Consider the following 226,131-nt stretch of genomic DNA (forward strand, 5'->3'; position numbering starts at 1 on the left):
GCCGAAGCCGTGACGAACCTCGACGGTCGCACGACGCAGAACACGGGCGACATTGCGCAGAACGCGGGCGATATCGCGCTGAATGCAACTGACATCGCAAAGAACACGAGCAACATCGCGCAGAACGCGTCCAGCATCACGAACGTGCAGAACCAGTTGTCCGAAGGCACGGTGGGTCTGGTCCAGCAGGACGCAACCAGTCGTGACATCACGGTGGCAAAAGACGCTGACGGTTCGGTGATCAACGTGGCGGGCACCGCGGGCAACCGTACGGTGACGGGTGTGGCTGCGGGCGCAGTGCGGGCATCGAGCGTGGACGCGGTCAACGGTGGCCAGTTGTACGGCACGGCGTCGAGCACGGCCCGGGCGCTGGGCGGTGGTTCGATCGTGCTTGCGGATGGCTCGATCAGCGCGCCGAAGTTCAGCGTGGGCGGCACGACGGTGTACAGCGTGGCCGAAGCCGTGACGAACCTCGACGGTCGCACGACGCAGAACACGGGCGACATTGCGCAGAACGCGACCAACATCGCGAGCGTGCAGAACCAGTTGTCCGAAGGCACGGTGGGTCTGGTCCAGCAGGACGCGAACACGCGCGACATCACGGTGGCAAAAGACACCGATGGCACGGTGGTGAACGTGGCGGGCGCGGCGGGTAACCGCACGGTGACGGGCGTGGCGAATGGCGCAGTGAACGCATCGAGCGTGGATGCGATCAATGGCAGCCAGCTGTACGGCGCGGCATCGAGCACGGCCGAGGCACTGGGCGGCGGTTCGACCGTGAACGCAGACGGTACGCTCAGCGCACCGAGCTACAGCGTAGGCGGCACGACGGTGCACAGCGTGGGCGATGCCGTCACGAACATCGACGGTCGCACGACGCAGAACACGGAGGACATCACGAAGCTGCAGACCCAGGTGGGCGATGTCGGCACGCAACTGTCGGCCGCGGTGCAGTACGACCGTCACGCTGACGGCTCAGTGAACTTCGGTGCCGTGACGCTGGGTGGAGGCCAGAGCACGGGTCCGGTGATTCTGACCAACGTGGCCAACGGCTCGAGCCAGTATGACGCGGTGAACTACGGCCAGTTGTCCGCGTTGCAGAACCAGGTAACGGACCTGAACGGCCAGGTGTGGAATCTCGGCAGCCAGATGTCGAACCTCCAGCCGGGCAACTCGGTCTCCGAGGCAGAAGACGCTTCGTCTTCGGGTGTCGGTAACGACGTGGGGGTCAATGTCGCTACGCCGGGTACCGGTGCGGGCAGCACGACGGCCGGAGCAGGCGCGGCAGCGTCGGGCAACTACGCCACGGTGATTGGCGCGAGCGCCAACGCAGCAGCGGACAACGCGGTGGCAGTCGGTGCCAACGCGGCTGCAACCGGCGCCAACTCGACGGCGATCGGCACGGGCTCGCAGGCTGCCAATGCGAACTCGGTGGCGTTGGGTCAGGGTTCGGTGACGGATCGCGACAACTCGGTGTCGGTGGGTTCGGCCACGCAGCAGCGTCAGATCACCAACGTTGCAGCGGGTACGGCGGACACGGACGCGGTCAATGTCGGTCAGATGAACAGCTCGGTTGCGCAGGGCGTGCAGCAGGCGAACAACTACACCGACATGCGGTTCAACGACTTGAACAGCACGATCGACAGTATCGCGAAGAAGTCATATTCCGGCTCGGCAGCGGCGATCGCCACGGCCAATCTGCCCCAGGCTCCTGCCGCGGGCAAGAGCATCGTAGCCGTCGCAGGCGGAACGTATGCAGGCCAATCCGCAGTTGCCGTCGGTTTGTCGACGTTCACGCGTAACGGCAAATGGATCATCAAGGCTTCGGGCTCGACCACCACCGCGGGTTCGTTCGCCGTCGGCGCCGGCGCCGGTTTCGTCTTCTAAACTGGAGAACGGCACACGGATAGACTAACGAAAGAAACGGAACCGGGCGGGATGTGCGAACATCCCGCCCGTTTTTTTTGGGGGGCTTCTCAACGGAATTTCAATGATTACGTGGTGCGTCGCTATGCAATCGATACGAGTCCGCTCGAGCAATTCGAGGCCGAGGCATTTGCCAGCATGCGGATTCCGCCCGGCGAAATTGGCCGGCCAACATCAGAAATAGTTTCTCCCGCCGAATTTCCAATAAGAGACCGAAAGAAATTGCTGGCGCGCTATTCAACTTGATTCATTAACTTTCAATTGAATTATGTAAGAAAAGGCCTTATGCCCCATTACGCATAAAATTGCCGGCATTAGTAAAACTACCGATGCTGTAGTCAGACTACATTCTTACATTACTCACCACGGAGAGTCGCTACAGCCCATCCAGTTGCCCCCGATTCTTCTTCCAACAGGCAAACGTTTGCAGTCATCGCTGCATGCCTGTTTTCGCGTCCGCTTTCCACCCACTCGACGCGCTCCGTTGTCCCAAGAAGAGCACAATTTCGGAGAGACACCTATGCAGAAGAAACTATGGCCGGCCGTCGCGATAGCGGCGGCCGTGAGCGCTGCTGCGCACGCGGAAATGCCCACTCCTGGTCTCGACTTCGCACCCATGTCGACGGTGCTGAACGCGTTCGCGTCGGCGGCCGCGCATCGGCGCGCGGAAACGCTCATCAACAAGATGACGATCGACGAAAAACTGCAGTTCATTCATTCGGAGTACGCGATGTCCGCCGTGCCGGGCGGCGGCGCGGGCTACATTCAGGGCGTGCCGCGTCTCGGCATTCCCGACCTGAACATGGTCGACTCAGCCACCGGTTCGGGCAGCACCAACCAGCCATCGACGACCTTCCCGGCGACGCTCGCGGTGGCGGCGAGCTGGGACCGCGCGCTGTCGTGGAACTTCGGCAAGCAGATCGCGATCCAGTTGCGTCAGCAGGGCTTCGGCATGGGCCTCGGCGGTGGCACCAACCTCGCGCGTGAGCCGCGCGGTGGCCGGCTCTTCGAGTATCTCGGCGAAGATCCGGTGCTCGCCGGTGAGATGCTCGCCGAACGCACCGACGGCACGCAAAGCCAGAAGGTCATCGCGACGATCAAGCACTACATGGGCAACGAGCAGGAACACAACCGCGGCGGCGGCAACAGCCAGATCGACGAGCGCACGATGCGCGAGCTCTATCTGCTGCCGTTCGAAATCGCCGCGCGCCGCGCGCAGCCGGGCAGCGTGATGTGCAGCTACAACGAGGTCAACGGCACCTATGCCTGCGAGAACTCGCACATTCTCAACGACGTACTGAAGAACGACTGGCACTTCGAAGGTCAGGTGCAGTCGGACTGGGGCGCGACGCATAGCACTGCCTCCGCGATCAATGCCGGTCTCGACGAAGAAGAAGACGTCGGTTCGACCGTCTATCTGACGCCCACGCTGGTCAAGCAGGCAATCGCGAACGGCTCGGTGTCGACTGCGCGCCTCGACGACATGGTCGAGCGCAAGCTGTACGTGATGATCCGCACGGGCGTGATGGACGATCCGCCGAAGGGTGGCGCGACCATCGACTTCTCGGCCGCGAGAGCCTTCACGCAGTCGGTCGAAGAGCAGTCGATGGTACTGCTGAAGAACGCTGGCAATCAGTTGCCGCTGTCCGCCGGTTCGCTGTCGCGTATCGCGGTTATCGGCGGCCACGCCGACGCGGCGGTGTTGACGGGCGGCGGTTCGGGCAACACCCGCGATCCGGTGACGGGCGCATTCGCCGGTTGCGGCGGCTTGACGTTCGGCACGGAGACGGGCTGCAGCTGGTGGACCAACCCGTGGCTGAAGCTGAACACCCCGATCGTGTCGGCGATCAAGGCGCTCGCGCCGCAGGCCACGGTGACCTTCGCCGGCAACAGCGATCAGCAGTCGCCGTTTGCCGCCTATACGCAGCAGCAGATCACCCAGGCAGCAACGCTGGCCGCGAACTCCGACGTCGCGATCGTCGTGGTCGCGCAGCCGGCCGGCGAGGATATCGGCGATCTGCCGAGCCTGGGCCTCGCGAATCCGACCAACCAGGATGCACTCGTCGAAGCGGTTGCGGCCGCCAATCCGCATACGATCGTCGTCGTCGAAAGCGGCAACCCGGTGCTGATGCCGTGGAAGGACAGCGTGTCGGCGATCGTCGAAGCATGGTATCCGGGCGAAGGCGGCGGCAACGCGATTGCGAACGTGCTGTTCGGCAAGGTCAATCCTTCTGGCAAGCTGCCCGTCACGTTCCCGGTGCGCGACCAGGACACGCCGACGTGGGGCACGAATGGCGCGTTTGCGGCGAACCCGGTGTACTCCGAGAAGCTCGATATGGGCTATCGCTGGTACGACTCGCAGAACATCACGCCGATGTTCGAGTTCGGCTACGGCCTGTCGTACACGCACTTCGCGTACTCGGGTCTATCGGTTCAGCATCTCCCCGGCGGTCTGGTCGATGTGTCGTTCAACGTGCGTAACGATGGGCGCGTCGCCGGTGCCGAAGTGCCGCAGGTGTACCTCGGCGTACCGTATCAGGGTGAGCCGCCGCGGCGTCTCGTCGGCTGGGACAAGGTTGGTCTGAACCCGGGCGAATCGCGTCGCGTGCACGTGGTCGTAACGCAGCGCATGCAGAGCGTGTGGGATACCACGAACAACCGTTGGCTCTATGTGCCGGGCAGCACGGTGTACGTCGGCGCATCGTCGCGCGACATCCGTCTGCAAGGGCACGGCTAAATGGTGTGACGTCGTAGCGATCGCGGGCGCGCGAAGTTGCGCGCCCGCTTGTATTGCCGATTACGCTTTCAGCGTGTTCTTGTAGAACTTTCCATCCTTCATCACGATCCGCAGGTTCTGCTCCGGGTTAGCCATCAGGTCGAGATTCTCGAGCGGATTGCCATCGACGAGAAGCAGATCGGCGTATGCACCTTCTTCGAGTACGCCGAGCTTGCGCGGATACGGATTGCGGTGCCCGGCCAGCGCGAGTAGTTGTCCATTGGTGCCCGTTGCGATGGTCAATGCCTCAGCTCCGTTGTACCACCGCTTCATATGCGTGAGCATCCTGCCTTGCCCCGCGGCCACGGTCTGCGAAAAGATAAGGTCCGTGCCGAATGCGACCTTGATGCCATGCTTGCGCGCGAGTTTGAAAGCGCGATCGGTGCCCGCAATCACTTCGAGAAATTTCTCGCGGCTCTGTGGGGCGAGCGGGCCCACGTCGTCTTCGTTGACGAACGGCTGCGTGCTCAACCACGTGCCGTTCTTCGCCATCAACGCCGCAGTCTTGTCGTCCATCAGATGACCGTGCTCGACGCACTGCACGCCCGCCGCAACGGAGCGCTGAACCGCTTCTGGCACGTACGCATGCGTGAGGACATAGGTGCCCCAGTCGGCCGCTGTTTCGACGGCCGCGCGCAACTGCTTTTCGGTAAAGGTGAGCATGTCGAGCGGACTGCGCGGCGTCGATACGCCACCGGAGCCGACCAGTTTGATCTGCGTCGCGCCCTGGATGAACTGCTCGCGCACGCGCAAGCGGACTTCGTCCTCGGTGTCGGCGATTGCGAAGCCACCGTCCCGCTCCAATTGAGTGACCTGGCTGCTGGTGCGCGGCAGTTCGGTCAGTGCGCGGAAATCGCCGTGACCGCCGGTGGTCGTGATCATCGCGCCGGACGGATAGATGCGCGGTCCGGAAATCATGCCGCTATCGATTGCCTGCTTCAGCGCGAATGACGGGCCGCCCGCGTCGCGGATCGTCGTGAAGCCGCGCAGTAGCGTGCGTTCCGCTTCAGCGCTTGCCGCGATATGAACGAGTGAAATGTCCGATTGAAGGATGACCTGAACCGGCACCGCCGCGAGCAGCGCATGCCAGTGCATGTCGATCATGCCGGGCATCATCACCTTGCCAACGCAATCGACCAGCGTTTTGCCGTCGCTCGAAGCCGGTTGCCCTCGACCCAACTGGCTGATGCTGTCACCCTCGACAACCATATAGAGGCCGTCACGCAACGTCGACGACTTGCCATCGAACAAACGGAAGTTCGTGAACAGCACCGGCTTCGCGGGCGGTCCTGGCGGCACGGTGGTTTGGGCATTGCTGAGCCCGGGCATTACGAGACTCAGCATCGAGGCGGCGAGACCAGTGACAAAACCGCGGCGCGACAGGTCGGCGCTAATACGGCGGTTTGCATATTGCACTTGTGACTTGTCACAAAGACATGAGGAAGATGGACTGACTATTTTATTGCCAAGATACTTTCCTGAAGGCATAGCTCACCCCATTACGTGGACCACGGTGCATCGAAAGCCGCCGTCTGACTACAGTTCACAATTGGCGACGTGAGAGTCAAGCCAGCACAGAGTATCTGCTGCGAACGATGATGGCAAATGCGGGAGCGGAGTGCGGAAATGATCGGTCGAACTAAGGCCGCGATGCGACGAGCTGGCGTAGCGCGGCAGGCTCGCCTAACGGGTCGATGCGCAATCTTCGAGTATTCAGTGCCGGCGCTGAAATTCCCAATTGTCCGAACCGGACCGACAGAATCGCGGAGTGAGATGCATCGTTTGTCCTCTTGCACTGAGGTCGATTGCCGCGACCCGGCATGTTCGCGCCTCTTCCTTGACCGTGTGTGAGGGTGTGATGGTCGCGTGGACACGAGGCCTGTTGCGCGTAGCGTCGTTCGTCCAGTCGAGTGATTCGCCATCCTGCTTGGTATCGAGCGCCTGATTCACTGCGGACTGGATCGACGCGATGTCCGCTTGCCGCATCAGACTGATCGGCGTATCGCTCAGGAATCCAAGGTTGATGGCCGCATGAGCGCCCATTGTTCCCAGCACGAGCAAGCTACCAATAACCACTTTGTACAGCCGCGACGGTACTGACATGGGTTGGTTCTCCCGAGAACAGGTCATGCGCAGATCGATGGCCAGAAGGACAATAATGGCAATGACAGCCGATAGTACCATTGGAAAAGTCTCGACGAATACGCTCGTGCAGGGTTTCGTGGACGAAGAGAAGCCCGCCTGACCCGCACGGTTCGGGTCAGGCGGGCTTGTGCGATCACAGCTCGATCTAGTCTGATCGTCGGGGATCAGCGTCATCGCGACGGATCGCTTCGTCAGGTCTTCTGCGCGAGCAGCGCCTGAATCCTGGCTTCGGTCTGCGCATAGTCGCCTTCTCCAAAGTGCGAGTAGACGATATGACCTTGCTTGTCGATCAAATAGAAGGCGGGCCAGTACTGGTTGTTATACGCATTCCAGGTCGCGTACTGGTTGTCCTGCGCAACCGGATAGGTAATGCCGAGCCGCTTGAGCGCGGTCTTCACATTGCCGGTGTCGCGTTCGAACGGATATTCGGGCGTATGCACGCCGATCACCGTGAGCCCCTGATCCTTGTACTTCTGGTTCCAGCTTTTCACGTAAGGCAGCGTGTTGGCGCAATTGATGCAGCTATAGGTCCAGAAGTCGACGAGTACTACTTTGCCGCGCAACTGCTGCAATTTGAGCGGCTCGCTATTGAGCCATTGCGTGATGCCTGTGAGCTCGGGTGCGGGCGGCCCGCTTTCCTGCGGCGCGGCGATCGCGGCCGTACTCGCCGCGATCAACGCGCAGGCGGCAAACGCGGCGGACAGTGCGAAGCTTTTCAATCGGGTAGTCATGTCAGAGTCCTTTGAGTGAGGGGAAAAGGCCGGCGAGCCGCGCGTACAGCAGCACGTCGTACTGCAAATAGATGGCGAGTGCGGTCAGCATCACCAGTACGCCGAATACCTGTTGCAGACGCTCTGCGTGACGCGAGACGACACGTACATGACGCGTCACGTAATGTCCGCCATAGATGATCGCGAGCATTGGAATCGCTGCGCCGATCGCATACAGCGTGAGCAGCAGGGCCGACCAACCGAGGTCCTGAGCCTTGACGACGAGCACGAGAATCGACGCGAGCACGGGGCCGGCGCAGGGCGTCCATACCGCGCCGAGCGACATGCCGAGCACGAATCCACCCGCGTTGCCGCTGCCCGGCTGAGTGCCCGGCGCAATGGCCGCGCCGATCCGGTCGAGCGGTCCTTGCAGTTGCGCGACGAGCCAGTCGTAGGGGCGCGGCCAGATACGCAGAAGTCCGGACAGTGCGAGCAACGCGATGCCGGTATTGCGCAGTACCTGTTGCGCGACGTGCACGGTGCTCGACACAGCGCCCAATAGCAGCGCGAAAGACGCGAAGGTCAGAATGAAGCCGGCAACGATGAAGAGTGGCCGCGTACGGCTCGGTTGTTCGACGGAAGTGCCGAGCAGGATCGGCATCACCGGCAGCACGCAGGGAGAGGCAATCGTCAGCAACCCGGCGAGTAGGGCGAGCGGAGTTTCGAGGGTACTGTGCATGATGGGCGTTCCGTTGGCTGGGATGACCGTATTGGAACGCCCACGCGTATCTGATTTATGTCGGCGATAAGGCGCGGTTGCAATGTTGTGTGTCCGCGCACGGCGCAGATACATTGCGACACAAACCGGCTGACGAGTCGATGCGCGCTGCGGTGGCTGCAGCGCTGGTGGGATGCGTGATCAGCGCGTCCTGCATGTGATTAGTCGACTACGATTGATGCGTTGCCCGTAAAGCAACGATGCGTGAACTTAGTTGCTCTTGGTGACGGCGGCCTGCGCTGTCACCATTCATCTCAAGCGGGAGGCTGCGCGACATCGCGCGCGAGCGGACCCGATCAATTCCGTATCCAAGCCTTGCTTGAAGGAGAACAACCATGTCGGATCAGATCAATAGCCGTCGCCGCCGCTTTCTCGGAACGGCGGTTGCGGGTATCAGCCTGCTCGAATTGGGGCTGAGCGGGCTCGCGCATGCGCAATCGGCCGACACGGCCGGCAATGCGAAAGCAGGTGCGCGCGTGGCGACGTTCGAGAACATTCGCTCGATCAATGCGGGCACGCTGAGCATCAGCTATGCGGAAGCGGGCCCGCAGAACGGACCGGTGGTCATGCTGCTGCACGGCTGGCCTTATGACATCTACAGCTTCGCCGAAGTAACGCCGTTGCTGACGGCGGCCGGTTATCGAGTGATCGTGCCTTACCTGCGCGGCTACGGCGGCACGCGTTTTCTGTCGGCCGATACGCCGCGCAACGGTCAACAGGCGGTGGTCGCGGTCGACATCATCAACCTGATGGACGCGCTGAAAATCGACAAGGCCGTGCTCGGCGGCTTCGACTGGGGCGCGCGCACGGTGAACATCGTCGCCGCGCTGTGGCCGCAACGCGTGAAGGCGATGGTGTCGGTGAGTGGATATCTGATCGGCAGCCAGGAGGCTAACCGCGCGCCGTTGCCGCCGAAGGCCGAGCTCGCGTGGTGGTATCAGTTCTATTTCGCCACCGAGCGTGGCCGCGCGGGTTATGAAGCGAACCGTCATGACTTTAACAAGCTGATCTGGCATACCGCCTCACCGAAATGGAATTTCGACGATGCCACGTTCGAGCGCTCCGCCGAATCGTTCAATAACCCGGACCATGTTGCCGTGGTGATTCACAACTACCGCTGGCGTCTTGGACTCGCGCAGGGCGAGCCGCAATACGACGAACTCGAAAAGCGCCTCGCCACCGGACCGACGATCGCGGTGCCGACCATCACGCTCGAAGGGGATGCGAACGGCGCCGCGCATCCCGAGCCCGCTGCGTACGCGAAGAAGTTTACCGGCAAGTATCAGCACCGCAACGTCAGCGGCGGCATCGGCCACAACCTGCCGCAGGAAGCGCCGAAAGCTTTTGCGCATGCGATTCTCGACGTCACGCGCATTTGATCGAGCCGGCGCTCGCCGGCTTCTCTCTTCTGAACGGAACCCCAGCAGTCGAACGCACGGCTGCTGGGGTTTCTTCATGGGTGGGCCCATTTGCACCACACCTGCAACCCGCACGACACACATGCCACGCCGGCGCTGAACCGCATGTTCGGAAGCGGGCTTTGTATCGCAATGTATCAACGGCGTACGCAGACAAACACGCTTGCAGAAATGGGGGGTGACGAAAACATTGCAGATACGTTGGGGCGTTCTAATGTCTTTACGCAAGGTTGATTCACGACGTTGCGTGTGAATCAGGCGGGGCGTCACAGTGTATCTGCGCTGATGGCTTTGTGTCCCGCTCAATCCTTATCCCTGATGTTTTGATACCCGGAGAAGACTCATGAAACTCGTCCAATCGCTGATCGTCGCTGCACTCGTCGCTGCTCCCGTTGTCTCGTTCGCGCAATCGCAATCGCAACCGCAACAGGCGCTCACTCGTGCTGAAGTTCGCGCGGAGCTGATTCAATTGGAAAAGGCCGGCTACAACCCAGCTAGTGACAATGCGCAATACCCGCAGAACATCGAGGCAGCAGAAGCGCGTGTCAGCGCGGGCCAGGACGCTACCGCCTACGGCGGCGTCGCGAACGGCAGTTCGGCTTCGGGCTTGCACGTGCCGATGAAGCATGCGGCGGATCGCGTATATGACGGCTCCAACGTCGTCGGCCTCGGTTCCATCTACGCGCATTCGTGATCGACACAAATGAGCAAGCCGTCCGCGCGCATCGATTCATGTCGACGCGCGGACGCCTTGTTTAACCCACCTGACGAGATAAAAACGATGACCACGCTGCTGAAAAGAATTCTCGGTTCCGTTCTGTTGCTGGGCGGACTGTTCGCATTGCAGGCCACGCAGTTCGCGCAGGCTGCGCCGCCCGACGACCTGAAGGGCAAGAACGTCGTGCTCGTTCATGGCGCCTTCGCTGACGGGTCGAGCTGGGACAAAGTGATCCCGTTGCTCGAAGCGCGCGGCCTGCATGTCGTGGCCGTGCAGAATCCACTGAGTTCGCTCGCCGACGACGTGGCGGCAACCCGGCGCGTGATCGCGCAACAGAACGGACCTGTGATTCTGGTCGGCCATTCATGGGGCGGCGTGGTGGTTAGCGAAGCCGGCAACGACGACAAGGTGAAGAGCCTCGTATACGTCGCGGCATTTGCGCCGGACAACCGCCAGTCCATCGCCGACATCACGAAAGACAAACCCGCTCCGGTCTGGGCTAGCGAGTTGCGCAAGGACTCGGCCGGCTATCTGACGCTATCGACCCACGCGGTGCTCGACGACTTCGCGCAGGATCTGCCGCTGCCGCAGAAACGCCTGATCGCGGCGACGCAGCAGCCGTGGGCCGCTGGCTGTATCGACGACAAAGTGACGAACGCCGCCTGGCATGACAAGCCGTCGTATTTCGTGGTGTCGGGCCGCGACCGCATGATCGATCCGGCCTTGCAACTGGAGATGGCGAAGCACATCGACGCGAAGATCACGCGCGTCGACACGAGCCATGTCGCGATGCTGAGTCAGCCGCAAGCGGTGGCCGACGCGATCATCTCCGCCTCGGGGGCCGCGCATTAAAGCGCGCGCAGGCTGATCGCCAATCAGATTGCGATCGATGGAATGCTCTTCATGCAGCGCAACGCGAACATCGAGCGGCTATGGCGAATGCCTGCGATCTTGTAGAGCTTTTCGCGCAGGAAGCGTTCGTAGCCGGCGGTGCCGTCTACCGCGACCTTGACCAGGTAGTCGTAATCGCCGGACACCAGGTACGCTTCGAGTACTTCGCTGAGCGTGGCGAGCTCGGCGCCGAAGCGCGCGAGTGCATCTTCGTCGTGGCGGTCCAGCGTGACCTCGAGCAGCACGACGTCCGCGAAACCGAGCTTCTGCTGATCGAGCAAGGCAACATAGCCGCGGATATACCCTTCGTTTTCGAGCTGCCGCGTGCGATTCCAGCACGCGGTGGTCGACATGCCGACCAGTTCGGCAAGATCCGCATTGCTGAGCCGGGCGTTCTTTTGAAGCTCGCGCATGATCTTGCGATCGAGGGCGTCGAGCGGGCGGTTTCGGGCGTTCATCAACGATGTGGGGAGAATATTTTGTGAAACCACATTGTAGGTGAAGATCGTCCCAAATGGGCGGCATCAGTGGATGCGTTTAAGAAGCCTATCCAGCCGGGCTGCCGGTATATTTTCAACGTGCATTCATGCCCGGGACATCTGTCCGGACCGCAGGCCTCGCGCCGGCGATCCTCCGTGGCCAAAAGCCGTTTTTTCGGTGTCTCGCCGCCTTCACGGTAAGGCGGCACGCGGGCGAATTCCGGCGTTACCCACGCAGGAAGGCGCGCTCGCCGGGCATGGACGCATGTCGCCGCAGATGTCTTTCGCAACTCTCTTTTGCCTGCTGATTCGCCAATGCCGATCCAGTTGTATGTTTCGTTTCTTCTCGCGTCCGCCGTACTCGTTTATTCGCCCGGTCCGGTCAATGTTCTTACGATGAGTCAGGCGCTAAGCGCTGGATGGCGCGCGGCATTGCCCTGCGTATGGGGTGGCACCTGCGCGGTATTGCTGCAACTCGCATTTACCGCGTTGTGTCTGAACTCCCTATTGCTGATCGATGAGCGCGCGCTAATCGTGTTGCGCTGGGCCGGCGCGATTTATCTGGTTTATCTTGGTTTCAAACAATGGCGAAGCGGCGCATGCGCGGCTTCGCCGCTTCTGGCCAAGGAAGCAGGACAACGCGGTTTGTTTTGGCGCGGCTTTGCGACGTCGGGCCTGAATCCGAAAACGCTATTGTTCTTTCCGTCTTTCTTTCCACAGTTCATCAGTACTTCGTCGAATGAAACGCATTGGTCGGCCAATCATCAGTACTTTTTGCTGGCCAGTACTTTTGCACTGATGTTCGCGTTGGGCGTCGCATCGACGGCAATCTTCTCGCACCGTCTGCGCACGGTTCTGCAGCGGCCGGCGCGGCTGCGCGTCGTGAACCGCCTGATGGGTAGCTTGCTGGTTGGAATGGGCGCGCTGATGGCGGCGGTACGCTGACTACGAAACGAGCCGCATACCGCCGCCGCGGGGACAACGTCACCCTTATCGTCTGTACCGCGCGATATCAATGGAAAATGAGGTACAGGATGATCAGTACGATCAACGGAACGCCGAGTAGCCAGCCAATCAGGTAAGGCATGATGTCATCTCCTTTCGTATATAAGTTCGAATACGCAGGAGTGTCAGCAGGCCGCGTGCCTGAGTCGAAACGGCACTACGCTGCGACGCATAGGGGTGTCGTATCTCGTGCCCGTATCGTTCTTTAGCCGTTGTTCGAAAAGCCCGGATACAACGTCATCCCGCCATCGACGAACAGCGTCGTGCCGACGACGTAATCGCTTTCATCGGAAGCAAGCCACACCGCCGCCTTCCCGATATCTTCCACGGCGCCGACGCGTCCATAGGGAATCAACTGCAATAGTTTGTCGAGTGCCGCTTGCGAATCCCACGCGTCCTGATTGATCCGCGTACGGATCGCGCCCGGCGCAATCGAATTGACGCGAATGCGCTCGGGTGCCACTTCCTGCGCCAACGATTTCATGAACATCTGAACGCCGCCTTTCGACGCGGCGTAATTGACGCGCCCTGCCCACGGAATGACCTCGTGAACGGAACTCATGCAAATGATCTTGCCGAGCGCTTTCGATACGGCAGTCGGGCCGCGGCGGCGGAATTCTTTTACTGCGGCCTGGCAGGTCAGAAACTGGCCGGTCAGATTCGTCGACAGCACGAGTTGCCAATCGTCGAGCGTCATGTCGGCGAATGGGCTGTCCTTCTGCAGTCCGGCATTCGCGACCACGATATCGACGCCGCCAAAGCGCGCGCGACTCGCCTCGAAGAGGTCCGCTACCTGAGGGGGATTGGATACGTCTGCCTGGATCGCGATTGCCGATCCACCGGATTTTTCTATTTCTTCGGCGAGTTTTTCATCAGGTTGCGCGTGCGAATGATAATTGAGCACGACCGCCGCGCCAGCATCCGCGAGTGCTTTGGCGACGCCATAGCCGATTCCCGAACTCGCGCCGGTAATCAGCGCGACCTGATTGGCCAGTAACTTTTCCATTTGAGTGCTCCGGCAACGACGAAAGGCGAAGCCGCCACCTACCGGCACGCGACATCGCGCGGATAGACGGCGGCCCGCCTGGTGTTGCAGTCCACGACGCGTGGCCTATATCACGCCGGCAACCAGCAGAACGATTACCACGATCAATACGACGCCGAGTCCGCCGGTCGGACCATAGCCCCACGCCCGGCTGTGCGGCCACGCCGGAAAAGCGCCGATCAGCAGCAGAATCAGCACGATGAGAAGAATGGTTCCTAGCATGTTATGACCTCCGCCTGGTTGAAGGGGACCTGCTGTACCCAGGTTGCCCACAGGGCCGCAGGGTCATCCCTAGAGAGCAAACCGCGTACCCAGGGCCGATCCTTTAAGAGGATCACAGTGGCAGCGCACGCCGCGTGCGGAGATTCGCGAGTCAATTAAAACGGCACCCATTGCGCTCAGAACATGAGCCGGGTGCCGTTTTTCCAATTGCGGACACGTCGCGCGTCCTATAGAAGGTAGGGTCCGTTGATGCGGCCTTCGAAGATCGCGGTGTTGATGTCCCAATCGTCGACGGTGCCCGTGCCGCCACCGTCCACCTTGACGACTACCGATCGGCCGCCGCGCAGCGTCTTCATCTGTTCGGCGCTCAGCGTTTTATCGTCGGATGGCTCGCCAGCGCCGGGCGGCAGGTCTTTGATGATCACAGTGGCTTTCATGGCATTTCTCCTTGACGTGAAAAGGCGAGCACAGTGCGGCGCCCGCCTCGATTTCTGCAAGGGCTATGCCAACGTAGGGGAAGTGAGCCGCAAAATGGAGCGGGGGCCGCGATGCGAAACCTGGCAAGGATCCGCGCGATAGCCGCATTGAATCACACCGGATACGACCGCGATCTCGAGTCGAAGTGTTTGCGCGCGTCGCACGGGTCGCGTGCGAATGGTTGGGGCGCAGCGCAGCGCCGAGCGTGGCGAACCGAGGCGTGCAACACTCTATCGCAAGCCCAAACGGAAACGGCACGCGCCCTGTGCGCGTGCCGTGATGCTGAAACGCCCCCGCGAGCAATGCTAGCGGCGTCGCCCTTTGCGCGGCGCAGCGGCTTCCGCGATACGCAGATGCGCGGCCGGAAAGCCCGGCGGGTATTCGACGACGCGCGTCGCGGCCGGCACCAGCGGCGCGGCGAGACTCGACCGCGCGCCGACACGAGCGCCGCCGACGATCGCGGCCATCGCCTCGCGGTCGAGTTCGACGCTTTCGGTCAGATCCTTGATGCTCAGCTTGGCCATGACGGCTCCAGAAAAACGCGCCGGCGGCCAGACCCGTTCGGGTTCCGGCCGCCGGGCTCGGAATGTGTTCAGTGTGCTATTCGTTTTACTGCGGTCTCAACGCACTATCAGTATAGGAAATCCGTTCGCGGCGTGCGCGGTCGTGGTGCTGTCGCGGCAGTGAAGGAACCCCCGGTCCCCCGCGGCTTACACGGCGGAGAGGTTCGCGCCCGCCAGGATCGGATCGACTTTCAGCTTCGGCAGCACGACGTCCGAGCCGATAAAGCCGATGTCATTGAGCGCTGCGACATTGACGATTTGCTGTTGAGCCAGATTCTGAGTGACGTTGACATTGACGTTGACGTTGGCGATGCCGGCAAGGCTGCCGAGACCACCAGGGCCCGAGGGCATGGGCACGTTGCTGCCGGTGCCGCCGGCGATCCCGGACATGGTCCGGCGATCGAGTTCGCGCGCGCCGGGCAGATCGCGAATCATGAGGGATGACATGGCGTTTCTCCTAAAACGTATGGAAGGCGGACATGCATGGCTTGCGGCGAAGCGGCCCGCGACAGCGGGCGCCTCGCCGCGCCATGCATTAGTGGCCGTTAGAGTTGCTCGACACGACATACGGGCTGAGCGTCGAGTCGATGCCTTCGGAGAACGCAACGTTGTTGCCGTTGGCGTTCTGGAAGTTCAGGTCGTTGTTGATGAATTGCGAGGTGGTGCTGTTCTTGATGCTCGTCGGCGCATAGACCGGGGCGAAGCTGTAGTACTGGCTGGGGCCATAGCCACCGCGTACGGCTTTCATGGCCTTGCTGTCGAGTTGTTCGGTAACGGACAGGTCTTTGATCATCAGCGTTTTCATGGTGAGTCTCCTGAAGGAAGTTTTCGCAGTGTCGCGAGTGGTTTCGAGCAATTCGTTTGCTCGGGCATCACTAATGCACAGGCTGTGCCAGTGCTGGCCACGTATCCCGAGAAAATCGACGAAGCCTTGTCGTATAAGGGTTTTGCGCGAGGTTCGGCCGCCGCGCCGGTCCGCTCGAAACGCGTTGACGCGCTCCAGGCGGTGGCGGCAGTCCGACATCGCGGCGGACCCTGTTGGCTCGCACGCGACATTGCACGCGACCCCATGCGGCGCGGCGCGCGGCTCATGCCTGGTTTGCCTGGTTTGCGAAAGCGCGGACCGGGAGCTAGTATCGAAACGGCACATGTAACTGGATACGACAGCTTCTCTATCGACCCGCGTGGCGTCGGTCGCATGCGACACGGTCCAGCGGCAACGGCGGTGCTTCGCAAAAATGGCTAGCCTTGCGCGTGTGATTCTCGACTTCCAGAGCGGCGAGCTGTCGCGCGACGAGTTCGTCGCGCAGCTCGACAGCGCCTTGGCGACCGAGCAACTCGGTCCGACGCGGCTGCTGGAGACGCTGTACGCCGCGCATCACAAGTCACCGTTGCCCGACGATCTCTATCTGGAAGTGCGGCGGCGCATCGAGCTGCTGCGCGTGTCGAACGTCGCGGCGGGTGGCGAGGAAACCGGCATACAGACCACGGTCGATCTACCGCCGCTGCGTTCGTCGAGCGCGGGCGGCGCTGGCAGCGCGAGTACCACTGGAAGCACCGCGCACGAAACCATCAAAGGCATCGGCGATACCCTGAACAACCGCTTCGTGCTCGAAGAGTGCCTCGGCGTGGGCGGCATGGGCACCGTGTACAAGGCGCTCGATCTGCGCAAGCTCGAAGCGTCGGACCGCAAGCCCTATCTCGCGATCAAGGTTCTGAACGTCCAGTTTCGCGGCAATCCGAATTCGCTGGTCGCGTTGCAGCGCGAAGCACGCAAGGCGCAGGTGCTCGCGCATCGCAACATCATCACCGTGTACGACTTCGACCGCGACGGGCCGATCGTCTATCTGACGATGGAGTATCTGAGCGGTAAGCCGCTCAGCCAGCTGCTGCGCACGCCTGGATATCAGGGGATGCCGGTGCGGGCCGCGCTGCCGATCGTGCGCGGCATGTGCGCGGCGCTCGCGTACGCGCACGAGCGCGGCTTCGTCCATTGCGATTTCAAACCCGCGAACGTGTTTCTGACCACCAATGCCGAAGTGAAAGTGATCGACTTCGGCATCGCGCGCGTATTCCAACGGCCGGAAGAGGAGAGCGACGCGACCGTGTTCGATCCCGGCAGTCTCGGCGCGTTGACGCCGGCCTATGCGAGCCCGGAGATGATCGAGCATCGCGAGCCTGACCCGCGCGACGACATCTACGCGCTTGGCTGCATCACCTACGAGCTGCTGACCGGACATCATCCGTTCGATCGCCTGTCGGCCACGCAGGCCCGCAATGCCGAGTTCAAGCCGCAGCGTCCGCCGAATCTCGATGCGCGCCAATGGCGCGCGTTGCGTGCCGCGTTGTCGTTCGACCGCAATACGCGGATGCCGAGCGTCGTGCGCTTTATCGCCGAGTTCGACAATGAAGCGCGCGCGGAGAAGTCCGGGTCGCTCGCATGGGCCGGGCTCGCTACGCTGGCCGTCGTGTGCGCGGTTACGGTGGGCGTGTTCGCTATTCGCTCGGGGTCCAACCGGCAGCAGGCCGCGCGTTCCGAGGCGGCGGGACCGCTGGGCGATCAGGTCGATCGGGCGGCTGCGGCGTCCGCTGTCGCGCCTGCAACGAATGCCGCACAGACAGCGCCTTCGGCAGGCGCGAATGAAGGCAGTACTACAACGGGTGGTGCGGCCGCAACCGCGACGCCGGCGCCCGCGCCCAGGCCCGCGTTGACGCTTGCCGCGATCACGCCCGCGCTTGCCCGGGTACCGTGTTCGGCTTTATCGGGCGCGGTGCAGGACCACGCCCTGACGGTGCGCGGTTTCCTGTCGCAGCGGTACGGCGCCGCGCGTCTGAAGCAGACCTTGGCGGCGCTGCCTGGCGTCGATACGGTGTCGCTCGACGTGCGGCCGCTCGCCGACGACAAATGCGACTTCGTCAAAACGCTTGCGCCGTTTCTGGTGCGCAACTGGCAGGCGGGACGGGCAGCGTCGCTGCATATGCGACCGCCAAGCGGTTTGCTGACCGAGAACGACTCGCTGGTGGTCGACCTGAAAGCGCCTCCGTTCGATTCCTTCGCGACCGTCGACTACTACCAGTTAGACGGCCACGTCGTGCACATGGTGCCGAGCCGTCTATGGCCGGACAACCAGATGCAGGCCAACGGCGGTCCGTACACGATCGGCAGCACTGCGGGCGATTGGACCGTTTCAAAGCCGTTCGGCTCGGAGATGGTGGTGCTGGTGGTGACCCCGGTGCCGCTGTTCGACAAGCTGCGCCCGGAAAGCGAAGCGCGCGCCGATTATCTGCGCGCGCTCGAGACGCGGTTGAAGCAGATCGGCGGCCAATACGGGCAGGATCGTCTATTGGCGGACTTCGCGCCGATTACGACCAAACCCGCCAAGCCATGATCCGTCAGAGAGCCAATCGAAACGGCCCTCAGCGCAAATCCTTGACGACGCGAAAACCGTTCTGCGATTGACGCACGCCCGCGCTGTATTTGAAGCGCGTCGCGCTGAGCATGTAGTCGCCGCCTTCGCGCCATGAGCCGCCGCGTATCGCGCGCATCTCGCAGCCGGGCGTGTCCCACGCGTGGCCGTCGGCGGGTGCGCCCTGATAGGAGTTGTGCCAGCAGTCGGCGGTCCACTCCCAGACGCCGCCGTTCATGTCGTACAGACCCAGCGGATTCGCGGCGAACGTGCCGACGTTTTCCGGTCCTTCCTTGTGCCACGGGTCGCCGCAGTCCTTGCAATTGGCGTTGCCCTTGCGCATCTGATCGCCCCACCAGTACGCGGTCGTGGTGCCGGCGCGATCCGCGTATTCCCATTCGGCTTCGGTCGGCAGACGGTACGGTTTGCCGGTGGTTTTGGCGAGCCATTTGACGTACTGCTGCGCGTCGTCCCAACTCAGATCGCGCGCGGGTGCGGTCTTGATGCTATTGCTCTCCGGGGTCAGCTTCTGGCATGCGCCGGCGGCGACGCACGCATTCCATTGCTCGACCGTCACCGGAAATTTGCCGATCGCGAAGGGTGCGCCGATGCTCACGCGATGCACGGGCTTTTCCGACGGGTCGTCGGTATTGCTGCCCATTGCGAACGAGCCGGCGGGTACGGCGACCATGATCGGACAGGCGGCGCAGTCGCGGATTTCACCGGCGGTCGGCGGATGGGCGACGGTCTTTTCGGCGAAGGGCGCAGCGGCGGCCGTGGCGGGCGGCGTCGGCGCTGGCGCGGCAGCGGGGCGCGGTGGTGGCGCGGCCGCGCTCGCTTGCGCCGCGGGATGCGCGACCTGGGCAGGTGGTGCGGGTGGCGCGACATGCCCGCTCTGCGCCGCGGGCGGGGCTGGTTGCGCACCACTCACCGCCGGAGTCGATGCCGCCGCGCGCAATCGATCGATACGCGCATGCGCGAGTGTGGCGAAGCGCCCATTTGGATAGGCCTTCAGATAAGCCTCGTAATCGGCTGGGTAGTTGCTGTCCTTGATCGACTCCCAGAACGTGATTTCGTATTGTTCGCCGCTTTCCTTCGGCATGATGCCGCGACTGCGCGGTATTACGGCGTGATCGTCCGACGTAATCCACGACGCGATAGTGCGTTCGCCACTGGTGGGAATGGAAGTACGCGCTACGGAGAGCCACGGCTGCTGCACTCCGCGAGTGGCGGCGCGCACCTCGGTGGCGACTTGTCGGAACAGCGCGGCGAGCGATCGGGACGATGCGTCGGCATCATCGAGCGCTTGCAGCAACGCACCGGTGTAGACGCCATGCCGCGGACCGTCCGCCGCGAAACCACCGGGCGCGGTTGCGTAGGCAATCACGGTGTTGGCAGCGAGCGTCGGTTGGTCGATCGCAATCTCGGCGGGCCTAAATGGATTGTCGAGGCAGGTATCGAGAATCAGCAGATTGAGCCGGCCGGCGCGAGCGGATTGCATCGCATGCAAGACGGTATTCAGTTCGACGCCGTTATTCAGCAGCGACACCGGTGCGCGGTTATCGGCTCGAGCATCGAGTCCCGCCGGCAACAGCAGCGTTTGTCCGGCTACCTGCATGCCGTGTCCGGCGAAATAGAACAGCCCGATATCGCCTGTCTTCAAACGTCGTTGAAATTCGTCGATCGCCGCGCGCATTTGCGGCGGCGTCGCATTCGTGCGCGTGATGACTTCGAAGCCACGCGCCCGGAGTGCAGCGCCGATCGATTCGGCGTCGCGCGGCGCGTTGGCGCGGATCGGGTTAGTGGCGTCGCCGTATTCGCCATTTCCTATCACGAGCGCGATACGCCGCGAATGGGTGTCCTCGCGTGACGAAGCAAAGGGTGAAAGGAGCAGAGCGGTATCCGCCGGCCGCCCCGGTTCACTCGTCATCGAAGCCGCACTCGGCTCGATGAATTCGCGTTGCGTCGCGGCACCGGCGCCGTCCCACTGCGCCTGGATTGCCCCAACCACGCACACCAGCAGGAATCGTCGCCACATCGTTTTATCCTGTTTGTACCGGACAGAATTCAGGCATTCGCGCACCACGATCGCGCTGTCCGCGCTCATTATTAACGATAGCACGCGCTTCGCGTCATAACTGTCCGGGAGTCCTGAACGCGTCATACGGTTAACGAGCATTGCGTATCTTTTTAGCAAGTTAAGTTCTAAGCTGATTCACAAAGTCACCTCACACGGCCGTTTTAACTAGGTGGCTGTCTACCGGTTTCAATCCGCGACAAGCCGCTCGAACACCCGGATGGCCATCGATAGCCGGGCCCAGCCATGACTCCTGTTCGGGAGAGTGCGCTATGCGAAGAACCCGTGTTTCCTCTCTCTTCGGCAGACGTGATCCGGCACAAGCGCATTGCGGCGGATTGCGCGCGGCGGTGTGCGCGACGCTCGTCGCGGTGTGCATCGGCATAGGAACGGGCGGCGTCGCGCGCGCCGAGCAGACGGCGTCACCGCCGGGGGCTGAGGAGTACATCATCTGGCCGTCGGATGGCGCGGTGATTCACGGCGGCAAGCTGTGGGTGCGCATGGGGCTGCGCAATATGGGCGTGTGTCCGAAGGGCATCGCGTTTCCGAATACCGGCCACCATCATCTGCTGATCGACACGGATTTGCCCGCGCTCGACCAGGAGATTCCATCGGACCGCCAGCACCTGCATTTCGGCGCGGGCGAAACCGACGCGCGCATCGAGTTGCCGCCCGGCAAGCACACGCTTCAGCTGATTCTCGGCGACCATCATCACGTGCCGCACAACCCGCCGGTGTATTCGAAGAAGATCACCATCACTGTGCTAAAAGACTAACGCGATCCGTGGTTCGAACTGGTCCAGCCGGAACGGAGAGTCCTGATGAACAAGATCATTGCGGCCGTGGCATTCGTCGCGGTGGCGCTGACGGCATCGACAGCGCCGCAGGGTGGGTGGGCAGCGACGCCGTCGCCGCCCAGCGCATACGCGTATATCGGCTATCCGAACGATGGCCAGGTGGTGCCCGCCAATAAGCCGTTTCGCGTGTGGTTCGGCCTGCGCTTCATGGGCGTCGCGCCGAAAGGCGTGAAGTACCCGAACACCGGCCACCACCATCTTCTGATCGATAGCGAGCTGCCGCCGCTGGATCAGGAGATACCCTCGGATCGCCACCATCTGCATTTCGGCGCGGGCGAAACGGAAACGATGATTTCATTGCCGCCGGGCAGGCATACGTTGCAGCTGTTGATGGGCGACGACATGCATATGCCGCATAACCCGCCGGTGTATTCGAAGAAGATCACGGTGATCGCGCGCTGACTGTCATCATGCAGCCAACAATGCCGCGTGCGCTGTTGGCTGCGATCCACCATTCGCGAGCCCCGCTCCGCCGGTCGGTAGCGACGCCACGGCGGGTGCGTTCTTCCAGGCCTTTACGGCAAGGCCATCATGACCCGGATAACGAAAGCGAAGCACTCCTGGCATGGCCCATGCATCAGTAGCGCCCGAGCAGACAAGTTGCTCGAACCCGACGCACCACGATGCGCTTTCCCTTTCCCAGGAGTTTTGCCATGAACACGCTGATGATCAAGGACCTGTCCAACACCGAACAACTCGACAGCAAGGCGATGAGCGCCGTGCGCGGCGGCAACAGCTACTACTGCCCGATGCCGTCATACCTCAGCTATGCGCCCGTCTATGCGCCGACCAGCATCAAGAACATCTGCACGACGCAGTCGATCAACACGGAAATGAACATCCAGAGCGCGAACGGCAACAACTCGGCGCTGGTCAGCGGTACGTCGACCTACATCGAACCGACCGTGTACTCGAGCAACGTCAACAACGTGAAGTGAGCGGCGCTCGCACGCGCGGCCCGAGCGGCCGCGTGAGCGCGCGCCCGTAGCCGCGTCGCTCAAAAAGACCATTCATTCAATCGTCCTTTCCACGCATCCTTCGCGTATCCGCCGCTCCCCGCATCGAGATTTCCGCCGCTTCATCGCTGAAGCCGCGCGGACGCGGCTCGGCCTCAAAAAACCGGCCATCTCGCGCGAAACAGGCGGGTGCAACTGGAGACAACCGTGTCAGCATCGCCCGATTCATCGTTCGGTTCGTCGTGTGATTCGCCGGACCTTCAGCGGGTTTGCGCCGCAGCCACGGCGCCGCGCCGCATCGGCCGCGTGCTGTGCGGCCTCGGCGCCGCAACGATGTGCGCATTGGCGTTGAGTGCCTGCGTCGACGTCAGGATGCCGGCTTATCAACGCCCGGACACGCCGGCCAAGACATCATGGTCGGATCGCCAGGGCGCGCCGGTATCGGCCGCGGAGACGATCGAGCGCGACTGGTGGAAGGGCTTCCAGGACCCGTATCTGGATACGCTGATCGACAAGGCTATCGACGGCAACTTCGATATCCGGGTGCTAGCCGCGCGTATCGAAGTCGCGCACACGCAGATCAGCGAGACGGGCGCGGCCGCATTACCGACGGCGGACCTCGGTGCGGGCGCCGACTATTCGAAGACGACCGGCCAGCCTTTGACGAGGACCTACAACCTCGCGCTGCAGGTGAACTGGGACATCGACATCTGGGGCAAGGTCGAAAAAGGCGTGCAGGCGCAAAAGGCCGAATTCCACGCGACCGAAGCGGATTGGCGCGCGGGGTATCTCGAACTCGTCGCGAACGTGGCCAGTACCTATTTCCAGATCCTGCAATTCGACGACCAGATCGCCCAGCAGCAAAAGACCATCGCCACCAACAAGCAAATCCTGACGATCTACGAAGGCCAGGCGCGCAACGGGATCGTGCCGCAAACGCAGGTGTTGCGCCAGCAGGCGGAGATCAACCGCCTGACCAACGATCTTTACGATCTGCGCCGCTCGCGGGCAGTCTCGGACAACGCACTGTGCACGTTGCTCGGCGTGCCGGCCGGCGAGTTCCACGTGCCGCAGGGCCATTTGCAGGAGCGCGTGAAATTGCCGGGCGTGCCCGATGGTTTGCCCGCGCAATTGCTGTCGCGCCGCCCCGACGTGGTGGCAGCCGAATTCAGGGTGCTCGAAGCCTATGACCTCGTCGGTCAGTCGAAGCTCGCGCAATTGCCGAGCATCGGCCTGACCGCTCAGGGCGGCACGGCAAGTTATGCGCTCAACCAGCTGCTGAAGTCGTTCACGTTCGGCCTGATGCCGAGCATCAATTTTCCGCTGTTCGATCCGGGCGTGCGCGCTCATGTGAAGGTGACCGAGGCGCAATCGAAAGTCGCCGAACAGCAATATCGGGTGGCCGTGATGGGAGCGTTCGAGGAAGTGGAGAACGCGCTCGTCAATCTGAGTGCGCATAAGGCGCAGCATGAGGAATTGCAGCAGCAGGTGGCGCGCTTGCAGATCGTGGCGGATCAGATCCAGTCGCAACTGCACCTTGGCGTCGTGTCACAACTCGAGGTGTTCGAAGACGAGCGGACCCTGCTGCAGGCGCAACAGGCGTTGCTGGAAAACCACCAATTGATTCTGTCCGATACGGTAACGCTTTATAAGGCGCTCGGCGGTGGATGGCCAGGTGTCGACGTGCAGGCGCAGGCCAAAGAAAAGTAACGAAGCATTGAGCGAATCCACGAGTTGGCGTACCACGCGGGTATTTCGTCGGTTGACGACTTATCCGCTGTCTTCTCATCCGGCCATATCCAAATTGACACTCTCGATGCGTGACTTAAAATCCTTTAGGGGTCAGCGTTTGCGTGGCTCTTCGCGACAATATCGTTGGGCCGTCGTTCTTTGTCCAGTTCGCCCCGCGTTCCTGCCGCGGCAGGTAAACGCTTAAGCGATCCAGAGAAAATGGCCACCGGCGAAGCTCCGATTGCTGAAATGCGCACGACAGCGGACGCTGCTTTCGACGTGGTGTTGTCGCCGGTTGCGTGCGCGCAGCGCCCCGCGCTCGATGCCATTCGCATCGTCGACAACCTGTTCGCGGTCGGCCGCAGTGAAGCGCCGTTCAACGACTATCCCGCGCAATGGACCGCCGGTCTGTCGCGCCGGCATGCGCGCCTTTTCATCGAGCATGGCGCGATTTACGTCGCCGATCTCGGCAGCAAGAACGGCACGACGGTCAACGGCATCGCGGTGCGGCAAACTCCCGCGCGCGTGCGCGGCGGCGATGAACTCTGCTTTGGCGGTGAACTGTGCTATCGCGTCGGCATCGAGCCGCGCGCGCGCGTCGTCACGGGCGCCAGCGCTTCTCCCCTCACTCATCTATTGCTGGTGCCGCAGCGCGACGATCTGGGTCTGCAACCGGTCGACGTGCTGGCGTTTCCGTTCCTGGTCAGCAAAACGGACGAGATCTTCTCGCGCTACAAAGACCGTTATCCGCACCAGGTCAATTACATTTCGCGGCGCCATGCGCACCTGTTTCTGAAGGGCGGCCAGCTCTATGTCGAGGACCTCGGCAGCACTAACGGCACGTTCGTGAACGGCCAGCGGATCGGCGAATCGGCGCTTGCGCTGGTGGACGGAGATGTCGTTGCATTTGGCGGCGACCACTTCGTCTACAGGGTGTCGCTACAGAACTCCGCCGACACCGAACCCACCGTGACCCAGTTCTCTCTTCGCCCCGCTGCCGACAGTGCCGCCGATGCCGACAAGACGACCTTCGTCGGCGCGGCGCATTCGTTTCTCGACATCTTTTGCGTCGATCCGGCACTGCAACGCGAAGACGAAGTGAACGAGGCGGCGCAATCGGGCTCCGCGCGCGCGAAGCGCGATGGAGCGGGGGCGGCAAGCGGCGCGCAAGCCGCAAAGGGCGCGCAGGCGGTACACCCTGCCGACACGAAAGACGGCGCGAATGAAAGAAGCGGCAAAGGCAAACCCGCGGGACGAAGTAAGCCGCGTCGCTGGAAGATGGTCGCCGGCGAACTCCACAAGGCGTTAGCGGACGGCGAGCGCACCAATGTGCGGCGCGCGGCGGCATGGGGCGGCGCGGGTGTTGCGCTCGTGGTTGCGCTTGGAGTGGGCCTCTATCTGCACGGTTCATCGGAACGCGAGTTGAAGAGCCTGCTCGCGAACGGTGACTACTCGAACGCCCTGACGATGGCACGCGGCTATCTGGCCACGCACCCGGCGGACACCAGGATCAGCGCGCTCGCCAGCGAGGCGTTGCTGAAAGCGAACTTGCCGGGGTGGATCGAAGCCGTGCAAAAAGCGCAGTTCGACCAGGCCGACGCGCTGCTGAAGAACATGCGGGCGTTGAGCGCGACGGACTCCGATGCCACGTCGCTGGTCGGCGAATTGCAGTGGGTCGGCGATCTCGAACGCTTCGTCGCGGCGCGCGGCGGCGTGGACGCGCCGATCCGCATGTATACGGACGAAGCGACGATCAACGGTCTGCTGCACCGCTGGGACGACGACGCGACGAGTCATCAGCGCGCGCTCGACCGGATTGCGAGCTACGTGCCGGCCTTCGCGGAGCCCTACGCGCACACGCTGAGCCATCTGCGCAAGCTCGAAAGCGACGATTCCGTGTACGTCGCCGCGATAGATCGGCTCAATGGCGTGATCCAAACCGAACTCTCGCGCGACAAACCCGACGCGCTGCCGCCGGTATTCGACGACTACGCACAGCGCTACCCACGGCTCGCGGGGCTCGACAGAGTGCGCGACGATTTGCGCCAATACACCGCGTTGCTGAATGCCGCATTGAGCCGCCAATTGACGTCGTTGCTCGCGATGATGAAAACGGCGCGCTTCAGCACGCCGCCTTTCCAGGCGCAATACCAGCAGCTTGCGGCGACGCGTTTGCCGTCGGCGGACATCGTTCAACGTCAGGACGCGGTTGATGCCGCGTGGCAGCGCGGCGACGCGCAGCAGGCGCTCAGCGAATTGCAGTCGATGCCGGCGAGCCCATGGTCCGACGTGCTCGCTGCCGAAGCGGCGCACAAGAAGGCGCTAGCCGATCAATACAACGATCTGCAGAAAACGCGTGGCGGCAAAGACTACGACCAGCGTCTGCTGTCGTTCTACGCGAGCCTCGATCCGCGAACCGACGCGTGGTTCGTGCAGGCGATCCAGAAAGACGTCGCCGCGTTGCATGACAATGCCCTCTCGCGTGCGCAGGATCTGTTGCTGCGCGCGCAAAGCCTGTGGAAAGAGTACCGCGCGAACGGCCCGATCGGCGGCACGCAGCGGCTCGAAGCCGGCATATCGCCGGGCTTTCGCAGCGAGGCGCGCCTGCTTAGCGACGCGCAGACGGCGGCACGGCAGGGCATGCGCATCTATACGCAGCTGATGGCCGATCATCCCGCCGACTTCGATCGCCTGCTCGCGGATATCGACGCCGAAGCGAGTTTGCAGCGCCGCTCGTTGACCGAGTTGCGCATGGTGCTGGACCCTGGGCTCCTGAAAGCGAAGCTCGCGTTGATTGGAGGCGATCAGAGTGAAACGCGATCCTCACCCTAGACCGTTGTCGGAGGCGCTCGAAGATCATAGCGTCGAAGGCATCGCGATCCTCACGTCCGAGCCGGTGCGGATTGCGCGCGCGCTGATCTGGGCGATGGTGGCGCTCGTCGTGTCGGGCCTGCTGTGGTCGTTCGTCGGCCGCGCGGATGTGATCGTCAGTGCGCCCGGCACGTTGTCGCCGGAATCGGAGGTGCGACGCATCTATACGCCGATCGACGGCGAGCTCGCGGATCTGTATATCGCCGAGGGGCAGCCGGTGTCGAAAGGCGACGTGCTCGCGCGGCTCAATGCGCGCGGCGCGATCGAAGCTGCGAGCAACGCGTTACAGGCGCAACTGAAACTCGAAGACGCCGAACGCGAATGGAAGCAGTTTCCGGAGAAAAAGGCGTTGATGGAACGCAAGGCTGCGTCGTTGAAGGCGCAACTCGAAGTCGAGGAGCGTCTGCACGAGAATCGCCTTTCGGAAGGCACGACCAAACTTGCCGAAGGGCAGAAGGCCGAGCTCGACGAAGCGCGCAGCTCGCTCGATAATGCGCGCCGCGCGCGCGAAGCGGCGAACCAGGAACTCGATCGCTATTCGCGGCTGTTCGCGCAGCCGGGCGGCGGAGGCATCGCCGAATTGCAGGTCGAGCAGAAACGCACGGCCGCGCTCGAAGCGGATAACGCCTTCCGTGTCGCGCAGTCGAAGCTGGCCGAGCTGGACTTTCGCCTGAGCCATGAATACGCGCAGGCGAATGCGCAACTCGCGACGAGCGGGCAGCAAAGCACCGATCTGCAGCTGCAATACGATCAGGCGGTGCGCGACGTCACCGATGCGGAAGACAAACTGCGCGTGCAATTGCAAAGCGCGCGTCTGGAAGCCGATGCCGCCGCGCGCGTGCGCTTCGAGAACATCGATAAAGACAATTTTCTGCTGATTCTGGCGCCGGTTTCCGGCGTGATTACCGACGTCACGTCGACGCAGCGCGGCGACAAGATTCAGGCGAATGCGCCGCTCGGCGGCATTGCGCCAAAAGACGCGCGGCCCGTGCTGAAGATCGAAATCTCCGAACACGACCGCGCCTTTCTGCACGTGGGCCTGCCGGTCAAATTGAAGTTCAACGCGTTTCCTTACCAGCGCTACGGATTGATCAGCGGCACTCTCGCGTATATCTCGCCGGCCACGAAGCCGTCCGCGCAGGACAAGCAACCGGTCTACGAGGGCCGCGTCACGCTCGACAAGGATTACTACCAGGTGGCCGGCACGCGTTACCCACTGCGTTACGGCATGACCGCCAATGCGGAAATCGTCGTGCGCGAGCGGCGCCTGATCGACCTCGGTCTCGATCCGTTCAGAGAGGTGGCGGGTTGAGCGCGCGAATCAAACATCCCAGGAAGGAGCAGAACAAATGACCGCGATAGTGCGTATCGATGATGAAGTCGTGAACGTGGACGAGTTCATTCGTCTTCTGAAACTGACCGGCCAGTTCGAGAGCCTGATCGAGCAGATCGTGCGCGACAAGCTTACCGTCCATGCGGCGAAAAAGCAGGGCCTAACCGTCAGTGCCGATGAGATCCAGCAGCGCGCGGACCAGTTTCGCCGCGTGCGCGGGCTGCATCGCGCGGCTGACATGAATCATTATCTCGACGCGCTGCACGTGAGCCTCGACGAATTCGAGGCGTTCATTACCGACGGGCTCTATCAGGAGAAGATGCTCGACGACATCGGTAACGACGCGGCGATCCGTGATTACTTCGCGTTGAATTCACCGAAGTTCGACGCGATCGAAGTCAGCCATATCGTGCTCGATAGCGAAGGCAAGGCGAAGGAAATGATCTCGTACCTGCACGACGACCCCGACGCCTTCGCCGAGATGGCGCGCGAGCATTCGATTGCCGATACGCGCGAGTCCGGCGGCGTGATCGGCAAGGTACTGCGCGGTTCGCTGAAGCCCGATATCGAGGCGAAGATCTTCAATGCGGCGGTCGGCGATCTGCTTGGACCGTTTCCGTCAGCGGACCGTTCGTGTTTCGAGATCTTCGCGGTGACGGCCAAATATCCGGCCACGCTCGATGCCGACGTGGCGACCGAAATCCGCCGTTTGCTGCGCGAAAGCTGGCTGATCGCCCGCGCCCAGGAACACGTGATCGAAGCGCGCTAGTACCCGACTAGCGCCCGATAAAGCGAGGCTCACCGATACATGGACGCCCCCCAGACCGCGCCATCCGCGCCCTCCACCGCCGAATTTCTCGCTTCGGTGGAGATCCTGTCGCCATTCTCGCGCGACGAGTTGGAGCGGCTTGCCGAATACGCGCAGGCAAAGTTCTATTCGTTCGGCGAAACGGTGTGCTCGGCTGGCGAAGTGGCCGATGGTCTCTTTGTGATCCGCTCGGGCACGGTGCGTATCTTTACCGAGGAGCACGGCAAGGAAACCAGCATGGGCGTGCGCAAGTCGGGGGAGATCTTTGCCGACATTGCGATGTTGCGCTCGTACGTTCACGAAGCGTCGGTACGGTCGTCCGGCAAGACCGAAGTGCTGTTCATTCCGCGCAGCGCGATCGAACCGGTGATGGCGGCCAACGCCGCCGCGCTGGCGTTCGTCGCCAGCTATGTTGCGATCAATTCGGCCGGCGGCTTCGTCGCGCAACTGTTCGACCTGCGCGGCAAGCTGAACAAGGCGGAACTCGAAGAGTACGTGCGCAGCGTCGGCGCAAAAAGAGTGGCTGCCGGCAAGGAGATTCTGAAACAGGACGGCCGCGAGGACAGGCGGCTTTATGTGGTGCGGCAAGGCCAGGTGCGCATCGTGCGGCACGAGGAGGGTCACGACTACACGCTCGCGACGCTCGGCGAAGGCGAAATTTTCGGCGAGAAGGCGTGCCTGATGCGCCAGGAACAGACGGCATCGGTGGTTGCGACCACCGACACGCGGCTGCTGGTGATCCCCGAGCGCACCGTCCATTTCATTCTCGAACGCAATCCGAAACTGCGCGAAGTACTCGACGAGCGCATCCGCTACGGCGACCGCGAATTGCAGCGCCAAAAGCGGCTCGAACAGCGGCGCAAGCTGCCGTTGATGCTCGACCTGCAGAGCAGGCCGGAACTCGGCGAGAAGATCATCCGGCGTTTCGCGCTCGTCGAGCAGGCCGAGGAAATGGATTGCGGCGCCGCGTGTCTCGCGATGATCTGCCGCCATTACGGCATTCCGATGACGCTCGGCAAACTGCGCGAACTCGCGAACGTGACGACGCAGGGTGCGACGCTCGACAGCCTCGCGCGCGCGGGCGAGTCGCTCGGCTTCACGACGCGCGGCGTGCAATGCACGTTCGATTCGCTGCGCGGCTTCGATCTGCCGTTCATCGTGCATTGGGAGGGCTACCACTATGTGATCGTGTACGGGCTTTCGAAAGAGTATGTCTGGGTGGCGGACCCGGCACTCGGTTTCAGAAAGCTGAGCGTCGAAGATTTCGAACGCGGCTGGAGCGGCACCTGCCTATTGTTTACCGGCGGATCGCAACTGTTGCAGATGTCGGCCGAACGCTCGCCGTGGATTCGTTTTGTCGGATACCTGAAGCCATACCGCAAGATACTCGGCTATCTGTTCCTGGCGACCTTCGTGATCCAGGTGCTCGGCGTGATTCCACCGTTGATCATTCAGAACATTCTCGACGGCGTGATCGTGCATCAGAACGTCAGTCTGCTGCATATGCTGATCGGCGGGCTCATCATCTCCAGCGTCTTTACACAGCTGATGTCGACGATACGCGCGTATCTTGCGAACTTCATGGTCCGCAACATGGATTTCGCGATGATGTCGCAGTTCTTCAAGCATACGTTGTCGCTGCCGTTCTCATTCTTCGCAAAGCGCAAGACCGGCGATATCTTCGCGCGCTTTCAGGAGAACCAGACGATCCGCGCGTTTCTGACCGAATCCACCGTGACGACCGCGCTGAATCTGCTGATGATCTTCATCTACTTCACGATCATGTTCGTGTACAACGTGAAGATGACGCTGGTGTTGATCGCTTTCGTGATTCCGATCATGGGACTCACGGTGATCGCGACACCGAAGATCAAGGGCTACGCGCGCGAGGTGTTTACGGCATCGACCGAGGCGAAGTCGTTCCTGATGGAGGCGCTCTCCGGCGTCGAGACGGTCAAGGGCATGGGCATCGAGCGGCCGGTGCGCTTGCGCTGGGAAAAGAAATACGCGAAGGCGCTCGAATTGCAGTATCGCGCGCACGCATTCAATATTCTGGTCAGCTTTGGCAGTCAATTGCTGAATGCGGCCACGACGATCGCGATTCTTTGGGTCGGCGCGAATCTGGTACTCGCGCGCGAATTGACGATCGGGCAGCTGATCGCGTTCAATGCATTCATGGGCAGCGTATTGAGTCCGCTGATGGGTCTCGTCGGCTTGTGGAGCATGCTCAACGATGCGGGTGTCGCAATGGAACGGCTCGGCGATGTGCTCGATATCGAGCCCGAACAGAAGCCGCAGGATCTGCCTTCCCGCGTCATGCTGCCGGAACTACAGGGCGAAATCAGTCTGCAAGGCGTCTATTTCCGCTATGGCGAAGAGGATTCCGCTTATGTGCTCGAGAACATCAGCTTCGATATCAAGCCCGGTGAACTGGTTGCGATCGTCGGGCGCAGCGGCTCGGGCAAAACCACGCTCGCGAAGCTGCTGGTGGGGTTCTATCAGCCGAGCGAAGGGAAAATCACCATCGACGGTTACGACTCCGGCGTGATCGACAAGGCTTATTTCCGCGCGCAAATCGGCTACGTGATGCAGAGCAACCTGCTGTTCTCGGGCACGATAGCCGAGAACATCGCGAGCGGCGACGACGCGCCGGACCGCCGGCGCATCGAGGAGGTCGCGAAAATGGCCGACGCGCATGGCTTCATCAGCAAGATGCCGCTCGGCTATGAGCAGGTCGTCGGCGAGCGCGGCATCGGCTTGTCGGGCGGTCAGATCCAGCGGCTGTGCATTGCGCGCGCGTTGTATCACGATCCGCGTCTGCTCGTATTCGACGAGGCGACATCGGCGCTCGACTCGCAATCGGAAAGCAATATTCTCGGCAATATGCACGACATCCTGAAGGGCCGCACGGCGGTGATCATCGCGCATCGGCTCAGCACGATCATGCGCGCGGACAAGATTCTCGTGCTGTATGAAGGCGCGATCGTCGAACAGGGCCGTCACGAGGAGCTGATCCAGCGCGGCGGCATGTACTATCAGCTCGTGCAGAAACAGTTGAGTGCATCATGATGAAGATACTCGACCAGATTGAAGAGGCGAGTCCCGCGATATCGTACGCGGGACTGATCGAGCGGATCGAGATCCTGCGCTCCACGTTGCGCTGGTCGTCGCGGCTCGAACGCGCCGATATCGACAAGCTGCTCAGGCAGGCCACGTCGTTGCGCGACGAAGTGATGCAGCTTTCGCATAAGGAGCGCTTCGTGCAGGCGGCCACCGCGGGCGAGCCGCAGACGAGCGCGGAGCAATCGCGTGGAGCGCGCCGCAAGGCGCTGCTCGAACGGAGCTTTATTTTCGAGGGCACGTTCGGCGACAATCCGCGGCTGCTCGAATCGCTCGAAATCGCGGAAAAAGCCGCGCCGACCGATTTGCCGGTGTTGATAGACGGAGAGAGCGGCACCGGCAAGGAGCTGATGGCGAAAGTGATTCACGCGAATGGCGCGCGTGCGGACAAGCCGTTCATTTCGGTGAACTGCGGCGCGATTCCGGACAATCTGCTGGAATCGGAGCTTTTCGGGCATCGCAAGGGCGCATTTACCGGCGCGTCGAACGACCGCAAGGGCAAATTCGAAAGCGCGCACACGGGCACGATCTTTCTCGACGAAATCGGCGAGTTGCCGCTCGCGGGCCAGGTCAAGCTGCTGCGCGTGCTCGAAGCGCACGAGATTCAACGCGTCGGTTCCGACGAAACGATCGCGGTCGATACGCGCATCGTCGCGGCGACCAATCGCAATCTGCGCAAGCTCAGCGAGGAAGGACGTTTTCGCGAGGATCTGTTCTACCGGCTCAGCGTGATTCACGTGACGCTGCCGCCGCTGCGCGAACGGCGCGACGAAATTCCGTTGCTGATTGCGTGGTTCGGCGACGAGGCGGCGGGCACGCTGAAACGCCGGCCGGTCAGATTGACGCCGCGATTGCGCGACTTTCTGTTGAGCTACGCATATCCGGGCAATATCCGCGAATTGCGCAACGTGATGTATCGCATCTCATGTCTGGCTGCTGATATGGCCGACGTCGAGCACTTGCCGCTCGATATGCGACCAGCCGCACCCGGTTCAGCGGCGGCGCAGGCGGAGGGCGCGCAGGCGAGCGGCGAGCAGCCGATCAGTGTCGCGAATCTGATGTCGTTGAGCGACGCGAAGCGGGCGGCCAGCGACGACGCCGAGAAAGCGTTTCTCGAACGCGGACTGCGTGAAGTCAGCGGAACGGTCGCCGAGTTGGCGCGGCGCATCGATATGAATCGCTCGCACTTGCAGATGCTGCTGAAAAAGCATGGCCTGCACTCGAAGGATTTCCGCAATCGCAATGCGCCGCCCACGAAAAACGGTACGAACGAGCGCGATGACGAAGACGACGAAGGCTGAGTGGAGGACCACTGAAGAACCACTGAAGGCTCGCTGAAACGCGTGCCTGAAGACTATCAAGGCGCCGGATTCAGCAAGGTCTTGTCCGCCGCATTCGGGTCTTGCGCTTCGACGACCACTGCCGTGATGTTGTCGCGTCCGCCGCGCGCGAGCGCGAGGTCGACCAGTTCGCAACAAGCGTTTTCGCGCTCCGCCGAGGTCAGCACGCCGGCGATTTCGTCGTCGCTCAGTTCGTTGCTCAGACCGTCGCTGCACAACAGGAACACGTCGCCGTCGGCGACCTCGATCGCGTCGTCGTCGAGTTCGAGCAGATCCGTTGCGCCGACCGCGCGCGTGATCATATGTTGCGCCGGATGATTGCGTGCCTCTTCGTCGGTGATGACGCCGAGCGAGCGCAGCTCCTCGACCTGGCTGTGATCGCGCGTCAGTTGCCGCAACTGTCCGTCGCGGTATAGGTAGATGCGGCTGTCGCCGGCCCACACGTAGCCGCAGAAGCGATCGCAGGCAAGCAGCACGACCACGGTGCTGCCGATGCGCTGCACCTGGCGGCGCGCGGCTTCATCGCGCAATTGACGGTTCGCGAATTGCAGACGCGCGCGTACATCGGCGATCAGCATTCTGAGGCCGTGCGGCGCTGCCAGTTGAGTCAACGCGTCGATCACGGTGCGGCTCGCAACGTCGCCGACCGCGTGACCGCCCATCCCATCGGCGACAGCCCAGCGTCCCGCCTCGGGCTCGTTGAGGCAGGCATCTTCGTTGATTTCGCGGACCCGTCCCGTGTCGGAACGCGCGGACGACGTCCAGCGAAATTGGCTCTCGCAGGTCACAACGGCTACACCATCTGGTTTCGGTTGCGTGCGTCTGGAGACACGGTGAGGGTCGCGTTCGCGCCGGTGTTGCGTACGTCGACCGACTGGAACTGGTTGATCATCTGGTTAGCATAGAAGTTGTTGGAGACCTCGTACAGATTGACCACCGGCCCAATGCTAGGCGTTTGCGGCACGTATGGCTGAATCCAGCCATAGATCCATGGCGCGCCGCCGCCACCGCGAATCGCCGCCATCGCTTTGCGATCGAGCGCGAGGTTCAGCGAGAGGTCGTTCAATTTGATGCAGGACATATCGTTCTCCGGTTGGCCGCGTGTGCAATGTGCGCGGCTGAATGGACCCTGCACCCGATGGTGCAAAGGCCATGCCAATCGGGGGCGGATTCGGCGCGAAACCCGCAGCGCTTTGACTGGCGTGCGTTTCGCGGCTTTTACCACGAATCCGGTCGGCGCAAGCGGTCGGTTCCCGGCCAACAAGCCCGCCTTCGAACAGGTGTCGGACCCAACACATTCAGGCGGGTCCTCTTACGTTTTCCATTCACTGAAGCAGCGCGCGACACGGCTCGCAAATGAGCGTCGCGCGCCAACAGATCAGCGCGATTTCTGTTGGTCTCGTACTGACATCTGCCTCTTCAGAAAGCCGCTCGATCGGCGGTCAAGCCCGTAAACACGGGCTTTCCGGCAACTGGCCCGGATGATGCACAAGCTGTCGCAACAGTGTTGGAAATGCGAACGAGGCCAGCCATGAACACCCAAACGCTCGATACCCGCGACGACGAACCGCAATCCGCAGCCGCTCGTGACACCACATCATCGACGATCGATCTGCCGATCGGCGCGCATCTGGTTACGCAACGCAATGGCTACGAACATCACGGCATCTATGTCGGCAACGGCCGCGTCGTGCACTACTCGGGCTTTGCGGGTTCCGCGCATCGCGGCCCGGTCGAGGAAGTCGAACTGGCGCGCTTCGCCGCTGGCCATTCGATGTCGGTTCGGGCGACGCCGAGCGCGATCTACGTCGGTGCCGAAGCAGTGAGCCGCGCGCGCTCCCGCCTCGGCGAAAACCGCTATCGCCTGCTGACCAACAACTGCGAACACTTCTGCGCGTGGTGCCTGCTCGGCGAAAGCCGCAGCGATCAGGTGGATTGCTGCCTGCGCCATCCGAGCACGGGCGTGCGCGCACTGCTGTGCCTCGTGAAGGCGTTTGTCGAGAGCGGGGCGAGGAACGATCACCGCGCGGCGCAACTCGCGCAATTCGCGTGAACGCAGCGCGCTGGGAACGGGGCGATTCGAGGAGAACATCATGGTTGCCGCGGAAAAGAGCTTGCACTGGGCCGTCGACAAATGGCTCGCGCCCACGCCGTCGATGCCCGCGCGCGTCGTGCGGTTCTGCCATCGCGCGTCGCAACAGCAACGCTATGTATGCGTGCAGGCGTTGAAGCCGGAAGGATTGCTGTCGATCTTCTTCTTCCGCCACGGCGACGGTTCGTGGAACGTGTTCCCGCCGCAAGCCGAGCGGCCCGCGATGAACGGGTACGGCCGTACGGCCGCGTAGCAACTCAGGCGTGACCCGCGGTGGCCGCTTCCTTGGCGAGCCACTGACTGAACAGCAACATCGCCGGCGTCATGGGCTTGCCCTTCAGGCAGGTCAGCCAGTAGCTGCCCGCCTTCACCTCGACGTCGAACGGGCGCACCAGACGCCCGGTATTGATCTCCCGCTCGAACATCAACGCAGGCGCGAGCGCGATGCCCGCGCCTTGTATCGCCGCCTCCACCATCAGCCGCGACGAATCGAACACCGGCCCGCGCACCGGCCGCGGCGCGATGCCCGCAGCCGCGAACCAGTTCATCCAGTCGTCCATGCGGTACGAGCGCAGGAGCGTTTCGTTGGCGAGATCGTCGGGCCGCGTGAGGCGCGCGGCGATCTCGGGCGTGCAGAGCAGCGCGAGCGGCGCGTCGAGCAGTTTGGTGGCGAGCGAGCCGGGCCAGGTGCCGTCGCCGAAACGGATCGCGAAATCGAGGCCTTCGGTCGCGAGATCGACGAGGTTGTTATTGGTCAGGAGCCGCAGTTCGACGAACGGATGCGCGTCGCGAAACGACTTCAGGCGCGGCATCAGCCAGCCGACCGCGAACGTGCCGACCACCCCGACCGTCAGCACCTCGTGGAAATGCCCGCCGTCGAACTGCTTGAGCACCGCCTCGATACGATCGAACGCGTCGGACAGCACCGGCCGCAGCGCGAGCCCTTCGTCGGTCATCGCGAGGCCGCGCGGCAAACGCTTGAATAGCGCGGTGCCGAGCCGCTCCTCCAGCGAGCGGACCTGCTGGCTGACCGCGGCCTGGGTCACGTTCAGCTCTTGCGCGGCGCGCGTGAAGCTCAGATGGCGCGCGGACGATTCGAACGCGCGCAGTGCGTTCAGCGGGAGATACGGTCTCATGGTGCAGATACAAGATTTTCTTGTGAGTGGGCTAACTTATCACCATCGGCCCGCTTCGCCGACTCCCTGGCTGTTATTCGCCAGTCGAATTGTGCGACACTAGGGCCACATCGACGGGGGCAATCGCAGGCCCGGCGCCGCGCGAGGCGCGCGGCGGCGAGTCGGCAATCAAGGGCCGGCAATGGTGAGCAACGGTGAATGGCCGCCGCGAATTGCCTCGATGTAGGTAGTGAGAAGTTGACTGTCCAGATGGAATGCTCGACATGTTCTGCCGACGTTCGTCCAGGTAAGCCGTCGGCTCGTGCAACCTCGCATCAGTGCCCTCGATCGGAGTCCGCTATGTCCGTGTATGTTCTGGCCTTGCTCATCGGCGTCGTCGCCGGCCTTCGCGCGATGATCGCCCCCACCGCCGTCAGCTGGGCAACGCGCCTTGGCTGGCTGCCGCTGCAAGGCACGTCGCTCGCGTTCCTCGGCGCCGCGGCCACGCCGTATATCTTCACCGTGCTGGCGGTCATCGAACTGATCACGGATCAATTGCCCGAAACGCCGAGCCGCAAGGTGCCGCTGCAGTTCGGCGCGCGCGTCGTGCTCGGTGCGCTGAGCGGCGCTGCGATCAGCGGCGCGCATGGGGGCCTCGCGGGCGGCGCGATCGTCGGGGTGCTGGGCGCGGTGGTCGGTGCGGTAGGCGCGGTGATCGGCACGCTCGGCGGCGCGAAAGTGCGCAGTTCGCTCGCGAGCATGTTCGGACGCGATGCGCCTGCGGCGCTGATCGAGGACGTGGTGGCGATCGTCGCGGCCGCGTTGATCGTCGTGTCGATGCACGGCTTCTGATACGAACGCAAACACAAACGCGAACGCGGCGGCACGCTTTGCGCGTCGCCGCCGCGTTCGGTCGCTGCCTGCCGCTTATTGAACCCGGGCGATTCGCGCGGCCGTCGCGACTTGCTTGACCGGCGCGGTCGCCGCCGTCGAACCCGCCGCCACCGGCGGGATCAGCTTGCCTTGCACGAGCAGCTGAAGCGTCTTCACCACCAGAATCGCGATGATCGCGTTCGCCACCACGAATAGAACCGGCGCCGCGAATTCGATCGGACCCGTTGCGCCGCGTTCGACGAGACGCAGCGCCATCGTCGGCAATGCCGCTACGCCGAAGCTGAACGCCCAGTAGCCGGGCACGAACGCCTGTTGGCGAATCCACGGCAGCAAACGCAGCAGCATCAGCGCTTGAAACAGGCCGTAGCCGAGCAGCGCGAAGGCGAACAGATCGGGCGTGCCGCTCGTGAGGCTCAGATACGCGACACCCCCGACGACCGGCGGCGCGAGCTGCACGCCGAGGGTCGGGCGCAGCGCTTCGGGCAGCGGTTCATGCACGGCGGCGCGATGCAGGATCATCGATTCGAGCGCGAGCCACGCCAGCACGCCGCCGCCGAAAAACAGCTCGCCCAGTTGATGGAAGCCGAATGCGGCCGAGCTCGTCGCGGCGACGAAACCCGCTCCGACCGTCGGCAGATAGATCGCCGGCGTGGTCAGTTCGGGCTTGCGGCCGCCTTGCCACAGCCGGCCATGTAGATAGACCCCGAGCCCAAGTTGCGCGACCGCCGCGATGCCGTATAGCGTCAGCGCGATGGTGTGCGCGTACGGCTGCAGCAGTTGCGCGGCGAGCAGCGTCGAGATCGGCGCGAGCGCGACGAACGACGACTGCACCGGGTGGTCCAGTTCGGCGCGCGCGTCGGCGGTCTGCGCGAACCACTTGTGCGCGTACGCGAACAGAATCACGACCCAGACAGCGAGCGCCGCGACCGTCACTACGCTGCCCGCGACGCTCGGCAAATGCCACAGGCGGATTGCCACGCGCCACAGGTTGGCAAGCGCCAACGAGCCCACCGCGATACTGAAGAAGCCAGCGGGAACCGCACCACGATTGCTGTTCATGACGACCTCCGAAAGTTGCGTCGCGCTGCGGATTGCTGTCGATGCGCGATCGATGGCGTACTGTAAAAGGCCGGGGAGAATCGCAGAACGCTGCAAACGCTCGACAAATGGCGCAAGCGTCTCAAGCTGTGTTTTTTGCGGGAAAAAGAGGCAGAGAAGGCAGGGAGGGACGCCGGCCGTCAACCGCCCATGCGCACCAGCATCGCCAGCAGCTGATCGAACGACAGCGGCTTGCGCGCGTACGCGATGTGTGGATTGGGCTGCACCGGAATGTCCGATGCGGCACTGCACAGGATGATCGGAATATCGCGCAGCTCCGGGTCCTCGTACAGCGCCGCGCACAGCTGGAGGCCCGACATGACCGGCATCATGCAATCGGACACGATGATGCCGGGCCGGCTCGAGCGGACCAGTTCGAGCGCGACGGCGCCGTTCGACGCGGTCCGCACCGCATAGCCGTGTCGTTCCAGCAGCAGCCGCCACACCGTGAGGATGTCGAACTCGTCCTCCACCACCAGAATGGTTTTCATGGCGGCTAGGTCTTTCGCCGCGATTGCAGCGTGGCCGACAGGCCCGGCGTCGATTGGATGCCGGCGGCGCCGGGCGAGCCCTCGATCACGTCGAGTCCTTGCGACGAAATCGACAGTTCGCGCAGTGACGTGTCGTGCGCGCTTTCGCGTTGCTTGACCACCGAAATCATGCGCCGCAGTCCTCCTTCGGTCTCGGCGTAGCGCAGCAGCACGAGGTTCTCGGTCAGCGCCGACACGCGCACGGCCTTCGCGTGGCCCGGCTCGCTGTACAGCGGCAGCTCTTCGGTGACGAGCGTCGTGACGGCCGCTTCGCGCAACTGATGCAGCAGTGCATTGAGGAACAGGCCGAAGCGCTCGGTGCGTAACGCCGAATCGCGAAAGCCCTCGACGCCGTCGATCACGATGCGCGTCGCGCCGGTCTGCTTGACGGTGGCGAGCGCGTTCGCCGCGATTTCGTCGATGGCGAGTTCGATCGCCGGCTGCCAAAGCACGATCAGACGGCCGTCCTGCCACGCATCGGCAAGCGGAATCGACACCGCTTCGGCTTTGCCGATCAGGCGCTGCGGCCCCTCGTAGAAGCCGAGATACACGCAGCGTTCGCTGCGTGCCAGGCCGGCCGCGAGGAACTGCAGGCACAGCAGCGTCTTGCCGACGCCCGACGGGCCGATCAGCGTGGTCGTCGAGCCTTGCGCGAAGCCGCCGCCGAGCAGATTGTCCAGATGCGGCAAGCCGAAGCCGAGCCGTACTTTCAGATCGACGGGGCCCGGTTGCTGCGCGCACTGCGCTTCGAGGCGCGGGAACATCAGCAGCCCGCTGCCGGCGATGCGGAAGAAGTGCTTGCCCATCCGATGATCGCGCGCACGCATCTTGTGCACTTCGATCTCGCGCGCGCGCCGCATGCCGTCGTGATAGCGGTTCAGCTCGATCAGACCATCCACCAGCGTGTGCTCGGGATGCGGCTCGTTGCCCGACAGCGGCGCGAGCAGGAGCGTCGTGCAGTCCATCGCGGCGACCAGCGCGTTCAGCTCGTGGATGAACTTCGACAGCGACAGCTCGGTTTCGCTGAATTCGCGCGCGCTGCGAAAGCCGTCGACGATCATCAGGCTCGGCCGGTAGTCGTAGATGCTCGACGCGATCAGCTTGAGGAAACCGTCGAGGCCGTCCTGCATCAGCTCGTGATAGCCGGACACGAACAGCATCTGCTGCGCGACCGCGGTTTCGTCGAAGAAGCTCAGGCCTTTCAGGTGACCGAGCAGCTTGTCGTGCGATTCGGCGATCAACGTCATGTACAGGACTTTCTCACCTTGCCGTACCCGATGAAAGCCGATCTGGCTGGACAGGATCGTCTTGCCGGCGCCGGCCATGCCCTCCAGCAGATAGACACCGCCGCTCACCAGACCGCCGCCGAGGATTTCGTCGAAACCAGGCACGCCGGTTTCGATATTGCGTCGCGCCGCGTCAGGCCGAGCCGCGTCAGGCCGGGCCGCGTCAGACAGGCGAGAGGTGTTCGATGCTTCGGTAGTCATTGTCGATGTGTCTTTCAAAGTGCAAGCGACGGCCTGGTCGTGACCGTCCTCTGCTTAACCCCGTCGTGGCAGCAATCCCCGTTCCCGCTCGCGACTAGCGATGTCGCACGGCGCGGGAGCCCGTTGCACGCGACATGACGGAGAGCGCGTATACAATTCGGCAGCGCCTGATCCCCGCGGGCTTTCACCCGCCTATTTGCCAACCAGTCCAACTCATGCCGAATCCGACCCGGGCCTTTCTTCTCGGTCCGCTCCTGAAAGGCGTTTCACGCTCCTTCTATCTGACGCTGCGCGTGCTGCCCATCGGCATGCGCGATCCGATCGGCCTTGCATATTTGCTCGCGCGCGCCGCCGATACCATCGCCGACACCTCGCTGATCGCGCCGGGCCAACGCCTCGAATTGCTGCTTGCGTTGCGCGATCAGGTCAATGGCGTGGCCGTCGATAGTGCGCCGTTCCAGCGCATCGCCGCCGAAGTCGCGGGTCAGCAGATGCAGTCGGATGAAAAGCTGCTGCTCGAATCGTTGAACCCCGCGCTCGACGTGCTCGCGCAACTGAGCGAGTCCGACCGCCACGCGGTGCGTGCGATCGTCACGACGCTGACCGAAGGCATGGAATTCGATTTGCGCACGTTCCCCGACGAACGCTCCGGCCAGATCGCGGCGCTGCGCGAATACGGCGAACTCGATCGCTATACGTATCTGGTCGCGGGCTGCGTCGGCGAGTTCTGGACCACGATGACTTACGCGCACATGCCGGGCACGCTGAAGCAGCACCTCGACACGATGAAGCAGCGCGGCGTGCGTTTCGGCAAGGCATTGCAGATGACCAACGTGCTGCGCGATTGCGGAAAGGACTTGCGCATCGGCCGCTGCTATCTGCCGCAGAGCATGCTCGAGCGCCACGCTCTAAGCGCGCGCGATCTGCTGCAACCGGCCAATTCGATGCACGCGCGGCCGCTGCTCGTCGAACTACTGCGCAAGACGCTCGATCATTTCCGCGCGGCGCTCGACTATACGCTCGCGATTCCGGCGAGCGCGGTGCGCTTGCGGCTCGCCTGCCTGTGGCCGATCCTGATCGGCCTCGACACTTTGCTGCTGCTCGCGGATAACGACGCGTGGCTCGATCCGGCGAAAGTGTCGAAGGTGACGCGCGGTGGCGTCTATCGGATCATCGCGTCGTCGCTGCTGCTGGTGCCGTCGAATGCTTTGGTGCGCAATGCGATCGATAGCCGCATCGCGCGGATCGAGGCTCGGCTGTAGGCGCAAACGATTTATTCTGGATCATTGAAACGTCAACAATCGGGAAAGCCCTAGGCCACTGCATTCGCGCTTCGCGTTAGTCTTTTCGAAAAGGAGACGAACCCATGCGACAAGCGTTCAATATTGCGTTGGTGCTTTTGCTTGGCTATTTGATGGCGGATCGTGCGTTGATGCGTGCGCAGGCGGGCGAGATCGGCACGATTACGTGTCACCAGGGCGCGGCGCTCGTTAAATCGGACGCGTTGAAAAAGGGCTTTGGTGACGCTGGCGCGAGCGCGCAGAGCGAGAGCTTCCTGTCGAGTTGCCTCGTGACCGGGCGTGGCCAGGTCGGCGATCTGATCGCGCGCGAGTGAGCGCCGGCAGCTGAGGATTCGTCACGGCGCACGCATAGCGCCGCGAAAAAGCGCCCAGACCGTGAAGGCCCGGGCGAAGTCATCGGGAGCCCGATGACGGAGGTAACACATATGAACTGGCCCGCGCTCGGAGATACCCGAGCAGCGGGCCAGTTCATTTGAATCGGGGTGCGCGTCGCAAGGACGCGCCATCGCTTACTGACCGAAGTAGACCGACTTCGGGCCACTCATCGGAGCCGCACGGCTCGTTTGTGCCGTACCGCTCACCACACCACCGAAGCCGGTAGCGGCTTGGCCGCCGCCGTTTTGCGCGTCGACGCGGGCTTGCGCAGCCTGGATGTCAGCCGGGTAGTGCGGGTCGGCGTGACCAGGTTGATAGCCGGCCTTTTCCAGTTGGACCAGATCGGCGCGCACTTGAGCGCGGGTCACGGGCTGGTTGGCTTGTGCGAAAGCAGCGACCGGAGCGGCGACAGCGACGGCGATGACAACAGCTTGAATCAGCGATTTCATGATACTTACCTCCAGTTCAGGATTTTTGTCTTGCTGCGAACGTGCTTGTTCGTGGTCAGTGATTGCATTGTAATTTGGTGAACTTGGCAGAGTAAGTCGTGAGGCGGCTAATGTTTGTTGCGAAATTTGATATAAAAGCGCGGAACTTTCAGGGTTAACGCGTAGATGTTCTTTGCGCGGCCGGCAATGCGGAGTGCTACTTCTCCGACACCGGACTGACGGCCGAGGGTGTTGCCATTGCCGTTGCCGGTGCCGGCGCGTCGTTTCGCGCGATGCCCGGCGTCGCGGCACGCACCGATTGCCGCAAGCGTGTGAACGCCTGGCTCGTGCGCGCATCACGCTGGTCGCGTGCGTCGTAGAAGTCCTTGCTGAGCCACTGGCCGAGACTCGTCATCAGCGAGCCCAATGCGCTCTTGAAGTGCACCCACGCATTGCCGGTGTGCGCCAGTTGTGCGGCCCCCTCGACCGCCTCGGCGGCGAGCCGGTCCAGTTCCGCGTGCAGGAAGTCGGCGAAGTGATGCAGGCCTTGCTGATTGCCATTCGACGATTTGCGCTCCAGCTCGACGTGCTCGGCAATCAGCGATTGATTGGGCACGCGAATGAACGCCGGCGTATCGGCGCGCGCGCCGCCGTCACGGCGAATCGCCACGCCGAGGTTCGCCGATGCCGCGGTGCGCTCGCCGAGCGGTGGCATTTGCCACTTGTCGCACAGGTATTTCAACAGGCTGCAATGATCGAATCGTTCGTTGCATACGCCGGCTTCGCACCACGGTGACACGAGGATCGCGGGAACGCGTACGCCGAGTCGTTTGAAATCGAAGCTCGTGGTGTGGCCGTCGGGTGCGACTGCGTCGGCTGGCGGCGATACGTGGTCGTAGAAGCCGCCGTGTTCATCGTAGAGGACCACCAATAACGTGCGCTCCCACAGCGCCTGATTCGAGCGCAGCGCATTGTAGGTGTCCGCGATCAGCTTCTCCGCCTTCATGATGTTGTGCGGCGGATGATCGTCGTTCTGCGCTTCGCCGAAGTACTTCGGCTCGATCAGCGCGAATTGCGGGAATTGGCTGGCGGGCCCCGCTGCGTCCTCGAAGAACTTGTCGAAAGAGCGGTAATTCGCGAGGTTTTCCGCGCGTCGCTGATTCTTCAGCAACAGTGACGCGGGGAAGTCATAGAAATAGACGCTCCATGTTTTGCGCGCGGCGTTCAAGCGATCGAAAATCGTGTCCTGATCCTGCTCGGTGTACCAGCGTGGATTGAGTCCGTCGAGCCCCGAAGGCATGTCGATCTCGCCTTTCGACGTACCCGTCAGCGCGAAAAAACGGTTCGGCCACGTCGGCCCCGGCAATGAAGAGAACCACCGATCACACACGGTGAATTGCGAACCGAGCGTATGCAGCGCGGGCAGAAAGCCGAGCGGGTAATAGCCCATCACGTCTTGCCGCGCGACGAGGCTGCTCTTCGGGTAGTCGTTGACGAACGAACGCACGAAGCCGCTGTTGTCGGCGGCGATCTGATCCATCACGGCCTTGTGCTCGTGATTCGGATCGTGCTTCATCTGCCGCTCGCGCGTCGCACGCGGATAGAAGGTATTGCCTTGACCGTCGGCGTTCGATTTGCCGGCCGCGTTGCGCACCCCGTCCAGTTTGTCGTGCACGGCGTCGAGGCAGCCGAGCATCTGGTCGAACGAGTGATTCTCCATCAGCAGCAGCACGACGTGTTCGATCGGATCGTTCTGCGCGTTCGGCTTGACCTCACTCATCTTGATCGCTCCACTCGGGACGGGATGGACTTAGCGCTTGCCAACTTAGCGCAAAACGCGTGCTGGCGAAAGAGCTCTGCTTTGAAACGAACCTGCACGCGACGCTCGGCGTATCTCGTCGCGTGCATGATTCGCTCAACCTGGCATGGACTCAACTGCCGCCAGAGAAGATCGGACCTTGCCCGCCCGGCGCGAACGACGGGAAGGGGTCGCCGGATGGCGCGACCGCCGCCGGTGCATGCGCTCCCGGCTGCGACGCCGGTTCGCGCAACGTCAACGCGCTATCGGCCGTGATCGGTACACTCGGCTTCGCGAGCAGCTCGGTCTTGCGCATCGAGCCGACCGACGTGCCGAAGTAATAGCCGATGATGCTGATCCACGCGGTTCCCAACGCGCCGACGATCACGTTGACGAGATCCTTGTTGGTGCCCGGCAGAGGCTGAAACGCCATCAGCAGCAGAATGCCGAAGAAGCCGGTGGTGACGGCCATCGCGAGCACCTTCGGGACCCAATCGCGATTGGCGACACCCATCGCGCGTGCATTCGCGGTGTCGCTCGTGGCGATGCGGGCCATGTCGGCGTCGTGCGCGAGGCTCGACTGCGCGGCCGTCACCATCAACTGCTGCAGTTGCAGCGAATTAGCGCTCTCGGCCTGGCGAAGTTTTTCGAGTGCGCCGGGGTCGTTCAACGCGGGTTCCACGAAGGCCGGGTCGCTCGGCGTGCCGAGCGCGTGCGAGATGATCGCGGCGGCGGCGGTCACGCCGAGGCCGACCGGACCTCCCACGAGCCCGGCGAGAAGCGGGGCGGTGCTGCTGATGTTCGTCGCTACTTTAGACCAGTCCATCATGCTGCTCCCAGGAGAAGATTGGCTGCCATCCGTTCGGTCCAGCCGCGGCTGAAACTCGGCCACGAATGCAGATTGCGCAGGTACCGCAGACGATACGCGGCGAAGCGCATCACGAACTTCATCGGGTCGGCGTTCTTGACCGCATCGAGCGTGTCGTGGCCGAACTTGCCGTCTTCCTTCGCGCCGGACGCTTTCTGCATCCACAGCACGACGAGGCCGCCGTTGTAGTTCGCATCGAAAATCTGAAAGGCCACGCGCGGATCGAGTTCGTCGAGATGCAACGGGTCCCAGTACCTGCGCTTGGCGATCTGATGGGCGGTTTCGAGCGGCAGGTCTTTCATCGCGCCGTTGTAGCCCTCGCTGCGCGCGACGCGCGCCGTCACACCCCACATCGTTTCGCCGCCCGGATCGGCCGGATTGAAGCTGTACCCGCCTTCGTTTCCGATCAAGGCTTTGAATGCATCTTCGAAACTGTCCATCGAACTGTCTCCTGTTCGGCTGTGTTGCCAACTCAAATGGCGATGCGCGCGGCTCAGGCCGCTCGCATCGCCTGTCCTACGGCGTCGCGTACCGTGTCGAGCGAGGCCCGCAGCGGGTACGACGTCATCGGATTCGAAACGGGCTTGACGCGCGGGTCAGGCCTGGATGTTCGGGTGTCGGCTTCGTCGGGCGATGCGTCCGTCGAGAGCGCCAGCTCGCGTTCGCGCGCCGACAGCGTGCCGGCGTCGAGCTCCAATGCCTGTGCGTACTTGCGCGCGGCCTCGCGCAGAGCGCCTTTGCGTTCCAGCGCGCGGCCCCATTCCGCATAGGACGGCGCGAGGTCGGGCCGCAACGCGACGGCGCGCGAGAGCTTTTCGATTGCTTGGTCGTAGTGGCCGGTCTTGACGAGCGCCTCGGCCCAGTCGTGCAGCGTGTCGACGGATTCCGGGTTCATCTCGGCGGCCCGTCTGAATGCGTCGAGCGCTTCGCGGTCGTGCCGGTTCGTATGCAACAGCACATCGCCGAGCAGCCGCAGGTTTTCAGCGGTGCGCGACGTTTCATTCGCGCCGGTCCGCAGTTCCTCGAGCGCATCGTCGATGCGGTTCTGCTGTTCGAGCGCGATGCCGAGACTCGCGCGCAGCACGGCCGAGTCTTTGTACTGGGTCAATGCTTCGCGGATCTGCTGCTCGGCTTCTTTCGAGCGCTGCTGACTGTCGAGCAGCCACGCCTTGCCCGCGACCGCCCATTGGGCCTGTTCGGACGAGGGCAGCGCGAGGACTTCGTCGTAGATCCCGACGATCTCGCGATAGTCGCATTGCGCGAGCGAACATTTGGTCTTCTGCACCTGGGTGAACAGATGACTGGCGAGGATGTTGGGTTCGGCGAGGCGCATCGCGGTGGTTGCGATGTCGTGCACGAACTTTTCGAGGTCGCGCCCTTCGAACGGCACCGTGCTTTCGCGGCCGTTGAACGGGCCGTGTTCTATCTGCACATGCGCGACATACGAATCCGCGCTGTTGTTCGTCTTCGTGATGCCGACGTGCACGGCGACATCTTCGCGCTGGAGCAGGCCTTTGATGAAGCGCACCGTCGTCGCATACGACATCTCCTGACCCGGGATCTGGATGTCCTGCTGCGCGTCGTTGCTGGTCATCGTGTCGTGCGGAATCGATTCGGCGTCTCGCCCGATCTCCTTCATCGCCGACATGATCCGCTCGGCGACAAAGTTCGACGTGTAGCCGCGCTCGGTCAACGTTTGCGGCGTCTCCACCGGCGGCACCAGCAATTGACGCGTGAGCACGCCGCGCGCGACGAGGCAGATCGAACCGATCGTCAGCAAGATGACCAGCCACGGCAACACATATGGCCACAGCCGCTTCGGCCCGCGACCGATCACACTGGCGGTATGCAAGCCGAACAGCACGAATCGGCTGGAATGATGACGATGGCGGCGATTCGCGGCGTTGGCGCGTATGACCGCACCGCTGAACCCGTTCATCGACCGACGTTGAACCTGTGCACTCGACATGACCCACCTCGCTTCGATCGGCGACCGATGTTGGCGACCGCCCGACTTGCGCGGTGGGGATGCATCGAACGTGCCATGCCGCAGGGAATGGGCTAGCGGGCCGCTGTTGGCTTGCGGTGAGGGGATTGAAAGCAAGAAGTGTTGCGGGTCGGCCAACGTATCGGGAAAAACAGTTTGCCGGCGGGAGACAGAATGCGGGCGGGCAAATAAAAATGCCGCTCAGTCCGGAAGACTGAGCGGCATCGGTGAAGCGAACTACTGTTTGAGGACTTGCGCTGCGGCGGCTTAAACCGAACTCGGCCGCCACTTCAACAATCGATGCTCCACCGCGGTCAACAGGTAGTCGGCGGCAAGCGCGACCACCGCCAGCACGATCATCGCCGCGAACACGCCGCTCGCATTGAACGCGCCCTGCGCGGTGGAGATCAGCAAACCGATACCCTGCTTCGAGCCGAGAAATTCGCCGACCACCGCGCCGACCAGCGCGAAGCCGAAGCTCACGTGCAGGCTCGCGAGAATCCAGCTCAGCGCCGACGGAATCACGACCGAGGTCGTCACCTGGCGGCGCGACGCGCCGAGGATCTGCGCATTCGCGATCATGTAGCGGTCCGCTTCGCGCACGCCCTGGAACGCGTTGGCGAACACCACGAAGAACACCATCACGACCGCGAGCGCGACTTTCGATGCCATGCCGAGCCCGAGCGCGATGACGAACACCGAGCCGAGCACGACGCGCGGAATCGAGTTGGCGATCTTGATGTAGAGGCTGAACACGTCGGAGAGCAGCTTGTTGCGGCCCAGCACGATGCCGCAGACGATGCCCGCGACCGAACCGATGATGAAGCCGAGGCCTGTCTCTTCGAGCGTGACCCACACCTGCGTGAGCAGCGGACCTTGCGACGTGCCGTTCACGAACCAGTCGACGATCTGTTCGAAGATCGCGCTCGGCATCGAGAAGAAGAACGGATCGATCCACTTCAGGCGCGCGGACAGTTCCCAGCCGCCGAGCACGACCACGAGCACCAGAATGCGCAGCGAAATCACCAGAACCTGACGCTGGCGGATCTTCTTCTGCGCGATACGCTCGACGTGAGCGAGCGACGCGGCGTCGATGCCCGAGGGCATCATCTGTTGAGAGGGTGTAGACATGTTTGCCGTTCCTTGATTAACCGATCTGCACTTCTTCGCGCAGGTCATGCCAGATATCGCGCGAAATTTCGATGAAACGTGATTCGTAGCGGATCTCCGACGTGACACGCGGTCGCGGCAGATCGATTTCGTAGACTTTCTTCAGCGTGGCGGGGCGCGCGGTCAGCACGAACACGCGGTCGGCGAGCGCAATCGCTTCCTCGAGGTCGTGCGTGACGAACACGACCGAGCCGACGCCGCCCCACAATTGCAGCAGCTCGTCCTGCATCAACGTGCGAGTCTGCATGTCGAGCGCCGAGAACGGCTCGTCCATCAGCAGGATTTCCGGCTTGTTGATGAAGGTCTGCGCAAGCGCGACGCGCTTGCGCATGCCGCCGGACAGTTGATGCGGATAGTGCTTGCCGAACTTGTCGAGGCCCACGCGGCGCAACCATTCGTTCGCTTCGTCGTAGGCGGCCGATTTCGAACGGCCGCGATAGAGCGGACCCGCCGCGACGTTGTCGAGCACCGAGCGCCACGGAAACACCGCATCGGCCTGGAACACGAAGCCGATGCGCGGATCGATGCCGTCCACCGGCGCGCCCATCACGCGCACTTCGCCGGTGGTCGGCTTCAGCAAGCCGGTGATCATGCTGAGCGTGGTGGACTTGCCGCAGCCGGTCGGGCCGACCACCGCGACGAATTCGCCGCGTGCCACGGACATGCTGAAGTCGCGCAGCGCGATCGTGGCCTTGCCGTCCGGGGAAATGAAACGGCACGACACGTTGCGCATTTCGATCGCTGGCGTCTCGCGTGACATAGGTTGATTCATCGGCGGGTGCCTCGCAGTTCTGTGAATATGAAAGAAGCGTTACTTCGACGCGGTCTTGACCGGCGCCGACAGGAAGTCGTTGGTGTAGGTCTTGGCGAGGTCGATATGCTTGCCCTTCACCGACGGATTGAATGCGGACAGCACCTTCAGCACCGTGTCCGGGCCGTCGGCGGGCATCTTGCCGTCCTTCGTGAACATCGGCAGCGACGCCTTCAGCGCGCCCACGTACAGGTCCTTGTTGTTGCCGTAGTAGTCCTTCGGCATCTGCGCGGCGATGTCCTCGGCGCTATGCGTCGCGATGAAGTTCAGCGTCTTCGCGAACGCGTGCGACAGCTTCGCCGCGTCGTCCTTGTGCGATTCGGCCCACGCGCGCTGCACGTAGAAGCTCGAAGCGGGGTAGGTGCCGCCGAGCGCGGCGCGCGTGCCTTCCACGGTGCGCATATCGACCAGCACCTTCGCGTCGCCGGTCTTCAGCAGTTGCGAGACGGTCGGCTCCGTGGTCATGCCGGCGTCGATGCGGCTTTGCTTGATGGCGGCGATGAAGCTGTTGTCCGCGCCGACCGGCAACATCGTGTATTGCGTCGACGCCACACCGGCGCGCTGCGCGAGGTACTGCGTGAGGAAGCTCGTCGACGAACCGAGGCCGGTCACGCCGAGCGTCTTGCCTTTGACGTCGGCCATGCTCTTCAGCGAATCGGCCGCCTTCGTCGAGACCATTTCGACTTCGCCCGGCACCTGGCCGAAGACGACGAGCGCCTGCACTTCCTTGCCCTTGCTCTGCAGGTCGATCGTGTGATCGTAGAAGCCGACCACGCCTTGCACCGCGCCCGCGAGCAGTTCGTTCTCCGCATCGACACCGGCCGGCTGCGACAGGATTTCGACGTCGAGGCCTTCGTCCTTGAAGTAGCCGAGCTGCTCGGTGAGCTTGGCCGGCAGATAGATGATCTTGGTGGCGCCGCCGACCATGATCGTGATCTTCTCGGCGTGAGCGGCGGCCGAAGCGGCGGCAAGGGCGAAAGCAACTCCTGACACAACGGCAATCTGGCGCAAGGTACGCATGAAGCAGTCTCCTTAGGTGGGTCGCCGCGATCGAGGCGCGGCGCTTTCTGGGTGAATGGCAGCGATTATAGAAACGCGAAACCTTCTGCCAGCTTTCGGGGTTTGGCGCAAAACATGGGTGTTAACCCGACGACGCGCCGACGACGCGCCGACGACGCGCCGACGACGCGCCGACGACGCGCCGAAATTTCGCGGAAATCGCCGCTGCGCTCGCGGCAGCCACAGGACGTATGCTGTAAACCACACTGCACGCGCGCAGACCCCTTGTTTTAAGGCACAATCGACGACCTGACTTTTGCCGTTCCCGCCATGAAGCTGCTGCTGATCGAAGACAACCCCACGCTTGCGCACTGGCTCGCGAAGATGCTGGAGCAGGAAGCCTTCGCGCTCGACGCCGTGCAGGACGGCGACGAAGCCGACCGCCTGCTGCGCACCAATCACTACGACGTGATCCTGCTCGACCTGAACCTGCCGAAGCTGTCGGGCAAGAACGTGCTGCGCCGGCTGCGTCAGCGCGGCGACGCGACGCCGGTGCTGATCCTGACCGCGAGCGGCTCGATCGACGAGAAGGTGGAACTGCTCGGCGCCGGCGCCGACGACTATCTGGTGAAGCCGTTCGAAGTGCGTGAGCTGATCGCGCGCATCAAGGTGGCGATCCGGCGGCAGTCGCCGTCCAAAGCGAGCGAGGTGGTGTGCGGCGACCTGTCGTTCGACATCGACACACGCCAGTTCACGCTGAAAGGCGCGCCGCTGAACGTGACGCCGCGCGAGCGTTCGGTGCTCGAAGCGCTGATCCTGCGCCTCGGCAAGACGGTGACGAAGCCCGCGCTGGTCGATGCGATCTTCACGCTCGCGGACGAGCCGAGCGAGGACGCGGTCGAGATCTACATTTCGCGTTTGCGCAAGAAGCTCGATGGCAGCTCGGCCGCGATCGTCACGCTGCGCGGGCTCGGCTATCTGCTGCGCAAGCGGGAAGACGACCAGTAACGATGTCCAATAGCCTGCGCATCCGTCTGCTGTGGTGGCTGCTCGTGCCGCTCGCGCTCTATGTGTTCGTGACCGGCAAGACCGAGTACGACAACGCGCGGCACACCGCGAATCTGGTGCAGGACAACCAGCTGGTCGCGTCGGCGCGGATGATCGCGGGCGAGGTCGAATGGAGCGACGGTTTTCTGCGTGTCGATGTGCCGCCCGCCGCCCTCGAGATTTTCGCGTCGCCATATCGCGACCAGGTGTTCTACAGCGTGCGTGTCGACGATGGGCGGCTGCTCGCGGGTACGCCCGATTTCCCGCCGCGTCCGCTGCGCGCGCCCGACGTGCCGGACTCGTACTACACCGAGTTGCACGGCCAGCAGGTGCGCGCGGTCGACATCGTGCGGTTCATGTACGACAACGGCGCGACGCGCCCCGTGCGCGTGACGGTCGGCAAGACCGTGCGCTCGCGCGACGCGATGACTCAACAACTGTGGCGGCCGCAACTCGTGCGCCAGCTCGAAATGATCGCGCTGGCGGTCGCACTCGTTTGCATCGGGCTCACGTTCGAGTTGCGCCCGTTGATGAAGGTGAAAGACGAGGTAGCCGACCGCGATCCGATGCAGCTCGAACCGATCCGCGTCGAGCGTCTGCATTCGGAACTGCGGCCTATCGTCGATGCGATCAATCAGTGCATCGCGCGGCTCGGCGTGCAGGTGGCGGCGCAGCGGCGCTTCATCGCGGATGCCGCGCATCAGTTGCGCACGCCGCTCACGCTGCTCGGCACGCAACTGCAGTTCGCGCGGCAGCAGGAAGGCCTGAATCCCGCGCTCGACGAAGCGCTTGCCGCGATGCATCGAAGCAATCGTTCGATGGTCGGTCTCACCAACAAGCTGCTGCTGCTCGCGCAGGCCGAGGCCGCCGACAACTCGCAACTCGCGATGGAACGCGTCGATCTGATACCGCTCGCAATGGAAGTCGTCGAAGATCTCGGGCTGCTCGCGCAGGCGCGTGAAATCGATCTTGGCGCGGAATTGCACGGCGCGGCGCCGGTGCTCGGACATCGCGGCATGTTGCAGGCGCTGATCGCGAATCTCGCCGAGAACGCGATTCGCTATACGGGCAGCGGTGGCCACGTGACGGTCGCCGTGAGCGCGGATACCGAGGCCAATACGGTGACGGTCAGCGTGACCGACAACGGCCCCGGCATTCCGGCCGAGGCGCGCAGCCGCGTGTTCGAGCCGTTCTTTCGCGCGTCGACGGATACGGAAGGCACGGGCCTCGGTCTGGCGATCGTGCGCGAAATCGCGGACGCGCATCACGGCGAGATCGTGCTGAAGGCGGGCGAGGGCGGCAAGGGCGTGGATATCGCCGTGACCTTTCCGCGCGCGACGCCGCAGTGATCGGGACAAACCCGAAGTTCGCGCAACAAATGCAGCGCTGAAAGCATAGGGAAGGGTTCGCCCCTTCAGAATCACGGGCACGCGACCCGCGCGGCGCCCAGAGCAAGATAACGGAGACACCCCGCAATGAAGCTTTCCCCGACGCGTTTCTCGCGCGCGGCCTATGCCGCCGTGGCGGCGTCGCTCGCATTGTGCGCGCTCGCGAGGGTGGCGACACCTGCGCAAGCGGCCGAGCCGGAGAGACTCGCGATCATGGTGGGCGGCACCAACAAGCTCATCTATCTTCCGGCGCGTCTTGCCGAACAGCTCGGCTATTTCAAGGCGGAAGGGCTCGACGTCGAACTGCTGTCGCAGCCGACTGGAATAGAGGGCGAGAATGAAATGCTCGCCGGCGCGGTGCAGGGCGTGGTCGGCTTTTACGATCACACGATCGATCTGCAGACACGCGGCAAGGAAGTGAAGACGATCGTCGTGTTCAGCCAGGTGCCGGGCGAAGTGCAACTGGTCGCGGCGAAGTCGGCCGCTTCGATCCGCAGCATGGCGGACGTGCGCGGCAAGACGCTCGGCGTCACCGGGCTCGGTTCCTCAACGAGTTTTCTGACGCAATACCTCGCACAGCGCGCGGGCGTGCCGTCCACGCAATACACGCTGCTGCCGGTCGGCGCGGACAGCAGTTTCATCGCGGCGATGCGGGAAGGACGCATTCACGCGGGTATGACGACCGAGCCGACCGTTACTCAGCTATTGAAGGCGGGCGACGCCAAAGTACTCGTCGATATGCGCAACGTCGACGGCACGCGCGCCGCGCTCGGCGGCACGTATCCGGCGTCGAGCCTCTACGTGCAAAGCACGTGGCTCGACGCGCATCCCGACGAAGCCGCGAAACTCGCGCGCGCATTCGTGAGGACACTGCGCTATATGCATACCCACAGCGCGGAACAGATCGCCGCGCAGATGCCAAAAGAAGACATCGGCAACGACAAGGCACTGTATATCAGCGCGTTGCAGGCTTCGCTGCCGATGTACACCGTCGACGGCAAGATGCCCGCCGACGGTCCGCGGACGGTGCTGAAGGTACTGTCGAGTTTCAATCCGGCGGTGAAGGGGCGGTATATCGATCTGTCGCGCACCTTCACCAACCAGTTCATCTCCGACGTGAAGCCTTGAAAGCGGGCTGACCGCGAGGGTCGCATCGAGCACAAGAGGATCGGCACATCGTGTTTTCAGGCAGTTTGCGCGGACGCTTGTTGTGGTGGCTGCTGTTGCCGCTGGCGGCATTCGTCTCCATTTCAGTCGTCATTTCATACCGGTTCGCGCAGAACACCGCGGACCTGGTGCAGGACAATGCGCTGCTGTCGTCGATGCGGATCATCGGCGAGGATGTCGACTGGGACAACGGTTCGGTGTCGATCCAGATTCCGCCGGCCGCGCTGGAACTCTTCGAGTCGCCGGAACACGACACGGTTTTCTATCGCGTCGAGGCGGGCGGCCATCGTTTGCTCGCGGGCATCCCCGAGTTGCCGCTGCCGCCGCATGTGAGCGACAAGCCAACGCTTTATTCCACCCATTTCGCCGACGGCCGCGCGGCGCGCGCGGTCGCCTACGCGCGGCAGCTTTACGACTCGGGACACACCGAGGAAGTGATCGTCGCGGTCGCGAAGACGGAGGGCTCGCGCGACGCGATGGTGTGGCGTCTGCTGCGGCCGCAATTGACCGGCGAAGTTCTGACGCTGGTGCTGGCGATGGTGTTCGTCTACCTCGGCCTGACCTTCGAACTGCTGCCGCTGATGAAGGTGAAGGACGACGTTGCCGATCGCAATGCGTCGCAACTCGAACCGATTCGCGTCGCGCGTCTGCACGTCGAGCTGAGGCCGATCGTCGAGGCGATCAACCAGTGCATCGCGCGAATGGGCCAGCAGGCCGCGACGCAGCGTCAATTCATCTCCGATGCAGCGCATCAGTTGCGCACGCCGCTCGCGCTGCTGGCCGCGCAGATCCAGTTCGCGCGGCAACGCGATAGCCGCGACGCCCCGCTCGACGAAGCGCTCGCGGGCATGCACAAGAGCAGCCGCAAGCTGACCACGCTGACCAACAAGCTGTTGCTGCTGGCGCAGGCCGAGTCGGCCGCGCCGCTGAACGTGCCGGAGCGGATCGATCTGAGCGCGTTGATCGCGGGCGTGCTCGAGGAGCTGATCGCGTTTGCGCAGTCGCGAGAGATCGATCTGGGCGCGGAGCTGGAAGACGGCCTGTACGTGACCGGTGACGAAGCATTGACCGCGGCCCTCGTGACCAATCTGGTCGACAACGCGCTGCGCTATACGCAGGCGGGCGGGCGCGTCACGGTGCAGACGCAGCGGCGCGAAGGCATGGCGATCGTGCGTGTAATCGACAACGGGCCCGGCATCAAGGCCGATGCGCGCGAGCGAGTGTTCGAGCGCTTCTATCGCGCGTCGAGTCATGCGGAAGGGACTGGTCTCGGCTTGCCGATCGTGCGCGAGATTGCGCATCGCCAGGGCGGCAGCGTGACGCTCGAATCGAACGCAGGCGGCGCGGGCCTCGTTGCGACGGTCGAGATGCGCTTATGGCTCGGCGCAACCTGACGTCGCGCGACTCACCAATGAGAGGACAACGATGAAACTGCTGCTCGTGGAAGACGACGCGGACCTCGCGCGCTGGGTGATGAACCTGATGCAAGTCGAGCAATTCGCGATCGACTGGGCGCAAAACGGCGAATGCGCGGAGACGCTGCTCGGTCTGCAATGCTATGACGCGGTGCTGCTCGATCTGCGCCTACCTGGCATCAGCGGCAAGGAGGTGCTCGCGAGGTTGCGCCGCAAGCGCGACAACGTGCCGGTGCTGATGCTGACCGCGAATGGCTCGACCGACGACAAGGTGGCCTGCTTTTCGGCCGGTGCGGACGACTATGTGGTCAAGCCCTTCGATGCGCGCGAACTGGTGGCGCGCATCAAGGCGCTGATTCGCCGTCAGGCCGCGGGAGACAGAGGGCAGTCGACCGAATGCGGCAATCTGCGTTATCTGTTCGATTCCCGCGAATTCGTGCTGCAGGACCAACGCCTGTCGTTGCGCCGCCGCGAACACGCGATCCTCGAAGCGCTGATACTGAAGCAGGGCAAGACCGTCTCCAAAGCCACGCTGATGGACAAGATCTTCACGCTCGACGAAGAGCCGAGCGCCGACGCGATCGATATCTATATTCACCGGCTGCGCAAGCATCTCGCGGCATCGACCGCGAAGATCATGACCTTGCGCGGACTCGGCTATATCTTGCGCGAAGAAGAACCGCACGAGGCATTTGCGTCTGCCTGAGATGACCGCACGATAGGAGCGCGTTTGCACGCGGTTCCGAGGTGCCAGGCGGACGATTTTAATAAGGTTTCGAAAGCGGCCTCACGAGTTGCGCTCGCGCCCCATACGCGTTTTACCCGCTCCGCTGTTCGCGCTGCTCTGCGCCGCGAGTTCCTCGACCATCTCACGCGCAGCCGTCTGCAACTCGGGCACATAGCGCCGCTTCGCTTCCGCAAGCGACACCGCGCGCGACAGAAACACCACGTTCAAGCTCGCGAGCACCCGTTCCTCGAACACGATCGCGACGGCGACCGCGCCGATCTTCCCCTGGTCCGCCCAGTCGCCATGATTCGAACCGAACCCATCCGCGCGCACGCGTCTCACGAGACTGTGGATCAACGCGTCGTTCGACGCGAGCGCCTTCTGCTCCTCGCCGCCCGCGCCCGCGCGCAGCAGATCGAGAATGTCCTCGCGCTCTTCATCGGGGCACATCGCGAAGTACGCGCGGCCCGCCGCGGTTAGCAGCATCGGCAAACGGCGGCCGACCATCGCGCGATGAAACGACAGCGTACTGAAGCGGTGCGTGGTCTCGCGGATGATCATCGCGTCGCCGTCGGGCGTGGTCAGATCGGACGGCCACGCAACACGTTGCAGCAGACGCCCCATGACCGGCGGCGCGATGGTCGCGATGCGTTCGTCGTCCGTGAAGCCTTCGCTCAGCGCGCGCACTTTCAGCGTGAGCCGGAAGCTGTCGTCCGACGCGCTGCGCCGCACGAAGCCTTCTTCCATCAACGTCTCCAGAAGCCGCCGCGCGGTGGTGCGATGCAGGCCGGTCAGCTCGCTGATCTGCTGGCTCGTCGCGCGGCCGCTGTCCATCGAGTTGAGTGCTTGCAGCACCTGCAAGCCGCGCGACAGACCTCGCACATTCGTGTATTTGGTCACTTAAAAACCTCAATTAAATCAGCTATGTGCATTCTATGCACATTTTCCAGATTTTGTTGAGCGGGCAGGTGGCCGGTCCTAGACTGCCAACAAATCAACGATTTCATGGAGACGCGAGCGGTTGCCCGCAGGCGATTTTCGCCGTGGCTAGCGCTGGTTCCCGCCGCCGCGCTCCGTGAATAGCTCGACCCGGTCAATCCGGTCGACATACGGAGACAACATGCCCCAACCGCTCGACCCGGTGGCCGCGCAAGGCCACAGCGGAACCGTCACCACCGACGTCGCGATCATCGGCGCCGGCCCGGTCGGTTTGATGATCGCCAACTATCTCGGCCTGCAGGGCGTACGCGTCGTGCTGATCGAAAAGCTCGAGAAGATCATCGACTATCCGCGCGCGATTGGCCTCGATGACGAAGCACTGCGCGTGTTCCAGTCCGTCGGCCTCGCCGATGCATTGCTGCCGCACACGACTCCCGATCACTGGATGCGCTTCGTCACCCGCAACGGTCACTGCTTCGCATCGATCGAACCGCGCACCGACGAATTCGGCTGGTCGCGCCGCAACGCGTTCATTCAGCCGCTGGCCGATCGCGTGCTGTACGACGGCCTGCAACGCTTCCCGCACGTCGAGGTACTGTTCGGCCACACCGTCAACTCGTTCACGCAGGACGGCAGCGGCGTCACGATCGAAGCGGAACACGCGCAGAGCGGCCGCCGCACGATCCGCGCGTCGTACATGGTCGGCGCGGACGGCGGCAACAGCTTCGTGCGCCGCACGCTCGACGTGCCGTTCGAGGGCCGCACGAAACCGAATCAGTGGATCGTCGTCGATGTGCGCAACGACCCGATCGGCTCGCCGCACGTGTACATGCACTGCGATCCACGACGCCCGTATGTGTCGGCCGCGCTGCCGCACGGCATTCGCCGCTTCGAATTCATGGTGATGCCCGGTGAGACCGAGGAAGAGCTGTCGAAGCCGGAGAACATGGCCGCGCTGATCCGCAAGGTCGTCGCCGAGCCGGACAAGGTCGACTACATCCGCAAGCGCGTCTATACGCACAACGCGCGCCTTGCGAGCAGCTTTCGCGTGAACCGCGTGCTGCTCGCCGGCGACGCCGCGCACATCATGCCGGTATGGCAGGGGCAGGGCTACAACAGCGGCATTCGCGACGCTAGCAACCTCGGCTGGAAACTCGCGATGGTGGTCAAGGGAGTCGCCGGCGATGCGCTGCTCGATACCTATACCGCCGAGCGCCGTTCGCATGCGCGCTCGATGATCCACCTCTCCGAAGTGGCGGGCGACATTTTCGCGCCGACGAGCCGCTTCGGCATCAAGTTCCGCGACGCGTTCGTGCGTACGTTCAACTGGTTTCCGGCGGTCAAGCGCTACTTCGTCGAAATGCGTTTCAAGCCGATGCCGCGCTATGAAAGCGGCGTCGTGTTGCTCGCGCACACGCCGCGCAAGCGTGGCTGGCTCGCGCGCGTGCTCGAACGCTCGGGCCATTCGGCGCCAGGCCGCCTGCTCGGTTTGATGAGCGAGAAGCGCGAGTCGCGGCTGGGCCGTCTCGTGTATGGACGCGACCCGCATTGTCATTCGCCGGTCGGCCGCATGTTCATTCAGCCGCGCGTGCGTACGGCGAGCGGCGAGATCGTGCGACTCGACGATGTGCTCGGCAACCGCTTCGCGATCGTCGGCTGGGGCGCGGAACCGACCTTCGGTTTGTCGGAGGAAGCGCGCGCGATCTGGCAGCGGCTCGGCGGCTGCTTCGTGGTCGCGAAGCCGGATACGCAACTGTCGTTTCATGACGACGTGCCAGAAGACGTGATCGCGATCGGCGATGTGAACACGCGGCTGAAGGACTGGTTCACGCGAGTGCCGGAGTCGGTCGTGCTGTTGCGTCCGGATCGTTTCGTCGCGGGCATGGGCTCGCCGCAGCAGGTGTCGCAACTGGTCGTCGAACTCGCGCGGAAGCTGCAACTCGACGCGGCAACGCGTGCGGATGTGGCGAATGCCGGCAACGAAGCGGCGTTCGCGCGCGACGCCGTTGCCACTCTCGCAACCGCTGCAACCGCCGGAGCCTGATATGCCGATGCTGCTCGAATGTCTATCGCACACGCCGTTGCACGGCTATTTCGATCCCGCGCCCGAAGTCGTCGCCGAAGTCGAGCGTGTGCACGCGGCGGCGCGTGCGCGCGTGGTCGACTTCGATCCCCAACTGGTCGTCGTGTTCGCGCCCGATCATTACAACGGTTTCTTCTATGACGTGATGCCGCCGTTCTGCATCGGCGCATCGGCGAGCGCGATCGGCGACTTCAAGAGCCTCGCCGGTCCGCTGAACGTGCCCGCCGATACGGCGCTCGAACTGGCCCAAGCGGTGCTCGCGAGCGACGTCGACGTCGCGGTCTCCTACCGCATGCAGGTCGATCACGGTTGCGCGCAAGCGCTGGAGATTCTGACCGGCGGACTCGATCGATATCCGGTCGTGCCGGTGTTCATCAATTCGGTGGCCGCGCCGATGGCTTCATGCCGCCGCGCGCGTCTGCTCGGCGATGCGTTGGGCCGCGCGCTCGCACGCTCGAATCAACGCGTGCTCGTGATCGGCTCGGGCGGCATCTCGCATGAGCCGCCGGTGCCGGAACTCGCGGGCGCGAGCGAGGAAGTCGCCGAGCGTCTGATCGCGGGCCGCAATCCGTCGGCCGAGTCGCGCGCGGCGCGGCAGGCACGCACGATTGCGGCGGCGCGCGCGTTCACCGCGGGCGACAGCCATCTGCATCCGCTCAATCCCGAATGGGATCGCGCGTTCCTGAAGCTGCTCGAAGACGGCGAGCTCACCGCGCTCGACGGCCTGACCAACAACGCAATCACGCGCGATGGCGGCAAGTCCGCGCACGAAATCCGCACATGGATCGCCGCGTTCGGCGCGCTGAACGCGAGCGGCCCATATCGCGCATCGCTCGATTACTACCGTCCGATCCCCGAATGGATCGCGGGCTTCGGCGCGATGCACGCGCGACCCGTGACTGCCCACGTTTAACCGAATCTGGAATTCCCTATGAACACTCAAAGCAACATCGACGCGTTGGCCCTGCGCCTGCGCGAATCGGAACGTACGCGCGTGACCATCGCGCCGCTGCGCGACGACGCGCGTTTCACCGAACTGCCGAACCCCGCCGACGCCGAGCAGCTCGCGTACGCGGTGCAGCAGGCCAACGTGGCTGCGCGCGTCGCGGCGGGCGAGCGCATCGTCGGCCGCAAGATCGGACTCACGTCGCCGGCCGTGCAGCGTCAACTCGGTGTCGATCAACCTGACTTCGGCGCGCTGTTCGCATCGATGGCGTATGGCGACAGCCAGCCGATTCCGCTCGGCGAGCTGATCCAGCCGAAGGTCGAGGCGGAGATCGCGCTCGTGCTCGAACACGATCTGCTGCACGAGCGCCACACGTATGCCGATCTGATGCGCGCAACCGCGTATGCGGTCGCGGCGATCGAAGTGGTGGACAGTCGCATCGAAGGCTGGAACATCCGCTTCGTCGATACAGTCGCGGACAACGCGTCGAGCGCGCGCTTCGTGCTCGGCAGCCGCCCGGTGCTGCTGCGCGATGTCGATCTCGCGGCCTGCGCGATGACGCTGTCGAACGATGCCGAAGTCCTGTCGCGCGGCAATGGCGCCGCGTGTCTCGGCAATCCGCTGAATGCCGCAGCGTGGCTCGCGGATCGGATGGTCCGGCTCGGCACGCCGCTGCGTGCCGGCGACGTGCTGATGACGGGCGCTTTGGGCCCGATGGTCGCGGTCAAGCAGCCGGGCACCTTCAGCGCGCAGATCGACGGTCTCGGCAGTGTCCGCGCGACTTTCTCCGCATAAAGCAAGCACTCGCAAGCACTCGATTGGGAACTCATATGGCAAGCGAAAAACTCAAGGCCGCGATCATCGGCTCGGGCAACATCGGCACGGATCTGATGATCAAGATCATGCGCAACAGCCGGCATCTGGAGATGGCGGCGATGGTCGGCATCGATCCGAACTCCGACGGTCTCGCGCGCGCCGCGCGGCTTGGTGTCGCGACCACGCATGAAGGCGTCGAAGGTCTGACGCGTCTGCCCGTGTTCGATGACATCGACTTCGTGTTCGACGCGACCTCGGCCGGCGCACACGTGAAGAACGATGCGCTGTTGCGAAAGCTGAAGCCTTCGATTCGCGTGATCGATCTGACGCCGGCCGCGATCGGGCCGTACTGCGTGCCGGTCGTCAATCTCGACGCGCATATCGGCGCGCCCAACGTGAACATGGTGACCTGCGGCGGACAAGCGACCATTCCGATGGTCGCGGCCGTGTCGCGCGTGGCGAAGGTGCATTACGCGGAGATCGTCGCGTCGATCAGCAGCAAGTCGGCCGGTCCCGGCACGCGCGCGAATATCGATGAATTCACCGAGACCACGTCGAAGGCGATCGAAGCGGTCGGCGGCGCGGCGAAAGGCAAGGCGATCATCGTGCTCAATCCGGCCGAGCCGCCGGTGATGATGCGCGATACGGTGTACACGCTGTCCGATCTCGCGGATCAGGCGAAGATCGAGGCCTCGATCGAGCAGATGGCCGCCGCGGTTCAGGCCTACGTGCCCGGCTATCGCCTGAAGCAGAAGGTGCAGTTCGACGAAATTCCCGCGAGCGCGCCACTCAACATTCCGGGCCTCGGCCGCTTCAGCGGCCTGAAGACGTCGGTCTTCATCGAGGTCGAAGGCGCCGCGCATTACCTCCCCGCCTACGCGGGCAATCTCGACATCATGACTTCGGCCGCGCTCGCGACCGCCGAGCGTATGGCGCAGGCGCTCGTGCAGGCATCAGAGGCATAAGAGGCTTAAGGAGACTTCCCGCATGGACAAGAAACTGTATATCTCCGACGTGACACTGCGCGACGGCAGCCACGCCATTCGTCACCAGTACTCGATCCAGAACGTGCAGGACATCGCACGCGCATTGGACCGCGCGAAAGTGGACAGCATCGAAGTCGCGCACGGCGATGGCCTGCAAGGTTCGAGCTTCAACTACGGCTTCGGCGCGCATAGCGACCTCGAATGGATCGAAGCGGTCGCGGACGTCGTCGAGCACGCGCAGATCGCGACGCTGCTGCTGCCTGGCATCGGCACGATTCACGACCTGAAGGCTGCGTACAACGCGGGCGCACGCGTGGTGCGCGTGGCGACGCACTGCACGGAAGCGGACATCTCGAAGCAGCACATCGAATACGCGCGCGAACTCGGCATGGACACCGTCGGCTTCCTGATGATGAGCCACATGACCACGCCGGAGAACCTCGCCATCGAAGCGAAGAAGATGGAGAGCTACGGCGCGACCTGTATCTACGTTGTCGATTCGGGCGGCGCGCTGACGATGAACGACGTGCGCGACCGCTTCCGCGCGGTGAAGGCCGTGCTGAAACCCGAAACGCAGACCGGCATGCACGCGCACCACAACCTGTCGCTCGGCGTGGCGAATTCGATCGTCGCGGTCGAAGAAGGCTGCGACCGCATCGATGCATCGCTCGCGGGCATGGGCGCGGGCGCGGGCAACGCGCCGCTCGAAGTGTTCATCGCGGCGGCGGAGCGCATGGGCTGGAATCACGGCACCGACCTCTACACGCTGATGGACGCCGCCGACGACATCGTGCGTCCGCTGCAGGACCGGCCGGTGCGCGTGGACCGCGAAACGCTCGCGCTCGGCTACGCGGGCGTGTATTCGAGCTTCCTGCGCCATTCGGAAGTGGCCGCGAAGAAGTACGGTCTGAAGACCGTCGACATTCTGGTCGAGCTCGGCAAGCGCCGCATGGTCGGCGGCCAGGAAGACATGATCGTCGATGTCGCACTGGATCTGAAGCGCGCATCCGACGCAGCGGCCTCATGACCCAGACGCTGCGCGGCGGCGCCGCATGCCGCGCGCGCAGCGTTCATTTCATCCAGCAAGGTCGCCGCAAGAGCGACGCTGATTCAACATTGGAGACATTCATGCGGCAGTCAACACAAGCAACGCAAACAGCGCAGTCGACGAAACCTCTTGCCAGCGGCGCACTGACGATCGGGCTCTGCCTGATCGTCGCGCTGCTCGAAGGCGTCGACCTGCAATCGACCGGCCTCGCTGCGCCGCGCATGGCGCGCGAATTTCATCTCGCGGTCGCGCAGCTGGGCTGGGCGTTCAGCATCGGCGCATTCGGGCTGCTGCCCGGTGCCGCTATCGGCGGACGTCTCGCCGACCGGCTCGGGCGCAAGCGCGTGCTGATGTGGTCGGTCGCGCTGTTCGGCCTCTTCTCGCTCGCGACCGCGCAGGTATGGGATCTGAACAGCCTGCTTGCCGCGCGCTTTCTGACCGGCCTCGGTCTTGGTGCGGCGATGCCGAATCTGATCGCGCTGTGCTCGGAAGCGGCGCCGCCGCATCAGCGCAACACCGCGGTCGGCGCGATGTATTGCGGCATGCCGTTCGGCGCGGCGCTCGCGGCGGTGGTCGGCATCGTCAGCCCGGGCGATGAGGGCTGGCGGCATATCTTCTACGTCGGCGGGTTCGGGCCGTTGCTGGTGCTGCCGCTGCTTGCGCTGTTCATGCGCGAGTCGGCGCAGTTCGTCGCGGCGCGTGCAACCACGGGCCCGCGGCACGATGCATCCGCCAGCGTGACGCGCGCGCTGTGGCAGGAAGGGCGCGCGGGCACGACGATCGCGTTGTGGATCAGCTACCTCGGCACGCTGATCGTGCTGTATTTCCTGATCAACTGGCTGCCGTCGCTCGTGTTGACGCGCGGTCTGACGCGCGTGCAGTCGGGTGTCGTGCAGATGATGTTCAACATCGGCGGCGGCATCGGCGCGATCGTGATCGCCGGCATGATGGATCGGATGGGCCGGCGCCGCACGGTCGCGGGCATGTATGTCGGCATCGTCGTTGCGCTTGGCGCGTTGCTGAGCGCGCATGGCGGCGCGTCGATGGCGTGGGGCGGTCTGCTCGCCGGGCTGTTCCTGGTCGGCGGCCAGTCGGTGCTCTACGCGCTGGCGAGCAGCCTGTACCCGACCGAAGTGCGTGGCACCGGCGTCGGCGCGGCCGTGGCGGTGGGCCGTCTCGGCTCGATCCTCGGACCGTTGATCGCGGGGCAACTGCTCGCAATCGGTCAGGGCGCGAGCGTGCTGCTCGGCGCGAGCATTCCGCTGATCGCGGTTGCCGCGATCGGCGCGTGGCTCGTCGTGAATCGCTCGACACTTCGATACACCGCGGTGGCCGCGCAGTAGTTTTGCGGCCTGAAATATGGAGCGGGTTCGCCGTCGGCGGCGGCCCGCAGTCACTCAACTCGTGAAACACAGGAATTCGACATGAGCAATACCAACACGCAAGCAGTGGCGATCAGTGAAGAAGCGACCAGCAAATTCGTCCGGATCACTGAAGATGGCCGCGAGGTGCAGCTGCACTACAACGACGTGGGGCAGGGCGCGGAAACGGTCGTGATGCTGCACGGCTCGGGACCGGGTGCGACCGGCTGGGCCAACTTCAATCGCAACGTCGAGCCGCTCGTCGCGGCGGGCTATCGCGTGATCCTGATGGACTGCCTCGGGTGGGGCAGGAGCGACCCGATCGTCTGCAAGGGTTCGCGCTCGGAGCTCAACGCGCGCTGCCTGAAGGCGTTGCTGGATGCGCTCGATATCGAACGCGCGCATATCATCGGCAACTCGATGGGTGGGCATAGCGCGGTCGCGTTCGCGCTCGCTGAACCGCAGCGCGTCGGCAAGCTCGTGCTGATGGGCGGCGGCACCGGCGGCCCGAGCCAGTTCGTGCCGATGCCGACCGAAGGCATCAAGCTGCTGCAGGGGCTGTACCGCAACCCGACCATCGAGAACCTGCAGCGCATGATGAGCGTCTTCGTGTTCGACACGAAGGCGTTGACCGAGGACCTGATGCAGGCGCGTCTCGCGAATATGCTGGCACGGCGCGACCACCTCGAGAACTTCGTCGCGAGCCTCGCCGCGAATCCGAAACAGTTCAACGACTATGGGCCGCGCCTCGGCGAAGTGGCCGCGCCGACGCTCGTGATCTGGGGTCGCGACGATCGCTTCGTGCCGATGGACGTCGGGCTGCGGCTCGTCGCCGGGATGCCGAATGCCGATCTGCATGTGTTCGGCCGCTGCGGGCATTGGGCGCAGTGGGAGCATGCGGACAAGTTCAACCGGATGGTGGTTGAGTTCCTGGGACGCGAGGGGTAAGGCGGGTTGTTATTGCGAGCGACTGGCGCGCCGTTGCGGCGGCGGGCTGGTTGCTTCTTTTTGCCCATTTCCCGGCGATACCCTCTCGGGTTCAGGAACAGAAACTCCGGGGGTCGCGCTGATGAACATGGTGCGCAATCTGGGCCTGGAGGCACGCGCCGCACGCAAAGTCGAGCGCGCTCCGGCCGAGGTGGTCGAGGATGCGCTTGCCCGCCTTCAAACGATTCTGGAATGACGGGAAAGACGATACGACTTAAACCCGCGCGCGGCGAGTGACGCAATCACTCCGCTGCCAGCATCCGACTCGTACTGTTTCGCGTGCGAGCATCCCCGTCCGCGCCTCCCCCACTTCCCCCGTCTAACCGTCGACTTCCGCACCACCGGATGCGGATCTGCCCACTCTGCTGTGGACGCTCGTGCGCCGTCCGTCGACGAAGCCGGCAGGGGACGTCGTGGCGCGCGTAGCGCAGGCCTGATTGGCTGGCGGCGACTGAAGCGCGCGGGACTTGCGGCTCCTCTCAATGCGATCCATTCGCATTTAGCCAAAAATAATATATCGCAGGTCATCTATAAGATATCTGTCTTAAGACCCGGGTAATCGGCCGCAAACCCTTGCCAGGCGGGGCTCGACCCTTTTCGGCAGGGTCTCGCGACCTGTTTGTTTACCCACATTTAGTGGAAAACGCGCATATACTCTCGGTCGTATCGCAAAACGAAGGTCGCGGGGTTGCGTCGTGCCGAACTGACGCCGTCGCCGTCGCGCCGCGATTTGCGCTGGCCTCGACTGCCAACGCTCTGTCTATCACTTCCTAGCAAAGCATTAATCATGTCCACACCGCCGAAGATCATCTACACCCTGACCGACGAAGCGCCCGCACTGGCGACGTACTCGCTGCTGCCGATCGTCAAGGCGTTCACGCGCTCGTCCGACGTGCTCGTCGAAACGCGTGACATCTCGCTCGCCGGCCGGATCATTGCCGCATTTCCCGACTACCTGAGCGCGGAACAGAAGGCTTCCGACGATCTGGCGGAGCTCGGTGGACTCACCACGCGCCCGGAAGCGAACATCATCAAGCTGCCGAACATCAGCGCGTCGGTGCCGCAGCTGAAGGCCGCGATCGCCGAGCTGCGCGACCAGGGCTACAAGCTGCCGTCGTACCCGGACGTCGCGACGACCGACGCGGAGAAGGACGTCAAGGCCCGTTACGACAAGATCAAGGGCAGCGCGGTGAACCCGGTGCTGCGCGAAGGCAACTCGGACCGCCGCGCGCCGCTGTCGGTCAAGAACTATGCGCGCAAGCATCCGCACAAGATGGGCGCGTGGAGCGCGGACTCGAAGTCGCATGTCTCGCACATGAGCGGTGGCGATTTCTACGGCAGCGAGAAGTCGGCGCTGATCGCGCAAGCCGGTAGCGTGAAGATCGAGCTGGCCGCCGCGGACGGCACGACCACGGTCCTGAAGGCGAAGACGCCGGTGCTGGCAGGCGAAATCATCGACGCGTCGGTGCTGAGCAAGAACGCGCTGCGCAGCTTCATCGAAGCGCAGATCGCCGACGCGAAGGCGAACGGCGTGCTGTTCTCGGTGCACCTGAAGGCCACGATGATGAAGGTCTCGGACCCGATCATCTTCGGTCACGTGGTGTCGGTGTTCTACAAGGACGTGCTCGCAAAGCACGCGGAAGCGCTCGCCAAGGTCGGCTTCAACCCGAACAACGGTATCGGCGACCTGTACGCGCGTCTGAAGGATCTGCCGGCTGAAACGGCAGCGGCGATCGAAGCCGACATCAAGGCGCAGTACGAACAGCGTCCGCCGCTCGCAATGGTCAACTCGGATAAGGGCATCACGAGCCTGCACGTGCCGAGCGACGTGATTGTCGACGCCTCGATGCCGGCGATGATCCGCGAGTCGGGCAAGATGTGGGGCGCCGACGGCGCGCTGCACGACGCGAAGGCGGTGATTCCGGACCGTTGCTACGCCGGTGTGTACCAGGCTGTGATCGAAGACTGCAAGAAGCACGGCGCGTTCGATCCGGTCACGATGGGCACGGTGCCGAACGTCGGCCTGATGGCGCAAGCCGCGGAAGAATACGGTTCACACGACAAGACGTTCCAGATCCCGGCGAACGGCGTGGTCCGCGTGACCGACGAAGCCGGCGCGGTGCTGCTGGAGCAGCCGGTCGAGGAAGGCGACATCTTCCGTATGTGCCAGACCAAGGACGCGCCGATCCGCGACTGGGTCAAGCTCGCGGTGAACCGCGCCCGCGCGACCAACACGCCGGCCGTGTTCTGGCTCGACCCGGTGCGCGCGCACGATGCGCAGATCATCAAGAAGGTCGAACAGTACCTGAAGGATCACGACACGAACGGTCTCGACATCCGCGTGATGACCCCGGTCGACGCGACGAAGTTCTCGGTCGAGCGCATCCGCGCGGGCAAGGACACGATCTCGGTCACCGGCAACGTGCTGCGCGACTACCTGACCGACCTGTTCCCTATCATGGAACTGGGCACCAGCGCGAAGATGCTGTCGATCGTTCCGCTGATGGCCGGTGGCGGCATGTTCGAAACCGGCGCGGGCGGTTCGGCGCCGAAGCACGTGCAGCAGCTGGTCGAAGAAGGGTTCCTGCGCTGGGATTCGCTCGGTGAATTCCTGGCGCTGGCCGCATCGCTCGAACATCTGAGCACCGCGTATCACAATCCGAAGGCGCAGGTTCTCGCGAAGACGCTCGATCAGGCGACCGGCAAGTTCCTCGACAACGACAAGTCGCCGGCGCGCAAGGTCGGCGGCATCGACAATCGCGGCAGCCACTTCTACCTCGCGATGTACTGGGCCGAAGCACTGGCCGCGCAAACCGACGACGCGGCGCTGCAAGCGCAGTTCGCGGGCGTCGCGAAGGCGATGGCCGACAACGAGGCGAAGATCGTCGCGGAACTCGGCGCGGCGCAGGGCAAGCCGGTGGATATCGGCGGCTACTACCGTCCGAACGTCGAGCTGACCAGCAAGGCGATGCGCCCGAGCGCGACGCTGAACGCGATCGTCGATTCGGTGGCTTGACGCCGTACGGACTGCTGATGCGGTAAGCGTCGCGGCCGCAGCTACGCGGGCCCGGAAAGCCACGCGGTAAGCGCGCAGCGCAACCGCGGACAAAGCCGCAAGCAGGACCGCAAATACGACAATGGCGCCTTCGGGCGCCATTGTCGTTTCTGCTTTCACTGCTACGTCGCCGTCGGTCATATCCGTCCTTATACGTGAACGATTTCCCAATCGGCGAGCTTCTCCGGAATTTCGAGTGTCGACGTGTCGAGCTCGGATAGATGCTCGCAGCTCAGGCCGCGCGCGAGGTCGTCGGCGGCCTGTTGCGGGCTCGAGAATTCTCCGAGCGTTTCGTTGCCGTAGGTGGCTTCCCAGCCGTCCTGACCCGGCAGAATGTAGAACGCTCCCTGCGTCGAACCAAAGCGAAAGCCTTTCATTTTTTGTCTCCCAGTTACCAATAAAAAAGCCGCGATTCGTGACGGCTTCTGCGCAATCTCTGGGATTTGGGTGGCCATGTCGCGAGGCCCCTCGAATCCGACTGCGTGAAGCGCGTGCTCTTGTGAAAGAGTCTACGTCAGCGAGTCGGCTGGCAAGCGGGCGTCAAACGGATCTTTATCTTAAAAATACTGCTGCAAAAACAACGAGTTGCTCGTTTCATTTTGCGATGTGCAACACCGCCGGACATCGTGAAATGCCCGGTTTGTGCCAGGCACCATGATTTTTTACGACGCGCGCCATCGTTTCGTATCGTGAAAATTAGGGCTTCGCGCGACGTACAAAACGATGCCATGCGGCCCTACGACGCGTCGATCCGTTCGATCAGCATCGCGACGAAGGTCTCGCTCACCGGCGGCAAGGTTCGGCCACGCTTTCTGATCAGCGCGATGCGGCGCGTGAACGCGGCTTCGTCGATCGGCCGCGCGACCAGTTCGGGCTCCGCGCGTACCTCGCGTGCCGACGCCGGCAGGATCGTGATGCCGAGCCCGGCGCGCGCCATCGCGACCGCGCTCATCATGTAGGTCGGCTCGCAGGCGATGCGCGGCTCACATTGCGCGTCGGCGAACGCGCTGTCGACGACCGCACGCACGCTCGTGCCCTGCGCGGTCAGCACGAGCGGCTCATTGGCGAGATCGGCGAGCATGACGGGCCGGCGCCGCCGCGCGAGTGCGTGCTGCTTCGGCAACACGGCGACGAGCCGGTCGATGCCCTCATGCAGCACCTCGAGCCCGCTGTCGTTCAGCTCGCCGCCGGTCAGCCCGATATCGACTTCCTCGTTGCGCACCAGCGTGTTGACCATGCTCGCGACGACGTCGCGCACCTCGAAGCCGACGCGCGGCACGGCTTTTCTCAGCGCCTGCACCAGCTCGGGCAGGACGCTCGCCGCGAAGGTCGGCAGACAAGCGATGCGCACCGTGCCGCTCGCGCCTTCGCCGAGCGAGCGTGCATCGCGCAGCACGTGCTCCATGTCGTGCAGCGATTTCTGCAGCACGGGCAGCAGCTCGCGGCCGGTCGGCGTCAGCGCGACATTGCGGCTGTTGCGATCGAACAAGCGCAGGCCGACCGTTTCCTCGAGCCGGCGAATCTGCACCGTCAACGCCGGTTGCGACAGATGCAGCCGCGCGGCCGCGCGCGTGAAGCTGCCCGTTTGCGCGACCGCGATAAACGCCCGGATGTCCCGTAGATTCAGATCCATAATGATTTGTGATTGCTGCGATCAATTCATTTCAATTGTTTTATTGCTGCCGCGAACTTACGCTCGATCTCACTAAAAAACAACCTGGAGACAAGCTCATGCTGCCATTGCTGGGGCTGGCTACCATCGTCGTGCTGCTCGGCGCGATCCTGTCCAAACGCATGTCGCCGCTCGTCGCGCTGATCATCGTGCCGCTCGCGGCATCGCTGCTCGGCGGCTTCGGCCTGCAGACCAGCAAGTTCGTCGTCGATGGTCTGAAAAGCCTCGCGCCGGTCGTCTGCATGTTCGTATTCGCGATCCTGTACTTCGGCACGATCACCGACGCCGGCATGCTCGACCCGATCATCGAGCGTATCCTGCGCGCGGTCGGCACGCGGCCCACGCGCATCGTGATGGGCACCACGCTGCTCGCGCTGCTGATCCACCTCGACGGCTCCGGCGCCGTCTGCTTCCTCGTCACAATTCCCGCGATGCTGCCGCTTTACGATCGCCTGAACATGGACCGGCGCGTGCTCGCCGCGGCGGTATCGATGGCGGCCGGCATCAACTTCCTGCCGTGGACAGGGCCGATGATTCGCGCGTCTGCGTCGCTGCATCTGCCGATCTCGGCGCTATTCAATCCGCTGATTCCGGTGCAGGCGATCGGCCTCGTGTTCGTGTTCTCGATGGCGTACTGGCTCGGGCGGCGCGAGGAAAAGCGCCTCGGCCTCACTGCCGCGAGCGGTTCCGTGCCGATGCCCCAACGCGAACTGACGCCAGAACAACAGGCGCTGCGCCGCCCGCAAAACTTCTGGTTCAACATCGTGTTGACGCTCGTCGTGCTGGGCACGATGGTCGTGATGGGCGAGAAGATTCCGCCGGCCGTTATGTTCATGGTGGGCCTGTGCATCGCGTTGATGGTCAACTATCCGAACGTCGACATGCAGCGCAAACGGATCGACGCGCATGCGCGCGCCGCGCTGATGATGGCCGGCATCTTGCTCGCGGCCGGCGTGTTCACCGGCGTGATGCAGGGCAGCGGCATGCTGAAGGCGATGGCGCAGGCGGCGGTCGGCTTCGTGCCGCCGGCGATGGCGAGCCATATTCCGATCGTGCTCGGCCTGCTGTCGATGCCGCTCAGCATGCTGTTCGATCCCGATTCCTTTTATTTCGGCGTACTGCCGGTGATCGCGGAAGTGGCGGGCCAGCTCGGCGTGCCCGCAGTGCACGTCGGGCAGGCCGCGTTGCTCGGACAAATGACCACCGGTTTTCCGGTCAGCCCGCTCACGCCCGCGACGTTCCTCGTGGTCGGCCTGTGCGGTATCGAGCTGGCCGATCATCAAAGATTCACGTTTCCTCTGCTGTTCGGCGCGTCGGTCGTGATGACGATCGCGTGCGTCGCGCTCGGGATCTTTCCACTGTGAGCTTCATTGAACGGACGGGAGCACCATGACAGCCACTGAATCTGAACGCATCGTGCGCATCGGCGCTGGCGCGGGCTATTCGGGCGACCGCATCGAACCCGCGCTCGAACTCGCGGAACACGGTCACCTCGACTATCTCGTCTTCGAATGCCTCGCCGAACGCACGATCGCGATCGCGCAGCAGGCGCGCAGCAAAGACGCGGAGCTCGGCTACGACCCGCTGCTCGAAGCGCGCATGCGCGCGGTGCTGCCCGTCGCGGCGCGCAACGGCGTGCGTATCGTGTCGAACATGGGCGCGGCCAATCCTCGCGCGGCGGCGCGCAGGACCGCACAGATCGCGCGCGAGCTCGGTCTCGGCGCGCTGAGGATTGCCGCCGTCACCGGCGACGACGTGCTCGACGTCGTGCGTGCGGGCGACTTCCGTTTCGTCGAATCGGGCGACGTGGTGGCCGCGTACGAGGACCGGTTGATATCGGCGAATGCGTATCTCGGCGCGAGCGGCATCGTAGACGCGCTGGCGGCCGGCGCGCAGATCGTGCTGACCGGGCGCGTCGCCGATCCGTCGCTGTTCGTCGCGCCGCTGGTCCACGAATTCGGCTGGCGCATGGACGACTGGCCGATGCTCGGCCAGGCGACGGTAATCGGCCATCTGCTCGAATGCGCAGGGCAGATCACCGGCGGCTATTTCGCAGACCCCGGCTTCAAGGACGTGCCGAATCTCGCGCGGCTCGGCTTTCCGATCGCCGAAGTTGCGCGGGACGGTTCGGTGGTGATCACGAAGCTCGCGCAAAGTGGCGGGCTCGTGACCGAGGCGACATGCAAGGAGCAGTTGCTGTACGAGATTCACGATCCGCGTCGTTATCCGCAGCCCGACGTGGTGGCCGATTTCTCGCAGGTGCGCGTCGAGCAGGAAGCCCCGGACCGTGTGCGCGTCACCGGCGGTGGCGGCACGGAGCGCACCGCGACGCTGAAAGTGTCGGTTGCGTATTTCGACGGCTATATCGGCGAAGGGCAGATTTCGTACGGCGGACCGGGCGCGCTTGCGCGGGCACGGCTCGCTCTCGATATCGTGCGCGAACGGCTCGCGCTGACCGGTGTAGAGACGCGTGAACTGCGCTTCGATCTGATCGGCGTGAACGCACTGCACGGTGACACGGTGGCGGCTGGCCATGGCGAGCCGTACGAAGCGCGCGCGCGGGTGGCGGGGCGCACGGCATCGCTCGCGGAGGCGGTGCGCATCGGCAACGAGGTCGAGACGCTGTACACGAACGGACCGGCGGGCGGTGGCGGAGTGACGAAGGCGGCGCGCGAGGTGGTCGCCGTGCAATCGGTGCTGCTGCCGCGCGAGCATGCGACGCCGGCTTTCTCCCTGGTGGAGGCTCGAGATGAAACTACGTGAACTGGCTCATTCGCGCACCGGCGACAAGGGCAATACACTCAACATCTCGGTGATCTGCTACGACGCGCGGCATTACGAGCGGTTGCGCGATGTGTTGACGCCCGAGCGCGTCAACGCGCATCTGCGTGAGGTGGTGCGCGGTGACGTGGTGCGTCATGAGTTGCCGGGCCTTGCCGCGTTCAACTTCGTGCTCGGCGATGCGCTCGGCGGCGGCGTTACGCGTTCGCTCGCGCTCGATGCGCATGGCAAATCGCTGAGCTCGGCGTTGATGGATCTGGACGTGGGGGAATGAGCGGATGCTGCTGGCGGCGTGTCGTATTGCGGGGCGATCGATCAGCCCCGCATGCGATCACACGCCAGCCTTCGTCAAGTCATGCGCGCGGCGCAGACGCTCGCGGCTGTTGCTCAGATGCATGCGCATCGCGGCGCGCGCGTCGTCGGCGTCCTGACGCTCGATCGCGCGATAGATCGTCAAGTGCTCGCCGAGCACGCTACGCAGCACCTCGATATGGTCGAGCTCCGCGATCTCGGCCGAACCGAGCCGCGTGCGCGGGCTGACCGAGCGCCCGAGCTGGCTCAGCACGTCGAAGAAGTAGCGGTTGCCGCTCGCGCGTGCGATCTGCAGATGGAACTCGATGTCGTGTGCGAGCGTGTCGGTGCTGCCGCGCTCGAGTTCCGACTCGAAGCGATCGAGTGCGACGCGAATCTGCTTCAGGTTCTGCTCGGTACGCCGCGACGCCGCGAGCGCGGCCGCGGCCGCTTCGACGTCGATCCGGAACTCGATGATCGCCATCACGTCGAGCATGCTGGTGAGATCGGCGGCGGGAAGCTGCATCGGCTTTTCCGCGGCGGGCGTGAGCACGAACGTGCCGATGCCGTGGCGCGTCTCGACGATCCTCGCCGCCTGCAGACGCGAAATCGCCTCGCGGACCACGGAGCGGCTCACGGACAACTGCTTCATCATCGCGACTTCGGTGGGGATGCGATCGCCTGGCCTCAGCGCCCCGCGGCGAATTTCATCGGAAAGGGTGGCCACCACCTTTTCAGTTAGGCTGCTCATTTTTGTGGCTGGTTGACTGATCCAACAAAGTATCGCACAGGACTGTACTCGATTCTGCCGGGTTCGGCGGCATCGGCGCGGGCTATTTTTTCCGTGCGGACGCGCGATGGAGCGAAGATCAGGCGGACATTGGCGCAAACGCATGGGGTGCTGCTAGCGAGCCGCCAACTAAAGACATCGGACGTCTTATCTAGTGAGGCCTAGAAGTGGGCTATAGCCTTTGAAACTGTGAATCCGCTGTTATTTCAAAGGCTTTGGTCGAGGCACGCAGGGTAAACACCCAACTAGATTTGAGAAAAGTAACGCTGTAGACTGTCGTCAGACAACGTATCAGGCCTACCGGCGGGTCTCGCACTCACCTGTTGCGTCGCGCTGCGTTCCACCAGGCCACATGGCCGACAGGGGAGACAAATCTTGACATCAGTTCTGACTGCCGCGCTCGACCCGCTGGAATCAGCGGTCGCGAAGGTGAAGCGCAACGTGCTGCCGCTTTTCCTGATCATGTTCATCGCGAACTATATCGACCGCGTGAACATCGGCTTCGTCAACGCGCACATGAAGACCGATCTCGGCATCGGCGCGGCAGCCTACGGTCTCGGCAGCGGGTTGTTCTTCATCGGCTACGCGCTGTTCGAAGTGCCGTCGAACGTGCTGATGCAGAAGTTCGGCGCGCGCGCGTGGCTCACGCGCATCATGGGCACGTGGGGGCTGGTGGCGGGCGCGATGGCGTTCGTGTGGAACGATACGTCGTTTTACGTGCTGCGGTTCCTGCTCGGCGTCGCCGAGGCGGGCTTCTTTCCCGGCGTCGTCTTTTACTTCACGCAGTGGCTGCCGCAAAAAGAACGCGGCAAGGCGATGGCGATCTTTCTGTCCGGCTCGGCGCTCGCGTCGGTGCTGTCCGGCCCGATCACCGGCTCGCTGCTGTCGATTCGCGGCCTCGGCCTGCAAGGCTGGCAGTGGATGTTCCTGATCGAAGGCGGGTTCTCGATCGTGCTGTGCATCGTCAGCTGGTTGCTGCTGAAGTCGCACATCCGCGACGCGCACTGGCTCACCGGCGAAGAACAACGCGTGCTCGAACACTCGATCGCGGCCGAACAGGCCGAGCGCGAGGCGCAGGGCGGCGCGCATCTGCCGACGATGAAGCTGCTGAAGGACCCGCAGATCGCGCTGTTCTGCTTCCTGTACTTCGCGATCCAGCTGACGATCTACGCGGCCACTTTCTGGCTGCCCACGATCATCCGCAAGATGGGCGGCCTGTCCGATTTCGAGGTCGGCATGTTCAACGCGATTCCGTGGCTGATCGCAATGGTCGCGATGTATGGTTTCGCGGTCGTATCGGCGAAATGGCGTCATCAGCAGGGCTGGCTCGCGGTCGCGCTCGTCATCGCGGCGATCGGCCTGTTCGCGTCGACATCGGGCAACCCGGTGTTCTCGTTCGTCGCGATCTGCTTCTCGGCGATCGGCTTCAAGGCGGCGTCGTCGCTGTTCTGGCCGATTCCGCAGGGCTACCTCGATGCGCGCGTCGCCGCCGGCGTGCTCGCGCTGATTAACTCGCTCGGCAACCTCGGCGGCTTCTTCGCGCCCGCTACCTTCGGCTATCTGCAGCAGCACACGGGGTCGATCACGGGCGGCTTGTACGGCCTCGGCGTCGCGTCGCTGCTCGCGGCTGCGGCCGGCTTCCTGACGCGCAACAAGCCCGGCAATCGCGAGCCGGCGCCCGAGTCGTTGCGCGGCAACGCGCATTGACTACACTGACGGCTCGTATGCGGCCGTCAGTTCTTCTGTATTCGAGTTTTCATCCGGTCCGGTCGAACGCGCACGCAGCGCGCGGCGGCTTCCGCCGGCCGGCTTACTTCATCACACAGGTGCTTTTCCCATGTCCACCAAACCTACCGAATCGAACGCCACGCCGGTCGTCACCGAGCTGCGCGTCGTGCCCGTCGCTGGCCGCGACAGCATGCTGATGAATCTGAGCGGCGCGCATGGTCCGTTCTTCACGCGCAACGTCGTGATCCTGCGCGACAGCGCGGGCCATACCGGTGTCGGCGAAGTGCCGGGCGGCGAGAACATCCGCAAGACGATCGACGACGCGCGGCCGTTCGTGGTCGGTCAGTCGATCGGCAATCTGCAGGCGATCCTGAACAAGGTGCGCACGCAGTTCGCCGATCGCGACGCAGGCGGTCGCGGTCTGCAGACCTTCGATTTGCGCACGACGATTCACGCGGTTACCGCACTCGAAGCGGCGCTGCTCGACCTGCTCGGCCAGCATCTCGGCGTACCGGTCGCGGCACTGCTCGGCGAAGGCCAGCAGCGCGACGAGGTGGAAATGCTCGGCTACCTGTTCTATATCGGCGATCGCAACAAGACCGATCTGCCGTATGCGAACAACGCCGGCGCGCGTGACGACTGGGAGCGCGTGCGCACCGAACAAGCGCTGACGCCGGAAACGGTCGTGCGTCTCGCCGAAGCCGCGAAGGCGCGCTACGGCTTCAACGACTTCAAGCTGAAGGGCGGCGTGCTGCCGGGTGACGCCGAGATCGAGGCTGTCACGGCGCTGGCCGAGCGCTTCCCCGAAGCGCGCGTGACGCTCGACCCGAACGGCGCGTGGTCGCTCGCCGAAGCGGTGCGCCTGTGCCGTGACAAGCACGACGTGCTCGCCTACGCGGAAGATCCGTGCGGCGCGGAGAATGGCTATTCGGGCCGCGAAGTGATGGCCGAGTTCCGCCGCGCGACCGGCCTGCCGACGGCGACCAACATGATCGCGACCGACTGGCGTCAGATGGGTCACGCCATCCAGCTGCAATCGGTGGACATTCCGCTCGCCGATCCGCATTTCTGGACCATGCAGGGCTCGGTGCGCGTCGCGCAGATGTGCAACGACTGGGGCCTCACGTGGGGTTCGCATTCGAACAACCACTTCGACATTTCGCTCGCGATGTTCACGCACGTCGCGGCCGCGGCGCCGGGCAAGATCACCGCGATCGATACGCACTGGATCTGGCAGGACGGTCAGTTCCTGACGCGCGATCCGCTGCAGATCGTCGGCGGCAAGGTCAAGGTGCCGCAGAAGCCGGGCCTCGGCATCGAGCTCGATATGGACGAACTCGACAAGGCGCACGCGCTGTATCAGCAGCACGGCCTCGGCGCGCGCGACGACGGCGTTGCCATGCAATATCTGATTCCGAACTGGAAGTTCGATAACAAGCGTCCGTGTCTCGTGCGTTAAAGAGGATTTAACTCAATCGAAAGCCTGGCGGGCTGCACGAAAGGTGTGCTCCGCCAGGCTTTTTTGTTTTCAGGCCGTCGACATCCTCGCTCGCGGCTCGCGACTCATCAGACGTCAGTGCATAGCTGTTAAGTGATTGTTTTTATTGATACAACGTAAACCCTAGTCGTCTGATGACGATTAAATCATTACGATGGCTTCACTGGAAAGCGGATCGTGTCCATGTTGAGGTGGTCGGGAACGGGAGGTTTCCAGCCAGGCCTACATGTCTTTTCAGATTCGGGCCTTGGAGCAGCAGCAAGCGGAAAACTGGCAATAAATCGAATCGCAGTCCTTCACATTAAAACGACCGATGCGCGTCTCGCATTTGTGCATATAACAATTGAGGAAAGACATGTCTGTGAAATTCACTCAGAGGAGAACAGCCGCTGCCGCAAGTTTCGTATTCATTCTGGCGGCGTGCGGTGGCAGTGATAGTCCGAACACAACGGCGGCTTCAACGCCAGCCCCGACGCAAACGTCCGCCATGCCATGGATGAATACGTCACTGTCTCCCGAGGCACGCGCGGCACTGCTTGTCCCCGCCATGGCGCTTGCCGATAAGGAAGAGCAATTGGCCGGTTCGAATCCCGGCATCCTGCCTGAATTGCCGCAGTGCTACGGTGCGCGGCACATTCTCGGCCTGACGAAGTACGCTATTCCGACGTTGCGCATCACCAATGGGCCCGTGGGTATCGGCCAGAACGACTGCGTTTCCCCGTCCGTATCGGGCTTTGCCGCCTATACGGATTCCAGCTCCGCCAAGGCGACCGCTCTGCCTTCAGCCATCGCGATGGCGGCTTCGTTCGATCCTTCCGTAGCAACCCAGTTTGGCAACGTGGTGGGCGTCGAAGGAGGCAATCTGGCTCTGCACGTGTTCGAAGCGCCGGGTATGAACCTGGCAAGGTTGCCGGTGGGCGGACGCAACTTCGAGTACATGGGCGAGGACCCCTATCTCACCGGCACGATGGGTGTCGCCGAAATCCAGGCCGTGCAAGCGCACGGCATGATCGCGATGGCGAAGCACCTCGTGGCGAATGAGCAGGAGACGAATCGCATGACGATTCAGGAGAGCATCGACGACCAGACGTTGCACGAACTCTATATGCTGCCGTTCGAAATGGCGGTGAAGGCAGGCAACGTCGGCGCCGTCATGTGTTCGTACAACTCGGTGAACGGTTTTTCGATGTGCGAGCAGAAGCACATCCTGTCCGATGTGCTTCGCGGACAATGGGGCTTCAAGGGCTACGTGCAGTCGGACTTCTTTGCGGCGCACAGTACCGCGCCGACCCTTCTGGCAGGCATGGACAACGAAATGCCGCTGCCGCAGAACTGGTCGCCGGCAAATCTGAATGCGGCTTTGGCTTCGGGACAGATTCAGACCTCGGATATCGACAATGCGCTGCTGCGCCGATACACGCAGATGTTCCGCGCGGGCATCTTCGATCGGCCCATTGCTCAGACCGCTATCAACGCGACGGCTGACGGTACGGTCGCGAAGCAGATTGGCGAACAGTCGGCCGTGCTGCTGCAAAACAACGGGACTTTGCCGCTGAAAAAGACGGTTCGAAATGTCCTTGTGGTTGGCAAGACGACACAGGTCTATGCGCAGCAAGCTGTTGCCGGCGGCAGCTCGGTCGGCCACCCGATGGGTTCGGGCGGCGGCAGCTCCGACGTCGTCGCCTTGTACACCGTGACGCCGGTGCAGGGCATCAAGGACACGCTAGCGAACCTCGGCAATACCGGTGCTCAGGTTCATCTGGCGCTCGTCGACGACAACAATTCGACTGGCACGATCGACGGCGCGGCCGCAACCATCTCCGATGTCACGTCAGCGGCGACCGGCGCCGACGCTGTGATCTTCATGGCCGGCTCCATGTCGGAGGAAGGTGCCGACCAGGCGACCTTTACCGACTCGACGGGCCTGACGCTCGACACAGGCAAGTATCTGAATACGCTCGACTGGTATTCGCCGAAGTCGAGCTCGATCACCACCTCGAGTACCGCCAGGAACAGCAACACGCTCGCGTTGCTGCAGACCATCGTCGCGGCGAACAGCAACACCGTGCTCGTTCTGAAGGACAGTGCCGCCGAAGCGCTCGATCCGTCGATCCTCACCGGCGGCACGTCCGCCGCGAGCGCGATTCTCGAGACGTGGTTCCCCGGCCAGGAAGACGGGCACATCGTGGCGGATCTGCTGTGGGGCGTCGCGAATCCGTCCGGCAAGCTACCTGTGACGTTCCCGCAGGTCGGCCAGGGCTTCATGGACTCGATTACGGCTTACCAATACCCGGGCGTGTCGATCAACGGAAGCGCGACGGTCACCTACTCCGAAGCGCTGAATGTCGGCTACCGCTGGTACGACGCAATGGGCAAGACTCCGGCATTCCCATTCGGTTACGGTCTTTCGTACACGAGCTTCACGATTACCAATCCGACCGTCAGTACCGGAGCAAACGGCACGTACACGGTTAGCGCGGTCGTGAAGAACACGGGTTCCGTCGCGGGCGCCGAAGTTCCGCAGGTGTACGTTGCGCTGCCGACGTCGGCGGGAGAGCCGCCCAAGCGTCTGGTGGGATTCCAGAAGGTGAGTCTGAATCCAGGCGGAACGCAGACCGTGTCGATCACGATCGATCCCGCCGCGCCGAATCATCCGCTCAGCACCTGGAGTAAAGATGCGCAGCAGTGGACGACCCCGACTGGTTCCTACTCGGTGTATATCGGGAACTCGTCGCGCAGCCTGACTCTTGCGGGAACTATTACTAAATAAAGTCGAGTAAAGCGCCGGGTCTGGTCAGGTTCGATGCCTGGTCCGACCCGGCGTTACACACACCAACGAAAATGGTCCGCTTAATGAAAGTACTATCACGACGGATGTTGGCACTTGTGCTCGGTGCAACGCTCTCATTGGCGACGGGTGCGACAGAAAAGCCCTTCGTCACGGTCAATGGCAAACCGGTTTCTCGGGCGGACGCCGATTTGTACATCGGACAGGCGCATGCGCAAGGATTTTCCGATTCCCCACAATTGACGGACCATGTCCGGGACGAACTGATCCGGCGCGAAGTTCTGTTCCAGCAGGCGCAGAAAACTGGCTTCGACCGCAACCCGGAAGTCGCGGCGCGTGCCGAGGCCGCGCGGCAAAAGATTCTCGCGCAGGCGCAGGCGACGTGGGAGATCGAGATCGTCAGAGCGTACATGCAGGACTTTCTGAAAAAGAACCCTGTCAGTGACGATCAATTGAAGGCGATGTACAACGACATGAAAGCAAAAGGCGGAAGCACGCAATATAAAGTCCGCCATATCCTCGTCAAGGATGACGGCCAGGCAAAAGACATCATCGCGAAGCTGAACAAGGGTGCGTCATTCGGCGACCTCGCAAAGGAATCGATCGATGCCGACACTCGATACAACGGCGGAGATCTGGGCTGGACAACTTCCAGCAAAATGGTCAAACCGTTTGCTGACGCGGTTTCGCATTTGCACAAGGGCGAATACACGCGCACGCCGGTCAAGACCGGATACGGTTTTCATGTGATCGAAGTCGATGACACTCGCCCCTTGCAGGTTCCGTCGTTCGAAGACATGAAGCCGATGCTGTACCAGCAGGCGCAAGCGGAACTCGTCGACAGGATGGTGAAGAATCTTAGAGCGAAAGCCACCATTCAGTAAGCGGCCAAATCACGTTCGTCATCCTTGGGATGCGATTGAGAGCCTGATGTGACGGCGTCGGGTCTCTTCGTCCAGCCCGTTTGCTCCCCGGCCTTTCATCCGGATCGGGGAGCTTTTTTATTTGCCGCTCTTATTCGCGCACTCAGCCCTTGCGAAACACCACGTGCGAGATCCGTTGCACCAGCAGCGCGGCCGCGAGCGATGCCACCGCCGTCAGCCACACGCCCATATGAATCGACTGCACGAGGGCATCGCGCGCGCTATCGATCAGCGCGAGCGTATCGAGTCCCGACGACTTCATGTCCGCGATCAGTCGCGTGCGGGATGCATCGTCGATCAGGATGCGCAGATCGACGAAACGCGGCCGCCATTGCGATGAGGCCGGCTCGCCGAGCACGCTCATCGTGCGCGTGACGACGTCGCGGTAGTGATGCTGCACGACCGTCGCGACGATGCTGGTGCCGAGCATGCCGCCGACCATGCGGGTCGATTGCAGCAGTGCGGTGGTGATGCCGAAGCGCTCACGTCCGGCGATCTCCTGGCCGAACACGTTCAGATTGTTCAGGATGAAGCCGAGGCCGATGCCGACCGCGCCCATCGGCAGCACGATGCGCAAGCGCGGCGTGTCCGGATTCGCGAACGCGAGCGCGATCGACGCGAACATCAGCAGCCCGAAACCGATCGTCAGAATGCGCGTGGGCTTCTTCATGTGAATCACGATGCGCGTGTTCAGCAGACTGCCGAGCGCGATGCACGCGGCGATCGGCGTCGCGAGCAAGCCGGCCTGCTGCGGCGACAGACCGAAGCCGCCTTGCAGCAGCAAAGGTGCGAAGAAGATCAGCGAGAACATCACGAAGCCGGACAGCATGCCGAGCGTGAATAGCGTGACGAGCTGCGCGTCCTTGAACAGATCGAGCGGAATGATCGGATGCGTGGCGCGCTTTTCGCACTTGAAGAGCGCGACAGCACCGATGATCACGCACGCGCCGAGCACGAGATTGCCCAGCGTGAGGCCACTCTTCGGCACTGCTTCGATGAACGCCTGCAAGCCGCCGAGCACGCACGCGACGAGTGCCGCGCCGAGCCAGTCGATCTTGACTTCGCCGTCCTGCGGCCGTCGGAAGTTCGGCAGATGCATCCAGACGAAATAGAGCGCGGCCGCGCCGACCGGCAGATTGACGAGAAACGTGGAGCGCCAGCCGAGGTGCTCGCTCATCCAACCGCCGAGCGACGGACCCGTGGCCGTGCCGATGCCGTAGGTCGCGGCCAGCACGACCTGCCAGCGCACGCGGGTGCGCGGGTCGGGGAACAGATCGGGAATCGATGCGAACGCAGTGCCGACCATCATGCCGCCGCCGACGCCTTGCAGGCCGCGCGCGATCGCGAGAAACAGCATGCTGTTGGCGAGGCCGCACAACACCGACGCGACCGTGAACGTGATCACCGCGGCGATCACGAAGCGCTTGCGGCCGAAGTAGTCGCCGAGCCGCCCGAACACCGGCACCGTGACGACCGACGCGAGCAGGTACGCGCTCGCGATCCACGCGAAATATTCGAAGCCGTGCAGCTCGGCGACGATCGACGGCAGCGCGGTGCTGACGACGGTCTGGTCCAGCGCGACCAGCATATTGACAAGGCCGATGCCGAGCATCGCGTAAAGCGCGTGGCGAAACGGCAGGGCGGGGGCGGCGGGAACTGCGGCGGAACTGGCGGCGGGGGCGGTGGAATTCACGGATCGGGCAGTAGGCGGTTCGGGGTGGACGCAGCGCGGCGGACGGTCAGGCACCCGGCGATTGTACGCAAGTTGTCTGACGTCTTGAGGATTATACGGGTTTTCCCCTAGTCGAAACCATTCGTCGCGCGAAAAAACGCGCTGCGACCGACACTGCCCGCGCACACATCCATCGTTCGGGTGCGCGCCAGCGTACTGGACGGCCCGCATGGTCTCGTCCAAACGTGGTAAGTTCGCTCGCGGAATATCCGATCGATGTATTTGAGGAGGACCTCATCCTGCGTCACGTCATGGCTTGCCTGCTGAACACGGTCCGCGAAGCCTTGACGATCAGCGTCGGCGTGACGGCGGCCTGGTTAGGTGGCGCGCTGCTGCTCTACGCGCACGGCGCGGGCGCCGTCACCGACATCGATACTGGCACCGGCGCCGCTTCCGCTTCGGAAACCAACGCCGGCTTCGTCTCGCTGTATGGCGTGATCGACACGAGCGTCGAAATCACCGACCCCGGGTCGGGCTGGGTCGCGCGTATGGACTCGGGCGCATATCGCGGTTCGCGCGTCGGGCTGCATGGCGCGGAGCCGCTCGGCGGCGGCAACGCGATCGTGTTCACGCTCGAAAACGGCTTCAGCTCGACCGACGGCAGCCTGCAGGTGCCCGGCTCGATCTTCAATCGCCAGGCATGGATCGGCGCGAGCGGCGGCTGGGGCGAACTTCGCTTCGGCCGCCAGTATTCGCCAATCTATATTCCGTTCAAGGGCGATCTCGACGCGTTCGGCGCCGGCACGATCGCTTCGGGGCTCAACAACCTGTCGAAGATCACCCCATACGCGAACAATGCGGTTGCGTATCTGTCGCCGCGCATCGCCGGCTTTAGCGCGACGCTGATGATGGCGATGCGCGATCCGTCCGAGAAGGACGGCAACGGTATCGACGGCTATTACGTGACCGCGTCATATCGGTTCGACCAGTTGCATCTGCTGTACGCGCGCCAGCAGACCCACGGTGCCGGTGCACTGCGCGCGAATCTCGGCGGCGCGAACTACGCCTTCGGCAAGCTGCGCGTGTGGCTGTCCTTTTTCAATGGCGATGGCGGCGCGCCGGTCTATCACGGCGCGGGCGGCTCCCTATCGGCGCAGTACAGCTTTTCGAACAACGCGCGTGCGTCGCTCGGCTATGCGCACGTGCGCGACTACACGACGCCTGGTGGCAGCGCCGACCAGTTCAGCGCGGCATTCGAATACAGCATGTCGCCGACGCTGCTGTTGTACTTCAGCGCCGCGTATCTCGCGAATCACGACGACTCGAGCTTCACGCTGCGCGGCGTCAACGTGACCGGGCTGCCGGTCGCCTATCCGGGTGCGCCGGTGGCGGGTGTTCAATTCGGTGTGATCGAGCGGTTCTAGCGCGGATCGCAATACGTGATTAATTGGTATGTGTCGAATGCACTTTTGATGCGACTGCCAATTGACGAGGGTGTCGCGCGAGTCGGAATTGCAAAAGCGGCGCGAATAAAAAAAAGCCGACACAGTGTGTCGGCCTAAAGATTCTGGCATCCGAGGATGATGGCCAGAACCTGAGAGACATGAACCTGCACAGCAGCGCCAGTGCGGTATTTCGGGGCGCAGCGATGCGCATCGACCTGCGTCGTGCTTTAACGTTAGCTTTCAGCACGAGACGATTGAGAGCGCGTTCCGCCGATCGCTCTTCCTTCGAATGTCGATCCAGAAAGCATGGCGTGGAGTATAGCGTCGTCAATCGCCTTTGTGGAACCGCACTTCGGCGAATGGGTTAATGCACTTTTCCTCCTGTTCAACATCGTATGGTTGGATTACATAATGCGCAGATTCAACAGGAGCATGCCCGCGCGCTGACACGGTGCCGATAGAACAGGAAACGGGGTAGTGGCGCTATGCTAGCGGTTTCGTCTACTCGAGGAGCGACCGATGACCCAACACGCAGGTTCGATGATCACGTTCAACCGTCCCGACGGCAAGCAGCTACAGGGCTATCTCGCGAAGCCGGAAAAAACCGCCGGCGCACCCGCAATCGTCGTGATCCAGGAATGGTGGGGCTTGAACGACCAGATTCGCGGCGTCGCCGATCGCCTCGCGAAAGCCGGCTACTTTGCGCTCGTGCCCGATCTGTATCGCGGCAAGTCGACGGTCGAAGAGGACGAGGCGCACCATCTGATGAGCGGCCTCGATTTCGGCGATGCCGCAACGCAGGATGTGCGGGGCGCGGTGCAGTATCTGCAGCAGCACGCTGCGAAGGTCGGCGTGACCGGCTATTGCATGGGTGGCGCGCTGACGTTCCTCGCGCTGTGCAACGTGCCTGAACTGGCGGCCGGCGTCGTCTGGTATGGCTTCCCGCCGCTCGACTATATCGACGCGTCGAAGATCAAGGTTCCGGTGATGGGCCACTGGGGTCAGCAGGACGAGTTCTTCGCCGCCGACACCGTCGACGCGCTCGAAAAGAAACTCACCGACGCGAAGGTCGACATCGAGTTTCATCGTTATCTGGCGCGTCACGCGTTCGCGAACGAAACGGCGGTTGGGTCGGGCCGCATTGCGAAGACGCAATACGATCCGGTCTGGGCGCAGCAGGCGTGGGATCGTACGCTGACGTTCTTTGGCCGCACGCTGTGGAAATGAGTTGGTGAATGGTGGAAGCGGACGGCCGCGCTGTTTTTTTGCAGCGCGGCCGTTTTCTTATGCAGTCTTTTCCGAGTTTGCGAGGTGCGCTTCAAACCCTGCGTGTTCAATAGCGTTGCCAACATGGCGGATGTGGACTATTTGATTTGGCGCAAACGTAGTTTTCCTTATCGGATGCGTCTCTCGAGAATTGCATTTGAAAGCAAAGCCAACATAAAATGCTAAACGCTATTGGAATCCTCGGTTAAATTGTAGAGCAGCACTTAACTCGGCAGACGGTGTCCGTTCATTTCGCTGTTCGCGACCTGAAAGCATCATTCCCCCGGTCGGGAACGGGCGACATCTTCGCTGACATTGTCTGACCGGTCGAGCACGGGCAAATACAGTTAAGCACCTACCTAATACCCAAGGTGAAATTCGCGAGCCCGAGGCAACACGGAGGGCGGCGAGCGTCCGGGCCAAGGGCCGGCTGCGACGTGTCGTTGAGGTTGACGTTTGCGTCGGGATATTCTGAGATATAATACGAAAATGAATACGATTGCGATCCTAGGCCGAGTGACTTCCGGCGAACTTCAGGAACTGGACGGCAGTGATTTTCCGGCTCAGGTAGCGGCAGAGACACGCAAACTGATCAACCGGGGAGTGCTTGCACCCGGTTTCCAACTACGACAGTCCGATCTTGCCGAGCGCTTCGGAATTAGCCGAGTGCCCGTGCGTGAGGCGCTGAAACTGCTCGCCGCTGAAGGCATCATTGAACACGATCCAAATCGTGGGTTCTTTGTCGCCCAATTGTCGAGCGACGAAGCGCGGCAACTATATCGGATGCGGCAACTGCTTGAAGCCGAATTGCTGATGACCATCGAGTGGCCGACGCCCGCGCAGATGAAGCAACTCAAGGCAATGCTCGCGGATCTGGAGCATTTGCTCGGTGCAGGTAATCGCGAAGGCTGGATCGAGCAGCACCGCGCATTTCACGACATGATTTTCGATCTGTCACCGAACAAGGTGCTTAAGCGCGAAGTGCTGCGATTGATGCGATTGACCGATCGCTATCGTGCATTGGCCGCAGATATCTCAGCGAACCCTGAACACCGCAATGCGAATATCGAGGCGCGGTTGGTGAAGGCGCTGCAGAGTAAGGATAAAGACTTGCTGCTCGCCACTTACGAAAAGGGCCGATCAATTGTTTTGAGCGGCTTGATGGCGGTGCTTGCGGCCAGAGAGACCTGATCGATAGAAGGGGCGCCAACGGTGCCCCTTTTTTCATCTACAGCCGGTATCGCGCAACGTGTTTGTCATTTGACGCCGACGCGAAGACGCCTGCCACATTGCTAAATTAATCGGACCCCCAGTTCGAGATCCAAAGCATGTCGTGGAAATCGACGGCCTTATTGGTTTGAAATTCACCATAGGAACCCTGCGAATACAGTAGCGGGGTCTTTGCGTCCGTATTAATGGCGGTTCCCAACACGTGGCCAAAAATTACGGCATGCGTGCCGATTTCGACGATACGTTCGACGCTGCAATCGAAATTCACCATCGCCGTGGCCAACGCCGGGGCGCCGGTCCTGATGCGATTCCACGTGCCGGCCCGGAATTTTTCCTCAGGCGAGATAGGGCGAGAAAACCGTTGTGCCAATTCCTGCTCGCTGCGCGCTAGCACATTGACGACGAAATGACCGGTCGCCTGCACGTGTGTCAACGAGGAATTCGCGCGATTGATGCAGACGAGCAGGATAGGGGGCGCAGCACTCACGGAAGTCACGGCGGTTGCTGTCATACCAGCAAGTGGACCGTCAGCGTCAGAACCGGTCGTAATCAAACACACGTGCCCGGTGAGGCTGCGCATGGCGCGCCTAAATTCAGATTCTTCGATGCTCAATTGCGCCCCCAGGTCATCACAATTTGGTGACACTAAAAGAAACACGGGTGGCGTCCCAAAGACGGCCGCCCGTGAGAGAGACTCGCACCTCTCAGCTGGTTACTGGTCCCAGCCGAAGATACTGAGCGTGCTTTCGCCTGCCTCGAGCCGTTTCAACTGCTGTGCTTCTGCGGCCTCACGTGCTTCCGACGCTCCGATAGCGGTTGCGACCTGCTCGCGGGGAATGCAGACGACACCATCTTCGTCGCCGACGATCAGGTCACCTGCATTGACGGTCACGTCGTCGAGTCGGATCGGTGCGTTGATCCAGCCACGGGCGCCAAAATCTTTTCCGGTGCCCCGGATACAAAGTCCTCGAGCGAAAACTGGGAACCCGATCTCGGACAGCAGTCGCTGATCACGAACACACCCGTTAATGACGAGACCTGCAAGGCCGCGAACCTTTGAGGCCGTTGACATGATCTCACCCCAGTACCCATGCTCATACGCTTCGCTTACAGAGACGACCAGAACATCGCCCGGCTGTGCGGCGTAGATCGCCCGATGCAACCACAGGTTGTCACCACCCGGCGAATGGACGGTCACAGCAGGGCCACACACCTTGAAACCCGGTGCCACAGGGTGGATTGCAGCCGGCAGCGCACCGATCTTTCCAGCCGCTTCATGCAGCGTGGCAGACGGCAGTTTGCCCGCCGACTTGATCAGTTCGGTATCCGGACGTTGAATGTCGAGTCGTGTCGTCTCTGCTGGGTTCAAGCGCGGGCCGGTCATGCCTTGCTCCCAGTGGTGCGCGTTTGCAATTGATGGTACTTGAACTGCTTGCGCGCTTCGTCGAGGCGCATGCCCGACGCGACTGCTGCACGAATCGCTTTTTCTGCTGCGTCGATTTCTTCCGCAGCGGCGAGCACACGCTCTTCGTGTTCTTTGGGAATCGAAATAACGCCATCGGCATCACCGCGTAGCAGGTCACCCGGAGCAACCCGTACGTCGCCGATGTTGACCGGCACGTTCGTGGCTTCGACTTGCACGCGATCCTTGCCAGTGCGCATCCAGTTGTCCTTGGAGAACACCGGGTAACCGAGTGACAGGCAGAGATGGACGTCGCGGTTGATGCCGTCGATCACCGTGCCGGCGATGCCGCGACGGTGTGCAATTTCTGTCAGGATGTCGCCCCAAACGGTGGCATCGGTGCGACCGCCGTTGTCGAGAACAATCACGCTGCCGGGCGGCACGTCGTCGATGAAGTCGCCGACCGTGCCTGCGGGAGAAGCAGCCGGGCCGTAGAGGATCGTGAATGCACGACCAGCCATGCGGAAGGACGGGTCACGGGGCTTGATGCGGCTGCACTGGCCGTTGAGACCCAGACGATCGAGAGCGTCGCTTAGCGTTGCCGTTTCGAGTTTTGCTGCACGAGCAACGTTCTTGTCTTGTTCGAATTCGGACATGACTAATCCTTAAGCATGAATTCGTAGTTGCCGCCCATCACTTCGTGGATGGGGGTGCCTGCCAGTACAGCCTTCGCCATCAGGGCTTCACGGGCCACGATCGACTCGGCGGTTTCGATCACGCGTGCAACGTTGGCCGCGCTGATGAAGATCACGGCGCTGCTGTCGGCGATCACATAGTCACCGGCTTCGACGGCGGTACCGAAGACCTCGACCGGAACGTTGACGCCCTTCTCGACGATGCGACCGCGGGCAGTGCGGGCGGTGAACGCGTTCGCGAACACCGGCAGATCCATCTCGCGGGATTCGTCGATATCACGGACCGGGCCGTCGGCGATCACGCCAGCGATGCCGCGAACCTTGGCGCCCAACGAGAGGATGCCGCCCCACGAACCGGCTTCGACGCCCGTGCGCTGCTCGACAACGATCACGTCGTCGGCGCCGCCGAGTTCGATCGCGGTGGTGCCGAGGTGACGCGGCGGGCCTGGAGGCGGATCGCCAACACCGAGTTTCATCGTGATCACGCGACCTGCGATCCGCCTCGTGCCCGACGCCTGCTGCACACCGCTGACGACGCCGGTCAGACCGAGTTTGTCCAGCGCATCCGAGACGGCACAGCAGTCCAATCGCCGAAGGCGGTGGACGTATTCGTCTTTGCTTTTCATTTGTTAATCCTTATTGCTGGTCCGGCGACTTCCAGTAGACGAAACCCATCGCGTTGCCGGTGCCGGCTTCGCTGCGATAGCACGGCACGTAATCGACCACCGTCATGTCGAAGCCGATTTCGTCCATTACGCCAGCGACCGGAATCCAGTTCTTGATTTCCGACGTGCCTGCCTGGAAGATCGCTTCATCAAGTTCGAAGACCGGCGAGAAATCATGGTTCTTCATCGCGCTCAGGACCAACTGGTCGACGCGCTCGTCGATCACGAAGTGCGTCAGACCGCCCGAGGCGATGACTGCAACGCGTGCATCCGTGTCCCACGACTGAATAGCGCGACCGATCGAGCGACCGAACGCGTGGCAGCGGGCAACGGTAGGTTGATTCGGCGGGTAGAACGTGTTGACGAGCACCGGCACGGTCGGGATCACCTGATCCTTCATCAACTGACGGAACACGAACCCGAACGCGTGCGGCGTCTCGGTTTCCGACAGACGCTGAAGGGCTGCGACGTCGAACTGATCGTTCATCGCGGTCTTGATGATGTGCTTCGCGAGTTCGGGAACGCCGGAGTAACTCGCGGTATCCGGCATATAGCCCGGCATCGCGTGACGCACACCCGGGGGCATCGTCTGAAGTTTCTCGTGGCTGATCATGTTGTTCACGATCGTCGGGCCACACATCACGCTGAGTGCAGGGATGCAGTCGGTATCGAAGATTTCCATCTGATCGTTGCCGACGATCACAACGACGTCCGGCTTCGCTTCGGCGAGAACCCGCGCCATCTCCTCAATGGCTGCGAGACACTGGGCGTGCCTGGCTTTCCATACGTCGAGCGTGATCTGTTTCCCGAGGTTCTCGGCACGCCGATAATCGACGAGTTCATCGAAGGACCACTCACGGCCCTCGAAGTGATGCTTACTCAGTCGGTCATCGGGTACACGAGCGCCCCAGGTTTCAGGCGGCGTCACGAGCATGGGACCGTGCGATGTCCCCATTCCCAGTACGATTTTTGCCATGGTTTCGAGTCCTGTGGGCGCCGGGAATTATTCGTAATCCGCGAGGTCGAGCTTGAAGAAATCGCGGGCATTGCCGAAGAAGATCTTGTCCTTCTCCTCCTGCGACAGCCAGTCGAAGCCCTGGATGTACGGCTTGATGTCGTCGAACGTGCGGCCCGTATCCGGATTGATCGCCGAGCCGACGCCCGGGCACTCGGCACCGAACAGGCAGCGATCGGCACCAACGGTCTTGATCAGCAGGCGCAGCGACTCTTCCGAGTAGAGCACGGTGTCGTAATACAGGTTGCGCATACCTTCGAGGAAGTTGCGGCCGGCGCGTGCGCCACCCGACTGGAAGCGACCTATCTGATATGGGATCGAGCCGCCGCCGTGCGAGATCATGATCTTCAGCTTCGGGAAGTCCTTGAATACGTTCGAGTTGACGAGGTTGAACACCGCGATCGTTTCTTCATTGATGAAGTGAACGGTGTAGGGCGAGCGAGCCGAATGTGAACCCGTAGCGTGGATGTGCGCCGGAATGTCGAGTTCGCACAGCTTTTCGTACAGCGGATACCAGTAGCGCTCACCCAGCCCCGGGGCTTCGCTGCCGCTGTTTTCGAACGGATCGGGGTTGAGCAGCACGCCCTTGAAGCCGAGTTCCTTCACGCCGCGTTCGAGTTCCGGCAGCACGGTTTCGATCGGGTCGCCCGCAACTTGCGGCAGGCCGCCGACACCGATAAAGCGCTTCGGCAGCAGCTTGACCGTGCGCGAGATGATGTTGTTCGTTTCTTCGGTGAACCAGTGTACGAGTTTGCCCGGCTTCTGACTGTGCATCATCTGGAACGGCCGCGGCGACAGCAGCTGGACGTTCGTGCCCACGCGATCGAGCATGTCGAGATGGCCGACCGGCGCCATTTCCTTCTTGTTGGCGTAGTGCAGGATCTCTTCGTCCGTCACTTCCGGCATCCTGCGACCATGCTCGCCGCGATGCGAGAGGATGTGTGCCTTGTAGACCCAGAGTTCGGCGGGCGCGCTGACGTGACCGTGGCAATCGATAATCACTTACTTGTCTCCTTGACTTAACGTGAGATGTGGGCGACGTCGTCGCCCGGTGTTCTACTTACAGATCGAGGACGAGACGGTCGCCCTTACAGCCAGAACAGCAAATGATCATCGTGTTGTTCGCAGCCTTTTCGGGCTCCGACAGAATGGCATCGCGGTGATCCGGCTGCCCTTCGAGCACGCGGACTTCACACGCGCCGCACACGCCTTCTTCACAGGAATAGGAAATCGGGATTCCCGCGTCGCGCACGACGTTGAGAATCGTCTTGCCCTGCGGGACCGTCAGGGTTTTTCCGCTCTTGCGCAATTCGATGACGAAGTTTCCATCGAGCGCGGCTTCCTGCTTCGCGGAGAAGTATTCGACGTGAACCTGTTCCTGAGGCAGCGATGCACACGCGGCTTCGAACGCCTCGAGCATCGGGCCGGGGCCGCAGCAGTAGAAGTGAGCGGTAGACGGTTCGTTCCTGACGACGTCCGCGATGTTGAGGAATGTGCCGGCCTCGGCATCGACGTGAACCAGCGCGCCTTCGAAGCTTTTCAATTCCTCGGCAAACGCGACGTCGACGCGTTCACGGCACGAGTAATAGATACGCGGCGATTGGCCGAGCTCTTTCAGACGACGGGCCATACACAGAATAGGTGTAATCCCGATGCCGCCGGCGACCAGGACGGTGTGCGCGGCATCTTCATTGAGCGGGAAATTGTTGCGAGGTGCTTCGATCTGGATGAGATCGCCGACACGCATCGTTTCGTGCATATAGCGCGAACCGCCGCGCGACTGCGGATCGAGTTTGACGCCGACCACGTACGAACGCTGTGTCAGGCTGTTGCTGTATTCCAATAGCGAGTACTGACGGGTCAGGCCGTTCGGCAAAACGACTCCGACGTGAGCGCCCGGTTCCGCCCCGGGCAGCAGGTTGCCCTCGGGGTCTTCGAATGTGAAGGCCAGCGTGTTCCGGGCGAGATAGTTGATCGCCGTCAAACGCAGGGTCATCACTTCATTCAGTTGTTCACTCATGTCACCTCCAAAATCGTAGAACGCGGGGAACCGCGCAAACGGCGCGCAAGAATCACACATCACGCTTCCTTGTTTAATAACCTCTGACGTCAGAATCACGGGGCACTGAAAGTTCCGTGGGCCGTTTGACGCGTAATTCTTTTTTGCATATTATTTGGCCTGACCAGAAAAAAGTCAAAGCCTCTTCGGCGCAGAGTCTGGCGGAAGCTGTAGCGACTACGTTTCTGAGGAAAACAGGCGACATCACACGGGGTATTCCCCTAGGGAGGAGAAATGATCGCAGTTCTGACCACCAACGGTGGAACCGTCACGTACGGTGAGGGTGCGGCAACGACGCTGTTGGTCGCCACTATTCGCGGCATGCTCGTGTTCGAGCGTGCTGACGCCAATGCGCCGTGGAAGCTCACGCGCAAGGCGCTGGAAGATCGCCACGTGAGCGCGCTGCTCTACGTGCCGAAAGCGGGTCTGTTGTTCGCGGGCGCACACGGCCAAGGCAGTCTGTCGGTCAGCAAGGACCTCGGGTTGACGTGGGAACCGGCCAACAACGGGCTGAACAGCACGCATATCTACACGATGGCGCAACAGGAGCGCGATGGCCGTACCGTTCTGTTCCTGGGCACGGAGCCGTCCGCGCTTTATCGCAGCGACGACCTGGGTGCGACGTGGGTCGAAATCCCCGAGATGATGACGGTGCCGGACCAGGACAAGTGGACGTTCCCGCCGCCCCCGCACATCGCGCACGTAAAGAACATCGCGTTCCATCCGGCCGAACCGGAGACGCTCTATATCTGTATCGAACAGGGCGCGCTGCTCAAGACGGTCGATGACGGCAAGACATGGACCGAGCCGCGTAGCTACGAATCGGAAAACGACAAGTTCTATCACGACAACCACCGCGTGCTGATTCGTCCGTCCAATCCCCGGCAGATGTTCATGTGCGGCGGCGAAGGCCTGCACTACAGCGCAGACGCAGGCGAGACGTGGGTGCACCTGATGACGCGTCAAGACCTCATCGGTTATCCCGACGCGATGTTCATCGATCCCCGCAACGAAAACGTTCTGTACCTCGGTGGCCCGGGCAACGCGCCGCGTGACTGGGGTGCACGGAAGTCGGCGGATGCCACGGTTCTCAAGAGCACCGATGGTGGCGTCACCTGGGACCATATGCGTAATGGTTTGCCCAAGGAAATCATCGGCAACATCGAGGGCATGGGCCTCTATCAGTGGGACGACAGGATCATGCTCATCGCCGGTACCGCGACGGGCGAGATATACGCGACCGAGAACGACGGAGAAAGCTGGTACGCGATCTCGGAAGACGTGCCGCCGATCTCGAAGGGTGGTCACTACCGCTGGTTCCTCGATGCCAAGGAACGCATGAACGTCGAAGGTCGTTACGGCCGCAACGAACACTGATCCGGCCACAGCGGCTAAACAAAAACTATTCCGCGCGCCGGTTCCTCGAGCGCGGCGCAGCAAGCCTTAACAGGAGAACGCCTTGAGTCGTATTGCTAGTCACGAGGACGCCCTCGCTATCGCTCGCGGTTTGCACAACGTGATTCGTTCACGTGTCAAACAGACCGAAAGTGATCGCGTGGTGCCGAAAGAAACCATCGACGCACTACGTGAGTCGGGTCTTTTCAACATCATCACGCCGAAGTCGTTTGGCGGTTCCGAGTTGGGCTTCACGACGCTCGTCGAAGTCACGGCAGAAATCGCGTCGGCTTGCGGTTCGACCGGTTGGGTGTTCGGCGTGCTCGCCGGTCACAGCTGGATGCTGAACCTGTTCCCGTTGAAAGCACAGCAAGACGTGCTGGGCAAAGGCCACGCGCTGACGGCCACGGTGTTCCGCCTCGGCGGCACGATTACCGAAGTCGACGGTGGCTACAAACTCGTGAACGGTGAAGGGCGTTTCTGCTCCGGTATCGATCACGTGGAGTGGGTCATCGTCGGCAATGCGGTGCAGCGCGAAGACGGCCCGCCCGAACCGCGTTTCTTCGTGATCCCGCGCTCGGACATCCAAATCGTCGATGACTGGCACACCGCAGGCTTGCGTGGCACCGGCAGCCGCACGATCAAGGTCGCCGAAGCGTTCATCCCGGCACACCGTTCGGTGTCCGTCAAGGAAATGATGACGGGCAATGTCGAAGGCGCCGATGCCATGCGCGCTCCGATCTATCGCATGCCGTTCCATAACGTCACGCCGTTCTCGCTGATCGGTGCGCCCCTGGGCATGGCACGCGCGGCAATCAAATCATTCACCGAAGGTCTGGCGCCACGTCTGAAGGCAATGCCGGCTGACCAGATGGCAGAGCAGTCCGCAACGATCGAACGTCTCGCACACGCGACGGCGGATCTCGACGCGGCCTATGCGTTGATTCTCGAAGACACACGTCGCATTGACACAGCAGAAAGCGCAAAGTCGCTGACGCCGCTCGAATGGTCGCGCATTTCCCGCGATTGGGCATATTCGGCGCAAACGGCTCGTCGTGCGGCCAACAGTTTGTTCGAAGCCGCGGGTGGCACCAGCATCTATAACGCGTCGGACCTCCAACGAATCTGGCGCGACGTCAATTCGGCCGCGCAGCATTTCGCATTCACGTGGGACAGCGCACTGACGAGTTATGGACGTCAGGCACTCGATCTGCCGCCTTCGAACTTCGGCCCTGGTCCCAAGAAATAGGAGTTATCAATGAACGTGGATGATCTTCATTCAATCGAGGATTACTCGCCGGAAACGCTGCGTCAGATTATCGAACGGGTGGAGAACTCGCGCACGTTCGAACAGATGATTTATCGCGAGTCCGAACTGGACGAAGTCTGGCGACTGCTCGACAACGATATCGCTGCGGAAGCACGGAATGCCGCGAACTCGGCCGAAGGGCAGCACCTCGTGGCGCTGCGCAATCTGGTCATCGAAGCGCACGATCTGATCGGCAACGAAAGTAACACCGTAGACGCTCGCGAGCGACTGCTAAAAGCGGTCGCACTCGTTTAAGGCCGACGGGGGATTTCGGTCTCCCACGCAAATTCACATATAAGAGATTAGGAGCAAACATGCTTTCCCGTGAAGACAACGACGTTCTGACTCAAGTAGGAAAAGGCACCCCGAACGGCGACATGATTCGTCAGTTCTGGATTCCGGCGCTGCTCACATCGGAAATTCAGGAGCCGGGTGGTGCGCCCAAGCGCGTGCGTCTGCTGGGCGAAGATCTCGTGGCGTTCCGCGACAGCGACGGCAAGGTCGGCCTGCTCGAAGAACAGTGCCCGCACCGTCGTGCATCGCTCGCGCTGGGCGACAACTCGGAAGGCGGTCTGCGTTGTCTGTACCACGGCTGGAAGTTCGCGGTAGATGGGCAGTGCATGGACACCCCGACCGAGCCGGAAGATTCGAAGCTGTGCTCGCGTATCAAGGCGATCGCGTACCCGGTGCGTGAGGTAGCTGGCGTGATCTGGACGTACATGGGCGACCCGGCGAAGGTTCCGCAGTTCCCCGACTTCGATTTCCTGTCGTACCCGGCAGAAAAGGTCGCAGCGTTCAAGGTTCTCGAAGACTGCAACTACGCTCAGGCCGTCGAAGGCACGATCGACTCGGCACACGCGGGTGTCCTTCACCGCGAGCAGCCGTGGTCGGCGCCGGCGAAGTACGAGCACGAGCGCGATCTGCGTCCGAAGATCGAAGTCGAATATACGCTGTACGGTTTGCGCTACGCCGGCGTCCGCAATTTCCGGGAAGAGGGCAAACTGCACGCCCGCGTCACGGAAGTGATTCTGCCGTTCTTCACGCTGATCCCGCCCGATGGCTTCGGCGTCCGTAAGAATCGCCGCATGGCCAACGCTTTCGTTCCGCGCGATGACGAATCGACGTGGCACATCCAGTGGTTCTTCGACGAAACGCAGCCGGTCGATATCGAATATCGCATCCAGGAAGGCGGCCACTGGGTCGACGAAAACTTCCGCAAGGAACTCAACATCGACAACTGGTACAAGCAGGACCGCGAAGCGATGAAGACCTCGTCGATGTCGGGCATCAAGGGCATCCTGACGCAAGACCACGCAGTCAGCGAAACGCAGGGCCGCATCCTCGACCGCACGAAGGAACACCTCGGCACGTCGGACGTCGCGGTCGTCGCATGGCGTCGCCAGATGATTCGTTCGGCACGCGCGTATGCGCAAAGCGGTGAACTGCCGAGCGTGCTGACGAACACGATTCCGTGGAATCAGATTCACGCTTCGACAGTGATCTTCCCGAACGACCGCACGTGGAAGGAAGAAGTGCCCCTCAACCCGGACGTCGCTCTGAAGGCCTGAGGTTCGCATGATCGTCGATAGCCACGCTCACGTATCGCCTCATTGGTATGAGCCCGTCGAGACGCTGCTCGATCAGATGAATGAATACGGTGTTGGTCATGCCGTGCTCACGCAGATGATTGGACAGACGGATAACCGGTATCAGCAGGAATGCGTCAAACGATTTCCCGGCCGTCTGTCGAGCGTGGCCTGGGTCGATGTCGAGGACCCGGAGGTTGCGAAAACGATCGAATCGCTGGCCCGTGCCGGTGCCAGCGGTATTCGACTGAGACCATCGGCATGTCTTGACGACGGTCGCCTTCCCGAGGCTTGGCGCGGTATCCAGGCCTCGGGATTGCCAGTGAGCTGCGTTGGATCTGCTGAAGCGTTCAACGCGCCGGGCTTCATTGAATTGATCACCAAATTGCCGGGTACGGCGATTGTCCTCGAGCATCTTGGCGGCAGCAGCACGCCGGCTTCAACGGATGAAGCGCTGGCCCTGCGCCGCCAGGTGTTCAAACTCGCGGCGTTCCCCAACGTGATGCTGAAAGTACCGGGCCTTGGTGAACTATTGCCTCGCGATTCGAAAACCTGGCAGCAGGGCCGGCCGTTTGGTGATGCCCATCCTGCGCTCCTACACGAAGCAGTTAGCGCGTTTGGCGCTGATCGATTGTTGTGGGGCTCTGACTTCCCCGTCGTGAGTTCACGCGAGGGATATGGTCTGGCGTTGAAACTCACGCGTCAGGCACTCGTGGGACTGACGAATGACGATCTCGACGCGATCTTTGGCGGCACCGCCCTGCGCGTATTTTCGAAAGCCTGAGATTGAAAAACTAGTAGGAGACAGACATGACGAAGAAGGTATTGGCCGCGGTTAAGACGGATGTCGAGACCACCGAATTGCGTGAATTCGATTATCCGCAAGTGCGCCCCGAGACCGGCATTCTGCGCATCGAAGCCAGCGGCGTCGGTGGCAGCGATCCCGAGTTGTATCGCAAGGCCGGTCACGTTCCGGTGATCATGGGCCACGAGAACGTCGGCACGATCGAAGAAGTTGGCGAAATCGCGGCTAGGCGGTGGGGCGTCAAGCCCGGCGACCGCGTTGCCCTCCATGAATACCTGCCGTGCTGGAATTGCGAGTGGTGTATGAAGGGCGATTTCCGTCTGTGCATGGAGGTCGATTTCTTCAACGTGAAGGATCGTCTGAATACCGATCGATTCGGCATGTCCACCGCCAACAAGCCGCCGCATCTGTGGGGCGGTTACGCGCAGTACATGCACATGCCGCTCAACACGGTGATGCACAAGATTCCCCACGACATGCCGGCCACGCATGCGACGCTGGCCGTGCCGTTCGGCAACGGCGTGCAGTGGGCGTGTCTTGACGGTGGCGCAGGCCCCGGCAAGGTCGTGCTCGTCTTCGGTCCTGGCCAGCAGGGTTTGGGCTGCGTGCTGGCGGCAAAGGCCGCGGGCTCGTACACGGTGATTCTCGCGGGTATGACGCGTGACCAGACTCGTCTCGATCTGTCGCTGCGCCTTGGCGCCGACTACGCGATCAATGTCGAGACGCAAGACCTCGAAGCCGAAGTGATGCGTATCACGAAGGGCCGTGGCGTGGACGTCGTTGTCGATACCACGGGCGATCCCAAAGGCGAAATCGTCAAGCAGGCGATCGCGCTGGCAGCGAAGGGCGCCTACCTGAGCCTGAACGGCCTGGAACAGCACGTGCCGATCGGCGAGATCAAGAAGCGCTATCTGACGGTCCGTGCACCGCGTGGCCGTAGCTATGCGGCTGTGGAACTGGCACTGCGCTATATCGGTTCGGGCCGCTATCCGATCGACGAGGTGTGCTCGCACACCTTCGGACTCGCACAGACACACGAAGCGATCCTGGCGACGGCCGGGCGTGGCGTCGAAGGCGCTATCCACGTCTGTGTCGATCCGTGGAAATAACGCCCTACCGTTTGTTGATATCGAATTTTACAGAGAAGGTAACGTCATGATCGATAGTCACGCCCACCTGATTTCCACGAACGTGGAGAAGTATCCGCCGTCGCCTTTGAGCGGCACGCTCGAAGCCAACGCATTCGACAACCCGGTGACGGCCGAACGCCTGATCGACCTGCTCGATGCAAATGGTGTCGAGAAGGCGCTCGCGGTCCAGCGCGCTCACCTCTACGGCTTTCACAACGACTATGTGGTGGACTCCGCAGAGCAATATCCCGATCGTCTGCGGTCGCTGTGCATGATCGATGCACTGGCCGACAACGTGGAAGAAACCGTGCGCTACTGGGTTGGCCAGCGTGGCTCGGCCGGCATTCGTCTGACGGAGCCGAACAAGGGCGCGGACTCGAGCTGGTTCGCGTCGAAAGAAGCCATGCGTGCATGGTCGGCTGTGTCGGATCTCGGCGGCTCGGTGCGCCTGCACTTCTATCGCTGGAATCGCGCCGCCGCGCTCGAAGCGCTTCGAGACGTCGTCAAGCAATTCCCGAACACGCCGGTCATTCTCGACCACTTTTCGAACATCGTCGGCGAATCGGGTGCACCGGACTACGGCGTGGACGAAGCGCTGCTCAAGTTCGTCGACTCGCCGAACGTCTACCTGCTGTACTCGATGATCAACCTCGGCAAGCTGAAGGCACTCGAGCTGCCGGCAGCGCCCGTCGTCGAGCGTGTCGTCCGGTCGTTCGGAGCCGACCGCGTGATGTGGGGTTCGGACATCGCGCAGTCGAAAGGTGAGTACAAGGACATGGTTCAGTTGGCAAAGGATTCAGTGTCGTCGCTCTCTGAAGCAGATCAGCGGAAGGTCCTGCACACGACCGCTGAACGCGTGTACTTCAGCTGATATTCGCCCAGTGGATACGGCGTTCCAACAAGAAAAAGCGGGACGCCGATTCTCGCATTTAAGGGTATCCCCGAGTCTTGTCGAGCGGTGCTACAAGATAAGATAAAGAATACCCAATTGAATACTTTCGGCGATCGAGCGCGGTAGAACCGATCCGGGGCAAGTTGGGTCGGCTGTACCGCATGTGTCAGGCAATACGCTCGATTTGTCCGTTCTCGATTCTCTCTGAGGAGACATCAAATGAAATTCCTTCGGAACTGTTGGTACATGGTTGGCTGGTCGAGCGAGTTCTCGGCTACCGACATCGTCCCGTTCACCGTGATGGACGAACCGCTGGCGCTCTATCGCAAGGACGACGGCACGCTCGTCGCTCTGGAAGATCTGTGCCCGCACCGTTTGGCGCCGCTGACGGTTGGCCGCAAAGAAGGCGACGAACTGCGCTGCATGTATCACGGCCTGAAGTTCGCTGCCGATGGTCGCTGCACCGAAATCCCGGGCCAGGAGCGGATTTCGTCGAAGGTCTGCGTGCGCAGCTACCCGATCGAAGAAAAGCACGGTGCCGCGTGGGTCTGGATGGGTGACCCGGCAAAGGCCGACGTCGCACTGATTCCGCCGATCGAAGGTCCGGATAGCGACACGTACTCGATGGTCTGCTCGAAGTTCATCATGAACGGCAATGCAGAACTCGTGGCAGACAACCTGCTCGACCTGTCGCACGCACCGTTCATTCACGAATCGACGTTCGGTGCGAATAACAAGGTGTCGCTGAAGGTTCAGAAGGACGGCGAGACCAAGCGCGGCACGACGGTTCTCGAACGTGGCGTCGTCGCCGATCGTTGGCACATGGGCCGTCCGACGAACCCGTATTTCGATCTGCCTTCCGACGATAACGTGGTCAGCACCTTCCTGGTGCCGGGCGTCTTCATTCTGAAGATCAACTCCTTCGCACCGGGCGTTCAAGATCGTTTCGTCGACGGTAAGCCGAACGAGGAACCGATCTTCCGTCGCTGCACGTGCCAGATGATTACGCCGATCAACGATACGCAATCGATGTTCTTCTACAACTTCGGTCCGGATCATGAGCACGCCGATCTGAAGGAACACGCATTCGGAATCGCCGACGCGGCATTCGCCGAAGACAAGGCAATCATCGAAGCGCAGCAGGCAATGATCAAGAAGGTGCCGGGCCGCAAGATGATCATGCTGGCGATGGATCAGCCGGTGCTGCGTTACAACGAGATTTATGACGGCCTTCGCACGAAGGAAGAAGCCGAGCAGGCAGCATCTCCCGCAGCCTAAGCAGCTCAACCCGCGCCGGTATGTTTAGAGACACGATGGATAACGAAAAGATGGAAGTGAACTGGACCGAGCCCCGATGGGATGAACAGGCCGATATGGTTGTGGTCGGCTATGGCGGTGCGGGCGCAACGTTCGCGTTCGCTGCCGCCGAACAGGGCGCTGACGTGCTCATCCTCGAAAAGGGTGCGCAGGGTGGCGGTAACTCGGTCTGTGTGGCGGGTGGTCTGATCATGACCTCCGTCGATGAAGAAGAGTCTTTCAAGTATCTGAACTGGTTGTGTGCAGGTCAGACCGAGGAGAGCGTTCTTCGTCATTTCGTCGCAAGTCTCAAAGACATACCTGCGTTCCAGCACAAACTGGAATTGCCGCTCAAAGACAACCCGCAGCCGTTCTCGGCCCCGGGTTTCTTTCCCGAGTTCGCGGGCGCCCCGGGTGCCGAGAGCATCAAGGGTATGAGCGTCGTCGCTGCGCCAGGCGGCGCAGGTCTCTATAACGCGATCTCGGCTCAAGCAGAGAAGGCGGGTGCACGTGTCAAGTACAGCACGCGTGTTACGCGTCTGATTCAGCATCCGGTGACGCGTGCGATTCTCGGTGTCGAAGCCGAACGCGAAGATGGCACGACGATCACGATTCGCGGTCGCAAGGCAACGGTGCTGGCCAGCGGTGGCTTCGAAGCGAACGAGGCCATGTGCAAGCAGTTTCTCACCGCATGCCCGATCTATTTCCTGGGCAGCCCGAATCTGACCGGCGACGGCATCCGCATGGCACAGGAAGTCGGTGCCCAGCTGTGGCACATGAACGCCGTGGCAGGCCCGCTCAACATGGGCATCAAGACTAAGGAAGGGTACGTCTACGTCACGTATGACCTTAACAAGGTAGCGGGTTTCGGCTACAAGTCGGGCGCGTTCAAGGACGGCGGCAGTCTGCTGTGGGTGAACCGACAGGCGAAGCGCTTCCACAACGAAACGATCGACACGTCGGTCGTTCAACACGGGTTGGCGAATCGCGACACGTGGCTAGCAACGACGCCGGGCATTCCGGAATTCACCAACGTGCCGGCATTCCACATCTTCGACGAAAAGGTTCGGGCCGGTGGCGCGGCGATGACCACGCTGAATTCGCGCGTACCGCCGTGGAGCCAGGACAATCTCAAGGAACTCGAAGAAGGTCTGATCATCAAGGCCGATACGCTCGAAGAGCTGGCATTGAAGTGCCAATGGCCGGAAATCCCGGGCGTGACCAAGGCAGGTCACCTCGATCCCCAGGCGCTTCGTGAGACGGTCGAGCGCTATAACGAGCAGTGCCGTCTGAATGCCGATCCCGAGTTCGGACGCGAGACGTTCCTGGTGCCGCTCAACGACAAGGGACCGTACTACGCGATCGGACCCATGCTGCCGACGTACCTCAATACCCACGGTGGACCGAAACATGATGCGGGGCAACGTGTTCTCGATCATCAGGACAAGCCGATTCCCGGTCTCTACGCAGTTGGGGAGTGTGGATCATTGTGGGGTCCGTTTTACAACTCGATGGGCGATATTGCGGAGTTCATCGTATCAGGCATGACAGCAGCGAAGACCGCACTTTCCGATAGCGAGGATCGGAAGCTTCGCTGATTGATTACACGGATAACTAACCAGGAGACAGAGAACAATGAGTGAGACCGCAGAGGTGCGAGCGACGTTCGCACCCGCCGAAGCCGCTTCGGATTCGAAAACGTCGAAGGGGGCTTGGTGGATGCTCGCCATTTTGACGGCGACATACGTGGTCTCCTTCATCGATCGGGGCGCGATTTCCCTCGTCGTCGGGCCGATCAAGGAAGACCTCGGAATTTCCGATCTCGAAGTCAGTTGGCTTCTCGGGCTCTCATTCATGCTTCTGTACAGCGTGCTTGGCGTCCCCATGGGTGCGCTGGTCGATAAGTACGAGCGCCGGCGCCTGCTCGGTGGCGCGATCATGGCATGGTCCGCCGTTCAGGTTTTGTGCGGTCTGAGTCAGACGTACGTCCAGTTGTTCGTGACGCGGGTGGGCCTCGGTGTTGGCGAGTCCGCGTTGTCGCCTGGAGCCGCGTCGATGATTCGCGATGCGTTTCCGCCGCAACGTCGCAGCCTCGCGTTCGGCATTTACAACATCGGCCCGCTTCTCGGCACCGGTCTGGCTCTCGGCCTCGGCGGTTTTCTTCTGAAGGCGGCATCGGCGGGTGCATTTGCGGGCCTGCCGCTGGTTGGGGGGCTCAAACCATGGCATTTCGTGCTGCTGGTGCCGGGTCTTATCGGCATTCCGTTCGCCGTGCTTCTGTGGCTCGTACGTGAGCCCGCACGCCGCGACGTCAATGCAGGCAGTGGAGTCACGTATCGTCAAGCGCTGTGTTTCGCGTGGACCAACAAGGCCGTCTACGTTCAACTCTGGGTTGCGATCTGCTTGTACGGCATTGCGGTTGGTTCGCAGATGGCCTGGCTCCCGGAAATCATCGCGCGCACGCTGAATGTCCCGCGTCCGGAGATCGGCAAGGCGTTGGGCGGTGTGGCACTGTTGGCGTCGCCTGCTGGCCTGTTGATCCTGGGCCGTATCGCTGACTGGCTGCGTGAACGCGGCATGATCGACGCACCGGTTCGTGTCGCCGCTGTCACGACGGCTATCGCTGCAATCGTCACCGCATGCTTCCCGCTGATTCACTCGATGAGTGTCGGCCTGATCGCTTATTTCGTGCAGACGTTCATGTTCTCGATGTTCGCGGTAGCAGGCGGCGCAACGATGGCCAACTTCACGCCGGGCAACATGATGGGAAAACTGACGGCGGTCTACTACCTGATCACCAATCTGCTCGGCCTGGCACTCGGGCCCACCGTCGTCGCGCTCGTTGCCAAACTGTTCTCGGGTCCCAATGCACTCGGCGCTTCCTTCGTCGTTTGCTATGTGATCTCGGTAGCACTGGCAGTCATTCTGTTGATCCGTGTCTGTGGTGCACTGCGTCGTGCGGCGGCAAATAGCTGATATCTGGTTCAGAAGTGTCCGGTGGGGGCACTCCTCTCTCGAGTTCCTATAGGTTCAATCCCGTGAAAATTACCCGCGTTGAGTGCGTTCCGGTTTCAATGCCGCTTAAGAAGCCACTGAAGCTTCCGAACGTGACGATCACCTGTCTGAATACGCTCGTGGTGCGTATCTATGCCGATAACGGATTGGTGGGCGTTGCTGAATCTGGCGACACCTCGTCGTGGTATCGCGGTGAAAGCCAGGCCTCGATGACGGCAATGATTTCCGATATTTTCGCTCCGCGAATTCTGCTCGGCGAAGATCCGTGCAATATCGAAAAAATCGTCGGCATGATGGATCAGCTCGCACGCGACAACAATCAGGCGAAAGCTCTCGTCGATTGCGCGTTGCATGACCTGAAGGGGAAAGCACTCGGTCGCCCGGTCTACGATCTTCTGGGTGGCCGCACTCGCGAGTCAGTACCGTTGGGCTGGGTTCTCTCGGCCGGCGATCCGGAAAAAGTGGCAGAGGCAGCAGTCCAGGTTCGGGAGGCTGGTTTCTCGGCCTTCAAACTCAAGGTTGGGCGCCATACGTTCGACAACGATGTGGCGACGGCCCGTGAAGTGCGTAAAGCACTCGGCCCGGACGCGATGATCACGCTGGACGCAAATGGTTCGTGGAATTACGAACAGGCCCTGAAGACGGTGCGTCGCCTGGACGAATACAACCTCGCTTTCATGGAGCAACCGCTGGCGCATCAATACCGCGACAGCATGTCCAAACTCCGCGAGCGCGTGAACACGCCGATTTACGCAGACGAGGGTGCGCAGGAACTTGGCGACCTGCGCGAGATCGCTGAACGTCGCTCGGCGGACGGCGTGATTCTGAAGATTCAAAAGGTGGGTGGTCTGCTCAAGGCGCAACGATTCCTGGCGGCATGCCGGATCTACGACATCCCCGTGTTCTGCTCCACCTTGATCGGCGGCGGTATCGAGTCGGGCCCGAGCACGCATTTGATGGTCTCGGATCAGTGGGCGTGCCAGTTCATGAGCGAAAGCATGGGGCCTCTGGCCGTGCATTCGGTATTCAACAGCGAAGAGATTCCGGCGGGCGAAGATCTGGCAATCGGCGGTCAGCGGTTTGCCCGGGGCCGGGCATATCCGAGCGAAGGGCCGGGCTTTGGATTCGAGGTCGATGAAAAGCTCCTGAACAAAATCATCACGCCGGGCGCAGCCCATCGGGTCGTTCAGGCGTAAACGGGCATTCAGCGGCTGACTCGATTCCGCCGCGTTGCGAAAACTAAAGCCAACAACGGAGACATCTGATGCAAGGTATTAATTCGCCGCCGTGGAAGTACGCTGTCCTTTGGCTCCGGATATATTTCGGTGCCGATTTGCTGTGGTCGGGTTTCCGTTATATCTCCACCGGATGGGTTCCATTCATTCCGGGCACCGGAGGTGCATACGTGCAAGCGCTGGATGCGATTCACATGTTCCCGGTCGTCAAGTATATGGAATGTGTGCTCGGTATCCTGATGCTGAGCAACCGTTTCGTGCTGCTGGCGGCGATTTTCGAGTTTCCGACTTCGGTTTCGATTTTCTGGATCAATACCTTCATCGTTGCGACTCCGCGCCAATTGTTCTCGGGCCCGAATCAACTGCTGATGAATGGTCTACTGATTTTGGCCTACAGCGGCTACATGGCTTCGGTATTTAAGCCAAAACTCACGCCTCTGGCATTGTGGGAAGGGTTCAAGGTCGATATCTGGAAAGAGTCTCTCAAGTTCAAGAAAACACCTGAACCGCGCAGAGATATCGTCGAATCGGGAGAACTGCAATGAAGAGCAACCGGAACCTCTATATCGGTCTCGCGCTGTGTCTGGTCATGACGTGCTGGGTCTTCTTCGGATCGACGGGATTGGGTTACACGGAATATCGTCCTCTGCGCGCGCGTGACATGTTTGGTCTGGCAATTCCGTGGATCTGCGTCATTACTGTACTGATTCGCGATCGCCGTAAAGGCATCGTGTAAAACGGCTCTTAGGTGATGGGAAGTTTCCATCACCTTTGAGATATCCTGTCGTATTGCAATTTCTGCGGCACCATATTTCAACGTTGTACTGCAAGAACCTTTACGGAAATACCCTTCCCATGAATAGCGCGAATTCTTCCCCGTGGAAGTATGTAATCACGTGGTTGCGTCTGTATTTCGGCGCCCACCTTTTCTTCTCAGGTATCCGATTCGTGATCGACGGCTATGTGCCGATGATTCCGGGTCTCGCCGGCCAGTACGTGGCGGGAGCCGATGCGATCGGTATGTATCACTGGGTTAAGTACATGGAAGCGGTTTACGGGGCACTGCTGCTGATGAACCGTTTCGTGTTCCTGACACTGATTCTCGAGATGCCGACGACGGTCACGATTTTCTGGCTGAACACGTTTATCTCGGCGACGCCGCGTCAACTGTTCTCGGGTCCGCAAGAACTCCTGATGAACGGCATTCTGCTGCTCGCATACAGCGGCTACATGGCGGTTTGCTTCCGTCCGACGCTCAACCCGATGTGGCTGTGGGACGGCTGGAAGGGTTTCAGCCTGAAGGGCAAAGGTGGGAGCCTGGTGGGTGTACCCGCCGTCGAACAGCAGCAAAATGTACCCACCTTCGAACAGCGGAAAAAAGAATTGGCTTAAGGAGCACACGCGATGAAAAAGAATACCTGGATCGCAATCGCCATCTGTATCGCACTGACGCTGGCGGCCGTCGACGGCTCGACGGGTTGGGGCTGGACGGAGTACCGTCCGCTGCGTAATTTCGACTACTTCGGCCTCGGCGTCTCCTGGCTGCTCTTCATCTTCGTGCTCGTGCGCGACAAGATCAAGGGCGAAGCATAAGGCTTCGGTCACCGCGGTTCTAGATTCAAGGAAGTCCGGGGAGAATTTTCTCTCCGGACTTTTTTTGTTTATATACGGCTTGGCGTGTCCATCTGCGTTGGGTTCAGCAGGATCGACCTGATGATGTGGCGCAGGGCGCGAGTACGCATGACCCAAGTCGCAGGCGGCTCGTCTCTGATCTGTCGAGCAATGAGCTGCGACAGATCTCCCGATCTCGCTTTGTTCCCGAGTGCGTTTGAAAGTCCTTAGACAGAGGCACTGCGTCTGATTGAACGGATGGAGAAGTACCTGCCACTGGCGACAGAAAGATGCCTGCCTGCAGAGGATTAGTGGGCTAAGCTCGAGCGCAGGCTGATGACGGCGCTGGTCCGACTCGACCGAGAACAGATCATGCAGGTGTTGATCGATGAGCGAGAGCGTATAAGCGGGACGGTCATCGACGTTTTGGTAAGCAGAGGACTATGAATAAAAAAAGCCCGCTCGAAGCGGGCTTTTTTCACAGGAGTAGGAAGGCTTAGAAGCGCGTTGCCAAACCCAGGCCGATTGCCGTGACATTGGCGTGGTAGCCGGTCGGGGCACCGAGACCACCGGGCGGGTAGATCGTTTGGTGCGCGATCCCGCTGTTCCAGAGCTTCTTGAAGAAGCCGTACAGCATCGTCGCCTTCGAGAGTTGGTACGTGTAACCGACAGCAGCCGATCGAATCGCCCAATTGCCAGTTACCGGACCGTTTGTGCTGGCATAGGTAATGTTCTGGTCGCTCAGTCCGCCGTAAGAAGCGCGAATGGTGCCGAATGGGCCGGTCGGAATCGTGACACCGGCTTGCCAGCCTTTATCGGTCTGGCCCGGATCATTCAGACGCACTTGGTACGTGCCGTAGAGCGCGACGAAGTTGAAGTCGTATTTCACACCCAAGACGTGTTCGTACGTATTGCGTGCAATGGTCGCTGACGGTTGCAGGCTGTGGCCGAAGCCGTAGCTCGTGAGCAACGGGCCGTTGGCGTAGGTAAGAGTCGCGAGTTGGTAGTGCGTCGCGTTTTGCAGACCTTGATTGTTGCCCCACGAATACGCTGCCGTGCCATTCAGACCCCTCCACGTCGGCGACGAATACTGGATCGTATTGTCCTGGCGAGCCGGATCTTGCAGCATGTTGAAAATCCACGGACGCGGTTCTTCGCCGCCAATCGAGCCGAGCGGCGAGGCTGCTGCCAGCAGCATCGGGTCGAAAGTGCCGCCCCATTCGTAGCCCGCCGTTTGCAGCCGACCTGCAATGATCTGGCCGAAGTCGCGGCTGTCGATGCCGACGTAGGCGCGACGCCCGAACAGACGTCCACTCTGGCCGGACGTGCCGTTGTTGATGTTGAAGCCGCTTTCGAGCACGGCGATCGCTGACAGACCGCCGCCCAGATCTTCCTTCGCGCGAATGCCCCAACGGGAACCACCGGCACCGCCGCTGTTCATGCTGATGACGTGTTGGCCTTCGGAGTTTCCGAAGTAGCCGATGAATGCATCGGCGACGCCATACAACGTCACGCTGGTCTGTGCCTGTGCCATCACAGGCGCGATTGCTGCCGTAACGGCGCAGCTAACGAGCAGTTTACGCAATTCCAGTGTCTCCTATTTGTGGATGTTAATTTATAGAGTGGTCGACGTTGCACAAGGGCGAGGCGATGCACAACAGTACGCATGCAAAATAATATACGATGTTGCATATGACAGGTGGGAAATTTCAGAAGTGTTGTGTTCGCGGGTATTCCCTGGATGACAGCTGAAGCTCGCTATTTTCTTTGTGGTCATTGCTTGGGATTGCAAAGGAAAAAGCGATGGTGCAGAGCGATTCTTCAAAAGAAGAAGATAGAGCACCATTGGTTGAAGGCGTCTGAGGCCGGCATGGTGAAAGGCCCGCGGGCGAAGCTTTTTTCGGCGGAACAGAAGGCGCTTACAGCGGGAAGCATCCGGCGCGCAGTCTATCGGCAATTGCGGCGCGTCTCGATGCCGCGCGATCCATCGAACGCCTCGCTCTGGCAGTGGCCGTGTCCTCGAAATTCCTCCGCTGACACAGGACAGCGCCGAACGATATGCGCTTGGTGATCCGTTAGTCGGCGGCTTGCCAGACCATGTTCCCGCCCCTCGTTTGTGCACTACGCGAGAAGTGAATATGTTTCGATTTGCCTTTCGTTTGTCAAGACAACGCCTATACTTTCAGCGATAACCCCGATAAGAAAGGCCTTGCCATGAACTCCGTTCCGCGTATAGCGCTCGGCGTCCTTGCCGCGGCGTGCTGTTTCGCGTCGATTGCGGCGCTGGCCCAACCGTACGATTCGACGGTGCCGCTCACACGAGCCACGGTGCGCGCCGACCTGATCGAATGGCGGAAGGCGGGCTACGACCAGTCCGACGACTGGTTCGACTACCCCGATAGCGCGATACGCGCAGGCGCGATCGTGGCGCAATGGCATGAGGCGGCCGGCGCTCCAACTGGTCAGATGCCCCAGTAGTAACGTAGCCGCAACACCCCGATCATCCGGCGTCGGGCGCTGCAAGGGCCAATGCCGGTGGCGAATCGTGTTCGCTCGCGGATTGAAGCTTCCTGTCTACCCATCCGGGTGAGGACTCGGGCATTGCAGAAGGCCGAGGATGGCAAGGGTTTTGCCACCATGCCGCGTCAGCTATCGCGGCATGCGGGTTCCTTGCCACTGACCGACTCACTGCTGACGGATTCGTCAGCCCCAAAACCGACCCTGCCGCCCGCCCGGCGCCGTCGCTCCCCGCGGATTACATTCCGCGCGAAGGAAATGTCGCGTACATCAAATAGCACCTATCCGCCAACAACGGAAATAGGGAAACCCCGACGTTTACACCCGATCTTTCGACCTATACGATTCGGTAGGCTAAATTAAATACAAAAATGCACGGCCGAACCATCTCAAGCCGAAGCGTTTCACTCTTCACAATGCTTTCAAGGAGGCAGGATGTCGAATAACCAAGGGGTTCTCTCCTCGGGGGGTATCGCCACGCGTATCAACGTGTGGATGGACAGCATGACTGGACGCGTGGTCACGGCAATAGTGGGCTTCCTGTTCATCGCGCAGATCGCTCACGGTTTGCATTCGGATCCGCGTTGGCACTGGCATGCGGGCACCGGCAAACTGCCGCATGACATCGTTCAGGAGTTCATGGACCTGGCCTATACGGAGGGCAAGGGCGCCGAAGCGTACAAGACTTACTTTTCGGAAAAGGCTGTCGATAACGCGCCGAACACGATCGATCATCAGGATGGCGGACCCATTCCCCACGAAGTGAAGAAGATCATCGTCCAAGGCATGGACGTCGCGGTCTACCAGACGATCGGCGCCACCCGTGGCCAACCGGCGCAAGACGTTGTCGATGTCTACGAGATCAGCGGGTCTGGCTGGATCATTCGCCATGATCGCATTACGCAACAGAAGGCGGCGCCTGTGCAGGCTGCGAACTAAACAGCAAAGGACGAAAGCACACTATGGACAACGATGATCGCAAAACGATGCCGCAACTCATCGGCAAAGTCATCCTGACGTTCTGCCGGCTGTATCTTGGCGGCTGGATGGTCGTCAGCGGTACCAGCTACTGGCGTACGGCTCTCGGCATGTCGCCGATCTTCCCGCAACCGTTCGGCACGCTGCCCGAGTCGAATGAGCTGCTGGTCACGATGGTTCACACGCACTTTTTCCATATCGTGAAGACGTGCGAAATTCTGGGTGGCCTTTCGCTCATTCTCGGTATCTTCGTCCCGGTCGGCCTGCTTATGCTTCTGCCGGTGTCGTTCGTCGTCTGGTACAACGCGATCGTGTTGAACCATCGCTTCGACAAGATGTTCACGCCGTATATGGGCGTTGGTTGCCTATATATGAATCTGATTCTGATGGTCTGGTACATCAAGTATTACCTGCCGATGATGACGTTCAAAACCACGATCGGCCGCATCAGCGACTGGAGGAAGCTGCCAAAAATTTTCAAGTCGGACGCTGTTGATCTGATCTGATTTCGGCTGTGAAGTGAGGGATTTGGCTACGTTGCTTCGGTAACGTAGCTTTTTTTGTTTAGATCTTTGGCGATATTTCCTTGAACATGACGAAAAGATATTTACGTCTTAAATCGGGTTGGTCATTGAGCCGAGTTTGTGGCGATATCAGTGGTGCGATATTTGGCATGCTGTTGATCGTGCAGCCGTTGATCGCGCACGGGCAGCCTGTTCAAACGCTCACGATCGTAGAGTATCGAGCGCATATGTCGCCGGACCAGCCGACAATGCGCGGCATGGCCAGGTTCGCAGATATCGCGAACCGGGAGTCTCAGGGTCGTCTGGTGGTGAGCGTGAGCGCCGATACAGTACCGGGTTCGCCGGGTGAGCAGATCAAAACATTGCAGGCAGGTGGCCCGGGTGCCCCGGATTTGATGCTGCTGGTGACGCCGGCATTGCGTCATCTCGTGCCCGAATTCGAGATCATGGATCTGCCGTATGTTGTCCGCAGCGAACGTCAGGCGCAGGCGCTGCTCGATGGTCCGTTCGGACAAGCTCTGTTGTCGCGCCTCGAGGGTCACGGTCTGACGGGTCTCGCCTGGTGGGAGAACGGCTTCCGACAGATCACGACGTCGGGCCAGCCGTTCCGGCACGCGCTCGATCTGGCGGACCGGCCGGTTCGCGTGATCCCGGAACCCGCGTTCGTTGAGACGTTCAAGGTCTTGGGCGCTGACGTCGTGGGACTTCCGTATTCTGAACTATACGGAGCATTGAAGAGTGGACGCATCGTTGCGGAAGATAACTTCTATTCGCAGATCTTGGCCGGTCACCTTTATGATGTTCAATCGGCCGTTTCGGTCACGAATCACTCATACAGCGCCATTGCTGTGGTTGCCAATTCGGCGGTCTGGCAGAAGTTGACGGTGCAGGAGCGAAATGTTTTACAGCACGCTGCGATAGAAGCTGGGCGCTTTGAGCGGGATCTGATTCGAGAACAGGCAAAAACCGATCGTGCTGAGCTCGAGCGTCACGGAATGACGGTTCATACCGTCGCGACGGATGAAATAGCAAAACTGGACACCCTTACAGATTCCGTCAGACAGCAATTCTTCCGTAACTACGATCCCAAGATCGTCGATATGTATCGACGTCAAATAGCGAAACGCTAGACAATCCGGTGCTTGAGAAAAATATAACTATTGGGGATGCGCGAGACTCCACCCAGGAGTCTCGATCTGCATCCAGGCGTACGCGACTGATTCCAATGATCGTCGCGGTGCCGATGTTTTTGCAGAGTCTCGATACCTCGATATTGGGCACGTCTCTCCAGTCGATTGCCGCTTCCCTGAATGTCGAGATACTTCATCTCAACTTCGCTATAACCGCCTATCTGTTGAGCCTCGCACTGTTCCTCCCGGCAAGCGGGTGGCTCACCGATAGGTTCGGAACGCGGCGCGTATTCTGTTCGGCAGTCGCCATCTTCTCACTGGCATCCGCACTATGCGGCGCGGCCACCTCGATCACTGAAATCGTTCTATTCCGGGTCTTGCAAGGTCTTGGCGGCGCCATGATGGTGCCTGTAGGGCGCCTGATTCTGCTGCGAAGTATTCCGGCAACGCAGCTGGTGGCAGCGATGGTGTGGTTTACAGTTCCCGGCGCAATTGGGCGTGTGATTGGGCCGCTACTGGGTGGGCTGATCGTCACGATGGGCTCCTGGCGATGGATCTTTCTGCTCAACATTCCATTCGGTGTATTGGGCATCCTCCTGTCGTTGAAATTTGTGCCGGATTCGCGCTCGGAGAAGTCTGAGCCGTTCGACATGACGGGATTCATTCTGATGGCGATAGGGCTTTCGGGCATCGTATGTGGTCTGGAAACCGTCGGCCGTAATTTCGTCCCTATGAGCGTGACGATTGGAATCACGGCTATTGGGGTTCTGGCAATGGTCGCATACGGGCTTTATAGCCGTGGACGTCTCGATGTCATTATCCCTCTCAAGATTTTTGGATATAAAGCGTTTAGCATCACGACGATTGGCGGCATTCCGCTCAGACTCGCGGTCGGCTCGGCTCCAATCTTCGTACCGCTGCTCTTGCAGGTCGGCTTGGGATTGACGCCCATTCAATCCGGCTTGATGAGCGCCTGGCTCTCTGTCGGCGCATTCGGTGTCCGTCCAATCATGGATCGTGCAATAAGGAAGTTGGGATTCAGGCCGATCATGATGCTCGGCGCCGCGATGACGGGCGCGACATTCGCTTGCTATGGCTTGTTCAGACCGACGACGTCGGTTGGGCTAATGTGCTTCGTGCTTTTCGTAGCGGGTATCGTCAATTCTCTGGGGATGATAACTATGAATACGGTTGGCTATTCCGGCATTCCTAAGACCTTGATGAGTAAGGCCACGGCACTTTCGACAATGATGCAGCAGACGTCGATCAGTTTTGGTGTCGCAGTCTGCGCATCATGCCTGACGATCACCGCGCAGTTTCATGGGCACAGCGCGGATCATCTGGTAATCGACGATTTCCCGATGACATTCTTCGTTGTCGGGGCATTTACCCTGTTGTCTGTCGTGGCATTCGCCGGTCTTCCCAAGGAGGAAGGCCAGGAATTGCGCTAGTTTACGAGAAACGATATGAGCTATTCCTTTAAATCACACGCAAATACATATCCGGGCTCAAGTGATTACGGTCGAGACCTGGCGGATCACTTCGATGCTTTCGATGCGGAATATTACGACCGGCGCGTGGCCGATCCAGCAGCCGAACTTCAGGTGACGCCGCGCGATGAAGCGCGCGAAAATTCACGAGGGCGGCCGGTTAGCGCTCGCGCGTGATCAACGCGATTGGACGGCTCCGAAGTGTGACAGGTACCGAGGAGAATCCCCGTCGCCTCCAGTTGCGACAGGAGATGGATGAGCGACAAAAGAAAAAAGCTCGATGTCTTTTCAGAACATCGAGCCCCAGTTGCTATACACGCAACGAACAACGTTACTTCGCGGGCTGACTCAGCTTGTCGTGGTCAGTGGCGATAACCTTCGCATAGTCAGCGGATGCGAGATATGCAGCCTGGTGACCGTTGACGTTCAACGCCTTCTGGACGTTCGGGTCCTGCACTGCCATCTTCACGGCATCCGCGATCTTATCGCGGACCGGCGCCGGGAGATCCTTCGGTGCCAACACACCCGTATGCGACGCGAAATCGAAGCCTGGGAACATTTCGCCGAGCGCGGGAACATTCTGAATCTCGGGAATACGGCGCGAACCTAGGACCGCGAGCACACGCATCTTGCCGGCCTTGATCTGCGGCGCCGCCATTTCATACGGAATCTCTATCATTTGCACCTTGCCGCTCAAGAGCGCCGGGATCTGCTCAGAGTCGCTCTTGTAGGCGGTATGAATCATTTTGACGCCCGCACGCTTCTGAAACGCCACCATCGCCAGATATTCACGCGACGTGGTGCCTGTCGATCCAAACATGTAGCAGTTCGGATTGTCCTTCAGACGGCTGATCAGATCGGCGTAGTCCTTGATGTCGGTGCCGCTCAAACCGGCGCCGTTGCCCGCGACCAGAACCAGGCCCGCGTGACCGGTGACCTGTGCCACCGGAGTCAAATCCTGGCGTGCGGCGTCCACTTGATCGGTATCGCCGACGAGAAGCGTTAGTCCGTCAGCGGGCGCTGCTTTTGCTGCCGACACCGCAGCTGCGTCCGCCTGATCTTCGACGATGACATCGGTGCCCAGCGCCTTGCTCAATGCCGGTGCCAGTGCGCGTGCAACCAGGTCCGAATTCCGGTTCGGTCCGGCAGCGATCAGCTTGACCGGCGCCGACCTCGCCGGTGCTTTGGCGATGGAGGCTTTGACGGGTGCCGTCTGTGCCGCGAAGCCACGACTCGACATCGTGATGCCGGCGACTGCGGCGAAAGCGAGTGCCGCACCGACGAAAATTTTTCGATTCGCGTTCAAGTCAAGTCTCCTTAATGTTGGGGTTACAGATGCGATGCGCGCAATTTTGTATTCAAAAAAGACGACCATTGTACTAGGGCAAACGCGTACGATGCGGCACGAGTGCGAGCGCAGACGCCCCGCGAATTCCCTTGTGCCCCAGGCAAATTGCGACGCGACCGGAAAGCCAAGCCCAAGGTTTTTACCGGAGCATGGTCGTTGACATTGTAGGCTGTCGTAAATACTATTTTGACTGTTGATAACGAATTCAAAGATCGGACGCACTATGACATCGAGGTGCGGTGCGAATCCGGTTGTGGCTCACATTCGTCACGCCGAGACCGGCTCCCCTCTCTATTAGGCCGGTGCCTCCGGACATCTGGCGCCGGCCACGGCTCGCACGATTCATGAGTTGCTTCGGGTGTTCAACTGGGACCCGGACGCCCGCATTGGATGCTGCACAACTTCAGGAGGACAACCGACCAGCGAAACAATTCACCAGCAGTCAGTTTCAAAGATCACATATAACAATCAGGAGAATGTATGAATCACCAGGGGGGCGGGAGGAAACGCCGGTGGGCCACGGTACCGTTGGCATGCGCATCAGTTTGCATGAGCATGACGGCCGCGCATGCGCAAAGTAGCGTGATGCTTGGAGGATTCCTTGACGAAGGGATCGCTACCTATCGTGATTCAGGTGGGTCACGTTTGTTTCAAATGCAGGATTCCGCCATTTTTCCGACCAAGTTCTTCTTCCGCGGGAGCGAGGACATGGGGGGCGGCCTGCGCGCCAACTTCAGCCTCGACTCGATGATCAGCCTAAGCACAGGGGGACTTGATCCGCAGTCGCGCGGCGCGATGTTCGAGAACTCGTCGTGGGTCGGACTGAGTCAAGCAGGGATTGGCAGTTTCCGCCTCGGGCGGCAGAACGACTTCGCCTTCGACTATTACCTGCTCGGCGGTATCGATCCGGCCACGGGCATCGCTGGCGGTATGCTGAACTTCCGCACCGGTAGCTTCGGTGCCGACCTGCTCGGGGTTTCGGGTCCAGCCCAGATCGCCGGTGCCGTCTCAGGGGGGCCGTTCGCACCTATCACAACGAACGGCCAGATCACTGGATTAGCGGCCATCAACTGGGATCGTGTCGGCGGCAAACGAATGTCGAATGCCGTCAAGGTCGTTTCCGAGGAATATGCCGGGCTGTCGGTTGGCTTGATGTATAGCTTCGGCGGCACGGCGGGGGACTTCAACAACGGGGCTGGAAAGAGCGCCGCGATCAACTTCAGGAATGGGGAAACGCGTGCTGCGGTTGTTTACACCGAGCAGAACTACGCACCGGTCAACAACGGGCATAGTGGCATCGCCAACCTGCTCGCCGGCGCAAGGACGAAGTACGCCCATTTCACGGTCTCGGGGATGTACAGCCAGGCGCGCAACACCCATACGGGTGCCAGGATCTACGCGCTTGCAGGTGGCGTCGGGTATGACTTCTCACCGGCCTGGAACCTCGGCGGCGCTTACACCTACGAAAATGGTAACGAGCTGCTGAAGAACGTGACGATCAACCAGGCCGCATTGCAGTTGACATACACATTGTCGAGACGCACCTCCCTCTATGCCGCTGGTGTATTTCAACGCACCAATGGCGCATATGCTGCAGAAATCGGGAACATCGTGGCAAACGGCAATATCCAGTCAGTTTTTCAGCTTGGCATGATGCATCGATTCTGATGCTTCGTTGAGAGCGGCGGCGATGAGTATGTTTTCGTCATCGCTGCCGTGCTCTTCACGGATATGCAATAGTAAAAAGTCCCCCCGATCAAGCGCAGAAAGTGCCACGAGGGCTTTTTCGTCTACTATGATAGTATACAATTTAGAATTACAAGTGATTCAGTGCGCCGGACATGCAGTAGCGGCGCAGGACCGACCGATCAACCATAGTACGAGGTAGTGTTCGGACACGTATAGGCGCAAACCCGACGTCTGGTTCCGATCACATTTGAAGGAGCGGCAGATATGAAGAGCGAGGAGGACCTACCCCTAAGCCATGGAGTTGAAGCCCCAGCTTTGAATTGGCTAACCCGTTTTGTTGCAGTCGACAAGGCGGTCTCGGAGTCTGCTGATCGACATCTGAAGTCGTCGCTTGGGATCTCATCTGCGCAGGCTAAGGTCATCATTTGCCTCGCTGGACGGCAATTCATGACGCAGGTTCAACTCGCCCGCCGGCTGAATTACGATATGGGGTCGCTATCCCGACTCATTCCGCGTCTCATCGACGCTGGAATTGTAATGAGGTCCCGGCATCCAGACGACTGTCGCTGCTGGTGCGTTCAGCTTACGGGAAGCGGAGTGGCCATGGTCGCGAAGATCACCGCGTTTCTCGGGGCAATTGACCAGAAATTGATTAGCCTCTTAACCGAGGACGAAGCGGATATTTTCATGGTGTTGCTCAAGCGCTTACTCGTGAATTCCGCAATTCATGGGCCAGCCGATGTCTCGGCAGTTGCCTCGACGGTCAGCCCGAGGTCCTTCGGCACTATTGGCGCACCGGCGTGACCGACAACGCTCTCTCCTTCGCACTACAACGTGGTCAGCGCATATCTAATCCTGCGCGCCCGTGCTGCGTTAACTTCGCCTTAGCGGTCGAAAGATCTCGCGAGTCCGGCACTAACACATCAGACCGGATTTCACAATCATGCTTGCCCCCTATCCATACTCAGGGGATTTATGCCGAAATCCAAGGTTATACAATAAATGTAGGCAAAAAAACATGCTAATGCTTCTTCGCAATCTCAAAGTACGCAACCGGCTGTTTGTTAGCTTCGCAATCGTTATCCTGCTGTTATGCGGTGCCGCGGGATTTGCGCTGTTCCAGGCGCATCGGATCGAATCGCATCTAGTGGACATCAAACAGAATTGGATGGAGTCGATCAAAACGATTGCTGATCTTCGTCTGGCCCTCAGCACGGATCGTCGCGCCACGCTGGGTCTGGTGTTGTCTGATTCCAAACAAGCCAAAGATACCAATGCGGCGATCCGTGCCCAAGCCTTGGATCAGCTGAGAAAGGGTGTCGATCACTATGAGAAAAACGCGCTGCCGGGCGAGGATCGTCAGTATTTCGAGAACGATAAGAAGGCAATTGCTGCGTATGCGGTGATCAACAAAGAACTCTACACGCTTGCAATGACTGACAATCCAGATCTTGCTACCGCGCGGGTGCTCGCCAACACCAAGATCTTTGATGTCTTCAAGTCCACCGAGAACACGCTCAGCGCCCATATGGACTTCATCCAGAAGAATGCGGATGAAGCTGCGGAAAACGCCATTCATGACTATGACATGGCTCTGGTGCTGACATTCACCGTGATCTGTATCGCTATCATTGCGACGGTATATGTCTGCAACACGGTTGCCACATCAATCGTCTTCCCGCTAAATGACGCCGTAAGAATAGCCGAAGCAGTTGCGTCGGGGGATTTGACGTCCCAGGTCAGGGTGCATTCCGCTACTGAACTCGGCCAATTGATGCGTGCGCTTCGCAGCATGAATGAGAGTCTCGTGGATATCGTGAAGCAAGTCCGGTCCGGTAGCGAGGCCGTATTGACCGGCGCATCCGAAATCGCGGCAGGTAACGAGAACCTGAGCCAGCGCACCGAGGAACAGGCGGCGTCTCTCGAACAGACGGTAGCTTCGATCCAGCAGTTGACGGCGACCGTGGAGAACAACGCGGCGAATGCCAGACAGGGCCTCAAACTCGCGCAGACTACATCCGATTTGGCAAACGGCGGTGGAGAGGTCATGAAAGTGGTCGTGACCACCATGTCAGGCATTGCCGATCAATCCAGGAAAGTCGCCGACATCATTGCGACTATCGAGGGTATCGCCTTTCAGACCAATATCCTTGCCCTCAACGCGGCGGTTGAAGCTGCACGTGCTGGCAACGAAGGTCGTGGCTTCGCCGTCGTTGCTCAGGAGGTCCGCACGCTGGCTCAACGCTCGGCATCGGCCGCCAAGGAAATCAAGGAATTGGTCAGCAATTCGGTCACCCGCGTTGATCAGGGATCTCAGCTGGTGAACGATGCGGGGTCAAAAATTAACGAGGTGGTGAGTGAGTTCGCCCACGTATCGAGCCTGATGGAGGAGATCACCCATGCATCCGATGACGGCCACCGGGGCATCATGGAGATAAACAAGGCAATCGGCGAAATCGATACCGTGACCCAGCACAACGCAGCCCTGGTCGAAGAGGCCGCTGCCGCTGCCCGTGGCGTTCATGCGGAAGCTGAACGCCTACAGTCACTGGTTACCAACTTCAAGATCGCACGCGCTATTTGATTCACGGTCTTTGGACACCCGCGGTTGACTCCTCACGATGCCTTTCAGGGAGTGAGTAAACGGCCGATGGCAAAATTTCTAATCCGCGAAAGGATAAAAAAGCGATGAAAATAGCAAATGAATCACCTTGGAAGTTCGTCGTCATGTGGATGAGGCTATATTTCGCATTCCACTATCTCTCTTCCGGGCTGAACTTCGTGGTTTTCAGATACATTCCGGATTTCAGCCACGCGGGAAAAGTGGGCGCCTATATAGGAGCTATGGCAGATATCGGCTTCTACCAAATGGTCAAATATCTGGAAGTTGTGCTTGGCTCCATGCTGCTGCTAAACATCGGGGTGCCGCTGGCATTGATCGTAATGGCCGGCGTCAGCGTCACCATTGTCTTCCTCAACCTTTTCGTTTCGCCAGATCCGCGCGAACTGTTCACCGGCTTCCAGGAGTTGCTCTTGAACGGAGGACTCTTGCTAGCGTACGGAGGGTACTATGCAAATTTTTGTCGCGTCAAGGCAGAGCCCTTTTGGTTTTGGGACGGAATGCGGAAGCGGGGAGATTTCGACGCAAGGAGCCAATCGTGAATAAAGATTTTCTGGTGGTTTTTTCCATCATTGCCGTTGCAGTTTTGATAGTAATTTCGACGTCCACCATTTTCTTTGCGCGGCACTTGCGTTTTTATGACTATGGGCCTCCATTGGGGGCAGGGCTATTCACGTTGGCGGCAATGCTTCGAGCCGCAGCGACGAACCGATAGCTGCTGGATGCGCGTTCATTTGAAACGATTTACGTTTCGAAGCGATTATAAAAAAATAACATGGCCTCCGTCTGGAGGCCATTTTTTATGTTGTTCGGCCGGACCGCGAGTGCCTGCGACATGGACGAAGGCGAGCTCGAGCGGCGGCATGAGAGGCCTTGCGCAAAGATAAAAGACTTTGTAGGCTGGTGCTGATGCCTGTCAGGCATGAGCGGAGCGGGGGCACATGAGCTTCGACGGCCACGGCATCGACGCACTAGCAACAGGCTCATGACGTTTTCGCCAACCGCGGCTATCATGCCGCGCACACTACAAAACCGGCGGGGAGACCTTGACGACCAATCAGGCAGCCAACCGCACCGCAACCGCGGCCGCAGCAATGCCAGCGGCTTTCGACTACACCCACTTCGACACCTACACCACGGCGCCGCGCGCGCAATTGCCTATGTGGCGCGAGCGCGTCGGCCATTTTCTCGATGTGCCGATCTCGCGCCGGCAACTCGCCGACGGCTTTCGCGGCAGCATCGACACCTATCGCGCCGGCGGCATGGCCTTCACGGATTGCCGCACCGATCCGGTCGCGCAAGCGCGCTCGGTCGCTCGCATTTCGACCGATAACGTGCGCCAGCTCGTGTTTCACGTGGCCGTCGAAGGGACCTTCGAGACGACCACCGGCCTCTATCCGAAGCGCGTCGCGCTGCAAACGCGGCCGAGCATCCTTGCGCTCGACATGAATCAGCCGATGCAGATGACGCGGGGGCCGTGCCGCCTGGTCGCGCTGTTTTTGCCGCGCCATCTGATCGATCCGGTGCTGCCGGAAGCGGAGTCGATACATGGCCGCATGATCGAATATGAAACGCCGCTTGCGCGGCTGATTCCCGCGCATCTGGCCGATCTATGCCGCAGGTTGCCCACGATGGACGCGCCCGCGGCGCAGGAAGCGTTCCACACCTGTGGGTTGCTGATGGCGGCGGCGTTCGGCAAGGAGACGGGTTTGACCGGCGGTGCGCGCGCGGTGGCACGCACCGCGATGTTCGCGGCGGCGCGCCGCTATATCGACGCGAATCTCGGCCAACCTGATCTGACCGTCGACAGCGTGCTGGCCGTGTCGCAGCTGTCGCGGCCCACGCTGTATCGATTGTTCGAGCCGGAGGGCGGGCTCCACGCGTATATTCGCAACCGGCGCCTGCGCGAGGCGGCCGACGAACTGTATCGCCACCCGCGCACGCCGGTGATCGACGTCGCGTACGGCTGGGGCTTCAATAGCGCGTCGGATTTCAATCGCGCGTTCAGACGTGCGTACGATATGTCGCCGGGCGATTTTCGCGCGGCCGCATCCGCAATCAATTCAGGGAGATGACAACGTGGTAAAGATCGATCCGGACCGGCTGATGGCCGACCTCAAATGGCTGCGCGGATTTGGCGCGGCCGGCCCAGGCGTGGTCCGGCTCGCGCTGTCGCCGGTCGATCTTGCGGCACGCGAATGGCTGGTCGGCAGGATGACGGAGGCGGGGCTCGACGCGCGCATCGACGGCGTGGGCACCGTGTTCGGACGTTCGCGCAACACCGGTCCCGCGCTCGTGATCGGTTCACACACGGACACGCAGCCGACCGGCGGCTGGCTCGATGGCGCAATGGGCGTGATCTACGGGCTCGAAATCGCCCGCGCGCTCGCGGAGAACGACGCGACGCGGCACCTCGCCGTCGACGTCGCGTCGTGGATCGACGAGGAGGGCACGTTCTCGGGCCTGCTCGGTAGCCGCAGCTTCGTCGGCGAGGCGGTCGACGAATCGATTCGCGGCGCGACCAACCGGCAGGGCGAACGTCTCACCGATGTACTGGCGGCGGCGGGCCTCGCGGGCCGGCCGCGCGCGCGTTTCGAGGCAGGTCGCCAGGTCGCGTATCTGGAGCCGCATATCGAGCAGGGCGGGCGGCTCGAAGCGATCGGCAAATCGATCGGCGTGGTCACGACGATCGTCGGGCTGCGCGAATCGCGGCTGCGCTTCACGGGTCAGCGCAACCATGCGGGCACGACGCCGATGGCGATCCGCCGCGACGCGGGCGCGGCGCTCGTCGCATTCATCGCGCGGATGAACGACGCGTTCACGCAACTGGCCGACGCGGATACCGTCTGGACCGTGGGCCGCATCGATCTCGATCCGGGCTCGATGAGCGTCGTACCCGGCGCTGCCGACATGTACCTGCAGTTCCGCGACGCGAACCCCGCACGGCTTCAGGCAATGGAGCACGCGCTCGCGGAACTGGTGCGCGACTTCAATGCGCACAACGCCATAAGCGTCGACTTGCAGACGATCGACGAGCCGATCGAGCCCGTCAGCATGGACGCCACACTCTCGGAGCACATCGCGCGAGCCGCCGAAGCGATCGCGCCGGGCCAATGGCTGCGCATGCCGAGCGGTGCCGCACACGACGCGCAGGTGATCGCGCGTTGCATGCCGGCCTGCATGATGTTCGTGCCGAGCATCGGCGGCGTGAGTCACGACTTCATCGAGGACACGGCCGAGGAGCATATCGTGCTCGGCTGCCAGGTCGCCGCGACGGCCGCGGCTTCGATGCTGCTGCAGCTATCGGCGGGGCATTCCTGAGGGCCGCGCTACTTCCACTTGTCGCCTAGCGCGTCGAGGCCGGCTTTCATCAAATCATCGGGCAGCATCGCGATGCGCAGTTCGCACTCGGCGTCGAGCTTCAGGAACCATGGTTCGGCGAGTGCGGGAATCGCCGATGCATCGGCGACATCGACGACCGCCACCGCGCCGCGTTTGCCCTGCTGCTCGGTGAAGTAGATGGCTTCCGGCTTCATGTCCTCGAGGATCTTTTGCATCAGCTCGCCGATTCGGCCTTCGCGCACGAGTGTGCTGAACGGTTCGTTCGGTATTTGTATGTTGAGAAGCATGCGCATGTCATCCTCCTGTTCGAAACCTCAACGGGCATCTCAAGGATAGGTGTTGCATGCGCGGCCGATGGCGTTGATCGCGGACGAAGCATCGGCGATTACGGCCGACGGGTGGCGCGTTGTGCTGTGTCTGCGCGGCTTCAGCTACCGAACAGCGATCCCTGCGTTCCCCGGCTCGGCGGGTGATGCGCCGGTTTCGCGGATGCACCGTCCCTGACCGGCCGCGCCGCCTTTCCTTCCGGCGCGGGCCGCTGCGCGTCATCGGCCGCTGCTTCGAGCGACGTCTGCCCCGCCTCCAGGGAAAGCAGCAGCATCTTGTTGGCGAGGCCGCCGGCGAACCCCGTCAGCTCGCCCGACGCGCCAATCACGCGATGACACGGCGCGACGATCGAAATCGGATTCCGGCCATTTGCCGCGCCCACCGCGCGCACTGCATTTAGCTTGCCGATCTGCTGCGCGATCTCCGAGTAGCTGCGCGTCTGGCCGAACGGGATGGTCAGCAGCGCGCGCCAGACCTGCTTCTGGAACTCGGTGCCCTGAAAATCGAGCGGCAGATCGAAGGTCTGGCGCGTGCCCGCGAAGTACTCGCGCAATTGCCGCTCGGTTTCGACGAGCACCGCCAGCTCGTTCGCTTCGCCCATTTCGCCGAGTCGCACGCGATTCGGCTTGTCGTGTTCCCATAGAATCGCGACAAGGCATTCGCCTTTCGCCACGAGCTTCAACTGACCGACCGGCGAATCGATCAACTTGTACGCGTACGTCACTTTCTCAGGCTCCTGACAGGGTGGAGGCGCAAGACCCGCGAGACGGACGTGCTTGAACGACCGGACGCGGAAAGCTGTATGAAGGCTGCGCCGATACTCGGGAGTTTCCCGCTCGCGTCGCCTGAACGCCCTCCGGATATTGCTGTCTCATTCGCATTCGACGCGGCCGCGACTGTCGTGAGCATCGCGGCGATCACGTCACTGTACCGCAGAGAACCCCAGATGGCCTTTGACTCAGTAAAATCGATAGCTTCGGTACGACGCGCTGCGCGCGCTACCCGATCTTCTTTCCCACGACTGTGACCACGACTTTAGAACAACTGCGGGCCGGGCAACTGGCGGGTACGCGCGAACTCAAACTCGCGTGCGGTCTCAGCGAATTTCCGCGCGAGATTTTCGATCTCGCCGATACGCTCGAAGTGCTCGACCTGTCGAACAATGCACTGACGACGCTGCCCGACGATCTGCCGCGCCTGCGCAAACTGCGCATCCTGTTCGCGTCCAACAACCCGTTCACCGAACTGCCCGGTGTGCTCGGCGAATGCGCGCAACTGAGCATGATCGGCTTCAAGTCGAATCGCATCCGCGAGGTGCCGGCGAGCGCGCTGCCCCCGCTGTTGCGTTGGCTGATTCTGACCGACAACGACATCGAAAGCTTGCCCGCTGAACTCGGCCGCTGCACGCAACTCCAGAAGCTGATGCTCGCCGGCAACCGGCTGCGCGCGCTGCCCGAGGAACTGGCCGCATGCACGCGGCTCGAACTGCTGCGGCTCGCGGCGAATCGGTTCGACGCGTTACCGCATTGGTTGCTGCGTCTGCCGCGGCTTGCGTGGCTCGCGTATGCGGGCAATCCGTTCAACGCGGCGCTCGAACAGGCGGCGCTCATCGACACACCGATCAGCGGCATTCGCTGGGATGCGTTGCGGCTCGAACGGCCGCTGGGCGAGGGCGCATCGGGCGTCATCTATCGCGCGGCGCTGCACGCGGACCACGAACCCGCGCCGCGTGCGGTCGCCGTCAAGCTGTTCAAGGGCGCGGTGACGAGCGACGGTTTGCCCGACTGCGAAATGGCTGCTTGCATTCGCGGCGGCGAACATGCGAACCTGATTCCCGTGCTCGGCAAGGTGATCGGGCATCCGTCGGACACGCATGGCCTCGTGATGGGATTGATCGATCCGCGCTTCGCCAGTCTGGCCGGTCCGCCGAGCCTCGCATCGTGCACCCGCGATATCTATCGCGACGACGCGTGCTTCGACCTCGAGACTGTGCTCGGTATCGCGAGCGGCATCGCGAAGGTCGCGAGTCATCTGCATCGGCGTGGCGTAATGCATGGCGATCTGTACGCGCACAATATCCTGCATGGCGGCGCGGGGCGCGCGCTGCTCGGCGATTTCGGCGCGGCGTCGTTTTTCGATGCCGGCGATCGCGAGCTCGCCATCGCGTTGCAGCGGCTCGAAGTGAGGGCGTACGGCTGTCTGCTCGAAGAACTGCTGGAGCGTTGCGACGCGCAAGCGGACATCGCCGGGCAACTGGCCGCGTTGAAGACGCGTTGTCTGAGCGAAGACATCGACAGCCGGCCGCTGTTCGACGAAATCGTCGCCAGCGTCGCGTCGTTCGATCGGCACATCGGCAACCAGTCCGTCCGCAACCAGCACCTCCGCGAAGGAGTCAAGCCATGACGCAGAACATGCGCCGCCGCGTGCTGCTCGCGGGCGCGCTGGCAGCAACCGGTCTCACCGGCGTCGCGCGATTCGCGGACGATGCCCATGCCCAGGTACTGCCCGGCGCGAAGCCGAAGATCGCGCTCGTGCTCAAATCGATGTCGGACCCGTTCACGGTCGCGATGGTCGACGCCGCGCGCAATTACCAGCAGCACTTCTCGTCGCAATTCAGCCTGACGATTCGCGGCACGGCCAGGCAGACCGACACCGCCGCGCAGATCCGCATGGTCGACGAGATGATCAGGGCGAAGATGAACGCGATCGTGATCGCGCCGACCGACTCGAAGGCGCTGATCCCGCTGATCGCACGCGCGATCAAGGCCGGCATCATCACGATCACGATCGACAACCCGCTCGACGACGCGACGCAGGCGGCCGCCGGCATCTCGGTGCCGTTCGTCGGGCCGAACAATCGCAGCGGCGCGAAGCAGGTCGGCCAGTATCTGGCCACGCGGCTGAAGCCCGGCGATCAGGTCGGCATCATCGAAGGCAATTCGGTGAGCAGCAATGCGCAGCAGCGCACGGCCGGCAGCCGCGACGCGATGGATGCGGCGAAGGTGCAGGTCGTCGCGGTCGAGTCGGGTAACTGGGAGTACGGCAAGGGCCGCGACGTGGCCGCGAAGATGCTGGCCGAGCATCCGCAGCTTCGCGCGCTGTTATGCGGCAACGACAACATGGCGATGGGCGCGGTCGACGCGATTCGCGACGCGGGCCGCGGCGGCGGTGTCTACGTCACCGGCTATGACGCGATCGATGCGATCAAGCCGCTGCTCGCCGACGGCCGCGTGCTCGCGACGATGAACCAGTTCGCCGACCGCCAGACCGTGTTCGGCATCGACTTCGCATTAAAGGCGGTGACCGAGCGACGCAAGCAGCGCGAGCTGTCGAGGGTGATCGAGACGCCGCTGCAACTGGTGACGGCCTCCAAACGTTGAGGCGGGGCGCGCGATTGCGCCGCTTGCCGCCGCCGCGCGTCGGACACCGATAGCGGGTCGCGTGCGCGGTCCGTGCCGCATTGGATGGCCGGCATCAACCACGGCGTGCCCGCGCTCGGCATCGACGCGGCCTTACTGCAGAAGCTGCTGGGCGGCGCGGTCGCGATTGCCGTGCTGGTCGCCAATTGCTATCTGTTGCTGAGGCTTTCGCTGCGCTGGCAGATTACCGTCGTGTGGTGCGAACTCGCGTTGCTGGTCGTGCTGTTCTTCTCGACGTTCAATCTGAGCTTCGAATTCATCGAGCGCAAGATCGGCTATCCGGTGCTGCAAGGCGCGACCACCACGCTCTATATCTCGGCGATCTCGATTGCGCGTATCGAACGCCGCTTCAGGAGGTCCGCGCGATGACGCCGGTCGCGGCGTTTTTTTCCGTGTCATCATGTCTGGTCTGTTGGAATCCAATCCCAACGAACTCCCGGGCCTGACATGTCATTCCATACCTGGTTGCTTTTCGCCGCTGCCTATCTGCTCACCACCATTTCGCCGGGACCGAACGTTCTGCTGGTGATCCGCAACTCGGTTCGCTATGGAAACCGCGGCGCGGCCGCGAGCGTTGCCGGCAATCTGCTCGCGCAAGGAGTCGTCGTCGCGCTCGTGGCGCTCGGTGTCGGCGCGGTATTGACGACCCTGCCGCCGCTCTTCATCGCGATGAAAGTGCTCGGCGCGGGTTATCTGATGTATCTCGGCATCAGGCAACTGCGCGGCGGCGGCAACAGGCAGGCAGCGCAGGCCGCGCAGCCCACGGGCGTCGCATCGCCCGCTCATACGTTCGAGCGCAGCAAAGTATTCCGCGAAGCCTTACTCGTGTCGGGCAGCAATCCGAAGACGATGATCTTTCTTTCGGCGTTCATGCCGCAATTCATCGACCACGAGCGCGGCCTGCCGGAACAGTTCATCGTGATGTATCTGACGATCGCGGTCACCGTCGCGCTCGTACACACCATTTATTCGCTCGGCGTGCGAGGTATCCATAAGCGCGTCGGAGCCAGCCGGTGGATCGCGGCGATCAAACGCGGCAGCGGCCTCGTCTTCGTCGCGCTCGGCATCAAGCTGCTGACCGCTCAGCGCACCTAGTCCATCACGATGGCTGCAAGCAAATGAGCCGAATGCAAAGCGTCGTCGACGTGAACGTGCTGTTTCTGAATGGGCAGGGCGAGTGCCTTTTCACGCAGCGGGCGAATACCGGTTTCAGGGACGGCGAATACGCGCTGATTGCCGGCCATCTCGAACCTGGCGAATCGATCGAAGAGTGTGCGATTCGCGAATCGAAAGAAGAAGCGGGCGTGACGATTGCGCCCGGCGAACTCGAATTCAAGCTCGTGATGCGGCGCGACTCGGACACGAACCGCATCAGCTTCTTTTTCGCGTGCCGTTCATGGCAAGGCGAACCGGCGAACATGGAGCCGCACAAGTGCTCGGGCTTCGTGTGGGCGAAGCCGGACCATCCGCCGGCGCCGATCGTCGACTATGTGGCGGCCGCTCTCGCGCATATCCGCGAGGGCGTGATGCTGGCCGATTTCAAGCCTTGATTGCTCCGTACCGTTGCCGAAGAATAAGCGTGAGATTCAGCTTTATTGGCTGAGTTGCCGCTTATTTCGTCACTTTTACAGACGATTCCCTCGGCAAATCGAACGCGCAATCTCCCGCTTCAATTGAGCGACGAAACGACCGCTCATTGACGCCGCGCCAATCCCATTGCGCGCGAATTTGTCGCTTGCGGCGGTTTTGCGTTATCGTGCTGCACCAAAAATGGCGGAACTGGCGAATTGCCCAGCCGTCCGGTTGGCAAGGTAAGTAAAGAGGAGATGTGTCGTATGTCGTTCAAGCTTCACAAACTGCTGCCGCTCAGCGCGGCAGTCGTCGCATTCGCGGGCATTGCCGGTACGGCAAATGCGGATCAGGTCGTCAAGATCGGTCACGTCGGTCCGTTGACGGGCGGCTCCGCCCACCTCGGCAAGGACAATGAAAACGGCGCGCGCCTCGCGATCGAGGAAATCAACGCGAAGGGTCTGACGATCGACGGTCAGAAGGTCACGCTCGTGCTCGACGCGCAGGACGACGCGGGCGACCCGCGCCAGGCAACCCAGGTCGCGCAGAAACTCGTGGACGACAAGGTCGTCGCGGTGGTCGGCCACCTGAACTCGGGCGCGTCGATTCCGGCATCGAAGATCTATAGCGACGCGGGCATCGTGCAAATTTCGCCGTCGTCGACGAACCCGGCCTACACGCAGCAGGGCTTCAAGACGACTTACCGCGTCGTCGCGACCGATGCACAGCAAGGTCCGGCACTCGCCGCCTACGCCGCGAAGACCCTGAACGTGAAGACCGTGGCCGTGGTCGACGATTCGACCGCTTATGGCCAGGGTCTCGCGAACGAATTCGAAAAGACCGCGAAGTCGCTCGGCCTGAAGGTCGTCTCGCACGACGCGACCAACGACAAGGCGGTCGACTTCCGCGCGATCCTGACCAAGATCAAGGGCGAGAATCCCGACGCGATCATGTACGGCGGCATGGACGCGACCGGCGGTCCGTTCGCGAAGCAGGCGCGTCAGCTGGGCCTGCGCGCGAAGTTGCTGTCGGGCGACGGCGTGTGCACCGAAAGCCTCGCGGACCTCGCCGGTCCGGCGGCGGGCAACGTGGTGTGTTCGCAGGCCGGCATGGCCGTCGAGCGCATGAACGGCGGCGCGCAATTCGCGGCGAAGTACACGAAGCGCTTCGGTCATCCGATCGAATTCGACGCACCGTTCACGTACGACGCGGTGTATATCGTCGTCGACGCAATGAAGCGCGCGAACTCGACCGACCCGGCGAAGGTGCTGGCCAAGGTGTCGAGCACCAACTACAAGGGCGTGACCGGTGAAACGACGTTCGACGCGAAGGGCGACCTTCAGCATGGCGTGATCTCGCTGTACGACTACAAGGATGGCAAGAAGTCGCTGCTCGACGTCGTGAAGATGTAAGAGCGCAGACGCGTTAAAAGCGTTGAAAGCACGAAGGGCCGATGAAGCATCGCTTCATCGGCCCTTCGCTTTGACTGAAGTGGAGCGGCGTAGATCGGATAAGCGGTCGCTGCGTCGTTTAATATCTTTTGCGACCTAATCGCGCAGAAAAAATATATTGGACGTCTTACTGGCGTTCTTGCACTATTCGTTTCCAGCGCCGACTCCGCGCTGCGATCCCCACGCCCGCGCGGGCGCTCAAAACCGATAACAGCAATACCTGAGGATACAGATGCCCAACTATCGCTCACGCACTTCGACTCATGGCCGCAACATGGCCGGCGCCCGCGCGCTGTGGCGCGCGACCGGCATGAAGGACGACGATTTCGGCAAGCCGATCATCGCAGTCGTGAACTCGTTCACGCAGTTCGTGCCGGGCCACGTGCATCTGCGCGACCTGGGCGCGCTGGTCGCGAAGCAGATCGAAGCGGCCGGCGGCGTGGCGAAGGAATTCAACACGATCGCCGTCGACGACGGCATCGCGATGGGTCACGGCGGCATGCTGTATTCGCTGCCGTCGCGCGAACTGATCGCGGACTCGGTCGAGTACATGGTCAACGCGCACTGCGCGGATGCGATGGTCTGCATCTCGAACTGCGACAAGATCACCCCGGGCATGCTGATGGCCGCGATGCGCCTGAACATTCCGGTCGTTTTCGTGTCGGGCGGCCCGATGGAAGCGGGCAAGGTCAAGTCGCCGACCGACGGCCAGGTGATCGCGAAGATCGACCTGATCGACGCGATGATCAAGGCGGCCGATCCGAAGATCAGCGACGCGGAAGTCGCCGAAGTCGAGCGCAGCGCGTGCCCGACCTGCGGTTCGTGCTCGGGCATGTTCACGGCGAATTCGATGAACTGCCTGACCGAGGCGATCGGCCTCGCGCTGCCGGGCAACGGGACGGTCGTCGCGACGCACGCATGGCGCAAGGGGCTGTTCGAGCAGGCGGGCAGCCTGGTCGTCGATCTGTGCCGCCGCTACTATCAGGAAGAGGATGCCTCGGTCCTGCCGCGCAGCATCGCCACCAAGCAGGCCTTCGAAAACGCGATGACGCTCGACGTCGCGATGGGCGGCTCGACCAACACCGTGCTGCACCTGCTGGCCGCCGCACAGGAAGCGGGCGTCGATTTCACGATGTCGGACATCGACCGCATCTCGCGCAAGGTGCCGTGCCTGTGCAAGGCCGCGCCCATGACCGACAAATACCACATCGAGGACGTGCATCGCGCGGGCGGCATCATCGGTATTCTCGGCGAGCTCGCGCGCGCAGACCTGCTCGATCTGTCGTGCGGCAACGTGCATAGCGGAACGCTCGGCAACGCGATCGCGAAGTGGGACATCGCCGGCGGCGCGGGCGACGAAGCGCAGAAATTCTTCCGCGCGGCGCCGGGCGGCATTCCGACCACGGTCGCGTTCAGCCAGGAAGCGACCTACGCGACGCTCGACACGGACCGCAAGAGCGGCTGTATCCGCAGCAAGGAAAACGCGTATTCGAAGGACGGCGGCCTCGCGGTGCTGTACGGCAACCTCGCGGAGAAGGGCTGTATCGTGAAGACCGCGGGTGTCGACGAATCGCAGTGGCTGTTCTCGGGCCGCGCGCGCGTGTTCGAAAGCCAGGACGACGCGGTCGATGCGATTCTCGGTGACAAGGTCGTGCCGGGCGACGTCGTGGTGATCCGCTACGAAGGCCCGAAGGGCGGTCCGGGCATGCAGGAAATGCTGTACCCGACTTCGTATCTGAAGTCGAAGGGCCTCGGCAAGAGCTGTGCGTTGTTTACCGATGGCCGTTTCTCGGGCGGCTCGTCGGGTCTCGTGATCGGCCATGCGTCGCCGGAAGCGGCGGAAGGCGGCACGATCGGTCTGGTCGAAGACGGCGACGTGATCGAGATCGACATTCCGCAGCGCAAGATGCATCTGGCGGTGTCGAATGAAGAGCTCGCACGCCGTCGTGCGGCGATGGAAGCGCGCGGCGCCGACGCATGGCAGCCGACCAATCGCGAGCGTGTGGTGTCGCAGGCATTGCAGGCGTATGCGGCGCTCGCGACTTCGGCCGATCGCGGCGCGGTGCGCGATATATCGCAATTGAAGCGCAAGTAAAGCGCGAATCAGCGCGACGGCCCTGTTCGCGGTGACGCGGACGGGCCGAACACAGACCGGTATGCGGGCGACTGCATGCCGGTTTTTTTGCAGGGGCAGTCCCCAGCGCGGAAACTTCCTTAAGCCGGAAAACTGAAAACGCGGCCATCGGCAGGCTGCGAAGACGCTGCAACCATCACGCAGTTTCTGCCGTTGGCTTTCGCTGCATAGAGCGCCGTGTCGGCTCTCGCCATCACCGAGGCAACGGTATCGCCATTACCGCATTCGTCGACGCCAGCGCTGAGTGTGCAGGCGACGTCGCCGGTCGGAGCACGCGCGACAGACGCCGCGACGAGTGCGCGCAACCGGTTCGTGAGATGGGCCGCTTCGTCTTTGCCGGTCAGTGGCATCAGCAGCGCAAACTCTTCACCGCCGATGCGGCCAAGGACGTCGGTTTGCCGTAGTTCGCGCGATATCGTCAAGGCAACATGCGCAAGGGCCTGGTCGCCGGCTGCATGCCCGTATCGGTCATTGATGCCCTTGAAGTTATCGATGTCCAGGATCGCGATGGACAGCTTCGACTTCGCCACCTTTGCCAACTCGAACAGCGCCTCCGCGCGCGCGATGAAAGCGCGCCGTCCGAGCGCGCCCGTCAGATCGTCGATGGTGGCGAGGCGTTCCATCCGCTCCGCCAGCCGGTCATGAGCCAGCATTACCATGCCGACCGACAGGCATGGCAAAGTCAGTATCGCCATGCCGAGAAATGCGACGTTTAGCGGCGTTTCCTCCAGAAAGACCGATTCATGCGCTAGCCCCGACCCATATACGACGCAGCGGGCTGCGTGGACGACCGCCCCCAACACCGCGGCAACAGCCACGAAGTGGTAGCCGTATTTCGGTCTGCCCGCCGGCCGATACCGTTGCACGATCCAGGCGATCACAAATCGGATGTAGGCGAGAAAACCCGAGATCATCGCGCCCCGGGCACTGACGTCAGGCGACACGTAAGTCCAATAAATGAGTCCCGCCAGGATCGCGCACAGCGCGCCGTACTCCCAGATTACCGATGGCGGGCGATGAAAGAATTGCCGGAAGCCGTGAATCGCGAGGAGCGACGCGACGAGCAGCAATACGCTCGCGCCCAGTACGACGAGATCAGACCTGCGGAACAGGAGGAGCGTGGCCGTGACGGCCAGCAGACCACTCGCCACACACCAACGACGTATCCCCGGAACCTGAGTGTGAAACAGCGAGCCTAGAACGGCGACGCTCATCAGGCAGGACAGAATCGCGATGCCGATTAGCGCGTTCGGGATGGACATGGCAGCGTAACGATGGGTGTGATCCATGAAGGCGCCTGGCGCAATACGAGGTCGCGCCGGTTACATCCGCTGCCTTCGCGCAAAGCGCATATCGTACCGGAAGAATTTTTCGCTTTGGATCGATTTTTCAACGATTTTCGCCCATCGTTTTCCTTTCGGCTCGCTGTCCACACTTGTGGGACGTCGACTTAACGGGGCGGTCGTCATGCCCTGACCAGAGTTCGGCCTGATGCGAACTTCGCGTAACGGCCGGCTTGCGTCTATGCTTGACTCACTTGTTCGGCTATCTACGACGTCGACGAGCTCTTCTGCAGTCTTCAATAATCGCCCGTTCACCAAGGGCAAACCCAACAGGAGAAAACCAGATGTCACGATCCATCACGCGGCGCGCTTTCATGGTGTTCGGTGGTTTGGCCTTAGCGGGTACGCTGACCCTGGCGCAAGCGGCGCCCGTCTCGTTCGCGGTGCCTTTGACGGGCGCTCAACAGGTTCCACCGGTGCAAACTCCGGGCAGCGGCAACGCCAAGCTCACGTACGACGCCAGCACACGGGTCGTCACCTGGAACATCACCTTCAGCGGATTGACGAGTCCGACCACGATGGCGCACTTCCACGGACCCGCCCCGGCCGGTAAAAACGCCGGCGTAAAAGTCTGGATCTCGCAGAAAGGCTCCACAGAGGTGACGAGCCCGATCACCGGTCAGGCCACGCTATCTCCGGACGAAGCCAAGATGTTCGAAGCGGGTGAGATGTACATCAACGTTCACACGAAGAACAATCCGGACGGCGAGATTCGTGGCCAGGTGACGCCGCCGAAGTGAAGCTGAAGCAGGCGCGGTAGCCGCGCCGAGATTGGGTGCGCGGCTTGCTCACAGATATGCCGCGAGTAGCATCACCACGGCAACGCCGACGCCGAGCGGCAGCAGCGCCAGCAGCGCTGGCGCCTGCCGCGGCGCGTCCACGGACGAGGGCAGCAGTTTGTAGCCGGTCAGCATCGGACGAAGCAGGTTGTGTCCCTTCGCTACCGCGTAGACGGCGATCACGAGCACATGCAGCGCGACGGCCGCGAGCAGCACGTACCAGACCAGCCCATGCAGCGCCGAGATTGCGTTGGCGAGCCACGCGGGCACGAGTTCGCTCAACGGGCCTTCGTCGGCGATGTCGTTGTTGACGTAGAGCCCGCTCAGCGTCTCGGTCAGCAGCAAGGCGAGCAGAAATAGAACCATCCAGCCGCCGGCTGCATTGTGGCCGACCTGTACATCCGGTTCGCGATGAAACAGCCGGCGCAAATGACGAAGCGCGGCCGCGGGCGACGCCACGAAACTGCGAAAGCGCGCGGTCTCGCTGCCAAAGCAGCCCCACAGCAGCCGGAAAATAACCAGGGCGAGCAGCGTCTCGCCGACGCGCACGTGCCAGTCGATCCAGTTCAGCTTCAGGGTGATATAAGCCGCAGCGACCAGCACGACCACCAGCCAGTGAAACAGTCGCACCGGCGCGTCCCAGACCAGCACCGGACGGGGCATTGGCTGTGTCGGCCGCGTGACGGGTTTGTGTGCATCCATGTGTTGGGCCTACGTGCGCAAGCGGCGGTTTGGCGATGTGAGCTCGGGCGGTAGCGGGCGATTAAGCATACCTCTCACCGATCCTTGACGATGAAGGTGCATGCCACATTACTGAGCGATCAAATCTGGTTTCGATCCGCATATCCGTAGTGTTCGTCAAATTTTCGCCAAGGTAGAGGTCGAACGCGAGGAGCGTGACGGGTCGTCGATGTGTCTCGGATGAGACAGGTGTTCCCAATACATCATGGCGGAACTGGCTAATAAAGTTCCAATCACGAGAAGGTATAGGGTGGCTAGATCGACTTTCATCGCTGACTTCAGAGCGCGTCCCGCAATGACGGGGAAAAGCTTAGAGACTACCTATGGGATAACGGCAAATGCCGCGCATGTTTGCGAAATGATAACGGAAGGCGTCGCAGGGAAGCACGTAGCGGTCGTGGCATCGGTGCCCCAGTGCACGTCGTGCCAAGCAGGGCGATGGAGTAGAGCGCCATTACGTCTGTGCGCAGCGGCAATCGCTAGTTGAGATGCTTGTTAACCGCCAGGAAAATCAACTGGGATTCGTTGCCTTTATGGCTCACGGTAAAGCCATTTTGCTCGAGGAACCGCAAAAATGCCAAACCGTCACCCCTATCAGATGCGCCTGCCTCGCCAACGATCACGCGAACCTTCTGTGACAACAGTCGGCCGTGTGGAAACAAAATGGCATGCTCCGAGCCTTCGACATCAATCTTCAACAAATCCAGGATTTCCGACGAAAAGCCCCGCAGTAGCGTCGGAAAATCCGTTACGGGGACCTCGACTGTCTCCGCTGAGGAGTGCTCGACCATGTTCAGCTTATTTCCGCCAGTGTTGTCGGAGCTAATAAACAGCGTGCCCACGCCAGACGCCGAAGACACTGCCATCTCCTTCAGCTCCATCGAAGATTGGAGCTGGTTGAGGTCGATGTTCTTCCGAATCAACTCGGCATTACGAGGTGCCGGCTCGACAATGATTATCTGCATGGGCTGTTTCAACAGCGCACTGACCTGGATAGAGAACGAACCGATATGGCCGCCGAGATCGAGTACGGTAGTGCCATGGAAGTCGATTCCTGACAGTTGGTCGAGATATTCGGACCTTACCTCATCGACAATACCCTCATCCATTGTGCCGGTTCGCACCGCAAACTGAAAACCGTACCTGCTGACGATGACTACGTCGCCCGGCGCCTTGTTGTCCGCCACTTGCTCCGCGAGTTGCCTCGGTGACTCGGGATTGGGCACCGTACTGAGGCGGAGACTCCTGTCGGCAATAACGATATACGCGCCATTCGCAAACGGCACTTGCATCTGCGCGATCCTCTCTGCGTACTGTGGCGGAATCTGATTCAACATTGCCCGGTTGATTACCATCAGGCGCACCTGCGGAGAATATTCTCCGATAGGACACAGTTCCAGCCTGCCGTTCAGCAACAACGGACGAACCATCCCAAATACCTTTTTCCAGTAGTTTGGGACCGCAATGGTCAACTGATCATCCGATTTCAGCGAATTGAGATTGGGAACAAGCCACATCAGCATCTCGATTGATTGTTCGTCCCCTGCTTGCTTCGCAAGAATCTTTACGGCTGAATCATTCTTTGGTTTTCCGAGAAACGGTGGCGCTGCACTGAAGAGCTTCAGGCGAGCGCGAGTATCAATGTAACTAAAGGCACGTCTTAGCAAGTTTCGGGTGCCGCCCGACTTATAAGCCGATGATATTTTCTGAATCAGGTCCATCTCGAAATGTCTTTTCCGATGAGTGCATTAAGATCTAAATGTGCGGCGGGGAGTTTAGCCGCAGGTATGTTCTTTATAGGTTACGTGTTTTTTGAGGTTTCCAGCAATTTATTTTCTTGGCCGGCCCAACAAGCGCGCGTAAGACCTTTGCCTTCATTCTGTTCGGATGGGGTATTGTAGAAATAACGATGATCGGGGCAATGCCTAGGTGATGACGCGCAGCCTTGCGAAGGGCGGGAGGAGCCGATTCCGGCATCACCGTCTTGCTGAAGTCCGGATTTTTCGAGAACTCCACTTCCGCGGCCGACACGTGAATACGCACGTCGGGGCGCAGCTTGGCCTTGACGCCAGCAACGTTCGGCCCGCCGACGTGATCCATGTGCATATGCGTAATCACGATATCGGTAGTCGCAGCCAGGTCGATGCCGGCCGATTCCAGGCGCATCACCGACCGACCGGCGCGCGAGAAGTATTCGAAGCCGTCGCCCACCCGAGTCGATCAGGATCAGGCGTTCGCCGCTGCGCACGAGCGCAATGTTCAGCGCGCAGTCGAACATGTCACGTTGCAGGAAACGACCATCGAACCATTCGTTGCGGTCTGCTTCGCTCACGTTAGTGACATGGTAGAGGTGGGCAGCGGCAGAACGCCATCACTGATCGACACGACATCGACGTCACCCACGCGCACGGCGTAGCGGGAAGATACAAGTTCGCCTGAATCATTTTTGCCAAGGTTGGCGATAACCGGCTGCGCATGCCGGGTAGTCGAGCTCATCTTCAATAGTCCTGCTGATTATGTGATCTACCGCAGGAAGCAGCGCGTACGTACGATCGACGATCGCTCGTGGATGGACCGCCGTCGCCGCGCACGCCGAATATGGCGCCCCGCGCGGCGGAAATATGTAGAGGCAATATCGCACGGAGAAACTACATGAAGATCATCGTCATTGGCGGTACGGTACTTATCGGCGGCAAGGTGGTGAAGAATCTGCGTGAGCGCGGTCATACCGCCGTCGCGGCTTCGCCGGCAACGGGCGTGAATACGCTCACCACCGAAGGACTGCGCGAGGCGCTCGAGGGGTGCGACGTCGTCGTCGATCTCGCCAATTCACCTTCGTTCGAGGACAACGCCGTTTTGGCCTTCTTCGAAACATCGGGCCGCAATCTGTTCGCGGCGGAAATCGAGGCCGGTGTCCGGCATCACGTCGCGCTTTCTGTCGTTGGCACCGACCGGCTTTCGCAAAGCGGCTATTTCCGCGCCAAGATCGTGCAGGAAAAACTCATTCGCGATTCGGGCGCGCCATACACGATCGTGCGTCCCACACAGTTCTTCGCGCGATCAGATGTCGCGCGTGCGTGGGATGACCACCGCCTGGCCGTGCAGTGTGCCGTCCGCGTCGAGTAGCTGCCACAGTGTGGCTTGCTCGATGATGAAGCGCTCGCCAGACTTGGTGACACGCACGCCCCTGTAGTTCGTCTCGTAGCCGAGCTGCTGCACGCGTTCAAGGAATTGCTGCCGTTCTTCACGATTCGGGGCCTCGGCGGAAAGCCGGGACGGCAACCTGGTGATTTCATTCCAGCTATATCCAAAGCGGCGCTGTGCGGCCTTGTTGCCGTAAATAAAGACCGGGTCTGGATCGGTATTGTGCGCGAGTACCGCGAATGGGGCATGTTCATAGAGCCATTCGGTCGCTTTAATAACGGACATGACGCGCGGAACCAGCCGGTGACCGACTAGCCGGGCGTAACTGTCGGAAAGGAGTTGGTAAAAAGCCGGACTACGGTGGAGTGGAATCATCGGGTTTATCTCGACGAAGAACATTGGGGACACTGGATCACGGAATCCTGATCCAGATTGTCCATGATTGGCGCATCCAAGTCGAACAACCGAGACCTGACGGGGACAACGGTGTCGAGCGGCCGATCGAAACCATTGCCGCACCAAAAATCCCGCCGAAGCGGGCCTATGCTAAACGTTAATTGTGCACGAAGGCGAGCAGATCCGCGTTGAGCACCTCTGCGTTCACCGTCAACGTGCCGTGCGGAAAAGCGGGGTACGTCTTCAGTGTCCCGTTCTTTAACAGCTTGATCGACTTCAGCGCCGCATCGGCGATCGGTACGATCTGGTCGTCGTCTCCATGCAGTACGAGCGTCGGGGCAGTAATCGCCTTGAGATCTTCCGTCTGGTCAGTTTCCGAAGGCTTTGATGCCCTCATAATGCGCTTCCGCACTACGCATCATTGCCTGTCGCCACCAGTTTTGGACCACACCTTGGTACATTTCCGGGATGATCTGGAAGCGGCACAGGGCCTGATCGACTTTGGTTCAAACAGAGTGCCAGCAGCTTCAACCCGGGCTGAGCTAGACAGGCCGAGTACTGACAACGGCGTTCCGCGCACGGAATGAATAACGCGCTGCTGACATTGGTATAGCGTGAGTCGTCAACGTGATCCGCAAAACCCTATTCACTGGGGAGGAGAGTCATCCTCATCGCAACGAGGGCTTACTCGTCCTGATGCTACTTTCACGACACGTCCACACCGGACGAGTCCGCATCGTTCTTTTCGGGGAAAAGAGGTATGCGCAACAACCGGCCAATCTGGCAGCGCGAGTTTGAAATTCCGGACAATGCGACGTTGATGTCGACAACCGATGCGCAAAGCTACATGCGAACGCTGCGTTCATTGAGGCTAGCGGTTTTTCACGCGATGAATTTCAAGGTGAGCCTCATAACCTTGTCCGTCATTCCGATATGCCGCAGCAGGCGTTTGCCGACATGCGGACCAAGCCCTCGCGAGAGGAAACCGAGACCGTGCTGCGGGAGCGATTTTTGCTACGCTGGATATCGCCGGGCACACCGTACGCGGCAAACATGCGTGCTTTGTCGATCACTAGTGTTGGCGAGCTTTTGGCGGAAGGCGAAACCGCGCCCAGTTCGATAGTCGGAGTGATGCACTTGTGTAAGTTGCCCCGCCGAGGAGACGACAATGACAACGAAGGCTTTGGGCCGGCGGTTAGCGCCGGCGTTTGCACTAGCGATCGGCGTTGCCGGGTGTGGCGGCAGTGGCGATTCGGCCGGAACATCGGCACAGGAGAAGGCGGTAGCCGGCTCCGCGGGTCTAACCTTGGACAGTGCGTCGGCCCCTTCAGCAATCGTCAAGCTGCAGCGCTACAAGATTGATCCGGCGAAAGTCTTCGTTGCAGGTATCTCCTCAGGCGGTTTCGCGGCAGTGCAGATGCACGTTGCTCACTCGTCTACCTTCAAGGGAGCCGCTGTGTACGCTGGCGGGGTGTATTGGTGTGCAGGCGCCGGAGGAGCCGCGACGGCTTTGGCGAACTGTGGCGGCGAGACTCTTCCGACGAATCAGGCGTCGTATAACAGCACGCTGGTGCCATCCGAGGCGTACCTTGACGCGCAATCGTCCATCGGGACCATCGACCCGGCGACGAATCTGCGTGGACAGCCGGTCTATCTGTGGTCCGGCACGCTGGACGAGGTCGTCAATCCACGTGAGATGGCCGACCTTGACTCGGAATACGCACATTACGGAGCGAATGTTCATTTTGACAATACATTTCCCGCCGAGCACGGCTGGGAATCGCCTGACGGCGAACTTGCGTGCGGCACTCTCGGGAGTCCCTACATGGTGCGCTGTTCGGCCAATGGCGAAGTCTACGATTCAGTCAAGACGTGGTTGACGATGTTCCTCGGCCCATTGAAACCGCGCGAAAACGGAGCGCTGAATGGTACGCTGTCTTCATTCGATCAAACGGAGTTCGGGGCGTCCGAAAACGTTTCGATGAGTTCGACAGGCAGCGTTTTTGTTCCCCAAGCCTGCGCGAAGGGTGAAACGTGTGGATTCGTGCTCGCTCTGCACGGCTGTCTGCAGGAGGCATCACTGATCGGCAACCGCTGGGTAACCGAGGCCGGCATCAACGAATGGGCCGACACGAACAAGCTTGTGGTCGTGTATCCCGACACGTTCGCGTCGTCTGCGCCGGGGCCGACCAACCCGAACGCATGCTTCGACTGGTGGGGCTACTCCAATCAATACGACCCGAACTACGCGCTCAAGAGCGGCTTGCAGATGTCCGTGCTCTACGGGATGGTGCAACGCGTGACTGGCCGACCGTAGGGTCGTCCCGGTACGGTTCGACCCGGGCGCCGATAGCCGCCGACAACACTATCAACGGAGCGGATTTCGGTTTGTTTCATTCCACCGTCAGTTGGACCGTTTTCACTGGTGAAAGTCTGGGTGGCCTAAAACCACGAGACCCGCGCATCACCACGCTCGCTGGCGATCAATTGCACACGCCCTTCCTGGCCGAATCCGGGCCGACGGCGAATGCACCAAACCGACCCAACGCAGCCACTCCAAGCCACCATCGTCAGCGTCTCATCACGGCGAACTTCAGTCGGAGGGAACTCCATTCTCACTGTGGTCAGTGTCACGACCAACAAAAGGCACCATCATGGATAAATGCTGCATGTCGTCTGAGCGTTAAAATCGCAATCTGATTTGAAACGGTCCATTACACCGAACACCGCTCCCCGCCAGATGGTCCGGTCAGCGCTTCGACCAGTTCGGCAAGCGCAACGGGCTTGACGAAATGCCGCTCGAATCCTGCTTCGTTCGAACGCCTGCGGTCCTCGGTCAGCCCGTAGCCGGTCAGCGCGAACATCCTCACAGGCGCCACCGTGGGCTGTGCGCGCAGCGCGCGGGCGAGCTGATATCCGTCCATTCCGGGCAAACCAATGTCGAGTACCGCAAAGGCCGGCGAGAACGCCGCCGCCACCTCGAGCGCGGTCGCCGGATCGGTCGCCGTCGCTACGTGGAAGCCCAATTCGACGAGATAAGCTTCCATCGCCATGAGGCCATCCTTGTTGTCGTCGACCAGCAACACACGCGCGCCGTTGCCGACCGGGTGCGGCATGGCCGGCTGCTCCACGCAGTCGGTCGTGGGCGCCGGTGCGAGCGGGAGGGTGACGGTGAACGTCGCGCCCCTACCCGGTCCGTCGCTGCTTGCGACGACCGTGCCGCCGTGCAGCTGGACAAAGTTCTTCACCAGCGCAAGACCAACCCCGAGCCCGCCGTTCGCGCGGTCGATCGTCGTCTCTCCCTGCTCGAAAAACGAGAACATGCGCGGCATCAAATCCGCGCTGATTCCGACGCCGTTATCCGCCACCGACACGACGATTTCGGTGGCGCTCGTCACGGCTTTCACATGAATGCGCCCACCCGTCTGCGTAAACTTTGCCGCGTTGTTCAGCAGGTTACCGAACACCTGAGTGAGACGGAATGCGTCACCGCAGACGATGCCGCCATCGTCTGTGAGGTCTAGCGACAAGGTCTGCGAGCGCTGTTCGAGCACGGGGTTCGCTGCCTCGACCGCGCGCGCGAGCAACGTCGCGATCGGCACGGGCTCGCGCGCCAGTTCGATAGGGCCGCGGGTTATGCGACTTACGTCCAGCAGATCTTCCACCAGCCTCGATAGATGCGCCACCTGACGCTCGATGATCTCGTGTTGTCTGTCGGCCTTGCCGCCGTTCTGCTTGCGCACGAGCGCAAGCGCGGTCGAGATCGGCGCGAGCGGATTGCGAAGCTCATGGCCGAGCATCGCGAGAAATCGATCTTTTGCACCGTTCGCGTTGCGCAGATCCGCGAGCAGTGCTTCGCGCTCGGTGCGCGACTTCTCGACGGCCTCACGTGCGCGTACATAGCCGGTCACCTCGACGGCACTGAGGATCACGCCGTCGACGTTTCCGGAAGACGCGCGCAACGGGTCGAAATGAAGCGTATAGACGCGCTCTTCGGCGTCGCCGGGCCGGTTTGCCCGATATTCTTCATGGACGATCGGCACCCCATCGGCAAACACGCGCCGCAGCGCGGCGACAGTCGCGCCGCCCGCCTCTTCCGGAAATGCGTCGAGATAAGGCAGGCCGATCAGGTTCGCACGGCCGACCATCGCGAGATAGCGGGGATTCGTCAACTGGAACGTATGCCGGTTGCCAAGCAGCAGGGCCGACGCGATCGGCGAATTCATCAGCATGGCATCCCGCTGAAGCTCGGCGCTCTGTCGGCGGCGCATCTCGTCTTCGAGCGACGTCGCCCGTTGCTGCGCGAGCGCGAGTCTCAGGTGCAGGTCGTGAGAGCCCGCATTGCGCAACGTACGGGTAAGGAATACATGGTGGTGTGCGTCGCAAATGTGACGAAATGGCGGCGTATGCTCCGCGCCGATGAACTCCCGGTCCGGATACGCGCAGAAGAGCGAGAACCGGTGCTCGCGGGCGAGTCCGTTCCACAGGTGTTCCAGATGCAGCGCTGCTTCGCCGAGGCCCTGCGCGTAAAGGATCGCGACCATCTCCCCGAACGCGTGCACCGGCTGCCCCCGTCGTACGGTCCGCGCGACAAGCGCGCCCACCGTCGACATGAAGCGCGCTTCGTCGGGCCACCCGTCGACCATGAAGCCGTCGAGCGCCGCATGCGCGTCGACGAAAATGGCATCGCGCGCTCGACGGGTGGCAGTATCGGCCGAGTCTAGCCATGACGTCATTGCGGTGACGTGATCGGCGGTCGCGATCGCGATGGCACTCCCCCCGGCGTCGAGCGCGCGCTGCAAAAACGTACCGACGTCCTCAATCAACTCGACGTCGGACTCGTAGAATTGGACGAAATGGCTGGCATCGTCTTCCGGGTGCCGAGCCGCAGCCCGGTCTGTGCTGATCCTCATCGTTAAACCGTATCAAAGCTTCCGCCGCGAGCCGCGAGACTCGCGGTCGAACATTGGGAGAAACGCGCGGGCATCGCTACGAGCGCGCAAGAACCGTACCCTGCGCCGCATTTGCATACACTGAGACGGGCGAACGCGTTGCGGTGGGAAGCGGGACGACACGGACTTCACTTACAACCTGAAGGTCCAGGGACCGGAGCGCCGATAAGGCTGACACATCCCGGTAGAAGCCCCGAGTGAGTACATTGAGGTCTCCACGGCCGTCTGACAGATGACGAAGCATGACGCTCGCGTGAGTGGCAGACTGCTATCGGCGGCGAAAGGTTGCAGCTGGCCGAGTGCTGTCCGACTTGGTCGGCTGAGCCCGACCACCCTTTGCGGACATCCGGCGCTCGGAGGACAATGCCCTTGCGAATCTCTTCCGAGCATGCCCAACATGGCTAAATTTCGGCCCGATGGATGGCATACCGTCACGCCCCGAATCGTCGTAAGCGATCCGGAAAACCTGATCACATTCATCAAGATGGTGTTTCAGGCAGAGGGCGAATTCCATCACGGGCGGCCTGCCGAAATCATGATCGGCGATTCTGTCGTGATGGTTAGCGGCGGAGACGGCCTTCGTGATCCGATGCCGGCGTTTCTGTATGTCTACGTCGAGGACGCCGATTCGACCTACGAGCGGGCGATTGCGGCGAATGCGATCTCACTCGAAGTTCCGACCGACATGCCATACGGCGACAGGCGAGCGATGGTAAGAGATCCGTGGGGAAACAGATGGCAGATTGCCACACATCAGCGCGACCTTTCAGCTGCCGAGATCCGTTTAAGGTTGGCCAACGACAGATAGGCCGCGCCCGAGAGGTGGTTTACGGCGAGCGCGTGCCAGCAGGACAAGGGCTGGAAGTGAGCGACGGCCGAGCCGGCGGTCGCACGCTGGGGCAATTTGCAATAATGAAGCGGCGAATGTTGCTCGCCGCTTCCTCCCTCCGTCTCCTTCGCACTAAAACATCGCGGTCGTAGACACCCCTTCGACGGCTCCTATGGCGATTCTATTCGTGCCATAGCGATCAACCTGAATCCAGGGCGATCAAGGCGATCCCGCCGAGCCCGCTGTGGGACGTTCGACGCAGGTGGGCCGGTGCCTCGACCAGCATGACCTCGAGCGTCGGACGCACGTGCAGTTCCTGAATGTGGCCGCCGACGGTGCGGCCGCCTTTTAGTCCAAGGAGTCCGTGCAGATGCAGCGATGGCCGGCCATCGTCTCCCTTGGCGACATCGCCCAGGATGGAGATCACCTCGCACTGCTCGTCCACGGAGATCGGCTCATAGGTCTTTGTTTCCCAGTTGAGCCATGCCACGACGCCGCACTGCAGCGCGCCTATCGCACTGACCTGGGCGCCTTCGATCCCATTGTCGCCAGCGAAAGCCTTGAGGCCGCCGACGGCTTCCTCCCCCGTATCGAAGACGACCACGTGCGTGCGGCCACCTTGGGCGTCGGTCTCAAGAAGCTTCGATTTCATGTTGGCTCACCTCTGTCTTCATCGTCTGCTATGTGCACTCTGCGATTCCCGAATTTACAAAGGGCACAGTTATCCCAACTATTTGCCCTTGTCGGCGAACTGCGTGCACGCGATCGAACAAGCGCTCGACGGCGAAGCGTACGACGCCGTATACGGCAGTTTCGCGAATGCGGAGATCGAGCGCGATGCGAAGCGGGCGGTGGCCAATTCGGTTGCAAGGTACGTGGCGCTTCTCGACGATCGCTCGGTGTGATCGTCGATCTGACGGCCGCTTACGCGCGCGTAGGAAATGAAAGACATGGAAGGGTATAAGGCTTGCTCGATCGTCGGCACATCGAAGAAGGAGAAGCCCATGTCTAACGATCGATTAACGAGCGCTCCTGGCCGCGAGTCGTTAGCGCAAAACAACACGCCCGCAGACCAGGTGTCCCACGGCCGCCGCAAGGTCGTGCAAAGCGCCGCGGCCGGTCTGGCCGCGGTCTTCGCCGGAAACGCGCTCGCAGCCGATCCCGGCGCGCCGGGTAGCCAAGCCGCTGACGCACCCGCAGCACCCGCGCCGGCCGTTCCCGACGCGAACGCGGCGCTAAGCGATCCGCGCGATCTGTATCCGCACCCGCCGTTTCAGGATCAGCAGCAGCCGTGGCCCGGCCTTGCGAGCCGCATGACGCCGCGTCCCGATCATGGCGAGTCCAGCTATCGCGGCAGCGGACTGCTGGCGGGCCGCAAGGCGTTGATCACCGGTGGCGATTCGGGCATCGGTCGCGCGGCGGCGATCGCGTTCGCACGCGAAGGCGCAGACGTATCCATCATCTATCTGCCCGCCGAGGAGCCGGACGCGCGCGAGGTCGTGGCACTGATTCGCGGCGCGGGTCGCAAAGCGCTCGCGATACCCGGCGACCTTCGCGACGAAGCGTTCTGCAAGCAGGCCGTCGATCGCGCGGCGAACGGCATGGGCGGCCTCGACATCCTCGTCAACAATGCGGCACGCCAGCACAGCCACGATTCGATTCTCGACATCAGCACCGAGGAATTCGACTGGACCTTACGCACCAACCTGTACGGCATGTTCTGGATCACGAAGGCTGCGATCCCGCATATGCCACCGGGTGCGGCGATCGTCAACACGAGTTCGGTGAATGCCTACAATCCGTCGGTGAACCTGCTCGACTACGCGATGACGAAGGCCGCGATCGCGAACTTCACGAAGTCGCTGGCCAAGCAGATGATCTCGCGCGGCATCCGCGTGAACGCGGTGGCGCCCGGTCCGTTCTGGACGCCGCTGCAGGTCAGCGGCGGCCAGACGATGAAGAACCTCGAGAAGTTCGGCGCCGACACACCGATGGGACGTCCGGGTCAGCCTGCGGAAATCGCGCCGGTTTATGTGGCGCTGGCGATGGCGCGCGCGAGCTATGTGACGGGGCAGGTGTATGGCGCGACGGGCGGCGAGGGTCCGCCGTGAGCGCATGGGACAAGGGATCGCTGCGCGACGCGATGCGTGGAACACGCCGTTTTCTACTTCGGGTATGCCCACGGCGGGCAACCGGCCTGATTTTCGCAAAGCCAGTAGTAGCAGGCGGCTTCGTGAGAGGCAAAATCATCACCGCGCTCACGAAGGCGTTCTCGCCATTGGGCAACGTCCATTACCGAAGCATGCGCACCGTCGGCGGTCCAGAGCGCTGCCATCAGATATTTGTCTACTTCGATCGGCGTCCCATTAAGGATAACAGTCGGGATTGCCAGAGATTCAGTCAACATGGACCAGGTCACGCCCGTCGATTGCAGTAGTATGACGGTACGCTGATTGCTAGCGCCCATGTGTGTTCGTAACGGCTGCGTTTCGGACAGACCGGTATCCGCTGCGCAAGAAGAAATCCAGCGTACAGGCGCTTTGGCCACTTCTGACACCACGTGCGCCGAAAGCATGCCCAGTGTGGCATCGGTAGCGTAACGGATATTCACCGTGCATCCGCCACAACGCACCACCGCATTCCGGGCATGTGAGCGCCGATCTGTCTCCGATGCGATCCATGTCCTAAGCGCGCCGGGCGGCGCGCGGGCGTGATCAGTGCGCGGCGGCGCTGGCCATCTGCTGCGGCGCGGGCTGGCGCGTAAAGCGGTCGATTGCGAAGTCGTCGAGCGGCAGCGAAGCGTTGCCGTCGAGCACGAGTTCGGACACGAGCCGCCCGCAGGCCGGTCCGAGCTGGAAACCGCTGCCGCAATAGCCGAACGAATAGACGAGATTCGACGCGCGGCGGCTAGGAGAGAGCACGGGCAGTGCATCGTCGGTGAACGCCTCGACGCCGGCCCACGCGCGGTTCACGCCGAGATGCCGCAAATGCGGGAAGAGATCGACGACGGTATTGGCGCTACGCACGAGCCGCGCGAAATCGACTTCGCCATGCCGGCCGTGCAGATCGGCGATACCGATCAGCTTGCCGCCGATCACGACCGTGCCGTTGTCGAACTGCTTGAACGACAACGGACGCCCGGTCGCACCCAGCGTCGCGCGGCAGAACGGCGCGACGCGATGCGTGACCATCAGCATCAGCCCTTCGGGATGCACGGGCACGCGCTCGCCCACCTGTTCGGCCAGTTGTCCCGCCCACGCGCCCGCCGCGACGACGAGTTTGTCCGCGCTGAACTCGCCGCGCGGCGTCTGCGCGAACCAGCGCGTGCCGCGCTGCTCGATGCGGGTGACGGGCGTGCCCTCGAAGAACGCCGCACCATGCCGCTGCGCGGCGAGCCGGAAGGCGGTGGTTGTCCTGAACGGCAGCGCATAGCCGTCGCGCTCGACCCAGATGCCGCCCGTCACGTGTCGCGCGAGCGCCGGCTCGAGTTCGAGCACGCTCGCGCGGTCGATCAGCTTTTCATGCGTGAAGCCGTGCGCTTCGAGTTGCGCGACGCGCGCGCGGCATTCGTCGAGTTCGGCTTCCGTCTCCGCGATCTTCAACTGGCCGGACGGCACGAAGCCGCCGTCGTCGCCGATCGTTTCGCGCAGGCTGTGCCAGATTTCGCGCGACATCAACGCGAGCGGAATCTCGGGCAGCGGGCGGCCGAGCGTGCGCACGCCCCCCGCATTGACGCCCGACGAATGTCGCGCAACGTAGTCGGCTTCGAGCACGATCACGCTCGTGCCGCGCGCGGCCAGATGGAACGCGCTGCTAGAGCCGTGCAGCCCGCCGCCGATCACCAGCACGTCGGCTTCGCGCACGGCGCTGGAAGAGGACAGGGCAGCGTCATTCACCGGCGAGTTCTCCGAGCGTCAGCGGCTTGATGGGCGGACGGATGCGGTAATAGCCGACTTCGCCCGGCGGCACCTTGCGCGCGTCGGCGATGATTTCGGTGACGGTCAGCCCGCACATGCGTCCCTGACACGGGCCCATCCCGCAGCGTCCGAACGACTTCGCCTGGTTCGGGCCGAGGCAGCCGAGTTCGACGAAACCGCGCACGTCGCCCGCCGTCACTTCCTCGCAGCGGCACACCACCACGTCGTCGCGCGGAATGCGGTTCGCGTCGCGCGGGCGGTACAGGCTGTCCAGAAACGGACGGATGCGCATCACGCTCTCCAACGCGCGGCGGTGCGGCGCGGCTTCGCGCTCACAGGCGGCTGCATCGATTGCACCGAGTTGACTGGCAACGCGCAGCGCGGCGAGCGCGCCCTGTTGGGCCGCCGCCAGCGCGCCGCCGATACCGCCGCCGTCGCCCGCGACGAAGGTGCCCGGCACGTCGAGTTCGCCCCATGCGTCGGTGGTCGGTGCGAAGCATAGCTGCGCGGCGTCCCAATGGTGTTGGGCGCGCAACGACAACGAGAACTGCGTATTCGGCACGACGCCCTGATGCAGCAGGATCATGTTCGCGTCGATCCGCTGCGCACGGCCTTGCGTGGTGAAACTCAGCGCGGCGGCGCGCTCGACGCCTTGCGCGTCCTGCTTCGACTCGACGCGCAGATCGTCGGCGGCTTCGTAGATGGGCACGCCCGCGGCGCGCAGCGTGCGGAGCAGTTGCAGGCCCTTGCTCAGGAACGGCCACGCGCGCAACGCCGACAGCAGATGTTTCTTCGCGCGCCAGCGGTCTTCGTGACGAGTCGTGTCGACGAGTGCGCGGATCGGCACGCCGGCACGTACGTACTGCCAGCCGAGGAGATAGAGCAGCGGACCGCAGCCCGCCAGCACGGGCGGCTGGGCGGGCACCTCGCCCGCGCTTTTCAGCAGGATCTGCGCGGCGCCCGCCGTCAGTACGCCGGGCAGCGTCCAGCCGGGAATCGGAAACGGCCTTTCCAGCGCGCCCGTGGCCAGAATCACGCGGCGTGCGTCGAAGCTGCCGACCTTGCCGTCCTTCAGATAGTGCACCGCATGTTCGCGCGTCACCTGCCACACGGACGCATGCGCGACATGCCGTGCGCCAGAGCGCGCGAAGGCGTCGGCGAGCGATGCGCCCGCTGCGTAATCTGGGCCGAGAATCTCCTTGCGGCGCGCATCGGCGCGGCCGATCGCACGATAGATCTGCCCGCCGACGGCGTCCTGCTCGTCTAGGAGCACCACTGACAGGCCCGCGCTCGCGGCGCGCGTCGCCGCGCTCATGCCGGCGGGACCGGCGCCAACCACGACGACATCGACGGCTTCCGAGGGGAAACTCGACACGGTTTCGACAGCGTAATCAGCGGGCATGAGCGTCCTCCAGCGACACATCGACGGGCGGCAGATCGCGCGCGCCCTCCTGCGAGCGGATGCGCATGCCGGCGCGCACGGTCACCATGCAGCTTTGCCGGCTCGGCACGCCGTCGATCTCGACGAGACACTCGAAGCACGCGCCCATCATGCAATACGGCGCGCGCGGCGCGCCCGAGACGGGTGTCGCACGGAACCGCGCGATGCCGGCAGCGAGCAACGCCGCCGCCACCGACCGGCCGCCAGGCACGCGCAGCGGCTGATCGTTGAACCAGATGTCGACCGGCGCATCGGCGCCGGGCAAGGCCTTGAAGAGCGGTGTGGAGGTCATGTCGGAATCAGTGAGCGGGGGTGAGTGCAGGGGATTCGAGAAAGCGCGTGCCGGACAGCGCGGGGATTTCAGCGGGCATCGCGCCGCCGGCGATCCACGGTGCGATGCGCAGCGCGTGCGCGGCGGCCAGCGTCACGCCGCTGTGGCAGGTGACGACGAACGCGCCGGGATGGCGTGCGGATTCGTCGTAGATTGGAAAGCCATCGGAGCTGTAGACGCGCAATGCGGCCCACGTGCGCACCAGCCGCACGTTCTTCAGCAGCGGAAAGGCGCGCACGCCGCGCCGCGCAATGTCGGATAGCACGGGCGTCGTCGTGAAATCGTCGAAACCGACTTCTTCCATCGAATCGCCGAATTGCAGCGTGCCTTCGTCGGTTTGGCGCACGTTGAGGGTCGGGTAACGCAGGAACGGCGCGACCCGTTCGCTGATCAGCACCTGTCCGCGATTCGGTGCGACGGGCGCATGCAGTCCGACGTGCGGCGCGAGCGCGCGATTGCCGAGGCCCGCCGCGAGCACGACGCGCGCCGCGCGGTAGGTGCCGCGTTTGCCTTGTACCGTGAAGCCGCCGTGTTCGGGTGTGATGCGCAGCGCTTCCTCGTTGTTGACGAGCTTCACGCCGCGCCGCTGCATGCCCGCGTGGAGCGCGCGCAGCAGCTTGAGCGGATTGACGTGGCCGTCCATCGGCGTGTAGCTCGCGCCGATCACGTCCGGGCCGATTTCGGGAATACGCTCTCGCACTTCGCGCGCATCGAGCAACTGATACGGGTAGTCGCCCAGTTCACGCTGCAAGGCGCCGAGACGCTTCGCGCGTTCTGCGATTTCGTCTTCGGAGAAAAAGAAGTGGAAGCCGCCCGGCTGGCGCAGCGCGACGTCGATACCGGTTTCGTCGAGCAACGCCGCAGCCAGCGACGGCCAGCGCGAAGCCGAGCTGCGCGACCAGCGTGCATACGGCGACAAGCCATAGCCCTTGCCCTGAATCCAGACCAGCCCGAAGTTGCCGCGCGACGCGCGCAACGCGCCGTCGTCCTGGTCGAGCACGGTGACGTTCGCGCCTTCGCGCGCAAGGCCCCAGGCAACGGCGGAGCCGACCAGTCCGCCACCCAGCACGAGCACGTCGGGGTTGTCGGAAACGTGATGAATCATCGAGCTTCTCCAATGAGGATGCGGTCCAGTCCGACCATGCGGTCGAGCAGCACCATCAGCAGAACCGTGCCGACGATCAGCACCGCCGACACCGAAGCGACGAGGGGATCGATGGTCTGCGCGATCTGGTTGTACATGGCGACGGGCAGCGTGGTCGTGCCGGGTGTCGCGACGAAAATGGTCATCGTCAGCTCGTCGAAGCTCTGGATGAACGACAGCACCCATCCGCCCGCGACGCCCGTGCGGATCATCGGCAGCACGACGCGGCGAAACGCGGTGAAGCGGCTCGCGCCGCACGACAGCGCCGCGCGCTCGGCATCGCGATCGAGCCCGACGGCTGACGACAGCGCGAGGCGCAGCGCATACGGCAGCACGATGATCACGTGCGTCGCCACCAGCGCCCAGAACGAACCGCTCAGATGCAGCAGCGACAGAAAGCGCAGGAACGCGATGCCGAGCACGACGGCGGGAATCATCATCGGCGACAGGAAGAAGCTCATCAGCGCGCCACGGCCCGCGAAGCGATAGCGCGCAATCGCGAGCGCCGCGGGCACCGCGAGCGCCACGCCGATGGTCGCCGCCGCGAACGCGAGCCGCACGGAAAGCCAGAATGCCGACACGATGTCGTCGTTCTCGAGAATCGCGCGAAACCAGCGCAGCGACGCGCCGTCGAAGGGCATCGAAATGAAGCCCTTGTCGGTGAACGCAACCAGCATCACGACGACGAGCGGCGCGAGGATGAAAGTGAGAAACAGCGCGTTGAACAGCAGGCCCCAGAATCCGTTCAGTTTCATGGCGTCACTCGAAAATATGCTTGAAACGGCGCTCGGCGAGACGGCTGCAGCCCATCACGATCGCGACGTTCGCAATCAGCAGCAACACGGCGATGCTCGCGCCGAGCGGCCAATTCAGTGTGCCGAGGAATTCGTCGTAGGCGGCGGTGGCGACCACTTTCAGACGGCGCCCGCCGATCAGCGCAGGCGTCGCGAACGCCGACGCCGACAGAGCGAACACGATGATCGAACCCGACAGCACACCGGGCATGATCTGCGGCAGCACCACGCGGCGGAACACGCGCAACGGCGAACCGCCCATCGACAGCCCCGCCCATTCGACCTGCGGATCTAGCTTTTGCAGCGTCGCCCACACCGACATCACCATGAACGGCACTAGCACATGCGTGAGCGCGATGATCATGCCCGTCATCGTGAAGACGAGGCGGATCGGCTCGGAGGTGATGTGAAAGGCTTGCAGTGCATTGTTGAGCACGCCGTTATTGCCAAGCAGAATCTGCCAGCCGAGCGTGCGCACCACGACGGAAATCAGCAACGGGCCGAGCACGATCAGCAGACACAGCGACTGCCAGGGCCGCTTCATCCGCGCGAGCACGATGGTTTCCGGCACGCCGAGCAGTACACTCAGCAGCGTCACGGCGAGCGCGAGACTCACCGTGCGCAAAAAGATTTCGCCGTAGTACGGATCGCTCAGCACTTCGACGTAGTTTTTCAGCGTGTACGCGGCCTGCACGCCGGCGACATCGCTGAACACGCGAAACGACAGCAGCAGCGTCAGCACGAGCGGCACGAACAGCAGCGCGCCGAACAGCAGCAGCGCCGGCGAAGCGAGCAGCCAGGGCGCGGCGCCCGCGCGTGAATCGTCAAGCGTTGCCATGAGCACGCTCCCGGGTCAGCACGCGCAGATCGTCGTCGGTGAACGAGAGTCCGACTTCGTGGCCTTCGTCGGGCGGCGGCGCGCCGAAGTTCGGCTGCGCGATATGGAGTTTGCCGAGCGCCGTATCGACTTCGAGCAGCCACTGGTTACCGATGAACACGCGGTTCGCAATACGTCCGTGCATGCGCGCGTCGCCATTCGCAAGGCGTACTTTCTCCGGGCGAATGTAGACGTGCACTGCGCCTTCGACATCGCGCCCTTCGTGCGGCACGTGCAGCGTCGTGCCCGCCACATCCACGACGGCGCAGCGCGGATTACGCTCCCGCACTTCGCCAGGCAGCGTGTTGGTACGCCCCAGAAAGGTCGATGCGAACGGCGTAGCGGGACGTTCGTAGGCATCGAACGGCGTGCTCAGTTGCGCGATGCGCCCCTTGTGCAGCACGGCGATGCGGTCGCTCATCGTCATCGCTTCGACCTGGTCGTGCGTGACGAGGATCGTCGTTATGCCGAGGCGCTTCTGGATCGCGCGCAGTTCGATGTGCATTTCCTCGCGCAGCTTCGCATCGAGATTCGACATCGGTTCGTCGAGCAGCAGCAGGTTGGGGCGCATCGCCAGCGCCCGCGCGATCGCGACGCGCTGGCGCTGGCCGCCCGACAGTTCCTTCGGATAACGCGCGTCCAGGCCGTTGAGCCGCACAAGATCGAGCGCTTCGGCGATGCGCGCCGCGCGCTCGTCGCGCTTCATGTTGCGCATTTCGAGACCGAAGCCGACGTTGCCCGCGACCGTCATATGCGGAAACAGCGCATAGCTCTGAAACACGACGCCCATACCGCGCTTTTCGGGGCGCTCGTACGTGATGTCGCGTCCGCTGAGCGTGATGCGGCCCGCGCTCGGCGTGACGAAGCCGGCGATCATCTGCAGCGTGGTCGTCTTGCCGCAGCCGGACGGCCCGAGCAGCGACAGGAACTCGCCGCGTTCGACGGACAGATCGAGCTGCTCGACCGCAGTGAAATGGCCGTAGCGCTTCGAGATGCCCTGCAGGGTGAGAAAGGTCATGGCGTCGGTCCTGTGCGGAGTCGGGACGTAGGAACTGTGAAGCGGCTATGAAGCGGTTGCGCCGCTCAGCGTTCGACCGAGCGGTTCCAGCGCTCTGTCCATTCCGTGCGATGCTGATTGATCGTGGTCCAGTCCATCGCCGTGAGCTTGTTCACCTGTTCCGGACCATACGGCACGCGCGCTGCGACCTCGGGCGTCAGCTTGACCGTTTTGTTGACGGGGCCAAGTCCGATTGCTTGCGCCTGCATTGCCTGCACTTCGGGGCTCAGCAGATACTGGATGAACTGCTGCGACAGCTTCGGCTGTGCGTTCTCGGCGAGCGTGCAGGCCGCTACCTGCAGCGCGACGCCCCCTTCCTTCGGATACACGAACTTGAGCGGAAAGCCCGTGTTTTGCAACGCGACGGCGCGACCGCTGCCATACGGCGCGATGATGACGTCGCCCGCCTGCATCAGGCCGTCCATTTCGCCGGGCGTCGGCGCCCACGACAGCACGTCGGGTGCGACCTGCTTCGTCATCGTGTTGAAGCCGGGGTCGATATTCTTTTCGCCGCCGCCGTTCAGGCGCGCGAGCATCACGAGTGTATGCAGTCCATACGTGTTGGTGATGGGCGGCACGCCGAGCTTGCCCTTCAGGCGCTTGTCGGTGAGCGCCTGCCATGAATCGGGCGCGGGCAGGCCGAGCTTTCTGAACGCCTCTTCGTTGTAGCCGATGCCCGTCGCGACCATACCGACTCCGACGGCCGTCGGGCCGAGCCGCGCGAGCGGGTAGAGGTCTTTCATCACGGGCGCATCTTCGACCTTCGCGCACAGGCCGAGCTGCATCGCCTGATACATGGGGCCGTCGTCCATCACCGCGACGTTGATCTGCTGATGCCCTTTCTGCGCCTGCAGCTTCGCGAGCGTATCGCTCGAATTGCCCGCCACATAGACGATCTTCACGTCATGCGCTTTTTCGAACGGCGGAATGACTTTCTGCCGGTACAACTGCTCGTTCGAGCCGCCGACGTTCGCGACATACAGCGTAGTTTCGGCGTGGCCGTGCAACGGAGCGGTCAGACAGACGACGGACAGTGCGGAGGCGAAAGCGTGGAGCGTAGAACGGCAACGGCGGCGCAGCGATTCTTGCATGACGGCGATCTCCGGTCAGTGTGGGAATGGACGCTCTGGTGGCGTGTCCATACATCACAGTCTGTGCCGCAATGGTCATATGGTCCAATACGAATAAAATAGCAATCTATACATGGTTGATATGGGTTGAAACCGATGAACCTGAAACATGTCGAGGCATTTCGCGCGGTGATGGTCGCCGGGTCGATGACGGCGGCGGCCAAAGCGCTCTTCACGTCGCAACCGAACGTGAGCCGTCTGATCTCGCAGCTCGAACGGGAGACGGGCTTGCTGCTGTTTCAGCGCAGCGGCGTTAGGCTGATCCCGACCAGCGAGGGCACGGCGTTTTTCCGCGAGGTGGAGCGCGCATATGTCGGCTTGCAGGGGCTCGCGAACGCCGCCGCGCAGATTCGCAATCTGGGCAGTGGGCGTCTGCGCATCGCGGCGATGCCTTCAGCGGGCCTCACGCTCGTGCCGCATGCAATCAAGCGTTTTCAGGCGCTGCATCCCGGTGTGACCGTGTCGCTGCACGTCAACACGTCGGGCACGGTGAATCACTGGACGGCGTCGCAGTTCTGCGATCTGGGCGTGGCGGTGTACATCAGCGAGGCGTCGAATTGCGAAGTTGAGATGCTGTCGACAGTGGCCGCCGTCTGCGTGATGCCGGCGGTGCACCGGCTTGCTTCAAAAGCTGTGATCAGGCCCGCTGATCTCGAGGGCGAGTCGTTTATCTCGCTGTGTCACGGCGATGGCACGCGCGCGCAGATGGACGAGGTGTTCCTGCGTGCGGGCGTCGAACGCAAGCTGGCGATCGAGGCGCAATACACGGCGATCTGTTGCGAGCTGGTGCGCTGCGGCATGGGCGTGACACTCGCGCATCCGGGCGTGGCGCTGGACTTCGCCGGGCCGGACATCGCGATCCGGCCGTTCTCGCCGGCGGTCATGTTCCCGATGTATTTGCTGTTTCCGCCGCACCGGCCACGCGAGCGGCTGGCGTCGGCGTTTATCGAAGTGCTGCGCGCGGAGCACGACGAGTTGATGGAGAAGATGGCGCGGATCGTGCCGGACTCAGCGTCGAAGAAAACCCGCCAGCGAAGCGGCAAACGCGCTGTTCAATAACGTTGCCGCGGACCCGTCGGGGTATCGCGGCAACGCTGCGAGCCCATTGTATTTGCCCGGTATTCCAACTCAGACAAACAGAAACGGGACGAAGAACAGTTGCGGCGTGCAGTTAGCAGAATTATGAGAAGAGAGAGCCTGATATCAGGCTGGGTCACCTTGCTGATCGAATGGGCGTGCAAACGAGCGTCTTTTACCGGAAACTGCCAGACGTTGTCGAGCAATTGCGTCAGAGCCGACAAGAGAAGAGGGAGGGCGAGCGCTGGCGGTCTCATCTGCGTTTCGCCAGGAAGCTGCGCTTTGCGAAACACCAGCTCGATGAAGCGGGGCGAAAATTTACCACCGTCAGTGTCTTCCGCTGTGTTAGGGGTTGTGCCTCGATCGGACGCACAGATCAGGCTGTTCCAGTTCGTGCGCGACTATTTGTAGTTCCAGGCGAACGCTGCTATCTACAAAAGAGTCAATTAAAGCATTTGCTGAAAGGTTAAAGCATTAGTTGAAGAAACTTGCATCAAAGCGGAAGCTGAATTTTGTTTTCAACTTCCGCTTTATTTGTCAACCCCGCACACACCGAAACCCCGCATACACATACTGATAGTGCGGCTGAAACCAGTTGCGAAATTCCGGCCGCAGCATGCACAGCGCGGTACGCGCCGAACCGCCCTTCAGCACGTAATGCTGTCCATCGAAGAAGTTGGCCGAATAGCCGGGATAGAACGGAAACGCTTCGAACCCCGGCAGCGCTTCGAATAGCGTCGAGGTCCATTCCCAACCGTTGCCGAACTGACCTTCCGCACCGAACGTGCTGACGTTGTCCGGATACGCATCGACGGGCCGTGGGTCCCAGCTGCGGAAATCGAAATTCCCCGATGCCGCGTGCGGCGCGCCGTGCGCCGCGCGTTGCCATTGCGCCTCTGTCGGCAGGGCTTTGCCGGCCCAGCGCGCGTAGGCGCTTGCTTCGGCGTGGCTCACGTAGACGGGCCAGTCGAGCGGCAGCGGCACGTCGTCGAACATCGTGCGCAGCGTCCATGCGGTGCGGCCGTCTTCCGACGTGCGTTGCGACCAGCCGGCCGGATGCTCGATGCACTCCGCTTCCTTCCACGCCCAGTCTTTCGGCGACCACCACTTCGGCTCGCGATAACCGCCGTCTTCGAGGAACTCGAGGAACGCACCGTTCGTGACCATGTATCGATCGATCTCGAACGCGGGCACCTCCACGCCCATCGCGCCGAATTCATTGTCCCAGCCGAAACGGCCGGCCTCGCGCGGCATGCCGAGCACGGTCGTGCCGGCGGGCACGCGGACCATCGACGACAACTCGTCGCGCTGCTCCGTGCGTGTCACCACCGGTTCGCGCAACGCGGTGTTTTTCTGCGCGAGCGGCAACTGATGGAGCATGTACGCGAGCGTTTCCGCGTGCATCAACCGATGCTCGATCGCGACGTTCAGCAACTGCACGGCCGCTTCATCGCCCACCGGGTTGCCGAGTTCGTCGAGCGCGGCGTCGATCTGGCGGCGCGCTCGCATCGCATACTCGCGCAGGGCGTCGAGCGACGGCCAATCGCTGGGCTGATCGGTGGGAAAGCCACCGTCTACCGGATCGATGCCGAATGCGAACAGCTGATCGAGTTCCGGTGCGAAAGCCGGCAGATCGAACAGACGCTGGTCGAACAGATTGCGATCGAACGCTTCGAGATGGCCGATATAGAACACGACACGGTGACGCTCGCGGATCGGCCGTTCATAGAGGTAGTCGGGTTTGACGATTGCAAACAGGTCATCGGTGACTTGACGCGCGTCGTGCAGGCGCTGCACGAGCGGATGATGCGGGGCAGGGTCGCGATTCATTGGGGCCGGGTCTCCATGCAACACGGTTGCCGTGGGGGGCGGTCTGAAAACTTTACCCCCTTGCAGACGGCGTGCCAAGACGGACCGAGCGACCGTTCAGCCCCGCCCAGCCGCTCAGACCTGCCGCAAGCCTTCGAGATCGACGATGTGAATATGCTTGCCCCGCGTGTCGATCAGGCCACGTTTTTGAAATCTTGACAGCGTGCGGCTGACCGTTTCGAGCGTCATGCCGAGGTAGCTGCCCATGTCCTCGCGCGTCATGCGCAGGTTGAATTCCGACCACGAGTAGCCGCGCTGCGCATTGCGCTGCGACACGTCCAGCAGGAAGGCGGCGACGCGTTCGTCGGCGGACAGAGAGCCGAGCACCATCATCTGCGCGGCCTCGCTGACGATCTGCGCACCCAGCAGCTTGTGCATGCGCTCCTGGATCGAACCGATTTCGCGACAAAGCTGCTTCAGCGCACTGTATGGAACGATGCACACCGTGCTGTCTTCCAGCGCGAAGGCGCTGCACGCATGGATGTCCGCGCTGATGCCGTCGAGCCCGAGCGGCTCGCCCGCAAGACGCAGGCCGGTGACCTGCTCGCGGCCGTCGCGATGGATCATCACGGTCTTCATCGAGCCGGAACGCAGCGCGTAGATGCTGTCGAAGCGGTCGCCGCTGCGATACAGTGCTTCGCCGCGCGGCACCGAGCGCGCCGAGCAGATCAGCGTTTCGAGCTTCGGCAGCTCCTCCGCCGACAGCCCCTGCGGCATGCAGATCTGACGCATCGAACAACTGGAGCAGCGCGCGGCGGTGCGTGCGGTGGCGCGTCCCGCCATGGACTCGCGGCTGCCGCTCGCGGCAGAGCCGGCGGAGCGGGTCGAGGAACGGGGCACAGCGGTAGGATTCAGCATGTTCTGCGCGCGATTGATTATTGGTAGTGGTGAAATTGTCCCACCCGTTATGACCCTCAACGGGTGGCAAAGTGACGCGTTCGCTGCTTCGCTTTCCTGGCGACGGTGGTGCGCCGACGAAGGTGGGAAGGTGAGCCGCCGCGGCCGATGTCGGCGTCGTGGCTCACCGTCTTGCGCATGATGACCGTGTCAGACGGGTTGCTTGTCGGCGCCCGCGGCGGACGGTACCAGCAGAACCGGCAGCGTGGCCTGGCGCACGCAGCGTTCGGCGACACTGCCGAGAATCAGCCGCTGGAAGCCACGCCGCCCGTGCGTGCCCATTACGAGCAGGTCGGCGTTGAATTCGGCGGCGGCGTGCAGCACGATCTCGGCGACATCGCCGAGCGACGAAGCCTCGGAAACCCCCGGGTCGCCTTTCACACCTTGCTCGGCCATCACTTTCGAAAACTCGGCACGCAGCTCCTGGCCTTCCTCGATCAGCCGGTTGCGCAGGATCGACGGGTCGTAGCCGGGCGCCTCGAAGTACATCGGCGTATTTTCGACGACATAAAACGGCCGCAGCACAGCGCCATTCGACTTGGCGAGTTCGAGCGCCGCTTCGAACGCACGGCGCGAGGTATTGCTGCCGTCGACCGCTACAAGGATGCGTTTGTACATATCGGCTCCACGTCAAAAAAGCGTCTGCCACATTGCTAGCCGCGGCAGGGTTTATTGATGTTTTATACCAATGGAGCTTAGATGATTGCCGGAAAAGATGCACTCGACCAGGATGTAAATCAAACATTTGCCAAATATTCAGACCCGGCGCGGACGAAATGGCGGGCGCGGCGGCGCGCGCGAGTGGCCTTGCATGCTTACAAACCGCATAAGTTTGCTTAAGCTGGAACAAGGTTGGCCTTACAATCAGGCCATATTCAGACAAGCTGGCCAGTCCGCTGATGAACGATCGAAAAACCAAGGGCTTACCCGACCAGATCTACGGCGACATTCTCAACCGCATCCTCGAAGGCGAGTACAAGGAAGGCGAACGGTTGCCGACCGAGCATGCGCTGGCGGAGCGTTTCGCCACGTCCCGGCCGACTGTGCGCGAAGCGCTCGCGCGATTGCGGGCCGACGGCATCATCTCGACGCGGCACGGCTCTGGCACGACCGTCGCGCGGCGCCCCGACCCGGACGTGCGCCGCTTCGCGCCGCTCGAAACGCTGTCCGATATCCGCCGCTGCTATGAGTTTCGCATCGTGACCGAGGCGGGCGCGGCCGCGCAGGCAGCGCTGAAGGCCGACGCCCAGGACATCGCCGCGATCCAGCATGCGTGGGACGAGCTCGAGCGCATCATCGAGGCGCAGGGCATCGGCGCGAAGGACGACTTCCTGTTCCACCAGGCGGTCGCGCGGGCGTCGAAGAATCCGTTTTTCATCACGGTAATGTCGTTCATCGAGGAACAGATCCTGTTCAGCATGAACCTGTCGCGCAATCTGTCGCTGGTCAAAACGGTGGAGCGGCAGCGGGTGGTGCAGGCCGAGCACATGGCGGTGCTCGACGCGATCCGCCGCAAGGACTCGGCGGCCGCGGGCGCCGCGATGCGCGCGCATCTCGAGAACGCGCTGGAACGGATGTTCGGTTCCTGAGTCCGCGCGCGGGTGAAGGTGTCGAGATTTCGGTGCGGCCACGCTCCGGCGCGGCTCAAGCCGCGTCGGCGACCGGCCCGAATAGCGAGGTCAGCGTTTTCGCGCTTACCGCGACGTCGAGCGCAACGGCCCGTTCGACGCCGATCTGCAGCGGCGGCCCGAGCCGGCTGATATCGAGCCCGGCACGGCGCAGCATGCGCTCGATCGGCGTGGTAGTCACCGTGACGTAATGCGTGATGCCCATGCGTTGTGCGAAGCGCATCACTTCCTGAATTGCGCGAATTGTCATATCCGTGAAACCAAAAGACTGTTCCTCCCCGTTGGTTTCGATCGCCCAGCGGCTCAGTTCCCAGATATGTCGGCCGACCGGCGCGGCCGCGCCATGCAGCAGTTGCGGGAAGGTGTCTTTCAGCATGTTCGGACCTTCGGTCGGCATCAGTCGCCAACAGCCGCGCAACCGTTCGTCTTCGCCCTGAATCAGCATGTAGTACGGCCCGAGCGCATCGTAGCCGTCTATCTCCATTCCCGCGATGGTCGGAATTTCCCAGCCGAGCCGGCCGTGAAAGACCCGGGCGCGCAACCGGTACATCTCGTTGATCAGTTCGTTGTCGAATTCCTGCCGGAGTCCAATACGGATCGTGGTTTGCATGACGTTCTCCTGTGCGTGTTGGGGGCTGCCAGATACGCAGGAAAACTTATGCATTCTGAATCTTTGCGCCACCTACCTACCTGGATAGGTGTGGATGCTTATCGGGTATCGCAAAATTCACACACGTATCCGCCCCCAACCTACAAGGGTCCAAAATGGAACTCCTCGACAATCACTGGCAACCGCAAACCCACCTCCAGGCGCGTCCCTCGGAGGTCTCTTCGGCAGTGGATCGTGTTCTGATCATTGCCTACCGGAAGAAGAAAAAAGAGAGCCAGCGTCGTTTCTGGGCTCGCTTCGGCGTCACGCAGTCGCGCGGCAGCCGCTTCGAGTCGGGTGCGGAGATCCCGGCGCCGGTGTCGATCCTGCTTGGCCTTTACTTCATGAAAACCGTGTCGGACGCCGATCTGGGTCGCGCCGAGCGCGTGATGTACAGCCGCGACGCGGCCGCGCTGCTCAACCCGGGTCAATAAGCCCAAGCTGGGCCGCGATCACGGCGGCCGCGCGCCGTGAATTCACGCCGAATTTCGCCCTGATGTTTTTCATGTGGAAGTTCACCACGGCTTCCGAGCAACTCAGGATGTGGGATATCTCCCACGTGGATTTGCCGCGCGCGGTCCATTTCAGACATTCGCGCTCGCGCGGAGTCAGCTTCGGCATCAAGCTCTGCGCATGCGAATCCAGATGCTGTTTGCTGGTGTCGATCACCAGGTCGCGCAACAGCACGAGATTCGGCAACGCGGCGTTCACATGGCGCCTGAACCCGTCCGACGGCTTGTCGTCATTGACGAAGCACATCATGCCGGCTTCCTGATTCGGCCCGTGAATCGGCAGCGTCACGCCCGCACCCAAGCCGTACGAGCGAGCTTCCTCGTACAGGGCTTGCTGTGGCGGGGTGGCGAAAATCTCTGGCGTCCAGATGAGCGGCGCGGAGCGTGACAGGCAGTGCGCAACCGTTGGGTCGATATGCACCATGCCCTGTTCGTCATAGGTCTGCCGCCATGCCGGCGCGTAAGTGCTGCGCAGGTAAGCGTCCTCGAGACGCATGGTGGGCCGCGGCAGCATCGCGACCAGTATCCTGTCGAAGCCCCACGTTTCGGCGAGGCCCGTAATCACGCCGAACCATTCCGCCTCGTCGGCGGCGTCGAGTAGCGGTGCCATCTGCTCGATAAAGTGTAGCGACAATTTTTTGGCTCTCTCAGGCTCGCAAACATCCCATTCGCGGTTATTGGCAGACAAACTTCGGTCCGCTCTTTTGGTCCGCATAATCTATCACTAAAAACTCGAAGGCAATGCGCTGCTGCTCCGCGGGGTAAACGATAGCAGCCATGTGATAGCAAGGGCGGTGTTGCCTATTATTATGCTGATTGAAATAGACTTTTAACCCGCCCGGGTGTCGGGCGAGAAATGCGGCTAATCGGCATCAGGCTACCGCATTTTAATGTGTTTCATTGACAGCATTATTTCTTTCGTGCTTCGGAATTAATCGCATTTACCCGATTATTTGGGAACACCGGTTATTTGCGCGTCGCGTCGGTCTTGCCAAACAAGCGCCTGCGCGGTTTGCATGGGGGCTGTGGCTCCATTGTTATCCAAAAGGAAATTTCGTGAGCACTTCCCGGGCAATTCGCCACCGACGGCATGCTGGGGCGATCGCCGCGCGCAGGTTGTTTGACAACATTCTGATGCCGATGCTACCGTGAAACCTCCGCCCAGCACGTTTGCGCGTCAACCATCATGAACGATTCTCCGCTGCGCGACGGCGAGTTCGCCGCGTCGGTCATGGCCGTGCCGCCGCTCGCGCGCCGCGCCGACTACACGCTCGACCCTGCTCGGAATCTCGCGCTGATCCGCCATATCGAAGCGGGTGGCGTACGCACGCTACTGTATGGCGGCAACGCGAACCTCTATCACGTCGCGGTCAGTGAATACCGCGAGCTACTGGACCTGCTCGCCGAAGCCGCGAGTCCGGGCACACGCGTGATTCCGGCGCTCGGTCCCGACTACGGCAAGATGCTCGATCAGGCGCGCATCCTCGCGCAGACGCGTTACCGCACCGCGATGGTGCTGCCGCTCGGCGGCGTGACGACGTCCGAGGGCGTCGAGACGGGCCTCACGCGGATCGCCGACACGGCAGGCATGCCGCTCACCTTGTATATCAAGAGCGAAAACTACGTGGCTGTCGATGCGCTCGCGCGGCTCGTCGAGCGTGGCACGTTGAGCGCGGTCAAATACGCGATCCCGCGCGACGATCCCGCCGAAGATCCCTATCTGCGCCGGCTGCTGCAATGCGTGCCGGCCGCGAAGATCGTATCGGGCATGGGCGAGCGGCCAGCGCTCGTGCATCTGCGCGAGTTCGGGCTGGCAGCGTGGACGACCGGCAGCGGCTGCATCGCGCCGAGCATGGTGATGGCGTTGCTGCGCGCGGTGCAAAGCGGCCGGAGCGCCGATGGCACCGATAGCGCGGACAACGACACCGCCCAGCGTTTGTACGATGCGTTCATGCCGCTCGAAACGCTGCGTAACGACATCTCGCTGTTCCGCGTGCTGCACGACACGATCACGTTTACGGGCCTCGCCGACATGGGGCCGTTGCTGCCGCTGCTCAGTTCGACACCGCGCGAGCATCATGCGAAGATCGCGCAGACCGCGTGCACGCTGCTCGCTCTCGAGCGCGAGTTCGCACCCACCCAATCGAACCGCTCCGACACGCAGGCAAGCACATGACCGAACACAGCCGACGCTATCCCGATCCTTCCATCCGAGTGTTCGATCCGCGCTTCAAGTCGTTGATCATCGCATCGGCGTCGGTCGAATGCCTGTATCAGGGCACGCGCTGGTCGGAGGGGCCGGTGTGGTTCGGCGACGGCCGCTATCTGCTGTGGAGCGATATTCCGAACGACCGCATCCTGCGCTGGGACGAAACGACGGGCGCGGTCAGCACGTTCCGTCAATCGTCGAACAACGCGAACGGCCATACGCGCGATCGCGAAGGGCGTCTCGTCAGTTGCGAGCACCTGATGCGGCGTGTGACGCGCACCGAGTACGACGGGTCGATCACCGTGCTCGCCGACCGCTATCAGGGCAAGCGCTTCAATTCGCCCAACGACGTGGTCGTCAAATCGGACGGCTCGATCTGGTTTACCGACCCGACCTTCGGCATCGAAGGTTTCTACGAGGGCGAGCAGCAGCAGTCCGAACTGAAGCCGTGCGTGTATCGGATCGACGGGCAGTCGGGCGAGGTTTCGATGGTCATCGACGACGTGCTCGCCCCGAACGGTCTCGCGTTTTCGCCGGACGAGTCGCTGCTGTACGTGGTCCAATCGCGCGGCGAGCCGCGCAAGATCCGCGTATTCGATGTCGAGGCCACTGGCAAAGGCACGACAGTGTCGAACAACCGCGTGCTGATCGACGCGGGTCCGGGCACGCCCGACGGCTTTCGGGTGGACGTGCACGGCAACCTGTGGTGCGGCTGGGGCATGGGCACCGACGAACTCGACGGCGTGCGCGTCTTCACCGCGCAAGGCGAGCCGCTCGGCCATATCGCGCTACCGGAGCGTTGCGCGAACGTTTGCTTCGGCGGACGGCATCGCAACCGTCTGTTCATGGCGGCGAGCCACGGCTTGTATTCGCTGTTCGTCAATACGCAGGGCGCGCGCGGAGGTTGAGCAGTTGTCCGCTAACTAGACAACAGCTTTTGCAGCCACTGCGGATGCTCGGGTTTGCCCTTAATTCGCGTTGCCAGGCATTGAACGGCAAGGATTTCACGTCAATTGAGCCACTTTTGACCAGGCCTCGCGCTCTCGACTATTTGCTTGACATCGGCTGTTACGCTTCGCTATGTTCCCTTGGTAGAAAGATACCGCCCGCATGCAACACATCGACTAGCGGGCTTCCATACCAAGAAGCGAGGAGACGCAATGACTGTTTCGCACAGGCTGTCGTTCAAGCTGGTATCCGTCTGTATCGCCGCGAGTGCGGCGTTCACTCTTGCCGCGCACGCGGCCGATCCGGTCACGATCAACATCGTCGACGTGGCCGGCGATCTTCAACTCACGCAGAAGGGCTTCGAGGCGTTCAAGGCGAAGAATCCGAATCTCGTTGCGAACATCACGTTCACGAACGCTCCGTCGCCGCAATTGCCCGGCAAGATCAAGGCGATGCAGGCCGCGGGACGCTCCGACATCGACCTCGTATTGACCGGCACCGACGCGCTCGCGGCCGGCATCGAACAGAACCTGTGGATCAAGCTGCTGCCCGATAACGCGGCGCAGTTCCCCGGTGTGCTCGACAAGTACGCGCCGGGCCCGCGCAAGATGCAGGATCTGGCGCAGGGCTACGGTCTCGAGGTCGCGTATATGCCGGCTGGTCCGCTGCTCGAATACAACCCGGCCAAGGTCAGCGATCCGCCGAAGACACCCGAGCAACTGCTGCAATGGTGCAAGGCCCACCCCGACAAGCTGATCTACGCGCGGCCGGCCAATTCCGGTCCTGGCCGCACGTTCCTGATGGGCTTGCCCTATGTGCTCGGCGACAAGGACCCGCAGGACCCGGTGCACGGCTGGGACAAGACGTGGGCGTACCTGAAGCAGTTGAACGACTGCATTCCGTACTATCCGGGCGGTACCTCGGCGGTGATGAAGGAACTGGGCGAGGGCACGCGCGACATGACCGTGACCGTGACCGGCTGGGACATCAATCCGCGCGCGCTCGGCATCGTGCCGGCCGAATTCCGTGTACAGCCGTTCGACAACATGACGTGGGTCAACGACGCGCACTACATGGTGGTTCCGAAGGGCGTGCCGAAGGAAAAGCTCGACGTGCTGTACAAGATGATGAACTTCATGCTGGAGCCCGCGCAGCAAGCATTGACCTACGACGACGGCTACTTCTACCCGGGCCCGGCGATCAAGGGCGTCACGATCGAGCAGGCGGCCGCGCATAGCCAGGAGGTGCTGCAAAAGTATGGCCGACCGGAATACGCGAAGATGTTGAGCGATCGTCCGCATGCGTTGCCGCTGAATGCGGCGGCGATGGTCGCGGCCTTCAGGAAGTGGGATACCGACATCGGCGCGCAGAAGACCCGATAGGCCTTCACCATTGCGACGGAAAACGAGGCGAAACGCGGCGCGGCGTGAGGTAGCGCCGCGCTGCGTGTTTGCGGCGACCACGCGCGCCTCGGCTTAACTGCCTGATGCGCCGCGCGCACCGCACGCGCGGCACTTGCGACAGCCGTCGTCTCACGCGGATCAGGAAACCGTATGAAGCATCACTTTGAGCAGTTGCGGCTCGACTCGGTGAGCCGCAGTTTCACGAATGCGCAAGGTCACGCGATCGCCGCGCTGCAGGGTCTCGATCTGACGATCCGGCGCGGCGAGTTCATCGCGCTGCTGGGACCGTCGGGTTGTGGCAAATCGACGGCGCTGAACTGCATCGCCGGATTGCAGCCGCTCACCGGCGGCGGCATCTGGCTCGACGAGCGCCGCATCGACGTGCTGCCGCCGGAAAAGCGCGGCTTCGGCATGGTGTTCCAGAACTACGCGCTGTTCCCGCACATGAGCGTGCTCGACAACGTCGGCTTTGGGCTGAAGATGCGCGGCGTCGGCAAGAGCGAGATCGCGCGCCGTGCACGCGAGGCCTTGAAACTGGTGCAACTGACAGGGCATGAGCAGAAGCTGCCCGGCCAATTGTCCGGTGGCCAGCAGCAGCGTGTCGCGATCGCGCGTGCGATCGTGATCGAGCCGCCGCTGATCCTGATGGACGAGCCGCTGTCGAATCTCGATACGAAGCTGCGCATCGAAATGCGCGCCGAGATTCGCCGCATCCATACGCAGCTCGAACGCGCGACGCTGTACGTGACGCATGATCAGGACGAAGCGCTGTCGATGGCCGATCGCATCGTCGTGATGAGGGAGGGCGTCGTGCAGCAGGTCGCGACGCCGAAAGAGGTCTATACGCGGCCGCGCAATCTGCATGTCGCGCGCTTCATGGGCTATCGCAACGTCGCCGAGTTCACGCTGGAGGGCATGCAAGGCGAGGGCGTCGTGGTCAGTGCGAACGGTGTGCGGCTGATCGGCACGGCGATGGCCGGCTTCGACAGCAAGCGCGTGAGCGTCGCGCTGCGCCCCGAAGACATGGAGCGCGCCGAGCCCGGCGCCGACAACGCGTTCGAGGCGCTGATCGACGCGGTCGAATACGGCGGCCACGATTCGCTGCTGCGCGTGAAGACCGCGTTCGGCGACGTGTGGGCGCGCGTGACCGGTGAATGCGCGGAGGGCGAACGCATCATGCTGCGCGTGCGGCCGTCGTGCGTGCTGGTCTACGATGCCGAGGCCGCATGAACACGCCGACGCTCGTCCCCCCGCTTACTCCCCGCGCGTCGCGCGACGCCAAGGCCTGGCTCGTCGCGCCGGCGCTGCTCTTTATCGTCGCGCTGTTCATTTATCCGTTCGCGTACGGTCTCGCGCTGTCGTTCCGGCCGATGAACGGCGGCGGTCTATGGGCCAACTATCTGACGTTCTTCACCGACACGTCGATGTGGCCGACGATTCTCGTCACGCTGAAGCTGTCGGTGCCGGCCACGCTGATCAACGTCGGCGTGTCGGTGCCGGTCGCATTCGCACTGCGCCGCTACTCGCGTTATCAGAAGATCGTCACGACGCTGCTGGTGATTCCGGTGACGCTCGGCACCGTGCTGATCGCCGACGGCATGCTCACGTACTTCGGTCCGCACGGCTGGCTGCCGCAGGCATTGCAGGCGCTGCATCTGTACACGCAAGAGGTGCGGCTCACGCACAACTTCACGGGTGTGCTGCTGTCGCTGATCGTGTCGGGCTTTCCGTTCGCGTTTCTGTTGACGCTTTCGTACGTGACCGGCATCGACCCGACGCTCGCGAGCGCGGCGGCGACGCTCGGCGCGAGTCCGTGGCAGCAGTTTCGCCGCATTTATTTTCCGCTGCTCGTGCCGGGGCTCACGATGGCCGCGTGTCTGTCGTTCGTGCAGGCGTTCTCGGTGTTTCCGTCGGCGGTGCTGCTCGGCGCGCCCGCGGGTCCGACGCGCGTGATGTCGATTGCCGCGGCCGAAGCCGCATTCGAGAGCTACGACTATTCGCTCGCGTCGGCGATCGCGATGGTGATGGGCTTCGTGCAACTGCTGGTGGTCGCCGCGCTGCTCGGCGCGCGCCGCTGGTTCTATCGTGGTCCCGTTACGGGAGGCAAAGGCTGATGACGACCGATCGTCGCGCGACGCAGCCCGACTGGCCCGCGTCCACCTCCGCTTCCGCATCCGCGGCGCCGCAGCCGGGCGATGGCGCCCGCGAGCCCGCGCAACACGCGCGTCAGCGCGCGAACTTGCCGGGCCGCATCTGGCAGGTGCTGGTGTGGGCCGTGATGGCGTTTTTCCTGATCAACGTCGTGCTGCTGATTGCGACCGTCGCGGTGAATTCGATCGCGACGCGCTGGTTCGGCACCGCGTTGCCGCAAGGCTTCACGCTGCACTGGTATGCGCAGGCGTGGAACGACTTCCAGCTCGCGAGCGTGCTGTGGGTGACCGTGCAGGTGGTCGGCGCGGTCGTGCTGCTGTCGGTGCTGCTCGGCGTGCCTGCCGCGTATGCGCTCGCGCGCGTGCAATTTCGCGGCAAGCGCCTTGCGATGCTGATCTTTCTGCTGCCGCTGATGGTGCCGCCCGTCACCTACGGCATTCCGATGGCGACCGTGATGTACAAGGTCGGCCTTGCCGGCACGCTATGGGGCGTGATTCTTGCGAACCTCGTACCGGCGCTGCCATTCGTGATTCTGGTGATGACACCGTTCATCGAGCAGATCGATCCGAATCTCGAAGCAGCCGCGCGCATTTTCGGCGCGAACACGTTCCGCTACTTCCGTTACGTGCTGCTGCCGCTGCTCGTGCCGGGTATGCTGGCCGCAGGGTTGCTCGTGCTGGTGCGTACGATCGGCATGTTCGAGCTGACGTTCTTTACGGCCGGTCCTGCCACGCAAACGCTGGTGGTCGCGTTGTACTACGCTGTGTTTTCGACCGGCGTGCGCGCGCCGCAATCGATCGATGCGATGGCGATGATCTATATGGCGATCACGTTGATCTGGGTGCTGATCGCACTACAATTCGTGAGCCCGACGCAGATCGTGTCTCGCGTGAAAGAACAGCGGCGCTGACGCGTGGTCGGCGTCAATCGTGGAGTAGACGTTGACGAAGAGAAAAACCCCCGAGGAATTGCGCAGTCATCGCTGGTATGGCGCGAACGATCTGCGTTCGTTCGGCCACCGCTCGCGCACCGCGCAGATGGGCTACAACCGGGAGGAATACGCGGGCAAGCCGGTCATCGCGATTCTCAACACGTGGAGCGAGATCAATCCGTGCCACACGCATTTCAAGCAGCGCGTCGAGGAAGTGAAGCGGGGCATCTGGCAGGCCGGCGGCTTCCCTATCGAGTTGCCTGTGCAGACGCTGTCCGAGCCGTTCCAGAAGCCCACCACGATGCTGTACCGCAATTTCCTCGCGATGGAAGCCGAGGAGATGCTGCGCTCGTACCCCGCCGACGGCGTCGTGCTGATGGGCGGCTGCGACAAGACCACCCCCGCGCTGCTGATGGGCGCGATCTCGATGGATCTGCCCGCCATCTTTTTGCCCGCCGGTCCGATGCTGCGCGGCAACTGGAACGGCGTGACGCTCGGTTCGGGTTCCGATTCATGGCGATACTGGGCCGAACTGCGCGCGGGCACGCTGACGCCGGAAGACTGGCAGGGCGTCGAGGGCGGCATCGCTCGCTCGCCGGGGCACTGCATGACGATGGGCACTGCGTCGACGATGACCAGCGCGGCCGAAGCACTGGGCTTCACGCTGCCCGGCTTCGCGTCGACGCCCGCGCCCGATTCGCGTCATGCGCGGATGGCCGCGAAAACCGGCATGCGTATCGTCGAGATGGTGTGGGAGGATCTGAAGCCGTCGGACCTGATCACTGCGGCATCGGTCGATAACGCGGTGACGACTTGTGTCGCGCTGTCCGGCTCAACCAATTCGGTCGTGCATATGATCGCGCTTGCACGGCGCGCGGGCGTCGAGTTGACGCTCGATCGCTTCGACGAGATCGCACGCCGCACGCCCGTGCTCGCGAACATCCGGCCGACCGGCGCCTATCTGATGGAGGACTTTTTCTACGCTGGCGGATTGCGCGCGCTGCTCGCGGAACTGGACGAGCTGATCGACGGTTCGCAGAAAACCGTGAACGGCCGCACGCTCGGCGAGAACCTCGCGGGCGCGCAGATTTTCAACGACGACGTGATCCGCCGCCGCACGAATCCGCTACTGCGCGACAGCAGCCTCGCGGTGCTGCGCGGCAATCTCGCGCCCGACGGCGCCGTTATCAAACCCGGCGCGGCCGAGTCGCATCTGCTCGCACATACGGGCCGCGCGGTCGTGTTCAGCGACTACAACGACATGGCCGCGCGCATCGACGACGACGCGCTCGACATCGACGAAAGCTGCGTGCTGGTGCTGCAGAACGCGGGGCCGGTCGGCGCGGGCATGCCCGAGTGGGGTCAGTTGCCGATCCCGCGCAAGCTGCTGCAAAAAGGCGTGCGCGACATGGTGCGCATCTCCGACGCGCGGATGAGCGGCACGAGCTATGGCGCGTGCGTGCTGCACGTGGCGCCCGAGGCGTTCGTCGGCGGTCCGCTGGCGTTGGTGCGAAGCGGCGATCTGATCGAGCTCGATGTGCCGCGCCGCAGGCTGAACCTGCTGATATCGGACGAAGAGTTCGCGCGCCGCAAGGCCGCGTGGGTCAAACCGGCGGCGCGCTTCGAGCGCGGCTATGGCGCCCTGCATCAAGCGCACGCGATGCAGGCGGACCAAGGCTGCGATTTCGACTTCCTGCAGCGCGGCGGCGCGAGTCCGGAAAGCTCGGGCGAGCCGGAAATTCACTGACGCTCAATACCCGACGCGATACACGCGCCCCGTCTGCGCGCCTTCCACGCTGCGCAGATAAGCAAGCGCAGCGCGTTGTGCGCTGACGGGCTCGAAGCCGCGAAAGAACGGCGCATAAGCCTCCATCGACTCGGTCAGCACGGTCGGACTGACGACGTTGATGCGCAGCCCGCGCGGCAGTTCGATCGCCGCGCCACGCACGAAGCCTTCCAGCGCGAGATTGACGGTCGTCGCGCTCGCGCCCTGCGCGATCGGCTCGTCGCCCAGAATGCCGCTCGTCAGCGTGAATGAACCGCCGTCGTTCACGTACGGCAGCGCCGCGAACACGACGTTGATCTGGCCCATCAGCTTGTCGCGCAGTCCGACCCAGAACTGCTCGATGCTCATCTGCGCCAGCGGACCGAAATGCACGTTGCCGGTCGCGGTGACGACGCCGTCCACCTTGCCGATGTCGCGAAACAGCCGCTCGACGCTCGCTGGGTCCGTGCTGTCGACGTGATATTGCCCGCGCGTCGCGCCCACCTCGATCACTTCGTGACGCGCCTTCAACCCCTCGCTGACGGCGTGGCCCAGCGTGCCCGTGGCACCGATGACGACGATCCTTTTCATCCGCAACTCCGTTAAACGAACTAACATTAAACAAAGCAAAGCACGCACCAGAATAAAACGGTGCGTGCGACGTGAATGCCTGATTTAATCGGAATAAACGAGGTAATTCAAACGCGCGCGTATAAAGGGATGATACGCGCGCGTCCGCCTATTTCACGCGGTGTAATTCGATAACGCGCGCGGGCCGCAAATGATTGAGCGCGTAGTGAATGCGGCCGCGCTCCTGGCGCTGTCCGACCGGACGCGGGTCGATGTACTGGTTGTCGGCCGAGTAGACGCCGAGCGGCTCGACCATGCCCTTGTCGATCACCGCGTAACCGGGCTCGAGCGCGAGCAGCAGATGGTTGCCGCCAAGCCGGCTGTCGAAGCCGGCCATGCCGTCGAGCGCCTCGGGCACGCTGTTCTCGAGCGTTGCATTGCTGGTTGTGATTTCGTCGGGCGAGATCGCGCCGTGGCCCGCCAGACGGGCCGCTTCATGGTTCTTGCCGTCGGTGTCGACGGTGCTGTCGTGCGTGCGATCGTTGTGCAGGTCCGTGGTTGGCGGGTCCTTCGGGTCGGGTTTCGTGCCGGCGTTTTCGGGTTTGCTGATCGCGCTGTTCATCGTGCATCTCCTGAAGAGGACATTCGAAGAAAGAGCAAAAGCCGTTCCGACTGACACGGCGCCGCTTTGCGCGGGAGTCGCGATGCGTTGTCCGCCATGATTCGATGCGAGTGGCGTTGCCCACGCGATTGAATGGCGATGAGGTCCGCGATTCATTTCGTTTTTTTTAATGGACGCGTATTTTCTACAGAGTATGATTCTACTCCTGCGACCGACGCGCGGATAAATTGGCGGCATGCTCCGGCTGTTCACCATGGTCGGAAAAAATTAACAAACAAATGGCCGCGCGACCGAGAAAATGTTACGGGGCTTCAGGGGCGGGTGACTCATGCACTTCGATGCTGCATTCACACATCGCGGCTATCTATTGAATTGCGAACCGGCGCGCTCGGGCGACGGCTCCTGGCAACCGTATGTGGTGATCTCGCGCTCGAGCGACGGCGAACTGGTCGCCAACCGTTTCTTCCCCACGGAACTGCGCTTCTCCGACGAAGCCGCCGCAATCGCGCACGCGCGCGATTGGGCAGTGCGCTGGATCGACGCGAGCAGTCTGACAATCTGACGTCAGGGAACGATGCATGCGTGCCGGCGCGCGCCGACGCAACGAGCCGAGCCGATCTGCGCGCCGCCGGGCGGGCAGCGTTAAAACGCGGTAATCTCTGCTGGATAACCACTTTGAACCGTGCACGCTGCACGGCGCCGTCCCTTATGCCCAACGAGCCTTCCCCGAACTGGGGCCTTGAACACATCGTCGCCGACCTGCGCGCCTCGCGCGAGCAATTGCATCGCACGCGGCATCCGCTCGGCATTCGCGAGTTGCCATCGCGCGAAGCGGTGGTCAATATCGTAACCGGCTTGCGCGCCGCGATGTTTCCGACGCACTACGGCGCGCCCGATCTAACCGACGAGACGGTCGACTACTACGTCGGCCACACGCTCGAAAGCACGTTGCGGCTGCTCGCCGAACAGATTCGCCGCGCGCTGCGCTTCCTGCCAGAGTTCGGCGCGACGCCCGACGCCGAGTTGCGCGAGCGCGCGTTCGCGGTGGCGCGCGAGTTCGCGACGCAGCTGGCGGGCATCCGCGCGCTGCTCGTCAGCGACATCCAGGCTGCGTACACCGGCGACCCCGCCGCGCAGCACATCACCGAAATCCTGCTGTGCTATCCGGGCGTGTGGGCGATGACGCATCACCGGCTCGCGCATGCGCTGCATCGGCTCGGCGTGCCGCTGCTCGCGCGCTTCATCAACGAGATCGCGCACTCGGCGACCGGCATCGACATTCACCCGGGCGCGACGATCGGGCCGAGCTTCTTCATCGATCACGGCACCGGCGTGGTGATCGGCGAGACCGCGATCATCGGTGAACGCGTGCGCGTGTACCAGGCAGTCACGCTCGGCGCGAAGAGTTTCGCGGCCGACGAAGACGGCATGCTGATCAAGGGCAACGCCCGGCATCCGATCGTCGAGGACGACGTCGTGATCTACGCAGGCGCGACGATTCTCGGACGCGTGACGATCGGGCGCGGATCGGTGATCGGCGGCAACGTGTGGCTCACGCATAGCGTGCCGCCGGGCAGTAGCGTATCGCAAGGCAAGATCCGCGAAGGAGAGCGCACCGACGATGGGCGGCAGTGATGCTCGCCTGGCCGCGGCCGGCTGCATCGCTGCGCCTAGCTGATCGGCCAATGGCGTAACCACGGCAACGCATGCATGACATGCCGCCACACATGCTCGCCGATGAACCACGCGGCCACCCACGACGCCGCGACGACGATCAGATCGCAGTGCCCGCTATTCCATAGATTCAACGAATGTCGCCCGGCGATCCACGGCACGCCGAGCGGATTCGGCCAGTCGGCGAGCAGATGCATCAGGCCGCCGCACGCGAAGCCGAACGCGGGCGCCGCGTAGATCGAATGTCCGAGCATGTGATACGACGCCGCGAGCAGCGCGAGCCAGCCGATGCCCCAATGCGTCAACGTGCGATGCGTGATCCACAGCCGCCGCGCGCGCGACCACCATGCAACTTCGAGCCAGTCCGGCGCGGTGCTGCCGGCCACGCCGGCGATGAAGCTCAGCAGCACGCCAGCGTGAAACGGACTGCCGCCGCTGCGCGCGACGATCGCCGCCGCGATAATGCCGGCTGCGAAACCGGTCGCATGATGCGCTTTGCTGGATGCCATCGACATTCGCGACACAAGTGCCGCGCGAAAAACAAAGGGCGGCTATGTTCGCAGATGAGCGCGTAAAAAAATAGCCGATGGGCGAGATATAAATTCGCGCATCGGCCTTCCGTAAGTGATGCGCACGGCGTTCAAGTGCGCCGCGCCGCTCAGGTCGCGCAGCGTGCGATAGCGAAGCGCATTTCCTCTTCGGGTGGATCGTCGGGCGCATTGGCCGGACGCATGACCTTGATGACCGTGCTGCCGTTGAGCGGGGTCAGCGTGACGAAGTACGAGTTGTGCGAATCGGCGCCGACCGCGAGTTCGGTCGCGGCGCCAGTGTGCGAGGTACGCACGCGCGGCAGACGTCCTTCGAGGCAGGCGGCGATGGACGCAGGCGTGCGTGACGACGACACGTACACGAGCGGCGCGGACGCATCGCGCGCGGGGCCGCCCGACGAACCGCAAGCGGCGAGGGTAGCGGTGAGGGCGGCAGCGGGGGCAAGCAGGAGAAGTCTTTTCATGATCCGATCGTCGGCGTTCCCAGTCATGCATGGGAAGGTGAGGCGCGGGCGAAGCGCGATGCGCTGGCGGGCAGCGCGATGCTTCGCGACGAAGCTGCCGTGCAGGCGGCGCGGTTTCGCGGCGTCGCACGGCGGCCGGGGCAGTATACCGAGCAGGCGCCGGCGTCGTCACTAGCGCGGCCAGGGAATCGCGTTGCAGCGACACGGTGTGCCACTTCGGCTTGCCCGAGCCGTTGGAGCCGCTCACCTTCCTCGCTGCCACGCGGACCAAAGCAGGTGTTCGACAATGAGCCGCTGCCCTGGTGCCAGCTGCTGTGACCGCAATGGTTGTTCGAGTAGACGAGACCCGCGTCGAGCGAGCCGTACAAAGTGACGCTGCTTTGCCGTGTAGGGTGATTGCGAAGGCGCTCAGCAGGCCTGCCGTGGTGAGGCTTCTTTGCATGTTCGGGATTCACTCCGTGGTACGTGGAGAATCGGCATGTTGAGCGCCATTCCCAGCGAAGTGTAACTACCGCTATGCAGATATTTAATTATTCGACTTACAACAGTTTATTTGCGCATCCGGGATTATGTGAATTAATCGTGTAAGTGCAGGTCCCCAAAAGGAAATTATTTTTACAGGTGAATGGGCGGCTGCGCTGTCAAGTCCGCCGACGTTGCCGGACCGTTACGACATAAGGCCTCCCGGCCAGCATCGGATGCCCTCACCGATTCTCACCGTTTTGCGCAACGCAGTCTTACGAAGAAAGCGTTAAATCAAGGTGGGATGCCACTTATAATTTCGATAGACCCCTTCGACCAAAGGGTGTCTTTTTCATTTTTACACGCGGCTTTCGGGCCGCGTTTTTTTATCTGACATTTAAAGCGGTTTTATACATTGTCGCGTGAGGGTAAATAGAATTTTCGCGCCTCGAGCGGCTTCGCCGTTCCGAGCGCGCCTTGTCCGTTCGTCAGAGCGAGCAGGGCGAAGCGGGCCGGGAAGGTAGAATCGCGGGTTCGAAATCTGTTTGTGCGCCCCCGCGAAGTGAGTGAACCTGTGATGAACGACACGCCCTTTCTCTCGACTGATACGAATACCGGGTTCCTGGCCGACGACTCGTCCGGACCGGACGAAAGCGTGCATGAAGAGCGTCTGTGGCGCGATAACGGCTGGACCGCGCGCATCATCAAGAACGAAGACGACGAAGGCTGGGCCGTCGAAATGATCAAGGACGGCGAGGCGGAGCCCGCGCTCGTCGGACCTTGGACGATGGGTCGCAACAAGAAGGATCCGAAGCCGCTCGACGTATCGGCGTTCAACACGCTGGTGAAAACAGCGGCGGAAGTACTGCGTCGCCACGAGCAGCAACTGCGCGCGCAACTGCACAAGGCGGTGCGCGTGCCGAGCGCGGACGGCAACGACGAACTCGACATCACGCTCGACATCGTTCCGGACGAAGACGAGCCGTACGCGCTGTTGAGCGCGCTCGATATTTTCGGCGAGCAGATCGCGCAGGTGCAGGTCGCGCCGACCTTCAAGCTCAGCAAGGCGAGCGCCGCGGCGTGGGTGGCGAACGAGTTTCGCCGGCCGGGGTAAGTCGTTGCCAGGGTGTCAATGGTTTGGATGGCCAGCTTGGCCCCGGTTGCGAGCCAGCTTAGACGGATCGAATCGCCTGGTTAGGCGTGTCGCCAACCCCTAGTTGCGCTTGCAAAAAATCGCGGTGATCAGCGGTGCGACGTGGTGCACGATCGCCGTACTGCCGGCGTTCTCGAGCGCGCTTTTAACCTTGTCGTCGCCGCCGAACACGACGGCGCCATACGCGGACTGCGCGACCGGTTCGCCGTCGCCGACCCGGAACATCGGGTCGTCTTTTTCGAAGCCCACCACCGCGAATACGCGGAAACCGAACGCGGTTAGATGCGCACCGGGCATCGGCGAGAACGCGTTGATCGAGTTGCTTTCGACGTGACTTGGCTTCGGGTTGATCAATTGCTGCTGCATCAGATCAGCAATGAACTGGTGGCCGCTCTCATTGCATACGAGTGGCGCGTCGAGCTCCACGGCAAAAGAGGACAGCGGCAGCGCGGCGGCTGCGGCAAACAGCAGAGGGACAAGAAGACGGTTCATGAGTGTAGGCGGGCGTCCACGTCGATGCCGTGGATTAGCAACCACTGCGCCATCCCCCGGAGGGGCGCGAGCGGTGCTGCACATCGAACAGATTCCGCGTGACTGGCACAACTGGATTCGCACTTTACAGCGATTCAGCGAATTCCGCTTTGTGGCGGACATACAAACGGTATTTGCAAATTGCCGGGAAACATACGACACAACAGCAAGCTTTCAGAATCCCGTATATATTTCCGCCTTATGACTTCGCAACCCCGACCTCCAATAAACGTCCCGCCGCCACGTACGTGGGATGCCCGGCTCGCTCGCCGGCTCGTGACACCGCTAATCGATACCTGGATCACCCCGAATCATTTGACCACGCTGCGCCTGCTGATCGGCGTCGCAGGCGCGCTGTGCCTTGCGCACGGGGGATTCGGGTGGGCCAATGCGGGAGCACTTCTGATCGTCCTGTCTAATTTCGTCGATCACACCGATGGCGAACTCGCGCGCGTCGGCGGCAAGTCGAGCCGTATCGGTCATTTTTACGATCTCGCCTGCGATTCTCTCGTGACCGTGATGCTGTTCGTCGGCATGGGTATCGGTGTCGGCGGTGCGCAGATCGATGCTTTGAAGCTCGCGCCCGGCATGCTCGGCGCGGTTGCGGGTGTCGCGGTTGCCCTGATCTTCTTCTTGCGCATGCGCATCGAGGAAATGGTCGGCAAGGCCGGCACGAAGCAGGCGTCGGTGGGGGGCTTCGAAACCGAGGACGTGCTTTACCTGCTGCCCATCGTCACGCTGACGAATGTCGTCGCGCCGTTCGTGGTGGTCGCGTCGATCGGCGCGCCGCTGTTCGCCGCATGGGTGGTGATCGACTACTGGCGCGTCGCGCGCCGCAGCGCTCGCCTGACGGCCAAGGCCCCCGCCACGTCAGAAACCAGTCAACAGTGGGCCAGCAAATGAATCTGCACGCCGAAGACGACGTGATCGCGCCCGTGTCGACAGGCACGCCCGTGGCGGCGCGCACGCCCGCGCCCGATGCCGACCGCGCGGTCGCGAGCCGTACCCGCACGTTCGACAACGCGCGTCTGCGCAAAGACTTCACCGCGCAGGACGCGTTTCTGTATCTCGAAGATTTCCTCGCGCCGGAAGTCACCGCGCAGCTGGTTCACAGCGCGCGCTCGCTGCTCGACGAAGTGAACCGCAACTATCTGCCTGGCCACAAGCAGGGCGGCAGTGTCAGCCGCCATACGATCGACCGTCTCGCGCCGTTCATCGCCGAGCTGTATCGTTCGAAGGAATTGATCGGCTGGCTCGAGCAGCTGAGCGGCGACCAGTTGCAGGTGTCGCCTGCCGACGACCCGCACGCCTACGCGCTCTACTACTACACGCGCCCCGGCGACCATATCGGCTGGCACTACGATACTTCGTATTACGACGGACGCCGCTACACGCTGCTTCTCGGCGTGATCGACGAATCGTCGTGCCGGCTCGACTACGAGCTGCATACGCGCAATCCGGAGATGCCGGACCAGCCGGGTTCGGTGCAGATTCCGCCCGGTGGCCTCGTGTTTTTCGATGGCGACAAGCTGCGTCATCGCATCACGCCGGCCGGCCCGAACGAGATGCGCGTGTCGCTGACGTTCGAATACGTCACCGATCCCAACATGCGGCCGTGGCGCCGCTTCGTTTCGAACATGAAGGACGCGATCGCGTACTTCGGTTTCCGTCAGGTGTTCCGTCAGATGTCCTCGCGCGGCAAGGACGCCGCATGAGTCGCGCGGCGCTGCTTCTGCTGTCGATCGGCTCGGCGCTGTTCGTCGGCCTGCTCGCGTGGCAGGGCTTCGGCTCGGTGGCGTCCACCTTGCTCGCAGCCGGCTGGGGGCTCGCGGTCGTCGCCGCGTTCCACGTGGTGCCGCTCGTGATCGATGCGGCTGCGATCGCGGTGCTGTTCAAGCGCGGCCACCCGTCGCGTGACGGCGCGCATGAAGGTCCAGCAAGCCGCGCGGGAGCCGGACTCTCGCTGCGCGATGCGCTGTCCGCGCGCTGGATCGGCGAATCGGTGAATAGCCTGCTGCCCGCTGGACAGATCGGCGGTCCGGTGGTGATGGTGCGGCAACTGTCGCAGCGCGGCATGCTGCTGCGCGACGCGGCCGCCGCGATCACCGTCAGCACGACGTGGCAGGCGCTCGCACAAATCGTGTTCGCGCTCGGCGGCCTCGCGATGTTCGGCGCGTACGCCGCGCATGGCACGCTGCACGACCTGCGAACCGCAACGCTGATCGCGACCTGCGTGCTCGGCGCGCTGATCGCCGGGTTCTACTTCGCGCAGCGGCGCGGCCTGTTCGGGCGTCTGCTCGGCGTGGTGTCGAAGGTGTTCGGCAAGCGCGACTGGTCGTCTCTGATGACGCGCGCTGAAGCCGTCGATGCCGCCGTGCAGTCGCTGTACCGCGAGCGCGGCCGCGTGGCGGCGAGCTTTGCGCTGAGCCTCGTCGGCTGGGTCGTCGGCACGGCCGAGGTATGGCTCGCGCTGCGTTTTCTCGGCCATCCGGTCGGCTGGGTCGACGCGCTGCTGCTGGAGAGCATCGGCCAGGCGATTCGCGGCGCGGCCTTCATGATTCCGGGCTCGCTCGGCGTGCAGGAGGGCGGCTATCTGCTGCTCGCGCCGCTGGTGGGTTTGCCGCCCGACGCGGCGCTGGCGTTGTCGCTCGCCAAGCGTGCGCGTGAAATCCTGCTGGGCCTGCCGGGCCTGCTGGTATTGCACTTCAGCGAACGAAGCTGGCAACGTCGGCGCGCCCCGCGGCGTGTGCCGGTTGCCGATTGACCTCCGTACTTTTTTCAAAGGACCGCGCATGCGCGCCATCATTCTCGCAGCGGGCCTCGGCCTGCGTCTCCAGCAGCCGCCGCAAGCCCAGTTTCCGAAATGCCTGTTGCAGTTCGACGGCATGAGCCTGCTCGAACGGCATCTGCAGATGCTCGAAACCGCCGGCGTGACCGACGTCGTGCTCGCGCTCGGTTTCCAGCCGGAATCCGTGCAGGCGGAACTCGCGCGCATCAACTGGCCGCATAAGGTCGAGACGGTGCTCAATCCGCGTTTCGATCGGGGCAGCGTGCTGACCGTGCATACCGTTGCCGACGCGTTGACGCGCGGCGGCGACGTGCTGCTGATGGACGCCGACGTGCTGTACGACGAGAGCATCCTGAACGCGCTGGTGGCGGGCGAGTCGGTCAACCGACTGCTGATCGACCGCGATTTCGAAGCGGGCGACGAGCCGGTCAAGCTATGCCTGAAGGACGGCGTGCCGGTCGAGTTGCGCAAGCAGCTCGCGGTCAATCTAAAGTTCGACACGATCGGCGAGTCGGTCGGCTTCTTCCGCTTCCGCGAGGAAACCGCGCGACGCTTTACGCAGATCGTCGCGGGCTATATCGACAGCGGCCGCGCGAACATGCCGCACGAAGAGGCGGTGCGCGACCTGCTGCTCGAGCGCAGCCAGGTATTCGACACGGCCGACGTGACCGGCGCGCCGTGGATCGAGATCGACTTCCCGAACGACGTCGCGCGTGCGGCCAACGAGATCCTGCCGCAGTTGCAGCCGCTCGTCAGCGCATCGCGCTAAAGCGTCCGCCGCGCGTCAGCACGCATGACGGCGCGCGGCAAAACCCCTCGCGCGACAACATTTGTTGCCGCCGCAATGCCATAATCGGCACTTTCCATTGATGGCGGGCCGCCCGTCGCCATGACAATGCTGCTCGCTTTAGGCGCTTTCATCGTTCCGCTGATCGTCGCGTGCGCGATGTTCATGGAAAACGTGGACGGCACGGTCATCGTGACGTCGCTGCCGGTTCTGGCGCGCGACCTCGGTCATGATCCGATCACGCTGAAGCTTGCGGTTACCGCGTATGTGATCGGCCTCGGCGTTTTTATCCCGATCTGCGGCTGGGTCGCCGACCGCTTCGGTTCGCGCACCGTGTTCCGAACCGCGATCGGCATCTTCATGGCGGGCTCGCTGCTGTGCGCGGCCTCCACTTCGCTCGATACCTTCGTGCTTGCGCGCTTCGTGCAGGGCATCGGCGGCGCGCTGATGGTGCCGGTGGGGCGCATCATCATCTTCCGTTCGCTGCCGAAGTCGGAGTTCATTCGCGCGATGAACTATCTAACGGTGCCGGCGTTGCTCGGCCCGGTGGTCGGGCCGCCGCTCGGCGGCTTTATCACGACCTATCTGCACTGGCGTCTGATCTTCGTGATCAATGTGCCGATCGGTCTGCTCGGCATCTGGCTCACCAACAAGTACATCGCCAACACGCGCGAGCCGCATCCAGGCCGGCTCGACTGGCTTGGCTTCGTGCTGTCGGCCAGTGGCGCGTCGTTGTTCATGCTCGGGCTCTCGCTCGTCGGCGGCGAACTGGTGTCGACGGGGGAATCGGTCGGCATGTGCGTGACCGGCATCGTGCTGCTGCTGGTTTATGTGCTGTACGCAAGCCGCGTCGCGCTGCCAGTGCTCGATCTGCGTTTGCTGCGCATTCCGAGTTTTCATGCGAGCGTGATCGGCGGTTCGCTGTTTCGTATCGGTCTTGGCGCGGTACCGTTCCTGTTGCCGCTCGCGTTGCAGGAAGGGCTCGGCATGACCGCGTTCAGAGCCGGCGCGATCACCTGCGCGTCCGCGTTCGGCTCGATCTTCATGAAGACGGTGGCGTCGCGCATTCTCGAACGCTTCGGCTTTCGTACGGTGCTGATGGTCAACGCCGGGTGCGCGGGTCTTGCGATCGCCGTGTACGGGTTGTTCTTTCCCGGCACGCCGCATTGGGTGATCTGGTGCATCGTGCTGGTGGGCGGCTTCTTTCCCTCGCTGCAATTCACGTCGCTCAATACGCTGGCCTACGCGGATATTCCGAGCAGCGACGTCGGCCGCGCAACGAGTGTTGCGAGCGTGATCCAGCAGATGTCGCTCGGCCTCGGCGTGACGATCTCGGGCATCGTGCTGCTGATTTCGCATCGTCTGCAAGGGCATCCGAACATTGTGTTCTCCGATTTCTGGCCGGCGTTTCTGGTCGTCGGTCTGTTCTCGTGCCTGTCGATTCCAATTACCCGGCGGCTGCCGCGAGACGCGGGTGATGAGATCGCGCGCGGCAGCCGCGGGCGCGCGTAAGTCGAGATACGGGCGCAGTCTTCTTACCCCGCCTGCTCCACTGGCGTCACCGTCAACTCCACCCGCTGCGCGCCGCGCAACACCGTCACGCTGACCGGCTTGTCGATACGCGAAGCATCGAGCGTGCGTTGCAGACCATCCACATCCTGCACAGGCTGTGCGTCGATCGCGACGATCGTGTCGTCGGTGCGCACGCCGCCGAGCGCGGCCGGACTGCCTTTGACGATCTCCATTACGTGCACGCCGCTTTGCGTGCCGAGCCCAAAGTAGCGCTGCACACGCCGCGACAGCGGCGTCGTCGTGCCGGCCACGCCGATATACGCGCGTCGCACGCGGCCATGCGCGAAGATCTGCATGATGACCCACTTCGCGGTATCGATCGCGGTCGCGAAACAGATGGCCTGCGCGCCAGGAATGATCGCGGTATTCACGCCGATCACCTGACCCGCCGAATTGATCAGCGGTCCGCCGGAGTTGCCCGGATTCAACGCCGCGTCGGTCTGGATCACGTCGTAGATCATGCGGCCGGAGTTCGAGCGCAGCGACCGGCCCAGCGCCGAAACGACGCCGGTCGTCACGGTCTGCTGCAGCCCGAGCGGGTTGCCGACCGCAATGGCGATCTGCCCAACACGCAGCTTCGACGATTCGCCGAGTTCGACATGCGGCAGCGGCTCCGGCGAACCGATGCGCAGCACCGCGAGATCGCTGCCTGGATCGTCGCCGACCAGATCGGCGTCGAACTTCGCGCCGTCGGCCAGCGTCACCTGGATATGCGTCGCGCCATGCACGACGTGGCTATTGGTCAGCAGGTAGCCGTCGGGCGTGAACAGAAAGCCCGAGCCGGTGCCGCCGCGCGCGCCGCGCCCATGCGCGGACGCGTCGCCGGGCAGCCGGCGCTCGACGGCGATAAACGCGACCGCCTGCTGCACGCGCTCCAGTGCGCCGATCACGGTGCGTGAGTAGGCGTCGAGCAGCGCGTCGTCGTCGTTGGTCAAAAGTTCGGTGGATTGGGGCCCGGGGGCGTCGGATGCGGCGCTCGACAGGTCATCGATGAAGCGTGGACGGCTTCCCATAACGATGCTCCGGATAGACGGGCTGCGAGATGCGGGGCGTCGCGCGGGTTTTCAAGGGCGTCTGGGGCGGGGCGCCCGGGGTCGTCCCGAGTGCCGCACTGGCGGCCACCGCGTGTGAGACACTTTCCGGGGCGGGCCGTCGCTCGCTGCTCGCTCGCTCGCGCCACGGAGACCCCTTCATGTCCGCATCTACCCCTTCAGCGCCGCAACCTCCGCAGCCGGAACCACGCATCGAGTCTCTGAGCGCAATCACGCTCGCCACCAGCGACATGCAGCGCGCCGTCGACTTCTACGAAGCGCTAGGCTTCCCGCTCAAATACGGCGGTCCGCGCGAGGCCTTCACGTCGTTCGCGTTCGGCAGCTCGTATCTGAACCTGATCGCCGATGCGCGCGCGCCGGTCAACTGGTGGGGACGCGTGATCATCTACGTGTCGGACGTCGACGCGATCTATGCCAAGGCGCTGGCCGCGGGCTTGCAGCCGTCGCTCGCGCCGGCGGATGCGCCGTGGGGCGAGCGCTATTTTCATATCACCGATCCGGACGGCCACGAATTGAGCTTCGCGCGGCCGCTGCACTAGCGGCGGCAGCCCAGGCAAAACTCGCTATCATGGGTGTTTCCACGCATCCGCAGCGGCCGCCCACGCGGTAACACGGCTGACACCTCGCGCTTCGATAATCGAACGCGACCGCGTCGCGCTAGCCGCCGCGCGCCATCCCATTCCTGTTGCGAGGAGAGCCGCAATGAAAGAGCCGGACCCGAGACCCGATTTCGAATTGATGGCGGAGCGGCAACGCCGTTTCGAGGAAGACCTCATCGATGCCTACGACGAAGAACTCGAAATGGAGGTCGACGACCGCATCATCGACGGCCCGGCCGGATTTACGCCCGAGCATCGCGAGGCGCGCAGGCAGTACTTCCGTGAACTGTTCCGGCTGCAGGGGGAACTGGTCAAGCTGCAGGACTGGATCGTCGCGACCGGACATCGGCTCGTCGTGATCTTCGAGGGGCGCGATGCGGCGGGCAAGGGCGGCGCGATCAAGCGCATCACGCAGCGCCTCAATCCGCGCGTGTGCCGCGTGGCAGCATTGCCCGCGCCGAACAATCGCGAGCGCACGCAATGGTATTTCCAGCGCTATGTATCGCATCTGCCGGCGGGCGGCGAGATGGTGCTATTCGATCGCAGCTGGTACAACCGCGCGGGCGTCGAACGCGTGATGAACTTCTGCACCGACGAGGAATATGAAGAGTTTTTCCGCTCGGTGCCGGAGTTCGAAAAGATGCTGGCGCGCAGCGGCGTGCAGATCCTCAAGTACTGGTTCTCGATCACCGACGAAGAGCAGGAACTCCGCTTCCAGAACCGCATTCACGATCCGCTGAAGCAGTGGAAGCTGAGTCCGATGGATCTGGAAAGCCGGCGCCGCTGGGAGGCGTATACGCAGGCGAAAGAAGTGATGCTGCAGCGCTCGCATATCCCCGAGGCGCCGTGGTGGGTCGTGCAGGCCGTCGACAAGAAGCGCGCGCGCCTGAACTGCATTCACCATCTGCTGAGCCAGGTGCCATATCACGAGATCGAGCACCCGCACATCGAATTGCCGTCGCGCGTCTATCACGAAGACTATAGCCGCCAGCCGGTGCCTGACGCGATGATCGTGCCCGAGGTGTACTAAAAAGCGGATCGTATGGACTAGCGGGCCAACGAAAAAGCGCGGTACGTATAAAACGTACCGCGCTTTTTTTCGTGCTGGATGGGTTCCGCCAGATCGGCGAACTCAGAACACCGAACGGAACACCCAGTACAACCCGCCCGCGAGCGCGATCGACGCGGGCAGCGTCAGCACCCATGCGAGGATCAGGCTGCGCACGGTGGCCCATTGCAGACCCGAGCCGTTGGCCGCCATCGTGCCGGCCACGCCGGAAGAGAGCACGTGGGTCGTCGACACCGGCAGACCGTAGACGTCGGCGGCACCGATCGTGACCATCGCGACGAGTTCAGCCGACGCGCCCTGGCCGTACGTCAGATGCTGTTTGCCGATCTTCTCGCCCACCGTGACGACGATGCGCTTCCAGCCGACCATCGTGCCGAGACCCAGCGCGATCGCGACCGCCACCTTGACCCACGGCGGAATGAACTTGGTCGCGTGATCGATCTGCTTTCTGAAGTTGGCGATGACCCTCGCGTCCTCGGGCGAGAACTGCGGCTGATTGGCCTTCTGCATCAGACGGATCGCCTCGGACGTGACATACATGTTGTTGCGCACGTTATCGACGATGCCTTGCGGCAGCGCGGCCATCGAGCCAAATTCGCCGACCTGGCGGCCGATCTGCTCGGTCAATTGCCGCAGCGCCGGCAGCGTCGCGGGTGTCAGCTGACGGGTGCGCACGAAGGCCTCGACGTCGGCGCGCGGATCCGCGGAAGGCGCCGCGCCCTGCGTGTAGCGCGCTAGCGTCGCCGCGGTTTGATGCGCGACCGCGACGAAGTTCTGCGTTTGCTCCGGCGTGACCGCTCGATTCAGTGCGTACGCAGTGGGCACCGTACCGATCAGGATCAGCATGATCAGGCCCATGCCTTTCTGGCCATCGTTCGAGCCGTGCGCGAACGACACGCCCGTGCAGGTCAGAATCAGCAGGCAGCGAATCCAGAACGGCGGCGGCTCCTTGCCCTTCGGCTCGGCATACAGCGCGGGCACCCGCACGACGGCCTTCAGGATCAGCAGCAGCAAGCCCGCGAGCAGAAAGCCCACGATCGGCGAAAACAGCAGCGACTTGCCGACGCCGAGCGCCTGGGTCCAGTCGACGCCGCTGGTGCCATTCGCACCGTGCATCATCTGATTCATCAGGCCTACGCCGATGATCGAGCCGATCAGCGTGTGCGAGCTCGAAGACGGTAGGCCCAGGGACCACGTGCCGAGGTTCCAGATGATCGCGGCGATCAGCAGCGCGAATACCATCGAGAACCCGGCGCTGCTGCCGACCTGCAGGATCAGCTCGACAGGCAGCAGTTGCAGCACGCCGAAGGCGACCGCACCGCTCGACAACAGCACACCGAGAAAATTCCACGCGCCGGACCAGACGACCGCGATATTCGGTGTCAGCGAGTGGGTATAGATGACGGTGGCGACCGCATTGGCCGTATCGTGAAAGCCGTTGACGAACTCGAAACCGAGCGCGATCAGCAGCGCGACGCCGAGCAACAGATAGGGCAGCACCGAGCTTTCGCGCACGGGCTGCAGATCGTCTATCAGATGAACACCGCAGTACACGACGCCCGCAATGAGCAGGCCGGCGAAAATCACCAGGCCTGCGCTGCGGCCCTTGCCGCTGGCGGCGCCTGGTTGCGGATACGAAAGTTCCGGCATGGCGTGAGCCCCAAAAATGTGGTCGCAGAGTATTCGATGCTGCTTTCGCTGCGTGTCGCAATGATGACAACTGCGTGACGGCAATGGAGGTGTAAAAAATAGACGCGGCGCGGCTTATGCTGCGCCGCGCACTGGACTAAGCAAGTGATGAATAAAACCAGGCAGTGGACGCACCGCAGTTGCGCCTACGATGCGCTGACGACTTCGCCGCTTGCGCTGCCGCCGAGGGTGCGTTTATAGGCTTGCGCGACGATTTCCGCCGGTATCCCTTGCGACGGATCGCGGCCCATCGATTCGAGCGTTTCGGCGACCCACCCCGGGCTCACCACATTGACGCGGGCTTTGCCGCGCAACTCCAGCGCGGCCGAGCGCGCGAACGCCTCGACGCCCGCATTGACGATGCTGACCGCGGCGCTGCCTTCCATCGGCTGTTGCGCGAGCACGCCGCTCGTCAGTGTGAACGAGCCGCCTTGCGACACATGGTCCACGCCGCAGCGCACAACATTGACCTGCCCCATCAGTTTGTTGGCAAGACTAAAAGAAAAGTCTTCGTCGCCAAGCGCCGCGAGCGGCGCGAATTTCGCGGAGCCGGCCGCGCAGATGATCGCGTCGAAGCTGCCGGCTTGCGCATACATCGCTTCGATGCTGCGTTTGTCGGACAGATCGACGTGCAGGTCGGAGCCTTTACGGCTTGCGCCGACCACGTCATGCTCGGTGGCCAGCAGCTTCACGATGTGCGAGCCGAGCAGGCCGGTCGCACCGACAACGAGTATTCGCATACATCCTCCTCTGGTCTGTTTGCGGCATTTGCCGCGCTGCACACTGCATCGTCAAGCCGGAGCATTCGCCGGACCGCGCGATAAGCGGCCCCATCGGTCGAGCATAGGCGCTGCCGACACGACACGCCAACGCGTAACTGGGAAACCCGCTGATATGCGCGGTGAATCCCTCGTGAGCATCGATTTTGCTACGTTGGAAATACGGTCACGTTTCCGGGAGCATCGATGAAGCAAGACAGTGAAACAGCCAACGAGCCGGTACCCGAAGAATCGGCGCAGCGGGCCTTTACTTCCTACGCCGCGCCACTGGTCGATGAGGCGGTCAGACTCGCCAAAGGCATACACGACGACCCGTCACCCGAAGCGCTGCACAAACTGCGTGTGTCACTGCGGCGTTTGCGTTCGTTGTGGTGGGCGTTCGCACCGCTGCTCGACAAGGGCGAAAATTCTCGCCAGCGCGCCGTCTATAAGTTCCTTGCCACCGCGGCGGGTAAAACGCGCGATTGGGACATCCTGATCGAGTTGCTCAAGCAGGAAGGCGGCGACGCACGAGCGTTGATGCCGAAGCTCGAGCAGACGCGCCGCGACACGCTGGCGACCAGCCGCGAGACGTTATTGAATGCCGACGTCAAACATCTGTTGCGCGATGCGTTGGCCACCACTTCCGGGGAACTGCACGCCACGCACGATGCCGATATTGCATTGCGCAAATTTGCCGCTCGGCGCATTCGGGCGTCGGAGCGCTCGTTGAAAAAACGCATCCAACGCGCGCGCCATGCAAAACGCTCGAATTACGCGGCCTTCCACGATGTCAGAAAAGCGGGCAAGAAACTGCGCTATCTGTTCGAGTTTTTCGGGCCGGTGCTTAAAATCAGCCATAAGCGCACGCTCAAGCGGCTGAAAAAGCTTCAGAAGCGCTTCGGCTTGCTCAACGATACCGTCGCCAGCGAAGCGCTGTTGCGCGACAATGCGGCGTCGCTTGCCGACGCGGACCACATCGAAGCCGCGTTGGCCTGGCTCGACAGGAAACGCAAACGCCGCTTGCGCGCGGCGTCGGAGCTACTGGGCTGAGCGAGTGCCCTCGTCTCGCTAGCGCGGAGGACCCGCAGCCCAACATGCACTGCGCACCGCGCTGCCGGTCCGAAAGAATCGTCCGCGAAAGGAGGCGAAAAGCGTGGCAGAGCATGGGCTTTCGCTGCGTCATCAGTTGCGCCTGACGTTGCATGCCGTTCGAGCCGGGATGACCCGCTATGTGGGCAACCGCCCGTGGGTGGCCGGCGTCGCCGGCACGCTCGTCGCGTTGGCGATGTCGATCCTGACTGCGGTGGAAGTCGGCGAAGGCCGCCGCGAAATGCTCGATCATGCGCGCCAGACCTCGCAAAACCTCGTGTCGATCATTTCCGCGGATCTCGCGCGCAACGTCGAAATCTATAATCTGTCGTTGCAATCGATGGTGGATGCCGCGCGCAGTCCGGACACCTGGACGCTGCCGGTCCCGGCACGCCAGGCGAAGCTGTTCGATCGCGCGACCACCGCCGCCTTTCTGGGCGGTGCGTATGTCGTCGGCGCCGACGGTGAAGTGGCCGCCGCGCAGTACGACGACGCGAACACCACCGTCCATCTCGACGACCGCGAATACTTTCAGGTGCAGCTGCGCAACCCGGCGGCGGGCCTGTATTTCTCGCATCCGTTCATGTCGCGCCTGCGCGGCGGCATGCCGTCGATCGCGCTGACGCGGCGCATCGACGATGCGCAGGGCAACTTCGCCGGCATCGCTCTGCTCGCGATTCGCATCGAGTACTTCCAGCACCTGCTGGACCGGATCGACACCGGCGAGCAGGGTTCGGTTTCCATCGTGATGGCGGACGGCACGCTGCTCGCGCGCAAGCCGGGCGACGGGCGCGATATCGGCGCGAGCGTCGCAAAGTCGCCGACCTTCGTACCGATGACCGCGCACGACTCCGGCACCTACGTATCGGTCTCGCCGGTCGACGGTGTGCGTCGCATCGTTACGTACGCGCACGTACCCAGCACGCCGCTGATCGTGGCGATGGCGCCCGCCGTCGACGACGTGCTCGCGCCGTGGCAGCATCGCAGCCACGTCGCGGCTGCGCTGACCATCGGCTTTGGTGCGGTGTTCGTGGTCGTGTCGTGGCTGCTCGCGTTCGCGCTGCGCGACAAACAGCGCGCGCAGGCCGCGCTGCTGCGTCTCGCCTCGACCGATTCGCTGACCGGGCTCAGCAATCGCCGCGTGCTCGACAAGCGGCTCGACGACGAATGGAAGCGCGCGCGGCGCGACGACAAGCCGCTGTCGGTGCTGTTCATCGATATCGATCACTTCAAGCGTTTCAACGACACCTACGGCCATGAGAGCGGCGACGAAGTATTGGTCGCGGTGGCGGATTGCATCGCGTCCGCGGCGCGGCGCTCGGTCGATCTGGTCGCGCGCTACGGCGGCGAAGAGTTCGCGGTGGTGCTGCCGGATACCTCCGCGCGGGGCGCGTTCACGGTCGCGGAGCAAATTCGACGCAAGGTGGAAAACCGCGTCATCGTGCATGGACACGATGCGCCGCAGGCGGTGACGGTAAGCGTCGGCTGCGCCACGGCGCTGCCGGGCGCCACGGATTTCGCCAACGGAGCCGAGCTGCTGGCCGCCGCTGACGCGCAGCTCTATGTGGCGAAGAACGAAGGGCGCAATCGCACCCGGTCGGCGCAGTGGGACGAGTATTCGGCGGTGCAGGGGGCGTCGAGTACGGGCGCGGCGCTCTGACGCCAGGTATCCGTTCACGTGAGCGTGAGCGCTCGCTCGGCCCAAATGGCCGCGACGCAGCGCGATTCAGGCGCGCTCCACGCTGCGCGGCGCGAAACCGCGCAACGTCACTGCAGCTGCAGTTTCGCCCCGCCACGCCGGGCGTGGCTGATCGGCCGCCATACCGTCCGCGTAAGCCAGCGAGCCCACCGGGAAGCCGCGCCGCCGCCATGCATCGAGCCCGCCGCGTAGTGCGCGAATCCGCGTGTAGCCGTTGCGGCGCATATGTTGCGAGACTTCGAGCGCGGTCGCGCTGTCCGGACAGATGCAATAGATGACCACGTCGTGCGTGCGCAGTGCACCGTCGATCAGTTCGGGCGAGTGAGGATCGAGCGCGAGCGCGTCGGGGATCTGGCCTCGCACATCGAGCAGTGGTGCGCCGGGCCGCGCATCGAGAACGCGGGACGGCGCCGTGCGGCTCAGGCGACCGGAGTGCCGCCAGCTCCACGGCAGTCTCGATGCGACGCTCGCCGGTGACGCGTGCGTCGGCGCGGCCAGCATCGGCGGGGCCGCGGCCGACGCGGCTCGCCTGAACCGACGTCGTTCGTCATATCGCAGATACAGCCGGTAGAGCAGATAGAACAGCGCCACTACAAGAAAGATGTCGGCGAGTGTGCCGCCGCGCCGTTCGACGAATGCGCGCAGCATATGCACCTCGCGCTCCACCGCCGCGCCGCCAAGCAGCCAGAAACTCGCCCACGCGATCACGCTCGCCAGATCCCATAGTGCGTAGATGCGAATGTCGACGGCGGTCGTGCCCATCAACGGCGGCGTGATCAGCCCGAGCCCAGGCACGAACTTCGAAATCGACACGAGCGGCATGCCATAGCGTTCGAATAGCGAGCGCGCCATTTCGAGCCTCGTATCGACGACGGGCGACAGGCGGCCGAGCCATGCGAGCAGCTTGCGGCCATACAGCCGGCCGGCCGCGAACCAGGTGCCGTCGCCGATCAAGGCGCCTAGCACCGCCGCGCCGAGAGTCGGCCAGAACGACAGGGTGCCCGCGGCGATCGAGGAGCCCGCGAACAGCAGCATCGGCACGGCCGGAATCGGTACGCCGAGGCGCGTCAGCAGGACGTTGACGAACACGATCGCGCTGCCCCAGGTTGAAATCGCCGACAACGGAAACTCGACCAATTGAGCCGCTCCTGTTGCTGCTGGTGGGCTGGCATGCGCACCTTGGATTTCAGCATAGGCGATGGCTTGTGGGCGGTGCGCGGTGCGCGTGGGGAGGGGGGGATTGGGCGGGGTGTGATCGTCAAGACGCAACTAACTGTCAACCCCGCCTGCCCACCACGACGTTGCCGGTGAGCGTGAAGAGAGTGAGCGCCGGGCCGCACACAGGATTCGCAGGGGCGGGGGCTGCATCGTCAGCGAACCCCAAACGGCCCCTGCGTTCACCGCATCAGGCATTCGGCATGGCCACCACGCCCGGATTCCCGACGATCGCCAGAAACTCCCGCCGGGTCGACGGATCGGTGCGGAACGTGCCGAGCATGCGCGAGGTGACCATCGTGACGCCCGCTTTGTGCACGCCACGCGTCGACATGCACTGATGCGCGGCTTCGAGAATTACGCCGACGCCGGCCGGTTGCAGCACGTCGTTCAGCGTATCGGCGATCTGCACCGTCATCTTTTCCTGGATCTGCAGCCGTTTCGCGAACGCATCGACTAGACGCGCGAGCTTCGAAATCCCGACCACGCGATGATTCGGCAGATACGCGACGTGCGCGCGTCCGATGATCGGCACCATATGGTGCTCGCAGTAGCTTTCGAAGCGGATGTCCTTCAGCACGATCATTTCGTCGTAGCCGTCCACTTCGGAGAAGGTACGCGCGAGGATTTCGCGCGGATCGACCTGATAACCCGCGAAGAACTCGTCGTAAGCGCGCGTCACGCGCGCCGGCGTGTCGATCAGGCCTTCGCGCTGTGGATCGTCGCCGGCCCAGCGCAGCAGCACGCGCACCGCTGCCTCAGCTTCTTCGCGGCTCGGGCGTTCGACGGCCGCTGCGGGTTTGGTTTTCTTTGCCTTGCTGCTGGTCATGCGTCGTCCTCCTGGATCGCGTGTCGATGCTGCGCTGCGCGCGGGGTCAGTAACTGAGGTCATTGTTCCATGTTTTGCGCCCGAAGGTGCCGATGCCCGTTTCGCTGCCGGGCGGTCGCGGACTTGCCTCGAGCGGCTACTTCGGCCATTCGTCCATCGCATCGTTGAACAGTTCGGCGACCACGCCGCGCAGCCAGCTGAGGCGCGGATCGTTATGAAACTTGCGATGCCAGTGCTGCCGCAGGTCGAAGCGCGGCAACGGCAGCGGCGGCTCGACGAGCATGATCGACGCATGCTCCGACACGTACGCGAAGCCAATCGCGTGCGGGACGGTCGCGAGCAGATCGGTGCGTGCGAGGATGAAAGGCAGGCTCATGAAGTGCGGCGTTTCGAGCACCGCGCGCCGCTTGATGCGCTTCTTTTCGAGGTACTGCTCGAGCACTTCCTGGCTGCGTCCCTCGGCGCGCACCACCGCATGCCCCGAGGCCACATATTGCTCGAGCGTGAGCGGCCCCTTCGACAGTGGATGTCCGCTGCGCATCAGGCAGATGAAGCGGTGGGTGAAGAGTCGCTGCTGAAAGAAGTTGTTGCCCGCCAGGTCCGGAAAATAGCCGACGGCGAGATCGACGTCGCCCGATTCGAGCCCGCGCTCCACTTGCGACGGCGACAGCGTCACGGAGCGCAGATTCGCCGACGGCGCGCGCTCGGCGAACAGCTGCAAAAGACGCGGCAGAAACACGATCTCGCCGACGTCGGACAGCGCGATCGAAAACGTGTGCGTGCTCGTCGCCGGATCGAAGTCCTGCACGTCGAGCATGCCTTTCTCGATGCGCAGCAGCGCGTCGCGCGCGGCGGGCAGGATCGCGAGCGCGCGCGGTGTCGGCTCCATGCCTTTCGATGTGCGCACGAACAGCGGATCGTCGAAGTATTCGCGCAGACGGCCAAGCGCGGTGCTCACGCGCGGCTGGCTCACGCCGAGCTGCTCGGCGGCGCGGCTCACGTTGCGCGTGTCTTCCATCGCAACCAGATAGGGGATCAGATTCAGATCCAGATGTGTCTCGGACATGCTAGTTATGGCTCGCGGGGCGGGCGAGGCAAGGCGGTGCCTATGCCGTATCGCTATAGAGCCTAGTTGAAAAATCGCCCATAAGCATAGTGGGATTTTGCGCGGCCGGCTTTTTCGCGCGCAAGCCGAGCACTCGACGAGGGCAACCCGCACCTTCGCCGCCGCGTGCGGCGACCTATGATGAAGGGGGTTTCCCTGCCTTGACAATCCGCCCACAGGACAACCATAATCGCCGGAGCGTTCGCTAAACGAATCACTGTTCATGTAACGAACAAAATTCAGCGGCGAATCAATCGAAGGCGCCAGCCCGCTCTCTCCCTCGCGAGCCGTCGCCAGCATGCCCGGAGACTGTTTCCGCGCGAGCTTTGCCGCGAGCCTGGTTGGTGAGGGCTGTCAGCCCAGCGGCACGTAGCGCCCCCAAAGGAAATTCGACATGATCAACAAGATTTTCGAGACACTTCAATCGGCGGTCGCCGATGTCCACGACGGCGCGACCGTCATGATCGGCGGCTTCGGCACGGCCGGCATGCCGTCCGAACTGATCGACGCGCTGATCGAACAGGGCGCGCGCAACCTGACCATCGTCAACAACAACGCAGGCAACGGCGACATCGGCCTCGCGGCGCTGCTGAAGGCCAAGCGCGTGCGCAAGATCATCTGCTCGTTCCCGCGCCAGACCGACTCGTATGTGTTCGACGCGCTCTATCGCGCCGGCGAAATCGAACTGGAACTCGTGCCGCAAGGCAATCTCGCCGAGCGCATCCGCGCGGCCGGCGCGGGCATCGGCGGCTTCTTCACGCCGACCGCGTACGGCACCAAGCTCGCCGAAGGCAAGGAAACCCGCCTGATCGACGGCCGTCACTACGTGCTCGAGTCGCCGCTGCATGCGGACTTCGCGCTGATCAAGGCGTACAAGGGCGACCGCTGGGGCAACCTGATCTATCGCAAGACCGCGCGTAACTTCGGGCCGATCATGGCGAGCGCCGCGAAGACCGCAATCGTGCAGGTGTCGGAAGTGGTGCCGCTCGGCGGCCTCGATCCGGAAGAAATCGTCACGCCCGGCATTTTCGTGCAACGCGTGATCGAAGTGCCGCAAGCGGCGCATCTCCCCACGCCCAATCCTCACGACGCTGCTGCCTGACCCGGAGACCGACATGAAGAAACTGACCCGCGATGAAATGGCCAAGCGCGTTGCCCAGGACATCCCTGAAGGCGCTTACGTGAACCTCGGCATCGGCGTGCCGACGCTGGTGGCGAACCACCTCGCCGCCGACAAGGAAATCTTCCTGCACAGCGAAAACGGTCTGCTCGGCATGGGCCCGGCACCGGCGAAGGGCGAGGAAGACGACGAACTGATCAACGCCGGCAAACAGCACGTCACGCTGCTGACGGGCGGCGCCTACTTCCATCACGCGGATTCGTTCGCGATGATGCGCGGCGGCCATCTGGACTTCTGCGTGCTCGGCGCGTTCCAGGTGTCGGCGAAGGGCGACCTCGCGAACTGGCACACTGGCGCACCGGACGCGATTCCGGCGGTCGGCGGTGCGATGGACCTCGCGATCGGCGCGAAGCAGGTCTACGTGATGATGGAGCACCTGACCAAGCAAGGCGAAAGCAAGATCACCGCCGAGTGCTCGTACCCGGTCACCGGTATCGCCTGCGTGACCCGTATCTATACGGACCTCGCGATGATCGACGTCACAAAGGAAGGCCTCGTCGTGCGCGAGATTTTCACGGACATCGGCTTCGACGAACTGCTGAAGCTGACCGGCGTCCCGATGACCGACGGCACCCAGGCCGCACGCGCGGCCTGATGCCTGGCTGAGGCGTCGCGGCGGCGGCCTGCTTTGCGGCCGCATCGATGGCGCCTCGTCTGAAGGCAGCATTGCACGAACGGGCCAGCGCGGACGAGGCAAACTCTTTGTCAGCGCTGGCCTGGCAACTTCAGCGACAGCCTGCCCCCGTTTGGCGCACAATACGCAGCACAAAGTGCGGCATACGTATGGCACGAGCGCGCTACAAGCGCCGGTCCACCGCGGTGTCTGCTTCGACCCGCCACGCCGCGCCGCTTCTTCACTTCCGATTCCCTCAAACATCGTCGTCACCATGCTCGACTCCAGCGCCCGCCTGACTGGCCTTCTTTGCGGCACACAGCCGATGAACGACATCTGGGCGCCGCGTGCCACGCTGCAGCGAATGCTCGACGTCGAAGCCGCACTCGCGCGCGCCTCCGCCGCGCACAAAGTCATTCCCGAATCCGCCGTCCCCGCGATCGAAGCGGCCTGCCAGGCCGACCAACTCGACGCCGACGCGCTCGCACGCGACGCCGCGCTCGGCGGCAACCTCGCGATTCCGCTCGTCAAGCAACTGACCGCACTCGTCAAAGCCGCGGACGCCGAAGCGGGCAAATACGTGCATTGGGGCGCGACGAGCCAAGACATCATCGACACTGCGACGGTGCTGCAACTGCGCGACACCTTCGGCCTGCTCGACAGCGGCCTGCAAGCCACCTGCGACGCGATCGCGAAACTCGCGGCCACCCATCGCGCGACGCCGATGATCGGCCGCACATGGCTGCAACAGGCGCTGCCGATCACGCTGGGTCTGAAGTTCGCGCAATGGCTCGACGCGCTGCTGCGACATCGCGATAGGCTCGATGCACTGCGAGAGCGCGTGCTGGTGCTGCAATTCGGCGGCGCGGCCGGCACGCTCGCGAGTCTGCGCGAGGCGGCGCCGCACGTCACGCAGTCGCTCGCCAAGGAACTCGGGCTCGCGGTGCCGACCTTGCCGTGGCATACGCAGCGCGATCGCATCGCCGAGACGGCGTCGCTGTTCGGCATGCTGATCGGCACGCTCGGCAAGATCGCGCGCGATGTGTCGCTGCAGATGCAAACCGAAATCGACGAGCTCGCCGAACCGGCCGCGGCCGGCAAGGGCGGATCGTCGACGATGCCGCACAAGCGCAACCCGGTCGGTTGCGCGGCGGTGCTGACGGCCGCGACGCGAGCGCCCGGCCTGGTCGCAACCGTGTTCGCCGGCATGGTGCAGGAGCACGAACGCGCGCTCGGCGGCTGGCAAGCCGAATGGGACGCGCTGCCGGATCTCGCGCGTCTCGCGGGCGGCGCGCTCGCGAACATCGAACAGATCGCGTCCGGCTTGAACGTGAACGTGCCGCGACTCGCGAAGAATCTCGACGTTACGCACGGGCTGATCCTCGGCGAAGCGGTGATGCTCGCGCTCGGCGATGCCATCGGCCGGCTCGACGCGCATCATCTGGTCGAGCGCGCGTCGAAGGCGGCGATCCGCGACGGCAAGACGCTGTACGACGTGCTTGCCGCCGACGCGGCCGTCACCGAACATCTTTCGACCGAGCGCCTCAAGCAGCTGCTCGATCCCGCTCAATACGTCGGCCAGGCGCACGCATATGTCGACGCCGCGCTGACGCTTCACACCACGCGCGCGCAGCGCGCCCATTCCAAGGAGTAACCGGCATGCCCTACGCCGCAGTCAACGGCACCGAGCTTCACTATCGCATCGACGGCGACCGTCACGGCCACGCGCCGTGGCTCGTGCTGTCGAATTCGCTCGGCTGCGATATGTCCATGTGGACGCCGCAGGTCGCGGCGTTGTCGAAGCACTTCCGCGTGCTGCGCTACGATACGCGCGGTCACGGCCATTCTGAAGCGCCGAAGGGGCCGTACGCGATCGAGCAACTGACCGGCGACGTGCTCGGTCTGATGGATACGCTGAAGATCGCGCGCGCGAATTTCTGCGGCATTTCGATGGGCGGCCTGACCGGCATCGGGCTCGCCGCGCGTCACGGCGACCGCTTCGAGCGCGTCGTGCTGTGCAATACGGCCGCGCGCATCGGCTCGCCGGAAGTCTGGGTGCCGCGCGCCGCGAAGGCGCGCTCGGAAGGCATGCTCGCACTCGCCGACGCGGTGCTGCCGCGCTGGTTCACGGCAGACTTCATCGAGCGTGAGCCGGTCGTGCTGGCGATGATCCGCGACGTGTTCGTGCATACCGATAAGGAAGGCTATGCATCGAACTGCGACGCGATCGACGCGGCCGATCTGCGTCCCGAAACGCCGGGCATCAAGCTGCCGACGCTCGTGATCAGCGCCACGCACGACCTCGCCGCCACGCCCGCGCAGGGCCGCGAACTCGCACAGTCGATTCCGGGCGCACGCTACGTCGAGCTCGACGCTTCGCATATTTCCAACATCGAAAAGGTCGACGAGTTCACGAAGACCGTGCTCGACTTCCTGACGGAGGCAAAATGAACGACGAAGACCGTTACGAAGCCGGAATGGGCGTACGTCGCGCGGTGCTGGGCAACGCGCACGTCGACCGTTCGCTCGCGAACCGCACCGAGCTGACCGAGGAGTTCCAGAACCTGATCACGCGCTATGCGTGGGGCGAGATCTGGACGCGTGAAGGTCTGCCGCGTCATACGCGCAGCCTGCTGACGATCGCGATGATGGTTGCGTTGAATCGCAGCGAAGAACTCGCGCTGCACCTGCGCGCCGCGAAGAACAACGGCGTGACGCGCGAACAGATCAAGGAAGTGCTGCTGCAGACCGCGATCTATGTCGGCGTGCCGGCGGCCAACTCAGCGTTCCACCTGGCCGACAAGCTGTTCCGCGAGGACGATGCGGCGGCCGCGGCGGCGAAGTCGTAAAGACCGCGCGCTGGTGGTTTTCAGAGCCAATCAGCAAACGCGCGACGGATATTTCCGTCGCGCGTTTTTTTATGCGGCGGTCGTCGCTATGACGCTTGCCGGCATCTGCACGCACAGCGCGCGCAACACAGTCTCCTTGCTCACCTCGCGCCAATGCGCGAGCGCCGCGGCGCGCCTGATCAGGCCGAAGATGAGGGCAGGCGTGCTCACGGTAGGAACGCTTGCGATAGCGGCCGGGCCATTTCAGTTCGCCCTTTCAGACCGGACGCGACAGCTCAGGACTGTCTTGAGTTCAATGCAGGCCAGCGGGCCAAGGCAATGAACCACAGTAGAACGACGTTCACCACCGGAATAAAGGCAAGCAGCGACCAGGCTCCCGCATATCCCGCCTTCTTCAGGATCAGCCATAGCGGGATAATCTCCGCGATGACGACAACAAGAACAAACACCAGCCAGTGCCAAATGGAAAAAGCGCCCACCCCTACCTCCATCTTTTAAAGTTGACGGGCAGAGCTAAGTATAACGACGCAAGGCCGAATCCTTGCTCAATGTAAAAAAGACCCACGCGGAGCGGGTCCGCGTCTGACCCGGCGCGGGTCACTCGATCTGCCTGTACCGAGTGTCCCCGCTGACACGCTGCAACTGTTTCGAAACGGTAAGAAACTGTTCGTCAGTAATCGTGCACTCCAGTTCGCCTATCTCATACACAGCAACCAGCTTGATCTTATTTCCATTTCGCTCCTCAAAGGTGATCTGATAGACCCCACGCCACTTTTGTTCGCCATCTTCGTATTTACCGATCTTCTCGGACGCCAGTCGCACGGCTTTTGTTTTCGTAGCATCGAAATCCAAGGAGAGGATGTCTGTTTTTCTCACCGCCATCTGGGCCACATAGGCCGGAAATCGGTCGCCGCATGGGGGGGTATGGGCCGGTTTCCGCCAGGCATAGCGCGGGAAAAGATAGCATTAGGACTGCAAAAGCGTGTTTCATGGATTTAAAGGGCCTCACTCTATCTGCTTGAACATTCTGTCGTTCTCGACTCTTGGCAACAAATGCTTCGAAACGACAAAGACCTCTACGGAACTCATCGAGCATTCAAATTCGCCAGCGTCGTCCACAGTAATCACCTTGACCTTGTTTCCGTTTTTTTCGTGGAAGGTGATGTGATAGACCTCGCGCCACAACTGTTCGCCATCCTCCGATTTTCTAATTTTCTCGGACGCCAGTCGCACCGCTTGGGTTTTCGTATAGTCGATACTGCCAATCATGCCTGCGTCTTTCAGGCTGTTTTCGGCGATGTTGGTCGGCCACCTGTCGCATGGCGGGTTCGGTCTGCCTTGCGCCAGGCATAGCGCGGGAAGGGATACCAGCAGGACTGCAAAAACTTGAATACTCTGTCGGCGTCGCGTGATGGCAAATGACCTGAAACAATAAAGACGTCGATCCCACCTATCGAGCATTCAAATTCGCCTGCTGCTTCGTTCACAGCAATCAGTTTGACCTTGTTTCCGCTTTTTTCGCGGAAGGTGATGTGATAGACCTCACGCCACATCTGTTCGCCATCCTCATATTTTCCTATTTTCTCGGACGCGAGTTGCACGGCTTCGGTTTTCGTATAGTCGATACTGCCAAGCATGCCAGCGCTTTTTAGTCTCCCTTCTGCGATGTTGGTTGGCCACCTGTCGCATGGCAGTGTTTCATGGATTCAAAGGCCCTCACTCGATCTGCTTGAACATTCTGTCAGCCTCGACTCTTGACGGCAAATGCCTCGAAACCACAAAGACTTCTACGGCGCTCATTGAGCATTCAAATTCGCCAGCGTCGTTCACAGCAATCACCTTGACCTTGTCTCCGTTTTCTTCGTGGAAGGTAATGTGATAGACCTCACGCCGTAACTGTTCGCCATCTTCCGATTTTCCAATTTTCTCGGACGCCAGTTGCACCGCTTTTGTTTTCGTGTAGTCGATATTGCCGAGCAGGCCAGCTTTTTTTAGTCTCCCCTCGGCTATGTTGGTCGGCCACCTGTCGCATTGGGGTTCTGGTTGAGATTGCGCCACGCATAACAACGCGGGAAGGGATAGCAGCAGGGCTACAAGAGCGCGCTTCATGGATGTTCCACCCTAAGCATTCTGTCGCCACTGTTCCAGATTTTCTTCCGATATTGCAGATGCAGAACAATACAGCTATTGGATGCGTTGCCGGGGTCAGTCTTGCTGTCGCCGTGGATCATGAAGCCGTCGCGCCCGCCCAAGCTCGTTCCCGCAACAGGGTTGAGCCGCATCGAAGACGGTCCAGTTTTATGGTGCGGAAACGGTGCCGTAATTTCATACAGACCGACGGGGATCGGTCCAAGGTCGCGGACATACTGGCTATCGTGTTTGTTCTTGTGTATGCCCTTGCCTGCATATCCGTCATCGGTAATGAAGTCATCATCGTGATACAGCTCGCCGCTCGCGTGTTTGTAAATCCACACCATTGTATTTTCCTCATTGGTTGTACGAACCAACGATTACATCAGACCAACTGGTTGAACACAATTTTTAAGATATGCGTCAGTTTGATCTGCATCCCTGTATCGAGCCGGCAGAGGCGAGCGCAAACGGTCGCGAAAGATCACGGCAAATACGAGTTTGGGGGATACCTTCGGAAATGGGCGAAAGCCGCAGCAAACGAAAGACGCAAAACAAGAACGCTTGTTGTCGTTGTGAATGAATGTGCGCCGTTCGGGATTGATATCGAAGGAATCTGCACGGCGTTCGCGAATTCGGCGCGCCGATATTTTTCTATGCACGTCGATGCGGTGCGCTCGTTGGAGAGCGTGCTGGCGAGTGAGCCGACGCACACGGAAGGCGCCGCGCTGTTCCGGCAAGGACGGGCGCGGGTCGCAGGCATCGACGATTCGTGCGCGTTGTCCGCCCCGCGCGCTTCACTGACAACGGAGGCTCAGTGTTCGAAATACGCCGCGTGCGGACGCACGTCGAAGACATCTTCCACGAGTTCGGCCCCGCACCCGCGCAACCGCTCAGTCGAGGCGCGATCGCCGCGGTGATGACGAATCCGTTCGCGGGCCGCTACGAGCCGAACATCGAACCCGCCATGGAAACGCTGAAGCCGATCGGCTTCGATATGGTGCAGCGGCTGCTCGCGGCGATGGCGGTGCCGCATGCGTCGATCGAGAGCTATGGCAAGGGCGCGATCGTCGGCGCGCGCGGCGAGCTCGAGCACGGCGCTATGGCACGTGCCCGGCGGCTACGCGATGCGCAAACTGCTCGAAAAGCACGGCGTGCCGACCAACGCGATCGTGCAGTCGACGAAGAAAGTCGGCGCGCCGTCCACCGCGATCGAGGTGCCGCTCGCGCATGTGAACGCGAGCTACGTGCGCAGCCACTTCGACGCGATCGAGGTACGCTTGCCCGGCGCCCCGGCCGCCGACGAGATCGTCTACATCATCGTGATGAGCACGGGGCAGCGCGTGCATGCGCGGGTGGGCGCCCTCGCGAACGGGCGATTGTCGGCAAGTATGGCTTGCGCTGAAACTGAAGCGGTGCACACCAATTCACAGCAAACCGCAATGCAACGAACCTCGGAGAGCAGAAATGGCAATCAGGCCTCGCAAGCTGATCGTGCAGGCAGACCGTCGAGCCGCCCGCGTGGCGTGCGGTCGCGATTGCGGTGAACGATAATGCGTATGCGGGACGCTACGAGGCGAAGCTCGACGCGCTAATCGAAGCCTGCGAGGAACTCTGCGCGCTGCTCGGCAAGCGCTGCGTCGAAATGATCGGCATCGCGCCCGGCGAGGCGCAAAGCTACGGCAAGTTGGCGATCGTCGGCGAGGCGGGCGAGCTCGACCATGCGGCCGCGATCCTGCATCCGGAGCTCGGCGCGCCGCTGCGCGCGGCGGCCGAGAAAGGCGCGGCTCCGGTGCCGTCGGCGAAGAAGATCGGCACGCTCGGCACCGCGATCGACGTGCCGCTCGCCCACAAGGACGCCCTTCGCTTGTTGCGCGGGTTGTTTCGCTGGTAGTGTGCTGCCTTTGACGCGGGCGCGCATGGTGCCGCCCGCGCTGCAACGTCCGTCGATCGGGCCGCAGCGCATGTCGCGCGCGCCGTTCGGCGAGCTGCCGAGGGTCACGATGCTTTCGAATCTGCTGGTACAACTGGTCAATGGACTCGCCGACGCGTCGACGCTGTTTCTGGTCGCTGCCGGTTTGTCGTTGATCTTCGGCGTGACGCGCATCGTCAACTTTGCGCATGGCTCGTTCTATATGTTCGGCATCTACGTCGCGTACAGCGTCGCGAGCCGCTTTGGCCAAACCGCGGGCGGCTTCTGGCTGTCGGTGCTGGCGGCCGCGCTCGCGGTCGCGGTGCTGGGCGCGCTCGTCGAAATCGCGGTGCTGCGGCGTATCTATCAGGCGCCCGAGCTGTTCCATCTGCTCGCCACCTTTGCGCTCGTGCTGATCTTTCGCGACGCCGCGCTCTGGCTTTGGGGCCCCGACGACCTGTTCGGTCCGCGCGCGCCGCATCTCGCGGGCGCGGTCGACTTTCTCGGCCATCCGCTGCCCACTTACGACATCGCACTGATCGTGATCGGTCCCGTCGTCTTGCTGCTGCTGTGGTACGCGTTGACGCGCACGCGTTGGGGCACGCTGGTGCGCGCCGCAACGCAGGATCGCGAGATGCTCGGCGCGCTCGGCATCAATCAGGCATGGCTGTTTACCGGCGTGTTCTTCATCGGCGCGTTTCTGGCGGGACTGGGCGGCGCGCTGCAAGGGCCGCGCATGTCGGCGAACCTGTCGCTCGATCTGGAGACGATCGGCAACGCGTTCGTGGTCGTCGTGGTCGGCGGCATGGGTTCGATTCCGGGCGCGTTCATCGCGGCGTTGCTGATCGCCGAGATCAAGGCGCTGTGCATTGGCATCGGCCATGTGACGATCTTCGGCGTCGGTTTGTCGCTGAGCCGCTTTACGTTGGTGGCCGAATTCGTCGTGATGGCGGTCGTGCTGGTGGTGCGGCCTTGGGGGCTGCTCGGCCGCGCAAGTGCCGCGGTGCGCGCGATGGGTGCGCCGGAAGCGCCATTGCGTCCCGCGGGCAAGCGTCTGAAGTGGCTCGCCGCCGTCGTGTTGCTAGTGCTCGTTCTGGCGCCGCTCGCGGCCAACGCGTTTCCGTATATGCCGGTGCTGCTCGTCGAAATCCTGATCGCGGTGCTGTTCGCGACGAGCCTGCATTTCATCATGGGCCCGGGCGGTCTGCATTCGTTCGGCCATGCCGCGTACTTCGGACTCGGTGCATACGGCGCGGCGCTGTTTCTCAAAGTGCTGAATCTGCCGATGGAAGCCGCGTTGCTGCTCGGGCCGCTGCTCGCGGTGGTCGGCGCGCTCGTGTTCGGCTGGTTCTGCGTGCTCCTGTCCGGCGTCTATCTGGCGATGCTGACGCTCGCGTTCGCGCAGATCGTCTGGTCGGTCGTGTTCCAGTGGGACGATGTGACGGGCGGCAGCAACGGCATTCTCGGACTATGGCCGTCGAACTGGCTGTCGTCGCCGGTCGCGTTCTACTACCTGACGCTAGCGTGCGCGGTGCTCGGCGTGGGGCTGTTGCGCCGCATGCTGTTCTCGCCGCTCGGCTACGCGATGCGCGCGTCGCGCGATTCCGCGCTGCGCGCCGAGGCGATCGGCATCGACGTGAAGCGCGTGCAGTGGGCGTCGTTCGTGATCGCGGCGTTGTTCTGCGGACTCGCCGGATCGCTGTACGCGTTTTCGAAGGGCAATATATCGCCCGAAGTGATCAGCGTGAGCCGCTCGGTCGATGGCCTCGTGATGGTGCTGCTCGGCGGCTTGCAGACCTTGAGCGGGCCGATCGTCGGCGCGGCCGTGTTCACGTGGCTGCAGGACACGGTCGCGCGACAGACCGACTACTGGCAGGCGCTGCTCGGCTTCGCGATCCTGCTGCTGGTGATCGCGTTTCCGCAGGGAATCGTCGGCTTCATTCGCGAGCGTTTCGGCGACACGAACGACGATCAGGCCGATAAGTCCAACGGCGGCGCCGCGTCGCCATCGCAACGGACCGCCGCGGTCAAGGAGGGCCTATGAGCCTGCTGCGCGTGAGCGGTCTGTCGCGATCGTTCGGAGGACTGAAGGCGGTCGATGACGTTTCGTTCGAGCTCGAAGCCGGTCAACTGCTGGCGCTGCTCGGCCCCAACGGCGCGGGCAAATCGACCTGTTTCAACATGGTCAACGGTCAGTTGCAGCCGTCGTCGGGATCGATCCTGCTCGACGGTCATGAACTCGTCGGCATGCGGCCGCGCGATATCTGGCGGCGCGGCGTCGGCCGCACGTTCCAGATCGCCGCGACGTTCAACTCGATGACGGTGCTTGAAAACGTGCAGATGGCGCTGGTGTCGCGCGAAAAAAAGACCTTCGGTCTCTGGAAACCAGCGGGCTCGCGCTATGCCGACGAAGCGTTCGCGCTGCTCGAACAGGTCGGCATGAGCGAGCACGCGAAACGCGCGTGCGGGGTGCTCGCGTATGGCGACGTGAAGCGCGTCGAACTCGCGATCGCGCTCGCGAACCGGCCGAAGCTGCTGTTGATGGACGAACCGACCGCCGGCATGGCGCCGAAGGAGCGCAACGAATTGATGGCGTTGACCAGGCGTTTGGTGACGGAACACAAGATCGGCGTGTTGTTTACCGAGCACAGCATGGACGTCGTATTCGCACACGCCGACCGGATGATCGTGCTCGCGCGCGGCAAGCTGATCGCCGAAGGCGACGGCGATACGATCCGCAACGACCCGCGCGTGCAGGAAGTCTATTTCGGCACGGGCAAGATGTTCCGGCCGCACGCGGCGCTGCAGCACGCGGACGGCAATGCGCAGAATGGCCGCGGAGCGCAGCAATGAGCGAACCGATGCTGAAAGTCTGCGGCCTCAATGCGTTCTACGGCCGCGCGCACATCCTGTTCGACGTCGACCTCGAAGTCGGCCGTGGCGAAGTGGTCGCGCTGATGGGCCGCAACGGCGCCGGCAAATCGACGACGATGAAAGCGGTGATGGGACTGCTGCCGCACCGCCACGGCGAAGTCACGTTTCGCGGCCAGAACATCAGTGCGCTTGCGCCGTACAAGATCGCGCGCATGGGCGTCGGCTTCGTGCCCGAGGACCGCCGCGTGTTCGCGGATCTGTCGGTGATGGAGAACCTCGACACCGGCCGCCAGCCGCCGCGCGAAGGCGCGCCGCAATGGACGCCAGAAAAGCTGTTCCGCCTGTTTCCGAATCTCGGCGAAATGCCGAAGCGCCCCGGCGGCCAGATGAGCGGCGGCGAGCGGCAGATGCTGACCGTGTCACGCACGCTGATGGGCAATCCGTATCTGGTGTTGCTCGACGAACCGTCCGAAGGCGTCGCGCCGGTGATCGTCGAGCAGATGGCGAACATGATTCTCGAACTGAAGCGCGAAGGGCTATCCATTCTGCTGTCGGAACAGAATCTGCACTTCGCCGAGTTGGTCAGCGACCGCGCGTATGTGCTCGAAAAAGGGCAAATCCGTTTCAGCGGCACGATCGGCGAGCTCGCACGGAACGAAACGGTGAGGCGCGCTTATCTGAGCGTGTGAATTCATCCGGTAATGTCGGCGGAAGGATAGGCCGATGGCGCCGGCGATTGGCGAACGCGCGGCGCCGGACAACCTGATTCGCGTGACTCTCGACGGCATCGGCTCGCCTGCGCGGCCCGAACTCGGTACGATGCCGGCTTACCGCGATAGTTTGAACGACGCCCAGGTCGCCGAGCTAGTGTCGTACCTGCGCGCGCAGTTCGTGGGCGGCGAGCCGGCATGGCCGGTCGTCGCCGCGAACGTGGCCAGAATCCGCGCGGAACCGCGCGAGCAATGAGCCGCCGCGGCAGGTGCGCAGGTCCGCGCGCTTGCCCGTCCGCCCGTTCGCACGTCTGACAAAACCCACCATTCCTTTTTGATTCGGAGTAACGCATGACCACGCGCGCAGGATGGATCTCTCGCCTCATGGTGTCGACCGTGTGCTCGTTTGCCGCGCTCGGCGCGAGCGCCGAGCAGACCATCAAGATCGGCGAGATTAATAGCTACAAGGCGCAGCCCGCCTTTCTCGGGCCTTACAGGCAAGGCTGGAATCTCGCGCTCGAGCAGGTGAACGCGGCGGGCGGCGTGCTCGGCAAGCAGCTCGAAGTGATTTCGCGCGACGACGGCGGCAACCCCGGCGACACGATCCGCGTCGCGCAGGAGCTGATCGCGCGTGAGCAGGTGCAGCTGCTGTTCGGCGGCTTCCTGTCGAACACCGGCCTCGCGCTCGCCGACTTCGCGAAGCAGAAGAAGATCTTCTTCCTCGCCGCCGAACCGCTGACCGACAAGATCGTCTGGGCCGATGGCAACAAATACACGTATCGTCTGCGTCCTTCGACCTATATGCAGGTCGCGATGCTGGTGCCCGAGGCCGCGAAGCTGAAAAAGAAGCGCTGGGCGATCGTGTATCCGAACTACGAGTACGGGCAATCGGCGGTGGCGACCTTCAAGAAGCTGCTGACGGCCGCTCAGCCGGACGTGCAGTTCGTCGTCGAACAGGCGACGCCGCTCGGCAACGTCGACGCGGGCGCCGTGACCCAGGCGATCGCCGACGCGAAGCCGGACGCGATCTTCAACGTGCTGTTTGCCGCCGACCTCGGCAAGTTCGTGCGCGAGGGTAATACGCGCGGGCTCTTCAAGGATCGCGCGGTGGTGTCGCTCTTGACCGGCGAACCCGACTACCTCGATCCGCTCGGCGCCGAAGCGCCGACCGGCTGGATCGTCACCGGCTACCCGTGGTATTCGATCGATACCGCCGCGAACAAGCAGTTCGTCGACGCGTATCGGGCCAAATATCACGACTATCCGCGGTTGGGCTCGGTGGTCGGCTATTCGGCGCTGATGTCGATTGCGGACGGCATCAAGAAGGCGGGTTCGACCGATGCGGACAAACTCGCCGCCGCGTTCAAGGGGCTCAACGTGCAGACGCCGTTCGGTCCGATCACGTACCGCGCGCAGGACAATCAGTCGACGATGGGCGCGTATGTCGGCGTGACCGGCGTGAAGGACGGCAAGGGTGTGATGACGTCGTACCGCTATGTGGATGGCGCGAGCGTGCAGCCATCGGACGCCGAGGTGAAAAAACTGCGGGCGGCGGATTGAGGACGCGGCGCGCGGCGGTCCGTCGTGACTGCCGCGAGATAGCCGCGTGACTGTTGGTAAAGGCGTTTCAGCAGCGGCTTCTGCCGCCGGTGAAACCTACTCTTCCGCGTCGTGCTCCATGACGAAGCGCTTCAGATAAGCGAGCACGGCCGCTTCCATCGCGCGATGATCGGCGGTGTTTTTCGAGCCCGCGTTTTCTTCATCGCCGAACAGGGTGGACGGCGCGTTGTGCACGTCCACTTCCTGCCCCTCGCGAAACACGCGAATTTCGTGGACGTCTTCGACGTACTCGGCGATCCAGTGCACGCCCTCGATATGTGCGCCAGCGCGAACCGTAACTATCTTCATGGCTGTCTCCGTGCAAGCGGTCGATTTGAGTCGGCGCCTCGGCGCTGACTCCCGTCCCATGTCCACAACCATACGCCGTCCCGCCGACGCACGCGAGTCCCGCCCGTTACTGCCGCCGGACCAAGACGCGGATGGGCGTTGCGGCACGCTCGTTGCTGAACCATAAGAGCCTCACCCACAACCGGAGAACCGTCATGCCAGAGCAGAAAACCTTGAAGCGTGCCGCGGCCGATAAACGCGCGGGCAAATCAGCGAGTACCCAAGCGGGAGAGTTCGTCAAGGAACAGGTGGACAAGGTCCGCGCCGGCAAGCACGGCGTGCGCTCGCCGAAGCAGGCGATCGCGATCGGGCTGTCCGAGGCGCGGCGCGCCGGTGTCGACCTGAAGCCGCCGAAGAAGGGCGCCACGAGCGAGGCGACCCGCAAGAAAGCGCAGAAGGACAGTGCGGCGGGCAAGCAAGTCGGCGCTGCGAAGAAGAGCGCGAGCAAGGAGTCGAGCGCTAAACGCTCGCGTGTGTCGGAGAGCGTGCTCAAGCGCGAGAGCAAGGCCGGGGCGTCGTCGGCGGCGATGTCGAAGCAGGCGAAGTCGGCGGCGGCCAAGCGGCCTGCCGCGAGCCGCTCGGCCGCAGCCAAGAAGGCCGCGGCGACCAAAGGCGCGGCTGGACGCTCCGCTGCCGCGAAAAAGGCCGCGCAAACGCGGGCGGCGCGCGCGCATCACTGAGCTCGCGGCTCGCACAGCGGCGGCAATAGAAAAGAGCGGCGCACGCATGGGCGTGCCGCCGCTCTTTCGTTGTCGCCCGCTGGCGGGCTTGCCCGCCTTCTTACTGCACCGTCGCCAGCACCTCGCCAACCGTGCGGAAGAGCCGCGCGATCTGCTCTTCGTCGATGATCAGCGGCGGCGAGAACGCGAGGATGTCGCCGGTGAAGCGGATCAGCACGCCCGCCTCGAAGCATTTGACGAACGCCTCATAAGCGCGCGCGCCCGGCGCGCCGTCGCGCGATTCCAGTTCGATGCCCGCGACGAGGCCGAGATTGCGCACGTCCTTCACATGCTTCGCGCCGCGCAGCCCATGCGCGGCGGCTTCGAACGTCGGCGCGAGGCTGGCCGCGCGCTCGAACAGCTGGTCGCGGCGGTACAGGTCGAGCGTCGCGATCGCGGCCGCGGCCGCGGCCGGATGCGCCGAGTACGTGTAGCCGTGGAACAGCTCGATCGCGCCCGGCGCGCCGCTGCCGACGACCGCGTCATGGATCGTGCGGCTCGCAGCGACTGCGCCCATCGGAATCGACGCGTTGTTGATCGCCTTCGCCAAGGTGATCAGGTCCGGCGTGACGCCGAAGTGTTCGCTCGCGGTCGCGTTGCCGAGACGGCCAAAGCCGGTGATCACCTCGTCGAAGATCAGCAGGATGCCGTGCTTCGTGCAGATCTCGCGCAGCTTCTGCAGATAGCCTTGCGGCGGAATCAGCACGCCGGTCGAGCCGGCCACCGGTTCGACGATCACCGCGGCGATCGTCGAAGCGTCGTGAAGCGCGACGATGCGCTCCAATTCCTCGGCCAGATGCGCGCCCCATGCGGGCTGGCCCTTCGCGAACGCGTTGTGTTCGAGGTTGTGCGTGTGCGGCAGGTGATCGACCGCCGGCAGCAGCGCGCCCGAGAACGTCTTGCGATTCGGTGCGATGCCGCCGACCGAAATGCCGCCGAAGCCGACGCCGTGATAGCCGCGCTCGCGGCCGATCAGACGCGTGCGCTGAGCTTCGCCGCGCGCGCGATGGTAGGCGAGCGCGATCTTCAGCGCTGTGTCGACCGATTCGGAGCCCGAGTTCGTGAAGAAAATGCGGTCGAGCCCTTCCGGCATCAGCTCGGCAACCTTCGCCGCCGCTTCGAACGCGAGCGGGTGGCCCATCTGGAAGGTCGGCGCGAAGTCGAGCGTCGACAGCTGCTGCGTGATCGCGGCGACGATTTCATCGCGGCTGTGGCCCGCGTTCACGCACCACAGTCCCGCGCAGCCGTCCAGAATCTCGCGCCCGTCGGTGCTTCGGTAGTACATGCCCTTCGCCGATTCCAGCAGGCGCGGCGCGGCCTTGAACTGGCGGTTGGCGGTGAAGGGCATCCAGAAGGACGACAGATCGTCGATGACGGGGCGCGAAGTCATGGCATCTCCTCGAAGTGGGTGTCGGTTGAGGGCTTTGAGCGTAGCCAAACTGTAGTCCTCGCGGTTTAATGGCGGCATAAACAGTTGACGAAGTGTGGTGCCAACTGTGCTGGTGGATTCGCGCGAACTGTCTCGGTAGGCGGAGCGGTCCACGCTTGGTCTTTTTTTCTGGTTTCTCGCCCAAAACATGATCGAACTGGACCTTCAACGCGACCGGCGTGCGGCGCCGACGCTCGTCGAACAGGTCGTGCAAGGCTTCGCGCGCGCGATCGATGCGCAATCGCTGCGCGCCGGCGCGCTGCTGCCGTCGGTGCGGCAGCTTGCGCAAAGCCACGCGCTGAGCACCTTCACGGTGACCGAGGCGTACAACCGGCTGGTGTCGATGGGGCTCGTGGTCGCGCGGCGCGGCTCCGGCTATCGGGTGGCGGCGCGCTCGCCGTCCGCGCGCGCGGCTGTCGCCGATTGGACGCCGCCGAGCCTGACCGCGACATGGCTGCTGTCCGACGTGTTCGCCGATCACTCGGTGCCGATCAAGGCGGGCTGCGGCTGGCTGCCGAGCGAATGGACCAACGAGAGCGGCCTGCAGCACTCGCTGCGTGCGCTGAGCCGGGTGCCGGCCGCGCGTCTCGGCGACTACGGCCATCCGTACGGCTTCGCGCCGCTGCGCGAGCGCATCGCCGAACAACTCGATCGGCGCGGGCTGCCGGTCGACGTCGCGAACGTGCTGCTCACGCAGGGCGCGACGCAGGGACTCGATCTGATCGTGCGCACGCTGCTGCGCGCAGGCGATGCGGTCATCGTCGAGGACCCCGGCTACTGCAACCTGCTGCAGATCCTGAAGCTCGCCGGGCTGGTCGTGCATGGCGTGCCGCGCACGCCGGCGGGCGTCGATACTGATGTTCTCGAAACGCTGGTCGCGCGGCACAAGCCGAAGGCGGTCTTCGTCAACACCACGCTGCAGAATCCGACCGGCGCGACCTTCGGCATGTCGGCCGCGTTCCGCTTGCTGCAGATCGCCGAGCGCGAACGCATCTGGGTGATCGAGGACGACGTGAGCCGCGAACTCGCGCCGGCCGGCGCGCCGCTGCTGGCGGCGATGGAGGGCTTGCAGCGCGTGTTGCACGTCGGCGGCTTTTCGAAGACGGTGACGCCGTCGCTGCGCTGCGGCTACGTGGTGGCCGAGCAGGCGGTGCTGCGCGAGCTCGCGCGCACGAAGATGGCGGTGGGACTGACGTCGTCGGAAACGATCGAGCGGATCGTCGACAAGGTGCTGGTGGAAGGGCGTTACGCGCGCCACGTCGAGATGGTCAACGAGCGGCTGAAGCTCGCGCACGTGGCACTCGAAGAACGGCTCGACGCGCTTGGGCTCGAGGTGTTTCATCGGCCGCGCGCGGGGCTCTTCATGCTGGCGCGTCTGCCGATCGAAGCGGAGCAAGCCGCCGAGGTCGCGACCGCCGCGCTCGCGCATGGCATCTGGCTCGCGCCGGGCTCCTACTTCCGTCCCGACGACGCGCCGAGCGCGTGGTTCCGCTTCAACGCGCCGTATTCGACCGACGACGCGTTGTGGCGCTTCATCGAGAGGGTCGGGCAGGGGGCGTGGTAGACGCGGCGGCGCGTCGGAAGCTCAGCCGCCGTGCCCGAACAGCTTCAGCGCGATCGGATACAACGATCCCACGAGCAGCAGCGCCATCGCGACGTTGAAGATGCGCAGCCGTTTCGGGTTCGACAGCACCTCGCGCATCGCCGTGCCGAAACCAGCCCACACGCAGATGCACGGAAAGCCGATCACATAGAACACCGCGGCCATTGCAACGGCGTTGATGCCGAAGCTGTTGCTCAGATGAATCGTCGTCGCGGCGGTCAGCACCATCATCCACGCCTTCGGATTGACCCACTGAAACGCGATTGCCTCGTGAAAGCGCATCGGACGGCGCTCGCCGTTCCTGAGCTTCAGCTCGCCCGACGTGCCGATCTTCCACGCCAGATACAGCAGATAAGCAACGCTGACGACTTCGAGCACCGTGTACAGCACGGGAAAGTGCACGAACGCTTCGCCGAGGCCGACGCCGACCGACAACATCAACAGCACCACGCCGACGCTGATGCCGGACAGATGCGGCAGCGTGCGGCGAAAGCCGAAATTGACGCCCGATGCGAGCAGCATCGTGTTGTTCGGACCGGGCGTGATCGAGGTGACGAGCGCGAACAGAATGCCGGCGGGCAGCGCGCTGAGAGTGACGAAAGACATGGGGGATGGGCTCCGGTGTCGCCAACAGAAACGGTGAAGCTCATTCTAGCGATAGGTCCCGGTACAGTACCTGTACGGTTTTGAAAATGGTGTCCGGTACGGATCTATGATGAATTGATGAGCGGACAACGCCGTTGCACGGCGTGTCGACACTCGGTAGTTAACATATGTTGCAAGTATTTTTTTAATGGCAACATATGTAGACGGCTGGCACAGCAGCCCGCCATCCATCAGGAACCTGCAGCACGATCGGAGATACCTATGAAAGTGATGAATTGGTCCGCTGTTGCCGTGCTCGTGGCGGCAACAGCGGTGAGTACTGCCGCGTTCGCGCAGGACACGACGTCCACGCTCGCGAAGATCCAGCAAAGCGGCGTGATCGCGATTGGCCATCGCGAGACCTCGGTGCCGTTTTCCTACGTCGATGCGAACAACGACGTGATCGGCTTTTCGCAGGACCTGTGCAACAAGATCATCGATGCGGTGAAGACGAAAACAAAGCGTCCGGACCTCAAGGTTCGCTTCATCCCGGTCACCTCACAGAATCGCATCCCGCTCGTACAGAACGGCACGGTCGATCTCGAATGCGGCGTGACGACCAATCTCGCCGCGCGCCAGAGCCAGGTGAGCTTCGGCGACACGTTCTTCGTCGCGACGACACGTCTTCTGACGCGCAAGGACTCCGGCATCAAGGACTTCCCGGATCTCGCGGGCAAGACGGTGGTGACCAATCAAGGCACGACGTCCGAGCGCATCCTGCGCAAGATGAACGAAGACAAGAAGATGAACATGCAGATCATCAGCGCGAAGGATTACGGCGAAGGGCGCCTCACGCTCGAAAGCGGCCGTGCCGTCGCGTACATGATGGATGACGTGTTGCTGGCCGGCACGCGCACGCTGACCGCCAAGCCGTCGGACTGGATCATCACCGGCACGCCGCAATCGTCGGAAGCGTATGGCTTCATGTTGCGCCGCGACGATCCCGAGTTCAGAAAGCTCGTCGACGACACGCTCGAACAGGTGATGAAAGGACCCGAAATCCACACGATGTACGACCGTTGGTTCGTCAAGCCGGTGCCGCCGAAGAACATCAGCTTCGACTTTCCGATGAGCGATTCGCTGAAGCAGCTTTACGCGCAGCCGAACGACAAGGCGCTCGAATAACGGGTTTTGCCGCGATTGCCTGTAGTCATGGGTTTTTGTGTGGCAGCGCTTGGCTCTTTCCTCTATACCTGGATATAGGCGGCGTGTTTCGGTTCAGCGTCGCCTGTAGCGGGAACGGAGGTGAAAAGTGACCAGGCCGATGGAAACTTCACCGCGCGGACGGATTTTCCTCAGTGGAATCCTTCCTGCCGTGCTGGCGCTAGCAAGCGGTGTATTCATGGTGTCTGCCAACGCCGACGCGCCCATGCGCGCGATCACGATCGTATCGGGCACCTATGGCGGGAATTGCGGCGCGCCGCGCGGCAACCTGACTCGCGAGCTCGAGCGTCATTGCAACGGACGGGAAACCTGCGATTACCCGCTGCCCGGGCTGCACAAAGGCGGCACGACGCTGGCATGCCCACGCGACTTCCACGCCGAATGGCATTGCGACGACGCGGACTTTCATACCGCGGCGCTGGGTCCGGGCGCGAAATCGGGCGACACGCTCGTGCTGGGTTGCGTCGAGTCGCGTGGCGCGGGCAAATAGCTGCATGCGCGAATAAAAAGGCCGAGGCCCTCGCGGGGCTCGGCCTTTGACTATTGCAGCGGTCTTTTAGCTGGTTTTACGAACCGGCGCGAAGCGCCGCTTGCCGAGCGACGGCCCGATACGACGGAACCGCTCCCGTTTGTGTTCCTCTTCGAAGTGAGCGAGCGACGGCTTGATCAGATCGCTGCGCGACACGATTCCGATCAGACGCATGCTGTTGCCATCGGCGACCACTGGCAGGCGTTCGAGCCCTAGCACTGCGAGCCGCGTCGCCACGAGCCGGCAGGTCTCGGATGACAACGCAAACGCGGTGTTGTGCTGGGCGAACACGTCGGCGAGGGTCATCGCGCGCTTGCGCTCCGTGTCCTCGGCGCAGAAGCGTTCGAGCAACGGGCGGTCGGCCACGCCGATCACCGCGCCGTCGCGCACCACCGGATACGCGCGGCGCAGCTGGTTCGCGCCGAACAGCGTCTGCAGCGTTGCGCCGACCGTCGTGGCGGCATCGACCGATTCGACCGAGGCGGTCATCACTTCGTCGACATAGTGGCGCTCGAGCGGATCGACGCCGTACTCGCGATAGATGTGATAACCGCGTCGCGCGATTTTCTCGGTCATGATCGAGCGCCGCATCACCACCGTGGAGAAGCCGTGCGCGATCAGCGTTGCGGTCAGCAGAGGCAGCAGCGCGTTCGCGTCGTGCGTGAGGCCGAACGCGAACACGATGGCCGTGAGCGGCGCGCCGAGCGTGGCGCCAAGCGTCGCGGCCATGCAGACGAGCGGCCACAGCGCCGGCTCGCTGCCCGGCAGCCAGTGCGCGAGCACCGTGCCGAGTCCGGCGCCGAGCATCAGCAGCGGTGCGAGCACACCGCCCGACGTGCCCGAGCCGAGCGCGATGACCCACATCACAGCCTTCACGGTGAGCAGCAAAAGCGCGACCTGCACCGCAATATGCTGATGCAGCAGATCGCCGATCACGTCGTAACCGACGCCGAGCGCGCGCGGTTCGAGCCAGCCGCCAATGCCGACGACGATGCCGCCTAGCGCGGGCCACCACATCCAGTGGATCGGCAGCTTGCCGAACAGGTCTTCCACTTTGTAGAGCGTGGCGGACAGGCCGGACGCAAGCGCGCCCGACAACACGCCCGCGACCGCGCACGACAGCAGGGACCAGCCATCGGGCGCGGCGGTCTGCAGCGGAAACAGCGGACCTGTACCGAAGAAAATCGCGCGAGCGAAGCCGGCGACCGCGCAGGCCACCGCGACCGGCAGGAAGCTGCGAGGGCGCCATTCGAACAGCAGCAGCTCGACCGCGAGCAGCACGGCCGCGAGCGGCGTGCCGAACACCGCGGTCATGCCGGCCGCGGCGCCGGCCACGAGCAGCGTCTTGCGCTCCGCCGACGTGACCTTCACGCACTGCGCGATCAGCGAGCCGAGCGCGCCGCCGGTCATGATGATCGGGCCTTCCGCGCCGAACGGCCCGCCGCTGCCGATCACGACGCCTGACGACAACGGCTTGAGCACGGCCACTTTCGGCGACATCTTGCTCTTGCCGAACAGGATCGCTTCGATCGCCTCGGGAATGCCGTGTCCGCGAATTTTTTCGGAGCCAAAGCGCGCCATCAGTCCAACGATCAAGCCGCCGATCACCGGCACGCCGATCACCCAGATGCCGAGCGTATTGGTGGCGGGCGAGCGGTCGACGAACGACAGCGTGCCGAAGAAAAACAGGTTGGTGAACAGGTGAATCAGGTTCAGCAGAACAAAGGCGGCAAACGTACTGACGAGGCCGATGCACGCGGCGAGCGCGAAAATGCCGGGCAGTCGCGCATTCGCCGCGAAGTCGCGCTTGTGGGAATCCATGCTCATGGTTAGTCGAGGTCGATCTGAGGAATCTGGAAGGAGCCTTCGAGCGATCTCAATTCGGCGCGATGCAGTTCCGCGAGCCGCTCGAGTACCCGTTCTCCCGCTTTTTCGATGTGTACTTCAACCTGGCGACGATCGGTTTCGCTGACCTGGCGGCGCACGAGACTCAGTGCCTCGCAGCGCGATACCAGTGCGACGACGCCGTGATGTTGCGCCTGCAGACGCTCCGCGAGTTCGCCGACGGTCGCCCAGTCGCGCTCGGGATAGCCCTTGATATGCAGCAACAACAGGTATTGCAACGGCGTGATGCCCTCGTTCTGCGCGGCCTGCTCCGAGAAGCGCTCGAAGCGCCGCATCTGGTAGCGAAACTCCGACAACTGCTCGAAATCGCTCTTGACGAGCTTGCGAGTCCGTACTTTCATGGGATATCCGCCGATGTGAAGAAACGGAAAATATATCACGGCATGACGTATTTAGGGGGATTACGGCCGTGGCAACGGCATCCCGCGGCAGGTCTCCTTGCTCTTTTAACTGAAAATCAGGCCGCCTTGCGGGCTTGGGTGGCGGTCTGCCGGTACAGGCCGGAGATCAGGTCCACCTGCGTGATCATGCCGACCACGCGCCCCCCGCGATCGAGCACCGGCACGTGGTGGTGCCCGTAGTTCGCGAACATCGGCACCAATTCCGTGATCGGATCGGAGGCGCCGACGGTGCACACGTCGGTGGTCATCAAGCTGCCGACGTTCGACGTGCGAAGCGCATCGCCGCGCAGCCAGCCGTCGAAGTAGTTCAGGATCGGACCGAGCGCGCCGAAGCTTTTCCTGTCGACGAAATCGGCGCGCGTGACGATGCCAAGCAGCTTCTGCTTCACATCGACGACCGGCAGCGCCTTCACGTTGTGGCGCCTGAACAGCTCCCATGCGGCGGCGGCGCGCGTGCCCGGCGACACCGACACGACATGGCGCGACATCACGTCTTCGCAGCGCAGTTCGTCGAAGCTGCGCGAGAAGGCCTGTAACTGCGTTTCGCGCAGCAACGAATAGAGGTCGTCAGTGCCGATGTCGAGCATTTCGTCACGGCGTCGAAGCACGGCTTTGACGTCGTCGCGGGTGAAGCCGACGCGCGCGGCTTCGTCGGCGGCCTGGTTCGGCGGCGCGCGGTCCTGGCGTCCCGCATGCGGGTAGCGGTGGCCGGTTGCCGCGTGATAGACGAGCGCCGCGAACAGCAGCGCGGCTGACTGGATCGCGATCGGTTCGAGCACGAAGCGGTAGCCGAGCGCATGAATGACCGGGCCGCCCAGCACCGCGGTCAACGCGACCGCGCCCGACGGCGGGTGCACGCAGCGCAGCGCGAACATGCCGGAGATCGACAGCGCCACCGCGAGGGCGGCCGCCAGCGTCGGATCGCCAATCAGCATCGCGCAGGTCACGCCGACCGTCGCGGACACGAGGTTGCCGCCGATGATCGACCACGGCTGCGCGAGCGGGCTCGCGGGGACCGCAAACAGCAGCACGGCGGAGGCGCCCATCGGCGCGACCAGCAGCGGAATGTTTGCGGCGGGACCGAGCAGCAGATACATCAGACCGCCGGTGAACGCGATGCCCAGCAGCGCGCCGAGGCACGAACGCGCACGCTCGTGCCATTTCACGGTGACCGGTGCGGGGAGAAAGCTGGCAAGCCAGCCGAGAGCAGGAGAGCGGGACAAGATAGGGGCGGAAAGTAGTCGATGATGCCGGGCCCGACATTACCGGGGAAACCCTGGCAACGCGAATACAGTCTGGTCATGATTATATTTCAATATGATATAAAAAGTTCTCCAACCCCCACGCCGCGCGCGAAATCTGTCGCATATCGCAGACAGTCGTGTGCGCGCCCGACCTTCTTCAGCCTGGCTCCAAACACCGATCCGCACGTTCTTTTTTATCACGCTGTGATATAAAATGATGGCAGACCGATTGGGAGCACTCGTTGGCCGGTTGCCTGATAGACCGATAAGGGAGCCATCATGATGATCACATTTCAATCAACAGCGTCGCCGGATGTCGTCATGCTGAGGGATCTCGCGCAATATCTGCTGGGCCTGATCGGCAAGCGGCTCGGCGAGCGGGGCGTCATCAGTCACGACGAGCTGGTCCATGCGATCGATCGTCTCGAAGCCGCCATCACCGAAGACGCGGCCGCGGAAACGACCCTCGAAGCATTGCACTGTTCAACCAGTAATCAACGCGAGTCGCGCAACCGGCTATCGCAGCGCGCGTGGCCGTTTCTGGACATGATGCGTGCGGCGCGTGACTCGGACGCCGACATCATCTGGGGGCTGTAGTTCGTCGAGGGAATCGCGATGAAACGATTGACGTCGCGTCGACGCTTCGCAATCCTCCTTATTTCGGTTTGCGCCGTTCCGCTTGCCCACGCGTTCTCACCCGAGCAGGAAACCGGCCGATACCAGCAGCCGATGCGCGACCCATGTGCCGCGTCGCGCGACACCGAGGTGCGAAGCAGCGTGATCGGCGTGTATGGCGACACCGTTGTCGACCAGTTGTCCAGTGGAGCGGTGGTGCTCGTGAAATGGCCGAACGGTTCGCCGCACGAGGCATGGACCGCTCGGTCGCACAGCCATGGTTTGCCCGTCGATCCCGCGGCAAACGCTGCTCATGTTTTCTTTCTGTGGCCGGAGTCATAGCGCGGCGTTCCTGATCGCCGCGCCGAGCAACCGCATGCATTCAGGTACGGCTAATGCGTGCGCGATGCTGTTACGACGGCACACCCATTCCCTATCTCGATCCGACCATGAGGAGCGGCAGTGCAGACCCACGCGTCAAAAGGCGACTTCGCCACCGATACCCGGCTTCTGCGAATCACGGTGATTGCCGCCGTGGTCGGCCTGTTGAGCACCTTCGCCGCGGACTTCCTGCTGCACCTGATCCGCTTTTTCACCAACCTGTTCTTCTTTCAGACGCTGTCGATCGCGGACCGCTCGCCGCGCAGTCATACCCTAGGGCTGTGGGTGATCGTCGTGCCTGTAGTCGGCGGTCTGCTCGTCGGGCTCATGGCGCGCTTCGGATCGGAGCAGATTCGCGGGCACGGTATTCCCGAAGCGATCGAGGCGATCCTGTTTGGCAAGAGCAAAATGTCGCCGAAGGTCGCCGTGCTGAAGCCATTGGCGTCGGCGATCGCGATCGGCAGCGGCGGACCGTTCGACGCCGAAGGGCCGATCATCATGACACGGTTCCGGCGCATTTCGCTATTCCAGGGCAGGGATTCGGTTGGTCACAGAACCTCGCGAATAGTGCCTGCTTTAACGGCGTTTCTGTAGGTATTTGCATGTATCGGTGTCGCGCCGTATATGTCACGAACTGACATATAATTAATTGATGACTTGCCGCGCGGCGCAAGGAGGTTCTCATGTCGAGCTTCAAGCGCATTCTTCTCTGTTACGACGGAACACGCGAAGGACAACACGCATTGAAGGACGGTGCCGCTCTAGCGCAAGACCTGAACGCGGAAGTGCACCTGCTTTCCGTGCTCAACAATACGGCGTGGATGCAGGGCGCGGACATCACGTCCGCGGTGCCGGTCGATTTCATCAACGAATCCGCCAAAGCGCTGCTCAACGAGGGCTTGCAGAAACTCGCCGCACGCGGAATTCGCGCGACCGGTCATCTCGCGATCGGCGAACCACTCGACGAGATTCCGTTTTTCGCCAACGATCTGAAGGTCGATCTGGTCGTCGTCGGTCATCGCCGCAGTCACGGACTCGCGCGATGGTGGGGTGGCCGGCACGACGGGCTGCTGCTCGATCGCGTGACGTGCAGTGTGCTGGTGACGATGGGCGCGGCAGCCGGTGCGCCGGCCGCAGTCGCAGGCACGGGCGAGACCGAGCGGTCCGCCGAACATTCATGAGCGTTGTGTTGTTTGTGTTGAGTTGAGAGTTGGGTTGCGTTGCGTTGGCACGGAGGCACACCATGAAAGTCGTCGACGAACAGTTCAATCATCCCCAGCCCGTCAAGCACAGCGATAACGAAAAGAGCAAGCTGCCGCAGCGCGCCGCCGATGCGCAGCGGCCGAAGAAGAAACCCGAAGGCGAGCCGCCGGTCGAGTGACGCGGGGCGGTGCCACGCCGTTCAATTCGCGCGTAAATGCTAAAACGCTGCCAGGCCCGAAAGCCTGGCAGCGTTTTAGTCATGCATGCGAGTCGCCCGGCACAGGCGACCGACATCGCGTCTGACGATCAGAAGTCGGTGCTGACCGACAACAGGAACGTACGCGGCGCACCGTGGATCAGGTACGGTCCGCGCGAGGAACGAAAGGTCCGGCCCGATTTATCGTTCAAATGCGAATCGTTCCTATTGAAGAACTGCGGAAGAACTGCGACGATTTACAGAACAGATGGCAAAAGTGGGTGTTTCTGATGGCGTCATGACGCCGTGATGCGCGGGTTTGACGGCACCGCGAGGACGGTACAGCGTTTGCTACCCGCCAAAGGTTTAACCGCAGGCCGCCATACATGTCACGAAATTCGACTACCTGCCAGAGATGGAGCGCCCGAGAGGTCCAGCTATTGCACGACGTGCCGCGCGTGCTCGTCGTCGACGACAACGAGAGCGCCGCCGAAGCGCTTGCCACCTGGCTGTCCTACGAGGGCGTCGAGGCGCGCGCCGCGACCGGCTGCACGGCGGCGCTGCGCTGCGTGCGCAACTGGGTTCCCGACGTCGTCGTACTCGACATCATGATGCCGGAGCGCGACGGCTACGAAACGGCGAGCGCGCTGCGCCGCTATCTGCCGACGCACAGCCTCGGCATCGTCGCGTTCACGTCGCTGGACGAAGATCATGTGAGGGAAACCGGCCGCGAGCGTCACAATTTCGACGGCTATTGCCAGAAGGGCACCGCGCCTGCCGCGCTGCTCGCATTGTTGCGAGGGCTGTGGCGCGGGTGAAGACGGCGCTCGCGTCGATAAAAAACGCGGCGGCGTGGACAGCTCTCCACACCGCCGCGCTTGTCAACCGCGCTTTTCAGTCGGGCGCGCAGCCCGCCGCGCTCAACCGCTCAGCTCTTCCGCGCGGCCGGCATCCAGCCGGCTTCGACACCGAACTGCGCGATCTGTTTCGCGACCGCATCGGCGAGGCGCTTGGCATCGTCCGACACGCCCGCGCGCTTCGTTTCGGTCACGCCGTGCAGGCCCGCGCCGGCCGCTGCCGCGGTCGCGACGGTGCCGGCCGCCGCGCCGACGCCGGCGGTTTCGACCATGCCCGGCATCTTGCCGCTGTCCGCGTTGGCCGTGAAGCTCTGCACGACGCGCGGCGCGCCCACGGCGGGTTGGTAGACGATCTGCACCGCGCTGCTCACCTCGCTCTTGCCCGCGCCGAGCCCGATCAGCGTGCGGCGGCGGCGATTGCCGGCGTCGATCGTCTCGAAGCTGCCTTGCACGAGCAGCACGTTCTGGCCGGCGGGCACCGGCGCGTCGGTGCGCACCGCGTGCAGACCCATCGCCTGCAGCCGATGGACGATCTCGTCGGCGACCTGCTCGCGCACCTTGTTGGCATCGGCAACCTGCTTTTGCGCGTCCGACGAACCCGACATCTGCGTCTTCAGTTTCTGCAGCATGCCGCTGTTATCGAGCTTGACCTGCTGCGGATCGGCATCGAACGTGTACACGTAGATCGTGTCAGGATGCATCGTCGACTGCGTGCCTGCGTCGGCCGTCGCGGACGTGCTCGTCGCGCTCAGATTCGTGACGCTGGCGCCGGCGCAGCCGCTCAGCAGCGCGCTGCCGCACACGAGTGCCATGCAGGTGAAACGGGCGGCGTTCTTTTTGATGAAGTTCACTGAAGTCAACATGATGATCCTGTCGTCGGCACGCGGTGCCAGTGGCTTCGAGTCCATCGCCGATGATCGGGCAACCGTGGGATCGTCGATCATCGGCGAAGGGATTCGCACGTGAAGCCTTTCGATCTCATGCGTCTGTGATTCGTCACGCACCGGCAGCGAACGAAGTATGGGCGAGCGGCCCGCCGAACTCCATTCAACAATTATTTCGAGCGATGTCATGGCGACATGAAGCCGCGAAGCGCGGGGAGGCGCGGCGAAGCACGACACGAAACGGCGGGGAGCGGGATGAAGAAGAGAGAAGGCGCGGACGTCGGGCCGCCGATCAGTTCAAAGCGAGCTTGACGATGCAGCACAGCACGAACACGAGCAGGGCGGCGGCAATGGCCATGTCCATCGGATAGCGCATTCCATCACCCTGTCCTGACGTTGCGGAGCTCCTATCGTAATCACCTGACGGAAGATGAAAAGCGTCAGTGAAGCGACAATGTGGGACAGGCAACGAAGTCCCGCATAGCCGCGCGTAGCGGGGCTGCGGGAGCGCTTCCACCCATCGGCGAGAGCCAGCGGTGGACCGTTCGCTCGATTGCGCTGGCATGCTTCGGCGCAAAAAAGCGCCGCGTGGCGCGGCGCTCCATTCGCAATTCGCGACGAAGATTTATTGCGCTTGCGCGGCTGGCAGACCCGGCGGCGTGCCATGCGGCGCCTTGTTCACCGCAGCGAGATCTTCGGCGAGACTCGTGCGCAGTGTCGCGATAGCTTGCTCGGGATTGGCGGGCTTCAGCTGCTCGCGCGCCAGCGAGTCGTACACGTAGTGGCGCAGCATCGGGTCGTGGGTCTTGTTCAACACGTCGTGGTAGACCGCGACGATCTCGCCTTGACGGCCGCTCAGCGCATACAGACGGCGCAGTTGTTCGAGATCGTTGATCACCGCGAAAGCTGGACTCGGATGACCCATCATCGGATCATGCCCCGGCGGCCCGTCGCCGCGCGGACCGCCGTCGCGCATCACGGCGGGCGGGGGCGGTGGCATGCCGTCGTCGGCAAGCGCGGTCGTCGCGATGATGCCAAGAACCGCGGCCACGGCCGCGCTGAGGATTGCTTTTCTCATGATGTCGCTCCCAGCGAAAACAGCGCCGGCGCCACGATGGACCGGCTCCTCGAAACGATAGTCGACACGCTGATCCGCCGGGTTACGAAAGCCATTCAGTAACTTTCCGAGCCTTTCGAAGCACGCGCATACATCTCGACGCGACGCCCGTCATCGCGCACGCGTTTGCGTCAGGGTGCGCGGCGCTGGCGCAACGCAGCCGGATAGCGCATGATTGCTGCGATGTGCCGTGCGACCCCCAAAAGCACGTCGCCGTGGCGGCACGCGCGGCACACGCAGCCGCCGGCATCGGCGTCGCGCCTGGTGCGGGCGGCGCAGAGGCGATGAGTCTTCAACCGCAAGGAGGATTTCGCATGGACCGACCCGATGCAGCCAATCCGTTTGGCGATCTGACCAAAATGCTGGAACAGTTCAAGCTCCCCGGCTTCGACGTACCCGCCATCATGGAAGCACGCCGCAAGGACATGGAAGCGCTGGTTCAGGCGAATCAGACAGCATTCCAGGGGATGCAGTCGCTCGCGCAGAAACAGGCCGAGATGCTGCGCAGCACGCTGGGCGAGTTGCAGGCGCTGACTGCGCAACTCACCGCGGCCGGCGCCGCGCCGTCGAGCAAAACCGCGGAGCTGATCCAGCAGAGCCTGCACAAATCGCTCGCCGATATGCAGCAGCTCGCGCAAGCCGCGTATCAGACGCAGGCGGAGTCGTATGCGGTGATCGCGAAACGCGTAGAGGAGAATGTGCAGGAGCTGAAGTCGCTTCTTCAGCAGAAGAAGTAGCGCACGCCGCGAGTTCCGAACGATCTACGTCGCGGAGGGCCGTCAAGCCCTCCGCATTTTTTTGCCCGTTATTCGGTAGACGCTTACATCGATAAAAAACGCTGCCTTCATTCACAGCATCAACGCGTGACGGCCAAAATTTCGGCAGCCTGCTGGTTCTAAATATCAGAAGAAAACCGAAGGCATTGTCGCCAAAAGACTTTGTCCGCACTAATCAAACGTAGTCGAACGATCCACGAACCTCCAAAGGTTCAAAGTCGCGCAGCAAACGATTGCCGCGCGCCATTCTCCTGACTTAAAGTTTCGCCCCGCCTTTCCGTAGACGCATTCACGCAGCCCAACCGGCGTGAAGGCAACCCGGTTCAGCCGGTGAGGTGCGCGCCCCTCGTTTCGCGTTTTCACCTCGAAGGAAATCTCTTGAATCCGAAGCTTCTTACCCGCATTGCCTGCGCAGTGCTCGGGGCATGCTGCGCGTTGCCGTTCGCCGCGCACGCGACGCTCGGCCAGAACGCCAGCACCGTCGACGGCGATCAGACGCGCCTGCACGCAGTCGCTCATGCGGCCAGCGCACAGGGCGCCTATTCGGTGCACGCGCTGACGCTGCCGTCCGGCACCCAGGTGCGCGAATTCGTGGCGGCCAACGGCATCGTGTTCGGCGTCGCGTGGGAGGGCCCGACGCTGCCCGATCTGAAGGCGATGCTCGGCGCATCGTTCGACGCCTACGTCGCCGCCAGCGCGACGCGTCGCGGCGTGCCGCTCGCGGTGTCGAACAGCGATCTCGTAGTGTTCTCGAGCGGCCATCTGCGCGCCTTCACCGGCTACGCGTATCTGCCGCAGGCGGTGCCGGGCGGCGTCGATGTCAGCGTCATTCAATAACGGGGCGAATATGCGATCCAGGTCTTCGTGGATGACTCGGCTTGGCGCGACGCCCGTCGTGGTTCTGGCGCTGCTGTTGAGCGCGTGCGGCGGCGGGGGTGGTGATGGCGGCAGCGCGAGCACCACGGCCAATTCGAGCTCGTCCGGGAGTTCGACCGGCTCATCGGGTTCGACCGTGACCAATACGTCGCCGTCGCCGCAGGTGCTGGCCGCCAACGCGGTGCGCGTGACGGTCGACTCGGGCATCAGCAACGTGCCGAACATGCCGTTCGTCAGCATCACGATCTGCGCGCCCGGCACCGGTAATTGCCAGACGATCGATCACGTGCTGGTCGATACCGGCTCGTGGGGCGTGCGCGTGTTCGCATCGCAACTGCCGGCGTCGATGAGCTTGCCGCAGCAGAAGGACGGCGCGGGCAATTCCGTCGCCGAATGCATGCAGTTCTTCGACGGCTATACGTGGGGCGCAGTGAAGCTCGCCGATGTGCAGATCGCCGGCGAGAAAGCCGCGTCGCTGCCAATCCAGCTGATCGATCCGGGCTACGCATCGCTGCCGGGCGATTGCGCGGCCGTCGGCGCGCCGCGCAATACGCAGGCCAGCTTGCAGGCGAACGGCATTCTCGGCATCGGCGTGTTCAAGCACGACTGCGGCGCGAGCTGCGTGCAGCAGGCGATTCCCGCGACCTACTACGGTTGCAGCGGCACCAACTGCACGTCGATACCGCTCGCGGAGACGTATCAGGTCGCCAATCCGGTGCCGTACTTCGCGACCGACAACAACGGCTCGGTGCTCAGTCTGCCGACCGTGTCGGGCGGTGCGCCATCGGTGTCGGGGCAACTCGTGTTCGGCATCGGCACGCAGGGTAACAATGCGCTCGGCGCGGCGCAGGTGATTGGCGTGAGTCCGTCGAACGGCACGTTCACGACGGTGCAGAACGGCACCACGTACACGCGCAGCATCGTGGACAGCGGCTCGACGGGACTCTTCTTTCAGACCACCTCGATGCCGGCCTGCGCGAGCCCGAACAGCGCGTATTACTGCCCGAGCTCGACGCAGCAGTTGAGCGCGATGATCGAAGGTGTGAACGGCACGACGAGCGCGGTAACGTTCAGCGTCGGCAATGCGATGTCGATCGCGCAGACTTATAGCGGCGACTCGGCATTGCCGCTGCTCGCGGGACCGGCGTTCGTGACATCGACGGTGTTCGATTGGGGGCTGCCGTTCTTTTATGGCCGCAACGTCTATGCGGCGATCGAGCAGCAGTCGACGCCGGGTGGGAAGGGGCCTTATGTGGCGTACTGAAGCGATGACCGTGTGATGAAAGCCCACTGCCGGTTGATCCGACAGCGGGCTCTTTTATGCGCTCATGTGCTCGCGGTCGCTCCGGTTGTCGCGCTTGCCGCCCGCCGCCGCGATCACGCGATGCACGAAGCGCAGCTTGTCGACCACCGGCGCGGCGAGCGTGAACGGATAGCCGTCGGGCATACCCAGACTGCGGTTCAGGCTGTTCAGCGCGTACGTGAGTGGAAACCAGCGCTTCATCAGATTGCCGAAGCTCGCATCCTCGACCGGCGTGCGGTCGGTCAGCGTCGGCTCGCTCGGATCGTCGGGCAGCAGCGCGAGTCCGTACGACGTCGAGGTATCGAGCACATCGACGATCAGCAGATAGTGCGCCCACGTCTCCGCCCAGTCTTCCCACGGATGCATCGTTGCGTACGCGCTGATGTACGACGCCTGCCAGTCGGCCGGCGCACCGTCGCGATAGTAGTCGTTCAGCGCTTCGCCGTAGTCGGCCTGCTCGTCGCCGAACAGCTTGCGAAACGGTTCGAGCCAGCGCGGCTCGTTTTCGATCAGCTGGCTGAAGAAGTAGTGGCCGGTCTCGTGGCGGAAGTGGCCGAGCAGCGTGCGGTACGGCTCGCCCATCGCGGTGCGCACTTTCTCGCGATGCGCGTCGTCGGCCTCGGCGATGTTCAGCGTGATCAGCCCGTTGTCGTGACCGGTCATCACCGGCTCGCCATCGCCGCCGTCGGCGAGAAATTCGAAGGCGAGACCGCGCTCGGGGTCCGCGTCGCGCGATTGCACATCGAGGCCGAGCTCGCCTAGCGTGTACAGCAGACGCCGTTTCGCGACTTCGAGCCGGTACCAGTAGAGCCGGTTTTCCGGTTCGCTCAGGTTCGGAATCGTGCGAGTCAACTGACAGGCGCGGCACAGCGTATCGGGCGAATCGGCGGGGATCATCCAGTTGCAGACGTTTTCGACCGCGTAGTTGTGGCATTGCCGGAACAGCGCGCCGTTGGCCTCCGGATGCAGGCTGCGCCAGCGGCCGTCGCCGGCGTCTTCGAACGCGCTGATTTCGCGCAGTTCGGGGAGATAGCCGAGCAGCGACTCGCAGCGCTCGCAGCGGACATTCTCGTAGAACAACAATTGCGCGCAGCGATTGCAGTGGAAGGTTTTCATCGGGCCGGCCTTGTGATCAGTGCGATGTCGGTTGCGGTGACGAACGTTCGCAATCTTCATGCCGCGATTGCCAGACCTCACCGCTTTAACGCACAGTACGGTCAGGATCGTGCATCGGTGCTGCGCCGCTTTGGTGCACGGTCCGACGTAGCCCAACGGCAAGACAACAGATACGCAAAACGCACACGCAATTCAGGCAACACCAAACGATTCACGCGGGTTTTGTCCAGCAACGGCATAGAGCTTGCTTTTTTGGCGGGCTGCGCCTTTCGTCGAGGAGTCCGGAGTGTCCATACGCGTCGCCTTGCATCACGTTACTCATTACCGCTACGACAGACTGGTTACGCTGTCGCCCCAAGTCGTGAGGCTGCGGCCCGCGCCGCATTGCCGTACGCCGATCCTGGCGTACTCGATGCGCGTCGAGCCCGCGAGACACTTCATCAACTGGCAGCAGGACG

Annotated in this window: 218 protein-coding genes and 12 pseudogenes (1 of these 230 only partly in view); 138 read left to right on the forward strand and 92 right to left on the reverse strand. The window is 62.6% G+C overall.

Translation table 11 applies throughout. The features are described from left to right. The 3 genes from AB3X96_RS18685 to AB3X96_RS18695 form a co-directional block, all read left to right on the forward strand. Positions 1-1,887, forward strand: a 1,887-nt coding sequence (locus tag AB3X96_RS18685; protein WP_368590848.1) for a YadA family autotransporter adhesin, incomplete at its 5' end; no start/stop codon positions are given. A 51-nt stretch (positions 1,888-1,938) separates the two neighbouring features. Continuing rightward, positions 1,939-2,172 (forward strand): hypothetical protein, encoded by a 234-nt coding sequence (locus AB3X96_RS18690; protein ID WP_368590849.1) that lies wholly within the window; start codon positions 1,939-1,941, stop codon positions 2,170-2,172. 274 nt (positions 2,173-2,446) lie between these two features. Beyond that, positions 2,447-4,663, forward strand: coding sequence for a beta-glucosidase (locus AB3X96_RS18695; protein ID WP_368590850.1), 2,217 nt, complete (start codon positions 2,447-2,449; stop codon positions 4,661-4,663). Positions 4,664-4,723: 60 nt separating this feature from the next. On the opposite strand, the gene AB3X96_RS18700 is transcribed toward AB3X96_RS18695, so the two are convergent. From AB3X96_RS18700 to AB3X96_RS18715, 4 genes are all read right to left on the reverse strand, one after another. Then, the gene (locus tag AB3X96_RS18700; RefSeq protein WP_368591063.1) at positions 4,724-6,046 is read right to left on the reverse strand and encodes an amidohydrolase family protein; all 1,323 of its coding nucleotides are present in this window, start codon (positions 6,044-6,046) and stop codon (positions 4,724-4,726) included. Between the two features lie 369 nt (positions 6,047-6,415). Then, positions 6,416-7,021 carry a hypothetical protein gene (locus AB3X96_RS18705; protein ID WP_368590851.1) on the reverse strand — a complete coding sequence of 202 codons (606 nt, stop codon included), beginning with the start codon at positions 7,019-7,021 and terminating at the stop codon, positions 6,416-6,418. 17 nt (positions 7,022-7,038) lie between these two features. Beyond that, on the reverse strand, positions 7,039-7,578 hold the full coding sequence (locus tag AB3X96_RS18710) for a thioredoxin family protein (RefSeq protein ID WP_368590852.1): 540 nt from the start codon (positions 7,576-7,578) through the stop codon (positions 7,039-7,041). Between the two features lies 1 nt (position 7,579). After that, a complete protein-coding gene (locus tag AB3X96_RS18715) occupies positions 7,580-8,296 on the reverse strand; it encodes a cytochrome c biogenesis CcdA family protein (RefSeq protein ID WP_176125871.1) in 717 nt (238 codons plus the stop codon). Between the two features lie 374 nt (positions 8,297-8,670). Here AB3X96_RS18715 and AB3X96_RS18720 point away from each other — a divergent pair, with 374 nt between their 5' ends. The 3 genes from AB3X96_RS18720 (at position 8,671) to AB3X96_RS18730 (ending at position 11,323) form a co-directional block, all read left to right on the forward strand. Continuing rightward, positions 8,671-9,714 (forward strand): alpha/beta fold hydrolase, encoded by a 1,044-nt coding sequence (locus AB3X96_RS18720; protein ID WP_368590853.1) that lies wholly within the window; start codon positions 8,671-8,673, stop codon positions 9,712-9,714. A 382-nt stretch (positions 9,715-10,096) separates the two neighbouring features. Further along, the gene (locus AB3X96_RS18725) at positions 10,097-10,447 is read left to right on the forward strand and encodes a DUF4148 domain-containing protein (RefSeq protein ID WP_368590854.1); all 351 of its coding nucleotides are present in this window, start codon (positions 10,097-10,099) and stop codon (positions 10,445-10,447) included. Between the two features lie 87 nt (positions 10,448-10,534). Then, the gene (locus AB3X96_RS18730; RefSeq protein ID WP_368590855.1) at positions 10,535-11,323 is read left to right on the forward strand and encodes an alpha/beta fold hydrolase; all 789 of its coding nucleotides are present in this window, start codon (positions 10,535-10,537) and stop codon (positions 11,321-11,323) included. 23 nt (positions 11,324-11,346) lie between these two features. Here the strand turns inward: AB3X96_RS18730 and AB3X96_RS18735 are convergent, their stop codons facing one another. Further along, complete coding sequence (locus AB3X96_RS18735) at positions 11,347-11,820, reverse strand: Lrp/AsnC family transcriptional regulator (RefSeq protein ID WP_368590856.1); 474 nt, start codon at positions 11,818-11,820, stop codon at positions 11,347-11,349. A 336-nt stretch (positions 11,821-12,156) separates the two neighbouring features. On the opposite strand from AB3X96_RS18735, the gene AB3X96_RS18740 reads away from it, so the two are divergent. Continuing rightward, positions 12,157-12,786, forward strand: coding sequence for a LysE family translocator (locus tag AB3X96_RS18740; protein WP_368590857.1), 630 nt, complete (start codon positions 12,157-12,159; stop codon positions 12,784-12,786). A 265-nt stretch (positions 12,787-13,051) separates the two neighbouring features. Here the strand turns inward: AB3X96_RS18740 and AB3X96_RS18745 are convergent, their stop codons facing one another. From AB3X96_RS18745 to AB3X96_RS18770, 6 genes are all read right to left on the reverse strand, one after another. Next, positions 13,052-13,852, reverse strand: a complete 801-nt coding sequence (locus AB3X96_RS18745) for an SDR family oxidoreductase (protein WP_368590858.1) — start codon at positions 13,850-13,852, stop codon at positions 13,052-13,054. Positions 13,853-13,957: 105 nt separating this feature from the next. After that, a complete protein-coding gene (locus tag AB3X96_RS18750; protein ID WP_075643756.1) occupies positions 13,958-14,113 on the reverse strand; it encodes a DUF3309 family protein in 156 nt (51 codons plus the stop codon). Positions 14,114-14,340: 227 nt separating this feature from the next. Further along, positions 14,341-14,550, reverse strand: a complete 210-nt coding sequence (locus AB3X96_RS18755; protein ID WP_368590859.1) for a hypothetical protein — start codon at positions 14,548-14,550, stop codon at positions 14,341-14,343. A 345-nt stretch (positions 14,551-14,895) separates the two neighbouring features. Beyond that, positions 14,896-15,114, reverse strand: coding sequence for a hypothetical protein (locus AB3X96_RS18760; RefSeq protein WP_368590860.1), 219 nt, complete (start codon positions 15,112-15,114; stop codon positions 14,896-14,898). A gap of 186 nt (positions 15,115-15,300) precedes the next feature. Beyond that, positions 15,301-15,600, reverse strand: a complete 300-nt coding sequence (locus AB3X96_RS18765; RefSeq protein WP_176106811.1) for a hypothetical protein — start codon at positions 15,598-15,600, stop codon at positions 15,301-15,303. Positions 15,601-15,688: 88 nt separating this feature from the next. Beyond that, positions 15,689-15,958 carry a hypothetical protein gene (locus AB3X96_RS18770; protein ID WP_176106810.1) on the reverse strand — a complete coding sequence of 90 codons (270 nt, stop codon included), beginning with the start codon at positions 15,956-15,958 and terminating at the stop codon, positions 15,689-15,691. 433 nt (positions 15,959-16,391) lie between these two features. On the opposite strand from AB3X96_RS18770, the gene AB3X96_RS18775 reads away from it, so the two are divergent. Then, positions 16,392-18,542: a protein kinase gene (locus AB3X96_RS18775; RefSeq protein ID WP_368590861.1), complete on the forward strand. Its 2,151-nt coding sequence runs from the start codon at positions 16,392-16,394 to the stop codon at positions 18,540-18,542. Between the two features lie 28 nt (positions 18,543-18,570). On the opposite strand, the gene AB3X96_RS18780 is transcribed toward AB3X96_RS18775, so the two are convergent. Then, entirely contained in the window at positions 18,571-20,598 is a 2,028-nt protein-coding gene (locus tag AB3X96_RS18780) for an SUMF1/EgtB/PvdO family nonheme iron enzyme (protein WP_368590862.1), read from the reverse strand. Between the two features lie 311 nt (positions 20,599-20,909). On the opposite strand from AB3X96_RS18780, the gene AB3X96_RS18785 reads away from it, so the two are divergent. The 9 genes from AB3X96_RS18785 (at position 20,910) to AB3X96_RS18825 (ending at position 33,614) form a co-directional block, all read left to right on the forward strand. Next, positions 20,910-21,413, forward strand: coding sequence for a DUF4399 domain-containing protein (locus AB3X96_RS18785; RefSeq protein WP_246391943.1), 504 nt, complete (start codon positions 20,910-20,912; stop codon positions 21,411-21,413). Between the two features lie 45 nt (positions 21,414-21,458). After that, positions 21,459-21,896 (forward strand): DUF4399 domain-containing protein, encoded by a 438-nt coding sequence (locus AB3X96_RS18790; protein ID WP_368590863.1) that lies wholly within the window; start codon positions 21,459-21,461, stop codon positions 21,894-21,896. Positions 21,897-22,147: 251 nt separating this feature from the next. Beyond that, positions 22,148-22,432 (forward strand): hypothetical protein, encoded by a 285-nt coding sequence (locus AB3X96_RS18795; protein ID WP_368590864.1) that lies wholly within the window; start codon positions 22,148-22,150, stop codon positions 22,430-22,432. Positions 22,433-22,783: 351 nt separating this feature from the next. Continuing rightward, entirely contained in the window at positions 22,784-24,160 is a 1,377-nt protein-coding gene (locus tag AB3X96_RS18800) for an efflux transporter outer membrane subunit (protein ID WP_217710050.1), read from the forward strand. A 240-nt stretch (positions 24,161-24,400) separates the two neighbouring features. Continuing rightward, positions 24,401-27,013, forward strand: a complete 2,613-nt coding sequence (locus AB3X96_RS18805; protein ID WP_368590865.1) for an FHA domain-containing protein — start codon at positions 24,401-24,403, stop codon at positions 27,011-27,013. Next, on the forward strand, positions 26,991-28,364 hold the full coding sequence (locus AB3X96_RS18810; RefSeq protein ID WP_368590866.1) for an HlyD family efflux transporter periplasmic adaptor subunit: 1,374 nt from the start codon (positions 26,991-26,993) through the stop codon (positions 28,362-28,364). Before AB3X96_RS18805 ends, AB3X96_RS18810 begins: the two co-directional genes overlap by 23 nt. A gap of 37 nt (positions 28,365-28,401) precedes the next feature. Continuing rightward, positions 28,402-29,154, forward strand: coding sequence for a peptidylprolyl isomerase (locus AB3X96_RS18815; RefSeq protein WP_368590867.1), 753 nt, complete (start codon positions 28,402-28,404; stop codon positions 29,152-29,154). 39 nt (positions 29,155-29,193) lie between these two features. After that, positions 29,194-32,262: a peptidase domain-containing ABC transporter gene (locus AB3X96_RS18820; RefSeq protein ID WP_368590868.1), complete on the forward strand. Its 3,069-nt coding sequence runs from the start codon at positions 29,194-29,196 to the stop codon at positions 32,260-32,262. Beyond that, positions 32,259-33,614 (forward strand): sigma-54 interaction domain-containing protein, encoded by a 1,356-nt coding sequence (locus tag AB3X96_RS18825; protein WP_368590869.1) that lies wholly within the window; start codon positions 32,259-32,261, stop codon positions 33,612-33,614. The genes AB3X96_RS18820 and AB3X96_RS18825 overlap by 4 nt, the downstream gene beginning before the upstream one ends. Before the next feature lie 56 nt (positions 33,615-33,670). Here the strand turns inward: AB3X96_RS18825 and AB3X96_RS18830 are convergent, their stop codons facing one another. After that, the gene (locus AB3X96_RS18830; protein WP_368590870.1) at positions 33,671-34,441 is read right to left on the reverse strand and encodes a PP2C family serine/threonine-protein phosphatase; all 771 of its coding nucleotides are present in this window, start codon (positions 34,439-34,441) and stop codon (positions 33,671-33,673) included. A gap of 5 nt (positions 34,442-34,446) precedes the next feature. Continuing rightward, positions 34,447-34,734, reverse strand: coding sequence for a hypothetical protein (locus AB3X96_RS18835; RefSeq protein ID WP_176106799.1), 288 nt, complete (start codon positions 34,732-34,734; stop codon positions 34,447-34,449). A gap of 450 nt (positions 34,735-35,184) precedes the next feature. Between AB3X96_RS18835 and AB3X96_RS18840 the strand changes: the two genes are divergently transcribed. Together AB3X96_RS18840 and AB3X96_RS18845 are read left to right on the forward strand one after the other, a co-directional pair. After that, positions 35,185-35,706, forward strand: coding sequence for a lecithin retinol acyltransferase family protein (locus AB3X96_RS18840; RefSeq protein WP_368590871.1), 522 nt, complete (start codon positions 35,185-35,187; stop codon positions 35,704-35,706). 40 nt (positions 35,707-35,746) lie between these two features. Beyond that, positions 35,747-35,998, forward strand: coding sequence for a hypothetical protein (locus AB3X96_RS18845; protein ID WP_018435181.1), 252 nt, complete (start codon positions 35,747-35,749; stop codon positions 35,996-35,998). Between the two features lie 4 nt (positions 35,999-36,002). Here the strand turns inward: AB3X96_RS18845 and AB3X96_RS18850 are convergent, their stop codons facing one another. Beyond that, entirely contained in the window at positions 36,003-36,881 is an 879-nt protein-coding gene (locus AB3X96_RS18850) for a LysR family transcriptional regulator (protein ID WP_176106796.1), read from the reverse strand. A gap of 339 nt (positions 36,882-37,220) precedes the next feature. Between AB3X96_RS18850 and AB3X96_RS18855 the strand changes: the two genes are divergently transcribed. Beyond that, positions 37,221-37,712, forward strand: coding sequence for a DUF4126 domain-containing protein (locus AB3X96_RS18855; RefSeq protein ID WP_176382866.1), 492 nt, complete (start codon positions 37,221-37,223; stop codon positions 37,710-37,712). A gap of 75 nt (positions 37,713-37,787) precedes the next feature. Here AB3X96_RS18855 and tehA read toward each other — a convergent pair whose 3' ends face one another. From tehA to AB3X96_RS18870, 3 genes are all read right to left on the reverse strand, one after another. Then, positions 37,788-38,813: a dicarboxylate transporter/tellurite-resistance protein TehA gene (gene tehA / locus AB3X96_RS18860; RefSeq protein WP_368590872.1), complete on the reverse strand. Its 1,026-nt coding sequence runs from the start codon at positions 38,811-38,813 to the stop codon at positions 37,788-37,790. Positions 38,814-38,992: 179 nt separating this feature from the next. After that, positions 38,993-39,343 (reverse strand): response regulator, encoded by a 351-nt coding sequence (locus AB3X96_RS18865; RefSeq protein ID WP_368590873.1) that lies wholly within the window; start codon positions 39,341-39,343, stop codon positions 38,993-38,995. Between the two features lie 5 nt (positions 39,344-39,348). Beyond that, a complete protein-coding gene (locus AB3X96_RS18870; RefSeq protein ID WP_368590874.1) occupies positions 39,349-40,869 on the reverse strand; it encodes an RAD55 family ATPase in 1,521 nt (506 codons plus the stop codon). A gap of 215 nt (positions 40,870-41,084) precedes the next feature. On the opposite strand from AB3X96_RS18870, the gene AB3X96_RS18875 reads away from it, so the two are divergent. Next, positions 41,085-42,131 (forward strand): phytoene/squalene synthase family protein, encoded by a 1,047-nt coding sequence (locus AB3X96_RS18875; protein WP_368590875.1) that lies wholly within the window; start codon positions 41,085-41,087, stop codon positions 42,129-42,131. A 104-nt stretch (positions 42,132-42,235) separates the two neighbouring features. Next, complete coding sequence (locus AB3X96_RS18880; RefSeq protein WP_368590876.1) at positions 42,236-42,484, forward strand: hypothetical protein; 249 nt, start codon at positions 42,236-42,238, stop codon at positions 42,482-42,484. Between the two features lie 195 nt (positions 42,485-42,679). Here AB3X96_RS18880 and AB3X96_RS18885 read toward each other — a convergent pair whose 3' ends face one another. From AB3X96_RS18885 to AB3X96_RS18920, 8 genes are all read right to left on the reverse strand, one after another. Further along, a complete protein-coding gene (locus tag AB3X96_RS18885) occupies positions 42,680-42,994 on the reverse strand; it encodes a DUF4148 domain-containing protein (protein ID WP_368590877.1) in 315 nt (104 codons plus the stop codon). A gap of 196 nt (positions 42,995-43,190) precedes the next feature. Beyond that, on the reverse strand, positions 43,191-44,753 hold the full coding sequence (locus AB3X96_RS18890; protein WP_368590878.1) for an alkaline phosphatase family protein: 1,563 nt from the start codon (positions 44,751-44,753) through the stop codon (positions 43,191-43,193). Positions 44,754-44,904: 151 nt separating this feature from the next. Next, positions 44,905-45,597: a hypothetical protein gene (locus AB3X96_RS18895; RefSeq protein ID WP_176106787.1), complete on the reverse strand. Its 693-nt coding sequence runs from the start codon at positions 45,595-45,597 to the stop codon at positions 44,905-44,907. Then, a complete protein-coding gene (locus tag AB3X96_RS18900) occupies positions 45,597-46,079 on the reverse strand; it encodes a glycoside hydrolase family 108 protein (protein WP_368590879.1) in 483 nt (160 codons plus the stop codon). Before AB3X96_RS18900 ends, AB3X96_RS18895 begins: the two co-directional genes overlap by 1 nt. 53 nt (positions 46,080-46,132) lie before the next feature. Next, positions 46,133-47,608, reverse strand: a complete 1,476-nt coding sequence (locus tag AB3X96_RS18905) for a tetratricopeptide repeat protein (protein WP_368590880.1) — start codon at positions 47,606-47,608, stop codon at positions 46,133-46,135. 285 nt (positions 47,609-47,893) lie between these two features. Beyond that, positions 47,894-48,757, reverse strand: coding sequence for an ABC transporter permease (locus AB3X96_RS18910; RefSeq protein WP_176106784.1), 864 nt, complete (start codon positions 48,755-48,757; stop codon positions 47,894-47,896). A gap of 16 nt (positions 48,758-48,773) precedes the next feature. Continuing rightward, positions 48,774-49,568, reverse strand: a complete 795-nt coding sequence (locus tag AB3X96_RS18915; protein WP_368590881.1) for an ABC transporter ATP-binding protein — start codon at positions 49,566-49,568, stop codon at positions 48,774-48,776. Positions 49,569-49,607: 39 nt separating this feature from the next. Next, positions 49,608-50,627 (reverse strand): ABC transporter substrate-binding protein, encoded by a 1,020-nt coding sequence (locus AB3X96_RS18920; protein ID WP_176106783.1) that lies wholly within the window; start codon positions 50,625-50,627, stop codon positions 49,608-49,610. Between the two features lie 309 nt (positions 50,628-50,936). Between AB3X96_RS18920 and AB3X96_RS18925 the strand changes: the two genes are divergently transcribed. From AB3X96_RS18925 to AB3X96_RS18945, 5 genes are all read left to right on the forward strand, one after another. Then, a complete protein-coding gene (locus AB3X96_RS18925) occupies positions 50,937-51,614 on the forward strand; it encodes a response regulator (RefSeq protein WP_013092490.1) in 678 nt (225 codons plus the stop codon). Positions 51,615-51,616: 2 nt separating this feature from the next. Beyond that, entirely contained in the window at positions 51,617-53,002 is a 1,386-nt protein-coding gene (locus AB3X96_RS18930; RefSeq protein ID WP_368590882.1) for a sensor histidine kinase, read from the forward strand. 126 nt (positions 53,003-53,128) lie between these two features. Further along, on the forward strand, positions 53,129-54,169 hold the full coding sequence (locus AB3X96_RS18935) for an ABC transporter substrate-binding protein (RefSeq protein ID WP_368590883.1): 1,041 nt from the start codon (positions 53,129-53,131) through the stop codon (positions 54,167-54,169). A 50-nt stretch (positions 54,170-54,219) separates the two neighbouring features. Continuing rightward, positions 54,220-55,602, forward strand: coding sequence for a sensor histidine kinase (locus AB3X96_RS18940; protein WP_368590884.1), 1,383 nt, complete (start codon positions 54,220-54,222; stop codon positions 55,600-55,602). A 31-nt stretch (positions 55,603-55,633) separates the two neighbouring features. Continuing rightward, complete coding sequence (locus AB3X96_RS18945; RefSeq protein ID WP_176125842.1) at positions 55,634-56,329, forward strand: response regulator transcription factor; 696 nt, start codon at positions 55,634-55,636, stop codon at positions 56,327-56,329. 81 nt (positions 56,330-56,410) lie between these two features. On the opposite strand, the gene AB3X96_RS18950 is transcribed toward AB3X96_RS18945, so the two are convergent. Next, a complete protein-coding gene (locus AB3X96_RS18950; RefSeq protein WP_368590885.1) occupies positions 56,411-57,250 on the reverse strand; it encodes a DNA-binding transcriptional regulator in 840 nt (279 codons plus the stop codon). Positions 57,251-57,470: 220 nt separating this feature from the next. Between AB3X96_RS18950 and AB3X96_RS18955 the strand changes: the two genes are divergently transcribed. The 9 genes and pseudogenes from AB3X96_RS18955 to AB3X96_RS18995 all read left to right on the forward strand — a co-directional run bounded on the left by AB3X96_RS18955 (position 57,471) and on the right by AB3X96_RS18995 (position 68,532). After that, on the forward strand, positions 57,471-59,333 hold the full coding sequence (locus AB3X96_RS18955) for a bifunctional 3-(3-hydroxy-phenyl)propionate/3-hydroxycinnamic acid hydroxylase (protein WP_368590886.1): 1,863 nt from the start codon (positions 57,471-57,473) through the stop codon (positions 59,331-59,333). A 1-nt stretch (position 59,334) separates the two neighbouring features. Continuing rightward, positions 59,335-60,285 carry a 3-carboxyethylcatechol 2,3-dioxygenase gene (locus AB3X96_RS18960; RefSeq protein WP_368590887.1) on the forward strand — a complete coding sequence of 317 codons (951 nt, stop codon included), beginning with the start codon at positions 59,335-59,337 and terminating at the stop codon, positions 60,283-60,285. 18 nt (positions 60,286-60,303) lie between these two features. After that, complete coding sequence (locus tag AB3X96_RS18965; RefSeq protein ID WP_368590888.1) at positions 60,304-61,113, forward strand: 2-keto-4-pentenoate hydratase; 810 nt, start codon at positions 60,304-60,306, stop codon at positions 61,111-61,113. A gap of 35 nt (positions 61,114-61,148) precedes the next feature. Further along, on the forward strand, positions 61,149-62,099 hold the full coding sequence (locus tag AB3X96_RS18970; RefSeq protein WP_368590889.1) for an acetaldehyde dehydrogenase (acetylating): 951 nt from the start codon (positions 61,149-61,151) through the stop codon (positions 62,097-62,099). Between the two features lie 22 nt (positions 62,100-62,121). Beyond that, on the forward strand, positions 62,122-63,147 hold the full coding sequence (gene dmpG / locus AB3X96_RS18975) for a 4-hydroxy-2-oxovalerate aldolase (protein ID WP_368590890.1): 1,026 nt from the start codon (positions 62,122-62,124) through the stop codon (positions 63,145-63,147). A gap of 101 nt (positions 63,148-63,248) precedes the next feature. Next, on the forward strand, positions 63,249-64,511 hold the full coding sequence (gene mhpT / locus AB3X96_RS18980) for a 3-(3-hydroxy-phenyl)propionate transporter MhpT (RefSeq protein WP_368590891.1): 1,263 nt from the start codon (positions 63,249-63,251) through the stop codon (positions 64,509-64,511). A gap of 81 nt (positions 64,512-64,592) precedes the next feature. Next, positions 64,593-65,477 carry an alpha/beta fold hydrolase gene (locus tag AB3X96_RS18985; protein ID WP_368590892.1) on the forward strand — a complete coding sequence of 295 codons (885 nt, stop codon included), beginning with the start codon at positions 64,593-64,595 and terminating at the stop codon, positions 65,475-65,477. An 82-nt stretch (positions 65,478-65,559) separates the two neighbouring features. Next, a pseudogene (locus tag AB3X96_RS18990) lies at positions 65,560-65,712 on the forward strand (type II toxin-antitoxin system ChpB family toxin); the annotation flags it as partial. 591 nt (positions 65,713-66,303) lie between these two features. Further along, a complete protein-coding gene (locus tag AB3X96_RS18995; protein ID WP_176366273.1) occupies positions 66,304-68,532 on the forward strand; it encodes an NADP-dependent isocitrate dehydrogenase in 2,229 nt (742 codons plus the stop codon). A gap of 188 nt (positions 68,533-68,720) precedes the next feature. On the opposite strand, the gene AB3X96_RS19000 is transcribed toward AB3X96_RS18995, so the two are convergent. Both AB3X96_RS19000 and AB3X96_RS19005 read right to left on the reverse strand, forming a co-directional pair. Continuing rightward, positions 68,721-68,948: a hypothetical protein gene (locus AB3X96_RS19000; protein ID WP_013092475.1), complete on the reverse strand. Its 228-nt coding sequence runs from the start codon at positions 68,946-68,948 to the stop codon at positions 68,721-68,723. Between the two features lie 359 nt (positions 68,949-69,307). Next, entirely contained in the window at positions 69,308-70,204 is an 897-nt protein-coding gene (locus tag AB3X96_RS19005) for a LysR family transcriptional regulator (RefSeq protein ID WP_368590893.1), read from the reverse strand. A 98-nt stretch (positions 70,205-70,302) separates the two neighbouring features. Between AB3X96_RS19005 and AB3X96_RS19010 the strand changes: the two genes are divergently transcribed. The 3 genes from AB3X96_RS19010 to AB3X96_RS19020 are packed head-to-tail and all read left to right on the forward strand — an operon-like array spanning position 70,303 to position 73,298. Then, entirely contained in the window at positions 70,303-71,607 is a 1,305-nt protein-coding gene (locus AB3X96_RS19010; protein WP_368590894.1) for a CitMHS family transporter, read from the forward strand. A gap of 25 nt (positions 71,608-71,632) precedes the next feature. Next, the gene (locus AB3X96_RS19015; RefSeq protein WP_368590895.1) at positions 71,633-73,006 is read left to right on the forward strand and encodes an acyclic terpene utilization AtuA family protein; all 1,374 of its coding nucleotides are present in this window, start codon (positions 71,633-71,635) and stop codon (positions 73,004-73,006) included. After that, complete coding sequence (locus AB3X96_RS19020; protein WP_176106766.1) at positions 72,993-73,298, forward strand: hypothetical protein; 306 nt, start codon at positions 72,993-72,995, stop codon at positions 73,296-73,298. Before AB3X96_RS19015 ends, AB3X96_RS19020 begins: the two co-directional genes overlap by 14 nt. Positions 73,299-73,355: 57 nt before the next feature. On the opposite strand, the gene AB3X96_RS19025 is transcribed toward AB3X96_RS19020, so the two are convergent. After that, positions 73,356-74,066: a FadR/GntR family transcriptional regulator gene (locus tag AB3X96_RS19025; RefSeq protein ID WP_368590896.1), complete on the reverse strand. Its 711-nt coding sequence runs from the start codon at positions 74,064-74,066 to the stop codon at positions 73,356-73,358. Positions 74,067-74,480: 414 nt separating this feature from the next. Between AB3X96_RS19025 and AB3X96_RS19030 the strand changes: the two genes are divergently transcribed. The 4 genes from AB3X96_RS19030 to AB3X96_RS19045 all read left to right on the forward strand — a co-directional run bounded on the left by AB3X96_RS19030 (position 74,481) and on the right by AB3X96_RS19045 (position 81,003). After that, positions 74,481-75,812, forward strand: a complete 1,332-nt coding sequence (locus AB3X96_RS19030) for an MFS transporter (protein ID WP_176126371.1) — start codon at positions 74,481-74,483, stop codon at positions 75,810-75,812. A gap of 130 nt (positions 75,813-75,942) precedes the next feature. After that, positions 75,943-77,292 (forward strand): glucarate dehydratase, encoded by a 1,350-nt coding sequence (gene gudD, locus AB3X96_RS19035; RefSeq protein WP_176106763.1) that lies wholly within the window; start codon positions 75,943-75,945, stop codon positions 77,290-77,292. 535 nt (positions 77,293-77,827) lie between these two features. Then, entirely contained in the window at positions 77,828-80,101 is a 2,274-nt protein-coding gene (locus AB3X96_RS19040; protein ID WP_368590897.1) for a beta-glucosidase, read from the forward strand. 104 nt (positions 80,102-80,205) lie between these two features. Beyond that, the gene (locus AB3X96_RS19045) at positions 80,206-81,003 is read left to right on the forward strand and encodes a peptidylprolyl isomerase (protein WP_368591064.1); all 798 of its coding nucleotides are present in this window, start codon (positions 80,206-80,208) and stop codon (positions 81,001-81,003) included. A gap of 142 nt (positions 81,004-81,145) precedes the next feature. On the opposite strand, the gene AB3X96_RS19050 is transcribed toward AB3X96_RS19045, so the two are convergent. Further along, the gene (locus AB3X96_RS19050) at positions 81,146-82,654 is read right to left on the reverse strand and encodes an MFS transporter (protein WP_368591065.1); all 1,509 of its coding nucleotides are present in this window, start codon (positions 82,652-82,654) and stop codon (positions 81,146-81,148) included. Positions 82,655-82,959: 305 nt separating this feature from the next. On the opposite strand from AB3X96_RS19050, the gene AB3X96_RS19055 reads away from it, so the two are divergent. From AB3X96_RS19055 to AB3X96_RS19065, 3 genes are all read left to right on the forward strand, one after another. Then, positions 82,960-84,138, forward strand: coding sequence for a porin (locus AB3X96_RS19055; RefSeq protein WP_368590898.1), 1,179 nt, complete (start codon positions 82,960-82,962; stop codon positions 84,136-84,138). 540 nt (positions 84,139-84,678) lie between these two features. Continuing rightward, the gene (locus AB3X96_RS19060; RefSeq protein ID WP_368590899.1) at positions 84,679-85,386 is read left to right on the forward strand and encodes a dienelactone hydrolase family protein; all 708 of its coding nucleotides are present in this window, start codon (positions 84,679-84,681) and stop codon (positions 85,384-85,386) included. A 528-nt stretch (positions 85,387-85,914) separates the two neighbouring features. Continuing rightward, a complete protein-coding gene (locus tag AB3X96_RS19065; RefSeq protein ID WP_176125414.1) occupies positions 85,915-86,616 on the forward strand; it encodes a GntR family transcriptional regulator in 702 nt (233 codons plus the stop codon). A gap of 106 nt (positions 86,617-86,722) precedes the next feature. Here the strand turns inward: AB3X96_RS19065 and AB3X96_RS19070 are convergent, their stop codons facing one another. The 7 genes from AB3X96_RS19070 to AB3X96_RS19100 form a co-directional block, all read right to left on the reverse strand. Further along, positions 86,723-87,268 carry a flavin reductase family protein gene (locus tag AB3X96_RS19070; RefSeq protein ID WP_368590900.1) on the reverse strand — a complete coding sequence of 182 codons (546 nt, stop codon included), beginning with the start codon at positions 87,266-87,268 and terminating at the stop codon, positions 86,723-86,725. A gap of 99 nt (positions 87,269-87,367) precedes the next feature. Further along, positions 87,368-88,039, reverse strand: coding sequence for a 4-carboxy-4-hydroxy-2-oxoadipate aldolase/oxaloacetate decarboxylase (locus tag AB3X96_RS19075; protein ID WP_368590901.1), 672 nt, complete (start codon positions 88,037-88,039; stop codon positions 87,368-87,370). Further along, complete coding sequence (locus tag AB3X96_RS19080) at positions 88,036-88,713, reverse strand: RraA family protein (protein WP_368590902.1); 678 nt, start codon at positions 88,711-88,713, stop codon at positions 88,036-88,038. The genes AB3X96_RS19075 and AB3X96_RS19080 overlap by 4 nt, the downstream gene beginning before the upstream one ends. 2 nt (positions 88,714-88,715) lie before the next feature. After that, positions 88,716-89,378 carry an RraA family protein gene (locus tag AB3X96_RS19085; protein WP_176125417.1) on the reverse strand — a complete coding sequence of 221 codons (663 nt, stop codon included), beginning with the start codon at positions 89,376-89,378 and terminating at the stop codon, positions 88,716-88,718. A 10-nt stretch (positions 89,379-89,388) separates the two neighbouring features. Continuing rightward, a complete protein-coding gene (locus tag AB3X96_RS19090; RefSeq protein WP_176125418.1) occupies positions 89,389-90,393 on the reverse strand; it encodes a protocatechuate 3,4-dioxygenase in 1,005 nt (334 codons plus the stop codon). 27 nt (positions 90,394-90,420) lie between these two features. Further along, complete coding sequence (locus AB3X96_RS19095; RefSeq protein ID WP_176125419.1) at positions 90,421-91,434, reverse strand: amidohydrolase family protein; 1,014 nt, start codon at positions 91,432-91,434, stop codon at positions 90,421-90,423. 58 nt (positions 91,435-91,492) lie between these two features. Further along, positions 91,493-92,452, reverse strand: coding sequence for a 2Fe-2S iron-sulfur cluster-binding protein (locus AB3X96_RS19100; protein ID WP_368590903.1), 960 nt, complete (start codon positions 92,450-92,452; stop codon positions 91,493-91,495). Between the two features lie 273 nt (positions 92,453-92,725). On the opposite strand from AB3X96_RS19100, the gene AB3X96_RS19105 reads away from it, so the two are divergent. The 15 genes from AB3X96_RS19105 to AB3X96_RS19175 all read left to right on the forward strand — a co-directional run bounded on the left by AB3X96_RS19105 (position 92,726) and on the right by AB3X96_RS19175 (position 106,747). Further along, positions 92,726-93,868: a glycosyl hydrolase gene (locus AB3X96_RS19105; protein WP_368590904.1), complete on the forward strand. Its 1,143-nt coding sequence runs from the start codon at positions 92,726-92,728 to the stop codon at positions 93,866-93,868. An 82-nt stretch (positions 93,869-93,950) separates the two neighbouring features. After that, positions 93,951-95,135: an acyl-CoA dehydrogenase family protein gene (locus tag AB3X96_RS19110; protein WP_176106750.1), complete on the forward strand. Its 1,185-nt coding sequence runs from the start codon at positions 93,951-93,953 to the stop codon at positions 95,133-95,135. 9 nt (positions 95,136-95,144) lie between these two features. Beyond that, entirely contained in the window at positions 95,145-95,450 is a 306-nt protein-coding gene (locus AB3X96_RS19115) for a hypothetical protein (protein WP_368590905.1), read from the forward strand. Positions 95,451-95,509: 59 nt separating this feature from the next. Next, entirely contained in the window at positions 95,510-96,763 is a 1,254-nt protein-coding gene (locus tag AB3X96_RS19120; protein ID WP_368590906.1) for a Rieske 2Fe-2S domain-containing protein, read from the forward strand. A gap of 7 nt (positions 96,764-96,770) precedes the next feature. Continuing rightward, complete coding sequence (locus AB3X96_RS19125; RefSeq protein WP_368590907.1) at positions 96,771-97,565, forward strand: amidohydrolase; 795 nt, start codon at positions 96,771-96,773, stop codon at positions 97,563-97,565. Positions 97,566-97,591: 26 nt separating this feature from the next. Then, entirely contained in the window at positions 97,592-98,695 is a 1,104-nt protein-coding gene (locus AB3X96_RS19130) for a zinc-binding dehydrogenase (protein ID WP_368590908.1), read from the forward strand. A 46-nt stretch (positions 98,696-98,741) separates the two neighbouring features. Next, positions 98,742-99,587: an amidohydrolase gene (locus tag AB3X96_RS19135; RefSeq protein WP_368590909.1), complete on the forward strand. Its 846-nt coding sequence runs from the start codon at positions 98,742-98,744 to the stop codon at positions 99,585-99,587. A 240-nt stretch (positions 99,588-99,827) separates the two neighbouring features. Further along, entirely contained in the window at positions 99,828-100,886 is a 1,059-nt protein-coding gene (locus tag AB3X96_RS19140; RefSeq protein WP_368590910.1) for a Rieske 2Fe-2S domain-containing protein, read from the forward strand. A gap of 35 nt (positions 100,887-100,921) precedes the next feature. Beyond that, on the forward strand, positions 100,922-102,502 hold the full coding sequence (locus AB3X96_RS19145; protein ID WP_368590911.1) for an FAD-dependent oxidoreductase: 1,581 nt from the start codon (positions 100,922-100,924) through the stop codon (positions 102,500-102,502). 37 nt (positions 102,503-102,539) lie between these two features. Beyond that, positions 102,540-103,880, forward strand: coding sequence for an MFS transporter (locus AB3X96_RS19150; RefSeq protein WP_368590912.1), 1,341 nt, complete (start codon positions 102,540-102,542; stop codon positions 103,878-103,880). A gap of 62 nt (positions 103,881-103,942) precedes the next feature. Beyond that, positions 103,943-105,115: a mandelate racemase/muconate lactonizing enzyme family protein gene (locus tag AB3X96_RS19155; RefSeq protein ID WP_368590913.1), complete on the forward strand. Its 1,173-nt coding sequence runs from the start codon at positions 103,943-103,945 to the stop codon at positions 105,113-105,115. 68 nt (positions 105,116-105,183) lie between these two features. Then, the gene (locus AB3X96_RS19160; protein ID WP_368590914.1) at positions 105,184-105,699 is read left to right on the forward strand and encodes a hypothetical protein; all 516 of its coding nucleotides are present in this window, start codon (positions 105,184-105,186) and stop codon (positions 105,697-105,699) included. Beyond that, complete coding sequence (locus AB3X96_RS19165) at positions 105,696-105,890, forward strand: hypothetical protein (RefSeq protein ID WP_087738133.1); 195 nt, start codon at positions 105,696-105,698, stop codon at positions 105,888-105,890. Before AB3X96_RS19160 ends, AB3X96_RS19165 begins: the two co-directional genes overlap by 4 nt. Before the next feature lie 119 nt (positions 105,891-106,009). Beyond that, positions 106,010-106,546 (forward strand): hypothetical protein, encoded by a 537-nt coding sequence (locus AB3X96_RS19170; protein ID WP_368590915.1) that lies wholly within the window; start codon positions 106,010-106,012, stop codon positions 106,544-106,546. A gap of 12 nt (positions 106,547-106,558) precedes the next feature. Then, entirely contained in the window at positions 106,559-106,747 is a 189-nt protein-coding gene (locus AB3X96_RS19175) for a hypothetical protein (RefSeq protein WP_176106741.1), read from the forward strand. Positions 106,748-107,261: 514 nt separating this feature from the next. Here the strand turns inward: AB3X96_RS19175 and AB3X96_RS19180 are convergent. Next, the gene (locus AB3X96_RS19180) at positions 107,262-108,350 is read right to left on the reverse strand and encodes a porin (protein WP_176125427.1); all 1,089 of its coding nucleotides are present in this window, start codon (positions 108,348-108,350) and stop codon (positions 107,262-107,264) included. Between the two features lie 629 nt (positions 108,351-108,979). Between AB3X96_RS19180 and AB3X96_RS19185 the strand changes: the two genes are divergently transcribed. From AB3X96_RS19185 to AB3X96_RS19210, 6 genes are all read left to right on the forward strand, one after another. After that, positions 108,980-109,243: a DUF4148 domain-containing protein gene (locus AB3X96_RS19185; protein ID WP_368590916.1), complete on the forward strand. Its 264-nt coding sequence runs from the start codon at positions 108,980-108,982 to the stop codon at positions 109,241-109,243. A 474-nt stretch (positions 109,244-109,717) separates the two neighbouring features. After that, a complete protein-coding gene (locus AB3X96_RS19190) occupies positions 109,718-110,221 on the forward strand; it encodes a hypothetical protein (protein WP_176106738.1) in 504 nt (167 codons plus the stop codon). A 23-nt stretch (positions 110,222-110,244) separates the two neighbouring features. Continuing rightward, positions 110,245-110,766 (forward strand): DoxX family membrane protein, encoded by a 522-nt coding sequence (locus tag AB3X96_RS19195; RefSeq protein ID WP_368590917.1) that lies wholly within the window; start codon positions 110,245-110,247, stop codon positions 110,764-110,766. A gap of 167 nt (positions 110,767-110,933) precedes the next feature. Beyond that, positions 110,934-111,914, forward strand: a complete 981-nt coding sequence (gene dctP / locus AB3X96_RS19200; protein ID WP_368590918.1) for a TRAP transporter substrate-binding protein DctP — start codon at positions 110,934-110,936, stop codon at positions 111,912-111,914. Positions 111,915-112,009: 95 nt separating this feature from the next. After that, entirely contained in the window at positions 112,010-113,365 is a 1,356-nt protein-coding gene (locus tag AB3X96_RS19205) for an MFS transporter (RefSeq protein ID WP_368590919.1), read from the forward strand. Positions 113,366-113,380: 15 nt separating this feature from the next. Continuing rightward, positions 113,381-113,581, forward strand: a complete 201-nt coding sequence (locus AB3X96_RS19210; RefSeq protein WP_368590920.1) for a hypothetical protein — start codon at positions 113,381-113,383, stop codon at positions 113,579-113,581. Between the two features lie 154 nt (positions 113,582-113,735). Here the strand turns inward: AB3X96_RS19210 and AB3X96_RS19215 are convergent, their stop codons facing one another. Continuing rightward, complete coding sequence (locus AB3X96_RS19215) at positions 113,736-114,779, reverse strand: Bug family tripartite tricarboxylate transporter substrate binding protein (protein WP_368590921.1); 1,044 nt, start codon at positions 114,777-114,779, stop codon at positions 113,736-113,738. Positions 114,780-115,301: 522 nt separating this feature from the next. On the opposite strand from AB3X96_RS19215, the gene AB3X96_RS19220 reads away from it, so the two are divergent. The 8 genes and pseudogenes from AB3X96_RS19220 to AB3X96_RS19255 all read left to right on the forward strand — a co-directional run bounded on the left by AB3X96_RS19220 (position 115,302) and on the right by AB3X96_RS19255 (position 122,382). Beyond that, positions 115,302-116,420: a porin gene (locus tag AB3X96_RS19220; RefSeq protein WP_368590922.1), complete on the forward strand. Its 1,119-nt coding sequence runs from the start codon at positions 115,302-115,304 to the stop codon at positions 116,418-116,420. Positions 116,421-116,705: 285 nt separating this feature from the next. After that, positions 116,706-116,999, forward strand: a pseudogene (locus tag AB3X96_RS19225) (MarR family winged helix-turn-helix transcriptional regulator); the annotation flags it as partial. A gap of 45 nt (positions 117,000-117,044) precedes the next feature. Next, positions 117,045-117,245 (forward strand): hypothetical protein, encoded by a 201-nt coding sequence (locus tag AB3X96_RS19230; RefSeq protein ID WP_368591072.1) that lies wholly within the window; start codon positions 117,045-117,047, stop codon positions 117,243-117,245. A 214-nt stretch (positions 117,246-117,459) separates the two neighbouring features. Continuing rightward, a complete protein-coding gene (locus tag AB3X96_RS19235; RefSeq protein ID WP_368590923.1) occupies positions 117,460-119,025 on the forward strand; it encodes a methyl-accepting chemotaxis protein in 1,566 nt (521 codons plus the stop codon). Positions 119,026-119,129: 104 nt separating this feature from the next. Continuing rightward, entirely contained in the window at positions 119,130-119,603 is a 474-nt protein-coding gene (locus AB3X96_RS19240) for a hypothetical protein (RefSeq protein ID WP_176106730.1), read from the forward strand. Next, on the forward strand, positions 119,600-119,776 hold the full coding sequence (locus AB3X96_RS19245; RefSeq protein WP_176106729.1) for a hypothetical protein: 177 nt from the start codon (positions 119,600-119,602) through the stop codon (positions 119,774-119,776). Before AB3X96_RS19240 ends, AB3X96_RS19245 begins: the two co-directional genes overlap by 4 nt. Positions 119,777-120,107: 331 nt before the next feature. Next, the gene (locus tag AB3X96_RS19250; protein ID WP_368590924.1) at positions 120,108-121,136 is read left to right on the forward strand and encodes a helix-turn-helix domain-containing protein; all 1,029 of its coding nucleotides are present in this window, start codon (positions 120,108-120,110) and stop codon (positions 121,134-121,136) included. A 4-nt stretch (positions 121,137-121,140) separates the two neighbouring features. Next, complete coding sequence (locus AB3X96_RS19255) at positions 121,141-122,382, forward strand: Zn-dependent hydrolase (RefSeq protein ID WP_368590925.1); 1,242 nt, start codon at positions 121,141-121,143, stop codon at positions 122,380-122,382. 8 nt (positions 122,383-122,390) lie between these two features. Here AB3X96_RS19255 and AB3X96_RS19260 read toward each other — a convergent pair whose 3' ends face one another. Together AB3X96_RS19260 and AB3X96_RS19265 are read right to left on the reverse strand one after the other, a co-directional pair. Then, the gene (locus AB3X96_RS19260) at positions 122,391-122,696 is read right to left on the reverse strand and encodes a panthothenate synthetase (protein WP_368590926.1); all 306 of its coding nucleotides are present in this window, start codon (positions 122,694-122,696) and stop codon (positions 122,391-122,393) included. Between the two features lie 134 nt (positions 122,697-122,830). Further along, positions 122,831-123,454 carry a methylated-DNA--[protein]-cysteine S-methyltransferase gene (locus tag AB3X96_RS19265; RefSeq protein WP_368590927.1) on the reverse strand — a complete coding sequence of 208 codons (624 nt, stop codon included), beginning with the start codon at positions 123,452-123,454 and terminating at the stop codon, positions 122,831-122,833. A 299-nt stretch (positions 123,455-123,753) separates the two neighbouring features. Between AB3X96_RS19265 and AB3X96_RS19270 the strand changes: the two genes are divergently transcribed. From AB3X96_RS19270 to ilvD, 7 genes are all read left to right on the forward strand, one after another. Further along, the gene (locus tag AB3X96_RS19270) at positions 123,754-125,133 is read left to right on the forward strand and encodes a leucine-rich repeat-containing protein kinase family protein (protein WP_368590928.1); all 1,380 of its coding nucleotides are present in this window, start codon (positions 123,754-123,756) and stop codon (positions 125,131-125,133) included. Continuing rightward, positions 125,130-126,110, forward strand: coding sequence for a substrate-binding domain-containing protein (locus tag AB3X96_RS19275; protein ID WP_368590929.1), 981 nt, complete (start codon positions 125,130-125,132; stop codon positions 126,108-126,110). Before AB3X96_RS19270 ends, AB3X96_RS19275 begins: the two co-directional genes overlap by 4 nt. Before the next feature lie 84 nt (positions 126,111-126,194). Then, positions 126,195-126,518 carry a hypothetical protein gene (locus tag AB3X96_RS19280; RefSeq protein ID WP_368590930.1) on the forward strand — a complete coding sequence of 108 codons (324 nt, stop codon included), beginning with the start codon at positions 126,195-126,197 and terminating at the stop codon, positions 126,516-126,518. A gap of 78 nt (positions 126,519-126,596) precedes the next feature. Then, positions 126,597-127,244 (forward strand): LysE family translocator, encoded by a 648-nt coding sequence (locus AB3X96_RS19285; RefSeq protein ID WP_368590931.1) that lies wholly within the window; start codon positions 126,597-126,599, stop codon positions 127,242-127,244. Positions 127,245-127,267: 23 nt separating this feature from the next. Beyond that, positions 127,268-127,699 (forward strand): NUDIX domain-containing protein, encoded by a 432-nt coding sequence (locus tag AB3X96_RS19290; RefSeq protein ID WP_368590932.1) that lies wholly within the window; start codon positions 127,268-127,270, stop codon positions 127,697-127,699. Between the two features lie 285 nt (positions 127,700-127,984). Next, positions 127,985-129,130, forward strand: a complete 1,146-nt coding sequence (locus AB3X96_RS19295; protein ID WP_176106719.1) for a branched-chain amino acid ABC transporter substrate-binding protein — start codon at positions 127,985-127,987, stop codon at positions 129,128-129,130. 271 nt (positions 129,131-129,401) lie between these two features. Next, positions 129,402-131,264 (forward strand): dihydroxy-acid dehydratase, encoded by a 1,863-nt coding sequence (gene ilvD / locus AB3X96_RS19300; RefSeq protein ID WP_368590933.1) that lies wholly within the window; start codon positions 129,402-129,404, stop codon positions 131,262-131,264. Between the two features lie 119 nt (positions 131,265-131,383). Here the strand turns inward: ilvD and AB3X96_RS19305 are convergent, their stop codons facing one another. Next, complete coding sequence (locus AB3X96_RS19305; RefSeq protein ID WP_368590934.1) at positions 131,384-132,592, reverse strand: GGDEF domain-containing protein; 1,209 nt, start codon at positions 132,590-132,592, stop codon at positions 131,384-131,386. A 338-nt stretch (positions 132,593-132,930) separates the two neighbouring features. On the opposite strand from AB3X96_RS19305, the gene AB3X96_RS19310 reads away from it, so the two are divergent. Next, a complete protein-coding gene (locus AB3X96_RS19310; protein ID WP_176106716.1) occupies positions 132,931-133,386 on the forward strand; it encodes a CHRD domain-containing protein in 456 nt (151 codons plus the stop codon). Positions 133,387-133,434: 48 nt separating this feature from the next. On the opposite strand, the gene AB3X96_RS19315 is transcribed toward AB3X96_RS19310, so the two are convergent. The 3 genes and pseudogenes from AB3X96_RS19315 to AB3X96_RS19325 all read right to left on the reverse strand — a co-directional run. After that, positions 133,435-134,127, reverse strand: coding sequence for a cytochrome b/b6 domain-containing protein (locus AB3X96_RS19315; protein ID WP_368590935.1), 693 nt, complete (start codon positions 134,125-134,127; stop codon positions 133,435-133,437). Between the two features lie 518 nt (positions 134,128-134,645). After that, a complete protein-coding gene (locus AB3X96_RS19320; RefSeq protein WP_368590936.1) occupies positions 134,646-135,887 on the reverse strand; it encodes an FkbM family methyltransferase in 1,242 nt (413 codons plus the stop codon). 217 nt (positions 135,888-136,104) lie between these two features. Beyond that, positions 136,105-136,662 (reverse strand): annotated as a pseudogene (locus AB3X96_RS19325) (MBL fold metallo-hydrolase); the annotation flags it as partial. A gap of 156 nt (positions 136,663-136,818) precedes the next feature. Between AB3X96_RS19325 and AB3X96_RS19330 the strand changes: the two are divergent. After that, positions 136,819-137,220 (forward strand): annotated as a pseudogene (locus tag AB3X96_RS19330) (SDR family oxidoreductase); the annotation flags it as partial. A gap of 6 nt (positions 137,221-137,226) precedes the next feature. Here AB3X96_RS19330 and AB3X96_RS19335 read toward each other — a convergent pair. Together AB3X96_RS19335 and AB3X96_RS19340 are read right to left on the reverse strand one after the other, a co-directional pair. After that, positions 137,227-137,685: an MEKHLA domain-containing protein gene (locus tag AB3X96_RS19335; protein ID WP_368591066.1), complete on the reverse strand. Its 459-nt coding sequence runs from the start codon at positions 137,683-137,685 to the stop codon at positions 137,227-137,229. A 178-nt stretch (positions 137,686-137,863) separates the two neighbouring features. Continuing rightward, a pseudogene (locus AB3X96_RS19340) lies at positions 137,864-138,180 on the reverse strand (alpha/beta fold hydrolase); the annotation flags it as partial. Between the two features lie 286 nt (positions 138,181-138,466). Between AB3X96_RS19340 and AB3X96_RS19345 the strand changes: the two are divergent. Both AB3X96_RS19345 and AB3X96_RS19350 read left to right on the forward strand, forming a co-directional pair. Then, positions 138,467-138,666, forward strand: a pseudogene (locus AB3X96_RS19345) (hypothetical protein); the annotation flags it as partial. A 208-nt stretch (positions 138,667-138,874) separates the two neighbouring features. After that, positions 138,875-140,023, forward strand: coding sequence for a prolyl oligopeptidase family serine peptidase (locus tag AB3X96_RS19350; protein ID WP_368590937.1), 1,149 nt, complete (start codon positions 138,875-138,877; stop codon positions 140,021-140,023). A 397-nt stretch (positions 140,024-140,420) separates the two neighbouring features. Here the strand turns inward: AB3X96_RS19350 and AB3X96_RS19355 are convergent, their stop codons facing one another. Then, complete coding sequence (locus AB3X96_RS19355; RefSeq protein ID WP_368590938.1) at positions 140,421-142,619, reverse strand: ATP-binding protein; 2,199 nt, start codon at positions 142,617-142,619, stop codon at positions 140,421-140,423. A 436-nt stretch (positions 142,620-143,055) separates the two neighbouring features. On the opposite strand from AB3X96_RS19355, the gene AB3X96_RS19360 reads away from it, so the two are divergent. Next, complete coding sequence (locus AB3X96_RS19360; RefSeq protein ID WP_368590939.1) at positions 143,056-143,466, forward strand: VOC family protein; 411 nt, start codon at positions 143,056-143,058, stop codon at positions 143,464-143,466. 220 nt (positions 143,467-143,686) lie between these two features. Here AB3X96_RS19360 and AB3X96_RS19365 read toward each other — a convergent pair whose 3' ends face one another. Beyond that, positions 143,687-144,139: a PPC domain-containing DNA-binding protein gene (locus tag AB3X96_RS19365; RefSeq protein ID WP_368590940.1), complete on the reverse strand. Its 453-nt coding sequence runs from the start codon at positions 144,137-144,139 to the stop codon at positions 143,687-143,689. Between the two features lie 103 nt (positions 144,140-144,242). Here AB3X96_RS19365 and AB3X96_RS19370 point away from each other — a divergent pair, with 103 nt between their 5' ends. Then, a complete protein-coding gene (locus tag AB3X96_RS19370) occupies positions 144,243-144,392 on the forward strand; it encodes a hypothetical protein (protein WP_368590941.1) in 150 nt (49 codons plus the stop codon). Between the two features lie 99 nt (positions 144,393-144,491). After that, positions 144,492-145,598, forward strand: a complete 1,107-nt coding sequence (locus AB3X96_RS19375; protein WP_368590942.1) for an SDR family oxidoreductase — start codon at positions 144,492-144,494, stop codon at positions 145,596-145,598. 53 nt (positions 145,599-145,651) lie between these two features. On the opposite strand, the gene AB3X96_RS19380 is transcribed toward AB3X96_RS19375, so the two are convergent. From AB3X96_RS19380 to AB3X96_RS19425, 10 genes and pseudogenes are all read right to left on the reverse strand, one after another. Then, entirely contained in the window at positions 145,652-146,098 is a 447-nt protein-coding gene (locus AB3X96_RS19380; RefSeq protein WP_368591073.1) for a hypothetical protein, read from the reverse strand. Then, positions 146,049-146,168 (reverse strand): annotated as a pseudogene (locus AB3X96_RS19385) (chemotaxis protein CheB); the annotation flags it as partial. The gene AB3X96_RS19380 and the pseudogene AB3X96_RS19385, both read right to left, overlap by 50 nt. Before the next feature lie 33 nt (positions 146,169-146,201). Beyond that, positions 146,202-147,383, reverse strand: a complete 1,182-nt coding sequence (locus AB3X96_RS19390; protein ID WP_368590943.1) for an NAD(P)/FAD-dependent oxidoreductase — start codon at positions 147,381-147,383, stop codon at positions 146,202-146,204. Further along, positions 147,376-148,806 (reverse strand): FAD-dependent oxidoreductase, encoded by a 1,431-nt coding sequence (locus tag AB3X96_RS19395; RefSeq protein WP_368590944.1) that lies wholly within the window; start codon positions 148,804-148,806, stop codon positions 147,376-147,378. Before AB3X96_RS19395 ends, AB3X96_RS19390 begins: the two co-directional genes overlap by 8 nt. Next, a complete protein-coding gene (locus AB3X96_RS19400) occupies positions 148,796-149,137 on the reverse strand; it encodes a (2Fe-2S)-binding protein (RefSeq protein ID WP_012406215.1) in 342 nt (113 codons plus the stop codon). The genes AB3X96_RS19395 and AB3X96_RS19400 overlap by 11 nt, the downstream gene beginning before the upstream one ends. 7 nt (positions 149,138-149,144) lie before the next feature. Further along, positions 149,145-150,281: an NAD(P)/FAD-dependent oxidoreductase gene (locus AB3X96_RS19405; RefSeq protein WP_368590945.1), complete on the reverse strand. Its 1,137-nt coding sequence runs from the start codon at positions 150,279-150,281 to the stop codon at positions 149,145-149,147. Then, entirely contained in the window at positions 150,278-151,075 is a 798-nt protein-coding gene (locus tag AB3X96_RS19410; protein WP_368590946.1) for an ABC transporter permease, read from the reverse strand. Before AB3X96_RS19410 ends, AB3X96_RS19405 begins: the two co-directional genes overlap by 4 nt. 4 nt (positions 151,076-151,079) lie before the next feature. Next, positions 151,080-151,952: an ABC transporter permease gene (locus AB3X96_RS19415; RefSeq protein ID WP_176123666.1), complete on the reverse strand. Its 873-nt coding sequence runs from the start codon at positions 151,950-151,952 to the stop codon at positions 151,080-151,082. Continuing rightward, a complete protein-coding gene (locus AB3X96_RS19420; protein WP_368590947.1) occupies positions 151,939-153,009 on the reverse strand; it encodes an ABC transporter ATP-binding protein in 1,071 nt (356 codons plus the stop codon). Before AB3X96_RS19420 ends, AB3X96_RS19415 begins: the two co-directional genes overlap by 14 nt. 65 nt (positions 153,010-153,074) lie before the next feature. Then, a complete protein-coding gene (locus AB3X96_RS19425; protein WP_368590948.1) occupies positions 153,075-154,139 on the reverse strand; it encodes an ABC transporter substrate-binding protein in 1,065 nt (354 codons plus the stop codon). Between the two features lie 135 nt (positions 154,140-154,274). On the opposite strand from AB3X96_RS19425, the gene AB3X96_RS19430 reads away from it, so the two are divergent. Continuing rightward, on the forward strand, positions 154,275-155,237 hold the full coding sequence (locus AB3X96_RS19430; protein WP_176366852.1) for a LysR substrate-binding domain-containing protein: 963 nt from the start codon (positions 154,275-154,277) through the stop codon (positions 155,235-155,237). A 555-nt stretch (positions 155,238-155,792) separates the two neighbouring features. Here the strand turns inward: AB3X96_RS19430 and AB3X96_RS19435 are convergent. From AB3X96_RS19435 to AB3X96_RS19445, 3 genes are all read right to left on the reverse strand, one after another. Further along, complete coding sequence (locus tag AB3X96_RS19435; RefSeq protein ID WP_368590949.1) at positions 155,793-157,085, reverse strand: SUMF1/EgtB/PvdO family nonheme iron enzyme; 1,293 nt, start codon at positions 157,083-157,085, stop codon at positions 155,793-155,795. A 114-nt stretch (positions 157,086-157,199) separates the two neighbouring features. Then, positions 157,200-157,856 (reverse strand): helix-turn-helix domain-containing protein, encoded by a 657-nt coding sequence (locus AB3X96_RS19440; RefSeq protein ID WP_368591067.1) that lies wholly within the window; start codon positions 157,854-157,856, stop codon positions 157,200-157,202. Positions 157,857-158,171: 315 nt separating this feature from the next. Then, the gene (locus tag AB3X96_RS19445) at positions 158,172-158,639 is read right to left on the reverse strand and encodes a universal stress protein (protein WP_176106710.1); all 468 of its coding nucleotides are present in this window, start codon (positions 158,637-158,639) and stop codon (positions 158,172-158,174) included. A gap of 281 nt (positions 158,640-158,920) precedes the next feature. Between AB3X96_RS19445 and AB3X96_RS19450 the strand changes: the two genes are divergently transcribed. Next, positions 158,921-159,610, forward strand: coding sequence for a FadR/GntR family transcriptional regulator (locus tag AB3X96_RS19450; protein ID WP_176106709.1), 690 nt, complete (start codon positions 158,921-158,923; stop codon positions 159,608-159,610). Between the two features lie 55 nt (positions 159,611-159,665). On the opposite strand, the gene AB3X96_RS19455 is transcribed toward AB3X96_RS19450, so the two are convergent. Continuing rightward, positions 159,666-160,259, reverse strand: a complete 594-nt coding sequence (locus AB3X96_RS19455) for an acyl-homoserine-lactone synthase (protein WP_176106708.1) — start codon at positions 160,257-160,259, stop codon at positions 159,666-159,668. Between the two features lie 155 nt (positions 160,260-160,414). Between AB3X96_RS19455 and AB3X96_RS19460 the strand changes: the two genes are divergently transcribed. Continuing rightward, complete coding sequence (locus AB3X96_RS19460) at positions 160,415-160,732, forward strand: hypothetical protein (RefSeq protein ID WP_013092374.1); 318 nt, start codon at positions 160,415-160,417, stop codon at positions 160,730-160,732. Here the strand turns inward: AB3X96_RS19460 and AB3X96_RS19465 are convergent. Continuing rightward, positions 160,716-161,420 carry a LuxR family transcriptional regulator gene (locus AB3X96_RS19465; protein ID WP_176106707.1) on the reverse strand — a complete coding sequence of 235 codons (705 nt, stop codon included), beginning with the start codon at positions 161,418-161,420 and terminating at the stop codon, positions 160,716-160,718. The two genes, AB3X96_RS19460 and AB3X96_RS19465, sit on opposite strands and share 17 nt — an antisense overlap. Before the next feature lie 576 nt (positions 161,421-161,996). Between AB3X96_RS19465 and AB3X96_RS19470 the strand changes: the two genes are divergently transcribed. The 7 genes from AB3X96_RS19470 to araD all read left to right on the forward strand — a co-directional run bounded on the left by AB3X96_RS19470 (position 161,997) and on the right by araD (position 170,199). Next, positions 161,997-162,986: a dihydrodipicolinate synthase family protein gene (locus tag AB3X96_RS19470; RefSeq protein WP_368590950.1), complete on the forward strand. Its 990-nt coding sequence runs from the start codon at positions 161,997-161,999 to the stop codon at positions 162,984-162,986. Continuing rightward, positions 162,983-163,927 carry an SMP-30/gluconolactonase/LRE family protein gene (locus AB3X96_RS19475; protein ID WP_368590951.1) on the forward strand — a complete coding sequence of 315 codons (945 nt, stop codon included), beginning with the start codon at positions 162,983-162,985 and terminating at the stop codon, positions 163,925-163,927. The genes AB3X96_RS19470 and AB3X96_RS19475 overlap by 4 nt, the downstream gene beginning before the upstream one ends. Before the next feature lie 252 nt (positions 163,928-164,179). After that, positions 164,180-165,349: an ABC transporter substrate-binding protein gene (locus AB3X96_RS19480; protein ID WP_368590952.1), complete on the forward strand. Its 1,170-nt coding sequence runs from the start codon at positions 164,180-164,182 to the stop codon at positions 165,347-165,349. A gap of 171 nt (positions 165,350-165,520) precedes the next feature. Beyond that, on the forward strand, positions 165,521-166,600 hold the full coding sequence (locus AB3X96_RS19485) for an ABC transporter ATP-binding protein (protein ID WP_176125458.1): 1,080 nt from the start codon (positions 165,521-165,523) through the stop codon (positions 166,598-166,600). Continuing rightward, positions 166,597-167,484, forward strand: coding sequence for an ABC transporter permease (locus AB3X96_RS19490; protein ID WP_368590953.1), 888 nt, complete (start codon positions 166,597-166,599; stop codon positions 167,482-167,484). The genes AB3X96_RS19485 and AB3X96_RS19490 overlap by 4 nt, the downstream gene beginning before the upstream one ends. Further along, positions 167,484-168,431, forward strand: coding sequence for an ABC transporter permease (locus AB3X96_RS19495; RefSeq protein WP_368590954.1), 948 nt, complete (start codon positions 167,484-167,486; stop codon positions 168,429-168,431). The genes AB3X96_RS19490 and AB3X96_RS19495 overlap by 1 nt, the downstream gene beginning before the upstream one ends. Before the next feature lie 31 nt (positions 168,432-168,462). Next, positions 168,463-170,199 (forward strand): L-arabinonate dehydratase, encoded by a 1,737-nt coding sequence (araD, locus tag AB3X96_RS19500; RefSeq protein WP_368590955.1) that lies wholly within the window; start codon positions 168,463-168,465, stop codon positions 170,197-170,199. 3 nt (positions 170,200-170,202) lie between these two features. On the opposite strand, the gene AB3X96_RS19505 is transcribed toward araD, so the two are convergent. Both AB3X96_RS19505 and AB3X96_RS19510 read right to left on the reverse strand, forming a co-directional pair. Beyond that, positions 170,203-170,808 carry a short chain dehydrogenase gene (locus tag AB3X96_RS19505; protein ID WP_368590956.1) on the reverse strand — a complete coding sequence of 202 codons (606 nt, stop codon included), beginning with the start codon at positions 170,806-170,808 and terminating at the stop codon, positions 170,203-170,205. A 148-nt stretch (positions 170,809-170,956) separates the two neighbouring features. Then, positions 170,957-171,409 carry a DUF3005 domain-containing protein gene (locus tag AB3X96_RS19510; protein WP_368590957.1) on the reverse strand — a complete coding sequence of 151 codons (453 nt, stop codon included), beginning with the start codon at positions 171,407-171,409 and terminating at the stop codon, positions 170,957-170,959. 328 nt (positions 171,410-171,737) lie between these two features. Here AB3X96_RS19510 and AB3X96_RS19515 point away from each other — a divergent pair, with 328 nt between their 5' ends. Continuing rightward, positions 171,738-171,971, forward strand: a complete 234-nt coding sequence (locus AB3X96_RS19515; protein WP_013092363.1) for a hypothetical protein — start codon at positions 171,738-171,740, stop codon at positions 171,969-171,971. Positions 171,972-172,117: 146 nt separating this feature from the next. Then, a complete protein-coding gene (epsC, locus tag AB3X96_RS19520; protein ID WP_368590958.1) occupies positions 172,118-173,044 on the forward strand; it encodes a serine O-acetyltransferase EpsC in 927 nt (308 codons plus the stop codon). Positions 173,045-173,079: 35 nt separating this feature from the next. Here epsC and AB3X96_RS19525 read toward each other — a convergent pair whose 3' ends face one another. Beyond that, positions 173,080-173,592: a metal-dependent hydrolase gene (locus AB3X96_RS19525; RefSeq protein ID WP_368590959.1), complete on the reverse strand. Its 513-nt coding sequence runs from the start codon at positions 173,590-173,592 to the stop codon at positions 173,080-173,082. Between the two features lie 149 nt (positions 173,593-173,741). Further along, on the reverse strand, positions 173,742-174,251 hold the full coding sequence (locus AB3X96_RS19530; RefSeq protein ID WP_368591068.1) for a hypothetical protein: 510 nt from the start codon (positions 174,249-174,251) through the stop codon (positions 173,742-173,744). Between the two features lie 883 nt (positions 174,252-175,134). Here AB3X96_RS19530 and AB3X96_RS19535 point away from each other — a divergent pair. After that, positions 175,135-175,671 carry a hypothetical protein gene (locus AB3X96_RS19535; RefSeq protein WP_368590960.1) on the forward strand — a complete coding sequence of 179 codons (537 nt, stop codon included), beginning with the start codon at positions 175,135-175,137 and terminating at the stop codon, positions 175,669-175,671. Positions 175,672-175,770: 99 nt separating this feature from the next. On the opposite strand, the gene AB3X96_RS19540 is transcribed toward AB3X96_RS19535, so the two are convergent. Continuing rightward, positions 175,771-176,202 (reverse strand): hypothetical protein, encoded by a 432-nt coding sequence (locus tag AB3X96_RS19540; protein WP_176106692.1) that lies wholly within the window; start codon positions 176,200-176,202, stop codon positions 175,771-175,773. Between the two features lie 240 nt (positions 176,203-176,442). Between AB3X96_RS19540 and AB3X96_RS19545 the strand changes: the two genes are divergently transcribed. From AB3X96_RS19545 to AB3X96_RS19565, 5 genes are all read left to right on the forward strand, one after another. Further along, a complete protein-coding gene (locus tag AB3X96_RS19545) occupies positions 176,443-177,144 on the forward strand; it encodes a CDP-alcohol phosphatidyltransferase family protein (protein ID WP_368590961.1) in 702 nt (233 codons plus the stop codon). Further along, positions 177,141-177,956 (forward strand): 2OG-Fe(II) oxygenase, encoded by an 816-nt coding sequence (locus AB3X96_RS19550; RefSeq protein ID WP_368590962.1) that lies wholly within the window; start codon positions 177,141-177,143, stop codon positions 177,954-177,956. The genes AB3X96_RS19545 and AB3X96_RS19550 overlap by 4 nt, the downstream gene beginning before the upstream one ends. Beyond that, entirely contained in the window at positions 177,953-179,005 is a 1,053-nt protein-coding gene (locus AB3X96_RS19555) for a lysylphosphatidylglycerol synthase domain-containing protein (RefSeq protein ID WP_368590963.1), read from the forward strand. The genes AB3X96_RS19550 and AB3X96_RS19555 overlap by 4 nt, the downstream gene beginning before the upstream one ends. Positions 179,006-179,033: 28 nt before the next feature. After that, positions 179,034-179,798, forward strand: coding sequence for an NTP transferase domain-containing protein (locus AB3X96_RS19560; protein WP_368590964.1), 765 nt, complete (start codon positions 179,034-179,036; stop codon positions 179,796-179,798). A 126-nt stretch (positions 179,799-179,924) separates the two neighbouring features. Then, positions 179,925-181,328, forward strand: a complete 1,404-nt coding sequence (locus tag AB3X96_RS19565; protein WP_176385003.1) for an MFS transporter — start codon at positions 179,925-179,927, stop codon at positions 181,326-181,328. Between the two features lie 23 nt (positions 181,329-181,351). On the opposite strand, the gene AB3X96_RS19570 is transcribed toward AB3X96_RS19565, so the two are convergent. Further along, positions 181,352-182,401, reverse strand: coding sequence for a S1C family serine protease (locus AB3X96_RS19570; protein WP_368590965.1), 1,050 nt, complete (start codon positions 182,399-182,401; stop codon positions 181,352-181,354). Positions 182,402-182,580: 179 nt separating this feature from the next. Between AB3X96_RS19570 and AB3X96_RS19575 the strand changes: the two genes are divergently transcribed. Both AB3X96_RS19575 and ppk2 read left to right on the forward strand, forming a co-directional pair. Continuing rightward, positions 182,581-182,979, forward strand: a complete 399-nt coding sequence (locus AB3X96_RS19575) for a VOC family protein (RefSeq protein WP_368590966.1) — start codon at positions 182,581-182,583, stop codon at positions 182,977-182,979. Positions 182,980-183,142: 163 nt separating this feature from the next. Then, positions 183,143-184,069 carry a polyphosphate kinase 2 gene (gene ppk2, locus AB3X96_RS19580; protein ID WP_368590967.1) on the forward strand — a complete coding sequence of 309 codons (927 nt, stop codon included), beginning with the start codon at positions 183,143-183,145 and terminating at the stop codon, positions 184,067-184,069. A gap of 102 nt (positions 184,070-184,171) precedes the next feature. Here the strand turns inward: ppk2 and AB3X96_RS19585 are convergent, their stop codons facing one another. After that, positions 184,172-185,758 (reverse strand): inorganic phosphate transporter, encoded by a 1,587-nt coding sequence (locus AB3X96_RS19585; RefSeq protein WP_368590968.1) that lies wholly within the window; start codon positions 185,756-185,758, stop codon positions 184,172-184,174. Between the two features lie 185 nt (positions 185,759-185,943). Then, positions 185,944-186,537: a short chain dehydrogenase gene (locus AB3X96_RS19590; protein ID WP_013092348.1), complete on the reverse strand. Its 594-nt coding sequence runs from the start codon at positions 186,535-186,537 to the stop codon at positions 185,944-185,946. Between the two features lie 225 nt (positions 186,538-186,762). Between AB3X96_RS19590 and AB3X96_RS19595 the strand changes: the two genes are divergently transcribed. Both AB3X96_RS19595 and AB3X96_RS19600 read left to right on the forward strand, forming a co-directional pair. Continuing rightward, positions 186,763-187,608, forward strand: a complete 846-nt coding sequence (locus AB3X96_RS19595) for a CHAD domain-containing protein (protein ID WP_368590969.1) — start codon at positions 186,763-186,765, stop codon at positions 187,606-187,608. A gap of 169 nt (positions 187,609-187,777) precedes the next feature. After that, complete coding sequence (locus AB3X96_RS19600) at positions 187,778-189,307, forward strand: diguanylate cyclase (RefSeq protein ID WP_368590970.1); 1,530 nt, start codon at positions 187,778-187,780, stop codon at positions 189,305-189,307. Positions 189,308-189,373: 66 nt separating this feature from the next. Here AB3X96_RS19600 and AB3X96_RS19605 read toward each other — a convergent pair whose 3' ends face one another. The 3 genes from AB3X96_RS19605 to AB3X96_RS19615 all read right to left on the reverse strand — a co-directional run bounded on the left by AB3X96_RS19605 (position 189,374) and on the right by AB3X96_RS19615 (position 192,456). Then, positions 189,374-190,483, reverse strand: coding sequence for a VTT domain-containing protein (locus AB3X96_RS19605; protein WP_368590971.1), 1,110 nt, complete (start codon positions 190,481-190,483; stop codon positions 189,374-189,376). Between the two features lie 268 nt (positions 190,484-190,751). Next, positions 190,752-191,390, reverse strand: coding sequence for a GTP cyclohydrolase I FolE (gene folE / locus AB3X96_RS19610; protein WP_176106679.1), 639 nt, complete (start codon positions 191,388-191,390; stop codon positions 190,752-190,754). A gap of 136 nt (positions 191,391-191,526) precedes the next feature. Continuing rightward, the gene (locus AB3X96_RS19615; RefSeq protein ID WP_013092343.1) at positions 191,527-192,456 is read right to left on the reverse strand and encodes a LysR family transcriptional regulator; all 930 of its coding nucleotides are present in this window, start codon (positions 192,454-192,456) and stop codon (positions 191,527-191,529) included. Positions 192,457-192,889: 433 nt separating this feature from the next. On the opposite strand from AB3X96_RS19615, the gene AB3X96_RS19620 reads away from it, so the two are divergent. The 5 genes from AB3X96_RS19620 to pcaC all read left to right on the forward strand — a co-directional run bounded on the left by AB3X96_RS19620 (position 192,890) and on the right by pcaC (position 197,137). Next, positions 192,890-193,597: a 3-oxoacid CoA-transferase subunit A gene (locus AB3X96_RS19620; protein WP_176106678.1), complete on the forward strand. Its 708-nt coding sequence runs from the start codon at positions 192,890-192,892 to the stop codon at positions 193,595-193,597. A gap of 13 nt (positions 193,598-193,610) precedes the next feature. Next, entirely contained in the window at positions 193,611-194,270 is a 660-nt protein-coding gene (locus AB3X96_RS19625) for a 3-oxoacid CoA-transferase subunit B (RefSeq protein WP_176106677.1), read from the forward strand. Between the two features lie 292 nt (positions 194,271-194,562). Continuing rightward, complete coding sequence (locus AB3X96_RS19630; protein WP_368590972.1) at positions 194,563-195,942, forward strand: 3-carboxy-cis,cis-muconate cycloisomerase; 1,380 nt, start codon at positions 194,563-194,565, stop codon at positions 195,940-195,942. Between the two features lie 5 nt (positions 195,943-195,947). Continuing rightward, complete coding sequence (gene pcaD, locus AB3X96_RS19635; RefSeq protein ID WP_368590973.1) at positions 195,948-196,739, forward strand: 3-oxoadipate enol-lactonase; 792 nt, start codon at positions 195,948-195,950, stop codon at positions 196,737-196,739. Then, positions 196,736-197,137, forward strand: coding sequence for a 4-carboxymuconolactone decarboxylase (pcaC, locus tag AB3X96_RS19640; RefSeq protein WP_013092338.1), 402 nt, complete (start codon positions 196,736-196,738; stop codon positions 197,135-197,137). Before pcaD ends, pcaC begins: the two co-directional genes overlap by 4 nt. Positions 197,138-197,206: 69 nt before the next feature. Here the strand turns inward: pcaC and AB3X96_RS19645 are convergent, their stop codons facing one another. The 7 genes from AB3X96_RS19645 to AB3X96_RS19675 all read right to left on the reverse strand — a co-directional run bounded on the left by AB3X96_RS19645 (position 197,207) and on the right by AB3X96_RS19675 (position 199,614). After that, positions 197,207-197,347 (reverse strand): hypothetical protein, encoded by a 141-nt coding sequence (locus tag AB3X96_RS19645; protein ID WP_368590974.1) that lies wholly within the window; start codon positions 197,345-197,347, stop codon positions 197,207-197,209. A 65-nt stretch (positions 197,348-197,412) separates the two neighbouring features. Beyond that, positions 197,413-197,616 carry a hypothetical protein gene (locus AB3X96_RS19650; RefSeq protein WP_368590975.1) on the reverse strand — a complete coding sequence of 68 codons (204 nt, stop codon included), beginning with the start codon at positions 197,614-197,616 and terminating at the stop codon, positions 197,413-197,415. 118 nt (positions 197,617-197,734) lie between these two features. Next, positions 197,735-198,019, reverse strand: coding sequence for a hypothetical protein (locus AB3X96_RS19655; protein WP_368590976.1), 285 nt, complete (start codon positions 198,017-198,019; stop codon positions 197,735-197,737). Between the two features lie 123 nt (positions 198,020-198,142). Next, positions 198,143-198,406 carry a hypothetical protein gene (locus tag AB3X96_RS19660; protein WP_368590977.1) on the reverse strand — a complete coding sequence of 88 codons (264 nt, stop codon included), beginning with the start codon at positions 198,404-198,406 and terminating at the stop codon, positions 198,143-198,145. Positions 198,407-198,417: 11 nt separating this feature from the next. Next, positions 198,418-198,774 (reverse strand): hypothetical protein, encoded by a 357-nt coding sequence (locus tag AB3X96_RS19665; RefSeq protein ID WP_368590978.1) that lies wholly within the window; start codon positions 198,772-198,774, stop codon positions 198,418-198,420. A 79-nt stretch (positions 198,775-198,853) separates the two neighbouring features. Further along, positions 198,854-199,246 carry a hypothetical protein gene (locus tag AB3X96_RS19670; RefSeq protein ID WP_368590979.1) on the reverse strand — a complete coding sequence of 131 codons (393 nt, stop codon included), beginning with the start codon at positions 199,244-199,246 and terminating at the stop codon, positions 198,854-198,856. After that, on the reverse strand, positions 199,243-199,614 hold the full coding sequence (locus AB3X96_RS19675) for a tlde1 domain-containing protein (RefSeq protein WP_368590980.1): 372 nt from the start codon (positions 199,612-199,614) through the stop codon (positions 199,243-199,245). Before AB3X96_RS19675 ends, AB3X96_RS19670 begins: the two co-directional genes overlap by 4 nt. Positions 199,615-199,983: 369 nt before the next feature. On the opposite strand from AB3X96_RS19675, the pseudogene AB3X96_RS19680 reads away from it, so the two are divergent. The 8 genes and pseudogenes from AB3X96_RS19680 to AB3X96_RS19715 form a co-directional block, all read left to right on the forward strand. After that, positions 199,984-200,106 (forward strand): annotated as a pseudogene (locus AB3X96_RS19680) (UPF0280 family protein); the annotation flags it as partial. Further along, positions 200,085-200,672: pseudogene (locus AB3X96_RS19685) on the forward strand (amino acid synthesis family protein). The pseudogenes AB3X96_RS19680 and AB3X96_RS19685, both read left to right, overlap by 22 nt. 62 nt (positions 200,673-200,734) lie before the next feature. Further along, positions 200,735-201,128: pseudogene (locus tag AB3X96_RS19690) on the forward strand (amino acid synthesis family protein); the annotation flags it as partial. Between the two features lie 142 nt (positions 201,129-201,270). Continuing rightward, the gene (locus AB3X96_RS19695; protein WP_368591069.1) at positions 201,271-203,223 is read left to right on the forward strand and encodes an ABC transporter permease; all 1,953 of its coding nucleotides are present in this window, start codon (positions 201,271-201,273) and stop codon (positions 203,221-203,223) included. Next, positions 203,220-204,032 carry an ABC transporter ATP-binding protein gene (locus AB3X96_RS19700; protein ID WP_368590981.1) on the forward strand — a complete coding sequence of 271 codons (813 nt, stop codon included), beginning with the start codon at positions 203,220-203,222 and terminating at the stop codon, positions 204,030-204,032. The genes AB3X96_RS19695 and AB3X96_RS19700 overlap by 4 nt, the downstream gene beginning before the upstream one ends. Next, a complete protein-coding gene (locus AB3X96_RS19705; RefSeq protein ID WP_368590982.1) occupies positions 204,029-204,742 on the forward strand; it encodes an ABC transporter ATP-binding protein in 714 nt (237 codons plus the stop codon). Before AB3X96_RS19700 ends, AB3X96_RS19705 begins: the two co-directional genes overlap by 4 nt. 64 nt (positions 204,743-204,806) lie before the next feature. After that, positions 204,807-205,019: pseudogene (locus tag AB3X96_RS19710) on the forward strand (cytochrome c); the annotation flags it as partial. A gap of 95 nt (positions 205,020-205,114) precedes the next feature. Then, the gene (locus AB3X96_RS19715) at positions 205,115-206,323 is read left to right on the forward strand and encodes an ABC transporter substrate-binding protein (protein WP_368590983.1); all 1,209 of its coding nucleotides are present in this window, start codon (positions 205,115-205,117) and stop codon (positions 206,321-206,323) included. Between the two features lie 96 nt (positions 206,324-206,419). On the opposite strand, the gene AB3X96_RS19720 is transcribed toward AB3X96_RS19715, so the two are convergent. Further along, positions 206,420-206,671 carry a hypothetical protein gene (locus AB3X96_RS19720; protein WP_176125892.1) on the reverse strand — a complete coding sequence of 84 codons (252 nt, stop codon included), beginning with the start codon at positions 206,669-206,671 and terminating at the stop codon, positions 206,420-206,422. Positions 206,672-206,865: 194 nt separating this feature from the next. On the opposite strand from AB3X96_RS19720, the gene AB3X96_RS19725 reads away from it, so the two are divergent. Then, entirely contained in the window at positions 206,866-207,390 is a 525-nt protein-coding gene (locus AB3X96_RS19725) for a DUF6496 domain-containing protein (protein ID WP_368590984.1), read from the forward strand. A 100-nt stretch (positions 207,391-207,490) separates the two neighbouring features. On the opposite strand, the gene AB3X96_RS19730 is transcribed toward AB3X96_RS19725, so the two are convergent. After that, positions 207,491-208,819 carry an aspartate aminotransferase family protein gene (locus AB3X96_RS19730; RefSeq protein ID WP_368590985.1) on the reverse strand — a complete coding sequence of 443 codons (1,329 nt, stop codon included), beginning with the start codon at positions 208,817-208,819 and terminating at the stop codon, positions 207,491-207,493. A 187-nt stretch (positions 208,820-209,006) separates the two neighbouring features. On the opposite strand from AB3X96_RS19730, the gene AB3X96_RS19735 reads away from it, so the two are divergent. Next, entirely contained in the window at positions 209,007-210,422 is a 1,416-nt protein-coding gene (locus AB3X96_RS19735) for a PLP-dependent aminotransferase family protein (protein WP_368590986.1), read from the forward strand. Positions 210,423-210,443: 21 nt separating this feature from the next. On the opposite strand, the gene AB3X96_RS19740 is transcribed toward AB3X96_RS19735, so the two are convergent. Then, positions 210,444-211,067 (reverse strand): LysE family translocator, encoded by a 624-nt coding sequence (locus tag AB3X96_RS19740; RefSeq protein ID WP_368590987.1) that lies wholly within the window; start codon positions 211,065-211,067, stop codon positions 210,444-210,446. Positions 211,068-211,328: 261 nt separating this feature from the next. Between AB3X96_RS19740 and AB3X96_RS19745 the strand changes: the two genes are divergently transcribed. Then, a complete protein-coding gene (locus tag AB3X96_RS19745; RefSeq protein WP_368590988.1) occupies positions 211,329-212,231 on the forward strand; it encodes a glutamate/aspartate ABC transporter substrate-binding protein in 903 nt (300 codons plus the stop codon). Positions 212,232-212,448: 217 nt separating this feature from the next. Continuing rightward, entirely contained in the window at positions 212,449-212,760 is a 312-nt protein-coding gene (locus AB3X96_RS19750; protein ID WP_368590989.1) for a hypothetical protein, read from the forward strand. Positions 212,761-212,826: 66 nt separating this feature from the next. Here the strand turns inward: AB3X96_RS19750 and AB3X96_RS19755 are convergent, their stop codons facing one another. The 3 genes from AB3X96_RS19755 to AB3X96_RS19765 form a co-directional block, all read right to left on the reverse strand. Beyond that, positions 212,827-214,626 carry a chloride channel protein gene (locus AB3X96_RS19755; protein WP_368590990.1) on the reverse strand — a complete coding sequence of 600 codons (1,800 nt, stop codon included), beginning with the start codon at positions 214,624-214,626 and terminating at the stop codon, positions 212,827-212,829. A gap of 2 nt (positions 214,627-214,628) precedes the next feature. Further along, positions 214,629-215,045 (reverse strand): MarR family winged helix-turn-helix transcriptional regulator, encoded by a 417-nt coding sequence (locus AB3X96_RS19760; RefSeq protein ID WP_176106657.1) that lies wholly within the window; start codon positions 215,043-215,045, stop codon positions 214,629-214,631. A 116-nt stretch (positions 215,046-215,161) separates the two neighbouring features. Further along, entirely contained in the window at positions 215,162-216,328 is a 1,167-nt protein-coding gene (locus AB3X96_RS19765) for an HPP family protein (RefSeq protein ID WP_368590991.1), read from the reverse strand. A 300-nt stretch (positions 216,329-216,628) separates the two neighbouring features. Between AB3X96_RS19765 and AB3X96_RS19770 the strand changes: the two genes are divergently transcribed. The 6 genes and pseudogenes from AB3X96_RS19770 (at position 216,629) to AB3X96_RS19795 (ending at position 219,562) form a co-directional block, all read left to right on the forward strand. Then, the gene (locus tag AB3X96_RS19770) at positions 216,629-216,946 is read left to right on the forward strand and encodes a DUF1840 domain-containing protein (RefSeq protein ID WP_368590992.1); all 318 of its coding nucleotides are present in this window, start codon (positions 216,629-216,631) and stop codon (positions 216,944-216,946) included. 18 nt (positions 216,947-216,964) lie between these two features. Next, complete coding sequence (locus AB3X96_RS19775; RefSeq protein ID WP_368590993.1) at positions 216,965-217,306, forward strand: hypothetical protein; 342 nt, start codon at positions 216,965-216,967, stop codon at positions 217,304-217,306. A gap of 120 nt (positions 217,307-217,426) precedes the next feature. Beyond that, positions 217,427-217,849 (forward strand): annotated as a pseudogene (locus tag AB3X96_RS19780) (chloride channel protein); the annotation flags it as partial. A 179-nt stretch (positions 217,850-218,028) separates the two neighbouring features. Then, on the forward strand, positions 218,029-218,526 hold the full coding sequence (locus AB3X96_RS19785; RefSeq protein ID WP_176106655.1) for a universal stress protein: 498 nt from the start codon (positions 218,029-218,031) through the stop codon (positions 218,524-218,526). A gap of 62 nt (positions 218,527-218,588) precedes the next feature. Continuing rightward, a complete protein-coding gene (locus AB3X96_RS19790) occupies positions 218,589-218,726 on the forward strand; it encodes a hypothetical protein (RefSeq protein ID WP_013092287.1) in 138 nt (45 codons plus the stop codon). 404 nt (positions 218,727-219,130) lie between these two features. After that, positions 219,131-219,562, forward strand: a complete 432-nt coding sequence (locus AB3X96_RS19795; RefSeq protein ID WP_176106654.1) for a response regulator — start codon at positions 219,131-219,133, stop codon at positions 219,560-219,562. 110 nt (positions 219,563-219,672) lie between these two features. On the opposite strand, the gene AB3X96_RS19800 is transcribed toward AB3X96_RS19795, so the two are convergent. Both AB3X96_RS19800 and AB3X96_RS19805 read right to left on the reverse strand, forming a co-directional pair. After that, positions 219,673-220,464 (reverse strand): DUF4410 domain-containing protein, encoded by a 792-nt coding sequence (locus tag AB3X96_RS19800; RefSeq protein ID WP_368590994.1) that lies wholly within the window; start codon positions 220,462-220,464, stop codon positions 219,673-219,675. A 646-nt stretch (positions 220,465-221,110) separates the two neighbouring features. Beyond that, positions 221,111-221,563, reverse strand: coding sequence for a hypothetical protein (locus AB3X96_RS19805; RefSeq protein ID WP_368590995.1), 453 nt, complete (start codon positions 221,561-221,563; stop codon positions 221,111-221,113). Positions 221,564-221,916: 353 nt separating this feature from the next. Here AB3X96_RS19805 and phaP point away from each other — a divergent pair, with 353 nt between their 5' ends. The 3 genes from phaP to AB3X96_RS19820 all read left to right on the forward strand — a co-directional run bounded on the left by phaP (position 221,917) and on the right by AB3X96_RS19820 (position 224,518). Next, positions 221,917-222,339: a TIGR01841 family phasin gene (gene phaP / locus AB3X96_RS19810; RefSeq protein ID WP_368590996.1), complete on the forward strand. Its 423-nt coding sequence runs from the start codon at positions 221,917-221,919 to the stop codon at positions 222,337-222,339. Between the two features lie 417 nt (positions 222,340-222,756). Further along, a complete protein-coding gene (locus AB3X96_RS19815) occupies positions 222,757-223,215 on the forward strand; it encodes a DUF2844 domain-containing protein (protein ID WP_368590997.1) in 459 nt (152 codons plus the stop codon). Between the two features lie 31 nt (positions 223,216-223,246). Then, complete coding sequence (locus AB3X96_RS19820; RefSeq protein WP_368590998.1) at positions 223,247-224,518, forward strand: DUF3443 domain-containing protein; 1,272 nt, start codon at positions 223,247-223,249, stop codon at positions 224,516-224,518. 54 nt (positions 224,519-224,572) lie between these two features. Here the strand turns inward: AB3X96_RS19820 and AB3X96_RS19825 are convergent, their stop codons facing one another. Further along, positions 224,573-225,673: a putative zinc-binding metallopeptidase gene (locus AB3X96_RS19825; protein ID WP_176106648.1), complete on the reverse strand. Its 1,101-nt coding sequence runs from the start codon at positions 225,671-225,673 to the stop codon at positions 224,573-224,575. Positions 225,674-225,959: 286 nt separating this feature from the next. Here AB3X96_RS19825 and AB3X96_RS19830 point away from each other — a divergent pair, with 286 nt between their 5' ends. After that, on the forward strand, positions 225,960-226,131 hold the 5' end (the start) of the coding sequence (locus tag AB3X96_RS19830; protein ID WP_368590999.1) for a DUF2126 domain-containing protein. Its footprint extends 3,314 nt past the window's final position; only the first 172 of its 3,486 coding nucleotides appear in the window; its start codon is at positions 225,960-225,962; the stop codon falls past the right edge of the window.

The organism is Paraburkholderia sp. BR13439 (genome assembly GCF_040948805.1).
Taxonomy (GTDB): Bacteria; Pseudomonadota; Gammaproteobacteria; order Burkholderiales; family Burkholderiaceae; genus Paraburkholderia; species Paraburkholderia youngii.

What these genes read in the sequence shown, in the direction of transcription:
- AB3X96_RS18690 (WP_368590849.1), top strand. Translation starts at nt 1,939, where the DNA reads ATGTGCGAACATCCCGCCCGTTTTTTTTGGGGGGCTTCTCAACGGAAT.
- AB3X96_RS18695 (WP_368590850.1), top strand. Translation starts at nt 2,447, where the DNA reads ATGCAGAAGAAACTATGGCCGGCCGTCGCGATAGCGGCGGCCGTGAGC.
- AB3X96_RS18700 (WP_368591063.1), bottom strand. Translation starts at nt 6,046, where the DNA reads ATGCTGAGTCTCGTAATGCCCGGGCTCAGCAATGCCCAAACCACCGTG.
- AB3X96_RS18705 (WP_368590851.1), bottom strand. Translation starts at nt 7,021, where the DNA reads ATGACGCTGATCCCCGACGATCAGACTAGATCGAGCTGTGATCGCACA.
- AB3X96_RS18710 (WP_368590852.1), bottom strand. Translation starts at nt 7,578, where the DNA reads ATGACTACCCGATTGAAAAGCTTCGCACTGTCCGCCGCGTTTGCCGCC.
- AB3X96_RS18715 (WP_176125871.1), bottom strand. Translation starts at nt 8,296, where the DNA reads ATGCACAGTACCCTCGAAACTCCGCTCGCCCTACTCGCCGGGTTGCTG.
- AB3X96_RS18720 (WP_368590853.1), top strand. Translation starts at nt 8,671, where the DNA reads ATGTCGGATCAGATCAATAGCCGTCGCCGCCGCTTTCTCGGAACGGCG.
- AB3X96_RS18725 (WP_368590854.1), top strand. Translation starts at nt 10,097, where the DNA reads ATGAAACTCGTCCAATCGCTGATCGTCGCTGCACTCGTCGCTGCTCCC.
- AB3X96_RS18730 (WP_368590855.1), top strand. Translation starts at nt 10,535, where the DNA reads ATGACCACGCTGCTGAAAAGAATTCTCGGTTCCGTTCTGTTGCTGGGC.
- AB3X96_RS18735 (WP_368590856.1), bottom strand. Translation starts at nt 11,820, where the DNA reads ATGAACGCCCGAAACCGCCCGCTCGACGCCCTCGATCGCAAGATCATG.
- AB3X96_RS18740 (WP_368590857.1), top strand. Translation starts at nt 12,157, where the DNA reads ATGCCGATCCAGTTGTATGTTTCGTTTCTTCTCGCGTCCGCCGTACTC.
- AB3X96_RS18745 (WP_368590858.1), bottom strand. Translation starts at nt 13,852, where the DNA reads ATGGAAAAGTTACTGGCCAATCAGGTCGCGCTGATTACCGGCGCGAGT.
- AB3X96_RS18750 (WP_075643756.1), bottom strand. Translation starts at nt 14,113, where the DNA reads ATGCTAGGAACCATTCTTCTCATCGTGCTGATTCTGCTGCTGATCGGC.
- AB3X96_RS18755 (WP_368590859.1), bottom strand. Translation starts at nt 14,550, where the DNA reads ATGAAAGCCACTGTGATCATCAAAGACCTGCCGCCCGGCGCTGGCGAG.
- AB3X96_RS18760 (WP_368590860.1), bottom strand. Translation starts at nt 15,114, where the DNA reads ATGGCCAAGCTGAGCATCAAGGATCTGACCGAAAGCGTCGAACTCGAC.
- AB3X96_RS18765 (WP_176106811.1), bottom strand. Translation starts at nt 15,600, where the DNA reads ATGTCATCCCTCATGATTCGCGATCTGCCCGGCGCGCGCGAACTCGAT.
- AB3X96_RS18770 (WP_176106810.1), bottom strand. Translation starts at nt 15,958, where the DNA reads ATGAAAACGCTGATGATCAAAGACCTGTCCGTTACCGAACAACTCGAC.
- AB3X96_RS18775 (WP_368590861.1), top strand. Translation starts at nt 16,392, where the DNA reads ATGGCTAGCCTTGCGCGTGTGATTCTCGACTTCCAGAGCGGCGAGCTG.
- AB3X96_RS18780 (WP_368590862.1), bottom strand. Translation starts at nt 20,598, where the DNA reads ATGTGGCGACGATTCCTGCTGGTGTGCGTGGTTGGGGCAATCCAGGCG.
- AB3X96_RS18785 (WP_246391943.1), top strand. Translation starts at nt 20,910, where the DNA reads ATGCGAAGAACCCGTGTTTCCTCTCTCTTCGGCAGACGTGATCCGGCA.
- AB3X96_RS18790 (WP_368590863.1), top strand. Translation starts at nt 21,459, where the DNA reads ATGAACAAGATCATTGCGGCCGTGGCATTCGTCGCGGTGGCGCTGACG.
- AB3X96_RS18795 (WP_368590864.1), top strand. Translation starts at nt 22,148, where the DNA reads ATGAACACGCTGATGATCAAGGACCTGTCCAACACCGAACAACTCGAC.
- AB3X96_RS18800 (WP_217710050.1), top strand. Translation starts at nt 22,784, where the DNA reads ATGTGCGCATTGGCGTTGAGTGCCTGCGTCGACGTCAGGATGCCGGCT.
- AB3X96_RS18805 (WP_368590865.1), top strand. Translation starts at nt 24,401, where the DNA reads ATGGCCACCGGCGAAGCTCCGATTGCTGAAATGCGCACGACAGCGGAC.
- AB3X96_RS18815 (WP_368590867.1), top strand. Translation starts at nt 28,402, where the DNA reads ATGACCGCGATAGTGCGTATCGATGATGAAGTCGTGAACGTGGACGAG.
- AB3X96_RS18820 (WP_368590868.1), top strand. Translation starts at nt 29,194, where the DNA reads ATGGACGCCCCCCAGACCGCGCCATCCGCGCCCTCCACCGCCGAATTT.
- AB3X96_RS18825 (WP_368590869.1), top strand. Translation starts at nt 32,259, where the DNA reads ATGATGAAGATACTCGACCAGATTGAAGAGGCGAGTCCCGCGATATCG.
- AB3X96_RS18835 (WP_176106799.1), bottom strand. Translation starts at nt 34,734, where the DNA reads ATGTCCTGCATCAAATTGAACGACCTCTCGCTGAACCTCGCGCTCGAT.
- AB3X96_RS18840 (WP_368590871.1), top strand. Translation starts at nt 35,185, where the DNA reads ATGAACACCCAAACGCTCGATACCCGCGACGACGAACCGCAATCCGCA.
- AB3X96_RS18845 (WP_018435181.1), top strand. Translation starts at nt 35,747, where the DNA reads ATGGTTGCCGCGGAAAAGAGCTTGCACTGGGCCGTCGACAAATGGCTC.
- AB3X96_RS18850 (WP_176106796.1), bottom strand. Translation starts at nt 36,881, where the DNA reads ATGAGACCGTATCTCCCGCTGAACGCACTGCGCGCGTTCGAATCGTCC.
- AB3X96_RS18855 (WP_176382866.1), top strand. Translation starts at nt 37,221, where the DNA reads ATGTCCGTGTATGTTCTGGCCTTGCTCATCGGCGTCGTCGCCGGCCTT.
- tehA (WP_368590872.1), bottom strand. Translation starts at nt 38,813, where the DNA reads ATGAACAGCAATCGTGGTGCGGTTCCCGCTGGCTTCTTCAGTATCGCG.
- AB3X96_RS18865 (WP_368590873.1), bottom strand. Translation starts at nt 39,343, where the DNA reads ATGAAAACCATTCTGGTGGTGGAGGACGAGTTCGACATCCTCACGGTG.
- AB3X96_RS18870 (WP_368590874.1), bottom strand. Translation starts at nt 40,869, where the DNA reads ATGACTACCGAAGCATCGAACACCTCTCGCCTGTCTGACGCGGCCCGG.
- AB3X96_RS18875 (WP_368590875.1), top strand. Translation starts at nt 41,085, where the DNA reads ATGCCGAATCCGACCCGGGCCTTTCTTCTCGGTCCGCTCCTGAAAGGC.
- AB3X96_RS18880 (WP_368590876.1), top strand. Translation starts at nt 42,236, where the DNA reads ATGCGACAAGCGTTCAATATTGCGTTGGTGCTTTTGCTTGGCTATTTG.
- AB3X96_RS18885 (WP_368590877.1), bottom strand. Translation starts at nt 42,994, where the DNA reads ATGAAATCGCTGATTCAAGCTGTTGTCATCGCCGTCGCTGTCGCCGCT.
- AB3X96_RS18890 (WP_368590878.1), bottom strand. Translation starts at nt 44,753, where the DNA reads ATGAGTGAGGTCAAGCCGAACGCGCAGAACGATCCGATCGAACACGTC.
- AB3X96_RS18895 (WP_176106787.1), bottom strand. Translation starts at nt 45,597, where the DNA reads ATGGACTGGTCTAAAGTAGCGACGAACATCAGCAGCACCGCCCCGCTT.
- AB3X96_RS18900 (WP_368590879.1), bottom strand. Translation starts at nt 46,079, where the DNA reads ATGGACAGTTTCGAAGATGCATTCAAAGCCTTGATCGGAAACGAAGGC.
- AB3X96_RS18905 (WP_368590880.1), bottom strand. Translation starts at nt 47,608, where the DNA reads ATGTCGAGTGCACAGGTTCAACGTCGGTCGATGAACGGGTTCAGCGGT.
- AB3X96_RS18910 (WP_176106784.1), bottom strand. Translation starts at nt 48,757, where the DNA reads ATGTCTACACCCTCTCAACAGATGATGCCCTCGGGCATCGACGCCGCG.
- AB3X96_RS18915 (WP_368590881.1), bottom strand. Translation starts at nt 49,568, where the DNA reads ATGAATCAACCTATGTCACGCGAGACGCCAGCGATCGAAATGCGCAAC.
- AB3X96_RS18920 (WP_176106783.1), bottom strand. Translation starts at nt 50,627, where the DNA reads ATGCGTACCTTGCGCCAGATTGCCGTTGTGTCAGGAGTTGCTTTCGCC.
- AB3X96_RS18925 (WP_013092490.1), top strand. Translation starts at nt 50,937, where the DNA reads ATGAAGCTGCTGCTGATCGAAGACAACCCCACGCTTGCGCACTGGCTC.
- AB3X96_RS18930 (WP_368590882.1), top strand. Translation starts at nt 51,617, where the DNA reads ATGTCCAATAGCCTGCGCATCCGTCTGCTGTGGTGGCTGCTCGTGCCG.
- AB3X96_RS18935 (WP_368590883.1), top strand. Translation starts at nt 53,129, where the DNA reads ATGAAGCTTTCCCCGACGCGTTTCTCGCGCGCGGCCTATGCCGCCGTG.
- AB3X96_RS18945 (WP_176125842.1), top strand. Translation starts at nt 55,634, where the DNA reads ATGAAACTGCTGCTCGTGGAAGACGACGCGGACCTCGCGCGCTGGGTG.
- AB3X96_RS18955 (WP_368590886.1), top strand. Translation starts at nt 57,471, where the DNA reads ATGCCCCAACCGCTCGACCCGGTGGCCGCGCAAGGCCACAGCGGAACC.
- AB3X96_RS18960 (WP_368590887.1), top strand. Translation starts at nt 59,335, where the DNA reads ATGCCGATGCTGCTCGAATGTCTATCGCACACGCCGTTGCACGGCTAT.
- AB3X96_RS18965 (WP_368590888.1), top strand. Translation starts at nt 60,304, where the DNA reads ATGAACACTCAAAGCAACATCGACGCGTTGGCCCTGCGCCTGCGCGAA.
- AB3X96_RS18970 (WP_368590889.1), top strand. Translation starts at nt 61,149, where the DNA reads ATGGCAAGCGAAAAACTCAAGGCCGCGATCATCGGCTCGGGCAACATC.
- dmpG (WP_368590890.1), top strand. Translation starts at nt 62,122, where the DNA reads ATGGACAAGAAACTGTATATCTCCGACGTGACACTGCGCGACGGCAGC.
- mhpT (WP_368590891.1), top strand. Translation starts at nt 63,249, where the DNA reads ATGCGGCAGTCAACACAAGCAACGCAAACAGCGCAGTCGACGAAACCT.
- AB3X96_RS18985 (WP_368590892.1), top strand. Translation starts at nt 64,593, where the DNA reads ATGAGCAATACCAACACGCAAGCAGTGGCGATCAGTGAAGAAGCGACC.
- AB3X96_RS18995 (WP_176366273.1), top strand. Translation starts at nt 66,304, where the DNA reads ATGTCCACACCGCCGAAGATCATCTACACCCTGACCGACGAAGCGCCC.
- AB3X96_RS19000 (WP_013092475.1), bottom strand. Translation starts at nt 68,948, where the DNA reads ATGAAAGGCTTTCGCTTTGGTTCGACGCAGGGAGCGTTCTACATTCTG.
- AB3X96_RS19005 (WP_368590893.1), bottom strand. Translation starts at nt 70,204, where the DNA reads ATGGATCTGAATCTACGGGACATCCGGGCGTTTATCGCGGTCGCGCAA.
- AB3X96_RS19010 (WP_368590894.1), top strand. Translation starts at nt 70,303, where the DNA reads ATGCTGCCATTGCTGGGGCTGGCTACCATCGTCGTGCTGCTCGGCGCG.
- AB3X96_RS19015 (WP_368590895.1), top strand. Translation starts at nt 71,633, where the DNA reads ATGACAGCCACTGAATCTGAACGCATCGTGCGCATCGGCGCTGGCGCG.
- AB3X96_RS19020 (WP_176106766.1), top strand. Translation starts at nt 72,993, where the DNA reads ATGAAACTACGTGAACTGGCTCATTCGCGCACCGGCGACAAGGGCAAT.
- AB3X96_RS19025 (WP_368590896.1), bottom strand. Translation starts at nt 74,066, where the DNA reads ATGAGCAGCCTAACTGAAAAGGTGGTGGCCACCCTTTCCGATGAAATT.
- gudD (WP_176106763.1), top strand. Translation starts at nt 75,943, where the DNA reads ATGTCCACCAAACCTACCGAATCGAACGCCACGCCGGTCGTCACCGAG.
- AB3X96_RS19040 (WP_368590897.1), top strand. Translation starts at nt 77,828, where the DNA reads ATGAATACGTCACTGTCTCCCGAGGCACGCGCGGCACTGCTTGTCCCC.
- AB3X96_RS19045 (WP_368591064.1), top strand. Translation starts at nt 80,206, where the DNA reads ATGTTGGCACTTGTGCTCGGTGCAACGCTCTCATTGGCGACGGGTGCG.
- AB3X96_RS19050 (WP_368591065.1), bottom strand. Translation starts at nt 82,654, where the DNA reads ATGCTCGGCATCGGCCTTGTCAATATGCTGGTCGCGCTGGACCAGACC.
- AB3X96_RS19060 (WP_368590899.1), top strand. Translation starts at nt 84,679, where the DNA reads ATGACCCAACACGCAGGTTCGATGATCACGTTCAACCGTCCCGACGGC.
- AB3X96_RS19065 (WP_176125414.1), top strand. Translation starts at nt 85,915, where the DNA reads ATGAATACGATTGCGATCCTAGGCCGAGTGACTTCCGGCGAACTTCAG.
- AB3X96_RS19075 (WP_368590901.1), bottom strand. Translation starts at nt 88,039, where the DNA reads ATGACCGGCCCGCGCTTGAACCCAGCAGAGACGACACGACTCGACATT.
- AB3X96_RS19080 (WP_368590902.1), bottom strand. Translation starts at nt 88,713, where the DNA reads ATGTCCGAATTCGAACAAGACAAGAACGTTGCTCGTGCAGCAAAACTC.
- AB3X96_RS19085 (WP_176125417.1), bottom strand. Translation starts at nt 89,378, where the DNA reads ATGAAAAGCAAAGACGAATACGTCCACCGCCTTCGGCGATTGGACTGC.
- AB3X96_RS19090 (WP_176125418.1), bottom strand. Translation starts at nt 90,393, where the DNA reads ATGGCAAAAATCGTACTGGGAATGGGGACATCGCACGGTCCCATGCTC.
- AB3X96_RS19100 (WP_368590903.1), bottom strand. Translation starts at nt 92,452, where the DNA reads ATGAGTGAACAACTGAATGAAGTGATGACCCTGCGTTTGACGGCGATC.
- AB3X96_RS19105 (WP_368590904.1), top strand. Translation starts at nt 92,726, where the DNA reads ATGATCGCAGTTCTGACCACCAACGGTGGAACCGTCACGTACGGTGAG.
- AB3X96_RS19115 (WP_368590905.1), top strand. Translation starts at nt 95,145, where the DNA reads ATGAACGTGGATGATCTTCATTCAATCGAGGATTACTCGCCGGAAACG.
- AB3X96_RS19120 (WP_368590906.1), top strand. Translation starts at nt 95,510, where the DNA reads ATGCTTTCCCGTGAAGACAACGACGTTCTGACTCAAGTAGGAAAAGGC.
- AB3X96_RS19125 (WP_368590907.1), top strand. Translation starts at nt 96,771, where the DNA reads ATGATCGTCGATAGCCACGCTCACGTATCGCCTCATTGGTATGAGCCC.
- AB3X96_RS19130 (WP_368590908.1), top strand. Translation starts at nt 97,592, where the DNA reads ATGACGAAGAAGGTATTGGCCGCGGTTAAGACGGATGTCGAGACCACC.
- AB3X96_RS19135 (WP_368590909.1), top strand. Translation starts at nt 98,742, where the DNA reads ATGATCGATAGTCACGCCCACCTGATTTCCACGAACGTGGAGAAGTAT.
- AB3X96_RS19140 (WP_368590910.1), top strand. Translation starts at nt 99,828, where the DNA reads ATGAAATTCCTTCGGAACTGTTGGTACATGGTTGGCTGGTCGAGCGAG.
- AB3X96_RS19145 (WP_368590911.1), top strand. Translation starts at nt 100,922, where the DNA reads ATGGATAACGAAAAGATGGAAGTGAACTGGACCGAGCCCCGATGGGAT.
- AB3X96_RS19150 (WP_368590912.1), top strand. Translation starts at nt 102,540, where the DNA reads ATGAGTGAGACCGCAGAGGTGCGAGCGACGTTCGCACCCGCCGAAGCC.
- AB3X96_RS19160 (WP_368590914.1), top strand. Translation starts at nt 105,184, where the DNA reads ATGCAAGGTATTAATTCGCCGCCGTGGAAGTACGCTGTCCTTTGGCTC.
- AB3X96_RS19165 (WP_087738133.1), top strand. Translation starts at nt 105,696, where the DNA reads ATGAAGAGCAACCGGAACCTCTATATCGGTCTCGCGCTGTGTCTGGTC.
- AB3X96_RS19170 (WP_368590915.1), top strand. Translation starts at nt 106,010, where the DNA reads ATGAATAGCGCGAATTCTTCCCCGTGGAAGTATGTAATCACGTGGTTG.
- AB3X96_RS19175 (WP_176106741.1), top strand. Translation starts at nt 106,559, where the DNA reads ATGAAAAAGAATACCTGGATCGCAATCGCCATCTGTATCGCACTGACG.
- AB3X96_RS19185 (WP_368590916.1), top strand. Translation starts at nt 108,980, where the DNA reads ATGAACTCCGTTCCGCGTATAGCGCTCGGCGTCCTTGCCGCGGCGTGC.
- AB3X96_RS19190 (WP_176106738.1), top strand. Translation starts at nt 109,718, where the DNA reads ATGTCGAATAACCAAGGGGTTCTCTCCTCGGGGGGTATCGCCACGCGT.
- AB3X96_RS19195 (WP_368590917.1), top strand. Translation starts at nt 110,245, where the DNA reads ATGGACAACGATGATCGCAAAACGATGCCGCAACTCATCGGCAAAGTC.
- dctP (WP_368590918.1), top strand. Translation starts at nt 110,934, where the DNA reads ATGCTGTTGATCGTGCAGCCGTTGATCGCGCACGGGCAGCCTGTTCAA.
- AB3X96_RS19205 (WP_368590919.1), top strand. Translation starts at nt 112,010, where the DNA reads ATGATCGTCGCGGTGCCGATGTTTTTGCAGAGTCTCGATACCTCGATA.
- AB3X96_RS19210 (WP_368590920.1), top strand. Translation starts at nt 113,381, where the DNA reads ATGAGCTATTCCTTTAAATCACACGCAAATACATATCCGGGCTCAAGT.
- AB3X96_RS19215 (WP_368590921.1), bottom strand. Translation starts at nt 114,779, where the DNA reads ATGGTCGTCTTTTTTGAATACAAAATTGCGCGCATCGCATCTGTAACC.
- AB3X96_RS19220 (WP_368590922.1), top strand. Translation starts at nt 115,302, where the DNA reads ATGAGCATGACGGCCGCGCATGCGCAAAGTAGCGTGATGCTTGGAGGA.
- AB3X96_RS19230 (WP_368591072.1), top strand. Translation starts at nt 117,045, where the DNA reads ATGGTCGCGAAGATCACCGCGTTTCTCGGGGCAATTGACCAGAAATTG.
- AB3X96_RS19235 (WP_368590923.1), top strand. Translation starts at nt 117,460, where the DNA reads ATGCTAATGCTTCTTCGCAATCTCAAAGTACGCAACCGGCTGTTTGTT.
- AB3X96_RS19240 (WP_176106730.1), top strand. Translation starts at nt 119,130, where the DNA reads ATGAAAATAGCAAATGAATCACCTTGGAAGTTCGTCGTCATGTGGATG.
- AB3X96_RS19260 (WP_368590926.1), bottom strand. Translation starts at nt 122,696, where the DNA reads ATGCGCATGCTTCTCAACATACAAATACCGAACGAACCGTTCAGCACA.
- AB3X96_RS19275 (WP_368590929.1), top strand. Translation starts at nt 125,130, where the DNA reads ATGACGCAGAACATGCGCCGCCGCGTGCTGCTCGCGGGCGCGCTGGCA.
- AB3X96_RS19280 (WP_368590930.1), top strand. Translation starts at nt 126,195, where the DNA reads ATGGCCGGCATCAACCACGGCGTGCCCGCGCTCGGCATCGACGCGGCC.
- AB3X96_RS19285 (WP_368590931.1), top strand. Translation starts at nt 126,597, where the DNA reads ATGTCATTCCATACCTGGTTGCTTTTCGCCGCTGCCTATCTGCTCACC.
- AB3X96_RS19290 (WP_368590932.1), top strand. Translation starts at nt 127,268, where the DNA reads ATGAGCCGAATGCAAAGCGTCGTCGACGTGAACGTGCTGTTTCTGAAT.
- AB3X96_RS19295 (WP_176106719.1), top strand. Translation starts at nt 127,985, where the DNA reads ATGTCGTTCAAGCTTCACAAACTGCTGCCGCTCAGCGCGGCAGTCGTC.
- ilvD (WP_368590933.1), top strand. Translation starts at nt 129,402, where the DNA reads ATGCCCAACTATCGCTCACGCACTTCGACTCATGGCCGCAACATGGCC.
- AB3X96_RS19305 (WP_368590934.1), bottom strand. Translation starts at nt 132,592, where the DNA reads ATGGATCACACCCATCGTTACGCTGCCATGTCCATCCCGAACGCGCTA.
- AB3X96_RS19310 (WP_176106716.1), top strand. Translation starts at nt 132,931, where the DNA reads ATGTCACGATCCATCACGCGGCGCGCTTTCATGGTGTTCGGTGGTTTG.
- AB3X96_RS19315 (WP_368590935.1), bottom strand. Translation starts at nt 134,127, where the DNA reads ATGGATGCACACAAACCCGTCACGCGGCCGACACAGCCAATGCCCCGT.
- AB3X96_RS19320 (WP_368590936.1), bottom strand. Translation starts at nt 135,887, where the DNA reads ATGGACCTGATTCAGAAAATATCATCGGCTTATAAGTCGGGCGGCACC.
- AB3X96_RS19335 (WP_368591066.1), bottom strand. Translation starts at nt 137,685, where the DNA reads ATGATTCCACTCCACCGTAGTCCGGCTTTTTACCAACTCCTTTCCGAC.
- AB3X96_RS19350 (WP_368590937.1), top strand. Translation starts at nt 138,875, where the DNA reads ATGACAACGAAGGCTTTGGGCCGGCGGTTAGCGCCGGCGTTTGCACTA.
- AB3X96_RS19355 (WP_368590938.1), bottom strand. Translation starts at nt 142,619, where the DNA reads ATGAGGATCAGCACAGACCGGGCTGCGGCTCGGCACCCGGAAGACGAT.
- AB3X96_RS19360 (WP_368590939.1), top strand. Translation starts at nt 143,056, where the DNA reads ATGGCTAAATTTCGGCCCGATGGATGGCATACCGTCACGCCCCGAATC.
- AB3X96_RS19365 (WP_368590940.1), bottom strand. Translation starts at nt 144,139, where the DNA reads ATGAAATCGAAGCTTCTTGAGACCGACGCCCAAGGTGGCCGCACGCAC.
- AB3X96_RS19375 (WP_368590942.1), top strand. Translation starts at nt 144,492, where the DNA reads ATGTCTAACGATCGATTAACGAGCGCTCCTGGCCGCGAGTCGTTAGCG.
- AB3X96_RS19395 (WP_368590944.1), bottom strand. Translation starts at nt 148,806, where the DNA reads ATGCCCGCTGATTACGCTGTCGAAACCGTGTCGAGTTTCCCCTCGGAA.
- AB3X96_RS19400 (WP_012406215.1), bottom strand. Translation starts at nt 149,137, where the DNA reads ATGACCTCCACACCGCTCTTCAAGGCCTTGCCCGGCGCCGATGCGCCG.
- AB3X96_RS19405 (WP_368590945.1), bottom strand. Translation starts at nt 150,281, where the DNA reads ATGATTCATCACGTTTCCGACAACCCCGACGTGCTCGTGCTGGGTGGC.
- AB3X96_RS19410 (WP_368590946.1), bottom strand. Translation starts at nt 151,075, where the DNA reads ATGAAACTGAACGGATTCTGGGGCCTGCTGTTCAACGCGCTGTTTCTC.
- AB3X96_RS19415 (WP_176123666.1), bottom strand. Translation starts at nt 151,952, where the DNA reads ATGGCAACGCTTGACGATTCACGCGCGGGCGCCGCGCCCTGGCTGCTC.
- AB3X96_RS19420 (WP_368590947.1), bottom strand. Translation starts at nt 153,009, where the DNA reads ATGACCTTTCTCACCCTGCAGGGCATCTCGAAGCGCTACGGCCATTTC.
- AB3X96_RS19425 (WP_368590948.1), bottom strand. Translation starts at nt 154,139, where the DNA reads ATGCAAGAATCGCTGCGCCGCCGTTGCCGTTCTACGCTCCACGCTTTC.
- AB3X96_RS19430 (WP_176366852.1), top strand. Translation starts at nt 154,275, where the DNA reads ATGAACCTGAAACATGTCGAGGCATTTCGCGCGGTGATGGTCGCCGGG.
- AB3X96_RS19435 (WP_368590949.1), bottom strand. Translation starts at nt 157,085, where the DNA reads ATGAATCGCGACCCTGCCCCGCATCATCCGCTCGTGCAGCGCCTGCAC.
- AB3X96_RS19440 (WP_368591067.1), bottom strand. Translation starts at nt 157,856, where the DNA reads ATGCGTCAGATCTGCATGCCGCAGGGGCTGTCGGCGGAGGAGCTGCCG.
- AB3X96_RS19445 (WP_176106710.1), bottom strand. Translation starts at nt 158,639, where the DNA reads ATGTACAAACGCATCCTTGTAGCGGTCGACGGCAGCAATACCTCGCGC.
- AB3X96_RS19450 (WP_176106709.1), top strand. Translation starts at nt 158,921, where the DNA reads ATGAACGATCGAAAAACCAAGGGCTTACCCGACCAGATCTACGGCGAC.
- AB3X96_RS19455 (WP_176106708.1), bottom strand. Translation starts at nt 160,259, where the DNA reads ATGCAAACCACGATCCGTATTGGACTCCGGCAGGAATTCGACAACGAA.
- AB3X96_RS19460 (WP_013092374.1), top strand. Translation starts at nt 160,415, where the DNA reads ATGGAACTCCTCGACAATCACTGGCAACCGCAAACCCACCTCCAGGCG.
- AB3X96_RS19465 (WP_176106707.1), bottom strand. Translation starts at nt 161,420, where the DNA reads ATGGCACCGCTACTCGACGCCGCCGACGAGGCGGAATGGTTCGGCGTG.
- AB3X96_RS19470 (WP_368590950.1), top strand. Translation starts at nt 161,997, where the DNA reads ATGAACGATTCTCCGCTGCGCGACGGCGAGTTCGCCGCGTCGGTCATG.
- AB3X96_RS19475 (WP_368590951.1), top strand. Translation starts at nt 162,983, where the DNA reads ATGACCGAACACAGCCGACGCTATCCCGATCCTTCCATCCGAGTGTTC.
- AB3X96_RS19480 (WP_368590952.1), top strand. Translation starts at nt 164,180, where the DNA reads ATGACTGTTTCGCACAGGCTGTCGTTCAAGCTGGTATCCGTCTGTATC.
- AB3X96_RS19485 (WP_176125458.1), top strand. Translation starts at nt 165,521, where the DNA reads ATGAAGCATCACTTTGAGCAGTTGCGGCTCGACTCGGTGAGCCGCAGT.
- AB3X96_RS19490 (WP_368590953.1), top strand. Translation starts at nt 166,597, where the DNA reads ATGAACACGCCGACGCTCGTCCCCCCGCTTACTCCCCGCGCGTCGCGC.
- AB3X96_RS19495 (WP_368590954.1), top strand. Translation starts at nt 167,484, where the DNA reads ATGACGACCGATCGTCGCGCGACGCAGCCCGACTGGCCCGCGTCCACC.
- AB3X96_RS19505 (WP_368590956.1), bottom strand. Translation starts at nt 170,808, where the DNA reads ATGAAAAGGATCGTCGTCATCGGTGCCACGGGCACGCTGGGCCACGCC.
- AB3X96_RS19510 (WP_368590957.1), bottom strand. Translation starts at nt 171,409, where the DNA reads ATGAACAGCGCGATCAGCAAACCCGAAAACGCCGGCACGAAACCCGAC.
- AB3X96_RS19515 (WP_013092363.1), top strand. Translation starts at nt 171,738, where the DNA reads ATGCACTTCGATGCTGCATTCACACATCGCGGCTATCTATTGAATTGC.
- epsC (WP_368590958.1), top strand. Translation starts at nt 172,118, where the DNA reads ATGCCCAACGAGCCTTCCCCGAACTGGGGCCTTGAACACATCGTCGCC.
- AB3X96_RS19525 (WP_368590959.1), bottom strand. Translation starts at nt 173,592, where the DNA reads ATGGCATCCAGCAAAGCGCATCATGCGACCGGTTTCGCAGCCGGCATT.
- AB3X96_RS19535 (WP_368590960.1), top strand. Translation starts at nt 175,135, where the DNA reads ATGAACGACACGCCCTTTCTCTCGACTGATACGAATACCGGGTTCCTG.
- AB3X96_RS19540 (WP_176106692.1), bottom strand. Translation starts at nt 176,202, where the DNA reads ATGAACCGTCTTCTTGTCCCTCTGCTGTTTGCCGCAGCCGCCGCGCTG.
- AB3X96_RS19545 (WP_368590961.1), top strand. Translation starts at nt 176,443, where the DNA reads ATGACTTCGCAACCCCGACCTCCAATAAACGTCCCGCCGCCACGTACG.
- AB3X96_RS19550 (WP_368590962.1), top strand. Translation starts at nt 177,141, where the DNA reads ATGAATCTGCACGCCGAAGACGACGTGATCGCGCCCGTGTCGACAGGC.
- AB3X96_RS19555 (WP_368590963.1), top strand. Translation starts at nt 177,953, where the DNA reads ATGAGTCGCGCGGCGCTGCTTCTGCTGTCGATCGGCTCGGCGCTGTTC.
- AB3X96_RS19560 (WP_368590964.1), top strand. Translation starts at nt 179,034, where the DNA reads ATGCGCGCCATCATTCTCGCAGCGGGCCTCGGCCTGCGTCTCCAGCAG.
- AB3X96_RS19565 (WP_176385003.1), top strand. Translation starts at nt 179,925, where the DNA reads ATGCTGCTCGCTTTAGGCGCTTTCATCGTTCCGCTGATCGTCGCGTGC.
- AB3X96_RS19570 (WP_368590965.1), bottom strand. Translation starts at nt 182,401, where the DNA reads ATGGGAAGCCGTCCACGCTTCATCGATGACCTGTCGAGCGCCGCATCC.
- AB3X96_RS19575 (WP_368590966.1), top strand. Translation starts at nt 182,581, where the DNA reads ATGTCCGCATCTACCCCTTCAGCGCCGCAACCTCCGCAGCCGGAACCA.
- ppk2 (WP_368590967.1), top strand. Translation starts at nt 183,143, where the DNA reads ATGAAAGAGCCGGACCCGAGACCCGATTTCGAATTGATGGCGGAGCGG.
- AB3X96_RS19585 (WP_368590968.1), bottom strand. Translation starts at nt 185,758, where the DNA reads ATGCCGGAACTTTCGTATCCGCAACCAGGCGCCGCCAGCGGCAAGGGC.
- AB3X96_RS19590 (WP_013092348.1), bottom strand. Translation starts at nt 186,537, where the DNA reads ATGCGAATACTCGTTGTCGGTGCGACCGGCCTGCTCGGCTCGCACATC.
- AB3X96_RS19595 (WP_368590969.1), top strand. Translation starts at nt 186,763, where the DNA reads ATGAAGCAAGACAGTGAAACAGCCAACGAGCCGGTACCCGAAGAATCG.
- AB3X96_RS19600 (WP_368590970.1), top strand. Translation starts at nt 187,778, where the DNA reads ATGACCCGCTATGTGGGCAACCGCCCGTGGGTGGCCGGCGTCGCCGGC.
- folE (WP_176106679.1), bottom strand. Translation starts at nt 191,390, where the DNA reads ATGACCAGCAGCAAGGCAAAGAAAACCAAACCCGCAGCGGCCGTCGAA.
- AB3X96_RS19615 (WP_013092343.1), bottom strand. Translation starts at nt 192,456, where the DNA reads ATGTCCGAGACACATCTGGATCTGAATCTGATCCCCTATCTGGTTGCG.
- AB3X96_RS19620 (WP_176106678.1), top strand. Translation starts at nt 192,890, where the DNA reads ATGATCAACAAGATTTTCGAGACACTTCAATCGGCGGTCGCCGATGTC.
- AB3X96_RS19625 (WP_176106677.1), top strand. Translation starts at nt 193,611, where the DNA reads ATGAAGAAACTGACCCGCGATGAAATGGCCAAGCGCGTTGCCCAGGAC.
- AB3X96_RS19630 (WP_368590972.1), top strand. Translation starts at nt 194,563, where the DNA reads ATGCTCGACTCCAGCGCCCGCCTGACTGGCCTTCTTTGCGGCACACAG.
- pcaD (WP_368590973.1), top strand. Translation starts at nt 195,948, where the DNA reads ATGCCCTACGCCGCAGTCAACGGCACCGAGCTTCACTATCGCATCGAC.
- pcaC (WP_013092338.1), top strand. Translation starts at nt 196,736, where the DNA reads ATGAACGACGAAGACCGTTACGAAGCCGGAATGGGCGTACGTCGCGCG.
- AB3X96_RS19655 (WP_368590976.1), bottom strand. Translation starts at nt 198,019, where the DNA reads ATGGCGGTGAGAAAAACAGACATCCTCTCCTTGGATTTCGATGCTACG.
- AB3X96_RS19660 (WP_368590977.1), bottom strand. Translation starts at nt 198,406, where the DNA reads ATGATTGGCAGTATCGACTATACGAAAACCCAAGCGGTGCGACTGGCG.
- AB3X96_RS19665 (WP_368590978.1), bottom strand. Translation starts at nt 198,774, where the DNA reads ATGCTTGGCAGTATCGACTATACGAAAACCGAAGCCGTGCAACTCGCG.
- AB3X96_RS19670 (WP_368590979.1), bottom strand. Translation starts at nt 199,246, where the DNA reads ATGAAGCGCGCTCTTGTAGCCCTGCTGCTATCCCTTCCCGCGTTGTTA.
- AB3X96_RS19675 (WP_368590980.1), bottom strand. Translation starts at nt 199,614, where the DNA reads ATGGTGTGGATTTACAAACACGCGAGCGGCGAGCTGTATCACGATGAT.
- AB3X96_RS19695 (WP_368591069.1), top strand. Translation starts at nt 201,271, where the DNA reads ATGCTTTCGAATCTGCTGGTACAACTGGTCAATGGACTCGCCGACGCG.
- AB3X96_RS19700 (WP_368590981.1), top strand. Translation starts at nt 203,220, where the DNA reads ATGAGCCTGCTGCGCGTGAGCGGTCTGTCGCGATCGTTCGGAGGACTG.
- AB3X96_RS19705 (WP_368590982.1), top strand. Translation starts at nt 204,029, where the DNA reads ATGAGCGAACCGATGCTGAAAGTCTGCGGCCTCAATGCGTTCTACGGC.
- AB3X96_RS19715 (WP_368590983.1), top strand. Translation starts at nt 205,115, where the DNA reads ATGACCACGCGCGCAGGATGGATCTCTCGCCTCATGGTGTCGACCGTG.
- AB3X96_RS19720 (WP_176125892.1), bottom strand. Translation starts at nt 206,671, where the DNA reads ATGAAGATAGTTACGGTTCGCGCTGGCGCACATATCGAGGGCGTGCAC.
- AB3X96_RS19725 (WP_368590984.1), top strand. Translation starts at nt 206,866, where the DNA reads ATGCCAGAGCAGAAAACCTTGAAGCGTGCCGCGGCCGATAAACGCGCG.
- AB3X96_RS19730 (WP_368590985.1), bottom strand. Translation starts at nt 208,819, where the DNA reads ATGACTTCGCGCCCCGTCATCGACGATCTGTCGTCCTTCTGGATGCCC.
- AB3X96_RS19735 (WP_368590986.1), top strand. Translation starts at nt 209,007, where the DNA reads ATGATCGAACTGGACCTTCAACGCGACCGGCGTGCGGCGCCGACGCTC.
- AB3X96_RS19740 (WP_368590987.1), bottom strand. Translation starts at nt 211,067, where the DNA reads ATGTCTTTCGTCACTCTCAGCGCGCTGCCCGCCGGCATTCTGTTCGCG.
- AB3X96_RS19745 (WP_368590988.1), top strand. Translation starts at nt 211,329, where the DNA reads ATGAAAGTGATGAATTGGTCCGCTGTTGCCGTGCTCGTGGCGGCAACA.
- AB3X96_RS19750 (WP_368590989.1), top strand. Translation starts at nt 212,449, where the DNA reads ATGGTGTCTGCCAACGCCGACGCGCCCATGCGCGCGATCACGATCGTA.
- AB3X96_RS19755 (WP_368590990.1), bottom strand. Translation starts at nt 214,626, where the DNA reads ATGAGCATGGATTCCCACAAGCGCGACTTCGCGGCGAATGCGCGACTG.
- AB3X96_RS19760 (WP_176106657.1), bottom strand. Translation starts at nt 215,045, where the DNA reads ATGAAAGTACGGACTCGCAAGCTCGTCAAGAGCGATTTCGAGCAGTTG.
- AB3X96_RS19770 (WP_368590992.1), top strand. Translation starts at nt 216,629, where the DNA reads ATGATGATCACATTTCAATCAACAGCGTCGCCGGATGTCGTCATGCTG.
- AB3X96_RS19775 (WP_368590993.1), top strand. Translation starts at nt 216,965, where the DNA reads ATGAAACGATTGACGTCGCGTCGACGCTTCGCAATCCTCCTTATTTCG.
- AB3X96_RS19785 (WP_176106655.1), top strand. Translation starts at nt 218,029, where the DNA reads ATGTCGAGCTTCAAGCGCATTCTTCTCTGTTACGACGGAACACGCGAA.
- AB3X96_RS19790 (WP_013092287.1), top strand. Translation starts at nt 218,589, where the DNA reads ATGAAAGTCGTCGACGAACAGTTCAATCATCCCCAGCCCGTCAAGCAC.
- AB3X96_RS19795 (WP_176106654.1), top strand. Translation starts at nt 219,131, where the DNA reads ATGTCACGAAATTCGACTACCTGCCAGAGATGGAGCGCCCGAGAGGTC.
- AB3X96_RS19800 (WP_368590994.1), bottom strand. Translation starts at nt 220,464, where the DNA reads ATGTTGACTTCAGTGAACTTCATCAAAAAGAACGCCGCCCGTTTCACC.
- AB3X96_RS19805 (WP_368590995.1), bottom strand. Translation starts at nt 221,563, where the DNA reads ATGAGAAAAGCAATCCTCAGCGCGGCCGTGGCCGCGGTTCTTGGCATC.
- phaP (WP_368590996.1), top strand. Translation starts at nt 221,917, where the DNA reads ATGGACCGACCCGATGCAGCCAATCCGTTTGGCGATCTGACCAAAATG.
- AB3X96_RS19820 (WP_368590998.1), top strand. Translation starts at nt 223,247, where the DNA reads ATGACTCGGCTTGGCGCGACGCCCGTCGTGGTTCTGGCGCTGCTGTTG.
- AB3X96_RS19825 (WP_176106648.1), bottom strand. Translation starts at nt 225,673, where the DNA reads ATGAAAACCTTCCACTGCAATCGCTGCGCGCAATTGTTGTTCTACGAG.